This is a genomic window from Achromobacter sp. (assembly GCF_032113835.1).
GTDB lineage: Bacteria > Pseudomonadota > Gammaproteobacteria > Burkholderiales > Burkholderiaceae_B > Achromobacter.
In genome coordinates, this window is the sequence record NZ_DAMCTG010000004.1 from 1 (window position 1) to 164,209 (window position 164,209).

Genomic DNA, 164,209 nt, shown 5'->3' on the forward strand with positions numbered 1-164,209 from the left:
GGCGCACCCGCAGCGGCGAATGCACCATCTCGGGAATGGAGTCCAGCATGGGCGAGGGTGCCGGATCCGGCCCAAAGGGCTCGCAGCCGACCAGGCGGCCGGCTTCGGTGATTGCCGTGAAGGCGCCCCAATGCGCGAGCGAGGGATGACGCGTGCGTGCCATGTGGATAACTCAGAGTGCGGTTCGATCCTGGATCAGCTTGACCCAGAATGCGGCGCCATGGCTGATGGCTTGATCGTCGAAATCATACTGCGGCGCGTGCAGGCCCGATGCATCACCTTCACCGGCGTCGCCCGGCAGTGACTTAGAATGGCCGGTCAGGACCGGCCATTTCCGCGCCGATCAGCAGACCGGTCAACAATCGTATGGCAACGACATTCCAGCTGGATACGCTCAAGATTCAAATGAGCGACGCGGCGCTACAGCGGTTGGATCTGCATCAGCGCATCCAGCGGGCGCTGCGCGCGCTGATCCTGGACGGCGCGCTGGGACCGCGGGTCAAACTGCCCGCGACGCGCGGCTTGGCCAAGTCGCTGGGCGTGTCGCGCGACACCGTCGAAAACGCCTACGTGCAATTGCATCGCGATGGCTACATCGTGCGTCGCGAGGGCTCGGGCAGCTATGTGTCCGAGACGGTGGGAATCGAACTGCGGGGCGCGACGCGCAAGCGGGCAAGGCTAGAACGCAGGCCCGGCGCGGCGCAGCCGGGTGCGGGTCTGAGCCGGCGCGGGCGGGCGATCCTGGATAGCGGCGGCGTTTCAGACCAGCAGGTCATCAAGGCGTTCGCCACCGGGCTACCCGAGACGCGCACGTTTCCCACTGGCGTCTGGGAACGCTTGCAGCGTCAAGTCATGAATGACAGCCGCAGCCACGTGCTGCTGCATGGTGAACCGCAGGGCGCTGAACCGCTGCGCCGCGCCATCGCTGCCTATCTGAACCTGGAGCGTGGCGCCAAGGTCGTGCCCGAGCAGGTCCTGGTGCTCAGCAGCACCCGGCAAGCGCTCTTCCTGTGCGCGCAACTGCTGGCCGACGCCGACAAGCCCATCCTGATGGAAAATCCCGGTTACTTCGGCGCCCGCAAGTCGTTCGAAGCCGCCGAAACGCGGATCGTGCCGATAGACGTCGATGCGCAGGGCATACGCATGGACCTCCTGCGCGCGGACCGCAGCGGCGCCAGTTGCGTGTATGTGACGCCGTCACACCAGTATCCGACGGGCGTGACGTTGTCGCTGGAACGCAGGCTGGAGCTGATCGGTTGGGCCGCCGACCATGGCAAGTGGATCATCGAGGACGACTACGACAGCGAATTCCATTACGACGGTTTGCCGACCGCTTGCGTGCAGGGTCTGGACCGGCATCAGCGCACCTTGTACCTGGGTACGTTCAGCAAGACGCTGTTTCCCGGCCTGAGGATGGGATACATGGCGCTGCCGCCCGAGCTGGTCGATGCCTTTTCACGGGCGCGCAGCATCATGGACGGACACACGCCGCAGATACTGCAGTTGACACTGGCCCGCTTCATGGAAGACGGTCATTACCATTCGCACGTGCGGGCGATGCGCAAGCTGTACGCGGGGCGCCGCGAGGTTCTGCTGGCGTCGCTGGTAAAGCGGCTGGGCCACGTCGTGCAGGCCGTGCGTCCCCCCGGCGGCCTGCAGATCCCGTGCCTGCTCGAGCCGGGTTGGTCCGAGGAAAGGACCCTGCTTCTGGCAGAGCGCGCCGGCCTGCGCCTGCCCGGCCTCAGCCGGCTGTATGCCGGCCCGTACAAGCAGCCGGGCTGGCTGTTGGGCTATGCGTCGTTGACGGCCTACGAGATCGAGGACGCCGTGCTCCGTCTGGAGAACGCGCTGTCAAGGGCTTGACCGGCCTTGATTGGGCAGCATGGAGTGCCGTCCCTGAGGGGCGCCGTGCATCAGCAGATGCGCGGTCAAGCCGGCCACCAGGCCCCAGAATGCGCCGCCCACGCCTAGCATCGTGACGTTCGCGGCGGTGGCTAGAAAGGTGATGAGCGCCGTCTCACGCGTGCGCGCGTCGGCCATGGCGTTGGCCAGGCTGCCGCCAATCGCGCCAAGCAAGGCAAGGCCGGCCAGCGTGGTGATGAATGCCTTGGGCAGCACCATGAACAGTGTCGCCAACGTAACGCCGAAGGTGCCGACCAGAATGTAGAACGCACCGCAGGCCAGACCCGCGATGTAACGCTTGGCGGGATCTTCATGGGCGTCTTTGCCGGTGCAGATGGCGGCGGTGATCGCCGCGACATTGAATGCGTGCGCGCCGAAAGGCGCCATGACGAGCGAGCCCAGTCCCGTCACGGTCAGGATCGGATTCGCGCTGGTCCGGTAGCCATCGTTGCGCAGCACCAGCATGCCGGGCATGTACTGACCCGTGAGCGTGATGATGAAAAGGGGCAGGGCAACGCCCAGCGCGGCCTGCAGCGAGAAGCCGGGCATTTCGAACGCGGGCGCCGCCAGGCGCAGATGGACAGCCGAGAAGTCGATCCGGCCCTGCACGATGAGCAATGCGAGGCCGATGGCCAGGATGCCGATCACGGCGAAGCGCGAGGAGAAGCGCTTGAGCAGCGCGTAGGACACCACCAGCACGATCACCAGCAGGGGGTCGGCGCTGGCGCCGCCAAAGGCATTGACGCCAAACTGCAGCAGGATGCCCGCCAGCAGTCCGGCGGCAATGCCAGCCGGGATTCTGCGCACAAGCTTTTCGAATGCACCCGACAGTCCCAGCACGATGAAACCCAGCGCCGACAACATGTACGCGCCGATGACTTCCTGATAAGGCGTGAAGGGCATGACCGTGGCCAGGAACGCGGCGCCGGGCGTGGACCACGCCGTAATGATGGGCGCCTTGTAGCGCCAGCTGAGCAGCGCGCCGGTCACGCCCACCCCGATGGATACCGCCCATACCCAGGAGGTGGTCTGCGCCGGCGTCAAGCGGGCCAGCTCTGCCGCCTGAAACACCAGAACAAAGGTGCCGCCATAGTTCACCAACACCGATATCAGGGCCGCGACGGTCGGGGATAGGAAGTCGGCGAGTCGGATACCCGCCCGAGGTGCTGTCATGAATCACTCCGCATTCAAGGGGCGCCCGGCCGCGGGCCGGACTTGAACGGGGAGTCTATGGGGGGCGCGGCAGGTTGATACCTGCCACATCCAGCCGGGCGGGCAGACCGCTTCTGAAGCGGAACGTCGCTTACAGCTCGTCCGGGCGTGTCAGATCGGCCAATAGCGCGAGTTGCCGATGACCATCAGGCATTGGATATGGTGCGCGTAAGCGTTGTCCCGCGAATTGCCGATGGCGTCGCGCATGCAGCGCATGGGCTCGTCTGGATGCAGCATCTTGGTGTTCAAGGCGAACGACAACTGCGAGTGAAACAGGCGCGGATTGCCCGCGCTCATGGCGTCTTCGAAAGCCCCGAAGTTGGGCAACGTGTGCTGGATGAAATGATCCAGCCACGCTAACGCCTGCGTGCGATTCAACGGCCAGCGGAACTGATCGGCTTGCGGATTTCCAAAGCTTCGATTTTTTGCGCGTGGTGCAGCACGTAGTCCGTCTCTTGACGCACTTCCATCAGCACATACACGACGTTCGGGTCGGTCCGGGCGAACCAGCTGTGCAGCGGATTCAGCTGGTCGCCGAGAATCAGGCGCAGGGTGTGCGCCCTCGCGCGCTCGGATGTCATGGCGCGCGGCTTTGCATCAGGAGGCCGGTTCAAGTGGTGGTTGTTCGCGATCCTGGCTGACCCAGATGAATGCGTCGGTGTCCAGGCCCAACGCCTTGGCGCGGCGCAGGATGTCGTCGCGCGTATCGCGGCCCAGCGTCTTGTCACGCGCGAGAATCCAGGCGTAGCTGCGATCCGGGCCAACGACCAGGGCCCAGCGATAATCCGGGTCCAATGCGGCCACATGGTAGCCGCCATAGAAGGGGCCGAAGAACGACACTTTCAGCGATGCCACCGACGGGTCACCCGTGAAGCGGGCTCGCCCCTGCGCCGAACGCCAATCGCCTTGCGAACCCTTGGCCGGGTCGAACCCGCGGTTGACGACGCGCACGGTGCCGTCGTCCTGCAGCGTGTAGTGGGCGGTAACGTCCGTCATGCCGCGTTCGAAGCTGTGGTCCAGCCGCGCGATTTCAAACCAGCGTCCTTCATAACGATGCACGTCGAAGGAGCCAACGGGTGTCACCCCTTTGGGCGGCGTCGTCGCGGCACAGCCATACAACGTCAAACCCAACAGTCCCAAGGCCAGCCACGGGGCGACGCGCCGCAACGGGTGGATGAAACGACGACCGGCTTCTGCATGGCGCATGAAAAACCTCCGCTGAATTTGAATCTCGGAAATTATATTTGCGGGGGTCTGCGCCCATTGGTTCCAGTTCGGAAAGAAAGGAAACAATTCATGGGCTTTGGGCCGGCTTCAGGTCCCGTGCCAGGGCCGGCGCCGATTCAGGCGGGCCGACGCTACATCACCTTTACCGCCCGCCCGATGAACTGGATCGGCCCGGTCGGCTTTCCGGTGGGCGAGCCGGTGGCCGGTTCCAGCGTCAGTTCAAACAACTGGTTCGGTTCCAGCGGAGGCAGCTTGTCCAGCGGGATGCGCACGGGCTCGCCCGGCTTGATCAGACCCAGCGAGACCGGGCCGGCCCAGCCGTCGGCCTTGGTCCAGAATTCAAGCGCACGATCGGCCGGGACCTGCATGGCCGCGATCGGCACCAGTTGCACATCGCGCTGACCGGCACTGGCCTGCACGACCCAGCCCGGCGTCTGCGACTGCGGCGCGACCAGCACCACCATGTACTGCACGGGACCCGGGGTTGGCGCGGGCCGCAGCGCCAGCGTGCCGGCCAGCACCAGCGCGGCGGCCAGGCCGCTGGCGGCCGCGCCGCGCCAGAAGAAGAGGCTGTCCCACCAACCCGGGCGCGCCGGCTGCGGGGCTTGCCGGGCCGCGTTCTGGCGATCCAGCGTCGCCGCAATGCGGGGCCACAGGCCGGGCGACGGCTCGATCGGCTCGGCCAGGCTGCTGAGCGGCAGCAGCCGTTCTTCCCAGCGGTCGACGGCGGCGCGCAGCGCGGCATCATGCGGCAGGCGGGCGTTGACGTCGCGCCGGCGCGCGGCGGACAAGGTGCCCAGCACGTATTCGCCGGCCAGTTCGTCCAGGTTGTCGGGGGAAGGGGACGGGGCGCTCATGCCAGGCATTCCTTCAGCGCTTTCAGGCTGCGCTTGATCCAGGCTTTGACGGTGCCAAGCGGCGCGCCCAGGCGCTGTGCGATTTCACTGTGCGACAGGCCTTCCACATAGGCATGCAGCACGCAGTTGCGGCGCACGGGCTCCAGTTGTTCGAGGCACGGGCCGATGCGGCCGGCGCTGTCGCGCCAGTCGAACGCGTCGCGTGTGTCGTGCCAGGCGTCGATCGCATCGCGGGCATCCAGCGCGGCGGCGGTGTCGTCGTCGACGGCGGTTTCGTGGCGGCCGTCGCGCACGGCGTTCAGCGCCAGGTTGCGCACGACGCTGTAGAGCCAGCCGCGGGCCGAGCCGCGCGTGGCGTCGAAGCTACCGGCGCGGTTGCAGATATTGACGAAGGCGTCGTGCACGATGTCTTCGGCCCGGGCGCGGTCGCGCACGATGCGCTGCGCCACGCCGAGCAGCCGGGGGCCTTCTTGAAGGTACAGGGCTTCCAGCGCCGAGCGGTGTCCCGCCGCGCACTGCTCGAGAGCCGCGTTGTAATCGAAATCCGGATCGGGTCGGTTCGGCATGCGCGCAGAGCAAGGAGGGGTGGGCACGGACCGGGCTGGCAAGCCACGGGCGGCGGCGGATCCGGGCATGTTACCGGACTCCCGCCGCCGCCCGGGGACGCCTGCCCCGTGTCAGTCCGCCTTCCAGAAGATGTAATCGGCCTGGTACGACACCTGGCTGCGTTCGCCGGCCTTGGTGCAAGGCGTCTGCGGCGCCACGCCGCCCTTGAGCGCCGTGCGCTGGATGTACGTGACGCCGGTCAGGGCGCCGGCGCCCATGGCGGGATTGGCCTTGACCAGTTGATAGGGCAGGTTGCCCGCGCCGGCCGGCGCCACGGCGACCTGCGTGCCGGTCAGCTTGGAGCCGTCCGCGGCTTCCCAGGTGGCGGGCGGGCCGTAGTAGGTGCCGACCTGCTTGCCCTGGCGGTCTTTCAGCACCGCCTTCGGACCGGCGAATACCCATTCCATCTGGTCCTTGGCGTCGGCCTTGGCGCGGCATTCATAGGTGATGTCGCCCGTGCCCACGGTTTCCCAGGCCACTTTGTGGCCGGCGGGGACTTTGACGGGAGCGGGCAGGGCGTCTTGCGAGGCTGCCAGAGCCGGGGAGGTGTGCAGCATGCCGCAAGCGGCCAGCAAGGCGGCCGCGAACAGGCCGTTGGCGGGGGTGTGGCGAATCATCATGAGCGGTCTCCTGCGCAACAAAACGCTGCGGATACGGCGCACGGAATGTGCGCCGTTGCAGGTACTACACGCGGGAGCCGCGATTGGATGCAGGCCGCGGGAAATATTTCGCGGCTCGGACTTGCCTGTATCATCCGCTGCAAGCCGTCTGTTCCCCGTGCGCCGTTTTCCGTCGCGCGGCCTGAATGCATTGACCCCGGATAGCCGCCATGCCCGATCCGCTTCGTCTGCAGGCTTTGATAGAGGAGTGCGCTCGCGGCCAGGAATCCGCGCTGGCGGAACTCTATCGTCAGACCTCCCCGCATCTGTTTGCGCTCGCGGTACGTATATTGCGGCGAAGCGACTGGGCGGAGGAAGTCCTCCAGGACAGCTTCATCAATATCTGGCGCAATGCCGCCCGCTATTCATCGGAGCAGAGCCAAGTCATGACCTGGATGACGCGCATCGTGCGCAACCGTTGCATCGACCTGCTGCGCCGGCCGGACCTGGAACGCCCCGACGCCGACGGCGCATTGACACAGGCCTGGGCCGATGACGCGCCCGGCCCGTTCGAGCGCCTGCAACGCGACCAGGATGGCCAGCGCCTGGCGGACTGCCTGAAACAGCTCGAGGGGCAGCAACGCGCCGCCATCGCGCTGTCCTTTTTCGACGACCTCAGCCATAGCGAGATCGCCCGCCGCCTCGAGGCCCCGCTGGGCACGATCAAGAGCTGGGTACGGCGCGGCATGGACCGGCTCAAGAGGTGTCTGTCATGAACTACACCAATCCTCAACTGCGCGAGCGGCTTGCCGCGGACTACGTGGCCGGCGCCATGCGCGGGGGCGCCCGCCGCCGTTTCGAGGGCTTGATGGCCGCCGACGCCAACCTGCGCCGCCAGGTGCGCAACTGGGAAAACGACATCTATCCGCTGTTGTGGTCGCTGCCGCCGCGGGTGCCGCCGCGCCGTGTCTGGCGCGTCATCGAATCGCGCCTGAAGCCCGGTGGCGGCCGCGGCTGGCAGGGTCTGGCATTCTGGCGCGTGTTGAGCGGCGCGCTGGCGGCCATGCTGGTGGCGGGGGTAGTGATTTACCCGATGCAGGTCGACCGCGCGGCGCGCACGCAACTGATGGCGGTGCTCCAAAGCCCCGAGGCGCAGGCCATGCTGGTGGTGCGCGCCGACGAGCGCGGCGGCCTGCACGTGCATGCCTTGCAGGATCTGGCATCGCGCGCCGACGGCAAGGCGCTGGAACTCTGGGTGATTCCGCCGGGACAGGCGCCAATATCCGTCGGGGTGGTGGCGCCCGAAGGCTTAACGGCGTTGCCGCCCCGCGCCCAAGGCCTGGAAGGGGGGCAGACCCTGGCCATCACTCTTGAACCGCCGGGGGGATCGCCTTCGGGCAAGCCCACCGGACCGGTCATCATGAAGGGCGACGTGCTCAAGATCTGAGCTGTATCCCAAGCGGGGCCGCGCGCTTGCAGCGGCGCGTTCCGCGCAAGGGTTTTCACCTACGCATCCGATGCTGTGCTGGGCTCGTATATCCCCATACGTTTCCCACAGGACAGCATGATGCGTTCCGTTCTTACCGGCTGGACCGCTTCGATTCGGCGCTGGGTCGATACGCAGGCGCAGGACGCGCCGCGCATCGACTCCGATCGCATCGACGCCGATCACATCGACTGGACCCGCGCCTTGCCTTTCGCCTTGCTGCACGCCGGCTGCCTGGGCGTGCTGTGGACCGGCGTATCGCCGGTTGCGCTGGCCCTGGCGGGGGCGCTCTACGCCGTGCGCATGTTCGCCCTGACCGGCTTTTATCACCGCTACTTCTCGCATCGCACGTTCCGCACGTCGCGCGGCATGCAGTTGGTGTTCGCCGTGCTGGGGGCATCGTGCGCGCAGCGCGGTCCGCTGTGGTGGGCGGCCCATCATCGCCATCACCATCGCCATGCCGACGATGCGCATGATCTGCACTCGCCGCGCCGTCACGGCTTCTGGTGGAGTCACATGGGCTGGTTCCTGACGCGCCGCGCCTTCGCCACCGACCTCACGCGGGTGCCGGACCTGCGCGGCTACGCCGAACTGCGCTGGCTCGACCGCTTCGACGCGGCGGTGCCGCTGGCGTTGGCGGCGGGATGCTACGGGATGGGGGCGCTGTTGGCACGCGTGGCGCCCGGCCTGGGCACCGATGGGCCGCAGATGCTGGTGTGGGGTTTTTTCATCTCCACCGTGGCCCTGTTTCACGCCACGGTCACCATCAATTCGCTGGCGCACCGCTACGGCAAGCGGCGCTACGACACCGCCGACGACAGCCGCAATAACGCCTGGCTTGCGCTGCTGACATTCGGCGAGGGCTGGCACAACAACCATCACTTCTATCCGGGATCGGCGCGCCAGGGTTTTCGGGCGCGCGAGATCGACATCACCTGGTACGGCCTGCGCCTGCTGGCGGCAACCGGCCTCATCTGGGACCTGAAGGCGGTGCCGGCCTGGGCGCTGGCCGCCGCCAAGGAGTGAACATGCGCATCGCCATCATCGGTTCGGGCATCGCGGGGCTGCTCTGCGCGTGGAAGCTGGGCCGCGAGCACGACGTGACGCTGTACGAGGCCAACGATTACCTGGGCGGGCATACGCATACGCATAGGGTGGAGCAGGGCGGCCGGCGCTATACGGTGGATACCGGATTCATCGTCCACAACCCGCTCAATTACCCGCATTTCACGGCGTTGCTGGCGGAATTGGACGTGGCATCGCAGCCCACCACCATGAGCTTTTCGGTGCACAAGCAGGCGGACGATCTGGCCTATAACGCCACCTCGCTGGACACGCTGTTCTGCCAGCGGCGCAACCTGCTGTCGCCGCGGTTCCTGGGCATGGTGCGCGACCTGATGCGCTTTTACCGGGAGTCGCCCGCGCTGTTGCGCGCGCCGGAGCCGGGCCCCACGCTGGGCGAATACCTGGCGCAACACCGTTACGGTGAGGCATTCCGCACCGATCACCTGATTCCGATGGCGTCGGCGCTGTGGTCGTCGCCGGCCTCGCGCATCCTGGAGTTTCCGGCGCGATACCTGGTGCGGTTCATGGCGAACCACCAGATGCTGCGCGTAAGCGGCCGGCCGCAGTGGCGCGTGGTGCAGGGCGGATCGCGCCGCTACATCGACGCCATGCGCCGGCAATGGACGGTGCGCGAGCGGCTGAACTGCGCCGTGCGCGCCGTCAAACGCCTGCCGGGCGGTGTGCAGGTGATGACGCGCGACGGCCAGGAACAGCATGACGAAGTGATCTTCGCCTGCCACAGCGATCAGGCGCTGGCGCTGCTGGCGGATCCCTCGCCGCAGGAACGCGAGATTCTGGGAGCCATAACCTACCAGGACAACGACGTGGTGTTGCACACGGACGCCCGTCTGCTGCCGCGCCAGCGCAAGGCCTGGGCCGCCTGGAACGCCTACGTGCCGGCCGATCCCGACGCGCCGTGTTCGGTCAGTTATTGCATGAACCTGCTGCAGGGCATCACGTCACCCCGGCCCTTCGTCGTGACGCTGAACCGCAGCAATGCCATCGAGCCGGACTCGGTGCTGGCGCGCATGCGTTACCACCATCCCGTGTACACGCATGAATCGGTGGCGGCCCAGGCGCGCCGCGCCGAGATATCAGGACAGCGGCGTAGCTGGTACGCCGGCGCCTACTGGGGTTGGGGCTTTCATGAAGACGGCGTGGTCAGCGCGCTGGACGTGGTGCGCGGCATCCAGGAACAGCCGCGGACCTGGGCGCGGGAGGCGGCATGATCCTGCAAAGCGCCGTCTACGAGGGCCGGGTGATGCATCGGCGTCACCATCCGCACGCGCACGGGTTTGGCTACCGCATGGCGCAGCTCTACCTGGACCTGGACGAGATCGACCGCGTGTTCCAGGACCGTTGGTTGTGGTCCGTGGAGCGGCCCAATCTGGCGCAGTGGCGCCGGGCCGATTATCTCGACGCCGGCGAAGGCTTGCCGTTGGCGCAGGCGGTGCGGCAACGCCTGCGGGCGCATCTGGGAGACGTGCCGGACGGGCCCATCCGTCTGCTGGCGCACCCCCGCTACGCGGGCTACGTCTTCAATCCCGTGAGTTTCTATTACTGCTTTGACGCCGATGGCCGGACATTGGCGGCGATTGTGGCGGAGATCACCAATACGCCGTGGAAGCAGCGCCATTGCGTGGTGCTGCCGGCCGCCGCCGCCGAGCGCGAGGGCGACGCGCTGGCCTGGCGCTTCGACAAGCGCTTTCACGTGTCGCCCTTCATGCCCATGGACTGCGCCTATGACTGGCATTTCAACCTGCCCGCCGACGACCTGCGGGTGCATATGCGCGTCAGCCGGGAGGGCGTGGCGCAGTTCGACGCGCGTCTGGATCTGCAGCGCCGCGCCCTGGATGGCGCGGCGTTGGCGCGGCTGCTGTGGCGCTACCCGTTGATGACGCTGCAAGTCATCGGCGCCATTCATTGGCAGGCGCTGCGCCTGTGGCTCAAGCGCAATCCCGTCTACGACCATCCCCGCACCCCCAACGGAGAACCGCGATGAAACCCATGACGCCCTCGGAACATGCCTCGATCGCGGCCAGCCGCCGCACCGGTCCGCTCGACCGGCTGTTGCGCCAGCGCTTGATCGGCAGCCTGGCGGCGCTGGACCACGGCCAGCTGCTGATCGAGGACTGCCTGGGCAGCGTCACTCTGGGCCGCGGCGAGCCGTGCGTGCGCCTGACCGTCAGCGACCTGGGGTTCTACCGCCTGGTGGCGGCACAAGGCAGCGTCGGCGCGGGCGAGGCCTACGGCGACGGCCTTTGGCGCTGCGACGATCTGGTCGGACTGGTACGCCTGTTGGTGCGCAACCGCGAAGCGCTGGACGCCATGGAGTCGGGGCTGGCGCGACTGGCCGGCTGGGCGCTGCGGCGCTGGCATGCCGGCAACCGCAATACCCGCGACGGCAGCCGTCGCAACATTGCCGCCCACTACGACCTGGGCAATCCGTTCTTTGCGCTGTTCCTGTCCGACGACCTGATGTATTCGTCGGCACTGTGGGCCGAAGGCGATGACACGTTGGAGGCGGCGTCCCATCGCAAGCTGGAGACGATCTGCCACAAGCTTGCGCTGCGCCCCACGGACCGCGTGGTGGAGATCGGCAGCGGCTGGGGCGGCTTTGCCATCCACGCGGCGCGTCACCACGGCTGCCATGTCACCACGGCCACGCTGTCGCGTGAGCAGCATGACCTGGCGGTCGAGCGCGTGCGCGCCGCGGGCCTGCAGGATCGCGTCAGTGTGGTGCTGCGCGATTATCGCGACCTGCAGGGTCTGTACGACAAGGTGGTGTCGGTGGAAATGATCGAAGCCGTTGGCGCGAACTTTCTGGACGTCTATTTCGCCAAGGTCGCGGGCCTGCTGAGCCCGCATGGCCGTGCGCTGATCCAGGCCATCACCATCGAAGACCATCGCTATGCGCAGGCGTTGGCATCGGTCGATTTCATCAAGCGCCACATCTTTCCGGGCAGCTTCATTCCGTCCATCGACGCCATGCTGCGCGCCAAGACCCGCGCCTGCGATCTGGCGCTGGTGCACCTGGAGGACTTCGGCCTGTCGTACGCGCGCACGCTGCAAGTCTGGCGTGAGCGCTTCCTGGCGCGGCTGCCCGAGGTGCGGGCGCAAGGATTCGACGCGCGCTTCTGCCGCTTGTGGGAGTTCTACCTGGCGTACTGCGAAGGCGGCTTTCGCGAGCGTTCCATCGGTGTCGCGCACCTGCTGCTGACGCATCCGCAGGCACGCGTCGAGGGCGCCCGCTGGGTGCGGGAGGCATCATGACGATCTGGCAGCAATGGTTCTGCATCGCGGTCGTCATGATCGCGGCCATGGCCCTGGCGTGGGGCTGGCAGCGGCGCCGCGCCAACGCGGGCATCGTCGACGTGGTGTGGGCGTTGGGCATGGGCGCGTCTGCCTGGCTGATCGCGGCCACCGGCGAGGGCAGCCTTACCGTCAGGCTCGCCCTTGCAGTGATGGCGGGCGTCTGGTCGCTGCGGCTGGCGTGGCATCTGTGGCGCCGCGTGCTCGCGGGCGAAGACGGCCGATATCGCGCGCTGCGCGAACACTGGCAGGGTCACCAGGGCAAGTTCTTTGGCCTGTTCATGTTCCAGGCCGGGCTGGTGATGCTGTTCTGCCTGCCATTTCTGGCGGTGGGCGCCAGCCCGGCGCAAGGTTGGCCCGTGGCGCTGGGCCTGCTGATCTGGCTGGCCGCCCTGTCAGGCGAGGTGATTGCCGACCGCCAGCTCGACCGCTTCCGCGATAACCCCAATCACCGTGGCCTGACGTGCCGGCACGGCGTGTGGCGCTATTCGCGGCATCCGAACTATTTCTTCGAGTGGTGCCATTGGTTCGCCTACGTCGTCCTGGCGTGGGGATCACCGCTGGCGTGGATGTCCTGGCTGGGGCCGGTGCTGATGTATGTGTTCCTGCGCTGGATCAGCGGCATTCCGTTCACCGAGCAACAGGCGCTGCGCACGCGCGGCGACGACTATCGCGACTACCAACGCCGCACGCCGGCCTTCTTTCCCTGGTTCCCGAAATCCTGACGAGGCATGCCATGACGACCGCCACGCTGCACGACACTCCATTGCCCGCCGACCGCCCCGCGCACGGCCTGCTCGGCCTGGCCGAGCGTGGCCTGCTGCCCGATGCGTTGCTGCGCCGGGGCATGCGGCGCTTGTGCGCCCAGCGTCTGGCGCAGGAATACGCCGGCGGCATCGAGGCCTGGACCGAGCGCGACCGCCTGCTCATTGCCGGCCTGCGCACCAGCGCCGTCGCGATCCGTACCGACGCCGCGAACGCCCAGCATTACGAGCTGCCGACCGCGTTCTTCCAGCTTTGCCTGGGCGCGCGCATGAAGTATTCGAGCTGCTATTACCCGACGGGCGATGAAACGCTGGATCAGGCCGAAACCGCCATGCTGCGCCTGTATGGCCAGCGCGCCGAGCTGGCCGACGGCCAGGACATCCTGGAGCTGGGGTGCGGCTGGGGGTCGTTGACGCTGTGGATGGCCGAACGCTTTCCCAACGCGCGCATCACCGCGGTGTCGAATTCGGCCACCCAGCGCCAGCACATCGAGGCGCGCTGCCGCGAGCGCGGCTGGTCGCACGTGCGCGTCGTGACCTGCGACGTCAACGTGCTGGCGCTGCCCGGCGCCGCCTTTGATCGCTGCGTCTCGGTGGAAATGTTCGAGCACATGCGCAACTACCAGGACCTGATGGCGCGCATCGCGCAATGGCTGCGGCCCGGCGGCAAGCTGTTCGTGCACATCTTCGCGCATCGCGAACGCGCCTACCCGTTCGAGACGGACGGCGCCGGCAACTGGATGGGACGGCATTTCTTCACCGGCGGCATCATGCCGTCGGCCCAGACGTTGCTGCACTTCCAGCAAGACCTCGCGCTCGAGGAGCGCTGGTTTCTCGACGGCACCCATTACGCCCGCACCGCCAATCACTGGCTCGCCAACCAGGACGCCCGCCGGGATGCGGCGCGGCTGTCGTTGGCAGCCGCTTACGGCGCGCCGTTGGCCGGGTTGTGGCATCAGCGCTGGCGCATGTTCTGGATGGCATGCGCCGAGCTCTTCGGCTACGACGACGGCCAGCAGTGGGGCGTGGCGCACTACCGCTACACGCGGCCTTAAGGAGAACCATCATGTTGCGAAACCTGTGCATCGGCGTGACGGCCCTGCTGGCCGGCTGCGCGTCGCCACCGCCCATGCCGCCGGTGGCCCACGTGGACCTGGACCGATTCATGGGCGATTGGTACGTGATCGCGCACATTCCCAGTTGGCCCGAGCGCAACGCCTACGACGCGGTGGAAGGCTACCGGCTGTTGCCGGACGGTCGCGTGCAGACCGATTTCCGCTACCGCGACGGCAGCTTCGAGGCGCCCATCGACACCATGCACCCGGTGGCCACCGTGCGGCCCGGCACCGGCAACGCGGTATGGGGCATGCAGTTCATCTGGCCCATCAAGGCCGAGTACGTCATCGCCTATCTGGACGAGTCGTACCAGACCACCATCATCGGCCGCTCCAAGCGCGATTACGTCTGGATCATGGCAAGGACGCCGTGCCTGGACGACGCCGTCTATGCCGACCTGCTGGGCAGGGTGACGGCGTTGGGTTACACGGAAGCGCCGCGCAAGGTGCCGCAACGCTGCTAGCGGTGACGCCGGAGGGCGGGCGCGAACGTCCATCAACGGGCGTTTGTGGCGGCAGAACGTCTCGATGAGCCAGTTCTGGAAACTGAAATCATTGTCATTTACAATTGCGGCCTTTCCCGTCCTCTGGCATTCCGGCCGCTTCCGTCACGTGAGTTCCGAACTTGATTCCGTGCGCTTCTACAAGTTGCACCGAAGTGAACTGGTAAGCTACGCCGATAGTTTCGTGCGGGATCGCGCCAGTGCCGAAGACATCGTGCAAGACGCCTGGGAGCGCGTGCAGGCGGTCGAGCAGGGGCGTTCGCTGGCGCAACCGCTGGGGTATTTCTACCGCACGGTGCGCAATCTGGCGTTGGATTGGTTGCGTGCCCGCAAGCGCGACTGCGCCGAGGCCGATAGCGATCCTATGGCGCTGGCCGCCACGCTCCAGGATAGATCCCCCTCGCCGGAAGCAACCGTCTCCGCCCGCAAAGACATGCATCTGGTACTTGAAAGCCTGGAAGAATTGCCCGAGCGATCCCGGCTTGCCCTTACGTTGCATACCGTCGACGGACTCAAACTGCGGGAAGTCGCCGAGCAACTGGGGCTGTCCGTGACCTTCACGCATCAATTGATCGCCGAAGCCAAATTGCATTGCATCCAACGTTTGTCGCGCCGCCTGTGAAGCACGAAGACCACGACGCCGCCTGGGACGCCGCGCTGCGCGCTGCGGTGGACTGGAGCATCCTGCTCGATGACGAACCCGACGACCCGGACCTGCGTGCGCGCTTCGAGGCATGGCGCCTGGCCGATCCGCTGCACGACGGCGCCTGGCGCCAGACGGCCCACGTCGACGCGCTGATCCGCGAATTGCCGACCGAGCATCCGCAACCTGAAGTTGCCGCGCCCATTGGGCGCGCAAGGCTGCCGCGACCGCGCCTGCGCCACGTGGCCGCCGGCGCCTGTCTGGCCGCGCTGGCGTGGCTGGTCGTGCCCATCGTCTTGCTGCAGGTCCAGGCCGACTTCATTACGGACTCGCAGAGCCAGGCGGACATTCGACTGGAGGACGGCAGCTGGGTGCGCCTGGCGCCCGGCAGTGCGATGCGCGCAGACATTTCCGCCACCAGCCGGCAAGTCACGCTCTATGCCGGCGAGGCGTTTTTCGAGGTGACGCCCGATCCCGCCCGGCCCTTCGAGGTGGACGCCAAGGGCACGCGTGTGACGGTGCTCGGCACGGGCTTCAACGTGCGGATCGGCGAGCGCGACACCGACGTCGCGGTCAAGCATGGGCGGGTGCAGGTTGAGCACACCGAACCGCAGGCCGCCAGCGAGGTGTTGGCCAGCGGACAGTGGGTGCGCATGTCGGCCAATGCGCCGGCGGCCCGGGGAGAGATTGCGCCGGCGGTCGTAGGCAGTTGGACGCGCACCCGGCTGGTCGCGGTCGACCGGCCTTTGCCCGACGTCATTGAAGATCTCCGCCGCCGGTTCGCAGGCCAGATCGTGCTGCTGGGCGATGCGCCGCGCGATCTCAGCGTGACGGGCATCTTCGACACCAGCAACCCCGCCGCCGCGGCCGAGCTGATCGTGCGCCCGCACGGCGGCCGGGTGCGCCAGGTCACGCCTTGGCTGCTCATCGTGTCGCTGGACGACCAGGCATCCTGAGTCCTTTGTCCTTACGAGTCGTAGGGAATTACCGAAAAATCCGTTTGCTGCTTCGTTGTGTGGATAGACCCCGGCCAGGACACCTGATCAGACCGGCGGGATTTCGCACAATCGGAGCTAATCAAAATGAAGAAGAAAGTGGGGATGCGCCTGGCGCACGGCGTCGTATCAAGCACCATCGCCATCGCGGGCCTGTCCATGGGGATGCCGGAACAGGCGGCGGCGCAGCCCGGCGTGGCGCAGGCGGTCTCCTTCGACATCCCGGCCCAGGGGCTGGCCGATGCGCTGGTGATATTTGGCGCGCAATCGGGCTATCAGGTGACCGTGGACGGCGCGATGATCCGCGCCGCACGCGCCAGCGCCGTGCGCGGGCAGATGCCTGCCCCGCGTGCGCTGAGCGAGATGCTGGCCGGCAGCGGATTCACCTTCGACATTTCGGGCAACGTCGTGACGATCCGTCCGCTGCCCAAGGCGTCCGATAGCACCACTCACCTGGCGCCGGTGCTCGTGGAAGGCGCCGCCGCCACCGCCTACGTACCTGCGGACGGCTATATCGCGTACCGCAGCGCGACGGCGACCAAAACGGACACGCCGCTGATTGAAGTTCCCGCATCGGTGTCGATCGTGACGAGCGAGCAGATCGAGGCGCAGCAGCCCAAGACCGTGACGCAGGCGCTGCGGTATACGCCGGGCGTGACCAGCGAAGTGGCGGGGGGGCAGATCATCGCCGACCAGCTCATCATCCGGGGCTTCCAGCAAGGCACCGGCCGGCTGCTGCGCGACGGATTGCGCGGTTTTCCCAGCGATTACCTGGGCTGGGATGCGCCGGAGCCGTATGGATTGGAACGCATCGAGGTGCTGCGCGGCGCCAGTTCGGTGCTGTACGGCGCATCCGATCCGGGCGGGCAGATCAATCTGGTGACCAAGCGGGCGCCGCGCACGCCGTTGTATCAGGTGCAGGTGCAGGGCGGCACCCATGACTATTCGCATGCGGCGTTCGACATCGGCGCCCCGCTGGACGACGCCGGGGTATGGTCCTACCGTCTGACCGGGCTGATGCGCAGCAACGACGTGCAGGTCGACAAGATCCATAACGAACGCACATTCATCGCGCCGACATTCACGTGGCGGCCCAGCGGCGCCACCGAGTTCACGGTCCTGACGGAGTACCAGAAGCAGACCGGAAACTTCGCCAATGCCCTGCCTGCGGAGGGCACGGTGCTGGACAACCCCAACGGCAGGATCCCGCGGCACCGCTACATCGGCGAGCCGGACTTCGACCGCTCTGTCAATGAGAAGACATCGGTCGGCTATCTGTTCGAACACCGGTTCAACGATGTCTTCACCGTGCGCCAGAACCTACGGTATTCGCATGTGCGCCACAGCAGCGACGAGCTGTTCGTCCTGGGTTGGGCAGATGCCGACAAGCGGCTGGCCAGCCGGTTTGCCGATTCACGCAGCGGCAGCGGCGACGTGCTGGCCGTGGATAACCAGTTGCAGGCGAAGTTCGGCACCGGCCCGATCGATCACACGCTGCTCGCGGGCCTGGACTACAGCCGCATCAAGTATTCCCAATGGCAGCAACTGGGCATGGGAGCGCCGCTTGACCTCTTCACGCCGGTTTACGGCAATACGGACATGATGATGTTTCCGGCCAGCGAGTACCGTCAAACGGTGCAGCAGACCGGTCTCTATCTGCAGGATCAGCTGAAGCTGGACAAGAAATGGGTGGTGCTGCTGGGTGGGCGGTATGACTGGGTGCGCAACGAAAACACCGCGACCTGGGCGTCGGCGCCCGTGCAGAACGACGAGAAATTCACCGGACGTGCCGGGCTGGTCTATCTGAGCGACTCGGGTCTCGCGCCCTACATCAGCTATTCCGAATCATTCCTGCCCGCCACCGGACGCACCTTCGACAATCAGGTGTTCAAGCCCGAAATGGGCCAGCAGTATGAGATCGGCGTGAAGTACGAACCGCCGCAGATGAACGCGCTGTACACGTTGGCGGTGTTCGACCTGACCAAGAAGAATGTCAGCACGCCCGATCCCGCGCACCCGGGCTTCAACATCCAGGAAGGGCAGACGCGCTCGCGCGGTGTGGAATTGGAGGCGAAGGTGGGATTGGCGCCGAATCTGGACGTGATGGCCAGCTATACCTGGAACGACGTCAAGGTGAAGCGTTCCACGGAGGCTGGCATTCAGGGCAACCGGCCGGTCCGCGTGCCGGAGCAGATGGCGTCGGTCTGGGTGGATTACCGGCTGCCGGTGGCGGGGCCGCTGGCGGGTCTGCGCGTGGGCGGCGGCGTGCGGTATGTCGGCAGCAGCTATGGCGACCGCGAGAATTCGTTCAAGGTGCCGTCATATACGGTGGTCGACGCGATGCTGCGCTATGAGTTCACGCCGGGCCGCGGGTTGGCGCTGTCCTTGAATGCGTCAAACCTGTTCGACAAGCAATACGTGGCGTCTTGCTACAGCATGATGGGTTGCCAGTACGGCCAAGGCAGGACGATGTACGCGACGATGGAATACGCGTGGTGATGCCGGGCGAGGGTTGCAGCTAGCGCCTGCGGGCGTTGCAAAAATACCCTCGCACCCGTTCCCCCCCCTGCGTGCTACAAACAGCGCCGGCAGCGGCGACAACGTCGGCGGCTATGGCGGCACCATCGCCATCAACAACAACGGTGGGTCGATCATGGTGCAGAACTCGCCGACCTCCAGCGCCCAGGGCAGTGGACCGGGCATCTGGGCGGATTCGGGCGCGCAGTTCGGAATCTATGGGGCTATCGCATGGATCGCAACATCGGCATCGCGGGATACCAGGACAGCGTGCAGAATGCCGATGCCTGCCGCGCCGGCGCCACCCAACGCGACATTCAGGGGATGTACTACGCGTTCCTGTTCTTTGCGCCGCCTTGGCGAGCCTTGAAGCGCGGGTTCGATTTGCAGATGACGTAGATCCGTCCGCGGCGGCGCACGACCTGGCAGTCGCGGTGGCGCGTCTTGGCATCCTTCAGGGAGGAAAGCACCTTCATGATGGGTTCCTTTTGAATAAGTAAGGGTTTCAACAGGACGGGTTCATGGCATCTGGGTCATTGCGCGTCGTGGTTCTGCTCGCGGGCCCACGCGACGGCGTCATGCGGGTGCAGGCTTTCCATGTGGCAGACATGGGTGCGCACGTGCGCGAAGCGGCCACGCAAGGCGGCCTGGATCCGGCGCGCGGCGTCTTCCACGAACATGAGGTTCTGTCCGTTCAGGGCGGCAAACGCCTGTTCGTCCGCCCGTTTGACGGCGGTCTGCACGGGCGTGCCCAACGCGTCTTTGATCGTGTCGATCAGCGCAAACAGATCCCACGTCTGCGCATCCGGCGGCAACGTTGCCTGAACGCGGGCCTCGCTGCGCTGGCTATGGGGCGTGGCAACGGTGGCGTTCTGGCGCAGCCAGGCCGCCACGCGATCGGGATCGATACTGTCCTGATTGCCGAAGGCGGTCAGAAAGGCTTGTTCGACCAGTTGCCGCGCCAGCGCGGCCGAGCACGGGCAGGTGGATGAGTAGGCGACCTTGACCTGTATGTGCAATTGATGCCGGCCGTCGCGCACCGAGGCGCGCACTTCGACGGGATAGGATTTCCAGCCCATCATGCCCGCGGTCACCAGGGCAGGGCGGCGGGCCAGCAGGTCGAACGACAGCCGCACGCGCGCGCCGCGGGTGTCGCAGTCCCGATGGCTGGCGACCATGGCGTCCAGCACGCCGCGCAGCGCGTGCGGCGTGAGATTGTGCGGGTCGGCAAGGTGGTCCAGTTCCCGGTAGAGCCGCGACATGTGAATGCCTTTGACGTGGCGGGCGGGGAGGTCAACCTGGGCATCGGCCCGGGCATGCAGCGTGCGCCGATAGCCGGGCTCGGCGAGCATGATGGGCAGGTCGATGCCCTGCATGCCCACCCATTCCAACGCGCTCAGGCTGGGGGAATGCTCGGTTGTCGAAATGTCGGGAAGTACGGTGTCCACGGTGATGCTCGATATCGCGTTCTACATGTCCCCGCGGGTTGGCGCGCGGGGATTCGTTGGGGGTGTCAGGACCAGTCCGGAAACGGGTTGGGCAAGGTCTTCCAGGCGCGCGGGCCTTGCGCCATTTCCTCGTCGGTCAGCAAACAGGCGTCAAAGCGCGCGCGCAGGGCCGCCTCGTCCATGTCCATGCCGATCAGCACGAGTTCCTGGCGTGCGTCGCCCACGCCTTCGTCCCAGTTCTTGCGGATGATCGCGACGTACTCGGGATCCTCGGGCCAGCGCTCCGGCGGCATGGCGGCCCACCAGTAGCCCGCCGCCCCGTGGCGCGCGACCGCGCCGGCCTGCGACCACGAGCCGGCCATCTCGGGATGGCTGGCCAGCCAGAAGTAGCCCTTGGAACGCACGACGCCCGGCCACTCGCCTTCGACGAAGGCAAAGAAGCGTTCCGGATGGAACGGGCGGCGCGCCCGGTAGACGAAACTGCGGATCCCGTATTCCTCGGTCTCCGGCGTATGCTGGCCGCGCAGTTCCTGCAGCCAGCCCGGCGCTTTGGAGGCTTCGTCGAAATCGAACAGGCCCGTGTTCAGCACGCGATCCAGCGGGACCTTGCCGAATTCGGTGATCTCGATGCGGGCGCGAGGATTGAACTTGCGCATGATGGCCATCAGCCGCTCGCGCTCTTCGGTTGAGATCAGGTCCACCTTGTTCAGCAGAATGACGTCGCAAAATTCGATCTGGTCGATCAACAGGTCGACCACGGTGCGCTCGTCTTCGTCGCCCATCGATTCGCCACGCGCCTGCAGGCTGTCCTGTGAACGGTAGTCGCGCAGGAAGTTGAAGGCGTCGACGACGGTGACCATCGTGTCCAGCCGCGCGACTTCGGCGAGGCTGCGTCCATCCTCGCCTTCGAAGGTGAAGGTTTCGGCCACGGGCAAGGGTTCGGAGATGCCGGTCGATTCGATCACCAGCTGATCGAAGCGACCTTCCTTGGCAAGCCGGTCCACTTCGACGAGAAGGTCTTCGCGCAACGTGCAACAGATACAGCCGTTGCTCATCTCCACGAGCTTTTCGTCGGTGCGCGACAGCTCGGCGCCGCCTTCGCGCACGAGGGATGCGTCGATGTTGACGTCGGACATGTCGTTGACGATCACGGCCACCCGCCGGCCTTCGCGGTTGTTCAGGATGTGATTGAGCAAGGTCGTCTTGCCGGCGCCCAGAAAGCCTGACAGCACGGTGACGGGCAGTTTGGGTTGAGCGGTGAGGAGCGTGTCTGCTTTCATGGTGTCGGGGCGGTTGTCGTCGGGCGGGTTTTCGATGTCGCCGCCAAAATGAGATGTTATAACATATCATAAATGGCCGGCTGCTTTAGAAGCCAAGTCTGGCTTGCGTGCATGCTTCGTCCGATTGCGCGTCAGACTGTTCCCGGTAAATCAGGTACGCTCTGACGCTCGCAAATCCGGGAAAACTCGATATGTGGCGCACGTTCTTCAAGATGTCGTTGACGGTGGGTTGGGTGCTTTGGCTGGCCGTCATGGCGTGGTTTGCGGTGGGCATGGCGCGGTACATACCGTCGGCCAATGCGACGCTGACGTCCATTACGCTGACGCCCGGCCAGACGGCGCGCGCCGAGATCTACCGCATCCGCGAAGCGCCGTTGTGGATGGAGGCGCGATTTGGCGGTCCGATGGGCCGGGAGCGGCCTGAACTGGGTGATTCCGCAACGCGCATTGGCGCGCCGGACGCGAAGCCGCGCATCATCAACCCCGGAGAGCCGGTGCGAATCCGTGTGCGCGATGGCAAGGGGCTGGACATCGTGGTGAGCGCGGCGCCGCGCAGCGGCGCCAGCGCCACGCATTTCTATCGCAAGCTCTGGCCTGAGAGCCCTGCCGACGACGCGCAGCTTGAGACCGCGCCGGGCTTTCCGATGCTGGCGAAGGGGACATCCAATCTGACCTTCACTGTGGAAGAGGCCGGGCCGGCGCTTCAGGGCGAACAGATCGAACTGGAAGTCAGCGCGCCCATCGGGTTGAAGCGTACGGCGGCAGGGTGGGAGGACGTTTCCACCTTTATTTTCTGGCCTTTCTATGCGGCGATCCTGGGTGCGTGGGCGCTGGTCTGGGCGGGGCTGACGTGGTGGTATCGCCGACGGAGCCGGCGGACGGCGAAGCAGGTGTTTATCTGAGTTCAAAGAAAAGGCCCACGCAATGGCGTGGGCCTTGTTTCATACCGCGGCTGAAAGTTCGAATCGTGCGGCGCTTAGAACCGGTACGCCGCTTGCAGCTGGAACGTCTGCCCCGACACGTTGCCGGTGTCGAACAGGCGGTCGTAGCTGGCGGTCAGATCCATCGCCTTGCTGACGGGCAGCGTCAAACCCAGGCCCGCCGAGAACATGCCGCGCGACGGCGCCACGCCGGGCAGTGTGAAGCCGGTGCCATCGCCCGCCGTTGCGCGGTATTGGCGGTTGGTGTCGAGGGTTTCGTAGGCGTAACCCACGCGGGCCTCAACGATGGCAGGCTTGTCCGACTTCATGCTGAAGGGGACGCCCACGACGAGTTGCGCGTAGGGCTGCAAGCTGTTGAAGTCCTGAGCGCCGACATCCAGGTTCTGGCTGGTCGAACCGGATTCGCTGAAGCGTTCGGTGTGCAGGTACTGATAGCGCAAGCCGAGACGCGGCGTGATCATGACGGGACCCGCAGCCAGCGGCAGGCTGGCTTGCAGGCCGGCCGTGATCTCCTGTCCGTCCGAGTCGTTCCGGGCCTTGCCCGGGCCGGGGAAGGACCGGCGCGTCTGGAGGAAGTCGTAGGCGGCGCCGACCGTCGCGGCGACGGTGACCGCGCCCACGCGGCGGCTGCCGTAGCCCGCGATGCGCAAGGTGTCGATCTTGCCGGTCGCCTCGTCTTCGGTCACATCGACGTGGCTGTAGCCGCCCGCGACGCCGACCGTCCACGCGCCAACCTGCTGATCCAGGCCGGCCAGAAAGCCGTAATGGCGATCCTTGTAGCTGGGGGCGTCATCGTTGCCCCGCACGTTCGCGGTATTGGAGACGATCTGGGCCCACGCCTGGCGGCCCGGGCGCGCGCAATTGGCGTCCGTCGCGGCGTCGGCGCACTCCTGGCCCAGCCTTGCGAGCAGTGTGTCGTTCACACGCTGCCCTTCGCGAATGGCGGCCGAGGCGACCGCGCCGAAGATCGTGGCGTTGGTGGGGGCGATAACGACCGGCCCGGCGCCGGCACTGCTGCCGTTGGTCAGCGTGAGGGTGCTGCCGTCGGCCAGGTTCTGCACGCTCTGCGCCAGTTCGGCCGGCGCGTTGCTCGTGACGGAAGCGAACCGCCCCGTGACGGTTGCCGCGTCGACGATGCGGAAGGACGTGGCGCTGTAGGTGCCGGGGCCGTACAGCACGTTCAGCGTGCCGGCGAGCGTGGCGGTGCCGCCTACCTTCAGTTGCGAAGCGGCGGTGGGGCTGACGTCGATGAACAGCGTGCCGGTGGGGGACTGCGTGTAGTTGCCCAGAACCGTCAGCGTGCCGATGGAGCCGCCGGGACGCACGACGCCGTCGTTGGTCACATTGCCGCCGATCGAGCCATGTCCGCGCAGCGTGCCGGCGCTGCCGACGGCAACGTCGCCCAGGATGCTGGCGGTGGGATGGGCTGCATCGCCGATTTCCAGCGTGCCCGCCGACACCGAGGTGCCGCCCGAGTAGGTGTTCACGCCGTTCAGGATCAGCATGCCGCTGCCGGTCTTGGCCAGCGCGCCGGTCCCGGTCAGTTTGGAATCGATGATGGCGGTGGCATTGCCATCGACTTCAATGGCCGAGGAGGCCGCCGCCAACCCGATGTCGTCGCCAGTGACGCGGTAGCCGTCTGTGGAGAACTGCATGCCGTTTACCGCGATTGCACCTTGGCTGCCATCGACCGTCACCGTGCCTGCCGTTCCGCCGAACACGGGGCGCACATAGGTCTGGTCGAGCTCGTAGTTGGTGGTGCCGTCGGTCGTGGTCCAGTTTGTGCCGTTCGCCGTCCAGGTGCCTGAGCCGCCGGCAATTGTGCCGTCCGGCACGGTGTTGGCGCCGTCCCAGTAGTGGGTGCTGGGGTCGGGGAGGAGCGTCACGGTCAGCGCGCCGTTCACATTGCTCAGCCGTGCGAGCAGGCCATTGTTGACGGAGACGAAGGCCGTGTTGTTGCCGTAGGTGCTGGAGCCAGTCGGACGCACGACGGTATAGGATTGACCGAACGCCAACCCGGTGCCGCCCAGGCTGATCGCGGCGCCGCTGATGGCTGCCGAGCCGTTCACATCCAGGTAGCCGTAGCTGCTGGTGTCGACGACATTGAAGGCCAGTCCACCGCCGGTCTGCGAGTAATTGCCCGTGACGGTGATGGGATTGTTGATCTGAAGGTTCGCGCCGTAGTTGATGACGGATCGGCCCACCGCAGCGATGTCATCGTTCAGCAACAGGTTGCCGCCCGAAAAAAACAGGTTCGCACCTGTCACCGTGATGACGCCTTTGTCGGCAACGCCGAGACCGCCGCTCGCGCCGGTGAGGGTGCCGACGACGTTGCCCCTGCCGCCGGAGATGCCGAGGGACATGGTGCTGCTGGAGGTCAGGTCGCCCGCAATGAGACCGCTGTTGGTGATCGTACTGATCGAGCTGTTGCCGTCGATCTGGATCGCCGCACTGCCGCCGGTGATGGTGCCGCTATTGGCGAGCAGGCCCACGTTGGTGCCGCGGGAAAGGTCGATGCCGGTGCCGATCGTTCCCCCCATGGCACTGCTGGGCGCGCCCACGATCAGCCCCGTGTTGGTGATGGTGCCGGCCCCGCTGGTCTCCATGGAGATGCCGGCGATGTCGCCCGAGATGGTTCCGGAATTGGTCAGCGCGCCCACCCGACCGTTGTCTTGCACCAGCAGGCCCACCATGCCGGTAATGGTCCCGCTGTTTTGCAGCGTTTCAATGGCGCCGTTTTCGGTGGCCACTCCGAATCCCTGGAGGACACCGCCGATGTTGGCGCTTTGCAAGGTGCCGGTGTTGGTCAGGTTGGTGATCGTTCCGCCATCGTTCCAGATGGCTGCAACCGTCCCGCCGGAGGAACTGTTGCTGCTGATCATCCCGGCATTGCTGATCGTGGAGATGCTGCCTTCATTGAAAATGCCGGCTCGTGAGCCGGCGATGGAGCCGCCCGTATTGTTGACCACGCTGGTGATGCTTCCGGACCCTGTATTCAGGATGCCGGCCACGGTGACGCCGGTTCCGGTGGACCAGATCAAGCCATTGGTTTGCACCTGAGCCAGAACGCCGTCGTTCTGCAGGCCCGCCAGTACGCCCACGATGGTGCCGGAGTTCGCCAGTGAGGCGCCAGGGGCGGCGATGGCGGCGTGCAAACCGATGTTTTCGCCGGAAAGGCTTCCATTGCCGGTGATCGTAATGTTGCCTAACGTCCAATCGATGCAATTGACGGCGCCTACGACGGTCGAGTTGCTCGAGTAGTTAAGCGCGACGCACGGCGCGGCATGGACCATGCCGGGAAGCAGGCTGGCGGCCACGAGGGAAACACCCGACAAAATTTGCGTCGACCGGGCAGGGATCGCCGTCGAGCCGGCCCGCGCGGATGCCATGGGAATGGAGTTGATACGCTTTTTTTGGTGTTTCAGCTTCAAGGCAAGCTCCCGGCTGGGGCGATGTCATGGGATATCAGGCGGCAACCGGAGAAGCAGGGGAATCCACGCGGTAGGGCGCCAGGGTATGGGGTCGGACTGGCGGCCGTTCTGTGGGCGCACGATCTCACCCCGCACACTACCGGCGAAGGCGCATCTTCAAAGCGCGCAATAAGGGCGAAATACAGGCCTAAATTCGGTTTGGCGCGGTTGGCGCGCCGGTACGGCCAGCGACTGAACCCTGCTGGTCAGGCCTCAGACCCCGGAAAGCGCTTGGCCAGCGCCAGCCCGACGTCGTGCAGGACCGTTTTCCAATCGCCCGGAGCGGGCTGGCGGAACAGGTGCAGCGACGGATACCAGGGCGTGTCGGACCGGTGCAGCAACCAGCGCCAGTCGGGCAGGAAGGGCAGCATCACCCAGGCGGGACGATTGAGCCCGCCCGCCAGATGCACTGGCGAGGAGTCCACGGAGATGAGCAGGTCGGCCAGGGACAGGATGGCAGCCGTGTCCTCGAAATCGGCGATCTCCGCGTCCAGCGGCACGAGGTTCATGCCGGGCGGCGCCTCGGCCGCCTGGGCCGCGGCCGGCCCTTTCTGGATGGCGAGATACGTGATCCCGGGCAAGGCCAGCGGCGCCAAGTCCGCCAAGGCAAGAGACCGGTTGGCATCGTTCGAATGCGTGGGCCTGCCTGCCCAGGCCAGCGCCACCCAGGGGCGCGGCAAGCCGGCCAGCCGCTGCCGCCATTTCTCCACGCGATCCGCGTCGGCCGACAGGTAGCCGGTCTGGCACGGCAGGTCGGCCATGCGCAGGCCGATCGCCATGGGCAGGGACATCAGTTCGCAGTGCTGGTCGAACGGCGGGGGGATCTGGCCGCGCCGGAAGGCGTCCGGGCCGACGAGGCGCCGGGCGAAGGGCAGCAGGTCGGGATGGACTTCCAGCACGACGCGCGCGCCGCTGCGGGCACGGGCCGCGTCGATCAGGCGCATGAATTGCAGCGTGTCGCCGTACCCCTGCTCGTCATGAATGAGCAGCGTCTGACCCGCGATGCGGCTGCCGTCCCAGCGCGGCCGCTGCACCTTGCGGTCCATGGCGGCGGTATGGGAAAGGCTGTAGCGCCAACGGTATTCCGGCCAGCCGCGCTCGAAATTCCCTTGCAGCAAGAGCGTTTCGGCCAGGTCGAATCGGGCGGACAGGTTGCCCGGCATGGCTGTGGCGAGCATGGTCTGAATGTCGGCGGCTTCCTGGACGCGCCCTAGAAATTTCACTGTCAGGCCGAGAAGCCGCCATAGTGCGGCGGGCGCGCCGCGCGGGTCCATATTCTCGCGCAGCAGCCGCTCGGCGGCGGCGTGCTGGCGCGCAGTCAGCAGCGCGCGGACGCGGTGTGTCAGGTCGTCCACGTCTTGCGCCTGCGCTGCGGTTGGGGCGGTTGTTGCGGCCGGGAGCGCCCCGGCGGGCGCCGCGGCTGTTGACGCCGCTGGCGCTTCGTTTGTGGCAGCCTGCGCGCCGCATGCCGTCCGCAGGCGCGTGCGCAGTTCAAGCGCCTGCGGGTGGGTGGGCGCGAAGGCGAGCAGCGCCTCGGTCCACTGCAGCGCTTCGCGAGGCCGCAACCGCGCCGCTTCGATGCCCGCGAGATTGATGTAGGCGTTTATCAGGCGCGGGTTGCACGCGATGGCGCGATGCGCCGCGTCTGCCGCCGCTTCGTAGTCACCCAGTTCACCCAGCACGAAGGCGAGGTTGCTGTGTCCTTCGGCGTAGTCGCTTCGCAATGCGAGCGCCTGGACGTACAGCCGGCGCGCCTCGTCCAGGCGATTCACGCCCACGTACGCGTTGCCGAGGTTGTTGAGCGCTTCCGGGCTGTGCGGCTGAAGTTCCGACACCCGTTCAAGACAATTGACGCTATCGGCCGAGCGCCCCGCTTCCTGCAGGATGATCCCCAGGTTGTTCCACGCCATGACCAGACCGGGGTCCTGCTTCGTGGCTTGCCGCGCGGCGGCCTCGCCTTCAGCGAGCTGGCCCTGCTGCCGGCAGACCTCGGCCAGGTTGCCAAAGTAGACCGCGGGCGCGGCGTCTGTCAGGCATGCCTGACGCAGCAGATCCAGCGCGAGCGCCGGCTGGCCGTAGGCGTGCGCGATCAGACCCAGGAGGTGCGACGCATCGGCCTGTCCGGGCGATGCGTCGAGGATGCGGCGGCACAGTATCTCGGCCTGGTTTGCCTGGCCAGCGCTCCAGTGGGCGTGGGCCTGCTGCAGGGCCTGGGAAAGGGAAAGCAGCTTGTCTGCCTTCGGCGTTGGCGTTGCGGGCTCGTGGGCCATGGAGATACCGGCGGCCGGCGCCAAGGCCGGGCAGAAGGGGAACGTGGAGCGGAGATTCTAGTGCCTCGCCGGGGCATGCCCGACGCACTGCATTTTAGATGTGGGTCAAGAGGGCCGTTACTTAGGCGGTATATACACATCCACAGACCGCTGCGCGCCCACGGCGCGACGGTTCCGGCATCGCGCCGGACAGCAAAAAATGGGAGCGTCGCGTGCAGCAGAAACTACCGGTATGGCGGGTCATCCGCGAAACCTTCGACTACTTGGGGGACCATGGCGGGCGCACGCTTGCGATGGCGCCGCAACTGGTGGCCATCCTGATCGTCGGCGTTTGCCTGGGCGTTTACCTGGACCAGATGGCGGTTGCGCGGCAGAGCATGCTGCTGCAACTGGCGGGGTGGCTCGTGACCACGGCGTGTCCGGTGATGCTGGCAGTCGCATGGCATCGCCGCATCCTGCTGAACGAGTACGCGCGCGGGGGCATTGCCACGGGCAAACCTGAACGGATGTACTTCATCGTCGCGGTGATCCTTTCAGCCTCTTTTTTCGTCCTGTCGATCGCGCGCGTCGTGATCGCCGTGTTGATGTCTGGGCCGGAGGGCGTGTCCCCGCTGGGTATCGCGCTGCAGCTGTTCCTGGTGCTGTTGCCGGCGTATTTTGTGGGCCATTTCTTTCTGGCCCTGCCGCAAGCTGCGCTGACGGGCAGGGTGGACGTTCGGCGCATCACTGCGTTGACCCGCGGCAACAAGTGGCGATTCCTGGCTGTGTCGTTGCTGCCCGTTCCGATACTGCTCTTGATGGAAGCGGTCAGGGGCTATCTGCTGCGGATGCCGCTTGAACCGGGTCTTGGTTCCTATCTCTACGGCGCGCTGATGATGCTGGTGACCACTATCATCTCCGTGACGACGATGTCGGTCTGCTACCGCATCCTGGCGCTGCCCGCCAGCGACGATGCGCCCGAAGCACAGGCGCGGGAGACGGCGGTCGCCGAAGGGTAGCGAGGTGCGGCAGGGCGGATGTTCAGCACGTCCACCCGCCGCACCACCTCAATACTGATACCGCACCGTCAGCATCACGCTGCGCGGCTGGCCGTAGTAGTTCTGCCGCGAAGCGCCGCCAAGCTTCTCGTAGTACTTGCGGTCGAACAGGTTGTCGACGGTGAGCGTGCCTTCGATGTGACGGTTGTACCGGTAGCCGATCTGGGCCGAGACGAGCGCATAGCTGCCCTGATCCCAACGCACGTTGCCGCTTTGCAGATAGTTGCCGCTGTTCCAGCGTACGCCCGTGCCCACGCTGAAGCCTTCCAGCGCCGGCTGGGTGAAGCGGTAGCGGGTCCAGAGGTTGATGGCGTGACGCGGGGTGATGGTGCTATACGAGAGTCCTTCCTGGGCTTGGCTCGCTTCCAGGTATTTGGTCTGCGTGTAGGCGTAGCCGGCCACGATGTCCCAGTTCGGCAACGGCGATCCGCTGATCTCGGTCTCGAAGCCCTGGCTGCGCACCTTGCCCGCGGCCACCGAGTACATCGGGTTGTTCAGGTCGCTCATTGCGCGGTTGCGGTCCACGATCTGGAACAGGGCGGCGTGTGCGTTGAGCGCGCCGTCCATGAACGCGCCCTTCAGGCCCGTTTCGATCTGGCGTCCGACGCGCGGCGACAGCGTGCTGCCTTGCGCGTCGATTTCGGTCTGCGGCTGGAAGATGCTCGTGTAGCTGGCGTAGGCGGACACCTGCGGCGTCAGTTCGTACACCAGTCCGGCATAGGGTGATGGGCGCGCGTCGATGCGCGTCGTCGCCTGGCTGAAGTCGCCGAAGTACTGGTTGGCGTTGCGTGCGTCGTTCTTCCACCAGGACAGGCGCGCGCCCGCGATGACCTTCAGGTGATCGGTCGCCTGGATGTTCGCACGCGTGTACAGACCGAATTCGCTGGTGCGCCCGTCGTTGCCGTTGACCTGCTCCATTTCAGGCTGCGGCATGTTGATGACCGGGTCATTCACGTTGGTCGGGAAGATCGTGCCGCCGCCGTAGTTGAATTGCTTGCGCGTGTAGCTGTAGTCGGCGCCCACGAGCACGCTGTGCTCGCGGCCAAAGGCTTCGAACGGCAGGTTCACGTGCGCGTCTGCGCCGGTGGTCTTCCAGTGGTTGCGGTACGACCAGGCGATGAGGTTGGTGTCGCCGGTGACCGGATCGACGGCGCGGTTGGGCCAGGTGGTCACGCGCGTCGGCGTATCAGTGTCGCGATGAAAGACGCTTGCCTTCATGGAGCCCCCGCCATCCAGCCGGTGTTCCAGGTCGGCAAAGACCTCGGTGGTTTCCTCTTCGATGCGGTTCCATTCGGCGCTGAGATTGGTGCCGCGGCGCACGTCGAGCAGCGAGCCGTCGGCGTACGCGGGCAGGCCGAATGCTGGGGTGACGCGGGAGCGTTGGTGCGTGATGCCCGCCGCCAGCGTCGTGGCGGGTGTCAGGTCGGCCTCGACGATGCCGTAGAGCGTGGGCCGCTCGGAACTGACGCGGTCGACGAAGGAGCCGCGGTCTTCGTAGGCGGCGATGAAGCGGCCGCGGACCTTGCCTTCGCTATCGAACGGCGTGCTCAGATCGGCCACGGCCCGGTAGTAATCCCACGAGCCGACGCTGGCCTGCGCGCCAAAGGCGAATTCCTGCATGGGGCGCTTGCGCACCAGATTCACGCTGCCGCCGGGCTCGCCGGTTCCTTGGTAAAGCCCGGACGGACCGCGCAGCACTTCGATGCGATCGTAGATGGCAAGGTCGAAGCCCGCCGACAGGTTGCCCGCTCCGGCCGGGGCGCGCATGCCGTCCACCTGAATCGAATCGAGCGAATAGCCGCGAGAGATGAACCCGGAGATATTGCCGCCGCTGGATAGCGTTTCCACGGTCATGCCGGTGACGTTGCGCATCGCGTCCGACAGGCTGTTCAGGTTCTGGTCGTCGAGCTGCTGGCGCGTGACGACGGACACCGACTGCGGAATCTCCTTGAGCGTCTGCGTGCCCTTGCCGATGGTTACCGCATTGCTGGTGTACGAGCCCGTGCCTTCGCTGGTGGCGCGCTCCGCCGCGCCGGTGACGGTGACGGGCGCCAGTTGCGTGACGCCGCCTTGCGGCATGGCCTGCAGCGCGTAGGTGCCGGCAGCGCTGGGCACGGCACGGTAGCCTGTGCCCGCGAGCAGGCGGTCGAAGCCTTGCTGGACGTTCATCTCGCCCGAGATGCCCGGGCTTTGGCGGCCGGCGAGCCACGCGGGGTCGTAAACGATCTGTACGCCGGCGGCGGCCGCGTAGCGCGCCAGCACGGCGTCGAGCGAGCCCGCGCCGATTGCGACGGTGCGCACCTGCGAGGCCGGCGCCGCGCCGGTCTGGGCCGCGGACTGTGCGCCCGCGGTGGCGCTTGCCATGGCCGTGCACCAGAGCGCCGTCCAGATCATTGCCTTGCGGGATCCTCTGCCCCGCGCTGCGCGTACACGTGCCATCACTCGTTCATCCTTTCATCGTCAAGCAAGAAGCGCCCGCATCCCCTTGATGCGGCCTTACTTCCTACTCCGCGCGACAACGAAAAAGTGATCACCTCGACACAAAATATTTTTCTCGGCGGTGGCTCAAGCGCCGGCCGGTCCGACCGATACCCAGTAGCGGGTGACCCGTTGCACGGCGATGGGCAGGCGTTCGGCCAAGGCCTGCAGCGCCGCATCGGTATCGCGCAGCGACAGCGCGCCGGAGACCCGCAGGTCGGCGACCTCGGGTGCGCAACGCAGGAAACCCGGGCGATGGCGCGCCAGCTCGGCTACCACATCGGCCAGGCGCTGATCGCGCACAACCAGCATGCCTTGCTCCCAGAGCGCTGCGCTGTCGTCCACGGGCGCGAGCGCGCCGGTCTGGGCAAGTGTGAAGCTGCCTCGTTGCCCGGCGTCGATGCGCAATGGCGTGCCATTGGCGGGGCGCGCCAGCACGGCATGTTCGAACACCATGACCTCGGTGCGGTCGTCGATAAGACGCACCGAGAAGCGCGTGCCCAGCGCCTGCACCTCGCCCTGCGGGGTCTGCACCACGAAGGGCCGGTAGGTGGGCTGGGATTCCTGGCCGGTGGTCACCAGCACCTCGCCGGCCACCAGCACCAGACGGCGTTCGCCCGCGCCGTAGCGCAGGTCGATCGCGCTGCCGCTGTTCAACACCAGCCGCGTGCCGTCGTCGAGCTGACGTGTCAGTTGTTCGCCCGCGGCGGTGCGCAGGTCGGCGCGCCAGGCGGGCGCCTCGTGCCATGCCATCCAGCCGGCCGGCGCCAGCACGCCCAGTCCCAGCGCCGCGCGCAGCACGGCACGGCGGCCCTGGCGTTTGCGGGTGGCGCGCAGCACGCGATGGCCGATGGGGGCAGGTAGTCCTTCGAATGCGCCCAGCACCTGCTCGGCGCGGGCCCAGGCCTGCGCGTGGGCCTCGCCCTGCGCCAGCCACCGTTCGAACGCGCGCCGCGTGGCCGCATCGGCGGTCTCGTAGCGCAGCCGGATGACCCAATCGGCCGCTTCCTCCAGCAATAGATCGCCCGGCGCGCTCATGCGGCGGCCGTCATGCACGCCATCAAGGCCTTGCGCAGATGGCGCCGCACCGTGATCACGGGCTTGCCGGTCTGCTGGGAGATTTCCTGCAGCGTCAGCCCGTCCAGCTGCGCCATCAAGAACATCTCGCGCGTGACGGCGGGCAGGCGCTGCAGCATGGCGTCGATGGCTACCAGCGTCTGCACGATCATGAGGCCCGTTTCCGGAGACGGCACCTGCGGTTCGGGCAGGTGCGCGATGGCATCCAGATAGGCCTGCTGCACCGCGCGGCGGCGCCAATGGTCGACCAGCAGGCCCTTGGCGATATGCGTGATCAGCGCGCGCGGCTCCTCGCGCAGCACGGGCGGCCGGCGCGCGGCCATCAGCCGCACGAACGTGTCCTGCGCCAGATCGGCCGCGTCGCCGCTGTCGCCCAGCTTGCGATGGAGCCAGCCTTGCAGCCAGCCATGGTGATGGCGATAAAGCTGCTCGACTGCGGGGAGGGAAAGGGAATCGGGAGATTGCAAGATGCCCAGCAGTCTACCGAATGCGAATAAGAAATACTATTAATTGGATCGCGGGAAGCGCGTGTGCGCGGCGTGCGCGCAACAGACGCCGCCGGCCTAGAACGCGATCCGGATGCCCGCCGTCGCGGATAGCGCGTAGCTGCCGGCGAAATCGGTGTCGGCGGCCACTTCACCATAAAAGTCGTAGCGCTCGTCGTGCCGGTGATTCACGCCAAGGCCGATGCCGGTCCAGGTGCGCCGCATGCGGCTGTCCACCGGCACGTCCGCCACGTGCATGCGGCTGCCGTCCAGGAATTCGTGCTTGACGTTGACGATGCCGTAATAGTTGGCCTGCTGACGCCGCCCGCGCGCGTCCTGCCAGGATTGCCTGTAGTCCAACGCCAGGCCGACACGTCCCAGCAGGCTGGTGGTCCGGTTGTTGTCGATGCGTGCGCCGAACGTGTCGTCAAAGCTGCCGAAGCGGGCCGTCACGTAGCTCAGCTGGGCCTGCGGGACCAGCGCGAAGCCGTCGTCCAGCGCGAAGGCCTTGCCCCCTTCGACACTGAAGACATATCCCTGCGCCTTCTGGCCCTCTTGCAGTTTGCCCGCCAGGTGCGAGCGCAGGTCGCTGTCGAACAGGTTAGCCTGCGCCTGGGCGTCGACGTACGCGCCGTCCTTGCCGTACCACGTCAGCGTCGTGGCCAGGCCATAGGACGTGGTGCCGATGCTGCCGTTGCCGAAAGACGAGGAGGCACGGGTGTTGGCCGAGCCGTAGTGCATCGCCAGCCCGGCGACCAGGCGCGAGTCGCTTTGCCCAGCGTAAAGGTCGCGGTCGATGCCGAACTCGGCTTTCCAGCCGTCGATATTCAGCCGCTCGAGTGTTGTGGAGGCGGAAGGCTTGAACTGGCCGCCCGAGCCTTCCAGCCGCACCCAGGCGCCGTCGCGGCGCGCGTCGGCGGGGTCGTACTGGCGGTTGCCGACGCGCTGGCGCAGCGTGGACGGCTGGCTCAAAAGCAGCAGCGTGTTGGCATAGGCCTCGTAGACCGGGACACCGGGCTGATAGAGCAGGGGACCGTCAGGACTTGCTCCACCGCCGCCGGGAGGCGCCGTGGGCACGCCCGGTGATGGGTCGATGCCCGGTCCGGGAACGGTCACGTCCTTGAGCGAGGACCGCAGGTACCAGTTGCCGTCCGACGATTCCTTCTGCAGGACGTAGCCGTAGGCGCCGGCGACGATGGCCGGCTGGCCGCCGATGACGTAATCGGGATTGGACAGTTGAAACTGCCCCGCCGACAGTCCGTTCACCTGTACGACCTGGATGCCGCGCTGCGTTGTGGCGCCCGAGCCGCCGGCGTTGGTGACCTGGACCGGTGTGGCGCCGGACGTTGCGCCGGTGATCACCAGCCTGTCGGTGGGCGAGCTGTCGTCGCCAAGCCGCGTGCGGATTTCCAGGTTCCCGCCGGACGCGGCGTAGTCGCCGGCTATCGTCAGCGTGCCGAAGCCCGTGCGCGGACCCGGCGCGATCGTGCCGCGATTGACGGTGGCGCCGACGCGGCCGGTGCCGGTCAGCCGCGCGCCCATGTCGATCTGCACCGGGCCGCCCAACACGCCGTCAACCTGCAGCGTGCCGGCCTGTACCTGCGTGCTGCCGGAGAACGCGGTGCTGGCGGCGGTGAGCGTCAGGATGCCCGCGCCCAGCTTGTTGAGGCTGGACGTTCCCGAGAAGGCAGAATTGACGCCGACGTCGTACGTGTTGGTGTCGAACCAGGCGCCTTCGCTGCCCACGACCTGCGCGTTGAAACCCACCAGAAAATCGGAGGTGTTGCGCAGGGCGCGCAGGATGCCGCCATCGAGGTTCAGGGTGACGCCGCCGTCGCCCTTGATGACCGAGCCCGTTTCCAGGACGCCGCGGCCGGTTGCATCGCCCCGCAGGTTCAGGGTGCCGGTGGCGCCGCTGTCGATCGCGATCGATGTGTCGCTGTTGGCCCGCACGAGACCGCCCTTGGCGATGGTGAGCGTGCCGGTCCCGCTGTTGCCCACTTCGACGCCGTCGGTCACGCGGATGGTGGCGGTGTCGGCGGTTGCGCTGGACACGGTGACTGTGCCGGTGCTGCCCGCCCGGTACCCGATGTAAAGCATCGCTGCGGCGCCCGGTGCGCTGGACCCCTCGGTACTGACCGATGCGCCGTCGCTGACGATGAGATCGCCCGTGCCTTCGAAGCCGACGTAGATGTTGTTGAAGGGATCCCACAGCGAATTGCGTCCCGTCACCGAGACGGAGCCGTTGCCGCCGCTGTACTGGCCGATGAGCGCCTGGCCGCTGTGGACGGCTGCCCCATCCCGGACGATCAACGTGCCGCGGCCGTCGGACCCCACGCGGAAGGCGTTGGGGGCGGCAAGCGTCCAGGTCGAGCCCGCGCCTTCTACGGTGACGGTGCCCAGGCTGCCAGCGTCCGAGCCGATGACGGCCCAGTCGCCTGAGGCGACGCCGCCGTTCAGGATCGTCATGACGCCAGTGCTGCCCAGCTGCGTGCCGATGCTTGTTTCGCCTGCGGTGATCCAGGTGGATGCGTTTCCGGCGCCATCCTTGCCGGAGACGCTGATCGTGCCTAACCCACCGAGGGAATTGCCGATGTAGGCCCAGTCATTGACTACCCTGCCGCCGTTGTCGATATTCAGGACGCCCGGGGACGACTCGCCGACGACCAGGTCGCCGCCGACGAGCCAGGTGGGAGATAGCACGGGCAAGGGCGCGATGTCGCCCGTGCCCGACACGCTCTGCGCGCGCACGGTCGTTACGCAGTTCAACGTGCAAAGCAGGCCGGCTAGCGCGCGGGCATAGGGCAGGAAACGGAAGTCCCCTTTTGCCATGACATGTCTCCACCTTGTATTGGTAGCGGTTATCGCCTCTCTGGGCGATTACGGCACTTTGCGGCGCGATCTTAAGCACGGCTCATTTGGCGCCGGTGACGGGCGGTGCGTGGTTGGAGGCATCATCCTGCTGTCGCTAACGCCTTGCGTTGGCTTCTATCTTTGCCGCGCGGTAGTTATGCTTGTCACCACCTTGACCTTCGTGACGACCATGTCCGTCGGCTACCGCATTCTGGCCCTTCCGGCGTTTTGACGATCGTTGTCGGCATAACTCCAAAACACAAAGGAGACAAACGTGCTTGGTTCTGAATTGATCATTCGCTCGCTGCGTCGGCGGGGCGTCACCACCATCTTCAGCCTGTCCGGCAATCAGATCATGCCGCTTTACGATGCGTGCATTGACGCCGGCATTCGCATCGTTCACGTGCGGCATGAAGCGGCCGCCGTCTTCATGGCCGATGCGTGGTCGCAGATCACCGGCGAGCTTGGCGTGGCGATGGTCACGGCGGCGCCCGGCCTGACCAATGGACTCGCGCCGCTGTACTCGGCCTCGCAGGCGGAAAGCCCGGTGCTGGTGATCTCGGGCGACTCCTCGGTGTCGGAAGATGGCGCTGGCGCGTTTCAGGAGCTGGACCAGGTTGCCATCACGCGGCCGTTGACCAAGTTGTCGGTGCGTCCGCAGTCCGCGGCAGAGCTTTGCTCCGCGCTTGAAGACGCCATGACGCAGGCGCTTGCGCCTCGGCGGGGCCCTGTCCACCTGGCGCTTCCGTTTGATCTGCTGACGGCCGAAACCGGCATCGCGGATCTGCCCGAGGCGCCAGCAGACCAGCCGGCTGCCGTGCTGGATGCGGCGAAGCTGGACCTACTGGCTGAACTGTTGAATGCGGCTCGCCGCCCGCTGGTATTGGCGGGACCGACGAGCGCGCGGTCGCACAGTCGGTCCGCCCGCGCGGCCGCGGAAGCTGCGCTCGGCGTGCGCATCATTCCGATGGAAAGCCCGCGCGGGCTGAAGGATCCTTCGCTGGGCGCGTTGGCCGGCATCATGCCTGGCGCCGATCTGATCGTGCTGGCGGGAAAGTGCCTTGACTTCACGCTGGGATTCGGCGGCACGGGTGCGCTTGGCGATGACGCACGCGTCGCGGTGATCGATCCGGACCCTGCGATGCTGGAACGCGCGGGCCGTCTTCTCGGCGAGCGTCTGGTGTTGGCGTTCCAGGCTGATCCCGTTGCAGCGCTTGCGTCGATACGGGTGGCGCAAGCTCCAGCCGAACGTCTTTCGTGGCGCGATCAGGTCGATGAAGCGCTGCAAAGCCGGACGGTGAAGACGTCGTCTGCTCCAGCAGAAGGCGCTTTGGGTCCGCGCGCGCTGTGCGAGACCGTGCAGGCATTCCTGGCGTCCGCACCCGATCCGATATTGATCTGCGATGGCGGCGAGTTCGGTCAGTGGGCGCAGGCGTTCTGCCAGGCGCCGGTACGCATCATCAACGGCATGTCCGGCGCGATCGGGGCAGGCGTCTGCTACGCCATCGCTGCGAAGATCGCGCGGCCTGAATCCATGGTCGTCGCCATGATGGGCGACGGCACCGCCGGCTTTCACTTGATGGAGCTGGATACGGCCGTGCGCGAAGGTGCGGCGGTCATCGCGGTGATCGGCAATGATCTGCGCTGGAACGCCGAACACTTGATTCAAGTGCGCACCTATGGTCCGCAGCGGCTGATTGGCTGCGAGCTTTCACCGACGGCGCGCTATCACGACGTGGCGTCTGCGCTGGGCGGCGCGGGTTTTGCGGCACACGACGAGGATGGTCTGGCCTACGCGTTGAAAGCGGCCGCCGAAAGCGGCCGGCCAGCCTGCATCAACGTAGCTCTGGCAGGCGAGGCCGCCCCGGTTTTCAACGCGGCATCGACGGCGTCAACAAGCGGACATTGAGCAGGTTGCTGGTCAGCGTCCGCGATCATCCCGCGCGCGCGGTGCCCGGCGATCCTGCAGGTTTTGCCGGGCAGGCGGGCGCTACGCCGACGCCCGCCGCGGCAGCCACCGCCAGAACACGCCCGCCGCCACCAGCCCCAACGTCCCCACGCCAAACGACGCCCCACCCAACGACAACAACGCCGTCAGCGCCGACAACGCCACCGGCCCGCCGCTCGCACCCAGATCGGCCATAAACCGCCAGATACCCAGAAACTGCGTGCGGGCACCGGGGGGCGCGGCGTCCGCGCCCAGCGTCATGACGATCCCCGACCCGATGCCGTTGCCAAAGCCCAGCAGCAGCGACACCAGGATGAAGCTCGTCACGCCGCCTGTCAGCGGAATCGCCATCAGGCTCAAGCCCATCAGCAGCGTGCACGGCAGCGCCACCCACAGCCGGCCGCGCTGGTCCATGACCTTGCCGGCGGGATAGAACACCGACATGTCGACCGCCGCGACCAGTCCGTAGACAAGCGACGTGGTGGTGGCGTCCAGCCCAAGGTGGTCAGCCCACAGCGGAATCACCACCTGGCGCGATGCCCGCAGCGCGCTGATCAGCATCACGCCGACACCCAGCGTGGCGTACACGCTGCGATGGTCGCGCGCGACTTCGCCGATGCGTGCACGCGGCGCGCCGGCTGCCTTGGCGTGCGAGGGCTCGATGTCGGGCGCCTTGATGGCGATGAAGCCCGCGCCGAGCATGGCGCAGACCGCAATCCAGTACGCGCCGTCCAGCCCCATGAAGTGAATCAGCGCCGCGCCCGCGAAGGGGCCGATGAAGGTGCCGATCCGCGTCGTGCCGCCCAGCGTGGACAGGGCGCGCGCGCGGTACGTCAGCGGCACGACCTCGATCATGTAGCTTTGGCGCGCCAGCTGGAACACCGATTGCGCGCAGCCCTGCATCAGCATGGCCAGCGCCAGCACCCAGAGATGCGGCACGCCGATCACCAGCACCAGACCAGCGACGCTCAACAGCGCGGCGCCGGCCATCGCGCGTTTCTCGCCGAAGCGTTCTGTGATCAGCGCGGACGGAATGTTGGAGAGCAGCGAGCCGACGCCGATGAGGGCGGCGATGAGGCCGGCGGCCGCGAATGACGCGCCTTGTTCCCGCGCGGTGAGCGCGATCACGGGAAGGATGGCGCCGTTGCTGATGCCGTAAAGCAGCGACGGGCCGAACGCCGGCACGGCGATCTGCTTCAGATTGAAAGATTCGGGATGCGACATGAGGGGGGCGTGAGCGCGGGACTGCGCCGCGGTCATCGATGCGGGATTCCGAGAGTGTATCGAAAGCCTTTCGCGCCCGGCTGTCAGCAGCCTGACAGCCCACTTGGCCAATCGCGGCACTCCGGTCACCTGAACAACGCCGACGTTTCTCCGGGTTTCTCCCTATTTGCATACGTATGCAAGGCTTTGAAAGTGCCCTCCATCGATGAACTTTCAACGCTTGCAGGACCTGAGACCATGATCCGTTATCTGAAGCGCGGCCGGACCGCCGCCGTCAAGACCGACGACGACGCCAAGGTGCGCGCCACCGTCGAAGACATCATTCGCGACATCGAAACCCGTGGCGACGACGCCGTGCGCGATTACAGCCGCAAGTTCGACAACTGGGACCCGGCGGACTTCCGCCTGTCGCGCGCCGAGATCGAGGCGGCGCGCAAGCAGTTGTCGGCGCGCGAGATCGAGGACATCGCGTTTGCCCAGAGCCAGGTCCGCAACTTTGCGCAAATCCAGCGCGACTCGATGCGCGACGTCGAAGTGGAAACCTATCCCGGCGTGGTCCTGGGCCACAAGCACGTGCCGATGAATGCGGTGGGCTGCTACATCCCGGGCGGCAAGTATCCGCTGCTGGCCTCGGCGCACATGAGCGTCCTGACCGCCAAGGTGGCGGGCGTGAAGCGCATCGTGTCCACGGCGCCGCCGTATCAGGGCAAGCCGCATCCGGCCATCGTGACCGCGATGGACATGGCGGGCGCCGACGAGATCCTGGTGCTGGGCGGCGTGCAGGCCGTGGTGGCGATGGCGGTGGGCACGCCCAGCGTGGCGCCGGTGGACATGCTGGTCGGCCCGGGCAATATGTTCGTGGCCGAAGCGAAGCGGCAGTTGTATGGCCGCGTGGGCATCGACCTGTTTGCAGGACCCACCGAGACGCTGGTGATCGCCGACGACAGCGTGGATGGCGAGCTGTGCGCCGTCGATCTGCTGGGTCAGGCGGAACACGGCCCCACGTCCCCCGCCGTGCTGCTGACCACCAGCGAACAACTGGCCCGCGACACGCTGGCCGAAGTCGAGCGCCAGTTGGCGATCCTGCCGACGGCCGGCATCGCGGCCAAGGCCTGGGCCGATTGCGGCGAGGTCATCGTCTGCGATAGCGACGAGGAAATGCTGCAGGTGGCCGATGACCTGGCGTTCGAGCACGTGCAGGTCATGACGCGTGATCCCGATTACTTCCTGAACCGGATGACGAACTACGGCGCGCTGTTCCTGGGACCGCGCACCAACGTCAGCTTTGGTGACAAAGTGATCGGCACCAACCACACGCTGCCGACGAACCGCAACGCACGCTACACCGGCGGCCTGTGGGTGGGCAAGTTTCTCAAGACCTGCACCTATCAACGGGTGCTGACGGACGAGGCCAGCGCGGCGATGGGCGAGTATTGCTCGCGTCTGTGCCACATGGAAAATTTTGCGGGCCACGGCGAGCAGGCCAACATCCGCGTGCGCCGCTATGGCAATCGCCCCGATCTGCCGTGGTATCAGCCGGTGGAGGCCCAGGCATGATTGCGCTGCCCAAAGGACCGGACTTCCGCCTGGACGGACGCCGCGCCCTGGTGACGGGCGGCAGCGGCGGCATCGGGCTGGCGGCGGCCGCCGCGCTGGGGCGCGCGGGCGCGCATGTGACGGTGGCGGCCCGGCGCGAGCCGGAGCTGGCACAAGTGTGCGAAGCCTTGCGCACTGAGGGCATCGGCTGTGCGCCGCTGGTGCTGGACGTGACGGATTCCGCGGCCGTGGACCAGGCGGTCGCGCGCGCCGAGCCCTTCGATGTCCTGGTCAACAATGCGGGCATGAATCGTCCCAAGCCGCTGGTCGAGCAGTCCGACGAGGACATCGACGCGGTGCTGGACCTGAACGTGAAGGCGGCCTTCTACACCAGCCGGGCCGTGGCGCGCCGCCTGCTCAAGGAAGGCCGAGCAGGATCCATCGTGAATGTCTCGTCGCAGATGGGGCACGTGGGCAGTCCGCGGCGCACGCTGTATTGCGCCAGCAAGCACGCGCTGGAAGGCATGACGCGCGCATTGGCATGGGAATTGGGTGCCGCCAACATCCGCGTGAACACCGTGTGCCCGACCTTCATCGAAACGCCCATGACGGCGGGCATGCTGGAGCAGCCCGGGTTTCGGGACTGGGTCTGCGCACGCAACGCGCTGGGCCGCGTCGGCCGCCTGGACGAGGTGATGGGCGCGATCGTGTTCCTGGCCAGCGACGCATCCAGCCTGATGACGGGCAGCGCGCTGATGCTGGATGCGGGATGGACCGCGGCATGAGGACCGCGCCTCGCGCGCAGGACGTGGCGGATCTGGCGCAGGTCTCGCAGTCCGCCGTCAGCCGCACGTTCACCCCGGGCGCCAGCGTGTCGGAAGAGACGCGGCGCAAGGTGCTGGCGGCCGCGCAGAAGCTGGGCTATCGGCCCAACGCGCTGGCGCGCAGCCTGATCACCCGCCGCAGCCGCATCGTGGCGCTGGTGATGAGCTATCTGGAAAACCAGTTCTACCCGCTGGTGATCGAGCGGCTGTCGCAGAAGCTGCAGAAAGAGGGCTACCACGTGCTGATGTTCATCGCCGAGGTGGACGAGGCGGCAGACGGCGTGTTGGCCGAGATCCTGCAATACCAGGTTGACGGCATCGTCATGGCGTCCGCCATGCTGTCGTCCAACGTGGCGCGCAGTTGCGCGGAAGTTGGCGTGCCGGTGGTGCAGTTCAATCGGGTGTCCATTCTGGGCGGCCTGGCGCGTCACGCCAGCAGCTCGGTCACGTCCGACAACTATGCGGGCGGCCAACTGGTGGCGCGCCTGCTGGCGGCACGCGGCTACCGGCGCTTTGGCTATCTGGCGGGGCTGGAGGATTCTTCCACCAGCATCGAACGCGAACGCGGCTACCGCGACGCCTTGCGGGAACTCGGCCACGACGTCGCCTGCCGCGAAGTGGGCCACTACGACTTCGATCTGGCGCAGGCCGCCGTGCGCCAAATGTTTGCCGCCGATCCGCCGGACGCGCTGTTCGCCGGCAACGATCACATGGCGATTGCGGCGCTGGACGTGCTGCGTCAAGAACTGGGCCTGCGCGTGCCCGAGGACGTGGCCGTCGTGGGCTTTGACGACGTGCCGCAGGCCGCGTGGGGCGCGTATCGCCTGACTACCGTGCGCCAGCAGGTCGAACCCATGGTGGACGCCACCGTCGCCCTGCTGCGCGAACAGATGCAGGCCGAGCTGCGGCCGCGCGACATCGTCATTCCCTGCAGCCTGGTTGAACGCGCAACGGTCCGGGGGCAGGCCTGACAACACCCTTTACCCTTTTTTCCGGCACTACCCAAAAAAAGCGCGCACAGACCGCGCTCATTGACACCAGGAGACAAACGCATGCGCAGCATTTTTGTACGCACCCTGACGGCCGTCGCGGCCATCGGGCTGACCGCCGGCATGGCCCACGCCCAAGGCGGCGCGCCCGCCTGGCCGACCAAGAACATCCGCTACATCGTGCCGTTCTCGCCGGGCGGCGTGTCCGACGGCGTGGCACGGTTGATGGCCGAGCAATTGAGCGCTCGTCTTGGGCAATCGGTCATCGTCGAGAACAAGCCGGGCGTGTCTGGCATCGTAGGCACGCAGCAGGTGGCGCGCGCCGAGCCCGATGGCTACACCATCGTGGGCGGCACCATCACCACGCATGCCGTCAACCCGTTCTTCATCAAGTCGCTGGGCTATGACCCCGTCAAGGACTTTACGCCGGTCGGCTTGGTGGGCATGGTCAGCAACGCGCTGGTGGTGCGCGCCGACAGCCGCTTCGATACGGTGCAGCAGGTGATCGACGCCGCGCGCGCCGACCCGGACGGCCTGACCTACGGCACAGCCGGCGCGGGCACGTCGCAGCATCTGTCGGGTCAGCTCTTTCAATCGATTTCGGACACGCGGTTGCGCCAGATCGTTTACAAGGGTGGATCGCAGTCGATGGTGGATTTGATCGGCGGACAGATCGACATGGTGTTCGAGACCGTGGCGGCCGCGCGTCCGATGATCGATGCCAAGCGGGTCAAGGTGCTGGGCGTCACGTCGGCAGCGCCGCTGGCGGATCTGCCGGGGGTCAAGCCGCTGGCCGAACTGGGCTTGCCGGGCTTTGCGATGCAGTCTTGGCAGGGCATCTTCGCGCCGGCAGGCACGCCCGCGCCGGTGGTGGAGCGGCTGGGACGCGAGATCGCGGCCATCGTCAATACCCCCGACGTGCGCGCCAAGCTGCTGACGTTGGGCGTGGCGCCCGACGGCCGCGGTTCGGCGGAATTCTCGAAGTTCCAACGCAGCGAAATCGAAAAATGGGGCAAGGTGATCAAGGACGCCGGCATCCAGGCCGACTGACCCCGCCCCGACAAAGGAGACTTGCATGACCGATCCCCGCTTCCCGCTGGACGGCCGCCTGCCGGACATGCTGCGCAGTGGCAAGCCGCTGCGTGGCCTGTTCAACGGCTTGCCTAGCCCGGCCATCGTCGAGATGTGCGCGTATGCCGGCTTCGATTTCATCATTCTGGACAACGAGCACGGCAGCGCCGATTTCGGCATGACCGAGCACATGCTGCGTGCCGCACGGGCCGCGGGCATCGTGCCGATCGTGCGCTGCTTCGAGCAGGACTTGCCGCGCATCCTGGACATGGGCGCAAGCGCCGTGCAGGTGCCCATGGTGGAAAGCGCCGAGCAGGCACGGCGCCTGGCCGGCATGATCCACTATCCGCCGGTGGGCCGCCGCGGCAGCGCCTTCAGCACGCGCGCGGCGGGTTACGGGGCATTCGGCGGCGCCGGTCACACGCAGCGCAGCAATGACGGCATCGGCTTCATCGCGATGATCGAAACGCCCGAGGCCATTGCGGCGGCGGGCGAGATTGCGGCGGTGGACGGCGTGGATGCAGTGTTCATCGGGCCCAACGATCTGGCGCACGCGATGGGCCACGGCAGCGACTGGAATGCCGACCCCGTGCAACGCGCCATCGAGTCCGGGCTGCGCGCGATCGCCGGGGCGGGTAAGTGCTCGGGCATCATCGCGCTGACGCCGCAGGACGAGGAGAAGTACGGCGCCATGGGCGCGCGCTATTTTGCCAACGTGTCGACCAGCATCATCACCCGCGCGCTGGCGCAGGCTGCCTCGGCCGGACGCGAGGCGAAGCCGCCCGCCTATTGACGCTATCCGCCCACCGCCCGGCAGAACGCCTGCGCATCGCCGTCGATGATGACGCCGGACGGCAGATAACCCTCGCGCTGTTTCGTGGCGCGCAACTGCTGCGCCAGCGCCGCATCGCCGCCCACCGCGTACACGAAGACGCGCACGGATTGCGCGGCGGCGTCGCGCAGCAGTTGCGGGTTGGCGGACAGCGTCAAGGCGTCCACGTGCACGCCCACGGGCGCGCCTACGGTGGCGGACAGATTGGCCAGCCACTGGCGCGTCAGCTTGGGGGCGGTGGCGCGCTGCGATACGTACTTGCCCAGCGGGTTCGCTCCTAACGACTCCGCATGGCGCGGGTCGAACACGATCAGGCCCAGGTATCCCTGCCGGTCGGTGCCGCGCACGCAGCGCAGCGCCTCGGGGAAGGCGGACGTGATCATCCAGTTGCCGTGCGGCAGGGCAGCCTTCATGCCGGCGACCAGCTTGGATACCGGCGCGCAGTCGCGGTAGACGACCTTCAGTTCCGCATTGAAGGTCTTGGCGGGCCGCGCGGCGGCGACGCGCAGCGCGTCAGTCAGGAAAGGCGGGGGCGCGCCGCCACCCGCTCCCGTCAACTTGGCGTCGCGCCATTGGTCGCTGGACAGTTGCAGCACGGCCTTGCGCCCGACGCCGCTTACCGTCCTGCCGGTCAGCAGGTCGTGGTGCAGCACCCAGGTGCCGTCCTTCAGGCGCTGCATGTCGATTTCAACGCCATCCCACGCGCCGGCATAGGCCGCGCGAATCGAGGCCAGGGAATTTTCGGGCAGCGCGGGCGCGCCGCGATGCGCGTGCACCTGCATGCCCAGGCACGCGGCGCCGGCGCCGGACCACGGCAACGCGGCGGCCAGCAGTGCGGCAATCAGACGGCTAGCCCGCATCGCCGTGGTATCCGAACCTGAAGCCGCCCAGCACCGTCGTGCGCACGGCTTCGTTGAAGGGGTAGGTGTAGGCCTGGCCCACGACAATCACGTGCGCCACGTTGGCCAGCACGCGGCGCCGCAGCGCCTGGCCGATGGATTCGTCGTCGCGGCCGCCTTCCACGCGCGACATCTGCTGGAAGAGTTGGCTTTGCGTCACGCCGTTCTGCATGAACGAGAACGCCGTCCAGACGCAGGCCAGCGTCAGCACCAGCGCCAGACCCGCCGCGCGCGTGGCGGTGCGCCCCGGCTGCTGGCCGGCCGGCGTGCGCAGCCAGACGACAAGTTTGACGATCAGGTAAAGCAGCTTGCCAAAGTGGCCCACCGCGCCCAGCAGCGAAAACAGCAGCGCAACCGGCGGCACGATCGCCGCCCGCGCGGCGTCCTCGCCCAGCTTCTGATGCTGGCCGCCGCGCGTGAAGTCAGCGCTGCTGGCGGAAAAGCGCGGCATGGCTTCGTCCACGGCCCGGTCCAGCATGCCGTCGTACAGCCGCTTGAAGCCGGCGGCGTCGGTGTAGTTGGGCGCGACGTTCATGGTGGCCGGCACCATCAAGGTCTGGCGCAGCAGCTTCTGCACGCCGGGGCGCGCCACGAAATCCTCGTACGACAGGCCGGGCGGGATGGCGTCGCCTTCGACATGCACGGTGCGGCTGCGCATGGTCCGCCAGTATTGCTGCGCGACCGCCTCATTGAAGGTGGCGCGATCGTGCGGTTGCCAGCCGGACGGCACGGGAATGCGCTTGCGCACGTCCTGCACCACGCGGCCCTGGTAGCGGGCCGGCACGCTCTCGGGCGTCCAGCCGCGGCGCGACAGGTTGCGGCGGTAGTCGCCCCACGCGCGATCCTGCTCGCGCGCCAGGCCGATATCCGACGGGACCGGCACGCCGGCATATTTCTTCCAGCGCTCGGCCACGGACTGCATCACGCTGGTGTAGACCTGGTGATAGCCGCGGATGCCCGGAGACGTCATGCGGACTTCGCGGTCATCGAAGGTGAAGGTCTTCATCTGGCGCTGCAGGTCGGTGCGGATGACCTGGCGCTTCTTGGGTTCGACCTTTTCGTCGAGATTGTCGATGTTGGACAGCAGCACCTGGAACACCGCCAGGAACGCCTTGCCCTCGGGCCGCGCGTAGACGCCGTCGTCCACCAGCCCGTCCAGATGCAGGTCGCCCTGCACCAGCGAGCGTTGCAGCAGGCCGGCGTTGGTGGCAATGCGGCGGAATTCGCCGTCGCGCGAGTCGACCAGCACGTTCACCATCATCTTGATGGCGCTGAAGACGAGCAGCGCGGTCACGGCGCAGGCCACGGCAATCTTCAGGTACGACGGCCGGCCGCCGGTGGCAAGCCGCCGGGTCAGCATCAGTTGCAGCACCACCAGCGCGGCGGCAATGCCGGACAGGGTGCGGCCGAAGAACTCCAGTTCCTCGATATCGTGCGGCGTGGCGCGGCTGCCCACGACATCGAGCAGCCGGGCGTTAAAGCCTAGTTCAAAGCTAAGGTAGATGACCGTCAGGACGATCAGGAACAGGATCTGGCGAATCTGGGCTTGGCGCACGGTCAATCCCTAAGGTCCAGACGGGTCGACGTGATTTCCTCTTCGGGCAGGTCCAGTTTGGCCGGCACGCGCGATGCCGCGCCCGAGCGTGGCGCTGCGGGCGCGTCGCCCGTGGATACGCGTTGCGGGGGCGGCGGCACGACGCGGCCCGCGGACGAATCACTGCCGGCCGTCTGCGTCTGAACCGCTGCGGGGGTATTGGGGGCCGCGCGGCGGCCGCCGCCGGCAGGCCTTGCCGCCTTGCCCGATCGAGCCGCCGGCGCGGCGGGCGGCGGATAGACGCCGTGCAGCCGGATCGAATCCATGTACCCGGGCGGATACAGCGACTCGTCGGCAAACGGCTTGGCGCGCGGATTCAAGCCCGCGACGCTCTTCACGTTGCCGCGGCGCATCCGGCCGTCCTGCGTGTAGACAAAGCGCTCGATCGCCGAGCCCTTGGGGAAGTCGAAAGTCAGGGCGCTGCGGTCATCCTGGACCAGCACGACCGGCCGGTCGCGGCAATTGCCCACGTCCCACGACAACACGTCGGAGCCCTGGATGGCCAGCACGGTATAGCGGTAATCGCAATTGCGGCGCTGGGTCTCGATGACGACCACGGTGCGCGGGCCGATGTTCTCGGTGCGGGCGATGCGCGCGGCCTCGACGTTGTTCAAGGGCACCACGCGCTGGTTGCCCGACAGCTTCACCGAGAAGTTCTTGCCTTCGCGGCGCAGGGTGCCCAGTCCGCCATCCTGCAGCGGGAACTGGCCGATCTCGGTGCCGAACAGGGCGGCGGTGTCCACGCCGTACACGAGGTTGCCCCGCGAATTGGTCTTGACGGCGCAGGCGGACAAGCCCGCCAGCAGCAGGAAGCTGGCCGCAAGGCGAAGGATCAACGAACGGGATACGTGCAGGCGCAATGACATCATGGGAGGCGGAAAACCAGGCGCCGCACGGGCGCCTTTTTCGTCAAAGCCCTGCAATGTATCGCAAAGTTACAGCGCAGGACCAGACTTGTTTCAATTGCGCCGGGCGCGTCGAGCCGTGTGGGGGCGCAAACCGGCGCGGGTTTGGCGCCTCAGTTGGCGGACTGCTTCAGTTCCATCGACAGTTTCACCAGATCGTGCACACCGTTGCGAATGGCGGCCACGTAGCGGGCCACGGTGGCGCGCAGCAGGGCGATGTCGGGCAGGGTGTCGGGCGCGGCCACGAAGCTTTCGACCGAGGCCGATACGCGCGCGGGGCGATCGGCGTCCTCTTGCGGCAGCGTCAGCTTGATGGCCTTGCAGCGGTTGTTCACGACGTTGATGACTTCAAGGAACTGGCCGCGCGTCAGGTTCAGTTCGTCTGCCTGCACGAAGGCGGGATAGACGAGGCGCAGGAATTCCGGGTCCGAATCGCTCAGGCTGAAGTACATGATGCCCATGTCGGGATGCTTGAAGACCACGTCGCCTTGCTCGTCAAAGCTGGCGACAAGGCCCAGTTCTTCTTGCACCACGGTCTGGTACAGGGCGGACAGCGGGGTGGGGGTGGACATGATTCAACGCTCCGTTGGTGGTAAGTGAGAAAAAAGACGAGCCCATGACCCTTGCTACGCGCCGTCTTGAAAAAGGTTCGAAAAATTTAGCGTCGAAGGATAAACCGAACCCGGCAAATCAATTGGCCGAAAAAAGGGCGAAAAAAAAATCGAACCTTTTGCGCCGCGGCGCGTAGCGATCAGTACCGGCATCCAGACCGGCATCCGCCTCACGCAAAAAAGGAAACACCATGCAGGACAAAGCACAAGACGTATTGACGCAGGCCAAGACCCACGCGGCCCGCTGGGCGGCCATTGCGGTGCAGCGCGTCAACCGGGGCGACGCGGCGGGCGCGTTGCTGTTTCTTCTGGGCACCACGCTCTTTGCCGTGGTCTCCGTGCGCATGATGGGATCGGGCGCCAGCCTGAGCTTCTATGACCTTTTGCGCTTGCAGAACGGCGGCAGCGTGCAGGGCGCGATCGCAGGGCAGGGGACCGGCGCGGGCTTCTATGCCGTGTTGTGGCTGCTGGCCGTCGTGGGGCCGCTGCTGCCTTCGCTGCTGGACCATCGCGCGGCGCGCCTGGGCTACTTCGCGCCGCTGGCGTTGTGGATCATTGCGTTGGCGGGCGTGGTCTCGCAGGTGCAGGAGTTCATGAATGCGACGCGCCAGTTTGCGGGCTTCATGGGCAATTCGCGCGCCGGCCGCAGCCTGGCGGGCGACATGGCGTCCAACCTGTGGAGCGGCCTGTCGTTCGGATTCGGCTTCTATCTGTCCGTCGCCATCGCGCTGGCCTTCACTGTCCGCGGGGTCGCCGCGTTGCGCCGCCGCGCTTGATTTTCCGCCCCTGCGCAGCTAAGGTGCCGCAGCCCCAAGATCCTGAACCATGAACACGCTCGAATCCAAGCGCTACGTCATCGACAACGTCGACGCGCTGCTGCGCATCATGCACGCCGACCCGCGCTACGCGCTGGCGTTTCGGAACAAGGCCGAGCAGCACATCACGCTGAAACTGCGCAGAAAGTTCTTCAATACGCCTCCCGAAGGCGTGGTGGACGCGTTCAACAACGCGCTCATGAAGTTTCTGCAGACGCGCAGTTTCAAGGACGAGGTCCTGTTGCACGGCCAGCCCGAGGGCGGGTGGACGGCGCATGAGCTGGCGGTCAGCAAGCTGGGCGGCTACCTGTACCGCGGATCGCTGCACGAGCTGATCCAGTTTCATCGCCGCACGCGGAACGAGGTGCAGTGGGCCGGTGCCGAAGATGGCGGCGATGGGGACGGCGCGGCGTTTGACGACGTACGGGATGTGGCGGATGCCTCTCCCTTTGCCGACCCCGCGCACGCGTATGAGCACCTGTCGGTCGTCAAGCGCATGCGCGACTGCCTCAACAAACTCAGCGACACGCTGAAAGCCACCATGTTCCTGTATCTGGACGACATGCCGATGGAACAGATCGCCCGGCAGCAGGACCTGCACGTGCCCACCGTGAAGAGCCGCCTGCACGCCGCGCGCAAGCTGGTGACTGAATGCACCCGCAAGGGGATGGACTGATGATGGCTGAAGACCGCGTGCTGTCCTATCTGTCCGGCGAGCTGGACGCCGATGCCCGTCGGGCCTTCGAGGCCGAGCTCGCGCGCGATCCCACATTGCGGGAGGAGCTGGAAGCGTGGCGCAATCTGGCCGAGGCGCGCCAGCTGGCGCATAACGAGATCGGGCAGGGCGAGCGCGATGCAGCGTTCTTGCGTGCGTTGGCGCAGCGTGTGGAGGCTGCGCATGCGTCTGCTGACGAACCGGCGCGTGCGCCTGCGTCTGCGCGTGCGCCGGTGTCTTCGCCCGCGCCGGGGTCGCGCGTGCGGCGCTTGTGGCAGTGGCTGTGGCCCACGCCCGCCAGCCCGTTGATGCCGCTGGGCTGGGCGCTGGCGATCATGCTGTCCGTCGTGGTGGTGCAGCAGGCGCCGGTGGAAGGACCCGGGGGCGTCATGTCTGACGACGTCCTGACGCGCGGCGGCGCTTCTTGTCCGCGGCTGGTGGTGGATCTTCCCGATGCTCTGACGGCGCGGCAGTTGCGCAATACCTTGTCCCAGTACGCGGTGTCCATCGTCGACGGTCCCGATACGGACGGGCGATACGTCCTGGCCGCCGCGCGTGAGTCGTCGCTGCGCGATGCCGCGACGGCGCTGGGCGCGCTGTCGGCCACGGATGCGCCGGCTGGCGCGTGTCCGAAACCTTGAGGCCCGGCGCAAGCTCGGAATAACGTCCACCGCAAAGCCCAATCAAAAGTCAGACCACGAGTTCCCTATGAAGCCCATCAAAGAACCAGCCGGCGCCAGCATGCCGGACGCGCGGCCGCAACCCCTCATGCGGCGCCGCCTACTGGCCGCGCTGATCGGCGCGGGGCTTTGCGGCGGGCACGCTGGCGCCGTGTTCGCGGCGGGCGCCAATGCCCGAGGGCTGAACAACCGGAACATGATGGACGAGGCGCCGGCCCGCTCTGGCGCGCCAACACCCCAGCCGACCACGCCCGCGCCCGCGCCGGACGACGGTCCCTCCGCCAATGCGTCGGATCCCAAGACCGCATCGGACGCCAAAACCGAACTCCAGGCCGACCCCGAAGCCAAATCCCAACCCACACCCGCCAAGCGCCGCTACGCGCTCGTGATCGGCAACGCGCACTACGCCGTTCCCGCGAACGTGCTGGTCAACCCGGTCAACGACGCCCGCCTCATCGCTGACTCACTGCGTCAGCGTCAGGTCGACGTGACCTTGCTCACGAACCTGACCACGGCGCAGATGGAAGCCGCCGTCGACGACTTTGCCCTTCGCGCCGAAGGCGGAGACCTGGCGCTGATGTACTTCGCCGGACACGCCGTCGCGGTGGACGACGTGAACTATCTGTTTGGCGTGGACCTGCCCCTGCCGCTGGGTGAAGTGCGCATCCGCTCGGCGCAGCAAAGCTCGCTGAGCCTCAAGCGCGTGTCGCAGGCGCTACGTCGCGCAAACGTGCGCGCCCGCCTGATGGTGCTGGACGCCTGCCGCACCAACCTGACCCGGGGCACGCCCGGCGCGGGCCTCGTGCATGCCGTGCCGGCGGGCGGCGAACTCATCGCCTTCTCCACGCAGCCGGGGGCCACCGCCGAAGATGGCTTCGGCAACGACGGCCCCCGCCACAGCCCCTACGCCTACTACTTCGCGCAAGGGCTGCGCGCGCTGCCCGGAACCGCGCCGGTGGAGACCTTCTTCAAGCAATTGACCGCCGACGTGCAGGTGGCCACCGCCTACCGGCAGATTCCGCACTACGCCAGCAGCCTGGTCGGCACCGTCACGTTCACCACGCTGGCGGATGGCCAGACGCCCGCGACGCCGGGGGCATCCGGCGGCCAGACGGCCCAGGGCCGAGGCCCGTCGCCCACGCTGGGCCGCGATCTGATCAAGGCCCGCATGAGCGCCTGGGAATACGAGATCGAGCGGGGCGCGCAGTACGTGGACGAGCCCCGGCTGGCGTCCTTGCAGGCGCGCGCCAAAGCAGGCGACGTGGTCGCCATGACCACCTTGGGCCTCATTGCCGAAAACGGCGAGCACGTGCAACAGAACTACGCCGTGGCCGCCCGCTGGTATCAGCGCGCCGCAGATCAGGGCTTCGCGCCCGCGCAAACCTATCTGGGCGAGCTGACCGGCATGGGCCGGGGCGTGCCCAAGAACTACGCCGTGGCCGAACGCCTGTTCCGCGACGCGGCCGAGGCCGGACACCGGCGCGCGGCGATGGACCTGCTGGACGTGCGCGCACGCATGGGCGAGCCGATCGACCCGCGCGAATGGGCCAAGGTGCTGCAAGACGCCGCGCTCAATCCTGTCGGTTTCCCCATGCCCGGCATGGCGCCCATTCAGGGCCTGCCGGACAACCCGTGGATGCGCGCGCTGGGCGTGCGCCCGCCCGGCCAGCCTTGAGTCCCGCGGCGGCGCGCACAAGGCGTGTCGTGCGCGTCAGGCAGGCCGGTGGTACACGGCCTCGACGTTGTAGCCGTCGGGATCCAGGATGAAGGCGCCGTAGTAGTTCGGATGATATTTCGGGCGTAACCCCGGCGCGCCGTTGTCGCGGCCGCCGGCCGCCAACGCCGCGCGGTGAAAGGCGTCGACTTCGTCACGGCTGCGCGCGCGGAACGCCACATGCACGCGCGGCGTGCTGGGCGTGCCCTGGTGAATCCAGAACTCGCCGCCCGGATCGCCCGCGTCATCGGGCTCGCCGATGCCAAAGCCCATGCCCGTCGCCAGCGCCTTGCGCGGCACATAACCTACCGCCGCAAGCGCGCTCAGGTAGAACGCCCGGCTGCGCTCGAAGTCGCTGACGTGAATCTCGATGTGGTCCAACATACGCTGCTCCTTGGAAAGGCGGCCGCGTGGGCCGGAGAGGTCAGCATAGGTGAGGGGGGCGGGCGAGATCGCTTCGATTTGCAACGTGGGGATACGTGCCCTGGCGTTGGAAATCTTCGCTACTCCGATGCGTTCCTGAAACTGAAGCGAAAGCGCGCGGGTGGTGGGGAAACACCAACGTCGTGAGTCGCTAACGCGCTGGAGACGCCCGGAATTTTTTCCGCAAGCACCGAAAAATGTCGCCTTTGACTCCAGGCTTGCCTGTCGCCCACGACATACAGGCGGCTTTTGGCTCGGCTGACCGCGACATTGAGCAGGTTGGGCTTTTGCGCAGCCCAATCCTTGGCGCCGTGGCGCTGCGGATTGCCACCCAAGACCAGGATGACCACGTCAGCTTCCTTGCCTTGAGTTGTGTGGATGGTGCCGGTCTTTTTGGAATCGAGGCCGAATTTGGTAGCTAGTTCAGACAGCTTTCTTGCGCAGTCCTTGAAGGGGGAAATCAAAAAGATGTCGCCCGCAGGAACGCCTTCCTGCTCCGTCAATTGGCGCACCAGCTCGGTTGCCGCGCTCCCTTCGTTCGGAATCCAGTTGCCTTCACTTGTGTCAGAACGCACGTCGATCCAGTGGCATGCCGGATAGGGCTTTTGCTTAACGGCCTTTCCCTGCACCATCAGGCCGTCGTAGGCGATCTGGTTGCTGATCGAGAACATGGGATCGTCGCAGCGGCGGTGTACGCGCAGCGGGGAGCCAACCCAGATTTTCTCCATGGCTTCGTCGGGCAGCCAAGTGCCCATGGACATGGTCTGATCGGCCAGGCGCTGGGCAGAGCTGTCGCTGGGCCACCAGGTCTTATTTACGCCGAAGTGCTTGGCGAGCGCGCCTTCCAGCCCAACGGGCAGCGCGAGCACGGGTTCAAGCTGGTTGGGATCTCCCACGACCACGATGCGTCGCGCGCGCCAGATCGCGCCCGCCGCCTGCTGGGGAAGCGCTTGGCCGGCTTCATCGATCAGCAGCCAGCCAATGGCTTCGCTGGATACCTGCTTGAACATGCGAGGCATGGACGCGAACGTGGTTGAAAGCACGGGGACGACAAGGCAGAGACTGTCCAGCGCCTGTTGCGCCATTGCTTCGGGCATGTGCTTGCCCGCCAGCCAATCCGAAGCCAGCCCCAAATTGGCAAGCATCTGGGTGGGGTGCCGTTCGATGAAGGCCCGGTGTACCGCCAATGCGGCGAGGAACAATTCCTGGCGCGCTTGCCGCCAGTCAGTCGTCGACCATGGCGAGGAAAGTTCGCGGACGGCGTCGTCCGCGTGATACATGGGCCAGGCAGTGCCGAGCGCTTGCTGCGCCTGTTCCAGCCGGCGCTGCGCCTGGTCGGCGTCTGAAACCGCTTGGGCGTGCGCACTGCGTGCCTGAGCTACCTCGCTTTCCGCTTTGCTGATGCGGGCATCGGCCGCCTTGTGTTTGGCCGTCAGACTGCGCAGGTCGCCATTGGCACGGGTGTGGGTGGTCTCCGCCTTGGCATGGATGTCCGCGAGGATCAGGCGCTGGTTCCACCACTGCCGATGCGCTCGGCCCAAAGTGGAAAGCCAAATCAGAAATCCCGGCTTGGCGGCATCGTGCCGTTCGAGGTTTCGGCTGGCGGCGTCAAGGTGGCCGGAAAGCTCACCGAGCTCCTGTTTCTTGCCGGTTTGAGCTTGTTCGATGTTCTCAAGCTCGCGCCGGATTGGCTCCAGCGCTTCCGTACCACGGCTTGCGGTATCGCTCAGTTGCGCTGCAAGCGCCTTCAGGTCGTCGGCATTCGCGCGCAAGGAGCTGGCGTCAATCAACGCCTGCCGAAGCCGGTTCTCTTTGGTCTGCGCGGAGCGAAAGCCGGCTACCGCGGATTCCCAGCTCAGCACCGGCATGCGGCGTTGGTCTCGGATGCGTTCGAGGTGATAGCGCAGTCCTTCGTCATCATAGGAAAAGGGGAGCTCGTCGGCATTCGAGCGCGGGGCGTCCTTGGTAGGGTCTGGCTTTTTCCACCAGAACCGGGTCATGAACTGTGAGCGGTTGTTTTTCGACCCCATTCGGGCCGCGAGCAGTCCCCAGGCGCTTTTACCCAGTACGCTCGTGGCCAGCCTGGCGTAGTAGTCCGGATAGGCTTGGGTGGGTGTGGATAAGGTGTCGGCAACGCTTTGGGGGACTGCGTTGATGCCGGGCAGTTCGAGAGAGATGTTCTCGACGGCGCCATTGTTTGCCGACGCCACCACGATGGCGTGGCCGCACAACGATGGGTGCAGGGTGTAGTGGCTAAGCGAGGTGTTGCCAAGCTTGGTGGTCTGCTTGACGCCAAACGCGGTCTCGCCAGCTGCAACTAGGCTCGCCGCGCGGGCGGTGACGACGGCGGCAACGACGTCGCGCAGCAATGTCGTCTTTCCAGTTCCCGGTGGTCCATTGACCGCGAAAATTCCGGAAGCGTTCCCGAGTTTTCGCCATAACTCGTTGACGGCCAACTGTTGGCTGAAGGCGAGCGGAAACTCGGAGGGCCAGCTACCTTGCGGCATGCAAGCGGGGCGTAGCGCGTCAAACGCGGCCTGTACGCCCGTCTCGCTGCGGACATCCACCCTTGCGCTCTGATCGCGCGCGGCGTTACCGATGTATTCGCGCAGGCCCGGGCCATAGCGTCCCTGTTCCCAAGCGTCAGACAGGGTCTTGAGGTCGCCCACGAAGAAACTGTTGAGCAATCCGTCGGGCTGGGCGGCGGCATTATCGGGCGTGTTTGGGTTTTCGTCTTTTTTGGGGCGCTTGATCTGGCTGCACCTCGCGACATAAGTGGGCTGGATCAAGTCCTGCGGGAGCAGGCAGTAGTTCGCCACCCACAGTGTCAACGCATCGAACCACGATTGGCCGGGTGGCGTTTCCTCCTGACGCAGTCGGCTCGCCTCGTTCATGAGCCATTGCGTGAGACGCCCGCTAAGCACGTCGAACGCGTGGAATCCCGTTTGCGGAACCGGCGTGCCTTCTTCGGGGGGAGGCAGGGTGCTGGGATCGGTCAGCCCTCCGCTTTCCAACACGGCGATGCCGTCGCGGTAGTGCAGAATTTGACCGGCGGACCAACACGCAAGCGACAACGTGAAGCTCTGTGCGAGCGGGTAGCCGTCTTCGTCGAAGCTCAGATCGAAGAGCCGGCCTTCTCCGGCGGGGCGGCTTTCGCCGAAGACGTCTTCATGCGCGCCGATCCTTTCCTCGATCTGTTGGCATAGCTTGCTGATGTCGTACAGCCCGCACTCCAGCGTGTAGCGCCACATCTTGTCGCGGTCGATGCGCTTGGTCAGATGGCGCGGATAAGCCCATGGGAGTTGAGCGACGACTTGAGGAATCTTGTAGGACGGCCTCGCTGGGTGGCAAGCGTCGGTTCGCTCAATTTTTTGTGGAATGCACGCTTCGATGGCGCGCCAGAATCGAAAAATGGTATCGGTCTGCACGGATCTTCAGTAAGGCTTGGCTGCTGGCCGGAATGACGGCGGCCAATGAACAAAGAGCGAGCGCCCCTGCCAGAGCGTTCGAAAGGATGGTTGTTGCCAATAGTAACTGCAGTACCCTCATCTCGCCGGACTCCAGGGGGAATGCGCGATTGCTAGGAGACCCAAACGCAAATCGGGCCTGCCATCCCAATGGATGACAGGCCCGATCTGCCTGTGAAAGCGCAGGCGGCTCGTGCCGATGCTGCGCGCGGTGTCACCGTCTATCGATCAGAAGCTTTCCCAATCATCATTCGACTGCGCGGGCTTGTGGTCGCCCGGAACGCGCAGCGGACCCCTGGCTTGCGGGGCGGGCTTGGCTTCGGCGCGGCGCCCGTCCGCCGGCTTGCCTGCAGCCGCACGGGAAGACGCCGGCTTGGCCAGCGCGCGTTGCGGCTTTGCGGGCTGGGCGGCGACAGACTGCACTTCCCGCACCTGAGCCACTTGCGGCTGTGCCATCAAACGCGGCGCTTCATCTTCCGCAAGGCGGAAGACGCTGACCAGCTTCACCAGCGTCGCCGCCTGCGAATTCAAACTATGCGCGGCGGCGGCCGATTCTTCCACCAGCGCGGCGTTTTGCTGGGTGGTCTGGTCGAGCTGGTTGATGGCATCGCCCACTTGCGAGATGCCTTGTCCCTGCTCGTGCGCGGCGGCGCCGATTTCGGCGATCAGGTCGGCAACGCGGCGCACCTGCGTCACGATGTCGTTCATGGTGCTTCCAGCTTCGCCCACCAGATTCGAACCGGCTTCGACGTTGCCGACGCTATCGCTGATCAGTTGCTTGATCTCCTTGGCGGCGCTGGCGCTGCGTTGAGCCAGTGCGCGCACTTCGCTGGCCACGACGGCAAAGCCGCGGCCCTGTTCGCCCGCGCGGGCCGCTTCGACGGCGGCGTTCAGGGCGAGGATGTTGGTCTGGAAGGCGATGGAGTCGATGACGGCAATGATGTCGACGATCTTGCGCGAGCTGGCCGAGATGGCGTCCATGGTGCTGACCACGTTGCCGACCACTTCGCCGCCGCGCGCGGCGGCTTCGCTGGCCGAGCCGGCCAGGCTGCCGGCCATCTGCACGGACTCCAGATTCTGCTTCACCGCGGAATTCATCTCTTCCATCGAGGCCGCGGTCTCTTCGACGTTGGCGGCCTGTTCTTCGGTGCGCTGGCTGAGGTCGGCGTTGCCGGACGAGATCTGCGTGGCGCCCGTGGCGATGGATTCACTGGACTGGCGCACCTGGCTCACGAGTTGCGCCAGGTTGGCGCGCATGGCGTCCATGTTGGCCAGCACGCTGGTCTGGTCGCCTTCGCGGCGCTGCACGCGCACTGCCAGGTTGCCCTTTGCGACTTCCTGGGCGATCTGCGCGGCGTAGGCGGGTTCGCCGCCCAGACGACGCATTACGGAACGCACCAGGCCAAGACCCAGGACGCTGCCGATCAGCGCGCACAGCACGATCAGCGCGGTCAGCGTCCAGAACGTGCGTTCGACTGCCGCGGCGGCGTCTTCGGTATCGAGGCGGGCCAATTCTTCCTGGCGCTTGGCCGCCTCCATCAAGATGTTGCGCGCCGCAACGTGCAGCTCGGCCGAATCCTTGTGCAGGACGGTCATCGCGGTCGGGTCGTTGCGGTCGGCCAGGCCTTTGACGTCGTTGACCGCCGCCTTGTAGCGCGTCCAGGTGTCGGCCAGCTTGCCGCCGAGCGCGCGCAGGGCTGGATCCTGCTCTTGCTGCAGACGGTCACGTGCCTGCAACACGGACTTTTCGGATTCTTCGTTCAGGCGCAGTTCGTTCTGGCGGCCTTGCGGATCGGTGTTCCAGATATAGACATACATGCGCCGGAAGTGCGTGGCGCCTTGGCGGGCGGCGTCGACGACGACGCGCAGCGGCATGACGGTTTCCGTGTACATGGCGCGCTGCTTCTGGCTGATGCTCCAGAGCTGCTGCATGGCGATGGCGCCAACGGCCACCAGCATCACGATGAAGAACAGCACCAGTGCGGTCAGGCTGCTCCGGAGAGAGAGATTTCTGAGTTTGGACATGATGGGCACGCGACGGGGGCGCGGAATGCGCCCTCCACCCGGGCACTACAGCACATCATGTTGCGGTGCAATACGGGGAATTGCGGGCGAAAAAGCCGGATTGGCCTCGGCGCTCGGCCGCCAGTTCCGATATGCGGGATTTTTTGTAGTCGGCGGGTCGAAACGGCCGCGTCCGCACGAGGCGCTATGAGGCCCACTGCACGTGTTCTATGCGGTTGCGTCCGTTGGCCTTGGCCAGATACAGCTGTTGGTCCACGGCCTTGATGAAGTCCGCGCGCGTGGCATTGCCTGCCGGAACCACGGTGCCCGCGCCGACGCTGACCGTGATGCGCCTTCCGTGCGGCGACAGCGCATGCACGATGGCTTTTTTCTGAAGCTGGCGCTGGCAGCGTTCGGCCACCTTCCGCGCCACCTCGGCATCGGCTTCGGGCAGCAGCACGACGAATTCCTCACCGCCGTAGCGCGCGACAAAATCGCGCGGACCATCCAGCGCCAGGCTCAGCGTTTCGGCGATTTCGATCAGGCACTTGTCGCCCTGGGTGTGGCCATACAGGTCGTTGTACTGCTTGAAGAAGTCGACGTCGAAAAGCAATACCGACAAGGGCTGGCCCTCGCTGCGGGCGCGTTCCCATTCCAGATCGAAACTGCTGTCGAAGCGCCGCCGGTTGGCGATGTTGGTCAGGCCGTCCTTGAAGGACAGCACCTCCAGTTCCTTCTGCAGGCTTAGCAGCTTTTCTTCGGTTTTCTTGCGTTCGGTGATGTCGAACATGAAACCGATCAGGGCCTCGGGCTCGCCGCTTTCCGTGCGCACCACATGCACCACGTCGCGGATCCACACATAGCCGTTGTCCTTGGTCAACGCGCGGTAGTCGGCCTCGTGGTCGACGCCGGCCTGGGATTGCGAGACGCAGAAATTCACCACGTACTCGCGATCCTCGGGATGCATGCGCATCGCCCAGTCCTCGACGGTGACCCAGCTATCGGTGCTCCAGCCCAGCAGCGCCTCGATCTGGGGGCCGATGTAGGCGAATTTCATCGTGGCCCAGTCGATCTTCCAGGGGATCGCCTTGGTCGATTCCAGCAAAGTCCTGTACACCGCGCTGTCGTTGAGAAGCGTACTGTCGTCAGCCATGCTTGATCCTTCCGGGATTCCGAGGAACGAGCACTGTAGCCCGAAGCGGGCGGCGACGGGAACCTGCTCGATGACAGTTTGCGGTCAGGTTGACTAGAACGGCACCGCCAGCTTCAACGACCCAGAGTGGCTGGAGCCGCGCGACGCGAACTCGCCGTCGTACTGAAGGCGGAAGTCCACCTTGCCGGCGCTGGCCACCTGCAAGCCCGCCCCGACGCGGCCGATGACGTTGTCGGTGGGCATGCGGGTGGTGAATTTGCCGGCGCTGGACGACGCGCCTTGCAGGCGGGCGGTGGTCTCCCAGCCGTCTTCCGACAGGAACGAGACGCCCGCGTAGGCAAACGGCCGCATCATCGCGCCCTGCGGCAGGTCGACGCGACCGCCGATTTCCAGGGTGGGCGCCAGGCCAAGGACGAATTGGTCGCTGCTGTCCACCTTCAGGCGCAATGCATCGCCCGATTCGCTGTAGCCGGCCATGCGCGAGTAGCTGGCGGTCAGGTCGGCGTACGGCTTGAGGTAGAAGTTGCCCTGGTCGAACGTACGGGCCGCGCGCAGGCGGGCGCCGAAGCTGTAGACATTGGGGGAGCTTGTCGCTTCGTTGTCGAAGTTGGCGATGGCCAGGTTGCGGGTCAGGTCGTACGAACCATAACCGCCGCCCAGCGCGCCCGAGAACGTCCACGGGCCGGCCTGCCGCTTGAGCACGACGCCCGCGTAGCCCGAATCGCCCGAGCCGCTGACCCGGCGGTCGTCGCCCCGGACACGGGTGTTCTGGTAGGCCATCGAGCCGCCCAGATACCAGTTGGGAGCTACTTCGCGCTGTCCGCCGAACTGGTAGGTCTGGCTGTCGTAAGAGAAGCCGGACGAGCCGTTTGCAGCGTCCTGGTTGGTGCGGCGGGCGGTGACTTCGCCCCACAGGCAGTTCTGCTCGCGGGTCAGCGAGCCGCTGCCGGCGAAGGTCGGGCACGACATCATGGCGTTGGAGAAGCGCGCCATGCCGAACTGCATCTGCGCGGCGGGCGCCAGCGCCACGCCTGGAGACAGATCCGACACCCGGTCCTGATAGGCGCGCGCGCCGTTGCGGGAGGCGGTATCCAGCACCGCGTACAGGCCGGACAGCGCGGCCGCGCCGCCTTGGTCCCACGTGCGCTGCAGGTGCGTGGCGATGCGGGATTGATTGCGCTTGAGCTGCATCGAGCCGGCATTGAAATCGGCGCCTGCGACATGGATGCGGGTGGTATTGCCGAACTGCCGGGTTTCGTAGTCGAAGACAGGCGAATCGACGCCGGTCAGGGTGCCCGTGCGTGGGCCGTTGACGGTCAGGACCGACAGTTCGCGATTGGGCATGAGGGCGCGCGGCGCGATCATCATGCCGCCAGCCAGCGTCGCGGGACCGTTGACGGTCAGCGTGTCCACGTCCATCACGTTGAAATCGGCGCCCGCCTGCAGCACGCCCGTGGCGGTCTGCGTCAGCGTACCGATCAGCGTGGTGCCGGCAAAGCGCGTGCGGGCGGTGCCCAGCGACGCGCCTTGCGTGCCGCCCAGCGCGATCAGGCCGGTGTTGGTCAGTGAATCGCCCACGAACTGAGCGCCGGCGATGTAGCTGCCGTTGTTGTTCATGGCGCCGCCGTTCAGGTTGACGGATCCGGCGACCGTGCCGTTGTTGGTCACGCCCAGCGTGGCGCCGGTGGCCTGGATGGCGGTGCCGCCATTGCCGGACACGGAGCCAGTCGCGTCGACCACCATTGTGCCGGCCTGATTGCCGTCGATCCATACGCCGGCGCCGTTGGTGGCGGTGCCGCCGCTGACCTGGCCGGCGACCGTGACGGTCGCGCCGGTGTCGGCGTTGGCGCTCTGCGCGAAGATGCCGAAGCCGTTGGCGCCCGTTGCCGAGACGACGCCGCCTTGGCCGACCGTGACGTGGACCGTGCCGCTGTCCAGGTTGTTGCCGTAGGGGGCGACGCTGCCGCCCGCGTAGACCGATTGGCCGTCCGCGGTCAGCACCAGGCCGCCCGCGCCGTTCACGCTTTGCGCCAGGATGCCGATGGCGCCCGGGCCGCTGACGGCGACCGTGCCGTTGGCGTTGACGTTGACCGCGCCGCCGGCGCCGAAGCCCGCCGTGATCATGGTCGATTGGCTGGGGTCCACGACCAGCGCCGCGCCGGTGCCGGGCAGTCCGATGATGCCGCCGCCTGCGCCCACCGACTGCGCGATGACGCCGTGCGCGCCGGTGCCGCTGGTCTGGATGCGGCTTTGCGACGCGAGAGTGATGTTCACCGCGCCGCCCGACACCGCGCCGTAGCCTTGGGCGCCGGTGATCGACGTCGAGATTCCCTGCGGACGCTGCTGATTCTGCGAGTTGATGATCATGCCGCCCGCGCCGCCGACGCTCTGGCCGACCAGGCCGTAAGCGTTGTTGCCGGAGGTCGTGATCAGCAGCCCGCTCACGTCGTTGACCGTGACCGTGCCGCCCTGGCCCTGGCTCTGGTTGACGCCGCTGCTGACTTCCATCTGGAAGGCGGGGATGGTGTCGTCCGCCACGCTGATTCTTGCGCTGGTGCCTGCGCCGGCAAAGCCGCCGCCGCCGCCGACCGACTGCAGCACGGCGCCAAAGCCGGCCTCGCCCGTCGTGGTGATCTGCGTGGCCGCGCCGCTGGTGTTCAGGGATACCGCGCCGCCCGAACCGCCGCCGCCGCCCGTGCCGCCGCCGGCAATGCCAAGCGCCAGCGTGCCGACAAAGCCGTCGGACCCGCTTGCGCCGTGGCCGCCGCCGCCGCCCACGCTTTGCGTGTAGATGCCGGCTGCGGCGAAGCCTTGGGTCGAGATGGATCCGCCGTCCAGCGAGGTGGTGACGGCGCCGCCATCGGCGCCGATGCCGCCGCTGCCGCCCATCGTGATGTTGGTGTTCAGGTCCAGGACCTTCGGGTCGATCCACCCCGTGCCGGTCGCGAACGCCGATCCGCCCTTGCCGCCACCGCCTCCCACGCTTTGCGCGAACATGCCGGTGGAAAAGTCGCCTGCGGTCTGGATCAGCGCGCCCGGCTGCATGGCAAGACCCACTGCGCCGCCGGTATTGCCCGGCCCGCCTTCGCCGCCAAAAGACAGGCTCGCCTGGAAATGCAGCGTGCCGGTGGGGGGGGTGCCCTGCGTCCAGTTGTAGATGGTCTTGGCGACGTCGCTGGCGGACGCGCGTGCGTCCAGGGTGCCGAGGATGGGATTGTCGAAGGACGCGTCGGACCCGGCCGCTCCCGCCTGGCCGCCGCCGCCGCCGATGGACTGCGCCTGCACGCCCGGCGCATCGGCGCCCGCGGTGACGATGGCCCCGCCAACGGTCACGTCGACCGCTGCGCCCTGGCCGCCCGCGCCGCCGTTGCTGCCGGTCTTGAACGACACGCTGCCGCCTTTGTTGCCGGTGGCGCCGGACACGGTGAACGAGCCGCCCTGCGACGCGCCGCCGCCGCCGCCGATGCTTTGCGCCAGCACGCCGATGGCGCCCGAGCCCCAGGTCTGCACCAGGCCGGCCGGCATGATCTGCACGGCCACGGTGTTGCCGTTACCGCCGCCCGAGCCCGTGCCGCCCAGCGCGAACGATGGCGAGAAGTTGGTGCCGGTGCCGAAGTTCTGCGTGTTGGCGCTGCCGAATCCGGCATTGCCGCCGCCGCCGCCGATGGACTGCGCGGTGATGCCGTTGGCGAAATCGCCGTAGGTCGTGATGCTGCTGCGCGGGCTGGACGCGGCATCGGCCGTGAAGGTGGCCGCATTGTTGGCGACGTTGACCAAACCGCCGACCGCCGTCCAGACGGGCCCGCCATTGCCGGCCGCGCCGCCGCTTCCGCCTAATGAGACGGACGTATCGATGGACAGCGACGTCGTGTTTTCGAGCTCGCCGTAGCCCAGCGAGGCGGCCAGCGACGACGAGTCGCCGCCCGCGCCGCCGCCGCCGCCGATGCTCTGGATCAGCACGCCGTGCGATCCCTGGCCGGCAGTGGTGATCTGTGAGCCTTGCGACGCGGCGAACGTGGCGTATTGGCCGTCTCCGGCGATGCCGCCCTTGCCGCCCAGCGACACGGCGGTCGCGATCGAGATCTGCGAGCCATTGGGGGTAACCGGGATGGCGATGGTCACGGCGTTGGCCGTGGCGTTGCCGCCCAGCCCGCCGCCGCCGCCAATGCTCTGGATGACCGCGCCGAAGGCGTCCACCGGCAGAAGATTGGTGGCAGCGCAGGGCGCGGGCGAGCATCCCACGCCCGTCAACTGCGGCACTTGCGCCGTCTTGATGCTGCTGCCGACCAGTTGCGCGTTGACTTGCCCGCCGTTGCCGCCCGTCCCGCCCTGGCCGCCGATGGCGACGGTGCCGGTGAACGCCGGACCGACGGAGGTGCCGAAGGCGCGGCCGCCGACGCCGCCGCCGCCGCCGACGGATTGTGCGATCAGGCCCGCCGCCTTGGTGCCTTGCGTGACGATGCTGGAATTGGCCAGGTTGATGCCGACCCCATTGCCGTTGCCGCCGCTGCCGCCCGACTGTCCGATGGCGACCGAGGCGGCGATGCCGGTGCTGCTGGCGTTGCCGGCATTGCCGCCGCCGCCGCCGATGGACTGCCCGACATAGCCGTGGGCGTTGTCGCCCGCGGTCTGGATAAGGAAATTCTGGAGACTGCCGGCCACCGTGCCGCCGTTGCCGCCCTGGCCGCCTTTACCGCCCAGGCTGAACCAGCCCTGCGAGGCCCCGCCTGCGCCACCGCCGCCGCCGATGGATTGCGCCAATACGCCCAAGGCCGAAGCGCCGCTGGTGGTGATCGATCCCGACGCGAGGCCGTTGACGGTGACCGCGCTGCCGTTGGATTGATCGCTACTCGAGGTCGTGTCGCCACCCAGCGACACCCCCACGCCGGCCGCACTGCCGGCCAGGCCGCCGCTGCCGCCGATGGACTGCGCCAGGACGCCCATCGCCAGGTCGCCCTGCGTGACGATCGCGCCGGCGTTGGAGACGGATATCGCGCCCGCGATGCCGCCCGACCCGCCCGAGCCGCCTTCGCTGAAGAAGATGCCCGAGCCGTCGCCACCCGCGCCGCCGCCGCCGGCCAGCGATTGTGCGAGCAGCCCGATGGCCTCGGTGCCGCCGGTATGGATCGTGGCCGCGTTGTTGACGGTGATCGAACCGGCATTGCCGCCGGAGCCGCCGTTGCCCGACGAGCCCGTCACCTGGCCGGCGGTTGCCCCGGAAAGGCCCCCGGTGCCGCTGGCCGTCTGCGCGACGATCCCAGCCGCGTTCACCCCCTGCGTGACGATGGAGGAGGCCGCGTCGGTCGTGATGTTGATGTTTCCGGTCGACCCGCCGTTGCCGCCGTTGGATCCCAGCGCCACGGTCAAGGTGGTGCTGCCGCCGTCGCCGCCGTTGTTGCCCAGGCTTTGCGCCAGGATGCCGATGGCCGTGGCGCCTTGCGTGGCAATCCGTGTGCCTTGTAGATTCATTGTCATGGCGCCGGTCGAGCCGCCCGCGCCGCCGCTGCCGCCCTGGCCGCCGGCAATCGTGCCGGACAAGGCGGCGCCGTCCGCGCCGAGCCCGCCTTGCAACACGCTGTAGATGCCATGCGATTGCGCGCCCGTCGTCGTGATGTTGATGGGCGCGGCGCTGGAGCCGGCCAGTTGCAGCGCCAGGCTTCCCACGCTGCCGCCCCACCCGCCATTGCCCGAATTGCTGCTGCCAAAGCCCGCGGCATCCCCGCTGTACGAGCCGCCCGCACCGCCTGCGCCGCCTTGCTGCAGCGTCTGCACGCCCGGCGAGTTGTCGCCATTGGTCGACAACGCCACCGTCGTGCCGGCCGCGGTGACCGACAGGCTGGCGTCGCCGGCAATACCGCCGACGCCGCCATTACGATCGTGATAGCTGCCCTGGTTGAATTGGCCCGCGCCTGCGCCGCCCTGGGCCCATAGCCGCAATGCGGGCAGCTTGCTGCCGGCGGTGGCGACGCTGGTGCCGGTATTGTTGATCTGCACGGACGCCGACGAGGGCGGCGCGCCCGACGTGATCGAGCCCGCGTTGCCCGCGTTGCCGCCGAGCGTGCCGTCTTCATCGGCCATCCCGTTGCCGCCGTCGCCGCCCAGCAGGATGGCCGCGACCCCCGCGCCGGCGACCGGCGGCGTGCCGGTCTGGTTGACCGTGACGGATCCGCCTTGCAGCGTGACGACCGCGCTGGTCGCGTTGCCGCCGGCCCCGCCGTTGCCCAGTCCTTTTACGTAGCTTTCTCCGCCGTTGCCGCCGTGCGATTCCGCCAGGATGCCGTAGAGGCCCGCGTTGCTGCCCGCGCTGCCGTTTGCCCAGGTCCAGTTCACAGCCACCTGGCCGCTATTCACGATCGAGACATTTCCCGCGCCGCCGCCGTAGTTCCCGCCGCCGTTGTACTGCAATGCGCCGTAGCCGCCGTTGCTGGCCGCCTGGATGCCTGCGAACCGGCCCGTGCCCATGAGCATGGCCGTGATGGCGCCCGAGTTGGTGATATGCGCGCCAGCCGATTGCCCGCCGGGGCCGTAGGGGTTGTGATCGTCGTCGGTGCTTGCGCCCGCGCCGCCCTGGCTCAGGGCTGCCAGCGCGGCGCCGCCAGGGGTCGTGACCGCCGACAACTGCGTCATGTTCACCGCCCCGGTGTTGTTCAGCGTGACGACCGAGGTGGTGCCGGCATTGCCGCCGCCGCCGCCGTTCTCGTCGTTGCTGGACGAGGCGGCGTCGCCGCCGCGCATCTGCGCCAGGATGCCGTAGAGGTTGCCGTTGGTGTAGAGGGGGCCGCTGGACGACAGGGTGACACTGCCGCTGTTGTTCACGGTCAGCCCGGCCGCGCTATAGCCGTTCAGGCTGTTCGTGTTGCCGGGATCGCCAAAGGCCAGGACGGACAGGCCCGCGGACGTGTTCGCGTTCACGCCGGCACTGATGGGAGAACTCGTCGTGACGTTCATCACGGGTACCGGTGAATTGAACCCGCTGGGGGGTGTCACGGTCACCGGGCTCCAGTACTGATCGGAGAAGCTGCAAGTCAGGGTGCCGTTGCCCCCCGGCGGACACGTCAACTGTGCCGTGGCTGTGCCAGTCAGCAGCACCCCCGCGATCGCGGCGGCAAGTTGAGTGAGTTGAAAGGGCGAGGCGCTGTGAGTCATACGGCTGTATCCAGTTTGCCCCCCGTGATGCGCATGGGTTGCTTAGGCAAAAAGGTCGAACCATACGGGCAATTCGTCCGGAGCACATCCGTCTTTAGTCGTAGATGCGTCCGGTGCGCCTCGAGGGCAGGGGGACTGCTATTTGCGGACCCAGTGCCCCAACCCGCTGTCGTTGTAGTACTTGATGTCAAAGCCCTGGGCCTGCCCCTTATCCATCTTGAAGACGATGGACGCGCGCGAGGCGAGCATTTCGGCTTCGCCGGCCGGCGCAAAGGCGAATGTGTCGCCGTCCCAGTGGCGCACGGGAAAGCGCATGTCCTTCGGTCCAAGCACCAGCGTCAGCGCGCCGTAGGCTTCTTCGATCCGGGCGGGGCCGTAGTACGGGTTGTCGAAGGTGCCGGTGTACTGCGACAACGCTTTCGGCGCGGCGGGCTTGGCGGGGTCGGGCTTGCCGGTCAGGTCCGCCTGCGGTTCGAACAGCTTCTTCATGGCGCCGTTGTACGCCGAATACCAGTCGCGCGTGGCCTTGCCGTACAGCGCGGTCTCGGTAAACGTGGCCGCCACGGCTTCCGCCGCGCCGACCGGGGCGCCATTGGTCAGCACGACGATGCCGATGCCGGCGGAGGGCACGATGCGGAAGGTGGTTCCCGTGCCCACCAGGAAGGCGCCGGAATGCCCCATCGCAGGGCGGCCGCCGGTTTCCGTGTTGACGTTGAACCCATAGCCATAGAAGCCGGATCGCGTATTCAGGTCGGGCGCGGGGGCGCTGAAGGCCTGCGGCGACAGCGCGGGCAGCAGCGCGCCGGGGGCGGCCAGCGGCTTGCCCTGATGTTGGCCATCGGCCAGCAGCAGTTTCAGCCACTGCGCCAGATCCACGACCGTGGAGGACACGCCGCCCGCGGGCGCCTGCGCATCGGCGTTGCGCTTGCCTACCTGCACGAAGCGGCCGTTCTGGTAGGCGTGCAGCAAGGCGCGGTTGCCGTGCGACTCGAAATCGGCGTAGCGGTAACTGGTCGATGCCATGCCCAGCGGCTTGAAGAGCTGTTCGTCGGCAAGCTGCTCCCACGGGCGTCCCGCAGCGCGGGCGACGGCTTCGGCGCCGATCGTGGTGCTGAAGTTGGCGTAGTGATACGACGTGCGGAAGGGGGTGAGCGGCACGAGGCGCAGGCGCGCGATGATGTCGTTGCGCGAAAAGCCCAGGTCTTCCAGATCGTCGCCCGCCGTGGGAGGCAGCCCGGTGCGGTGCGCGAAGAAATCCCCGATGGAGGCGTGTTCGGACACATAGGCGTTGCTGAGCGCGAAGCCGGGCAGATGGCGCGACACGGGATCGTCCCATGTGGCCTTGCGCTGGGTGATCTCGATGGCGGCCACCGTCGCCGACAGCGACTTGGAGATGGACGCGATCTGGAACACGGTGTTGGCATCCACCGGCGCGTCCTTGCCGGCCTCGCGCGTGCCGTAGCCTTGCGTCAGCACGGTCTTGCCGTCGATGACGACTGCGACGGCAAGACCCGGCACGTGGCTGCGTTCCATGATGTCCCTGATGACGCCGGGCAGGTCCTGGACGGCGCGTTCGCGGCTGCCGGCCGGGATGGTGACCGCGTCCGCCGGCGGGTAGTCGGCGGGGGTGATCGGCACCGGTTGCGACCAGGCCGACGTGACGCCGCCCAGAGCCAGAACGATCGTTGCGGTAATGCGCGTGGTTGTGCTGTGCATGTCGGCCTCAGAATCCTGCTTGGTAAGCGATGCGAAAGACGCCCTGGTTGAGTCGCAAGGCCTGGTCGCGCTGATGCGTGATCCCGGCCTGCACGATCAACCCCACGGGCGTGACGTAGGTGACTGCGCCCGATACTCCCCAATCCGTACTGTCCAGCAGGCCATGCCGGGCCAGCGCCTGGCCGCCGCCGGTCAGCTTGCGTACGGCGGCCGTCGCGGTGATCTGCCAGCGGTCTCGAGACAACGACACCGAGGTTACGCCATTGCCGTTGGAAACCGGCGCGCCGCGAAAGGCGCTGGAGTATGTAGCCTCGTTGAACCAGTTCAGGTTCCATCCGTCATCCAACGGCGTGTCGTAATTGAGGCGGGCCGATACCGTGTTGGCGCTTTTTCCCTGGTCCGGATCCAGGTGCAGCCGCCCCGCGTCCACCCCGCCCGATATGCCCGGCAGTCCGGGCAGGTCGCGAAAGTCGTACGAAAGGATGAATGACTTGAGCTGATCGCTGAACATCGGCGGCTCGTCCGGGCCAAGCAGACCGCCGTCCAGGCTGAACCTGCGATTCATGGCGGTGTTGTCGCGCTTGAACACGAGGGCGGCCACGGAATGCGTGCCGCGGCCCGATGTGCCCAGGGTGTAGCGTCCGCCCACACCGATCGATCCGCGGAATTCAGAGTTCTCGTTGAAGCCCGAGTACAGGCCGTCCACGACGTGCCAGGCGTCGCCGAAGCCCAAGTCCATCTTGCCGCCGTACAGCGCGTAGTTGTCGGCGGTGTAGGCGGCGAACAGGTTGTCCAGGTTCACGCCCAGATCGGAGAAGGCGTTGTCCTTGGTGTCGTTGGTGGACGAGTTGAACGTGGCCTTGGTGCGGATCGAAAACTCGCGCGTCAGTTGCAGCACCAGCGCGGCCTCGGCGGTGGGCTGCACGCTGCTCCAGTGCGAGCGGGGAAGCTGGCCGTTGTCGTCGTGCACCCCGAAAAAGCCGGTGTAGCCGGTCATCAGCAGAAATCTGCCGTTCAGGCGCGGATACGATTCGTCGCCGTCGGCCAGGTCGCTGTAGGGCGTGAGAAAGATCTCGGTCTTGAAGATGTCTCTTGCCTGTTGCGCCGACGCGCCGTGCGCGGCCGCGGCAAGCAGCGCCGCCGCCGCGGTCTGGCGCAGCGCACGATGCAGACGGTTCACCGCGCCAGCTCTGCCGCCAGTTCGCGCACCTGCGCATGGATGTTGTTGAACATCCCGAAGTTGACGCGGCTGGCGACGACGAACACGCCCAGGTCGCGGTTGGGCGACAGCACCACGTACGACATAAAGCCGCCGATGCCGCCGCTCTTGCCCAGCAGGAATGGCGAGCCGTTACGCGGCAGCGTCACCACCCAGCCCAGCCCCATGCCGTCGGCATCCGTGACCTCGGTACCCACAACGGATTTGAGCCCGTCGTACGGCAGCCACATCGTGTGCGCCAGCAGGGCGTTCTCGCGGGCCTGCCTGGCGCCATCCAGATGCCAGCGCATCCAGCGCACCATGTCGTCGGCCGTGGCGTAGACGCCGGCGCTGGCGTACATGATGTCGGGCGCCACCGCATTGGGGTCGGGCTTGTCGAAGGGATCGAGGCCCGTCATCAGGCGCTTTTTTTGTGCTTCGGTCAGCACGTTGGTGGCATCGGTCATGCCGGCGGGCTTGAAGACCTCGTTGGCAAGTACGGTCGAATAGTCCGCGCCGCCAGCCTTGGCCAGCGCATCGCCCAGCAGGCCATAGCCCAGGTTTGAATACAGCGTGGTGGTGCCGGGCGCGTAGGCGGGCTTGTGGCTGCCCATCCATTTCCAGTAATAGGCGCGGTCGAAGGCGGCAAACGGATTATCGGAGGGCTTGGCGTCCGGGTTGGGCAGTTCACGCGGCAGGCCGGCGGAATGCGTCGCCAGGTCCAGCAACGTGATCGGACGGCCGTTGGCATCGACCTTGGCGTTGTCGGGCGCGTACTTCGAGAGGGGATCGGTCAGCTTGAGCTTGCCCTTGGCTGCCAGCGACGCCAGCACGTCGCCCGCGAACACCTTGGAAACCGACGCGAGTCGGAAGATGGATTGGCCGTTGGGTTCGACGCCGCTGCCTGGCGCGGTTTCGCCGTAGCCCTGGACCACCACGTCATTGCCGCGGACCGCCGCGATGATGAGGCCCGGCGCGCCGCCGTTCAGATACAACTGCATGCCGGCCATGGACACGGCATCCTGCAAGGCCAGGTCGGCGGCCCGGGCCTGGCCTGCGCCGAGTGCGCAGGCGGCGCTCAAGGCGAGTACGGGAATGCGCGGCAGAAGGCGGGACGTCAGCATGCGGTTCTCTCTGAAGGGGGCGAGGAACGGGTGTCCCTCCGCATGCCGCGATGATCCCAAAATCTGCCTGCGCAGCCACTGGCGTCAGGACGAAACAACATCCCGGCGTGATGAATGGCATGTTGGCCGGCTTTGCTGCCGGCGTTTCGGGCGGCGGTCCGGGCTCAGATCCCCATGCGTTCGCGCAGCGGTTTGCGGTACGAACGGGACACCGGCCAGGTCTCGTCGACGGCCCGCATCCGGATCTGCCAACGGTCGACGATTCTGCGGTCCACGTCCATGACATGCAACGCGTTTGCAATCGCGGTGCGGTGCACGCGAAAGAAGGTCTGCTCGGGCAGGAGGGTGGACCAGACGCCCAGCGCGCGGGAGTCCAGCACCATCGAGCCGTCGTCCAGCCAGATCTCGCTGTAGTTGCCCGCCGAGCGCACGCCCACGATGGCCTCGGGCTGAACGCCCCGCACGACGCCGCGCATGCTCAGGTAGACGACCGATGCGGCGGGGTTGCCCAGCGGCGCGCGCGTGCGGCCGCTGCCGTACTTGGCCCGTCCGATCAGGTTGGCGCATTGGTACAGCGCGGCGACCTCGCTGGCGGACCAGTGCCGGTGCCGCACGGTGGTGTCGAAACCGATGATGCCTTGCAGCTTGCCGTCATGGCTTACCGGCACGCTGAGCACGCTCTTGTTGCCCTGGCGCTGGAATTCGGCCTGGATGACGCGCGCGGTGCGGGGCAGGTCGTTGACGTCGTGGATGGCGACCGCCTGGCCCTTGACCATGAACCGGTGCAGCCAGGCGATCAGCGTGGTCGGCACGTCCTGCAGTTCGGCGACGAACGGCTCGGTCTGGCCGCGGCACCATTCGTGGGTATTGCGCAGCCGCAGCATGTCGGGGCGGTATTCGATCATCCACGCCCGGTCGATGTCCGACGTTTCGCCCATGTAGGCAAGCTGCTCAGAGATCGCATCGTCCGCGGGCAGTTTGAGCAGGCTCATCGCGCAGTGATAGAGCCAGTCCGATGACGGGTTGGGTTGGAGCAGGGTGACGGGGTGAGTCTGGTACTGGCCAACATCATCCTTCACGGGCGGTTCCTTCTGAGGCGGCAGGGCGCTTCGGGGCGCGCGGTCGGACACGCGCGGCTCGGCGGAATTTTCCTACCGGCGGCGCGCTCTGACAACCATCAGCGGCAGCCAGGCGCCCAGCCAGGTGTCTGACACCCTCCGGAGAGGATCGTCAGCTTGCGGCACCGTCTCAACGGGTGTCAGACACCTGGCCAAGTTGCAGCCGGTGCGCCGCCAGGTGTCTGACACCCTCCGGAGATGATCGTCAGCTTGCGGCACCGTCTCAGCGGGTGTCAGACACCTGGCTAAGTTGCAGCCGGTGCTCCGCGAGGTGTCAGACACCTGGCTAAGTTGCTGCGGAAGTGCCCGTCGATTCGCGTTCGACGATGCGGAATCCCACGTCAATCACGGGCGCCGGTGGGGCTTCGCCGCGGCATCGCGCCATCAGCACGCGCGCGGCCTGGGCGCCGATGTCCGCGCCGTCGATCTGCACGGTGGTCAGGGACGGTGCGAGGTGCGCGGCGAAGTCTGCCCCGCCGAAGCCACAGACCGCCAGATCCTGCGGCACGCGCAGGCCACGCACGCGCGCCTCGGTCAGCACGCCTTCGGCCAGCGCGTCGGCGCTACAGAAGATCGCCTGCAGGCCGGGCGATTTGTCGAAGAGTTCGGCCGCCGCACGCCGGCCCGACGCCACGTTGCTGGGCGCCGGAACCACCGCGGTGGGCACGTCGTGGCCCAGGGTTTCCAGAAAGCCCGCGCGGCGCACGGCGGCGCGCTGGTCGTCGCCGGTGGCCAGGCCCACGTTGCGCCATCCCTTGGACAGGAAGAATTCGGCGACGGCGCTGCCCACCTGCCGATGCGAGAAGCCGACCAGCATGTCGAGCGGTCGTTCGGTCAGGTCCCAGGTTTCGACCACCGGGATGCCGATCTCCCGCAGACGGTGCGCGGCGGGGATGTCGCTCAAGAGGCCGGCAACAACCACGCCGTCGACGCGCCGTCCTGCCATGGCGTTGAGCAAGGCTTCCTCGCGCCCGCGGTCATAGCCCATCTGCCCGAGGATGAGTTGGTAGCCCTCGCGATCAAGTTCGGCGGTCAGGGCTTCGATGGTGGGCAGGAACTGCGGGACCGAAATGATGGGCACCAGCGCCGCCACCGTGCGGCTGCGCCGGGACTTCAGGCCGCCCGCCAGCAAATTGGGGATGTAACCCGTTTCCGTGACGGCCTGCTGGACCCGCGCGATGGTGGCCTCGGACACGCGACCCGGGTTGCCGAGCGCGCGCGACGCGGTGATGAGCGACACGCCGGCCGCGCGGGCGACGTCATGCAGGGTGATGGATTTGGGCTTCATGGACCGGAAAGTACGGGTTTATACGGATCGCGAGCTGGCTTGCCGCGCATTTTGGACAACGTTATCATGAACGCCAGCTGCAACGTTTTCGTCGCACCGCCAGCCAGGCTCCGCACACCGGCGCTTTTTATTTGGCAAGAAATGACAACGTTGTCCATTCGACGGCATGACCCGTTAATAACTCGACGATGCGGTGATCCGACCGTTCATTGATCCGTTGTTCACCGATCTGCCGATTCTTTCGATTGGTCCGAGCAGGACTGAACTAAACACCCGGAGACTTCCATGACCGCCACTTCCAACGCCGACCGTATCGCCTGGTTGCGCATCTCGTCGTGCTACCTGCCGCTGGCCACCCCGATCAGCGACGCCAAGGTGCTGACCGGCCGCCAAAAGCCCATGACCGAAGTCGCCATGCTGTTTGTCGAAGTGCAGACCGAAAACGGCGACGAAGGCATTGGCCTTAGCTATTCCAAGCGCGCCGGCGGCCCGGGGCAGTTTGCCCACGCCAAGGAAATCGCGCCCGTCCTGATCGGCGAAGACCCCAGCGACATCGGCCGCCTCTGGACCAAGCTGTGCTGGGCCGGCGCTTCTGTTGGCCGCAGCGGTCTGTCGACACAGGCCATCGCCGCCTTCGACGTGGCGCTGTACGACTTGAAGGCCCGCCGCGCCAACCTGCCGCTGGCCAAACTGCTGGGCGCCTATCGCGATTCGGTCGCTTGCTACAACACGTCGGGCGGGTTCCTGCACACGCCGCTCGAACATCTGCTCGTCAACGCCAGCGCGTCGCGCGAACGCGGCATCGGCGGCATCAAGCTGAAGGTCGGCCAGCCTGATCGGCAGCTGGACATCCGCCGCGTCGAAGCTGTGCGCAAGCATCTGGGCGACGACGTGCCGCTGATGGTCGATGCCAATCAGCAGTGGGACCGCCCGACCGCGCAGCGCATGTGCCGCATCTTTGAACAGTTCAATCTGGTGTGGATCGAAGAGCCGCTCGACGCCTACGACCACGAAGGCCATGCCGCGCTCGCCGCGCAGTTCGACACGCCTATCGCCACCGGCGAAATGCTGACCAGCGCGGCCGAGCACAGCGAACTGATCCGCCATCGCGCCGCCGACTACGTGCAGCCGGACGCCCCGCGTGTGGGCGGCATCACGCCGTTCCTGAAGATCCTGTCGCAGGCGGAGCAGGCCGGCGCAATGCTGGCGCCGCATTTCGCAATGGAACTGCACGTGCACCTGGCCGCTGCGTATCCGACCGAGCCGTGGGTCGAACACTTCGACTGGCTGGAGCCGCTGTTCAATGAGCGGCTCGAGATCCGCGACGGCCGCATGCTGGTGCCGAACCGGCCGGGCCTGGGCATCTCGCTCAGCGATCAGGCGCGCGCTTGGACGCGCGACACGGTCGAGGTCGGCAAGCGGGCCTGATCCATTACCGGTCCCGCCGTCTTGCGGCGGGACCCCATGCACCACCAACGGCGCGACAGACGCCAACCCAGAGGAGACTCGCATGAAAAAATGGTTCACCACGCTGGCGCTCGGCCTGGCCGTCACGGCGTCGGCCCAGGCGCAGAACTGGCCCGCCAAACCGGTCACGATGCTTGTGCCGTTTCCGCCGGGCGGCTCGACCGACCTGATCGCCCGGACGGTCGCGCCCAAGCTGCAGGACAAGTTCGGCGGCACATTCGTGATCGAGAACAAGCCCGGCGCGGGCGGCACGTTGGGCGCGGGCCAGGCCAAGCGCGCCGCGCCCGATGGCTACACGGTGCTGGTGTCCTCGCTGGGCCCCTTCGTGATCGGCCCGCATCTGGTCAAGGAGCCGGGCTACAACGCGCTCAAGGATTTTGAATACATCACGGTGGCCGTGCAGGCGCCGAACGTGCTGGTGGTCAACGCCAACTCGCAGCTGCGCGACATGAAGGGCGTGCTGGATTACCTGAAGTCCAACCCGGGCCGCATGACGTTCGCCTCGGCGGGCAACGGCACCTCGGATCACCTGACCGCCGAACTCTTCTGGCAGGAGACCGGCACGCAGGCCACGCACGTGCCTTACAAGGGCGGCGCGCCGGCCATTGTGGATCTGCTGGGCGGGCAGGTCGACGCCAGCTTCAGCAACATCAACACATGCCTGACGCACATCCAGTCGGGCAAGCTGCGCGCCATCGCGGTGACGAGCGCGAAGCGTTCGCCCCTGCTGCCCGACGTGCCCACGATGGAGGAACTGGGTCTGAAGGGCGTGACCGTGACGTCATGGCAGGCGTTTGCCGGGCCGAAGGGCATGCCCGCCGACATCCGCGACAAGCTGCGCGCCGGCATCGTCGACGCGCTGAACGATCCGTCGGTCAAACCGCGCCTGCTGGAGCTGGGCTTCGAGGTCGTCGGCAACACGCCGGCGGAATTCACCAAGTTCCAGGCCGAGGAATTTGCCCGCTGGAAGAAGGTGATCGAAGTGGGCAAGATCACGGCGAATTGATTGCACGCCCCTATGAGCCAAGGTAACGTCGCACCGCGGGCATTCGCCCGCTGGTCGACGCTCAGGGGGTTGCATTGGGGACTTTCACCGTAGTTATGGCGATGCTGGTCGCCGTCCTGTTCAGCGGCGTGCTGGTCCGCATGATGCCGTTGGCCGTTCCGCTACCTTTCGTGCAGATCGGTCTGGGTTTCGTGATCGCAGCCGTGTTCCAGCGTGGCGTGCTGATCGAACCCGAGATCTTCTTCCTGTTGTTCCTGCCGCCCCTGCTGTTCCTGGACGGATGGCGCATATCAAAGCTGGCGGTGCTGCGCGAGTCCTCCTCGATCATCCAGCTTGCGTTCGGCCTCGTGATCCTGACGGTGATCGGCGTGGGATACCTGATCCACTGGATGATTCCCGACGTTCCGTTGCCCGTGGCGTTCGCCATCGCGGCCATCGTGTCGCCGACGGATCCGGTGGCGGTCGAAGCGATTTCCCGGCGCGTCCACATCCCGCGTCGCATGATGGCCATCCTGGAAGGCGAGGCGTTGTTCAACGACGCCAGCGGCCTGGTGGCGTTTCGCTTTGCCGTTGCGGCGGCGGCGACCGGCACGTTCTCGCTGGCGCAGGCCACGATGTCCTTCTTCTGGGTTGCCATTGCCGGGCTGTCGATCGGGGCAGGGCTGACGTGGCTGATCATGCGATTGCGGACGATATACACGCGCCGGGTGGGCGAAGAGCCGGGGTCCGAGGTGCTGCTCAGCCTGCTGACGCCTTTCTTCGTCTATTTCGTGGCCGAGCATGCCAACGCCTCGGGCATCCTGGCCGCCGTATCGGCTGGCGTCATGATGAGCTATTCCGAACTGTCAGGCCGCGCGCTCGCGGCGACTCGCATGGAGCGCAGGGCCGTGTGGAACACCGTGCAGTTCACGCTGAACGGCATGATCTTCGTGTTGCTGGGTGAACAGTTCCCCACGATTTTCGCGGGCCTGGCAACCGCCGCGAAAGAGGCAGGCGGCCAGTCCCTGTGGTGGTTGCCCGTCTACGGACTGGCCGTCTGCCTGGGCCTGGTGCTGTGCCGGCTGCTGTGGGTGACCGTCTCGCTGAAGCTGAGCGCGATGGCGGCCCGCCGCCGCGGCGCCGAGCCGCCCGAGGTCGGCGCGCGCGTGATTCTGGCCGTCTCGGTGGCAGGCGTGCGCGGCGCGGTGACGCTGGCCGGGGTGATGACGCTGCCCTTTGCGCTGGACAGCGGCGCCCCGTTTCCGGCGCGCGATCTGGCGGTGTCGCTGGCGGCCATGGTCATCGTGTTTTCGCTGTTGCTGGCCAGCGTGGCCTTGCCCCGCTTGATGCGCGGATTGCATTTTGCGCCGAACAGCCGCACCGAGCGCGAGGCATCGCTCGCGCAGGACGCCATGCTGCGCGCGGCGCTCGATAGCGTCGCGGCCAGCGCAAGGCGCCGGGGCGCGGAGACGCCGGAAAGCGCCGCCCTGTATCTGGAAGTGGCGGAGAACCTGAGCGGCGCGTTGCGGCGGCAGTTCGGCGAGGCGACGGACGTGGCCAACGCGGAACTGCTGGGCAGGCAGATTGCCATCGAGCGCGAACTGAGACTGGAAGCCATTGCCGCTTCCCGCGAGGCGGTTTTCCATCTGGCCCGCACGCATCGCATCTCGGATTCGCTGGCGCGCGAGCAGGGCCGCCTGCTGGACCTGCACGAGGCGCATCTTCGTTAGCGTCGTGTGCGCGCCCGAGGAGGTTTCGGTCTGAAGCGGCCATGCGCCGGCGTCGCTTCACGTCGACGCCCATTAATTCGACTAGACCTGCAAAGTATCGAGAATTGGCGCTAGCCCTTGGACTGTGCGCAGTCTATTTATGCTTTAAAGGTATCAATTTGGATTCTCAAGGTATTGGACGCGAAAAGTCGCCGGGTCTTATAAACGCCTCGTGACCAACCTTTTTCCAACGCCGTCCATGTCCGCAGCCACCATCGAACGCATCGAAACCAGTCTCGTCGACCTTCCCACCATCCGTCCGCACAAGCTGTCGGTGGCCACGATGTATGGCCAGACGCTGATGCTGGTGAAGGTGTATTGCAGCGACGGCGTGGTGGGGATCGGCGAGGGCACCACGATCGCCGGCATGGCCTACGGGCCGGAAAGCCCCGAGGCCATGAAGCTGTCGATCGACGCGTACTTCGCGCCCGCCATGATCGGCCAGGACGCCACGCGCGTGCAGGCGCTGATGGCGCACCTGGGCAAACTGGTCAAGGTGAACCACTTTGCCAAGAGCGCGCTGGAAACCGCGCTGCTGGATGCGCACGGCAAGCGTCTGGGCGTGCCAGTCAGCGAGTTGCTGGGCGGCCGGCGCCGGGATCGCGTGCCGGTGGCGTGGACGCTGGCGTCGGGCGATACGGATCGCGACATTGCCGAGGCCGAGCAGATGCTGCAAGAGCGCCGCCACCGCATCTTCAAGCTGAAGATCGGCGCCCGGGACCCAAAGGTCGATATCGCCCACGTGGCCGCGATCAAGCGCGCGCTGGGCGATCGCGGCGCGGTGCGCGTCGATGTGAACATGGCGTGGAGCGAGACGCAGGCGGCGTGGGCGATTCCGGCGTTGGCGGATGCCGGTTGCGAGCTGGTGGAGCAGCCCGTGGCGAGCGCCGCGGCGCTGGCGCGGCTGATGCGCCGGTTTCCAGTGGCGTTGATGGCCGATGAGGTGTTGCAAGGCCCGGACACCGCGTTCGAGATCGCGAGCCAGCATGGCGCGGACGTCTTCGCCATCAAGATCGAGCAGAACGGCGGCCTTTTTGCGGCGCAGCGCGTGGCGGCGATTGCAGACGCGGCCGGCATCGAACTGTATGGCGGCACGATGCTGGAAGGCGCGGTCAGCACGGTCGCGTCGGCCCATCTTTTTGCCACCTTTGCGCATCTGCAATGGGGCACGGAGTTGTTCGGCCCCTTGCTGATCACCGAGGAAATCCTTGCGCAGCCGCTGGATTACAGCGACTTCGAATTGACCGTGCCGGCCGGGCCGGGGCTGGGCATCGAGCTCGATGACGCCCGCATCAAGCGCTTCACGCGCGATGGGCTGGTCAAGGTCACGGACAAAAGGCACTGAGAAAACCTGGCGATGCGGCGGCATGCAGGACCTGCATCACGCGGCAGGTGATGCCGGTGGGGGGGGCATGTCGGAAGCGCAAAACGAAAGGCCGCTGGCTCATGCAGCGGCCTTTTCTGTTTGCGGCCCCTGCGACGGGGCGCGCGGCGTCTATGCCGCGTGGGCGAGCGGCGCGGCGCCGATGCGGCTCAGGGAGCCGGAAAACGGGCCGGTGCGCGGGCGGGACTGCGGCTGCGGCTCGTGGATCAGGCCGCGCACGGCTTTCAGCACGTCGTCCGGGCTGGCCGGTTTGCGCATCAGCATCGCGCGGCCCGCGCAGGCTTCCAGGATTTCGTGTTCGGGACGGCCGCTCAGCACCAGCACCGGCGTTTCATGCAGGTAGGCGTTATCGCGCATGGCGGTCAAAAGAGCGGCGCCGTCCATGCCCGGCATGGACAGATCGGTGATCACGAGGTCGGGGCGCAGGGCGATCATCTGCTGCAGCGCGGTCAGGCCGTCGGTATGCGTCGTGACCTCATAGCCTTCGCTGCTCAGGAACTCGCTCATCAGGGCGACCAACGTGGGTTGGTCGTCCACCAGAAGGATTTTCGTCATTTTTATTTAGTGCCACCATCGGCAGGAATTCGGTTGTCTGCATCGCCGGCTGTCCGCAGGTTCAGGCGGGGGGAGGGCCGAGGGCGTGCCAACTAACTGAAGCGGCAGGCGCGCGGAAAGGCGGTCGGCAGATCGGGAAGCCGAATCCTAGGGCATGGCAGCGCCGAGTTGGTGTAGTAGTTGTATCCATACGCAACCCAGCTGCGCACATACCTGTATAGTTCGCCAGTGCGCAGGATGGTCCGCAGGCTTCTCCGTCCCTATAATTCTTCGCACTCTGCCTAGCGCAATCCGCGCGCTTTCCCTGAATTGGTAAATCGATCTCATGCTGAAATCGCCGCAGCCGGCCAGTCGTCTGGCCTTTCCCCGCACTTTGATGGCCGGATTCATCCTGGCCGCGGTCGCCACGCTGGTCATCGCTTTTGTCAATGTACGCTCAGCGGACACCCGCACGCGTGCCGTCCAGTCCATGGACCGCGCGACCGAGTCGCTGCGGCAGCTCAGCCTGTTCAATTCTGCCCTGAAAGATGCCGAGATCGGCCAGCGGGGGTATCTGCTGACGGGCGACACCGCCTATCTGGAACCCTACGTGCGCTCGGTGCCGCTCATCGAGCAGCGCCTGGCCGTCGTGCAGGAATTCTCGCAACAGGACGCCACGCAGCGCCGGATTGCCAATGACATCGCGGGCATCACGAAGCAAAAGCTTACGGAGTTGAACAATACCGTCGAGATGCGCCGGTCGGGCGACGTGGAGGGCGCGCTGGCGGTGGTGCGGACCGATTCGGGCAAGGAGGCGATGGACCGGCTGCGCGATCTGGTCGGCGAACTCTATACGTCGCAGATGAGCCGGGTCGAGCAGGAGCGCGACGCCTGGAGCGAGGCGGCCACGACCTCGACCTACTATTCCTGGGGCGGCGCCCTGGTGCTGCTGGTTCTGATCTTTGCGTCGGCCCTCATGACCATCCGCGAGTACCGTGCCAAGGCGCGCCAGGCCTGGGTGACGACGGGTCTGTCGGGCCTGAGCATGCGGCTGCGGGGCGATCAGCGGCTGGACGAGATCGGCAGGCGCGCCCTGGACTACCTGGCCGAATACCTGAACGCCAGCGTCGGCGCGGGCTACGTGGTCAACGGCGAAGAACTCGAGCTGTTCGGCGGCTATGCGGTGCCGCCCGAAAAGCTGCCCCAGAAGATCCCCTCGGCGCAGGGCCTGGTCGGCCAGGCGGCCGTGTCGCGCAAGCTGCTGCACGTGCGCAACGTGCCCGCCGGCCACCTTGAAGTCTCGTCCGCCACGGGCCGCTCGAATCCGGTCGAGCTGGTGGTCGCACCCGCCATGCAGTACGAGCGCGTGTACGCCGTGATCGAGCTGGGCTTCAACCATCCGGTCAGCGAGGGCGAACGCAGCCTGCTGGAAGGCGCGTCCGAAATGCTGGCGTCCGCAATTCGGGCCGGCATGGACCGGTCGCGGCTGGAATCGCTGCTGGCGGAAACGCAGCGTCAGTCCGAAGAACTGCAGACCCAGCAGGAAGAACTGCGCGTCAGCAACGAGGAACTGGAGCAGCAGAGCCGCATCCTGCAGGAATCGCAGGCGCGCATGGAACTGCAGCAGACCGAGCTGGAGCAGACCAACCTCAATCTGGAATCGCAGACCGAGCAGTTGCTGCGGGTGCAAAGCGCGCTGACCGACAAGGCCCGTCTGCTGACGCAGGCCAGCCAATACAAGAGCGAGTTCCTGGCCAACATGAGCCACGAACTGCGCACGCCCCTCAATTCCACGCTGATCCTGGCCAAGCTGCTGTCCGACAACAAGACGGGCAACCTGACGGCCGAACAGGTGAAGTACGCGCAGACCATCAACGCGGCCGGGCGCGATCTGCTGGCGCTGATCAACGACATCCTGGACCTGGCCAAGATCGAGGCAGGCCAGGCGACGGTCGAGATCGAAGACTTGGCCGTCACCCCGGCGCTGCAGCGTTTGCTGGAGCCGCTGCGGCCGCTGGCCCAGGAAAAGGGCCTGGCGCTGGAGCTGGACATCGCGCGCGACGTGCCGGACACCCTGCGGACTGATCCGCAGCGGCTGGGCCAGGTGCTCAAGAACCTGCTGTCCAACGCCATCAAATTCACCGAGCAGGGGTTCGTCGCGCTGCGCGTGACCCGGGCGCCGGGCCGCATGCTGTCGTTTGCGGTGCACGACACCGGCATCGGCGTGGCCCCCGACCAGCACGAACTGATTTTCGAGGCATTCCGCCAGGCCGACGGCAGCACGCACCGCAAGCACGGCGGCACCGGGCTGGGCCTGTCGATTTCGCGGGATCTGGCCAAGCTGCTGGGCGGCTCGCTGTCGCTGGTCAGCACGCCGGGGCAGGGCAGCGTGTTCACGCTGCTGCTGCCGATGAACATGCTGGTCGTGTCGACCGCCCCGGCGCCGCGCGCGGGCGCCGATGCGTCCACGACGCTGGCGGGCCCCGCCGGCGCCATCGCCGCCCCGCCCGTCGCGCGCACCGAGCCGGCCGAACCCGCCGCGCTGGCCAAGTCTGCCGAGCCGGCCGAGCAGGAATCGGTCGAGACGTTTGCCCGAACCATTCTCGTCATCGAAGACGACGAACGCTTTGCGGGCATCCTGGCCGATCTGGCGCACGAGATGGGCTTTGGCTGCCTGGCCGCGCACACCGCGACCGACGGTCTGGCGCTAGCGGCCGAGCGGCGGCCCGATGCCATCGTGCTGGACGTCAACCTGCCCGACTTTTCCGGCCTGGGCGTGCTGGATCAGCTCAAGCGCAACCCGAACACCCGCCACATTCCGGTGCACATCGTGTCGGTGGCCGATTACGCGCAAGAGGCGCTGGTGCGGGGCGCGGTGGGCTATGCGCTCAAGCCGGTCAAGCGCGAGGAACTGGTTCACGCGCTGCACCGCCTGGAAGCCAAGTTCACGCAGAACGTGCGGCGCGTGCTGGTCGTCGAGGACGACGACCGCCAACGCGACAGCGTGCGCGAACTCCTGGCGCGCGATGACGTCGAGATCGTGCTGGCGGCCAATGCCGGCGACGCGCTGGCGCTGCTGCGCGACACCACCTATGACTGCGTGGTGATGGACCTGAACCTGCCCGACATGAGCGGCTACGAACTCCTGCGCGAAATGGCCGATCAGGAAAGCGTGTCGTTCCCGCCCGTGATCGTGTACACCGGCCGCGCGCTGTCGCGCGACGAAGAGCAGCAGCTGCGCCGCTTCTCCAAGTCGATCATCATCAAGGACGCGCGATCGCCCGAGCGCCTGCTGGACGAAGTGACGCTGTTCCTGCACCAGGTGGAAGCCGAGTTGCCGCCGCAGCAGCGCCAGATGCTGGAACTGGCGCGCAGCCGCGACACGACGCTGGAGGGCCGCACGGTGCTGGTGGTGGAAGACGACGTGCGCAACGTGTTTGCGCTGTCCAGCATCCTGGAACCCACCGGCCTGCACGTCGAGATTGCGCGCAACGGGCGCGAGGCGCTGGATGCCCTGGGCCGCGCCGGCGTCAACGGCCACCGGGCGGTGGACCTGGTGCTGATGGACATCATGATGCCGGAGATGGATGGCTACACGGCCATGCGCGAGATCCGCGCGCGTCCCGAGTGGCGCCGCCTGCCCATCATCGCCCTGACGGCCAAGGCCATGAAGGACGACCAGGAAAAATGCCTGGCCGCCGGCGCCAACGACTACATCGCCAAGCCGCTGGACGTCGAGCGCCTGCTGTCGCTGGTGCGCGTCTGGATGCGCAAGTAAGCCCGACCCGCTCACGACTCAGCGATCACGCCCATGGCCACACAGAACAAGGCGAACATCGAAGACATCGAGCAGCGGTTGCTGCTCGATGCGATCTATCACCGGTACCACTACGACTTCCGGGAGTATGCGCAGGCCTCGCTGAAACGCCGCCTGCGCACCGCGCTGGGCGAGTTCGACTGCAAGACGCTGTCGCAGCTTCAGGACCGCGTGCTGCACGAGCCCGCCGTTTTCACGGGCCTGTTGCAGTACCTGACGGTGCAGGTCAGCGACATGTTCCGTGACCCCAGCTATTTCCTGGCGCTGCGCACCGAGGTGGTGCCGATCCTGCGCACCTATCCCTCGATCAAGGTGTGGGTGGCCGGGTGCAGCACGGGCGAGGAAGTCTATTCGCTGGCCATCCTGCTGCACGAGGAAGGGCTGCTGGACCGCGCGCTGATCTACGCCACCGACATCAATCCGCATGCGCTGCGCGCGGCCGAGCAGGGCATTTTCGACCTGGAGCGCGCGGCGGCCTTCACGGCCAACCATGCGCAGGCCGGCGGGCGCAACTCGCTGTCGCACTACTACACCGCGCGGTACGGCCGCGTGGTGTTCGACAAGACGCTGCGCGAGCACATGGTGTTCTCCGACCACAGCCTGTCGACCGACAGCGTGTTTGCGGAAGTGCATCTGGTGTCGTGCCGCAACGTGCTCATCTATTTCGAGCGCGATCTGCAGGACCGGGCGCTGGGCCTTTTTCACGATGCGCTGGTCCATCGCGGTTTCCTGGGCCTGGGGTCGAAGGAATCGGTGCGATTCACGGCGCAGGCCGACGGCTTTGACGAATTTGTGGTCGCCGATCGCATCTACCGAAAAAAGGCCGACCTGTGACCAAGCGCGGACCGAACCTGCCGGTTGATGTGCCACGCGCCGACACGCCGGGCGCCGCTGCGCCGGGCGCCGCTGCGCCGGGCGCTGACGCCTCGGCCGGCGCCTGGGACGCGATCGTCATCGGCGGCTCCTCGGGCGCCATCGACGCCTTGAGCATTCTGCTGCCCGCGCTTCCCGCAGGCCTGCAGGCGGCCGTGATCGTGGTGCTGCACTTGCCTTCCGACCGCCGCAGCCTGCTCAGCGACATCTTCAGCTATCGCTGCGCCTTGCCCGTGCAGGAAGCGCAGGACCAGCAACCGATACAGCCGGGACACGTGTATTTCGGGCCGCCCGGCTATCACCTGCTGGTGGACCGGGGGCCGCGCCTGGCGCTGTCGATCGATCCGCCGGTGCATTTTTCACGGCCGTCCATCGACGTGCTGTTCCAGTCCGCCGCCGATTGCTACGGCGAGCGGCTGCTTGGCGTGCTGCTGTCCGGGGCGAATGAGGATGGGGCCGAAGGCCTGGCCGCCATCGATGCCGCCGGCGGCCACACGCTGGTGCAGGCGCCGGCGTCGGCCGCGGCGCCTGCGATGCCCGACGCCGCGCTGGCCCTGGTTCCGGCGGCAAGGGCGCTGACGCCCGACGAGCTTGCCGCCGTGTTCGCGCAGTTGCCCACAAGGCGGCTGCCCTGAAACCCAAACGCATTGACACCATGATCCCGACATCAGCCCCTTCCCACGACGACCGCATCAAGTGCCTGCTGGTCGACGACGTTCCGGAGAATCTGATTGCGCTCGAGGCGCTGCTGGACAGCGACCGTGTCGAGGTGCTGAAGGCCCAATCCGGCCCGCAGGCGCTGGAGCTGCTGCTGCGCCACGGCGACGTCGCGCTGGCGCTGCTGGACGTGCAGATGCCCGACATGAACGGCTTCGAACTGGCCGAGCTGATCCGCGGCAGCGAACGCACGCGCCACATTCCGCTTATCTTTATCACCGCCGGCTCGCGCGAACAGAACTGGCAGTTTCGCGGCTACGAAAGCGGCGCGGTGGACTTTCTGTACAAGCCCGTCGACCCTTACATGCTGCGCACGAAGGCGAACGTGTTCTTCGAATTGCACGAGCGCAAGCGCGCGCTGGCGCAGCAACTCGAAGAGCGCACCGAAGCGCTGCGGGTCAACGAGATGTTCATGGCGGTGCTGAGCCACGATCTGCGCACGCCCCTGCAGGCCATCATCATGGGCGCGACCGTGTTGCAGCGCCGGGGCGACGACGAACGGGTGTCGAGCTTGGCGCGGCGCATGCTGCAGAGCAGTGAGCGCATGTCCTGCCTGATCGAAGACCTGCTGGATGTGACGCGCATCCGCCAGGCGGGCGGGCTGACGCTGTCACCCACGGAACTGAACATGGGCGCGCTGGTCGAGCGTACGCTGGACGAGGTGCGCACCGGCTTTCCCGAGCGCCAGGTGGAGTCGCACTGCCGTGGCGATGCAGATGGCTCGTGGGACGGCCAGCGCATCTCGCAGGTGATTGCCAACCTGGTGGGCAACGCCTTGCACCATGGCAGCAAGACCGCCCCGGTGCGGGTCGAGGTCAATGGCGAAGATGCCGGCGAGGTGGTCGTCACCGTGTCCAACGGCGGCACCATTCCGCCGGAACTGCTGCCCCACCTGTTCAACCCGTTCCGCAGCGGCGCCCGCCGGCCCGGCGGGCATCACGGGCTGGGACTGGGTCTGTTCATTGCGCAGCAGATCGTGGTGTCGCATGGCGGCTGCATCAGTGCGGACTCGCGCGACGACGTGACGAGTTTCCGCGTGGCGCTGCCGCGTCAGGCGGCGCCGGCAGCGGCGCCGGTGATCGGGCGGGCGCCCGGCAACGCGACGCCGGCGTAACGCGGGGCAGGGGGGGCGATCAGCCCGGTTCACCGCGTCGCCCCGCAGTCAGGTCTTCCGGCGTATCCACATCGGCACACACCCCCGCATCATCCACCTCAAGTTCGGTGGCTCCATGCCGGGCCACCACGGCCCGCGCGCCCACATCGCCCGTCAGCGCCGCCAGCGCGGGCCAGATCGCACGCTGAAAGGCCACCGGATGGCCGCGCCGGCCGTGCCATACCGGCGCCACAATGGGATGCTGGCGCGCCGCCGCAGCCACCCGCAGGCACGTGTCCGAGCGAATCCAAGGCATGTCCCCCAGCGCCACCAGACAAGCTCCAACCGCGTGATCCGCCGTCTGCATGACGTGGCGCACGGCGGCGGCCAGGCTGTCGCCCATGCCGTCGGCATCGGGATCGGCCGTCACCACGTCGCACCCGGCCTGCGCCAGCAGCGCCGCGATGCGTTCGTTGTCCGCGCGGGTGATCGCGACGATGCGCGAGGCCGCGGTACGCAGCGATGCCACGGCGGCCATCACGACTGGCGTGCCGCCGGGCAGCGGCGCCAGCAGCTTGTCCTGCCCCGCCGCCGCGCCGGCATAGCGCCGGCCGCGCCCGGCAGCAAGCAGGATGCCCACGCAATGCGCGCGCGTGGCGTTGTCCGGATTGGTTTCGAGATCGAACATTTTCTTGTCAGGCAGGCATGGCGGGCCGGGGAGCCGGGTGACTATCATCGGATGACGAAGCCGATCTTATCGGGAAACCCTTGCCACGGGCCACGCCAGCCAGGCACACCAATTGCTGGCTGGAGGCGCTGAAATGGCAGGCCGCGGCCCGCCGGACGTTTCAAAGGAGTTCCACCCTTGGAAAATTCCATAGACATCAAGATATCCCGGCGCAATCTGCTGAAGGCGGGCGCCGCTTCCGCCACCGCCATCGGGACGACCGCCATGTCCGCCACCCAGGACGCCACGCCGGCGCAAGGCCTGACCGCCACGGTCACGCTGAACGTGAACGGCAAGTCCCACGAAATGTCCGTGGACCCGCGCACCAGCCTGCTGGACGCGCTGCGCGAGCACCTGCGCATGACCGGCACCAAGAAGGGCTGCGATCATGGCCAATGCGGCGCCTGTACGGTGTTGCTGGACGGCAGGCGGATCAACGCCTGTCTGACACTGGCCATCATGCACGATGGCCAGCAGATCACCACGATCGAGGGCTTGGGCACGCCGGGCGCGCTGCACCCGCTGCAGGCCGCGTTCGTCAGGCATGACGGTTACCAGTGCGGTTACTGCACGCCGGGGCAGATATGCTCGGCGGTCGGCATGCTGGACGAAGTCGCGAGCGGGATGCCCAGCCATGTCACCGCGTCGCTGAACGAACGCCCGCTGCTGACCCCCGACGAAATCCGCGAACGCATGAGCGGCAACCTCTGCCGCTGCGGCGCGTATGCCAACATCCTCGACGCCATCGAGGACGTGGTGGAGGGCAAGGCATGAGACCCTTCACCTACGAGCGTCCGCGGACCGACGCCGAGGCGGCCGCCAGCGCGGCGCGCGAGCCGCGCACGCGGTTCATCGCGGGCGGCACCAACCTGCTGGACCTGATGAAGATCGAGGTGGAAACGCCCGCCCATCTGGTCGACGTCAACGGCCTGGATCTGGACCGGATCGAACCGTCAGGCGACGGCGGGCTGCGCATCGGCGCGCTGGTGCGCAATGCGGACCTGGCCGCCAATGAAACCGTGCGCCGCGATTACGAGGTGCTGGCGCGGGCCCTGCTGGCCGGGGCGTCGGCGCAGATCCGCAACCGTGCGACGACCGCGGGGAATCTGCTGCAACGCACGCGCTGCCCATATTTCTACGACACCAATCAGCCCTGCAACAAGCGCGTGCCCGGCAGCGGCTGTTCCGCGATCGGCGGGGTGTCGCGCCAGTTGGCGGTGATCGGCGTCAGCGACGCCTGCATCGCCACGCATCCCAGCGACATGGCCGTGGCCATGCGCCTGCTGGACGCCAAGGTCGAGACGGTGCGTCCCGACGCCACGCGGCGCGTGATTCCCATCGCAGACTTCCACCGTCTTCCCGGACACACGCCGCATATCGAGACCAACCTGGAAGCCGGCGAGTTGATCACCGCCGTGGTGCTGCCCAAACCCCTGGGCGGCAAGCACATCTACCGCAAGGTGCGGGACCGCGCGTCGTTCGCTTTTGCGCTGGTGGCGGTGGCCGCCGTGGTGCAGGACGACGGCACCGGCCGCGTGGCGCTGGGCGGTGTGGCGCCAAAGCCGTGGCGGGTGGAGGCGGCAGAGGCGCATCTGCCGGACGGCGCGGCGCGCGTGACCGACGCGCTGCTGGCCGGCGCCCAACCCACGCCGGACAACGGCTTCAAGCTGACGTTGGCCCGGCGCGCGCTGGGCGCAGTCTTGATGGAAGCGAGGACGTGAAGCCATGAAATTCAATACTCCCGCGACACAGAACCCCATCGATCAGCTCAAGGTCGTCGGTCAGCCCGTCGATCGCATTGACGGACCGCTCAAGACCAGCGGGCAGGCTACCTACGCTTACGAACACCACGATGTCGCGCAGAATGCCGCGATCGGCTACGTGGTGGGCGCGGCGATCGCCAAGGGCGCCATCACGGCCATCGACATCGAGACAGCGCGCATCGCGCCCGGCGTCCTGACCATCGTCACCGCGCAGAACGCCGGCAAGCTGGGCAAGGGCAAGATGAACACGGCCACGCTGCTGGGCGGCCCGGAAATCCAGCACTATCACCAGGCGATTGCGTTGGTGGTGGCCAACACCTTCGAGCAGGCGCGCGCGGCCGCCAAACTGATCCGCGTGCAATATGCCCGCAAGCACGGCGCCTTCGACCTGGCCGCGCAGAAGCGGGACCATGGCGAGTCCGGCAAGCACATCCCGAAGACGGACGCCGGCGACTTCGACGCTGCGTTCGCGGCGGCGCCGGTCACGGTCGATCACACCTACACCACCCCCGACCAGTCGCACGCCATGATGGAGCCGCACGCATCGCTCGCGGTCTGGAAGGGCGACAAGCTCACGCTGTGGACCTCCAACCAGATGATCGCGTGGGGGCGGTCCGACGTGGCCAGGACGCTGGGCATCCCGAAGGAGAATGTGCGGCTGATTTCCCCGTACATCGGCGGCGGCTTCGGCGGCAAGCTGTTCGTGCGGGCGGACGCCTTGCTGGCCGCGCTGGGCGCCCGCGCGGTGGGCCGGCCGGTCAAGGTGGCGTTGCCGCGTCCGCTGATCATCAACAACACGACGCACCGGCCCGCCACGATCCAGCGCATCCGGCTGGGCGCGGGGCGCGACGGCAAGCTGACGGCGATTTCGCACGAAAGCTGGTCAGGCGACCTGCCGGACGGCCAGCCCGAAGAGGCCGTGCAGCAGACCAAGCTGCTGTACGCCGGCGCCAATCAGCGCACCGCGCTGAACCTGATGACGCTGGACCTGCCCGAAGGCAATGCGATGCGCGCGCCCGGAGAGGCGCCCGGCATGATGGCGCTGGAGATCGCCATCGACGAGATGGCGCAGGCGCTGGATATGGATCCCGTGCAGTTTCGCGTGCTCAACGATACGCAGGTCGATCCCACCGATCCGTCGCGGCCGTTCTCGCGCCGGCGCTTCGTCGAATGCCTGCAGACGGGCGCCCGGCAATTCGGTTGGGACCAGCGCGATCCCAAGCCCGGCACACGGCGCGAGGGGCGTTGGCTCATCGGGCTGGGCGTGGCCAGCGCCTTTCGCAACAACCTGGTGATGAAGTCGGCCGCGCGCGTGCGGCTGGACGCGGCGGGGCGCGTCATCGTCGAGACCGACATGACCGACATCGGGACGGGCAGCTACACCGTCATTGCGCAGACGGCCGCCGAGATGCTGGGCGTGCCGCTATCCCGCGTGGTGGTGCGCCTGGGCGATTCGGCCTTTCCCGTGTCCGCGGGGTCGGGCGGGCAGTGGGGCGCGAATAGTTCCACGGCGGGCGTGTATGCGGCCTGCGAAAAGTTGCGCGCGCTGGTCGTGGAGCGCCTGGGATTCGACGCGAAGGACGCGGTGTTCGCCAACGGCGCGGTCACGGACGCCGGCGGGCGCAGCGTGCCTTTGACGCGTGCGGTGTCGGGCGGCGAGCTCATCGCGGAAGACGCGATCGAGTTCGGCGACCTGGACAAGAAGTTCCAGCAGTCCACGTTCGGCGCGCACTTCGTGGAAGTGGCCGTGGACGCCGCCACGGGCGAGACCCGTGTGCGCCGTATGCTGGCCGTGTGCGCCGCGGGCCGCATCCTCAACCCCAAGACGGCGCGCAGCCAGGTCATCGGCGCGATGACCATGGGCGTGGGCGCGGCGTTGATGGAGGAGCTGGCGGTGGACCATCGCGCGGGATTCTTCGTCAATCACGACCTGGCGAGCTATGAGGTCCCCGTCCATGCCGACATTCCGCGCCAGGAGGTGATCTTTCTGGACGAAGACGATCCGGTGTCGTCGCCAATGAAGGCCAAGGGCGTCGGCGAATTGGGCCTGTGCGGCGTGGCGGCGGCGATTGCCAACGCCGTGTACAACGCGACCGGCGTGCGCGTGCGGGATTATCCGGTGACGCTGGACAAGCTGTTGGCGCAGATGCCGCTCGACGCTTGATGCCGCTCGACGCGTGAGGCGATGCCGCCATGCGCTATGCTGGCGCGATGACGAAACACGACTATCAAGACGCGCTGCGCCGCATCCTGGACGCGCACACGGCGTCCGCACTGCAAACGCTGGCCGGCATGTTCGCGCGATTGCCCGAGAAGGCGCGCGAAATCCAGTTCGGCATCTTTCCCGACCAGGGCGGCGAGGGAACGTTCTCGGTGGTGATCGGCCTGGAAGGGCCGGATCTGTACGTGCTGAACAAGGCCATCGAGGGCTACCGCGACCTCTTTGACGTCGTGCACGGCGAAGAGGGATTGGAGCCGCCGGTGCCCATGTTCTCCAGCGAGCCGGCGTTCTGCGTGCAGGACGCGATTGCCGACGTGGCGGCCGAATGGGTCGAGACGCTCTGGGAGCAAGGCGGCCGCCTCGCGTCGCCGTTGCCGGCGATGGTGTATGCCCATGACGATTACGGCACGGATCTGCCGCGCGCATTGTCAGGGGCATAAGCGGGTTTCGTTCAACACAGATCAAACAGTCCGGCCGTTTTTCGCCGGCGTGACATCAAGCCTATTTAGAATGCCGACGGGCGCAGACCGCCCGGCGCGCTGGCCATGCCGCGCGTCTTGAATCTCTAAAGGCTTGATCACTCATGTACCGTCATCCCCGCTTGCGCAGCCGCATCGCGCAATCGCTCCATCGTCTTTGCGCGGTGTTGCCTGTTCTTCTGCTGTCGGCGCTGCTTGCGCCGGCCGCGCACGCGCAATCTTCCGCGCCGCTTCAATGCGGACTGTATGAGTACGACGGTGGCAGAGGCCAGATGCGGGTGCTGAGTTCCAACCTCATCCGCAAGAGTGCGCTGAACGGTCCCGAGTTGCTGTACTACAAGGTCGAAAACGGCAAGCTGGGCTTCTATAACCTGGACCTCGGCCTGGACGACGAATACAAGCTTGCCCCGGACGGCAAGTCGATCGACGTGGGCTTTGAACAGGTCTATGTCCTGAAGACGCCCGCCCCGTGCGCCGCGCCCACGGAACTGCCGCAGACCAAGGTCTGGCCGCTGTGCTGGAAGGCCGGCTTGATGGAATGCCTAGACGCGTACAACGAGACGTCCGTCAAGGAACTGAAGAGCATGTGCGCGAGCGGCCTGCCGTTCGTGTGCAAGAAACTGCCGGACGCCTGGCGCGAAGCCGCCGGACTTGAACCCGGCGAAGGCGGCCAGCCCGCGCCGCTGGGCGAGGCGGCGCATAAGACGCTGCAGGCCGCGTGCCTGAAGGGCATCTCCGCCAGCACGTGCACGCTGGCGGCCGAAGAAGCCTGGATTGCGGGTCGCTACCTGGATGCCCGGCCCATGCTGCAACATGCGTGCGCGGCGCCGATCTCCAGTTCGGATGCGTGCACGCTGGCCGACAGCCTGACGCCGCTGACGGCCGAGGCGCTGGCGCAGGCCGCGCCCGCTCAACTGCCGCAAGGCACCTTCAAGCGTCCCATCGGCACGTTGCGTGAACTGGTCTTCGGGGCCGATGGCAACGTCAAGGGCACCGACTTGCCCGCCATGAAGGCACGCCTGAATGACGGCCTCGTCCGGATGCAGCACAACCAGGGCGGCGACTATGTCTTCAAGCCGCTGGGTGACCGCCTGCTGCTCGGGATCGATTACTGGAACCGTCTGGCGCTGTTCGTGCGGAACGACGGCTAAAGCCTTTCTCCATCACCCCGGCAGGCGGCGAACCTGCAGCTTGCCGGTGGCGAAGGCGAATTCGTACGCGTAGACGCCTTCGATGGCGTAGGCATCGGGGCCGTGCTGCGCGTCCTCCGCGACGATGCCGCGCAGCACCATGCGGCCGCCGGCCCGGTCCAGAACGGCGTAGGCCGTGTGGCCTTGGCGCAGACCGGCGTCGCGCAGACGGTCGGCAATGCGATACGCCTGCAACACGTTCATGCGCGGCTGTACATAGATGCCGTGGCGCGTCTTGAAGTGGTTGTCGGCTCGCAGCGCGGCGATGGCCGCGTAGCAGGCCCCGCGCAGGTCCGCTTGCCGTTCGGTCACGATGTGCGGCGCGGGCAGGGCGGCGGCATCGACCGTCCACCACGCATCGGCCCCATCTTCCAGGCTTTGCAGGACGGTTGCCGGCTCGCCGCCGATGAACTCGATCCGTCCGTGATAGCCCTTGTCCAGCACGGCGCGATACGTCGCGTTCTGCGCTGCAGGGAATAGGCTGATCGACGGTTCGGGCGTGAGGCCGGCCTGCACGATGCGGCCCATCGCCTGCCATGCCGCGTCGTCCAGCATCGCGCCGTCCTGGCGCAACGCGTCCATATCCGCAAAGACCGCCACCCGCCAGCGCGCGCTGCCGTAGATCGATGTCGCCTGCAACGAGTACGCGTGGCCCGGCAAGCCCAGCGCCTGCAATTGCGCCAACGCCGCCTTCTGCCGCGCCACGTGCTGGTCTTTTTCCTGGCGCGCGGCGTCGATGCGGCCGGTCAGGGTGGCCAGCCCCTCGTCGGGCCCCAGCCGCACCATGAACTGCTCGGCGTCGGCGCGGTCCTGCAGGTAGATGCCGTAGACGCCGTTCCAGCGGGCCAGCGGCGCGGAGGGCCGCAGCGCACGCATGCTGACCACGAGCAGGTCCGTGCCGTACGTGTCTGCAATCGTGCGTTCAACGTCGCGGATCGGGCCTTTGCCCGTGCAGGCGCCCAGCAGCGCCGTCAGCAGGCAGGCCAACGCAGTCAGCCGCTTTTTCTTGTTGGTCATTCGGAACATCTGGCGGCAAAGAGGGCGAGTGTACCCAAGCTGTCCGCGAAGCAACCGGGCGTCAGAAACAATCGCAACAATAAATGACGCCTGTTTGATCCCGGATCAACGGACGTAGGCGCTTCCCACGCTTTTGCCCGCATCACCATGTGTTTCAGCGGACAAACCGAATATTGCGATCCGTACCAGAGCCGGTAGGATGCGCGCACATTGCTCCAGCCCATTTCACCAAGGATCGATTCCATGTCCCTGCCGCGCCCGCGACTTGCCCTTTCTGCCCTGATGCTCGCCCTGACCCTGTCGGGCTGCGTCACGATCCCGGATTCGAACGGCGAGGGCACCGCGGACGACAAACGGTATGGGCAGCTGGTCGATCTGATCGGCGAGGCGTTGAAGGACGGCATGTCGGTGGTGCTGGTGGCGGACCTGATGCCGCACGCCACGCTGAAGGACGCCATGCAGATGACGACGTGGACCGGCAACACCGTCTGGATGTTCGAACCCGATCCGCGCATCACGTTCGGGCGCAAGTTCCAGAACAACTCGCTGCAACGCGACAAGGACACGACCTACCTGTTCAAGGCCTTCGAGGTCCACATCCTGCCGCCCGGCAAGTACCTGCTGACGGGCGGGGACGACTACAAGCTCAATGCCAAGCTGGACGACATCGGCGCGCGCGCCGGCGCGGTGGGCTCGGGCCGCGGCGCCAACGGCACCACCTATCTGTCGCCGGAGCTGTATCGCGAGTTCTACAAGGAAACCAACTGGCACGAAGGCACGACGGGCACCCAGACCCGCACGCAGAAGGTCTGCACGGCCGTGCATCGCGCATCGGGCGCCTGCGTCGCCTGGGGCGAGCAGCAGGTCACCGAGACCACGCCGGGATCGCGTGCCGGCTACTACGAAGACACCACGTCGCGCGATATTCCGGCCATCAAGGTGCAATCGCGCGTGGTGCCCAAGCTGGCGCTGGCCAGCTTCACGCTCAAGGGCGGCGACCTGGTGCTGAGCCAGCGCATGCACATGAAGACGCCCAGCTACAAGTTCAAGCAGTCCGCCTGCCGCGCGGTCGATCCGAAGATGATCGAGTGCCCGCTGGAGGACTTCACGGTGTACACGTGGCCGGCGCCGTTGGACTTCGCGCAGAAGTATTTCGCGCAGCGCACGAACCTGACCGACGCGCAGCGCGAGCTGTTGGCCAAGCTCAAGCCGATGCAGATCACGCCGTTGGGCAAGCAGGGCATGCAGGACCCGGTGTGGGGCGTGCCGCTGTCGTTGGGCAATAGGAAGTAGGGCGCATCGTTCCGAAAGCTGCGCGCTGCTGGCCAAGTGCCGCGGCAGCGCAGGAGATATGTTTTCGCGCATAAGTGAATCGCGAAAACTTCATATTGAATGAGTTTGATTCTTAGTTATACTCGGAAACATCTGTGCGGGCGGTCACGCCGTCCGTGCGGATCTCCGGTCTACGTACCAATGCAGCGGGCGTTTCGGCTTCGGCGGAACGGTTCGGTACGCCGGCGGGCCGGCGCATAAAGACAATAAAAACCAGCGTTGACAGCATCACCCGAGCGCATTCCCCGAGCGGCGATGCATCGACAGGTCGACCCGTCGAACGTTCGCCGCGCCCGCCGTCCTTCGTACAGAACCTGGAGCACTGCATGCCTGTCCCCACCCGTCGCCGCAAGCTCGCGATCGCCTTGTCCGCCGCATTGGGCGCGCCCACCGCTTTCGGCCCCACCTCCTTTGCGCAGACGTCCGGCGCCAATCCGCCGGTCCCCCAATTGCCCGCCGTCACCGTGACGGGCGCCAGCGAGAACAAGCCGGATGAAATGCCGCCGGTCTACGCGGGCGGCCAGATCGCGCGGGGCGCGCGGCTGGGCATGCTGGGCAATGTCGACATGATGAGCACGCCGTTCAACGTGACGTCGTACACGTCGGAACTGGTGTTGAATCAGCAGGCGCGCAGCCTGGCGGACGTGATGGCGAACGATCCGGGCGTGGTCAGCGCGGGGCCGTGGTTCTTCGACAACTTCAATATCCGCGGCTTTGCCGTCAACCGTGCGGAGATCGGTTTCAACGGTCTGTACGGCATCGCCAATTCCGAGGGCGTGCAGCTTGAAGGGCTTGAGCGCATCGAAGTCCTCAAGGGGCCGAGCACGCTGCTCAACGGCAGCGCGCCGCGCGGCACGGCGGGCGGCACGATCAACCTGGTGCCCAAGCGGGCGGACGATACGCCGCTGACGCGTTTCACGACCAGCTATGTGGGCGACGCCAACCTGGGCGCCAACGTGGATATCGGCCGGCGCTTCGGCCAGGACAACAAGTTTGGCGTGCGGCTGAACGCGGCCTATCGCGACGGCGAAGGCTCGGTGGATAACGAGAAGCCGCGCGCTTCGAACGTGACGCTGGGACTGGATTACCGTGGCGAGCGGCTGCGGGCCAGCGCGGATCTGGGCGCCAGCAACCAGAAGGTGAGCGGCGCGCGGAACAACTATTTCGTCACGACCGCATTTCCGCTGTCGGCGCCGCGCGGCGACATCAATCCCTATCCGTCGTGGTCGTATCAGGACAAGGACTATGCGTTTGCGATGGTGCGCGCCGAATATGACCTGACCCGCAACTGGAGCATCGGCGGCGCGTTCGGACTGGCCGAGACGACGCGCAAGGCCAATTCGCCATGGGGCGTCATCATCAATGACGCCGGCGACCTGGACTTCACGGCGTTCGGGTTGAAGGAACGCAACAAGACGCGCAGCGGCGAGCTGAACACGCGCATCCAGTTCGACACGGGGCCGATCAAGCACAGCGCCGTGCTGGCCGTGACCGACTACGACTCGAAGGTCAGCGCCTATCAGCCGCAGTCGTCGTGGAACGAGTTCAGCAACATCTATCACCCGACCAGCCTGTCGGAGCCCGACAACTTCAGCCTGGACGGCACGATGGTGCCGCAGAACGACATGACGCTGCGCAGCTATGCCATCACCGACACGCTGTCGATGCTGGACGAGCGCGTGCTGCTGACGGTGGGCATGCGCCATCAGAAGATCGACGTGAATTCCTACGTCTGGAATACCGGCGCGTGGCAGTCCAACTACACCCGCAGCGCCAACACGCCGGCGGTGGGCCTCGTGGTCAAGCCGACCGACAAGCTGTCGCTCTATACCAACTACGTCGAGGCGCTGGCGCAGGGCGCGGTGGCGCCGGCCACCGCGGTGAACGCGGGAGAAGTGTTTGAGCCGTTCGTGTCCAAGCAGTTTGAGGTGGGCGCCAAGATGGACTGGGGCACGTTCTTCACGTCCCTGAGCGCATTCCAGATCAAGCGGCCCAGCGGGTTCCTGGGCGCGGACAACGTGTACCGCCTGGCGGGCGAGCAGCGCAATCGCGGGCTGGAACTGTCCGTGGCGGGCGAGGCCGCGCGCGGTCTGCGGCTGCTGGGCGGCGTGGCGTGGACGCGCGCCATCCTGACTGAAACCCCGGGCGGTGAATTCAACGGCGCCAAGGCGTCAGGCGTGCCGACGTGGTCGGTCAAGCTGGGCGCGGAATACGACATCGCACAGGTCCCCGGCCTGACCGCCACGGCGCGCATGATCTACACCTCTTCCATCCCGTGGGACGCGGACAACAACGCCACCGTGCCGGCCTGGACGCGTTTTGACGTGGGCGCGCGTTACGCGACCCGCCTCGCCGACCGCAACGTCGTGTTCCGGGCGACCGTGGAAAACGTGTTCAACCGCCGCTACTGGGATTCGTCGCCCGCGTACCAGATGGTCACGTCCGCCGCACCGCGCACGTACATGCTGTCGGCCAGCATCGACTTCTGATGGCGGCAGGCCGGCTTCGGCTGGGGGAGCGCCAGACCTGGGTCTGGCTGCACCGCTACGCCGGTCTGCTGACCGCGCTGTTCCTGACGGTGGCGGGGCTGACCGGCAGCATCCTGGCGTTCGGCCACGACATCGACGCGTGGCTCAATCCCGGCTTTCACCAAGCGCGAACGGCCGCGCCGCCACTGGGCTTTGACGCGCTGGCGGCGCGCATCGAGGCGACGGATCCCGCGCTGCGGGTCGACTACGTGACGCACGACGGCACGCCCGGCCGCACGGCGCTGGCGTTCGTGTCGGCGCGGGCGGGGCGTGCCCCGCTGGGCTATGACGAGGTGTACGTCGATCCCGGCACCGGCGAGATCCAGGGCAAGCGCTCGCGCCGGGCCTGTTGCCTGCAGGCCGAAAGTTTCGTGCCCTTCATGCTGCAGATCCATCACAGCCTTTACGTGCCGGGCTTGTGGGGATGGTGGTTCATGGGCGGCATCGCGCTGATCTGGCTGGTGGACAGCTTTGCCGGCTTTTACCTGACCCTGCCGCGCGGCGGGCTGCGCCTGGCGAAATGGAAGCCTGCGTGGCTTATCAAGCGCGGCGCGGGATCGTACCGGCTGAACCTGGATCTGCATCGCGCGTTTGGATTGTGGCTATGGCTGGCGCTGGTGCTGCTGGCGTTGAGCAGCGCGTATCTGAACCTGCGCGAAGAATTGTTCCGGCCGGCCTTGTCGGCCGTGTCGACGTTGACGCCGATTCCCACGGCCAGCACGCCGCCTGCGGGGCGCGATGTGCTGCCGGTGGTTGGCTTTGACGCCGTTCGCGCCCGTGCCGATGCCTACGCTCAGGCGCAGGGGTGGCCGCAGCGCGTGAGCGGCGTCAGCCACTTCGGCGAACTGGGCCTGTATCTGGCGCTGCTGTGGCCGTCGCACCACGACCGGGGACTGGGACTGGGCTCGCCCATGCTGTATTACGACGCGCACACCGGCGCGCTGGTGGGTGTGACGCAACCCGGCAGCGGCACGGCGGCCGACGTCTTTACACAGATGCAGTTTCCGCTGCACAGCGGCCAGATCGGCGGCCTAGCCGGCCGCATCCTGGTCTGTGCGCTGGGCCTGGTCGTCGCGATGCTGAGCGTGACCGGCGTGGTGATCTGGTGGAAGAAGCGGCGGTCGCGGCAAGTGTCGGAACGGCGGGCGGGGCGTGGCTGACGAAACGCCGCCGCGCTTGCCGGATTGCTACCAACGGCGGATGGTCGTAGTCATTCCGGCTACTTGAGTGGCCGAATAACTGCGCATAGATTGACCAAGGCCGATTTGCCGTCGCGCAAATCGGCCTAATGGATGGTCCGCAGCCGAAAGTGTTCAGTGGTGCGCGTTTTCTCTGTCTTTGTCAGGGAGCCCATTCTTGGACGTCCACCTCCTTCTTGCAGGCCTGTGCGCCTCACGCACACGCCGTCTATCCCCGTTCGCGCCGCTTGATACCGCCGCCTCGTCCTGCGGCGGCGCGCTGCCGTCCGTTTCCCCTCGTTTGCACTGACCTTGATCCACGGAGCGTGCCCGCCACATCGACACCGAATGCGCATTAGCTAGAAAAAACATCGTCGTGCATGTTGGAAGTCCCCTTAGTGAACTTCGCCAAACACATCCATTAGGAGCGACAACAATGAAGCTAACTCGCCGCAAACTGAACGCAGGGGGATTGGCCCTGCTGGGCGCAGGATCGCTGGGACCGGCGTTCCGGGCCTCGGCCGCCGCCTCCGAAGGGCTGGTGGCCAATCTGCCTGAAGCCGATGACCGTTTCGTCCTGGCCACCGACGCCTACATCTACGCCTACCCGCTCGTGACGATGGAGATGACCCGCCGGGTGATCACCAACGTCGCCGAACCCAAGGGCACGCGCGCGCCAATGGGCCAGCTCATCAAGCTGCGCCAGTATCCCGACGCCAAGTTCCGCGACGTGACGGCCCCGAACGCCGACACGCTGTACACCACGGCATTCTTTGATGTGGGCGACGAGCCCTGGGTCGTCAGCCTGCCGGACCTGAACGGCCGCTACGCGCTGTTTCCGCTGCTGGACGGGTGGACCACCGTGTTCGACGTGCCCGGCAAGCGCACGACGGGCACGGGCGCGCAGACCTTCATCGTGACGGGGCCGGGCTGGGAAGGGACCGTGCCGCAGGGCATGAAGCAGTACAAGTCGCCGACCAGCATCGTCTGGCTGCTGGGCCGCATCTATTGCACCGGCACGCCCGAAGACTACGCCGAGGTGCACAAGCTGCAGGACCAGGTGAAGCTCGCGCCGCTCAGCGGGTGGGGCAAGGACTGGAAGGCGCCGCAGGGCAAGGTCGATTCGGCCATCGACATGAAGACGCCGGTGCGCGACCAGGTCAACAACATGGATGCGGCCGAGTATTTCGCGCTGTTCGCGCAACTGCTCAAGCGCAATCCGCCGACGGCAGCGGACGCGCCCATGATCGAGAAGCTGGCGACGATCGGCATCGTGCCGGGGCAGGATTTCGACAAGACGAAACTGCCCGCCGAGTTTGCCAAGCGCGTACCCGAGACGGGCTTCGCGCGGATCATGGCGCACTTCCGGTCCAACGATGGCGATATCCAGCATATCGACGGGTGGGGCTTTACGACCAAGACCGGGATCTACGGCACGAACTATCTGCAACGCGCCCTCGTCACCGCGATCGGGCTGGGCGCGAACCGGCCGCAGGACGCTGTTTATCCGACCTCGTTGCGGTCGTCGAACGGAGCGATCCAGCGCGAGTACAACGGCTCGGAAAAGTACGTGCTGACCTTCCGCAAGGGGCTGACGCCGCCCGTGTCCGGATTCTGGTCGCTGACCATGTATGACCAGAACTACTTCTTTGTGGACAACCCGCTGAACCGCTATTCGATCAGCGAACGCCAGCCGCTCAAGCGCAAGCCGGACGGGTCGATCGATCTGCTGATCCAGAACGAATCGCCGGGTCCGGAGATGGAGTCGAACTGGCTGCCGGCGCCCAAGGGGCGGTTCATTCTGATGATGCGGCTGTATTGGCCGAACGAAAGCGATCCTTCCATCATCAATGGCTCGTGGACGGTGCCGCCGGTGCGGCGGGTGAGCTGACGCGGTGATGCGGGCAGTGCCTCAAGTGGTTCCAGGGCGCGGCCCGCACTTCTGACAAACGCCCTCGGGCTGGAGGAAACGCGATGAAAAAGCACGTCATTGCCTGTGCGGCATGTGCGGCGCTCCATGCCGGCGCCGCGATTGCGGCCGAGGCGCAGCAGCCTGCACCTGCCGCCGATGCCGCGGCGTCCGACGAATGGAAGTTCTCGGTGTCGCCTTACTTCTGGGCGTCGGGGCTCTCGGGAAAGATCACGCATCGGCGGCTGCCGCCCGTCGACATAGACGCAAGTTTCGACAAGATCTTCGACAACCTGGATTTCGCGGCGATGCTGATGGGCGACGCGCGCAAGGGCCGATACAGCATCTTCGGCGACCTGCTGTACATAAAGGTCGGCGCGCAAGGCGACACGCCGCGAGGCATTCTGGCCGACAGCGCGGACGTGAAGAACGAGTCGTTCACGGGCATGATCGGCGCGGGCTATTCGGTGCTGGACCGGTCAGCGCACAGTCTGGACGTGGTGGGCGGCCTGCGGGTCTGGTCCGTGGACAACAGCATCACGTTCAATGGCCCGCTGACACGCGGCACCAAGCACAAAGACAGCGCGACGTGGGTGGACGCCATGGTGGGCGTTCGCGGCACCTACAACTTTCATTCCAAGGCCTATCTGACGGGCTGGGGCATGATCGGGGCAGGGGGCGCGGAGGCGGATTGGGACCTGGGGCTAGGCGTCGGCTACAACTTCAACAAGTCGGTGTCGGCCACGGTCGGTTACCGCGCGATGGGCGTGGACTACGAGCGCAACGGCTTCAAGTACGACGTGGTGCTGCAGGGGCCGATCGCGGGAGTGACGATCCGGTTCTGATGGCGCTGCGGGGCGCCGCGTTCAGCGCAGGCCGGCCACGTTGACGGTGGCGGCGCCGCAGGCCTGCACCAGTTCGGGGTCATGGCTGGCAAACAGCACGACGCGGTCTTGCGCCCAGCGTTTGAACACCTCAGCCAGCACGCTGCGGGCCTGCGCGTCCAACCCATTGCTGGGGCCGTCGGCCACGACGACCGCGGGATTGCCCAGCGCGGCGGCGGTCAGATAGACCTTGCGCCGCGTGCCGGTGGACATCTGCTCGAAACGCTTGTCCAGATGCGGCTCCAGCCCCAGCTGGCGGGCCAGTTCCCATATCGAATCGTCCAGCGTCACGCCTTTGGCAAGCGCCGCCTGTTCCAGCAGGCCGCGTCCCGTCTGCTCGGGAAACGCCATGCAGTTGTCCGGCACCCAGGCCAGACGCGCCTGCGCGGCCTGCGGCGCGTCGCGCAGCGAATGGCCGTCGATGTGTACGTCGCCGCTGTCCGGCGCGAGGACCCCGGCGATGATGTTCAGCAGGCTGGATTTTCCGGTGCTGTCTTCTTCGCAGAGCGCCACGCAGCCCGGCGCAAAGGTATGCGTCAGCCCCTGGAACACGATGTGGTCGCCGTAGCGCTTGGTCAGATTGTCGATGCGTAGCATGCGGCAAGTGTACGAGAGGAATGCGGGGCGCGGCCATTGGGAGTTAGCATCGACGGCTACCCCTTAAAAGAAAACCGGAGACTTCATGGCTGCCCCCATTCCTGAATTCACCCATGCCTTGGTGACGCGCGATGCGCGCGGCGTCTACACCCTGCAGATCCATGACGCCAAGAGCCTGAATATCCTGGCCTCGGCCGTCACGCTGAGTCTGACCGACGCGGCGCGCTGGATCGCGGCGCAGGATGACGCCCGCGCAGTGGTGATTCGCGGGACGGGCGAAAGGGCATTCGTGGGCGGGGCCAATATTCATGAGATGGCCGAGCTGGATCCGCCGGGCGCGCGTGCCTTCATCACGCGGCTGCGCGAACTCTGCGAGGCGGTGGCGGACATTCCCGTGCCGACCATTGCGCGACTGCCAGGCTTTTGCCTGGGCGCCGGCATGGAACTGGCGGCCGCCTGCGACATCCGGTTGGGCTCGGCTGACGGCGTCTTCGGCATGCCCGAGGTGCGCGTCGGCATCCCCTCGGTGATCCATGCGCTGCTATTGCCCGCGCTGATCGGCCAGGGCCGGACCAACTGGCTGCTGCTCACCGGCGAAACGGTGGATGCGGCGCAGGCGCGGGACTGGGGTTTTCTGGAATTCATGTGCGAGCCGGGCGGGCTGGACGCGCTGGTCGAACGGACCGTGGCCCCGATTGCCGCCAGCGGTCCGCACGCTGTGCGCGCGCAGAAGGCTCTGCTGCGTGACTGGACGGAATCGTCGATCCAGGCGGGTCTGGACCGCAGCGTCGAGGCCTTCGGCGAGGCCTTCACCACCGACGAGCCGCGTCAGTACATGGCGCCGTTCCTGGCGCGCAAGCGGCATCGCCAGGCTTGAAGGCGGAGGCCCCGCATGCGGGGCCTCGTTCCATCATTTCCGAAGATGTTCGCGCACGGCGGTGGCCGAGGGGCCCACGGCCTTGACGGCGTCGCGCAGTTTTTCCTCGCTGACGCCGAGCGCCTGTGTCCAGTAGCGCAACTCGTGCGGTTCATTCACATTGATCCGGGAGCGATCCTCGGGACCGCGCTTGCTCAGGTCGTCTGACATATTTTCATCCTCCGGGTTGCAACGTCCCGGAGTCCAGCAAGCGGCATTCCCGCCTGCCGGGTCGTCACTGAACGAGCGTCGGCGTCGCCACGCGGGAGGTCTGGGCGGGCATGCGCTCGACGGTCAGCGCGTCCGGCGTTGTCGCGGACGGACGGACGACGACAGCCTGCTTGGCGCTGGCCGCGCCCAGATTGGGCAGGTCAGCCGGACGCGCCGCCACCGCCGCGAACGGACCGCCGCCGCTGGCCGGCACACCGTCCAGCGTCAGGTTGGCGGCCCAGACGCCACTGCGGCGGGACAGCACCTGGTACCGCTGCGGCGCGCCCGCCGCTCGCGCAACCACGTACAGCGTGCCGTCGACCAGGCTGATGGCGGGCGGCGACGCGGCTTCGGCGTCCAGCCTGCCGAGTTTGCCGTGGTCCAGCAGCCAGAGCTGTCCGCCCGCGCGCTCCAGGATGGCGAGCACGACGTTGCCGTCATTGCCGGCGTGGATGGCGGGGCGGCCGATGTAGGGCACGCCCAGGTCGGCCGGCGCGCTCCATTCCATGTCCAGGTCGGTGGTGTCGCCGGCTTCAACCAGTTTGGTCAGGTGGTTGTTGGCGCGCTGCCGGAAGTAAAGCTCGACGCGGTCTTCGTGATTGCGGATGGCGGCCAGTCCGCCGGCCGCTTCCGGCGCGGCCACGCGGCGCCAGCCTTGCCATTCCGAGCGCTGTCCCTTGGCGGCCGGGAGCTGGCGGGTATAGAAGAGTTCGCCCTTGGCGGCGATCGCAAACACGACGTAACGGCCATCGGAGCCGCGCGCGGCGGCCGGTGAACCCGAGGCGCCTTCCAGCGGCGGCAGGGCCTGCCAGGTGCTCCAGCTGCCGTCGATGCCGGACGGCGTGATCCAGTGCAGCACGCCGTCATAGCCCAGTGCGACGGCGGCGGCTTCGCCGCGCGGCGCGACGGCCGGAATCTGCGTGACGCGCAGGCCGCCCAGCGCCTGCCATCCTTGCCAGGTGCCGTCATGGCGTTGCTTGTTGGCCCAGACGCCGCCGAGCGGGTCGCGCGCCATCAGGCCGGCCGTGCCGTCGGCGTGGGCAAACGACACCACGGGACCGGTGGTGCGGCCGCCCAGGCTGTGCCAGCGCTTTTCGCCGGAATCCCAGCTGTTCACGGCGGCGTTCGTCTCGCCCGCGGCAAACACGACCAGACCGCCGCGGCCGTCGGGGTACACCTGCGGCGCGACGTCGTGGCGTGACACGTAATAGGCCCGCTGCACCCAGGCGGCCGCGGGGCCGGCGGGTTCCTGGCAGCCCTTGGGACCGGCGCAATAGTGGTAGTCGTTCCAGGCGTAGTGCTGGAAGATCACCGATTTGCTGGCGATTTCCGATTCCGCGAGGTTGGTGGCGCGTTCCTGGCTGGGGTAGTCGATATACCCGGTCTCGGCATAGTTGCCGGGCGCGCGCAGCATGGCTTCGCGCGCCAGCCTGGCGCTGGCGATGTGGTCGGGGTGACCGTGACCCGCGCAGCGCCAGCACAACTGGGTGTACGGCACGCTGATCGTGTCGTCCAGGTGCCGCACGGTGGTGGGCCCGTACTGGCGGATCATTTCGGCCATCGTGTCGACAAGCTGTTCGCGCGTGTAGACCTCGGCATGCGGGCCCAGCGTGTCCACGTTCTGGTTGGGTTCGGATTCGGTGCGGCTCAGCGGCGTCAGGCTGCCCCAGCCCTTGCCCAGCCACGGATCCTTCAGGCGCATGTGCCACAGCTGCACGCGCGGGTTGCCGGTCAGCGTGAAGCGCGCAATCTGGCGGCCGGCGACGATGCCGGTGTCTTCCTTCCATGCGTCGGGCTGATGCGCCATGTAGGCGTAGGCGGCGCGCACGCCCCGCTCGCGGCCCAGCATGTAGCCTTCGCCTTCACCGGCGTCGCTGGCGGTCAGGTAGACCAGGCGCACGCAGCCGCCGGCCTCGATGTTCGAGGCGACGTCCGGGTTCATGAAGAGCAGGTCGTCATCCAGGTGGGCAACGAAGGCCAGGTCCTTGATGCCGTGGCATTCGGCCAGCGACGGCGGCGCGGCCAAGGCGTGGGTGGAGAAGAGGGCTGCGGCCAGGCAGCAAAGCGCCTGGCACAGCGGGCGCAGCAAGGCAGTCAAAGCGGGCATAAAAAAAGCGCTGCAGGTTGGAGGTGCAGCGCGTCTTGAGGGTGGTAAAGAGTGCGGAAAGTATAGCTGCGGCGCGGAGGCGGGCCGCAATAGGCGCTTGCCCGGTGTGGCGCGGGGCCGACGTTTTGTGACGAGAAAAATGGGGGACGTTGCATGATGGTGTCTGACACCCTTGAGACGGCATTGCAGGATGACGTCGATCTCGTTGGGTGTCAGACACCTGCCGAGCTCACGCAGGTGTCTCGTGCGGGGCACTGCGAAAGTCAGGCCGGGGACAGGTCATGAAAAAGGGGACACCAGTGTTGGTGTCCCCCATTCATTCAACGCGCCGATTCGGTGCTGACCACCAGCTTGTCCGCCCGCGCCGTGCGCGTCCGGCGTTCCAGCATCACCGCCCACAGCCACAAGGGCATGCTGGCGATGGCGAGCAAGCTGCCGACCCAGCCGGTCGACGTCCACCCGAACCCCGCCGCAATGGCGAGGCCGCCCAGGAAGGGACCGAGCGCGTTGGCGGTGTTGAAGGCTGAGTGGTTGAGCGCGGCGGCCAACCCTTGCGCGTCGCCCGCCACGTCCATCAGACGCGTCTGCAGCACGGTGCCCAGCGCGCCACCCACGCCAACCAGGAACACGTTCAACGTGATCAGCCAGACGTTGTGGGCCATCAGCGGGAAAAGGGCCAGCACCACGGCCGACCACAGCAGCAAGAGGCCCGCGGTGCGCATGACGGCGCGATCCGCAAACACCGGCACGACCATGTTGCCCACCGTCAGGCCGACGCCGAAGACACTGAGCACCAACGGCACCATGGCGGGCGTCACCTGGGTGACGGCGGTCAGCGTGTCGGCCAGATACGTATAGATGGAGAACAGCCCGCCGAAGCCGACGGCGCCGATCGCCAGCGTGATCCAGACCTGGCCGCGGCCCAGCGCGCTCAGTTCGCGCAGCGGGCTGGCCTTGGGGTCGGCGGCGGTGTCCGGCGCGTAGGCGCGCACGCTCAGCATGGTCAGCACCGCCAGCAGCGACACCAGACCAAAGCTCCAGCGCCAGCCGATGACCTGGCCCAGCCAGTTGGCCAGCGGCACGCCGACGATGGTGGCCACCGTCAGGCCCAGAAACACGCGGCCCACGGCAACGGTGCGCCGGTTGGCCGGCACCATCGAACTGGCCACGAGCGAGGCGATGCCGAAGTAGGCGCCATGCGGCAGGCCGCTAAGAAAGCGGAAGAACAGCATCCAGTGGTAGTTCGGCGCAATGGCGCTCAGGCCGTTGCCGATGGCGAACAGGCCCATCAGCGCGATCAGCAGACGGCGGCGCGGCATGCGCGCGCCCAGCACGGCCAGGATGGGCGCGCCCACCACGACGCCCAGCGCGTACGCGCTGATGACGTGGCCGGCGGTGGGGGCGTCGATGCCCAGCGACTGGGCGAAATAGGGCAGCAGGCTCATCGTCGCGAATTCGGTGGTGCCGATCGCGAAGCTGCCAACGGCAAGCGCCAGCAGCACCAGGGCGGGCCGGTGCTGCGCGGAAACGGAATGGGACATGGAGACTACAAAGAGAGGATTGCGGAATGCTGCGATGCAACAGCGGCATTGTAGAGGGCCGAACCTGTCATTTACGTGTCGGAATGTCTCGGCATGGTCAGACCGTCACGACATTCAACCCGCCGTTCGCCAGGCTTTCCGGATTCGCGCCCGACACGAACAACCGGAAATCGTTGTGCGCGAAGTTGCCGATCACCTTGGCCTGCGTGGCGATGAGGGCGCCCGCGTCGCCGTTGGTCAGCAGATTGTTGCCGGTGACGGCGGCGTCGAATGCGGGGAAATGGCTGTAGGCCTCCAGCGCGTTGTCGGCGGCGCGCAGGCAGCGCCATGCGGCGAACTCGCCGCCCGTCTGGATGATGGTCAGCATGGCGCGCGCCGCTTCGGCGCCGAGCCGCAGGCTGGACAGGTGGTTGCTTTGCAGCGTCAGCGTGCCGTCGCCTTCCGGCACCATCTTGCCCGTGCGGATGCCGCCGCCCAACAGCTTCAATTGATCCGTCGTCAGTTCCGGAAAATCCCCTGACTCAGCAAAGAGCGCGATGCCGCCGCGCAGGCGGTTGTCGCGCACGGTGGTGTCGGCGTCGTTGTCCAGCAGCGCCAGCGCGCAGGACAGCGGATCGGCCAGCAGCGCGGCGGCAAGCGCGGCAATGGCGGGGCGCAGGCGTTTGGCTGCCGGCGTCTCGCGGCCAAGCTGCGTGGCCAGCGTCGTCAGCGCCGCCTGGATGCGGGGCGTCATCGTCAATGCATTGCCGGCGGCGCCGGCGCGCAGCAGCGCGGCGATCTCGGTGGTCATGGCCTTGCGCGCGTCCATGGGCTGGCGCGACAGCGCCGAGGCGGCGCGATCGTCGTCATCGTCCAGCACCGCGTCGGGGGAAAGCGCGCGCTTCAGCGCGGCCAGCGTCGGGGCGCGGGCGAAGAGCTGGTCGAGGCGTTCGGCGTTGCCGCGGCCCGCAGCATAAAGACGGCAGGTCTCGATGTGCACGCGCCGGCTGCCGTCGACACGCACCAGGCTGTTGCCGGGGCCGGCCGGCCCCGCGCAATCGACGCGCGACAGCCGCAGGTCGGCGCATTGGTTGAAAGCGATCGCGGCCGGCTGGCCGCGCCGCGTGATCACCAGGTCGGCAATGGAAACGCTGGCAAAGCCGTCCAGGCTGAACATGCGTTCTTCCAGCATCAGCCGGCTGGCGGCTCCGCAGCCGTGCAGCATCAGGCGCACGCGCGGCCCTTTGATGATGAGGTCATCGTCCAGCTTGTGTTCGCCCGGCGTCAGGCACAGGCAGATGTCCATGCGGTCCTGTCCGATGAGCGTGCGCAGCGCGTTGTCCAGCGTCGGAAAATCGCCCGCCGGGCCAACGGTAAGGCAGCAGCCGCCGCCGTGGGTGCGGCGGCACAGGGCGTCCAGGGCTTCCTGCACGGAATACGCCTGCTCCGCGAGCAGATCCGCGCAGTTGCGCGGGTCGTAGGCCACCTCGGAGGCCAACGCCAGCGTCGCCGTATAGCGCAGCGGCAGGTAGCGGTCGGACGCGGGCTGGCCCGCGCGCAGCAGTTGCGCGGTGGCGCGTTGCACGGGGCGGGCGGCATCGCAGGCGAGCGACCAGGCGATGGACGCCACGCCGTCGGCGCCAGTCGCCACGTCCTGCGTGGCCGAGCCATTGGGCAGGCGGCCGGCGTCCACCGTAAAGCGCACGACGGCGCCCGCCACCGGCAGGCTGCCGTTGGCCACGCCGGCGCGCAATTCGGAAGGCAGCGGCACGACGTCCGGCGTCATGGCGGGATTGGGCTTGACGCTCTGCCCGTCGCCGCCCGCGTAGTAAAGCTGGGTCAGTTCCGTCAACGCGGGAAAGAGCGGACGGCAGTCGCTGACGGCGGTCCACGCGCCGGCCTGCCAGCGCAGCAAGGCCAGCCGCGCAAACGCCCGCAGGACACCGGCGGGCGCGTTGAAGGCGGGCTTGCCGTCGGGCATCTGCGGCCATTCGATGGAGGCGGTGGCGGTGCGCGCGGGAATCAGCCAGTAGTCGCCCACGCGCAGGCGGCCTGGGGAAAACTTGATCTCGACGCCGTCCTGTTCCAGTTCCACCCATCCGGCGTTGGCACTGTTGATGGGCGCGGGCGTGATTTCCGCGACGCCGTCCCAACGGCGCACGCGCGGGTTGGCCGGAAAGCGCGCCACTTCCAGCGGATGACCGATCAGGCTGGCCGGATCGATGGTGACCGTGTTGCCGTCGGTGCGCACCACCTGCGCCAGCGGCCCCGGCTGACCCAGCAGTTCGTGCGTGTCGTCCAGAAATTCGACCCAGCAGCCGGCCGTGATGGCCAGCACGTCGTCGCGGCCGATGCTGGCGACTTCGAATTCATTGGCCACGGGATCGTCCAGCCAGCGCACGACGCGCGACAGGATGCTGCCGTTTTCGCGCGACCACTTGTAGCGTGCCTTGCCCGCACCCGCGCCATCTTGGTGGATTTCGATGCGGTAGAGATGGTTCTCCAGCAGGCGGTAGCCGGCGTCGGGCGGCAATTGGCACGGCGTCTTGGGCGGCACGCTGGCTTCGGCGCGCGCGGCCATGCGCGCATCGGGCGGCGCGATCAGCGCGTCCCACGCCGGCAGCGCGGACAGGCAGGTGAGGGCGGCGTCGGGCGCGCCGACCTGCATCAGCTTGACCTGCCACACGGTCTTTTCGCGCGTCGCGGTGTCGGGGCCGCCCAGCGCGACCTCGCGCATGCTGGTGTCGCCGGCAGGCAGGTCGAGCGTGCACAGGTGGCGCTGCCAGGCTTCCAGATAGGCCAGGTACATGCCCTCGGGCGGCGGCGCGGTTTGCCCGTTCGATCCGAAGACGATGACGCCGTCGATGTCGGCCGGGGTTAGGGCGGGCGGCGGGAGCGGCAGGACGGACGCGCCGGCCGGCAGCACGGGCGATGCCGTCGGCGGCATGTCGGGCTGTTTGGCTACGGAGGCGGGCTGCGGGATTTCGCAAAGCAGGCCGTCCAGATACAGGCGGCCGGCCGACAGCGACAGATCCTTGCCCGCGGGAGCCAGTGCAAAACCCGGCGCCGAAAGCGGTACGCCCACGGGGCCGACGGTGTCCGCCGTCTCGGTTTCGATGCGGCGGTTCAGGATGTCCTGCTGCTCGTTCCAATCCGCGTCCATCTGCACGCGGCCCTGCTGCATGCGGACGGCCCGGTAGCGCCGGGTGGGGTCGAAGGTGAGGCGGCTGAGATCGGCTTTCATGGTGTTGTTCCCGAAGACAGGGGGCTCAGTTCACGGGGATCAATCCCGCTTCGAGTCCGAAGCGCAGATACTCGTCCAGCGCCTGCCGCAGATTGGCTTCGCGCTGGGCTTGCAGCAGGAAATTCCAGGCGCCCATTTCGGCGCCGTTGTCCGCGCCTTCGCGGATCTCGATCGCGCAGCCGCGCGCCAATTGCCCGTAGGCTGGCGACCCGAACTGCGTGGACGTGAACGACGGGGCCACGCGCGCCGCCGCGCGTTTTGCGGCCGCGGCGCTCAGATCCTGCATGACCAGGTCCGGCTGGCAGCGGTAGCGCCGGGGCGTGACCGACGGCGTGGGCACGTGGCAGTAGCGCACGCAGCCTTCCTGGCGGCGGTTGATGGTGAGCGGGCCGCCGAACAGCGTGTTGGACGCGTCGAGCCGTCCGGCCTCCACGCGCCCGAACAATGTGCTCGCCAGAACGCGCAGGGCGCTGTCGTCCACGTCGACCGCCGCCGCAGCGCTGCCTTGCGCGTCGATCAGGCACGCGTCGAGGTCGACCGAGGCAAGCGGCGTGGCGCAGCGCACCGGCCCGCAGACACAGCGGGTAAGGCTCAATTCCAGTTCAGGCGCCGCGCCGCTGTGGCGCACGCCGCCGCGCGCGGGCGCCAGCGTGCAGTGGCGCAGCGCCACGGAACGCAACGCGCCTTCCAGCCGCAGGCGGCCGTCCACCAGCAGTCCGTCGAGCCGCACGCGCGTGCTGGCGTTGCCGCGCAGCCGCCAGTCGCCTCGCAGCACCGGGCGGCGCAGCGGGGCCGCCTCGATCAACAGATGCGTGTCGGGCAGCACCAGATCGGGTGCGATGGCTTCGGTGCCGTCGTGGTCCAGAACGATGCGCACCCGCTGGCCCGCCTGCACCGCGGCCAGCGCCGCCGCCAGCGTGGGCGTGGCCGCCGAAGGCACGCGCAGTTCGATGTCGAAGGCGTCTTCGGACGCCGCGTCCGCGTCATCGCCGGCCGGGACGCTGCGGTCGTACGGACCCGCGCCAATGTCGCCGGGAAATCCATACGCGTAGCGAACCTGCACCAACTGCGCGGTGACGCCCGGCGGTAGCGCGAGGCGTCCGCGGCGCGGATCCAGGCCAACCAGCACGCCGCCCGCAGCGGGAAAGCTGCGGTCCGGCCGCCCGGGCTTGCGCGCCTTGACGAGTAGGGACGCGTCGGGCCGGCGCCAGTCTTCGGGGGAAACGCCGGGGATGGGCGCCAGATTGCAGATGACCAGATGTTCGGGCGGCACGGCCTGTCCGTCCAGCCACACCTGAACGACCGGACCGCCGCCGCCCTCGGCAAACCATCCTTGCGGCGGCGCGTCGCCATCGGTCAGCGCCTGGCGGCGCGCTTCCAGTTCGGCGTGCAGATCGCGCCACGACAGCGGTTCGGGCACGTTGACCGGTTCGGCCAGGTGGTCGATATCGGTCTCGGTGCGGGGCCGGTTGAACAGCGCTTGATCGCGGCCCAGCGGATCGATGGTGTAGAAGCCGTCGCGCGTCGTGGCGGGGGCGGCGTCGCCGCGCTGCACGGTGTACGACTGCAGCCGCCACAGGAACAGCGCGACGTTGGGCAGGTTGTAGCGCCCGGCCGGCAGCGCGCGCACGTCGGCCGTATGCAGCTCGGCGCCGAAGGGGCCATCGACGCGTTCCATCGCGCGGGAGTCGCGCAGGTCGGGCGTGCGCAGCGCGTGCGGGCGCGGGTGGTTGACGTGCTGCGTGGTGGCGACGCGTTCAAAGCACTCGGACACGCGGCTGCGCCAGCCCGTGGCGTCGGACGCCAATTCTTCCAGCACCAGCGCGGTGCCCTTGCGCCGGCGCAGCCGCAGCGTATTGGCGACGAGGGCGCGAGGCGAGAAGGCGGCGCCCACGGGGTACAGCGCGCGCACGCCGAGCAGGTCGCCCAGGTACGGCACCACCCAGTCGTCGCAGGTCTCGATGAACCAGTTGTCGTAGAGCCGGTCCACGTCGGCGTCCACCAGCGCGCCCTGGCGCGCCAGCACGTCCAGCAGCGCGCGCAGCGGGCCGCCGGCAGCCGCGTCGCGCTCGCGGTAGAAGGCCGGCAGCAGGGCCATCAGCGCATCGGCATCCAGGCGGGTGTTCATGTGCGCTCCGATAGCAGAATGCCGGCCGGGTTCGGGCGCAGCAGTTCGGCCGGTTGCAGGCTGCCCTGTTGCCACCGCGCGGTGCGGGCAGGCAGCGTGGCGTCGGGGCCGTTGCTGCGCCGCGCGGTGAGGCTGGACAGCCCCGCGCCTGGTCCCGCATTCAGCCCAGCCTCGAGCACCAGCGAATCCAGATCCACCCACAGCACGCCCGGCACGCCTTGCAGCACGGACAGCACTTCCGCGCCGTGCAACGGTTGGCCGAACGCGCGCGCGGCAAAGCCGAAGGCGTGCAGCACGCGCGCGTGGGCCGCCTGCAGAACCTTCGGCGGTTCGTACCGGGGATCGATGCCCAAGCCGGCCCGCATGCCGAAATCAAGATAACGGCAAGGCGCCACGCGCAGCGGCTGATAGGGAGGCCGCGCCCCGTCGATGGCCGCAAGCAGGTTGCGGTACAGCGCGCCGGCAGGATCCAGCGCGGCGCCATCCTCGCCGGCGACGGTCAGATGCACGAGCCGTTGTTCGCCATCCCACAGCCACACCGCCTGCGACTTGCCGATGCCGGTGAACGCCGCGGCAAAATCCTCGAAGTCGCGCAGCGAGACGATGCGGTCCAGCGTGCGCACGCGCAGCGGCGCATTGCGGCGGGCGGCGTCGCCGGCTTCGGGATCCACGCCGCCGGTTGCGGGCGCCGGATTGACGACTGCCTTGACGCCGGGTGCGCGCGTCAGCAGCACGCTCAACTGCCCGCGCGCGACGTTGCCTTCGCGGCCCAGGCCGACGCGATAGCGCGCCTCCACGTTGCCCGAACCCGACGGCAGGCGCGCGCCATGCAGCCCATCGCCGAACTGCACGGTGGCGCCGCCGCTGTCGTCCAGCCGCAGCAGATACGCACGATCATCCGGCGCCAGTTCCGTGATGCGCGACGCTTCGGTCCACAGCAGGCCATCCACGCGGACCTCCAGGCTGCTCGCCGCGCCGCTTGCCGTGGGTGCAGGCACGAAGGTCAGCGGCTTTTGCTGCAGCGTGAAGCGTTGGAACGCCCGGTTGCCGGCGCCGCTGCCCAACACCTCGGGCTGAATGCGCATCTGCCGGCTGTCGCCGTGGTTGGCGGGCGCAACGTTGGCGTTGATGCGCACGGTGGCCGGCAGATAGGCGTGCGCCAGATCGGCGTCCAGAAGCAGCGACGTGCGGCCGCCGGCGCTGTCGTTGCGTTGGATGCGCACGATGTCGCTGGCTTCCGCCAGCGTGACGGTGGTGCGCGCGCCGTCCTCGAATTCCAGATCCGCGCTGGCGCGGTCGCGCGCCACGCGCACGTTGGCCAGCGCGTCGCCGCGCATCAGCCGCTCGCGCGGTGCGGTGTTGGCAGCGTCGCTCTCGTCCAGGATCAGCCCCGACACCGCCAGCACGCGGTCTGGCAGCAGGTCGGGCTCGTACGACGCCAGCACCAGCGCGTGGCCCTGTGTCAGGCCGGAAGCAGGGCGCACGCCCCAATCGAGCGCGTCGGATTCGCCATACGCGGTGGTTTCGCGCACGGCGTCGTTGAACTGTTCGCGCAGGCGTTCGCCCCGCAAGGTCAGGCGAGAGGTTGGCCCGGCTAGCGCAAAGCCGGTCCGCGCGTCGGGACCGGCGTCGGCCACGCGGTAAAGCTCCTCATACCCCGGCATGGACAGCACGGCCCAGCCGCCGGCCACCCATTTCGGATAGACGGCATCCAGGTGCACGCCGTGCACGTCGGAGGGGAACAGGCTGGCGGCGGGAATCGTCTGGCGCGCCAGGCCCGGCCCGGACCATGCGAGCGCAAGGGTGGCGTCGCCGCTGGCCTCGTAATAGTCGATGCGGATGTCGTGCTTGCGTCCCGCCGTGAGCCGGGCGCTGGCGCTGTATTCGGTGGGCGATTGCTCGTGCCACTGGTCGATGAGCAGATTGCCGTCCACCCATAGCCGCACGCCATCGTCGGCCGTGATGTGGAAGGTGTAGCTGCCGCTGCCCGGCGCGCGCACCCAGCCGGTCCAGCGCACGCAGAAGTTGTCCGACGGCATGCCGTCGCCGGGTCCACCCGCCGCCCACCGGAAATCCAGCTGTGGGTCGGTGCGGGTCGTCACCCGCTCGCTGAACGTGCGGCCGCGGTAATACTCCCCGTACAGGCCGGACCCTGCACCGCTGGCGCCGGGCGGATCGGAGATCTCGGCCAGCGTGTAGCCCGGCCATTGCGGGAACTGGCTGAAGGACGGCTTGGCGTCGTCGGCCATGCCCAGATAGGCCGCGCGCAGCGTGGCGGGCATGGCGCGCCAGTCGGGCGCGTTGTGGCCGAACAGCCGCGCCTGCGTGCGTAGCGCGAAGCAGCGCGGATTGCGGCGGGCGGGCTGCACGTATGGGGCCGCGCTGCCCAGACCGCGTTCCAGCGAGATCAGCGTGTAGGCGGGCGCGCCGTCCTCGCCCGGGCCCGGCACATACTCGCGAACCTGCGTCAGGCGGCGGAAGTCCCAGTTTTCGTTGCCCGGATCGCGCACGCGCTCGTCGCCCACGATCAGCACGGCATCGCCGGCTTTCAGACGTGTGGCGGCCCCGGCCAGGCACAGCGTGCGTGCGCCAAAGCGCGGCGGCGCCGGTTCCAGCCACGCCAGTTCCAGCGCGTTCCATGCGGCGCGGGCCTCGACGGCCTGCAAGGTCTCGAACGTCTGCGCGCGTTCGTCCTGCGCGGGCACGCTTTGCGCGCGCGTCCAGGGTTCGACGCGCGCCCGCAACGGCGCGCCGGGCGCGGTTTCCAGCGAGAACGCCAGCCACGTCGTTGCCGCCACACCGGGCCGCAGTTCGTAGCCGATGGCCCGTGCCAGCGACTGCACCGACCGGCGCTCGGTCGCGGTCCGCAGATAGCCTTCGTTGCCGATGCGTTCCTGATAGAACGCCAGCACGTCCAGCACCGCGGCCCACGCGTCGAACAAGGCGATGACGGGGTCGTCACGGTCGCGAGTGGTCAGCGCGGCCAGCGCCGGGGACCGCGCCAGGTCCGCCGTCAGGCTGGCGAGAAAGCGGCCATGCGTGCCGATGCGCAGGCGCAATGCCGGCTGGCCCGGCGGGTTGTCCTGGTTTGACGGCGTCAGCGCAGGCTGGCCGGCGCAGCAGCCGCAATCGTCGGGGGTTGTCATGATCCGCCCTCCACGATGAAGTCGATGCGGCCGTTCTCGGGAAAGTTGGGATCGCCGTCGGCGCGCAGCACTTCCAGCGGCGCAGTCAGCAGGCGGCCCGTGTCCAGCTCGCCCGCGGGGTCACGGCCCCAGCGCTGGAAGCGTTCGGCTCGCGCCGACGCGACGCCCGGCACCGCCATGACGGCGCGCATCAGCGCCGACAGCGCCAGCGGCGTGCCGAAGGTATAGCGGTCGGGGTGAAAGAAGCCGGGCCGGCCCGCGCGGTCCAGACCTGCGGTGAAGGCATCGCGTAGCGCCGCCTTGACGTCGGCGGCAAAGTGGCCCGGCGCGGCGCAGACGCGCACCAGGATGTCGAGCGGCACGTGAACGGGATCGGAGAATTCCAGGTCCTGCCCGGCCAGCCGGAAGCGTTCCATGAAGGCGCGCAGCGTCGCGCGAAACGGCGCGTCCACCTCCCGCCCGCCACGCCGGTCGACGGTCAGAAAAACCGTGTGCCAGCTGCCCGTCCAGCGCAGCCGGGCCGCCGCGCGCTGCACCTGCGGATGGCGCTCCGCGAGGCGCGCGTAGTCGTCGGCCGTGACCGCGCGCTCTTGCACCCGGAAGGCCTCGGGCGCGTTGAGCTTGATGGCGTCGGCCGGTTCCGGCGCCGCGCCGCCCTGCGCGGGCAGCGGATTGCGCACGCGCGCCACGCCCAGCATCAGATCCGCATCGTCGGTGACGAGCGCGCCGATGGCCTCGGCGCCCACGTTGCCCTCCGATCCGCCGCCCAGCCGGTAGCGCGCCAGCAGGCGTTCGCCCGCAACCGGGGCGGCGCCATAGCGGTTGTCGCCAAAGCGCAGCCACGCAGCGCCATCGGCTTCCGTTTCGACGACGAACTCGCGGGCGTCGCGCGCGCTGGCCAGCAGGCTGCGCTGCGGCGACCATGCCGGGCTGGCGGGGGCGGGCATGTCGCCGGGCTGATCGGCGTCGTCCGCCTGCAGCGACATGCCGCTGGGCAGCGCCCGGCGCGGGTCCTGCGCCAGCGCTGCACCGGCGGGCAGCAGGGCGGACACGGCGAGGTCGTGCCGATAGGGTTCCGCGCAGGCCAGGCCCGCGTCCGGCAGGCGGGGGCGGTAGGGCCGCGAGGCGGGCGCGTCGCGCGCGGTGGCCGTGTCCGGCAGCAGCGGCGTCCAGTCGCGCTGCATGCCGTGGTCCGCCAGGACGACGTTGCCGCGCGCCACGGATACCGCCCGCTTGACCAGTGCGCCGCCGTCGTCGAACTCGCGGCTGACGCACAGCGGAAACGGCAGCGCGTCGTCCGGATGCCAGGCGATCAGCAGCAGGTCGGTGCCGGTCAGGTCGTCGCGGCCGGCGCGGGTTTCGGTCAGGCGCACGGCCACGCGATGCGTCCGGTCGGCGTCGGCCTTGCGGCCCGTCAACGGGTCGATCGTTTCCTCGAACACCACCACGTCGCCGGGGGCGAGCGTCAGCGGCGGATCGTTCACCAGCGCCGCCTGCGTCTGACCGCGCGGCAGGCAGTAGGCCGGATCGGCGAAGTCATGCAGCAGGATGCGGCTGTGCGCGGCGTGCAGCGTCAGGTCGTGCAGCGTCTCGAACACTTCGATGCCGGCCGCGGGCAGCCCGTCCAGCGCGTCGCGGCGGCGCACGGGCGCGGCAAGCGCCGCTTCGGGCGAACTGGTCAGCAGCGGCGTGCCGGCCGGGATGACCTTGCCGTCCCCCTGCGCGTTCGCTTCAATCGCGACGAACACCCGCGCGTTGCAGCCGTCATGCAGGGGATAGTCCAGAAGGCGCGCGTGGCGGCGCAGCGAGGTCCGGCGGCGCGCGGTGTCCAGATAGGCCTCGGTGGCGGCGGCATCCTGCGCGTAGGAAAGGTGGTCCGCCACATAAGCCAGCGTTTCCACGAGCGCCACGGTGAAGTCCGCGGGATTGCGCTCGGTGAAGTCGGGCATGCTCTGCGACAGGCGGTCCAGCATCAGCCGCCGGAAGCTCTCAAAGTCCTTAGCCAGGTAATCGAGCAGCGGCTCGGGCGGCGCAGGCGCATCGCAGACGTGCGACTCGGCGCAGTCGAATTCCGACGGGCAGCCCGCCTTGAAGTTGATCTCGATGGTGGACAGGCACAGGTCGAAGCCGGGCGCCGGTGCGTCGGGGTCGGCCGGGTTGACGAGCGCGAGCGTGTACCACGAGAAGTCGCCGGCCTTGTCCACGGTCAGCCGGATCTCGTTGCCGGACAGCACCGGGTCCGCGGCCAGCGCGATGCCGCGGATGCGCGCACCGCCCTCGATGCGCACGTGCGCGCGGCCGATGCCGGACACCGGATGCGCGCAGACCACGCGCACGGTGCGCTGGTCGGCCGCGTCGATTTCCACGAAGGCGATGCCGTTGTCGCCGGGCGGCTGCTGGGCGCGCAGCAGTTGCAGCCGGCGCGGGTTGGCGCTGCGGAACTGGCGGTTCATGGCAGGTCCCGCGTAAAGCGCGCCAGCCGCCGTTGCTGGCCCTGGCGCATCACGTACTGCACGTCGACCTGCAGCGTCGCATCGCGGTGCGCAACGTTGACGGACTCCACCGCGATGCGTTCGCCCAGCCACTGTTGCAACGCGCCTTGCACGCTCATCTGCACGGCGGCGGCCAGCGTGTCGCTGTTGGGCGCGAACACCAACTGCAACAGCCCGCAGCCGAAGTCCGGCCGGTTCACGCGTTCGCCCGGCACGGTGAACAGCACCTGTTCGATCATGTCGCGCACGTGCGTGGCGTCGTCGGCGTTGCGGCTGCGGCCGCGCGCGTCGGGTTCGAACGGAAAGCGCAGGAGGGCCATGGCGATGCGTCCTTACATGCCCACGACGCGCGCCTGCGCCTGCAGCGCCAGCATCGGCGTGCCGGTGGGCATGCAGATCGACGAGCCCGCCTGCAGCGCGGCCGGCAGCCCGCCGATCAGCACGCGGGTCGCGCCACTCAGCCACATGCCGGTGACGCAGGGGCCGTTGCCCGACGGTGGCGGCGGAAATGCGCAGCCCGCGATGGAATACGTCGACAGGATGGTCACGGCCGGCTGGCCCGACAGCAGCACGCGCGGATTGGGCGACGTCGGGATGGCCTGGCCGCCGTGCGAACACTGCACGGTGGCGCCGAAATGCAGCAGGGGTCCGGGCATGCTCTTGGCCTCCTCAGGTCACCGTCAGGGCGCCCTGGTTGATGTTGACGGCCGGGCCGGCCAGCATCACCGTTGCGCCCTGGCCGTTGGACAGCGTGATGCCCACATCGCTGATCGAGATCATCGCGCCCGTTTTGGTCTTGAGCAGGATGCCGCCTGTGGGGCCCGGCAGATCGGAAATCATCAGCGTGTTCTGCCCGCCGGTCTGCAGCACGATGCTGGGCGACACGGGCAGGCCCGCCAGCGCCAGCGCAGGGACTTCGGCGGCCGATCCCCAGAATCCGCCGACCCAGATCGGGTAGTCGGGCTTGCCCTGTTCAAACTCCACCCACACGCCCGAACTGACCTGCGGCACGACGAACACGCCGCTCTGCTGGCCGGCAAACGGCACGCAGGGCATTGCCCAGCTTGAGACGCCCAGGCCCAGCACATCCGGCACCTGCACCTGGATGCGGCCCATCTGCATGGGGTCGACGTTGTTGATCACCACGCCGCGGAATTTGCCGTAATGGCGTTGGGGTTCTGTCATGGGGGCACCAGGGGCAGGGTCGAGATCAGGCCGTTGCGGGCCAGCGAGAATTGCTGGCGGAATTCGCCGGCCTTGAGGGAGCTGTCGACGCGCTTGACGTAGTACAGGCCATCGAACGCCAGCCCCGCGCCGCGCACGCCCACCAGCTGGCGCGACTTGAGCACGTGGCCGTAGCGCAGCACGTTGAGCGATCCGTCGGCGGTCACGGCGTCTGCGGTGGTGCCGGCGGCCATGGCAAGGCCCTTGCCCAACGCGGCGGCCGGCGACAGCTTGGCGGTGTCCTTGAGCAGCGTCAGCCCCTTGGCCAGCGGCGGCAGCAGGCCCAGCGGCGGACTGGTCAGGCTGATGTCGGGAACGGGCAGCGGAATCGGAAACTTGGTCAGCGGATTCTGGATGAAGATGACCGGCAGCGCGGCGTCCGACTGGTTCACCGCGAACGACAGAGACTCGACGTTGCTGTGCACGTCCATGCCCAGGTTGAGCGCGGGCTGCACCGGGCCCAGCCGGATCTCCGGTCCCCAATACGCCACGTTGGCGCCGGGCAGCGGGCCGGGCTCGATGTAGAACACGTGGCCCACTTCCCGCGCCAGCTGGCGCACGTAGGCCAGGTCCGTGCCTTCGTGCAGCGGAATGCGTTCCACCGGAATCGGCACGTCCGTGAAGGGTGACGGCACGATCAGCGGCAGCATGCCGTACAGGGCGTAGCGGCCGATGATCGCAGCGACGCGCGCGGGCGGCGGCATGGCCGGATAGGGCAGGCCGCTCATGTCCTGCTTGTCCATCGCTACCGTCAGGTCTTCGCCGGTGACGGTCAGGCGCGATTGGCCGGGCGCGTTGCCGTCCGTGATCTCCTGGCGCGTGACCAGCCCGTCCATCAGCACGGTGGGCAGCCCGTTCAGCGTGGCGATCAGGATGACGCGTAGCCACGGCACCTGGCCGCCGGCGATCACCAGCAGTGTGTGCAGCGGCGAGCGGTTGCTGACTGAAAAAGTGAGCTGAAAGCCGCCCGGGCCGTCCGCGGACGAGGACACCTCGACACGCTCCAGGCCGTCCATGATGGGGCGGGGCGCCGGCACCGGCAGGCCGGGCCCGACCAGCAGCGTCAGGTGCACGCCGCTAAGCATCGCCGCCTCCGAATTGCGCGCCGAACGGAGAGCCCAACGCGGCAGGTAGCGTCACGCGCAGGCTGCGTCCGGGCGCTTCCAGCGCGGCCGGACGCGGCGCGTCGTTGCCGTCCGCCAGACGCCAGAACTGCAGCGGATCGCCCAGTGCGGCGGCCGCCAGCCGGTCCAGCCGGTCGCCCGGGGCCACCGCGACCTCGCCCACCGCCGTCAGCGCCGCCGGGTCCGGCAGAAAGCGCCGGCGCAGGTAGACGAGCGGCCGGCCATCCGGCCCGGGCATTTCCGCCGTGGGCACGTCGTGATACCGGCTGTTGGCGGGAAAGCGCTGCACGCTCATGGCAGGGACTCCAATCCGACGGAGCCCAGATCGCCCAGGCCGGCCAGCGCGGCCAGCCGTTCCTTGCGCTGCTGATACACCAGGTACAGATGGCCGCCCTTGTCGCCAAAGCCCAGATCGCCCACGTGCAGCACGCGCAAACCCAGCGACACCTTGGCGCGGATGGGATTGAGCCGCGCGTCGAAGGCCTCTTCGGTAATCGAAAAATCGGTCACGCGCACCGGCACCACGCGCTCGCGGCTCCAGACGAACAGGCTCAGCGGCGCAACGGTGGGCGCGATCTCCAGCGTGCCCAGGTTGGCGATCTGGTTGTTGCGGATGAGCGCGGCGCTGTCCGGATAGACGATGGTCTCCAGCGCGGCCAGCTGCGCATGGATGCCGGTGTCGCGCGCCTGGGGATGATCGTCGGGGAATTCGAGCTGATCGGTGGCGTCCAGCTCGGCGTCCAGCCGGATCGTCTCCGCGGGCGGTCCTTTCAGGCGCAGCGGTTCGCCCGCCGCGCCGCCGTCGTCCACGCTCTGCGGCTGCAGCGAGCGCGTCAGCGTCTCGGGGTTGTATTGCAGCGAAATCACGCGCTGCACCGCCCCGCTGGCCGGATCGATCAGGATGATGCCGCCGCGCAGCAGACGGGGCGAAAGCGGTCCGCTCATGGATAGGCCTGCGGTTCGGCGGCGTTGCGCACGGCGGTGATGCGCTGCGCGCCCACCAGCGCTTCCGGCCAATGGCGCGCCGCGCTGAAGAGGTCAGGGCGGTAGTCGAACTCCAGCACGAAGCGCGACACCGGCACCCGCGCCACGCAGTCCAGTTCGACGGCGCGCAGCTTGCCCGGCGGCTCGTCGACCATCGTGACGTCGGCATAGCGTGTCTGGCACAGTTCCAGCACCTCGCCCACGGTCTTGCCAATCCAGTCTTCCATGGCGGCTCCTAGATCAGGTTCATGTTCTTGGGCACGGCGCTGGCCTCATCAGGCCGGCAGGCGCGATAGAAGCAGATGCCGCAGCCGTCGATCGAGGCCCGCACGGCGGTCTCGACCTTGGCCTGGAACGTGCCGGTGGCGGCGGCAAACGCGTCGTTCCAGCGCGTCTTGAAGTCCACGTTGCGCTTGCGGCAGTCGTACACGGCCTCGTAGTCCTGGATGTTGAGCGCGTAGTTGCAACTGCCGGCGCCCACGTACTTCACCCAGCCCTGATTGCCGGCCATGAAGTTGGCCACGTCGCCGCCCGAAAACGCCACGCCCAGCTTCGACTTCTCCGATTTGCTGTAGGGATGGGTGTGGAAGGTGCCGAGCGTGTAGTCGCCCTTCTTCTCGGCGGGCAGGCTGATGCTGCCGCCACCGCCCGAGCCCGTGCGGATTCCGCGCTTGCCGTCTTTGTCCGACACGATGCGCCCGCCATGCTCCTGCACGGTGTCGCCGCCGTGGCCGGACTTGGACCAGGCCTCGTTGACCGCGTCATACACGTCATCCGGCATGGTGTGCGTGGCGGGGCATTTGCGCGCCTCGGCTTCGGCCACGCGCAGGTCGCCCATGCCGGCGCGCTGCACGGTCTGTGCCACGCCCGGCGCCGCCGTGGGCCGTGACAGGCTGTGCGCGGCGCGGTCGGCTTCCGCTTCCTGCGGCGAGTGCGACGGCCCCAGTTCCAGCGGCAACCCGGGGCGGTAGCGCCCCTGCTGCTGCACGACGTGCGCCAGTTCGTGCGCCAGCAGGTCGCGGCCCTGGCGTGTGCCCGGCGCGTAACGGCCGGCGCCAAAGGCGACATGCGGGCCGACGGTGTAGGCCTGCGCATCCAGCGCGCGTGCAGAATCCGCGGCGCGCGAATCCGCGTGGATGCGCACGCGCCCGAAATCGTGGCCGTAGCGCCGCTCGAATTCCATCCGGTCGGCGGTGGCCAGCGGCTGGCCCGCGCTGCGCAGTACGTCCTCGACCTGCTCGGGCACCGCTGCGCTTGCACGGCCGGAAGACGGCGAGGCGGCGCAGTTCGACTTGCCGCCGCAACCGCAGGCGCATCGCCGCATCACCAGGCGCGAGCGCGGCGGCGAGGTGTCCGGCCGTGGCGTGAACAAGGACGTTCTCATGGCACGCTCAATGCTTCAGATGAAACGTGTCGGCAATGGCGCGGCCCGCCTGCGCGCCGGTCTGCGCCGGTTGCGCGCCGTCGGCCACGGTGCGCACCTGCTCCGCGTTGGCATCGGTGGCCGCGCCGCCGTTCAGCGCCGCGCGCCGGACCAGCTCGTGGACGAGGGCGGCTACGAACGCATTGCGTTGGGCCGCGTCATGGCTCGGCAGGCTGAGCGCGCGGATATGCAGGTGAATTGCGGATTTCATGGCCATCCTCTCGTTTCGGCATCGGCCAGCGGCCGTTCCCGTTTGGCGGCTTCGGCGTGCGCGGCTTGCAGCACGTGAGCCATGGTGACTTCGGTGCCGGCGTCTGCGGCCAGGAAGGCCGCGTTCAGCGCGACGTTGCGGATGCTGCCGCCCGTCAGGTTCAGGCGCGCCAGTTGGCGCGGATCGAGATCGCGGGTCGGCGTGGCGGCCGGGAACACGCCGCGCCAGATCCGCGCGCGCTGGTCCAGGTCAGGAAACGGAAACTGCACGACAAAGCGCAGCCGCCGCAGGAAGGCGCTGTCCAGGTTGGATTTCAGGTTAGTGGTCAGCACCGCGAGGCCGCGGTACGACTCCATGCGTTGCAGCAGGTAGCTGATTTCGATGTTGGCGTAGCGGTCGTGGCTGTCCTTGACCTCCGAACGCTTGCCAAAGAGCGCGTCCGCCTCGTCGAACAGCAGGATCGCGCCGCCGTCTTCCGCGGCCTCGAAAAGGCGCCGCAGATTCTTTTCGGTCTCGCCGATGTATTTGCTGACGACGGCGGACAGGTCGATGCGGTACAGATCCAGTCCGGTCTCGCGGGCCAAGGCTTCTGCCGCCATCGTCTTGCCCGTGCCGCTTTCGCCGGTGAACAGGGTGGCAAGGCCCAGGCCGCGTGACTGCGCGGCCGCGAAGCCCCAATCCTGATGGACGCGATATCGCTGGCGCAGATGCGCGGCGATCTGGCGCAGCACCGCGCGTTGCGGGTCGGGCAGCACCAGATCGTCCCAGCCGGCGGCCGGTGTCAGGCGCTGGGCCAAGCCGTCCAGCTTGCGCCGGCTGGCCTGCGCGCAGCCTTGCCACAGCACCGCGGCCGGATCGGCGTCGGTCTCCTGTAGCGATGGCGCCAGCGCGGTGGCGGTGCGCTGCAAGGTTCGGGAGTCCAGGCCGAACTGGCTGGCCGCCTGATCCACGGCATCGCCCACGCGTGCAGCGACCTGCGGCCCCAGCGCCTGCCGCCACAGGGTTCTGCGATCGGCTTCTTGCGGGCGGGACACCGCGTACGGGCGCGAGGCCGCGCGCAGCGTGACCGGCTCGCGCACGCCCACGAAGCACAGTCCGCCGGCCTGTTCCACCAGATGCCGCGCCGCGGGCGTCAGGCCATCCGAGGCGTCGAGGTACAGCGCGGCGCCCAGCAGCACGGCCTCGCGCTGCCAGAGCGTCAGGATCGCATTGCGCTCGGCGGCGTCCGCCGGCACGTCCTCGGCCTGCAGCGCCAGGCACGCGAGGCCCGCGACGTGCGCGGCGCGCGCCGCCACGTCTTCCTGCGCGCCGGGGTCATCGCCTTCCAGCACGAACACCGGCAGCGGCGTGCCTTGCGCCGCCGCGACCTGCGCGGCGATCTGCTGCGCCGCCGCCTCGTGCGCGGGCGCCGTGTGGGGCAGGGGCAGCGCCGGGCGCAACAGCGGGCGCAGGCGCGCGTCGGGTTCGTTCAGGCCGGCCAAGTAGTGCAGCACGCGTTCGTCGATGCGCAGCCGCGCGGTGCTCAGGTCCGCCGTGTCGTCCACGTCCAGCAGGCGCCAGCGGCGCAAGGGGCGCTGCGGCGACAGGGCGCTCCAATGCGCGCCCTCCAGCTCGGCCAGCGCCAGCGCGAAGCTGGCATGGCGCTGGCTGCCGGTCCGGCCGTTCGCGTGGGCGCAGAGGTCTGCCAGCACCGCGTCCATCTCGATGCCGGCGCACAGCAGCAGCAGGTCGCGCTCGAACGCCGACAGGCCGAACGTGGCCGTCAACTGGTCGATGGCCGCGTCGCCATGCAGCGCGGCGCGCGCCTGCGCAAGCTGCTGCGCGCCGTGGCGCGGCGGCCGGCTGCCCGGCTTGCGCAGTCTTGTGCGCAGCCGCGTGAACTCGGCGGCCAGCAATTGCTGGTTGGCTTCGATCCAGTCGGTGGGCGCGCGCGCGTTCATGGCAGCTCGATCTGGCGGTCAAGGTATCGGACGGGAACCGCTTCGCGGTCCACCAGCGGGCTTTCGATGCCGTCCACCCGCAGCCGCGCCAGAAAGCGCGTGCCGGCGGGCGGCGCGTCGCGCCATTCGAAGATGAGCGCGCTGGCGGGCGCGGTGGCCGGTTCAGCGGGCAGCTCGCGGTCGCCCAGCAGCAGGCTGGCCGCCTGGCCGGGCAAGAGCGGCGGCGCGATGCCCAGCGTGATGCGCACCGTGCCTGCGTTGCGCGTGGCGGCGGTCGGCGGCAGCACGGGTTCGGGCGCCAGCACCAGCGCCAGCTGATTGCTGTCGCGCCGCAGGCCGGCGTCGCTGGCCTGCACCGTGGCATGCACGCGGTACACGCCGACGGGCAGGTCCGCCGGCATCGTCAGCCGCAACCAGGCGTCCGTGCCGGCCTCGACGGGCACGTTGCGTTCGGCGTCCAGCGTCGTATGGCGCAGCGTCACGGCGCGCGCCAGGCCGTCCAGATGATGGCCCAACAACGTCACGGCGCCGCCCGGCACGGCAACCGGCTGCTTGCCCGCCGGTTGCACGGACAGCAGCGTGGGCAGCGGCGGCGTCAGGCCGGGGAACACCAGCACGCCCCGGTCGCGCGGCCTGCCGGGGATGGCCTCGCCGCGCGTCAGCACCGGCAGCGCGCCGCGCGCGGGCCGCCGGGATTCGATCAGCACCACCGACACCTGGAACGCGGCGGTCGGCCGGTAGTGCGCCTGCAGCGCGGACCACAGGCGCGACATCTCTTCGGCGCCCAGCGCGGCGGGCGTGATCTTCAACAGTTCGATCTGGCTGGCCAGGTCCGCGCTGCGCAGGCTCTGGTAAACCGTGGGCAGGATGGCGCCGTCGACCACGTCCGGATCCAGCGCACGGCGCACGGCCTCGCGCGGCAGCACGGCCGACTCGTGCAGCAACTGCAGCGCGTAGCCCAGCAGCACTTCCGCTTGCAACTCGGCGCGGCCATACGCGGTCAGCAGATAGTGCAGGTCCAGGGCCAGCGGCGGATTGGCGATGCGGTCGCCTGCCGGATCGCGCGATGGCAGCGCGGCATTGCGCCACGCGGCGTTCGGCGTGACCTGATGCAGGAACAGGTTCAGCTGCGGGTCTTCCTGGTTGTCCAGCGACACCGCATCGGGCGCCAGCGCGGACACTTTGACGCCCGCGCCCAACGCGTCCGTGACGGCGTGGTCGATCATGCCCGAGTCGAGCAGGTCCTTGATGACGGCGGTCACCGCCGCGATCGCCAGCGCGTTGCTCATGGCAGCCCCGCGCGTCGGGCGGTCAGGTAGGCGCGCAGCGACAGCGCGGAGGAGCGCGGGGCGGCGGGGACCGCGCGCTGGGGCGGGGGAGCGACCTCAAGGCGGTCGATGGTGATGTGGACGTCGGGTAGGGAGGGAGACTGCGCGGGGAGGCGGGGGGCTGCGTCGCTGCGTGGGGTGTGCGCTTGGCGTTCTGGGAGCGCACGCGCGTCGGAAGCCAAAGCCGGGTCGTGTCGGGCAGATGGGGCGGCACTGTCAGTGACCTCATGCGCCTCGAATGCCGCCGCCGGATAGAGGCGGGTGATTGGCGACATGGCTGCGGGGCGGGTTTGCCGACCTTCGGCCGCATCATGGTCCGCATCGCCGGATAGAAGCTCGCGCGAGCGGTGATCCGGCGAGAGCGTGTCTTGCGGCTCTTGCTTGCTTTGCACGGGGTCCATCGCAGGCATGTCCGCGTCGGCGAACGGCGTCTGCACATTGGCATGCCCGTGATGCGCGCGTGTGACTTGCGAAGCGTCCGGTCCATTCGCGCCGGCCGCTTCGACGATCCGCTCAGCCTGGCCATACCCCGCAATTCGCGCTGCGCGCAAAGGCGTGTGCGCCAGGTTCGCCCCGCCGAATTCCGCGTCGTCCCTGGCGATCTGGACGTGCGCGTCCGATTCCCCCTGTGCGGCCCTCAGCGCCGGCGCATCCCCCGGCCATGCATCACGCGCAACGGTCGCGGCAACCTCCAACGCCCGTGGCGAAGGCGCGCTACGCAGACGCGGCGCCGCGCCCACGCTGCGGCTCGCAAGCTGGCGCAGGAAGCCGCTCATGGCAGCGCCTCGCCGTCGGCCAGTTCCAGATACGCGGCGCGCCGGGCCGGCCCCAGCGCCAGCACCTGCGGTTCGCTCCAGCCGTAAGCGCGCGCCAGACGATGCACATCCCGCAGCAGTCCGCGCGCGCAAAGGCTGATGTCGTCCCACATGCAGGCGTCGGCGTCCAGCGCCACCGTCCACGCGTGTGCGCAGTCCGCGCAGCGCAACGACAGCTCGATGTTGGCGGCGGGGTCCAGCGCCTCCATGCGCGCTTCGATGTCGTCCAGCGCAGCGCCCTGCGGCAGGCGGGCGTCGGGCGGCGCGCCCACCCGGCACGCACGCAGCAGCAGCGCAAGCGCCGCGTCGCTGTCGGGGGCCATCGCGGCCTGCGCCTGGTCGCGGCTGCTGGGCAGACGCCACGCCGCGCCATGCGCGTCGAACATGGGCTCGGCCGACGCGCGCGCCGGCGGCGCGGACACCGTCTCCAGCAGCGCGGCCACGTCCAGGTCGAACGCCATCGCCGCGCCGCACGCCGGACAATCGGCGCACGCCGCCAGCCGAGGCCCGAACGTCGCTTGCCGCAGGCGCAGCAGCGTCACGTTCCGCCATCCGACCGGCCGTGACGCGACATCCACGTCAGGCATCGCCACGGCAAGCGCGCGCAGGCCGCGGTCTATCGGCGGGCAGTCACGGCCCGCCTCCCACAGCGCAAGAATCTGCGATTCGATCAGGGCGTTCATCGCGGCGCTCCATCAGGCCGGCTCGACGAAACTCGGTTCGGATGGCTCGGCGACTTCGTAGTCGCGCTCCCATCCTTCGTTCTCCAGCTTGATGGTCTGGATGGCGACCGCGTTGGCGTTCGCGTCCAGATCGGGAATCGCCTGGTATTCCGACACCCAGCAGCGGAACACCTTGTAGGCCAGCACGAGCTGTCCGGCTTCGTTGTAGACCTCGATGATGAGGTCTTTGCGAAAGTTCTTCAGCGACACCTCGCTGCCCAGGCCCGATCCGAAGTTCCACACCTTGTTGGCCCACTGCTCGAACTCGCGGTCGTGCGTGACGCCGCGCTCCAGCGTCACCGCCTCGAACTTGCTGCGGCCAGGAGATTTGCGCCCGCTGGACGGATCGCCGCCTTCGCGGTGTTCGACCACTTCGGTGCTGCGCTTGAGCGCCGACACCTTGCTGATGCCGGCCACGTAGCGGCCATCCCACTTCACCCGGAATTTGAAGTTCTTGTACGGATCGAAGCGCTGCGGATTGACGGTGAACTGCGCCATGGCAATCTCCTGGTAACCGTGGTCGGCAAACGCGCCGGGCCGCGTGCGGCGCCGGCGCGGGCCGGGCTCAGGCCTGTATCTGGCCGGCCAGTTGCTGGATGCTGATGACGACGAACTCGGCGGGTTTGAGCGGCGCAAACCCCACCAGGATGTTGACCACGCCGCGATTGATGTCGTCCTGCGTGGTGGTTTCCCGGTCGCACTTGACCAGATAGGCCTCGCGCGGCGAACTGCCCTGGAACGCGCCCTGGCGGAACAGCGTGTTCATGAACGCGCCGATGTTCAGGCGTATCTGCGCCCACAGCGGCTCGTCGTTGGGCTCGAACACCACCCACTGCGTGCCGCGGTACAGCGATTCTTCCAGGTAGAGGGCCAGGCGCCGCACCGGCACGTACTTGTATTCCGAGGTGAGCTGGTCCGCGCCGCGCAGCGTGCGCGCGCCCCAGCACACCGCGCCATACACCGGGAACGTGCGCAGGCAGTTGACCCCCAGCGGATTCAGGCTTCCGTTCTCGCCATCGGTCAGCGTCGTGGCCAGCGATATGACGCCGGTCAGGTTGGCGTCGGTGCCCGCGGGCGCCTTCCACACGCCCCGGTTGCCGTCCGTGCGTGCGTACAGGCCGGCGACGGTGCCGCACGGCGGCGCAAGACGCGGCTTGCCGTTCTTGAGCGGATCGGACACGAACGTCCACGGGTAGTAGACGGCGGCGTGATCCGACTTGGGCAGCGCCGTGCCGTTCGCCACGGCCACCATCGCCGCCGGATCGGTCGCCGTGGGCGGTGCGTCCACGATCATGAAGGCGCGCCGCTCTTCGCAGTACGACGCGGCATCGGCCAGCACGCCGCTGTGCGTGATGGCCGGCAGGCAGAGCAGATTGAAGATGTCGGCGTCTTCCAGCGCGTACAGCCCTTGCCGCAGCGCGCGGCTGCCGATGAACGCGGCATAGACGTCGTCCGGTCCGTAAGGCGTTTCGGTGCCGCCTTCCAGCAACGCATCGACCGGCGGCGGCGAGGCGACGGCCCCGGTCAGCAGATGCAGCGAGGCGGCCAAGTCGTTGGCCGGCGCGGCCGCGACCGCAATGGTGGAGCCCAGGCCGCGCGAACCGCTTGCCAGCACGAGCGTGCTGCCCTGCACACGGGCCGTGAAGTCGCGGAACGCGGGCGTGCCGGGCCGCAGCGCGCGCACGGCGGCTTGCAGGCGCGCCGCCACGTCTTCCAGCTTGGCGGCCAGCGAACCGCCTGCGGCGGTGGCGTCGCCCAGACTGACCAGTTCCGGTCCAAGGCCATCCAGCGTGATGCGCAGGCTGGTGTGCGTGGCGTCGGGCAGCGCGTCCAGGTCGGTCGCGCCGAAGGCATCGCTGGTCAGCGTCGCCGCATCGGGCGTGGGCGCGGGGCGGATGATGGCCGCGCCGTCGGTTTCGATGCCGCCGGCCAGCGACCCCAGCATCAGCACGCCGGCGGCGTTGTTGCGCGCGCCCGGCAGCACGCGGACGCTGGCGTTTTCGCCGCCCGCGCCGGACGTCATCACCAGCGTGTTGCCGTTGCGCGCGGCGGTGAAGTTCGCCAGCGCCGGCCGGCCCTGAGCCTGCGCGCGCACCTTGGCCTGGATCGCGGCAGCCAGCGCGGTCAGGCGCTGCGTCGCGGTGCCGCCGGCAATGTCGCCGGGCAACGCGATGCTGACGCCCACGGGCTCCAGCCCGTTCACGGCCACGCGGAAATCGGTGTGCGTCGCATCCAGCAGCGTCTGCACGTCGCCCAGCGCGCCGCTGACGCTGGTGCCCGCCGGCAGCGCATCCAGCGCGCCCTGCGACAGCATCCGCTCCAGGCGAACGAGCTGCGATACGCCCTGCACCAGATCCAGCAGATAGCGCGGATCCTTGGCGTTCAACGAGACGTTGGCGTAGCTTTCCGCCCGCCCGTCGCTGCCGCGGATGAACTGGATGTTGAAGGTGCTGGAGGGCACGGCGGTGGCGTAGTCCACGCGAACCTGGATGCTGTTGCCGGACACGCCCGGATCCAGCGCCCGCACCGTCAGCACGTCCACCGCTGTTGCGCTGCGCAAGGTGCGCTGCGCGGGCGACGCTTCCTTGACCACGCGCACGACCCAGGCGTCCGTGCCGCCGTTCACGAAGAACTGGCGCACGGCATAGCCCAGCTCGGAATCGTCGGCCAGTCCGCCGAAGGCGCGTTCATAGTCGGAGAAGCTGAATATCCGGACCGCCTTGTTGACGGGGCCGCGCGGGGCCGCGCCCAGAAAGGCGGCGACCGATGTCGCAACCCCGGCAATCGTGCGAACGCCGCTGGGAATTTCCTGGATATAAACCCCGGGATGGGACAGGGTAAGGGCCATGAGCTGCTCCTTCACGCGGCTGTCAGGATCGATGTCCTAGCCGCAGGAGAGGCTTAGAGAGCCGCCAGCGCGCCACGGGAGACGGGCAGGAAAAGGCTGGCGATTCGCGCGAGGCTTGCGCGGGTTGGCGGGCGTTGCGCCGCTCTAGTTGGATTGCAGCGGAAAGGCAATCGGGCAAAAGCAGCAAGCCCTGGTAGGAACGAGTTATAGAAGTTCTGCCTGATGCGATCAACAGCTTTTTAACGGCGTTAACGATCTGTTGCTTATTCAAGGCTGGGCAGCGTGGGTCTAAAGACCATTGAACACCGAGGCCCGCTGGCGTATAACCCGAAGCGGCACCGCTCGCGATCAACCCGGCGGCGCAACGCCCAAGCCGGTTTGGCAGGCGGCCTGAACCTTAAGGAGCGTGAGATGAATTACGTGTCCCGATTGCTGCATTCGCATGACTGGTTTTCCCGCCTGCCTGCCACCCCCGGTGATGCCGGCCGCCGTCTGCGCGTCACGCGCGTCGTCCTGGGCGTGGCCGCGGGAACGTCGCTGGCGTTCGGCGCTGCGGCGCAGCCGCAGAACGCAGGCCAGTCCCAGTCAGCCCCCTCGGCCCAGACTGCTGCCGCGCAACAAGGCGCCGGCCAACAAGACACGTCCGCCGCGCGGGCGTTGCAGTGGCCGCGCAGCTTCACCGCACCCGACGGCAAGCGGGTCGAGCTTTACCAACCGCAGATCGACACCTGGACCGCCGACCGTCTCACCGGCCGCATGGCGGTCGCGGTGGGGCCGGCCAAGGGCAACCCGACCTACGGCGTGGCCGAATTCTCCGCCCGTGCCGACGTGAACAAACCCGCCGGACTGGTGCGTCTGTCGGACATCCGCATCGAACGCGTGCAGGTGCCGACCGCGCCGCAAGAAGCCGCGCGCCTGCGCAGCGAACTCGAAGCCCGCATTCCCGCCAAGGGCGTGGTCACGCCGCTGGACGCGTTGCAGCTGAGCTATGCGCTGTCGCAGAACAACCCGGCCGCCAAGGCCGTGCCGGTGAACAACACGCCGCCGCGCATCATCTACCGGACGGTGCCGGCGATCCTGGTGCTGGTGGATGGCCCGCCCGCGTGGACGCAACTGCCCGACACGCAGGGCTGGCGCCGCGTCGTCAACACCCGCGCGCTGATCCTGGGCGACAACGCCGGGCGCTTGTACCTGCAGGCCGCGGGCCACTGGTATGAAGCGGGCGACATCAACGGGCCGTGGCGCACCGTTGCGCAACCGTCTTCCGCGCTGCTGGCGGCGGCCGACGCCGCGCGCCGGGGGCCGGCGGCAGACCCGTTGATGCCGCACGACGGCAAGGCGCCGCACCGCGCGCCCGACATCGAAGTGTCGACCGTGCCCGCCGAACTGCTGATCACGATCGGCCAGGCCGAGCTGCGGCCGGTGTCCGGCACGTCGCTGCTGTCGGTCACCAACGCCGACCATGCCGTGTTCATGAACCCGGGCGACAACCGCTACTACCTGCTGGTGTCCGGCCGCTGGTTCCGCGGCGCGCGGCTCGAAGGGCCGTGGTCGTATGTGCCGGGCAAGGACCTGCCGCGCGACTTCGCGCGCATTCCGCCGCAGGATCCGCAGGGCGGGGTGCTGGTTTCCGTGCCTGGCACGCCGCAGGCGCGAGAAGCCGTGATTGCATCCACCATTCCGCAAACCGCCACCGTCTCGCGCAGCGCCGCCAAGCTGCAGGTCGAATACGCCGGCGGCGCGCCGGTGCTGCGGCCCATCGACGGCACGCCCCTGCACTATGCGGCCAACTCGCCGGTGCCGGTCATCCAGGCCGAAGGCCGCTATTACGCGCTGTCGAACGCGGTGTGGTTCGTGTCGGATTCGCCCACCGGGCCGTGGCGCGTGGCCGACCATGTGCCGGCAGTTATCTACGCGATTCCCGCCAGTTCGCCGCTGCATTACGTGACCTATGTGCAGGTCTACGGCGCCACGCCGCAAAGCGTGGTGTTCGGCTATTCGCCCGGCTACATGGGCGTTGTCGTCGCGCCGGACGGCACCGTCGTGTACGGCACGGGTTATTCCTATCCGCCCACGATCGTTCAGAACACCTGGGTCGGCTATCCGCCCAGCTACGGCTACAACGCCGCTTTCGATTCGGCTGCGGGCTTCGCCTTCGGGTTTGCCGCCGCCGAGGCCTGGGGCGGCGCGGCGCCGTACTGGGGGCCGTACTACGGCGCGCCCTACTGGGGCGGCGTGGATGTCAACAAGGTCGATGTCTACGGCGCCTGGGGCGGTTCCGGCACGGTCACGCACGCGGCCGGCTGGAACGGCTGGACGGGCACCGAGTGGCAGGGCGCTCACGCCGAAGGCTACAACCCGCAAACCGGCGCGGCGTTCGAAGGCACGCGCGGCGCGGCCTACAACGAGTACACGGGCAATGCCGCGGCGGGACGGCGGGGCGCCTACACCGATCCGGTCACGGGCGCATCGGGTGCGGGCCGTGCGGGCGCGGTCGAGAACGACGACGGCCAATGGGCCGCGGGCCGGCAGAACGTGCGCACCAACGCCGACACCGGCCGCACGACCTATTCCGCCGCCAGCGCGACCGGCACCGCGGGGCAGGGCGCCGACAGCGTCGACCGGCGCGGCGCCACGTACAACCGCAACACCGGCAGCGGCGCGGCGTGGAACAACGGCAACGTGTATGCGGACCACAATGGCAATGTCTACGATCACAACGACAACGGCTGGCAGCAGCACACGTCGTCGGGCTGGCAGCCGGTTCAGCCGAACGCGCAGTCCAGCTATCTGAACTCGCAGCGCCAGGCGCGCGATTATTCGACGCCGCACACGGACGATGCATATGGCGGCGGCTGGCAGAACCGGATGAGCGATTCCGCGGGCGGCTGGCAAGGCCGCAGCGACGGCGGCTGGCAGGGACGCGGCGACGGCGGGTGGCAGGGACGCGGGGAGGGCGGCTGGCAGGGCCGCGGGATGGAGGGGCGCAGCTTTGGCGGGTTTGGCGGGTTCCGGGGCGGCGGCGGTTTCCGGCGCTGAACCCGTCCTGCTGACGCGCGCACATGGCGCGCAACGCGTGCCGGCCCGGCGGCCGGCGCGCGCGGCGGTTGTGGTCAGTCCTGCACCAGGTACGCCTGTCCGCCCGGCTTCAGATACTGCGTCAGATCACTGAACGGCACCTGCGCCAGCGTCCCGAGACACACGCCCGATGCGTGACCCACGCCCGACACCGACAGGCTCAGCGCGCCCGGGGCAGTCGCGCCCAACGCAAGATATGTGGGCCAAAGATCCCAGCAGCCTTCCTTGGAGCGGTCTTCCGTCAGACCCGCCTCGTCGCGCGCCGCCAGGGACTTCTGCACCTGGCCGGCAAGTTCCTTCAGGGCAGGGCGCGGTTCGCGGTTGTCCGGTCCGTAGGCGTCGAACACGCGGTTCCAATCCAGGGCTTCGCCGCGCAGCAGGTCCAGCGTGTAGGGATCGAAGTGGTTGTTGGGATGCGCGCCGCCGCAATCGAGGCTGCCGGATTCGGTCACCGTCATCATCGCGCTGGACAGCCACGGCACGTTCACGACTTCTTCCTCGTAGTTGCCCAGCGTGCCCACGGACGGACCTTCGCTGGTGTAGGCCGAAGCCTTGCAGGCCAGCGCCGCGTGGCTCATGCGCCAGTGGCGCTGTTCGAGCAGATGGTTGACGCGCGCCATGACCGCTTTGTCCGGATGCCGCGACAGGCGCGGATAGCCGAACTGCGTGCGCGGATCGCGCCACATGCGATAGGCCACGGTGGCGCTGCCGATGTCATCGCCCACGGGCTGGGCATGGCCGGCCAGTTTGAGCGTGTCGTAGGGCACGCGGGCCGCGTCGATCTCTACGCCGAAACCGATACTGCCATCGGGCGTCAGCGCGTTGGCGTCGTACTGCGCGACACGCTTGAGCGTGAAGCTGCGCTGCTTGCCCGTGCGCGTGTCGATCCAGACGCCGCGATAGCCCTGCGCGTCGAGCGTGCCTTGCCAGGTGGCGGCGGGCTTTGCGCCCGGCTGTTTCGCCGCCTGGTACGTAAGCGGCTCGGCCAGCGATTTGCCGGTGCCTTTGAGCGGAATGTCGACGCCGTTCTTGGGATAGAAATAGCGTCCGGTCAGCTCTCCATCGGCGGCCGCGCTGTTCAGCTCCATCACGATGTCGCCCACGCCTTGCAGCGTGCCGCTGTAGACGGTGCGCTCGGCCGCGCTGGCCTGACCCGGCGCCTGCAGCAGCAGGGTCAGCGCCAAGGCGCCAAACGGAATTGAAAGCGGGCGTGCAATGGGAAAAGGCATCTGCGTGGTGGACCCTGAGACGTGGGCCGGTCAATATACCCGACGCATCAGGGCTTCAATCCGCTGACCGCCACTGTCCCACGCCCGGGTCCACGCCGACGCGCCGGTCGCCCGACCAAACCTGCTCCTCATCCACGCGCGAAGCCGTTGCGGTGTCGACATCGAAGACGATGCCAAGCGCCTGCGCAACCGCCGGGTCTTCGATCGGCAGCTCCCAGGTCAGAAAGAGTTGCGACAGGTCCCTCTCGTCGGCGAAGTCCGCGTCGTCGTAGCCGTTTTGATGACGGGGAATCACCGCGTGCGGCTGGCAGGTGTCGAAGACGATCGCCACGCCGCGGGTAAGCGGGATACGGTGACCGGTGCCGGGAAAATGCACGTCCAGACCCTTGTCGTCGGACAGGAACAGGTTGCAGAACGCCGCGCCGCCGTATTGACTGCCGTCGTGGTGATAGCGCGCGCCGCGGCAGGCCATGAGCGCCATGTCGCTGCCGGCCAGCACGTCGCCCAGCCCCGACGCGCGCGTCCAGTCGCGCATGGCTTGCACGCACAGGCCGAATTCCGGCCAGCGCGCGCGGGTGCGGGATAAAGGCATCTGCTCGACGTCGCCAGGTTCCAGCAGCAGCCGCGTGCGGATCTCGCGATCCCAATCGGCAAGCAGACGCGCCGGCGGCGCAGGCACGTCCAGGTGGCCCGCGAGCAGCCGGCCGCTGACGCTGCGGCTGCGCAAGACGTCATCGCGCGAGTAAAAGAACGACGTCAATCGATCCTGCAAAGGGTGATTCATGAGCTGCGCCTGCCGCGCTTAACCTCCGCGTCCTTCATAGGCGCCTTCGTCGCCGTCCTCGTCTTCCATCGCGGCCTGCGCGCGCTCCAGCAGATAGCGCTTCAGGCCTTCAAGACCCTCGGGCGTCCAGTCCGACACGCCGGTCACCGCGACCCACGCATCCACATAGTGCTGCGGCGCATAGACGTGCCCATAGCCCATCGGCGTCGCGGTGCCTACCGCCATGTCCAACGCCAACTGCAACATGGTCACCACGGGATACCAGCGCAGCTCGGGCGACACGTCCGGACCCATCGGCGCGCTCATCCACGCGGGCGGACGGTACAGGTCGCGGTAGTCGAAGAACGTGACGGGGTCGCTGGCGTATTGCAGGTAGACGACGCGCATCGGCCCCCACGGCGCGTCGGCGGGAACCGGCGAGCCGTGCTGGTTCATGAAGCGCACGAAGGCGCCATCGCGCAGCTCGGGCAGCCAGGCGGGTGAGCCGGGGTTGCGGGCATCGGTGATCTTGCGCCAGACCCGGCTCTCGAACGGCGGGCCGCTCCAGAGCGCGCCCTGGATGGGGTCGCCGATCATCTCGAACAGTTCGGCCGATCCGGCGGAGTTCATCGCGCCCAGGCTCAGGCCATGCAGGTACAGGCGAGGCCGCTTGTCCTTGGGCAGCGTGGTCCAGTGGCCGTACACCGCCTGGAACAGCGCGCGCGCGGCCTCTGCGCCGTATTCGGGCTGCGCCAGCAGCGACAGCGGGCTCGACAAGTACGAATACTGCATCGCCACGCTGGCCACGTCGCCATTGAGCAGGTACTCCAGCGAGTCCGCGGCGGCGGGATCGACCCATCCCGTGCCGGTTGGCGTGATGACGACCAGCACCGAGCGGTCGAAGGCGCCGACGCGCTTCATCTCGTCCAGCGCAAGCTGCGCGCGCGCCTGCGGCGAGGCCGCGCCGCGCAGGCCGACGTAGACGCGGATGGGTTCCTGGGCCTCGCGTCCCGACTGCGTGGTGATTTCGCTGGCCGTGGGACCCGACGCGATGTATTCGCGGCCCGCGCGGCCCAGTTCGTTCCAGCGGATCAGCGATGCGGGCCCGCCCGTCTTCTGGTCAGCGGTGGGCTGCGGGCGTTCGGGTTCCAGCAGCGCATCGAATTCGCGGAACGAGGCGTCCAGCACGTGCAGCGCGCCGCGGAAGAACACGTCGGTGGCAAGCAGCCAGAAGATCAGGATGGCGATGGCCGCGCCCGTGACGTTGGCCACGCGCCGCGGCACGACGCGCCGCACCTGCCGGGCCAGGTAGCGCGCGATCAGCTTGAACAACCGCGCCAGCGCCAGCAGCACGGCAAAGGTCGCGAGGGCGATCAGGCTGACCTTGATGGGGTGCGCGCTGGTCACGGGTTCCATGTGCATCAGCGCGCGGATGGTGTTCTGCCATTCGGCCGCGCGGCCCAGGAACACGATTGCTACCGACAGGCACAGCAGGCCGATGACGGCATTGATGATGCGCGCGGCGCGGCCCCGGGGCTCGGGCAGTTCCATGTAGGCCCAGAGCCAATGCCACAGCACGCCCAGGCCATAGCCCGCCGCAAGGCAGGTGCCCGCCAGGACGCCCTGCGTGACGTGGGTGCGGGGGATGAGGGTGGGCGTCAGCGCCGCGGCAAAGAACAGCGTGCCGAGCATGAGGCCGACGCCGGATAAGGACTCCAGGTGCGAGCGCAGGAATGTAGGCAGGTGGCGGGGCAAGGTCTGCTGCACGGTGGGCGTCCTCATCCGGAGGGAATGGCGGGGATTCTCGCACGTTGCCGCGCGATGTCGGCGGTTGTCGATTTGGGGCGATATCGGCGGGTCTGTCAGTCTCGGTCGGGCGCGCCCAGCGGAAAGAGCGTGCGGTAAGGCCGGGCCTCGTCGACCGCCCGCGCGAACGATGGCCGCGCCAGCAGCCGCGCGCGATAGGCCCGCAGATGCGGATGATCGTCGCTAATCGGATGAGTCCAGTCGGCGTAGAACAGCGCGGGCGCGGCGGCGCAGTCAGCCAGCGTGAAGTCGCTGCCCGCTGCCCACGTGCGGGTGGCGAGCTGCGCGTCGATCCACGCGTACGCCAGCTCCAGCTTCTGCGCGGCCAGCGTCCGCGCTTCGTCGCGCTTGGCCGGGTCGCCGGTCAGCGCGCCGTTGACCGCATGCTGCATCCAGTACATGACGTGCAGGTCGAAATAGCGGTCCAGAAAGCGCACGTCCAGCGCGGCCATCGGGTCGGCGGGAATCAGGCGGACCGGGCCGGGGTGGGCCAGTTGCAGGTACTCGATGATGATGCTGGACTCGGCGACGTTGCGTTCGCCGTCGACCAGCAGCGGAAACTTGCGCAGCGGCCAGCGCTCGATCCAGTCGGCGGCGTGCTGGGGCGTGTCAGGCCCGATGCTGCGGAACTCGAACGGCGTGGCGTTTTCGTACAGCGCGATCAGCGCTTTTTGCGTGTACGACGAAAAGGGATGACCGTAAAGTGCAGGCAGCATTCTCGGAGTCTCCTCGGACGTGGCTCACAGGTTAATGGGTCTTGGGCTGTTTCACCAGACGGACGCCGCTGCTGCGCCGCCGTGCGCGCCGGGCGCGAAAAGGAATACAGTGCATGACGGATCCCGCCGCAACGGCGCGGGACCGGCACCAACAATACGGAGACAGGATGGATACGGCAGGCAAGCAGGGCGCCAGCGTGCGCGAACAGGTCGGCGAAACGGAATGGCAGGTCCGCAAGGACCTGGCGGCGTTGTACCGGTTGGTGGCGCTGTTTGGATGGGACGATCTGATCTTCACGCACATCACCGCCAAGGTGCCGGGCACGGAGCATTTCCTCATCAATCCCTACGGGATGATGTTCGACGAGATCACCGCGTCCAGCCTGGTCAAGATCGACCTGCACGGCAACAAGGTGATGGACTCGGAATACGACATCAATCCGGCCGGCTTCACCATCCACAGCTGTATCCATGCCGCACGCAAGGATGCGATGTGCGTGCTGCACACGCATTCGATCAACGGCGTGGCGGTGTCGGCGCAGAAGGCGGGCCTCTTGCCGCTGTCGCAGTTCGCGTTCATCGTGCTGCGCTCGCTCAGCTACCACGACTACGAAGGCCTGGCGCTCAATCCCGACGAACAGCCGCGCCTGGTGCGCGACCTGGGCGCCAACAACTACCTCATTCTGCGCAACCACGGCCTCTTGACCGTGGGCCAGAGCATGGCGGAAGCCTTCCAGGCCATGCACCGCCTGGAAGCCGCCTGCATGGTGCAGGTGCGCGCGCAGGCGGGCGGCGAACTGACCCACATCCCCGCGGACATCCTGGCCCGCGCGGGGGTGGAATCACCGGCTGACCGCGCCCACAAGGCCCAGCTAGCGTGGCCGGGCCTGCTGCGCCGGCTGGACCGGCGCAATCCGGGGTACGCGGAGTAAGCGTAACGTGCCGGTGTCAGACACCCGGCGGATGCCGCCGCACGATGCCGGCCGTCTCCTGAGGGTGTCAGACACCTCGGAATTGCCCCAGACGTCTGACATCTCGGAATTGCTCCAGGTGTCTGACATCTCGGAATTGCTCCAGGTGTCTGACACCCATGGAGACGCCGCCACGCGCTGAAGACGCTCCCCCTTGGGTGTCTGACACCGGCCAACAGCACGCCGCTGCTATTTCTCTCCAGGTGTCTGACACCCACGGAGACGCAACAACGCGCTGAAGACCCTCTCCCTTGGGTGTCAGACACCGGCCCCCAGCACGCCGCCTACTTCTTCGCAGCCGGATCCGCCGACAGGAACTCCGCGCAATCCGGCAGCGGCGTGGCGGGCTGGTACGACGCGTCGCTGGCTTTCCATGTGTAGGTGACGGTGTAGCTGCACTGCTTGTCCGCCTGCGGCGTGAGCTGCGCCTTGGTCAGCGCGGGCCGCGCACTTGAATCCGCGAGCCGGCTGGCCCCCTCAGGCGAACGGGTGGCCTGGGTCTTCACCTGCAGATCCGGCAGTTCCTTGCCCGGCAGGGCCTTCAACGATGCCGTGAACCGATAGACATCGCTGCACTGCCCGGCACGCTTTTCCTGATCCGCCTCGTTGAAGCACGCCCGGATGGACGCGTCGGCCGTGTACGGCATGACGAGCACCAGGCTGGCGCCGGTCTGCTCGCCCAGGTTGACGTCGTACAGATACAGATCCCGGCGTTCGAAGCCGCCGCCGGAGAACGGCGTCGACGCCTTGAAGTCCGGCTCCGCCGGGCCGATCACGCCGACCAGCGCCCGCTCTTCGCTCAAGCGGATCATTTCCGGCCAGACCTTGAAGTCCTTGAAGTCGGGAACTTCGGGCGAGTCCCAGAACCGGTAGTCGGCGCGCAGGGTCCTGCTGGTCGCGAAGGGACCGTTTTCGCCGAATGCGCCGTCCGTCTTGATGCCCACGCACCAGTCGGTCTGGGCGTTGCAATACAGCTTGTTGTCCGCGTTCAGCTTCAGGGGCTCGGTATCGGGGGCGGCCAATGCCGCGGCGGGCAGGGCGGCGCAGAGCAGCAGGGCAAACACTTTTGACACGGTTCTTCCTTCTTGTGGGGATGCGCGCGGGCCCATTTGTTACGGCCCGCGCAGCGCCGCATGGGCGCGCCACATTCTGTAGCAAGTCGCGCCGTTGCGCGCGACTTGATGGTGTCAAAACATGAAAAAACGTATCGGAGACGATTCGGTCATGGCCGGCGGCGTCAGTCGCGCACGGGGCCGTCGGGCGTGTCGGTCTCGACCAGCCGCGCCAGTTGCAGCAGCGACTCCTGCCAGCCCAGATAGCACATCTCGGTCGGAATGACCTCGGGAATGCCCTCCTGCACGATGACCAGCTCCGTGCCGCACGACACCTGCCGCAGGGTGATGGTCGTCGTCATCTCGCCCGGCAGGGCGGGATCGTTGAAGCGGTCCGTGTAGCGGATCTTCTCGCCTTCAACCAGTTCCAGATACTCGCCGCCGAACGGCTCCAGGTGGCCGGTGGCGAAATTGCGAAAGGCCATTCGATGCTTGCCGCCCGCGCGCGCGTCCAGTTCCTGGACGGAGCACGTGTAGCCATACGGCGGAAGCCACTTGGCGACCGCATCGGGTTCGAGAAAGGCGCGATAGACGCGGTCGGGAGAGGCGCGCAGGACGCGCAGGTGTCGTACGGTTCCGGTAGTCATGGTGTAGTCCGCCTTGAATGAGGGTGGGTGCATGACTACGACGAACCGCCGGCACCCGGATCGACAAGGATTTTCCTGGGGATTTCCCTAGGTCTCGGGGCTGCGCCCGGGGGCGCTGCGTCTGATCACGCCCGCAGCCGTTCAATGTACGCCGACAACGTCTCGGCATGCCGCTGCTCGGCGCGCAGGCCGACGTGGCCGTCCGCCCGCACCGCCAGCAGCATCATGTCGCCCACGCCCATCCGCGCCGCCGTGGCGGGCTCCAGGTAGGCGTCCACGTCGGTCACGCCGTCGCTGGCGGTCAGGGCCACCACCACCTCGATGATGTATCCGTCCGCCAGCGCCATCAGTTGGCGGCGCAGATCCGACAGCGGCTGCTGCGCCGTGCCGGGGCCGCCGATCAACAGGACGGTGTGGCCGCGCCGCTTGGCATACTCATGCAGCTTGCCCCGGCCGCCGGTGGAAAACCGCACGTCGATATGGTCCGGCAGCCGCTGGCCCGGCCAGATGGCATCGTGCCGGTCTCCCATCACGATGGGCGAGCCGGCATAGTCGATGTCGAGCTCGGCTTCCGACACGGCCTCGCGGTGCCGCGTCTCGGAATTGCCGAAGGCCGCGCGGATCGCCAGATCGCGCGCACGCCGCTCCGCGTTGCCCTGCGCCATCTGCGCGCTTTCGGCGGCATCGCCCGACGCCATCACCATGTCGGCCACGGGCCGGCGTTCGGCGTGATAGCTGTCCAGCAGCGCGGGCGAACAATGCCCCTGGCAGACCAGCGCCAGCTTCCAGCCCAGGTTGTAGGCATCCTGCAGGCCGGTGTTCATGCCATGCCCCTGCGCCGGGCTGCACGTGTGCGCGGCGTCGCCCGCCAGCAGCACGCGGCCGGACCGGAAGGCGCGCGCGACCTTGGTGTGGCATTCGAAGCGCGCCGGGTGCGAGACGTTGTAAAAGCCGGCGTCGGGCAAGTAGCGCCGCAGCGTGGACAGCGCGTCCTCGACCAGGTCCGACTCCGCGGAGCTGGGGCGCAGATAGACGCGCCAGCGCTCGCCGGGCAGCGCGGTAAGAATCACCGGGATCTGATCCAGATAGGCGTAATTCGCCTCGAACGCCTCCGGCCAGTCGGGGATGGTGGCGTCAAACACCGCCCACGGCTGGTTGATGTCGTGGCCGTCCTGCTCGATGCCGGTCAGCATCCGCACGGTGCTGTGGTGCCCGTCGCAGCCCACGACCCATTGCGCCAGCACCTGCGACAGCTTGCCGCCGCGCTCCACGGTGGCCAGCACGCCGTCGTCCTGCTCCTGCAATCCCACCAGCTTCGTGGCGCGTGTGACCTTGCCGCCAAGCCGCGCCAGATGGTCGGCCAGCACGGTCTCCGTGACTTCTTCCGAGATGCCGATGTTGAAGGGATAGCGGCTGCCGGCAAGTTCCAGGTCGATGACGCCCAGCTCATTGCCGCCCGCGTGAATGCGGGCGCGCCGCTGCTTCACGCCCGCGGCCAGCAGGGGTTCGATGATGCCCAGCGCATCCAGGATTTCAAGGGAACGCGGATGCACGACGGTTGCGCGGTCCCAGTCCAGCGGGCGTTCGTGCGCGTCGATCAGCAGGCAGTCAACGCCGCGGCGCTGCAATTCGGAGGCGGTCAACAGGCCGGCCGGGCCCGCGCCCACGACCAGGACGGAAATCGAGATCACCATGTCTTGCCCTCAGCAATGTGGTCATCAAGTCCTGCCGCAAGGGATGCAGCCTGCCCGGCAGTCGGAAGCAGCGCGGTCGTGCCGATGCTGCCGGCAGCACGACAAGGGCGGCGCATTGCGCCGCCCCTGCCGTTTCGCGTGATGCGAAATTAAAGCAGCGCCGAGGCGCCGTCAACGGCATTGCGCGGCCGGGCGGACGTGCACGTCTGGCATCGATAGCAACGGTATGCATGTGCCAGTGCGATCAGTCTCGTTCAATGGGATGAGGCGCCGCCCAACCGGACGGTCATGTGCCGCCAAGGCATCCGCCATCCAGTCCATTACTATTTCAGCCATGAGCCAGCGCAAGAACCCTTCGAAGCCGGGCCCCGATGCCTGCATCCGCGTGCGAGGCGCGCGGGAACACAACCTGAAGAACGTGGACGTCAGCATCCCGCGCGACGCGCTGGTGGTGTTCGCCGGCGTGTCCGGGTCGGGCAAATCGTCCCTGGCGTTCGGCACGCTCTACGCCGAAGCGCAGCGCCGCTACCTGGAATCGCTGTCGCCGTACGCGCGCCGCCTGATCGACCAAGTGGGCGTGCCCGACGTCGACGCCATCGACGGCTTGCCGCCCGCCGTGGCGTTGCAGCAGCAGCGTGGCACGCCGAACGTGCGCTCCACGGTCGGCAGCGTCACCACGCTATCGAGCATGCTGCGCATGCTGTATTCGCGCGCCGGCGCCTATCCGGCGCGTCAGCCCATGCTGTACGCCGAGGACTTCTCGCCCAACACGCCGCAGGGCGCCTGCCCGCATTGCCACGGTCTGGGCTACGTGTACGACGTGACCGAGGCGTCCATGGTGCCGGACCCGTCGCTGTCCATCCGCGAACGCGCGATCGCCTCGTGGCCGCCCGCCTGGCATGGCCAGAATCTGCGCGACATCCTCGTGACATTGGGCTACGACGTCGACAAGCCGTGGCGCGACCTGCCCAAGAAGGACCGCGACTGGATCCTCTACACGGACGAACAGCCCACCGTGCCGGTCTACGCCGGTTTCACGCCAGCAGAGACGCGCGCGGCGCTGCGCCGCAAGACCGAACCCAGCTACATGGGCACCTACACCGGCGCGCGCCGGTACGTCATGCACACGTTCGCGACCACGCAGAGCGCCATGATGAAAAAGCGCGTGGCGCGCTTCATGACCGGCGCGCCCTGCCCGGAATGCGGCGGCCGGCGCCTGAAGCGCGAGGCGCTGTCCGTGACGTTCGCGGGTCTGGACATCGGCAGCCTGTCGCAACTGCCGCTTGCCCGCATCGCAGAGGTTCTGACGCCCGCCGCCGAAGGCCGGTTCGACGAACACGCGGTTCAGGCCGGGGCGACGCGCAGCAAGGCCGCGGGCGTTCGCGCCAACGCCAGGCGCGTGGCGGCAGGCGGGCTGTCGCACGCAGGCAGCAGCGACGTGCGCCGCACGCCGGACTCATCGCCCGAAAAACGCATCGCCGCGCAGCGCATCGCGCACGATCTGGTCGAACGCATCGGCACGTTGCAGGCGCTGGGCCTGGGCTATCTGGCGATGGACCGGTCCACGCCCACGCTGTCGCCCGGCGAGTTGCAGCGCTTGCGGCTGGCCACGCAGATCCGCTCCAACCTGTTCGGTGTGGTCTACGTGCTGGACGAACCCTCGGCCGGCCTGCACCCCGCGGACGGGCAGGCGCTGCACCGCGCGCTGGACCAGTTGAAGGCGGGCGGCAACACGCTCTTTGTCGTGGAGCACGATCTGGACACGCTGCGCCGCGCGGACTGGCTGGTCGACGTGGGACCGGGTGCGGGCCAGCACGGCGGTCAGGTGCTGTACAGCGGTCCGCCCGAGGGGCTGCGCAAGGTAAAGGATTCCGTCACCGCCAAGTACCTTTTCGACACGCGACCGGCCAGCCGCCGCACGCCACGCGAACCCGCCGGGTGGCTGGAGCTGCGCGGCATCCACCGCAACAACCTGCATGGCGTCGACGCGCGCTTTCCGTTGGGGGCATTCACGGCGGTGACGGGCGTTTCCGGATCGGGCAAATCCAGCCTGGTCAGCCAGGCGCTGGTGGAACTGGTGGGCGAGCATCTAGGCCAGGAACTGCCGGCCGAGGAAACCGACAGCGACCTGCCGCATCCCGGCAACCTGCCGCGCACCACGGGCCGGCTGCACGCGGGCGCGCAGGCCATCAAGCGGCTGGTCAACGTGGACCAGAAACCCATCGGCCGCACGCCGCGATCCAACCTGGCCACCTACACCGGCCTGTTCGATCACGTGCGCAAGCTGTTTGCCGACACCAAGGCTGCGCGCTCCCGCCGCTACAGCGCCGGCCGCTTCTCCTTCAACGTCGCGCAGGGCCGTTGCGAGACTTGCGAGGGCGAAGGCTTTGTCCACGTCGAACTGCTGTTCATGCCCAGTGTGTACGCGCCATGCCCCACGTGCCACGGCAGCCGCTACAACGCCAAGACGCTCGAAGTCGAATGGAATGGCCGCAACATTGCCCAGGTGCTGGACATGACGGTGGACGAAGCGCGCGAGTTCTTCAAGGACGAGACCGTGGTGGCGCGCCCGTTGACGTTGCTGGCCGAGATCGGCCTGGGCTATCTGCGCCTGGGCCAGCCCGCGACCGAACTGTCCGGCGGCGAGGCCCAGCGCATCAAGCTGGCCACCGAACTGCAGCGCAGCCAGCGCGGCAACACGCTGTACGTGCTGGACGAACCCACCACGGGCCTGCACGCGGCGGATGTGGACAAGCTGATGACGCAGCTGCACGGCCTGGTCGATGCCGGCAATACCGTGGTCGTGGTCGAACACGACCTGCGCGTGGTCGCTGGCAGCGACTGGATGCTGGACGTCGGTCCGGGCGCTGGCGAAGAAGGCGGCGCCATCGTCGCGGCCGGCACGCCGGAAGCCGTCAGCCGGGGAAATGCGGGCGTCACCGCCCCGTTCCTGCGGCGTTTTTTTGACTGAGGAAGCAGGCGTTCAAGGTTGCCGGGAAACGCGTTTCCTGAACCCCGGCAGCGCTACTGCTGCATCTCCTGCGCAAGCGTGGCCTGCATGCGTTCCATGCTCTCTTGACCGACTTCGATCAAGCCCCCGCTTGGTTGGTCGATATCCAGAATGAAGGTCAGCACCAAGGCGATCATGGCGGCGAACATGCCGGTGGAGATCGGCCGGCGCCGCCCATACAGGCCGGTGCCGTAAGCGATGTAGCCCATCGATCCGCCAGCCACGATGAAGAGCAGGTAATACACCGGCTCGGGCACGTGGTTCTCGAGCGCGACGCGGCGCTTTTCGTTGACCTGCGCCATCTCGTTGATGGCCTGGATGAACATGATGGTCGAGATTGACGGCGGATTCTCCGCCCGCTCCGCGACCGCCGTCCGGATCTGGCGCTCGATGCGGCGCGCGGTGGCGTTGGCGGCGTTAAAGCGAGGCGAGTCCCGGTCCGCCAGGTGATAGTCCAGCGACGCCGAGGTGTATTCGTGCAGCATCTTCGCCACGGTGGGCCGGTACTGCGCCGGAATGAGCTGCGACCGCCAATACGCATTGCCGATGGCGTTGGCCTCTTCCAGCACCAGGTTCTTGCGCGTTTCGAACCGAGTGACCGACATGGCGAACGTAAAGCCCAACAGCAGGGCCAGCAGGCCGAGCAGGGCGGTCTGCAGCGCGTTGATGTGCGTCTTGGCAGCCTCGTCGGCCGGCTTGCGCAGCCGGCGCCCGAGGCGGTAGCCGACCTCGATGAGGCCCAGGAAAATGATGAGCACGACGAAAAAGAGGATGATCTCGTCGAGTTCCCTGAGCATGGCGTTTCCTGGCGCGGATGGGCGGTCCAGAGTATGCCGATTGCCCAGCGGCGACAAGAGTCAGCCGCAGGGTGTGCGGCGCGCCTGCCACGTGTTGCCTGCGTATCAGGTTTGAAGAAATGATAATGATTTGCAATAATTGCCGTTTGCCTACGATCCCGCGTCCGACATGTCCTTGCCTCATTCCCAGCTTGCCGGCTGGCTCGCGTTGTATGGCGAGTTCATGCAGACGTTCGCGCATCGCTTCGGCAATCGCAGCGACGCCGAGGACGCGGCACACGACGCCATCGAGCAATTGCTCTCGCGCAGCGACGTCACGACTGTCGAACATGCGCGGCGCTTCCTGTTCCGCGCGGCGGCGCATCGCCGCATCGACGCGTGGCGGCGGGACACGCGCAATCCCCACATCGCCTGGCAGGATCTGCCCGAGCAGGACCAGCCATGCGTGCCCAGCCCCGAGGCGACCGTCCGGGCGCGGCAACTGATGGCGGCGGTCGAGGCTGCGCTGGTGCAGCTGCCGCTCAATTGCCGCCGCGCCTATTTGCTGAACCGGATCGAAGGCTGGACGCACCGAGAGATCGCGGTGACGCTGGCGCTGTCGGTCAACAGCATCGAACGCTACGTGATGCAGGCGTGCCAGCACGTGCGGGCCGCCTTGAATCCCCATGATTGGCGATAGCCCCGTCGCCGCCGAGGCGATCCGCTGGTCCGCGCGCCTGCACGCCGGCGACATGAGCGCGGCCGAACACGCCGAGCTGCTGGCGTGGCGTCGCGCGCGGCCGGAACATGAAGTCGAATTCCAGGCGCAGCAGATGGTGGGCAGGGCCGTGCTGGCGATGCCCGATGACGCGATTCGCCGGCTGTACGGGGGAGAACTGCCGGAGCGTCCGTATCTGGGGCGTCGCAGGGCGATGAGCGCCGGCGCCGTGCTGCTGTGCGCGGGCGCGGCGGGCGCCGCCGCGTTGACGGTCGGCCGCGGGCCGGGCCGGCCGGAATACGCCGCCCAATGGTCCACGCGCAAGGGCGAACGGCGCAGCGTGTCCCTGGCCGAAGGCAGCGTGCTGGAACTCAATACCGATACCCAGGCTGCCGTGGCCTTCTTTGAAGACCGGCGCGTCGTGACGCTGATGCGAGGCGAGGCGTTGTTCGACGTCAGGCCGGATGCGGCGCGGCCCTTCTACGTGGAAGCGGGCCCGGCCACGGTCCGGGTCACGGGCACGCGCTTCAACGTCCGCCGGGGCGCGCAGGACGTGCACGTCGCAGTGCAGCAGGGCGTGGTGGAAGTGCGCAGCGGACCTTGGTGGCACCGCAGCCGCAACCTGCTGAACGCGGGGCAGGGCACGCTGGTCGATGGCGACGGCCGCCAGCCCGGCCCGCAGGCGATCAATCTGTCGGCCGAATTGGCCTGGGTCAACGGCCGGCTGGTGTTTCGCAACGCCACGCTGGCGGCGGTGGTGGATGAACTCAATCGCTATCTGCAGCAACCCGTGCGGCTGGCCAATGACCGCGTGGGGCGGCTGCGCCTGACCGCCTCGTTCAGGCTGGACGACCCTGAAGGCATCGTGGACGGCCTGCCAGGCGTGCTGCCCGTCGTGCTGCATCGCCTGCCGCAAGGCGTGACCCTGCTTGATCTCAAACCGGAATCGGCCTGATATCGCGTTGTTTCAAACAGAAACAATTGCGCGGCAGAAAACATTCAGGACTTTTGCGCGCTGATTCGTAGTACATGGCAGGCCGCCGATTTGCACCCGGACGGCCCGTCACGATCCTTGGCCAAGGGATCGGGCGCGATGCGCCCGCTGCAATCATCGAACGAGTCCTGTCTTGAATCCACATTCCCGTATCACCCTTCACGCGCCGCGCAGGCGTCCCTTGCCGGCCAGATTGACCGTGGGCAGCCTGGCGCTGTCGGTCGCGCTGGCCCTGGCCGGCGGACTGGGCGCTTCCCCGGTTCACGCCCAGCCCGCCGCGGTCCAGGTCGACATCGCGCCGCAACCCTTGTCCGAGGCCCTGCTCCAGTTGGCCGAGCAGACGCGGCTGCAGATCCTGTTCGCGCCGGACCTGGTGGCCGGCAAGGCCGCGCCGGCGCTGCGCGGCAGCTTTACCGCCGATCAGGCGCTGGCCGCGCTGCTCAAGGGCAGCGGTTTGCAGTATCGGCGTGAGGGCGATCGCTACCTGCTGTCGGCAGGCGGCGCCGACGTGCTGGACGCGGTTACCGTCATCGGCATGGCGGAACGGCGCAGCATGACGGAGAACACCGGCTCCTACACGACGCGCATCACCAGCATCGCGTCCAAGACCGAGCAGAGCTTTCGTGAGATCCCGCAATCCGTCTCGGTCGTGACCCGGCAGCAGATGGAAGACCAGAACATCACCGACGTGCGCCAGGCCCTGCTCGCCGTGCCCGGCATCACGTACAACGGCGTGGACTTCTTTTCGCGCGGCTTCGCCATCACCAGCATGCAGTTGGACGGGGGCGCGCCGCTGGCGCTGGGTTCCTATAACTACGATCCGCAGCAGCAGATGGCGTTCTACGACCGCGTGGAAGTCATGCGCGGCGCCTCGGGCCTGCTGGGCGGTGTCGGCGATCCCGGCGGCATCATCAACCTGGTGCGCAAGAAGCCGCTGGCGCAGGATCAGCTCAAGGTGACGCTGGGCGCGGGAAGCTGGGACGATTACCGCAGCGAGATCGACGCCAGCGGCCGGCTTACCGACAACGGCAAGTTGCGCGCCCGCGGCGTGTTCAGCTATCAGAGGAGCGGTTCCTACATCGATCACCGCAGCACCGAGCGTCCCGCGTTGTACGGCGTGCTGGAAGCCGACCTCGGCCCCGATACGTTGCTGACGGTGGGCGGCAACTACAGCCAGATCAACAACGACGGCGCGCCGCCGACGCTGCCGCGCTTCAGCAACGGCGCCGATCTGGGCCTGTCGCGCAGCGCGAACCTCTCCCAGCCTTGGGCGTTCGACGACACCGATCGCTGGGAAGTGTTCGGCCAGTTGGAGCATCGGTTCCGCAATGGCTGGATCGCCAAGCTCAACGCGACGCATACCGACCAGAAGACCGATCGCATCTGGAATTACACGTCCGGTTCCGTCGATCCCATCACGTACAAGGGACTGACGTGGGGCGCCGGCCGCGCCAACTCCGAGAACAAGCAGGACATGGTGGACGCCAATCTCAGCGGCGCCTTCGATCTGCTGGGCCAGACGCACGAATTCGTGGTGGGCGCGGACTGGCAGCGCGTGCGCAGCGACTGGGTCAACTCCAACCTCGCGATCAATTACAAGGATCCGGTCGATCCGTTCAATCCCGGCGCATGGAATCCGAGCAGGACGGACGCGGACTACAACTACAGCGCGCACTACGGCCCGTGGGGCCAGGAACAGGTTGGCGGGTACGCTTTGCTTCGCCTGCATCCCACCGATCGCCTGAGCGTCGTGGCCGGCGCCCGCGTCAGCCGCTACGAGTTCTCGCAGCTCATCCGCACCAAGCGCGGCGCGGCCGACTGGCAGCTGTTCCAGGACGCCCAGTTCAAGGAATCCACTGAGATCACCCCCTACGGCGGCCTGATCTACGACCTGAACAACCAGTGGTCGGTGTACGGCAGCTATTCGGCCATCTACAAGCCGCAGCCGCTGGTCATGCAAGGTCCGCCGCCGGGCAGTTCGCTGCCGCCCATCAAGGGCAAGAGCTTCGAGGCCGGCATCAAGGGCGAACTGTTCGACGGCGCCGCCAACGCCACGCTCAGCCTGTTCAACGTGGAGCGCACGGGCACCGCCGTCCTCGATCCCCGATACGACAGCAGCAGCAGCGCCTATGACGGGGCGTGCTGCTACACAGCACAGGGCAAGGTGGTGAGCCGGGGTGTCGACGTCGAGTTCAGCGGCGAGCTCGCCACGGGCTGGCAGATGACGGCGGGCTACACCTTCAACACCACCAAGGACAAGAGCACCGACAGCGTCTACAGCAGCGTGACGCCCAAGCACCTGTTCAAGCTGGCGACGGCGTATCGCCTGCCGGGCGACTGGACCAAGTGGACCGTGGGCGGCAGCATGCTCATCCAAAGCGCAAGCTACGTGTCCGGCACGGCGCGCGACGCGAGCGGCGCCTTCGCGCCGTTCGACTTCAACCAGGGCGGCTATGCCATCCTGAACGCCATGGTGCGCTACCAGCTCACGCCGCAGTGGAACATGACGCTGAACGTCAACAACCTGACCGACCGCGTCTACTACCAGCAGGTGGGCACATTGAACGGCAACAACGTCTACGGCACGCCGCGCAATGCGATGCTGACGTTGCGGGGCACGTTCTAGGCGTTAATGCGCAGGCAGGATCGGCCGCCCTGTGCGCCGGTCCTGTCAGCGAAACGCCAACATCTTGGAGTAAGGTGTCGCTTCTTAACCCCAAGACCCGCACGGAGCAGAACTTGAAATACCGCAAACTCGGCCGTACCGACCTGGATGTCAGCCTGATCGGGCTGGGCACCATGACCTGGGGCGAGCAGAACACCGAAGCCGACGCGCATCAGCAGCTGGACTACGCGCTTGAGCGCGGCGTCAACCTGGTCGACGTGGCCGAGATGTATCCCGTGCCGCCCAAGCCCGAAACCCAAGGGCTGACCGAAACCTACATCGGCACGTGGCTCGCCAAGACCGGCCGCCGCCAGGACATCGTGCTGGCCAGCAAGGTGGCCGGCCCCGTGCGCGATCCCAAGCGCCCCGGCCACATCCGCGACGGCAAGACCTTCCTGGACCGCAAGAACCTGACCGCAGCGCTGGACGCCAGCTTGAAGCGCCTGCAGACGGACTATCTGGACCTGTATCAGCTGCATTGGCCCGACCGCACCACCGCGACGTTCGGCCAGCTCAACTACCCGTGGGTCGAAGACGAGCACACCGTGCCGATCGAAGAGACCCTGTCGGTGCTGCAGGACTTCGTGCGCGCCGGCAAGGTGCGCCACGTCGGCGTGTCCAACGAAACCCCGTGGGGCGTCAGCCAGTTCCTGCGCCACGCGCAGGATGCCGACCTCCCGCGCATCGCGTCGATCCAAAACGCGTACAGCCTGCTGAACCGCGTGTACGAGATCGGCCTGTCGGAATTCACGCACCATGAAGGCGTGGGCTTGCTTGCGTATTCGCCGCTGGCGATGGGCATGCTGTGCGGCAAGTACCTGGACGGCGCCAAGCCGGCCGGCGCCCGCCTGACGGTGTACACGCGCTTCACCCGCTACAGCAACCCCCAGGCCGAAGCCGCCACGCGCGAATATGTGGAACTGGCGCGCAAGCATGGCATCTCGCCGACGCATCTTGCGCTGGCGTGGGTGAATCAACGCCCGTTCGTCACCAGCAATCTGATCGGCGCGACGTCGCTCGCGCAGTTGAAGGAGAACATCGATAGCGTTGACGGGACGTTGTCGGCTGAGGTGCTGGACGCGATCAACCAGATCCACGTGCGTCATCCGAATCCGGCGCCTTGAGGCGCGCGGGGCAGGACGGGAAAGACGTTCGCGCCCTATTGGCAAGCGGTTGATCTCCTCGGAGGTCGGCATCCGAAAAGCTCACTTGCGAAAGCGGTGGGCTTTTTTTTTCCGCGGTCTTTCCTGGAGGCTGGGCGCGGGCACGCATGTTTCAAGGTTGATGGCTTCAAGTCGTGCGCTGCATCACCGGGTGAAAGTGCGTCAGACGATTTTCGCGTTTATCTGATTCAAGTCGGTTTCTGCGACGCTCAGACTTTCGCGCATCAGTAATTGCCTGGAGCAATGATGAGAGCGCGCCCGATCATTCGTGTTGGTGACAAGACAACCCATGGCGGAACGGTGTTGGAGGGGTTTTCGTCCTACGACATCGACGGCCGAGCGGCGGCAGGTCTTGGCCATAAGGTTGACTGCCCAAAATGCAAAGGGGTATTCCCCATTATCGAGGGCGTGCCCAGTTTCGCCATCGGTGACAGCCTGGTCGCACTCGAGGGAATGAAGACCGCCTGCGGCGCTGCGCTGATCGCGAGCCAAGGGTTCGTGCGAGTGGATCCTGGGCCGGGTGGAGCAATTCGCAGCCTCAGCGATGGAAGTGGTTTGCCGGCGCGCTTTTCCGCACGCGGGACCGAGGTGGTGCAGCCATACGCAAATAGGTTGCGGCGAGCGAGTTGCAGTCACCTCGACACGGCGGTTCCGCTGGCTGAATACATGGTCCGGGAAATGAAGACCAATCCCTTTTCCATCGAGGGAAGGGCTATCCTCGCGGCGAACAGCGCGGATCCCCAAGCCCTCCGTGCGGAGTGGCAGCAGTTGCCGTGGTATCTGCGTCTTGGAGCGCCGCCCGACTTTTGGGGGGCGGCCGCAGGGAAAAAGGCGGCGGCGTACGGCTTATGGGCGGAGAGAGTCGCGCCCGGCAGACCGTGGGACCACAAGCGCCTCCTTCGGACGAAGTTTCCTGGGCAGCCACACCCGCATTGGCACAAGTACGGCGATTTTGATTATTTCTACGATATATGGTCGAACATTCACTACGGCTACGTTGGCGTTGCCCTAGGATTCGGAGCAGACGAATTGATCAATGGCGCAGGACTGGCCCAGGCGATGGATGATTTTGTTAACGGTAGACCGCTAAAGAATCATCCTCAGAATGGAACTTGGCCTGCCAGTTCTGACGATGTACCCGACCAGATATCAATCAGGCTGGGCACAGACCTTTATCTCGCGGTCAAACCGCACTCGCTAACCCTCGGGATTCTTCTTGAACGCATCGTCGCAGTGCCCGAACCTTGGGGTAAAGGCGGTGACATAGCTAAAGAACCGCACGACTGCAATAGGATGCGATGAATGAAAGCCACATCCTCTTTGAGGCGGGGCTGCAAGACATTAGGTCGTGCGCTGTGCGCTGCGGTTCTGTTCTTATATTTCTGTCGGCCGGTCGTAGTGATCCATTATTCAGCCGCCGCAGAGGAGCCAATCGGATATATCTACGACACCGATTGGTACCTTTCACGGGACGGTCTCCATCCGGGCGAATCGACCAGATATTTCGCAGATTGGCGCCAGAAGCCGGATCACTGGACCGGGATCAGCGTCGTTGGGGAGAAGTGGGACTATGTAGAAATAAACGGACCGTTCAGCCGTGTGGATGTGTACGTGGGGCCAGATGCGAAAGTGCAACGAACCGAAATTCGATACGGTTTTTTTGCACGATTCACCAAGCCGAAGGGTCATTGATCGACACCGCCGAGGTCCTGGGGATGATGTTCACAACTCCCACAATTTTCCGGGGTCAAAATCCGCCTGCTCCCCCTTCTTCGCATACCCCAGCGGATTCGCGATCACCCGGCAGCCATCCTTCACGTAATCCTGCGCGCAATGCAGATGCCCGTGCATCCACACGTCGGCCAGCGGCAGCAATCCATCCAGCGCGTTGCAAAACCCCGCCGTGCCGGGCGTGACGCCATAACGCGGATCGGCGCTGGCCAACGTAGGCGCAAAGTGTGTGACGGCCACCGTCGTGCCGTCGAAGGGCTCGCGCAGGGCGGCGTCCAGCCATTGTTGACAGGCCAGACCCTGCTCGCGCATCTGTTCGGCCATGAAGGGCGCGCCATGGCGGCGCATCTCGGCTTTTTCCAGATAGAAGTCCGCCGCCCGGAACGCCTTGGCCCGCTTTTTCAGCGCTTCACCCAATGTGTCGTCCGGCGCGGCCAGCGCGTCGAAGTCCGTCCACAGGGTCGTGCCTATGAAGCGCACCCCGCCGATGACTGCCGTCTCCCGTTCCAGCCACTGGATGTCCAGCGCGTGGCACAGATCTTGCAGGCGCGCATGGGTCTCGTCGAAATCCACGTTGTCGTATTCGTGGTTGCCCGGCACGTACAGGACGGGCGTCGGCCAGCCGTGGCGCGGCGAATAGTCGCCCAGGCCGAAGTCGTCCCGTTCCAGTCGTGAACCCTGGCGGTACGAACCGATATCGCCCGCCAGCACGAGCAGGTCGGCCCCCGGCAAGGGTTGTGCCACAAAGGTGGGATCGGTTTCAAGATGCAAGTCGGAAAGCAGTTGGATCTTCATGGGGGCTATCTTAGGCGACGGACAGCGGCGCTGCGCCGCGCCGGCATCCATGCGACACTTTCCCCCATGCGTTGACCACCCCAAACCCACCCACCCGAAAAGGAGGAATTCCCATGCGTATCGTGTTTGCCGCCGCCGCGCTCCTGCTTGCAGCGGGGGCGCAGGCCCAAGTGCTCAAGTGTGACCAGGCGTCCACCCAGACCGACATGAACCTGTGCGCGGATCAGGCGTATCGCCAGTCCGACGCCGAGTTGAACGCGGCGTACAAGGAAGCGACGGCGCGCCTGAAGGACAGCAAGGATGCCTTGACGCAATTGCAGTCGGCGCAGAAGGCGTGGCTGTTCTTCCGCGATGCCGAATGCGCGTTTTCGTCAACAGGTGTGACGGGCGGCAGCGCGTATCCGATGGTGCTGAGCATGTGTCTGGACAAGCTCACGAAGGCCCGGACCAAGGAACTGCGCGCGTATCTGGTGTGCGAAGAAGGCGACACGAGCTGCCCGGTGCCCCGCAAACCATGAAGGCTGCCGCACAGACTGACGGACATCTGGCTGGCCCGGACGTCAACACCCCCGGCGCCAGCAACCCGGACATCGCCGAGGCGGCCGCCGGCATCCCCGACTCCGGGCTGATCGTCGACGACCATGGCAAGCCGCGTTGCTTCTGGCAGCCCTCCATGCCGGACTATCACGATCATGAATGGGGCCGGCCGGTCGTGGACGACCGGCGCCTGTTCGAAAAAATCTGTCTGGAAGGTTTTCAGGCCGGCATGGCGTGGATCACTATCCTGCGCAAGCGCGAGGCGTTTCGCGAGGCCTTTGACGATTTCGACATGGAACGGGTGGCGGGGTATACCGAGCGCGATGTCGAGCGTCTGATGACCAATGCGGACATCGTGCGCAACCGCGCCAAGATCGTGTCGGCCATCAACAATGCGCAGCGGGCGCGCGAACTGGCCGACGAGACCGGCTCGCTGGCCGGCTGGCTCTGGGCGCATGAGCCGCCGCCGCAGGATCGTCCGGCGGTGGTGGATCGGCATTATTGGGACAACAATCCCACGTCCAAGGCGTCGAAAGAACTCTCGCGGGCGCTGAAGCGGCGCGGCTGGACGTTCGTGGGCCCGACGACCATGCATGCCTTCATGCAGGCCGTGGGCATGGTGAACGAGCACATGAGCGGCTGCGTCTGCCATGGGCAGATCGAGGCGGCGCGCAAGTACTTCCGGCGGCCGGGCTGAATCAATGTGCGGCAACGCAGGCCCGGGCGGCATCGCCGGCCTGCGAGTCCGCAAAGGCGGGCCGCCTCAGTACCGTGTCAAACCACGCTGATGCGCAACTCGGCCAGCAACGCCGCCGCCTGCGTCTTGGAGATCGTCGCGCCGGCCAGCCGGGCGGCCGCCGTCAGATCCAATCCGCCAAGGTCCGCTTCGCGTAGGTCCGCGCCTTCGAAGTGGACGTTTTTCAGCGTCGCATTGCGCAGGCTGCCGCCGTGAAATACCGTCTCGCGGAAGTCGCTTCCCGACAGGTCCGCGTCCGAGAAATCCAGCTGCAGCAGATTGCACCTGCGAAACGACACGCCGCGCAGCAGCGCGCCGACCAGCAGGCATTCCTCGAGCGACCAGCCCAGGCACGCGATGCCATCGAAATCCGATCCGGTCAGCTTGCACGACCGGAACCGCGCGCTGGCCAGCCGCGCGCGGCGCCAATTGGCGTTGTTCAGATCGCAGTTCTGGAAGGAGGCCTCGCTGGCGTCCGCCGACGCAAAGCTGGCCGATCCGCCGCGGCAGCGCAGCCACTGTGTGTCGGTCAGATCCGCACCCTGGAACGAGGCGCCCGCGATCGCGCAGCCGCTGAACTGGAAGCCGCGCAGTTCAAGGCGCGAAAAGTCCGCGTGCTGGAAGTCGCAGTCCACGAACGACAGCGCCTTGCCCGCGGCCGTCTCGATGAGAGCCTGCATGGCCTTGCGGTCAATGTCCTGGCCTTCGATCGGCGGCGTAACGGTTTGCGTCATGCGGGTCAGGCCGAGGCGTCGGACTGCAGACGGCCCAGGATGAAGCCGTCCACGGCGCTGGTGCGGCCGCGCCACAGGGTCGGCTGTCCGGCGATGGGCGTGCCGTCGGCGGTGAAGAACAGGGCGTCGGACAGGTGAATGTAGTTGGGCAGCGGGTCGACGGGCTGGGGCAGGCGGAACACGTCGCCCAGCGCGGCCAGCGAGGCGTGCACGGTCTGGCGCGTCTCGGGGTCGAGCGATTCCAGCTTGCCCGCAAAGCCGGCTGCGAAGGTGTCGAAGTACTCGGCGCCCGAGACGATCGAGCCGGACACCAGCATGCCGCCCATCTGCAAGGTCACGCCAATGCTTTCGAGCTGGCTGCCGTTGTTGACGAGGTTGACCAGGAACTGCAGGAAGGCGTCCGCGGCGGGCGCGGCGGCAGCGGGCTGGCTGGAGGGGGTGTCGATGCTCATGAGCAGGATCTCTGGAAGGTTTGCGAGAGGCACAAGATACTCGAAGGGCGCTAAAAATGGTCGGACCGCAATCCGGAGAGAAACGGGCCGAACGGGCGGCTGACCCGGTCTTCCGGCGCCGCGGGCGGGGAGTATGTTGGCACCCTGACCGCCAATCCCTCTGGAGCATCCATGAGCAGCGTGAATTTCCTGGGTATCAATGCCGCCGGCCAGCCCGCGTCGGCCGCCAAAAACAGCAACGCCAACGTCGGCGAGAGCTTCCGCGCGGCGTTTGCCGATGCCACCGAGCGCAACCGTTCGGCCATGGGCCAAGGCGTGTCCGGCGCCTCGCAGGCCGCGCCGTCGCAGGCCGAAAAGGAATTCCTGGACTACGCCGGCATGTCGCTCGAGGACAAGATGTTCTACGCGGCGTTGGCGAGCCTGGGCATTTCCAAGGAAGAATACGACGCCATGTCGGCCGCCGAGCGCCTGGAAGTCGCCAAGAAGGTCGCCCTGGCGATGCAGCAATTGGCCAAGGCCGAGAACACGCAGGAAGTGCTCTGAGGCGCTGACCGCATGATGTAAAAAGGCCCGCTTGCGCGGGCCTTTTTCACATTACCAGCCCCAGCAGGTCCCGGCCGCGGGCTTGCCGCAGGTGCGGTAGTTGACCGCGAACCACAGCTTGCCTGCGCCGCGCGGCGTGCCGTCGGACGTCTTGACGTCGTTGCGCGGCAGTTCTTCCAGCGTGTCGCGCGCCGTCTTGGTGGCCGAGCCGCTGGCGGCGTTGGCTTCCAGGACGATGCGGCCCAGGCTGGCGGCGTTGCGGTCTTCGAACACGATATCCGTGTCGGCCAACGCGCTCATCTTCACCGAGGCGTCGCGCACGGCGGCGGCGTAGCTGTCGTTGACGCCGGTGGGCAGGATGTCCTTGTTCAGCGTGCTGACCGCCAGGATTTCCGCGGGCGTGGCGGGCGCCTGCATCTTGTACTGGTCCAAGCCCTGAAGCTGCCCGGCCGCGGCCTGACGGCGCAGCCAGTCGCCCCACAGGAATTCCGCGAATTCAGGCAGGTCCCCGTTGCTGTAGGCAATATCTCGCGTGAAATACACCAGCGAGCGGTAGCGGTCTTCCTGCATGCCGCCGGGCTCCTGCGCATTGGACAGTCCGACGCGCGTGGGCAACTGGTCGACGGTGATCGGCTGGTTCTGGTCGTCACGCAGCCACGCGCGGCGCTCGTCCACCAGGCGTTGCCAGAAGGCGGCCGCGGTCGGGAGGTCGCTGTAGTTGGCGTCGACCTTCACCCACACGGGCAGCTTCGGGCCGCCGTCGAAGATCTCGCGCAGGGACGAGAACGTGTGGTGGCCGTCGGTCAGATAGAGATTGCCGTCCCAGCCCACGATCACCGTCTTCAGGTTGGCGGTGTTCGTGCCCGGTGCGTCCTTGCAAGTGAACGTATTGGGCTGGTCCAGGCGCGTGGCGCGCGCCTCGGCGATGCTCTGGAACTTCTGCGCGCGCTCGGCGCCGCCGACATCCTCGCAGTAGTCGTCGAACTTCTTGCCCACGGTGCGGTTCAAGTAGTCCAGTTGCAGCACGGGATCGGCCGCCCAGGTGGCGCGGTCGAAATCGCCCTGCCAGCGGCCGAGCTTGTAGTAGATCTGGTCGTAGCCGATCGCGGCCTGGGTGGGATGCAGTTCCTCGATGCGGACCTGGATGACGTCGCCCGCCTTCTTCTGCAGATAGACCGTGTTGCGCGGCGGCGTTTCGGGTTCCGGCTGCGGCTCCGGCTGGGGCGCCGGGGTTTCGGCGACGGGCGGCTGGACCTCGTCATCGTCGTCGCTGCCGCCGTTGCAGGCAGCCAGGGCCAGCGGCAACAACGCCAGGGCCAGGGCGCGCATCAGGCGCGAGGGACGGACAAGGGGAGAAAGCTCGGAATCGGAACGGGAGGGCATGGCAGTTCTTGGGGGCTGCGATCAGTAAGGGAGGCCGATCATGCCGGACGCGTGTTTCCTGCGCATTGCAGGTCGCCGAGAATCTGACCGAGCATAGGCGGCGGCTGCGGAAGGCGGCAAGGAGATAATGGCGGCACGCCCGCCCGGCGGACCGCCGGGGCGACACGTTCAATGAAAGCAAGGAGACAGCCGGCAATGGCTTACATCAAATTCTGGCGCGTCTGCGTTGCGCTGACGCTAAGCGCGATCGGCTTCGCGGCCGCCGCGAATGAGGGGGGCGCGAAAGACCGGGGTGCGAACGGCGGGGCCGCGAGAGACCGGGGCGCCCAACTGCTGGAGGCGTCAGGCAAGGGCGACGCGGCGCGCGTACGCGAACTGCTGGGCGAAGGCGCACCCATTGAAACGCGGGACGGGCAGGGCAACACGCCGCTGCTGCGCGCCACGCAAGGCAACCACGCGCAGGCCGCGGCGGCGCTGATCGAAGCCGGTGCAAACGTGAACGCCCAGAACAACATGCAGGACAGCGCATACCTGCTGGCGGGCGCGCAGGGCTATCGAGAGATATTGGAGCAGACGCTGAAGCACGGCGCCGACCTGAAAAGCACCAACCGCTATGGCGGGACGGCGCTGATTCCGGCGTGCGAGCGCGGCCATGTCGAGGTCGTGCAGCGTCTGCTGCAGGCGGGCGTGGATCCCGATCACGTCAACCGGCTGGGTTGGACGGGGCTGCTGGAGGCCATCATCCTGAGCGATGGCAGACCGCGCCATCAGGCCATCGTGGCGTTGCTGATCGAAGGGGGAGCGGACGTGAATCTGCCCGACAAGGACGGGCGCACGCCATTGCAGCACGCGCGACAGCGTGGCCAGACGGAAATCGTGAAGATGCTGGAGCGCGCCCGGGCGCGGTAGCAGCCCGGGCGGCAGGATGGGCCGGCGCCGCAGGGCGGCCGGCCCGGCACACGCTTAGAACTGGTGGCGGATGCCCACGCCGGCGGCGGTGCTCTTCAGACCGTCGATGAACGCGTAGTCCGTGCCGTACGAACCGTAGGCGTACAGGTTGGTGCGCTTGGACAGGTCGTAGGTGTAGCCCACGCTGTAGACGTTCATGTTGGCGTCGCCGCCCGTCAGCTTGTCGTTGGACGGAGCCACGTGCTGCCACGAGGTGAACAGGCTGCCGGAGGCGCCCACGGGCAGGGTTGCGCCCAGCATGTAGGAGTTGGCCTTGAAGCCGTCGACGAAGCGGTTGGTGCCGAACTCATCGCTGAACGGCGTGCCGGCCGGCAGGTCCTGACCGACGAACCAGCCGTCGGTGGTGCGGCCGTAAGCGGCGGCCAGCTTGACCACTTCCAGGTCGTACGACGCACCGACGGCGTACTGGCGCGGCGTGGCGCCGTTGTCGATGGTGCTGTTGTTGGCGCCGTTCAACTGGTCGTAGGTCAGCGTCAGGTTCAGCGGACCTTGCACATAGCGCAGGCCGGTGGTGATGCCGCGGGTGTTGTCAGCGGTGCGGAAGCCCGTCTGGTCAGCCGTGGTGTCGTCCGCGTTGAACGAGTAACCCACGGCGAATTCAAAGCCGTTCACCGACGGGGTGCGGTACATGACCATGTTGTCCCAGCGCATGGTGTTGGCCGCGCTGAAACCCAGGCCCAGGTTGGATTGGGTGTAGCTGGTGTAGAAGGGGTCGATGTCGGCCAGGTAGTTCGAGCCGACCGTGGCCTGACGGCCGAATTCCAGCGAGCCCCAGGCGTCGTTGGCCAGACCGATGGTGGCTTGGCGGCCGAACAGGCGGCCGGATTGGCCGCGCTGGCCGTTGGCCGAGTCAAACCCGCTTTCGAGCTTGAAGACGGCGCGCAGGCCGTCGCCCAGATCTTCGGATCCGCGCAGGCCCCAGCGGGAGCCGGCCTGGATGCCGTTGATCATGCCGACTTTGGAACCACTGTAACCATCGCCCTTGATCTTGTTGTAGCCAAGGCCGGTGTCGATGACACCGTAGAGAGTGACTGACGGTTCTGCCTGGGCAACGCCTGCGAAAGAAGCCAGCATTGCCGCGGCGAGCAGCGTCTTTTTCATCCGGAAAACTCCTGTGTTGCAGTTGAAGAAAAGCAAAAGGAACACGACGCCAGACAAGCAACCTGACGGTGTTCCTCGGCGCATAGTGTAGAACAATGCGTTAATTGTCGTTATCCGCCGTCAAATCTTGCGAAATTTCGAACAGTTTTTAGTGACGCATTCGGGCGCCCGGGGAGGGCGGAGCCTGCCCGGATTGACCTTGCCGCGTCATAGTGGCATCTTGCCCAAAACCTGAACCCTGGAACCCGCTCCTTGGACTTTCCCCAGCCGCTCGTCACTGTTGACGCCGTCCTTCTCACCCTGCGCGAATCCGGCCTGGAAGTCGCGTTGCACCAGCGCGACCGCGAGCCGTTTCAGGGGGCCATGGCGCTGCCCGGCGGCGTGGTGCACGTCAACGAGGACGCCTGCACCGAAGACAGCATCCGGCGGGTGTTGCGCGACAAGACCGGCTTCGAGCCGCGCTACCTCGAGCAATTGCAGGTGTTTTCCGGTCAGGACCGCGATCCCCGGCAGTGGTCGCTGTCGGTGGCCTATGTGGCGCTGGTGCCCGCCGCCGAACTGGCCGCCGCCACGCGGGCAGCGTTCCGTTTCGTCAGTGTGGATGCCTTGCCGCCGCTGGCGTTCGACCACGCCGCCATCGTCGCGGCGGCCGTGGACCGGCTGCGCAGCAAGTCCACGTATTCCACGCTGCCGTTCTTCCTGCTGCCCGAGCGCTTCACGCTGACGCAGTTGCAGCACACCTACGAGGCGATCCTGCAGACCCGGCTCGAGAAGTCCAACTTCCGCCGCAAGATGGAAGCCTGGGGCGCGCTGGAGGCGACCGACGAGGTGGTCGGGGGCGCGCAGCGGCCAGCGCGGCTTTACCGGTTGAAGGATTTCACCTTTTTCGACCGTAGCGTCGGTTGATCCGACAGGGCGCGCCTTCCTCTCATGCAAAGATAGTTGCACAACGACAATAAGTCGGCATATACTGGCTTCACTTAGTTTTGAAATGCCACTAAGGGGCGATCATGTTCACCATCACTGCGGTCATTGAAGGGCAACGCACGACCGACAAGCCGGCCGCGTTCCGGTTTCCGGGCGGCGAAATGCAGGTCACCATTCCCGCTGGCTTGCGTGAACAAGCTGACGCCGCCCGCGAATTCCGCATCCACGCCTTGTTGAAATCGGCCGACGACGTCATGCAATTGCTGTTGCTGACCGACGCGTTGCGCCGCCTGAACCCGGCCGCGCCCGTGCACCTGGACATGCCCTACGTGCCGTACGCGCGCCAGGACCGCGTCTGCAATCCGGGCGAGGCGCTGGGCGCCGCCGTGTTCTGCAAGCTCATCAACGACCAGCAGTACGCGACCGTCACCATCGTGGAACCGCACAGCGACGTCACGCCGGCGCTGTTGCAGCGCGTGCGGGTGGTCGACGCCACCGCCTTCCTGAAGAAAGCGCTGGCCGCGCCGGCCTTTGCCCAGGGCGTCACCCTGATGGCGCCGGACGCGGGCGCCCGCAAGCGGGTGCAGGCGCTGGCCAAGGCGCTGGGCGTGGCGGACGTGCGTTATGCAGAAAAAGTCCGCGATCCGCAGACCGGCCGCATCACTGAAACGCGCGTGCCCGACGATATCCCGGCCCAGCCGGTGCTGGTGGTCGACGACATCTGCGACGGCGGACGCACGTTCCTGGAACTGGCCGCCGCTCTGGCCGACAAGACCCGCCAGCCGCTTTACCTGTATGTCACGCACGGCATCTTCAGCAAGGGCCTGACCGAGCTGAAGGCGCGTTACGCCGAGATTTTCACCGCCTATGACTGGACCCGCACCGAAGACGCCGCGGCGCCCGCCGCCGCTGCGGTGCTGGTCAACTGAGACTGCTGGATAACCAAGAAGGAACCCGTCATGAATGCCCCCGACACCCTGGCCCCCACGCTCAAGAACGGCCTGAATCCCTTCCTGCAGGCGGACTTCTACAAGACCGGCCACCCGTTCCAGTACCCCAAGGGCACGAACAAGATCCTGGCCAATTTCACGCCGCGCTCGGCGCGCCTGGCGCCGGTGCTGCCCGAATTGTTTGACGAGAAGATCGTCTGGTTCGGCCTGCAAGGTTTCATCAAGGAAATCCTGATCGGCCTGTTCAACCGCGAGTTCTTCGGCAAGCCCGCCAGCACCGCCGTGCGTCAGTACCAGCGCCGCGTGGACAACGCGCTGGGCAAGGGCGCCGTCACGGTCGATCACCTGCAGGCGCTGCACGACCTGGGCTATCTGCCGCTGGAGATCCGCTCGGTGCCCGAAGGCGCACGCGTCGACATCCGCGTGCCGCCGGTCACCTTCATCAACACCCGCCCGGAGTTCGCCTGGCTGGTGACCTACATCGAAACGCTGTTCAGCTGCGAGTCCTGGAAGCCGTCCACCGTCGCCACCATCGCCTTCGAATACCGCAAGCTGCTGACGTACTTCGCGCAACTGACCGGCAGCCCGATGGCGTTCGTGGACTGGCAGGGCCACGACTTCTCGATGCGCGGCATGTCCGGCCTGTACGACGCGCGCAAGTGCGGTGCGGGTCACCTGCTGTCCTTCACCGGCACCGACACCATCCCGGCCATTGACTATCTGGAAGACATTTACAACGCGGATTCGGACCGGGAACTGATCGGCGGCTCGGTGCCGGCGACGGAACACTCCGTAATGTGCCTGGGCAGCAAGGAAGGCGAGATCGAGACGATCCGCCGCCTGGTCAAGCAGGTGTATCCGGCGGGCATCGTGTCCGTGGTGTCTGACACCTGGGACTTCTGGCAGGTGGTGACGGACTTTGCCGCGGCGCTCAAGTCCGAGATCATGACCCGTCAGCCGGACGCGCTGGGCAATGCCAAGGTCGTGTTCCGCCCGGACTCCGGCGACCCCGTGAAGATCCTGACCGGCTACTTCTGCACCGACGTGCCGGACGTGCAGGACCGCGCCGCCCTGCAAGCGGCGCAGGCCGCCGGCTTCGAGGCCGTGCGCGATGCGGCCACGGGCACGTACTGGCTGCTGGGCGAAGACGCCAGCGCGCAGCAGACGCTGCGCGAGCCCGAGGTGAAGGGCGCGGTGCAATGCCTGTGGGACACGTTCGGCGGGGTGGAGACCGATCGCGGCTACAAGCTGCTGGACCCGCACGTGGGCCTGATCTACGGCGATTCCATCACGCTGACCCGGGCGCGCGACATCCTGGTGCGCCTGGAACGCAAGGGCTTTGCGTCGGGCAACGTGGTGCTGGGCATCGGGTCCTACACCTACCAGTACCTGACCCGCGACACCTTCGGCTGGGCGCTCAAGGCCACGTACGCCGAGGTCAATGGCGAACCGCAGGAACTGGTGAAGGACCCGGTCACCGATTCCGGCGTGAAGAAGTCCGCCAAGGGCTTGCTGCGTGTGGATGAAACGCCGGACGGCTACGTGTTGCACGACCAGCAGACGCCTGAGCAGGCGGCGGGCGGGGCGCTGGCGCCGGTGTTCCGCGACGGCGAGCTGCTGGTGGAACAAAGCCTGGCGGAAATCCGCGCGCGGCTGCAGGGATCGTGGACTTGCCCCGAGCCGGGCAGCATCCGCTGGCAGGCCTGCTGATCCCGGCGGGGTTTGCTCGTACTTACCGGCAGATCCAACAGCAACGGCGCCCGTTTGGGCGCCGTTGCTGTTTGTTGGCGAGACCGGTCTTCGTGGGGCAAGGTGTCTGACACCCATGCGGCGCGTAATCAACTTGACGGGCGTTGCTGACGGGTGTCAGACACCTAGCAGTTAAGGCAGACGGCGAGCGAAACCCAAGGTGTCTGACACCCACTGCTCCGCTCCTCCAGGCTGACGACAATCTTCGCCGGGTGTCTGACACCGTCCCACTTGACGGAAGACCACCTTACCCAAGGTGTCTGACACCCACTGCTCCGCTCCCCCAGGCTGACGACAATCTTCGCCGGGTGTCTGACACCGTCCCACTTGACGGAAGA

At 67.3% G+C, this 164,209-nt stretch carries 130 protein-coding genes and 1 pseudogene; 61 read left to right on the top strand and 70 right to left on the bottom strand.

Translation table 11 applies throughout. The annotated features are described in order from the left end of the window. A partial coding sequence (locus RT697_RS02615) for a hypothetical protein (RefSeq protein ID WP_313696981.1) occupies positions 1-163 on the bottom strand: 163 nt, incomplete at its 3' end. 203 nt (positions 164-366) lie between these two features. Here RT697_RS02615 and RT697_RS02620 point away from each other — a divergent pair. Then, positions 367-1,863, top strand: a complete 1,497-nt coding sequence (locus RT697_RS02620) for a PLP-dependent aminotransferase family protein (protein WP_313696858.1) — start codon at positions 367-369, stop codon at positions 1,861-1,863. Here the strand turns inward: RT697_RS02620 and RT697_RS02625 are convergent. The 6 genes and pseudogenes from RT697_RS02625 to RT697_RS02650 all read right to left on the bottom strand — a co-directional run bounded on the left by RT697_RS02625 (position 1,852) and on the right by RT697_RS02650 (position 6,424). Then, positions 1,852-3,075, bottom strand: a complete 1,224-nt coding sequence (locus RT697_RS02625; protein WP_313696859.1) for a benzoate/H(+) symporter BenE family transporter — start codon at positions 3,073-3,075, stop codon at positions 1,852-1,854. The two genes, RT697_RS02620 and RT697_RS02625, sit on opposite strands and share 12 nt — an antisense overlap. A gap of 258 nt (positions 3,076-3,333) precedes the next feature. Further along, a pseudogene (locus RT697_RS02630) lies at positions 3,334-3,695 on the bottom strand (cryptochrome/photolyase family protein); the annotation flags it as partial. Between the two features lie 16 nt (positions 3,696-3,711). After that, positions 3,712-4,320, bottom strand: coding sequence for a lipocalin family protein (locus tag RT697_RS02635; protein WP_218342949.1), 609 nt, complete (start codon positions 4,318-4,320; stop codon positions 3,712-3,714). Positions 4,321-4,472: 152 nt separating this feature from the next. Further along, a complete protein-coding gene (locus tag RT697_RS02640; RefSeq protein WP_313696860.1) occupies positions 4,473-5,198 on the bottom strand; it encodes an anti-sigma factor domain-containing protein in 726 nt (241 codons plus the stop codon). Then, complete coding sequence (locus tag RT697_RS02645; RefSeq protein WP_313696862.1) at positions 5,195-5,764, bottom strand: sigma-70 family RNA polymerase sigma factor; 570 nt, start codon at positions 5,762-5,764, stop codon at positions 5,195-5,197. The genes RT697_RS02640 and RT697_RS02645 overlap by 4 nt, the downstream gene beginning before the upstream one ends. Before the next feature lie 111 nt (positions 5,765-5,875). Then, entirely contained in the window at positions 5,876-6,424 is a 549-nt protein-coding gene (locus RT697_RS02650) for a DUF3455 domain-containing protein (RefSeq protein ID WP_313696863.1), read from the bottom strand. Between the two features lie 209 nt (positions 6,425-6,633). Here RT697_RS02650 and RT697_RS02655 point away from each other — a divergent pair, with 209 nt between their 5' ends. From RT697_RS02655 to RT697_RS02715, 13 genes are all read left to right on the top strand, one after another. After that, the gene (locus RT697_RS02655; RefSeq protein WP_312427711.1) at positions 6,634-7,179 is read left to right on the top strand and encodes a sigma-70 family RNA polymerase sigma factor; all 546 of its coding nucleotides are present in this window, start codon (positions 6,634-6,636) and stop codon (positions 7,177-7,179) included. After that, positions 7,176-7,850, top strand: coding sequence for an anti-sigma factor domain-containing protein (locus tag RT697_RS02660; RefSeq protein ID WP_313696864.1), 675 nt, complete (start codon positions 7,176-7,178; stop codon positions 7,848-7,850). Before RT697_RS02655 ends, RT697_RS02660 begins: the two co-directional genes overlap by 4 nt. Positions 7,851-7,967: 117 nt before the next feature. After that, complete coding sequence (locus RT697_RS02665) at positions 7,968-8,915, top strand: acyl-CoA desaturase (RefSeq protein ID WP_313696865.1); 948 nt, start codon at positions 7,968-7,970, stop codon at positions 8,913-8,915. A 2-nt stretch (positions 8,916-8,917) separates the two neighbouring features. Then, positions 8,918-10,183, top strand: coding sequence for an FAD-dependent oxidoreductase (locus RT697_RS02670; protein WP_313696866.1), 1,266 nt, complete (start codon positions 8,918-8,920; stop codon positions 10,181-10,183). Further along, a complete protein-coding gene (locus tag RT697_RS02675) occupies positions 10,180-10,956 on the top strand; it encodes a DUF1365 domain-containing protein (RefSeq protein ID WP_313696867.1) in 777 nt (258 codons plus the stop codon). Before RT697_RS02670 ends, RT697_RS02675 begins: the two co-directional genes overlap by 4 nt. Beyond that, positions 10,953-12,227, top strand: a complete 1,275-nt coding sequence (locus tag RT697_RS02680; RefSeq protein WP_313696868.1) for a cyclopropane-fatty-acyl-phospholipid synthase family protein — start codon at positions 10,953-10,955, stop codon at positions 12,225-12,227. Before RT697_RS02675 ends, RT697_RS02680 begins: the two co-directional genes overlap by 4 nt. Then, a complete protein-coding gene (locus RT697_RS02685; RefSeq protein ID WP_313696869.1) occupies positions 12,224-12,991 on the top strand; it encodes a DUF1295 domain-containing protein in 768 nt (255 codons plus the stop codon). The genes RT697_RS02680 and RT697_RS02685 overlap by 4 nt, the downstream gene beginning before the upstream one ends. Before the next feature lie 11 nt (positions 12,992-13,002). Next, positions 13,003-14,085 (top strand): cyclopropane-fatty-acyl-phospholipid synthase family protein, encoded by a 1,083-nt coding sequence (locus tag RT697_RS02690; protein ID WP_313696870.1) that lies wholly within the window; start codon positions 13,003-13,005, stop codon positions 14,083-14,085. Positions 14,086-14,096: 11 nt separating this feature from the next. Beyond that, positions 14,097-14,609 carry a lipocalin family protein gene (locus RT697_RS02695; RefSeq protein WP_313696871.1) on the top strand — a complete coding sequence of 171 codons (513 nt, stop codon included), beginning with the start codon at positions 14,097-14,099 and terminating at the stop codon, positions 14,607-14,609. A 64-nt stretch (positions 14,610-14,673) separates the two neighbouring features. Beyond that, positions 14,674-15,270 carry an RNA polymerase sigma factor gene (locus tag RT697_RS02700; protein ID WP_313696872.1) on the top strand — a complete coding sequence of 199 codons (597 nt, stop codon included), beginning with the start codon at positions 14,674-14,676 and terminating at the stop codon, positions 15,268-15,270. Next, positions 15,267-16,247, top strand: coding sequence for a FecR family protein (locus tag RT697_RS02705; RefSeq protein WP_313696873.1), 981 nt, complete (start codon positions 15,267-15,269; stop codon positions 16,245-16,247). The genes RT697_RS02700 and RT697_RS02705 overlap by 4 nt, the downstream gene beginning before the upstream one ends. A gap of 126 nt (positions 16,248-16,373) precedes the next feature. Beyond that, positions 16,374-18,785, top strand: coding sequence for a TonB-dependent siderophore receptor (locus RT697_RS02710; RefSeq protein WP_313696874.1), 2,412 nt, complete (start codon positions 16,374-16,376; stop codon positions 18,783-18,785). A gap of 249 nt (positions 18,786-19,034) precedes the next feature. Further along, positions 19,035-19,202, top strand: a complete 168-nt coding sequence (locus tag RT697_RS02715) for a hypothetical protein (protein WP_313696985.1) — start codon at positions 19,035-19,037, stop codon at positions 19,200-19,202. On the opposite strand, the gene ykgO is transcribed toward RT697_RS02715, so the two are convergent. The 3 genes from ykgO to zigA all read right to left on the bottom strand — a co-directional run bounded on the left by ykgO (position 19,133) and on the right by zigA (position 21,531). Continuing rightward, positions 19,133-19,279 (bottom strand): type B 50S ribosomal protein L36, encoded by a 147-nt coding sequence (ykgO, locus tag RT697_RS02720; RefSeq protein ID WP_043548342.1) that lies wholly within the window; start codon positions 19,277-19,279, stop codon positions 19,133-19,135. The genes RT697_RS02715 and ykgO overlap by 70 nt on opposite strands. Before the next feature lie 57 nt (positions 19,280-19,336). Next, positions 19,337-20,251, bottom strand: coding sequence for a GTP cyclohydrolase FolE2 (gene folE2 / locus RT697_RS02725; RefSeq protein ID WP_313696876.1), 915 nt, complete (start codon positions 20,249-20,251; stop codon positions 19,337-19,339). 65 nt (positions 20,252-20,316) lie between these two features. After that, positions 20,317-21,531 carry a zinc metallochaperone GTPase ZigA gene (gene zigA / locus RT697_RS02730; protein WP_313696877.1) on the bottom strand — a complete coding sequence of 405 codons (1,215 nt, stop codon included), beginning with the start codon at positions 21,529-21,531 and terminating at the stop codon, positions 20,317-20,319. 251 nt (positions 21,532-21,782) lie between these two features. Between zigA and RT697_RS02735 the strand changes: the two genes are divergently transcribed. Next, positions 21,783-22,433: a hypothetical protein gene (locus tag RT697_RS02735; RefSeq protein WP_313696878.1), complete on the top strand. Its 651-nt coding sequence runs from the start codon at positions 21,783-21,785 to the stop codon at positions 22,431-22,433. A gap of 74 nt (positions 22,434-22,507) precedes the next feature. Here RT697_RS02735 and RT697_RS02740 read toward each other — a convergent pair whose 3' ends face one another. Together RT697_RS02740 and RT697_RS27085 are read right to left on the bottom strand one after the other, a co-directional pair. Beyond that, positions 22,508-25,789 (bottom strand): autotransporter domain-containing protein, encoded by a 3,282-nt coding sequence (locus RT697_RS02740; protein ID WP_313696879.1) that lies wholly within the window; start codon positions 25,787-25,789, stop codon positions 22,508-22,510. Between the two features lie 359 nt (positions 25,790-26,148). After that, the gene (locus RT697_RS27085; RefSeq protein WP_409517394.1) at positions 26,149-28,236 is read right to left on the bottom strand and encodes a tetratricopeptide repeat protein; all 2,088 of its coding nucleotides are present in this window, start codon (positions 28,234-28,236) and stop codon (positions 26,149-26,151) included. 188 nt (positions 28,237-28,424) lie between these two features. Between RT697_RS27085 and RT697_RS02755 the strand changes: the two genes are divergently transcribed. Next, positions 28,425-29,210, top strand: a complete 786-nt coding sequence (locus RT697_RS02755; protein WP_313696880.1) for a hypothetical protein — start codon at positions 28,425-28,427, stop codon at positions 29,208-29,210. A 48-nt stretch (positions 29,211-29,258) separates the two neighbouring features. On the opposite strand, the gene RT697_RS02760 is transcribed toward RT697_RS02755, so the two are convergent. The 4 genes from RT697_RS02760 to RT697_RS02775 all read right to left on the bottom strand — a co-directional run bounded on the left by RT697_RS02760 (position 29,259) and on the right by RT697_RS02775 (position 36,121). Then, positions 29,259-31,613: a TonB-dependent siderophore receptor gene (locus RT697_RS02760; protein WP_313696881.1), complete on the bottom strand. Its 2,355-nt coding sequence runs from the start codon at positions 31,611-31,613 to the stop codon at positions 29,259-29,261. A gap of 201 nt (positions 31,614-31,814) precedes the next feature. Continuing rightward, on the bottom strand, positions 31,815-32,765 hold the full coding sequence (locus tag RT697_RS02765) for a FecR domain-containing protein (protein WP_313696882.1): 951 nt from the start codon (positions 32,763-32,765) through the stop codon (positions 31,815-31,817). Beyond that, the gene (locus tag RT697_RS02770) at positions 32,762-33,271 is read right to left on the bottom strand and encodes a sigma-70 family RNA polymerase sigma factor (protein ID WP_313696883.1); all 510 of its coding nucleotides are present in this window, start codon (positions 33,269-33,271) and stop codon (positions 32,762-32,764) included. Before RT697_RS02770 ends, RT697_RS02765 begins: the two co-directional genes overlap by 4 nt. 96 nt (positions 33,272-33,367) lie before the next feature. Then, the gene (locus tag RT697_RS02775; RefSeq protein ID WP_313696884.1) at positions 33,368-36,121 is read right to left on the bottom strand and encodes an autotransporter outer membrane beta-barrel domain-containing protein; all 2,754 of its coding nucleotides are present in this window, start codon (positions 36,119-36,121) and stop codon (positions 33,368-33,370) included. A gap of 295 nt (positions 36,122-36,416) precedes the next feature. Between RT697_RS02775 and RT697_RS02780 the strand changes: the two genes are divergently transcribed. Continuing rightward, positions 36,417-38,051 carry a thiamine pyrophosphate-binding protein gene (locus RT697_RS02780; protein ID WP_313696885.1) on the top strand — a complete coding sequence of 545 codons (1,635 nt, stop codon included), beginning with the start codon at positions 36,417-36,419 and terminating at the stop codon, positions 38,049-38,051. 81 nt (positions 38,052-38,132) lie between these two features. Here RT697_RS02780 and RT697_RS02785 read toward each other — a convergent pair whose 3' ends face one another. Then, entirely contained in the window at positions 38,133-39,314 is a 1,182-nt protein-coding gene (locus RT697_RS02785; RefSeq protein ID WP_313696886.1) for an MFS transporter, read from the bottom strand. A gap of 237 nt (positions 39,315-39,551) precedes the next feature. On the opposite strand from RT697_RS02785, the gene hisD reads away from it, so the two are divergent. The 5 genes from hisD (at position 39,552) to RT697_RS02810 (ending at position 44,527) form a co-directional block, all read left to right on the top strand. Then, positions 39,552-40,871 carry a histidinol dehydrogenase gene (gene hisD / locus RT697_RS02790; protein ID WP_313696887.1) on the top strand — a complete coding sequence of 440 codons (1,320 nt, stop codon included), beginning with the start codon at positions 39,552-39,554 and terminating at the stop codon, positions 40,869-40,871. Beyond that, positions 40,868-41,635 carry an SDR family oxidoreductase gene (locus tag RT697_RS02795; RefSeq protein WP_313696888.1) on the top strand — a complete coding sequence of 256 codons (768 nt, stop codon included), beginning with the start codon at positions 40,868-40,870 and terminating at the stop codon, positions 41,633-41,635. The genes hisD and RT697_RS02795 overlap by 4 nt, the downstream gene beginning before the upstream one ends. Beyond that, entirely contained in the window at positions 41,632-42,645 is a 1,014-nt protein-coding gene (locus tag RT697_RS02800; protein ID WP_313696889.1) for a LacI family DNA-binding transcriptional regulator, read from the top strand. The genes RT697_RS02795 and RT697_RS02800 overlap by 4 nt, the downstream gene beginning before the upstream one ends. A gap of 81 nt (positions 42,646-42,726) precedes the next feature. After that, positions 42,727-43,713 carry a tripartite tricarboxylate transporter substrate binding protein gene (locus RT697_RS02805; protein ID WP_313696890.1) on the top strand — a complete coding sequence of 329 codons (987 nt, stop codon included), beginning with the start codon at positions 42,727-42,729 and terminating at the stop codon, positions 43,711-43,713. A gap of 25 nt (positions 43,714-43,738) precedes the next feature. Then, a complete protein-coding gene (locus RT697_RS02810) occupies positions 43,739-44,527 on the top strand; it encodes an aldolase/citrate lyase family protein (protein WP_313696891.1) in 789 nt (262 codons plus the stop codon). Positions 44,528-44,529: 2 nt separating this feature from the next. Here the strand turns inward: RT697_RS02810 and RT697_RS02815 are convergent, their stop codons facing one another. From RT697_RS02815 to RT697_RS02830, 4 genes are all read right to left on the bottom strand, one after another. Further along, positions 44,530-45,426, bottom strand: coding sequence for a glycerophosphodiester phosphodiesterase (locus RT697_RS02815; protein WP_313696892.1), 897 nt, complete (start codon positions 45,424-45,426; stop codon positions 44,530-44,532). Continuing rightward, a complete protein-coding gene (locus RT697_RS02820) occupies positions 45,416-47,020 on the bottom strand; it encodes a hypothetical protein (RefSeq protein ID WP_313696893.1) in 1,605 nt (534 codons plus the stop codon). The genes RT697_RS02815 and RT697_RS02820 overlap by 11 nt, the downstream gene beginning before the upstream one ends. A gap of 2 nt (positions 47,021-47,022) precedes the next feature. Beyond that, positions 47,023-47,928 carry a hypothetical protein gene (locus RT697_RS02825; RefSeq protein WP_313696894.1) on the bottom strand — a complete coding sequence of 302 codons (906 nt, stop codon included), beginning with the start codon at positions 47,926-47,928 and terminating at the stop codon, positions 47,023-47,025. Positions 47,929-48,077: 149 nt separating this feature from the next. Then, on the bottom strand, positions 48,078-48,536 hold the full coding sequence (locus tag RT697_RS02830; protein ID WP_313696895.1) for a hypothetical protein: 459 nt from the start codon (positions 48,534-48,536) through the stop codon (positions 48,078-48,080). 230 nt (positions 48,537-48,766) lie between these two features. Here RT697_RS02830 and RT697_RS02835 point away from each other — a divergent pair, with 230 nt between their 5' ends. From RT697_RS02835 to RT697_RS02850, 4 genes are all read left to right on the top strand, one after another. Beyond that, entirely contained in the window at positions 48,767-49,351 is a 585-nt protein-coding gene (locus RT697_RS02835) for a hypothetical protein (RefSeq protein ID WP_313696896.1), read from the top strand. Between the two features lie 49 nt (positions 49,352-49,400). Beyond that, positions 49,401-50,066, top strand: a complete 666-nt coding sequence (locus tag RT697_RS02840) for an RNA polymerase sigma factor (protein ID WP_313696897.1) — start codon at positions 49,401-49,403, stop codon at positions 50,064-50,066. Next, positions 50,066-50,746 (top strand): hypothetical protein, encoded by a 681-nt coding sequence (locus tag RT697_RS02845; protein WP_313696898.1) that lies wholly within the window; start codon positions 50,066-50,068, stop codon positions 50,744-50,746. Before RT697_RS02840 ends, RT697_RS02845 begins: the two co-directional genes overlap by 1 nt. 67 nt (positions 50,747-50,813) lie before the next feature. Beyond that, complete coding sequence (locus RT697_RS02850) at positions 50,814-52,460, top strand: caspase family protein (RefSeq protein ID WP_313696899.1); 1,647 nt, start codon at positions 50,814-50,816, stop codon at positions 52,458-52,460. A gap of 36 nt (positions 52,461-52,496) precedes the next feature. Here the strand turns inward: RT697_RS02850 and RT697_RS02855 are convergent, their stop codons facing one another. The 10 genes from RT697_RS02855 to RT697_RS02900 all read right to left on the bottom strand — a co-directional run bounded on the left by RT697_RS02855 (position 52,497) and on the right by RT697_RS02900 (position 73,136). Beyond that, a complete protein-coding gene (locus tag RT697_RS02855; protein ID WP_313696900.1) occupies positions 52,497-52,883 on the bottom strand; it encodes a VOC family protein in 387 nt (128 codons plus the stop codon). A gap of 119 nt (positions 52,884-53,002) precedes the next feature. Next, positions 53,003-56,350, bottom strand: a complete 3,348-nt coding sequence (locus RT697_RS02860; protein ID WP_313696901.1) for an AAA domain-containing protein — start codon at positions 56,348-56,350, stop codon at positions 53,003-53,005. A 267-nt stretch (positions 56,351-56,617) separates the two neighbouring features. Further along, positions 56,618-58,414 (bottom strand): methyl-accepting chemotaxis protein, encoded by a 1,797-nt coding sequence (locus RT697_RS02865; protein ID WP_313696902.1) that lies wholly within the window; start codon positions 58,412-58,414, stop codon positions 56,618-56,620. Between the two features lie 184 nt (positions 58,415-58,598). Further along, positions 58,599-59,546, bottom strand: a complete 948-nt coding sequence (locus RT697_RS02870; RefSeq protein ID WP_313696903.1) for a sensor domain-containing diguanylate cyclase — start codon at positions 59,544-59,546, stop codon at positions 58,599-58,601. Between the two features lie 93 nt (positions 59,547-59,639). Next, on the bottom strand, positions 59,640-66,692 hold the full coding sequence (locus RT697_RS02875; protein ID WP_313696904.1) for an autotransporter outer membrane beta-barrel domain-containing protein: 7,053 nt from the start codon (positions 66,690-66,692) through the stop codon (positions 59,640-59,642). Positions 66,693-66,830: 138 nt separating this feature from the next. Continuing rightward, on the bottom strand, positions 66,831-68,408 hold the full coding sequence (locus tag RT697_RS02880; protein ID WP_313696905.1) for a serine hydrolase: 1,578 nt from the start codon (positions 68,406-68,408) through the stop codon (positions 66,831-66,833). A gap of 7 nt (positions 68,409-68,415) precedes the next feature. After that, positions 68,416-69,588 carry a hypothetical protein gene (locus RT697_RS02885; RefSeq protein ID WP_313696906.1) on the bottom strand — a complete coding sequence of 391 codons (1,173 nt, stop codon included), beginning with the start codon at positions 69,586-69,588 and terminating at the stop codon, positions 68,416-68,418. After that, positions 69,585-70,730: a D-alanyl-D-alanine-carboxypeptidase/endopeptidase AmpH gene (gene ampH, locus RT697_RS02890; RefSeq protein ID WP_313696907.1), complete on the bottom strand. Its 1,146-nt coding sequence runs from the start codon at positions 70,728-70,730 to the stop codon at positions 69,585-69,587. The genes RT697_RS02885 and ampH overlap by 4 nt, the downstream gene beginning before the upstream one ends. Before the next feature lie 164 nt (positions 70,731-70,894). Beyond that, positions 70,895-71,809 carry a GAF domain-containing DNA-binding protein gene (locus tag RT697_RS02895; protein ID WP_313696908.1) on the bottom strand — a complete coding sequence of 305 codons (915 nt, stop codon included), beginning with the start codon at positions 71,807-71,809 and terminating at the stop codon, positions 70,895-70,897. Positions 71,810-72,134: 325 nt separating this feature from the next. After that, a complete protein-coding gene (locus RT697_RS02900) occupies positions 72,135-73,136 on the bottom strand; it encodes a LacI family DNA-binding transcriptional regulator (RefSeq protein WP_313696909.1) in 1,002 nt (333 codons plus the stop codon). 285 nt (positions 73,137-73,421) lie between these two features. Between RT697_RS02900 and RT697_RS02905 the strand changes: the two genes are divergently transcribed. From RT697_RS02905 to RT697_RS02920, 4 genes are all read left to right on the top strand, one after another. Next, positions 73,422-74,564 (top strand): L-talarate/galactarate dehydratase, encoded by a 1,143-nt coding sequence (locus RT697_RS02905; protein ID WP_313696910.1) that lies wholly within the window; start codon positions 73,422-73,424, stop codon positions 74,562-74,564. A gap of 82 nt (positions 74,565-74,646) precedes the next feature. Next, positions 74,647-75,609: a tripartite tricarboxylate transporter substrate binding protein gene (locus RT697_RS02910; protein ID WP_312427810.1), complete on the top strand. Its 963-nt coding sequence runs from the start codon at positions 74,647-74,649 to the stop codon at positions 75,607-75,609. Between the two features lie 101 nt (positions 75,610-75,710). After that, entirely contained in the window at positions 75,711-77,318 is a 1,608-nt protein-coding gene (locus RT697_RS02915; protein ID WP_313696911.1) for a Na+/H+ antiporter, read from the top strand. A gap of 238 nt (positions 77,319-77,556) precedes the next feature. Further along, the gene (locus RT697_RS02920; RefSeq protein ID WP_313696912.1) at positions 77,557-78,702 is read left to right on the top strand and encodes a muconate/chloromuconate family cycloisomerase; all 1,146 of its coding nucleotides are present in this window, start codon (positions 77,557-77,559) and stop codon (positions 78,700-78,702) included. Positions 78,703-78,852: 150 nt separating this feature from the next. Here RT697_RS02920 and RT697_RS02925 read toward each other — a convergent pair whose 3' ends face one another. Further along, entirely contained in the window at positions 78,853-79,296 is a 444-nt protein-coding gene (locus tag RT697_RS02925) for a response regulator (RefSeq protein WP_313696913.1), read from the bottom strand. A 325-nt stretch (positions 79,297-79,621) separates the two neighbouring features. Here RT697_RS02925 and RT697_RS02930 point away from each other — a divergent pair, with 325 nt between their 5' ends. From RT697_RS02930 to RT697_RS02945, 4 genes are read left to right on the top strand one after another with little or no spacing between them, the layout of a single operon-like run. Next, entirely contained in the window at positions 79,622-83,053 is a 3,432-nt protein-coding gene (locus RT697_RS02930; protein WP_313696914.1) for a response regulator, read from the top strand. A gap of 33 nt (positions 83,054-83,086) precedes the next feature. Next, positions 83,087-83,926 (top strand): CheR family methyltransferase, encoded by an 840-nt coding sequence (locus RT697_RS02935; protein WP_313696915.1) that lies wholly within the window; start codon positions 83,087-83,089, stop codon positions 83,924-83,926. 29 nt (positions 83,927-83,955) lie between these two features. Next, entirely contained in the window at positions 83,956-84,600 is a 645-nt protein-coding gene (locus tag RT697_RS02940; RefSeq protein WP_409517395.1) for a chemotaxis protein CheB, read from the top strand. A 20-nt stretch (positions 84,601-84,620) separates the two neighbouring features. Then, positions 84,621-85,796: a hybrid sensor histidine kinase/response regulator gene (locus tag RT697_RS02945; RefSeq protein WP_313696916.1), complete on the top strand. Its 1,176-nt coding sequence runs from the start codon at positions 84,621-84,623 to the stop codon at positions 85,794-85,796. Between the two features lie 19 nt (positions 85,797-85,815). Here RT697_RS02945 and RT697_RS02950 read toward each other — a convergent pair whose 3' ends face one another. Beyond that, entirely contained in the window at positions 85,816-86,463 is a 648-nt protein-coding gene (locus RT697_RS02950) for a nucleotidyltransferase family protein (RefSeq protein WP_313696917.1), read from the bottom strand. A 177-nt stretch (positions 86,464-86,640) separates the two neighbouring features. On the opposite strand from RT697_RS02950, the gene paoA reads away from it, so the two are divergent. The 5 genes from paoA to RT697_RS02975 all read left to right on the top strand — a co-directional run bounded on the left by paoA (position 86,641) and on the right by RT697_RS02975 (position 92,116). Further along, positions 86,641-87,276, top strand: a complete 636-nt coding sequence (gene paoA, locus RT697_RS02955) for an aldehyde dehydrogenase iron-sulfur subunit PaoA (protein ID WP_313696918.1) — start codon at positions 86,641-86,643, stop codon at positions 87,274-87,276. Further along, positions 87,273-88,223, top strand: a complete 951-nt coding sequence (locus RT697_RS02960; protein ID WP_313696919.1) for a xanthine dehydrogenase family protein subunit M — start codon at positions 87,273-87,275, stop codon at positions 88,221-88,223. Before paoA ends, RT697_RS02960 begins: the two co-directional genes overlap by 4 nt. Before the next feature lie 4 nt (positions 88,224-88,227). Beyond that, entirely contained in the window at positions 88,228-90,429 is a 2,202-nt protein-coding gene (paoC, locus tag RT697_RS02965) for an aldehyde oxidoreductase molybdenum-binding subunit PaoC (protein ID WP_313696920.1), read from the top strand. Between the two features lie 47 nt (positions 90,430-90,476). Further along, positions 90,477-90,926 (top strand): DUF6389 family protein, encoded by a 450-nt coding sequence (locus RT697_RS02970; protein ID WP_313696921.1) that lies wholly within the window; start codon positions 90,477-90,479, stop codon positions 90,924-90,926. Between the two features lie 143 nt (positions 90,927-91,069). Then, a complete protein-coding gene (locus RT697_RS02975) occupies positions 91,070-92,116 on the top strand; it encodes a hypothetical protein (protein WP_313696922.1) in 1,047 nt (348 codons plus the stop codon). A gap of 12 nt (positions 92,117-92,128) precedes the next feature. Here RT697_RS02975 and RT697_RS02980 read toward each other — a convergent pair whose 3' ends face one another. Further along, complete coding sequence (locus tag RT697_RS02980) at positions 92,129-93,172, bottom strand: hypothetical protein (protein WP_313696923.1); 1,044 nt, start codon at positions 93,170-93,172, stop codon at positions 92,129-92,131. Between the two features lie 243 nt (positions 93,173-93,415). Between RT697_RS02980 and RT697_RS02985 the strand changes: the two genes are divergently transcribed. From RT697_RS02985 to RT697_RS03005, 5 genes are all read left to right on the top strand, one after another. Then, complete coding sequence (locus tag RT697_RS02985) at positions 93,416-94,465, top strand: hypothetical protein (protein ID WP_313696924.1); 1,050 nt, start codon at positions 93,416-93,418, stop codon at positions 94,463-94,465. Positions 94,466-94,830: 365 nt separating this feature from the next. Continuing rightward, complete coding sequence (locus tag RT697_RS02990; protein ID WP_313696925.1) at positions 94,831-96,993, top strand: TonB-dependent receptor; 2,163 nt, start codon at positions 94,831-94,833, stop codon at positions 96,991-96,993. Beyond that, a complete protein-coding gene (locus RT697_RS02995; protein ID WP_313696926.1) occupies positions 96,993-98,192 on the top strand; it encodes a PepSY-associated TM helix domain-containing protein in 1,200 nt (399 codons plus the stop codon). The genes RT697_RS02990 and RT697_RS02995 overlap by 1 nt, the downstream gene beginning before the upstream one ends. Before the next feature lie 454 nt (positions 98,193-98,646). Further along, positions 98,647-100,101 (top strand): DUF1254 domain-containing protein, encoded by a 1,455-nt coding sequence (locus RT697_RS03000; protein WP_313696927.1) that lies wholly within the window; start codon positions 98,647-98,649, stop codon positions 100,099-100,101. Positions 100,102-100,184: 83 nt separating this feature from the next. Next, a complete protein-coding gene (locus RT697_RS03005; protein ID WP_313696928.1) occupies positions 100,185-100,964 on the top strand; it encodes a hypothetical protein in 780 nt (259 codons plus the stop codon). 21 nt (positions 100,965-100,985) lie between these two features. Here the strand turns inward: RT697_RS03005 and RT697_RS03010 are convergent, their stop codons facing one another. Beyond that, positions 100,986-101,600, bottom strand: a complete 615-nt coding sequence (locus RT697_RS03010) for an ATP-binding cassette domain-containing protein (protein ID WP_313696929.1) — start codon at positions 101,598-101,600, stop codon at positions 100,986-100,988. Between the two features lie 85 nt (positions 101,601-101,685). On the opposite strand from RT697_RS03010, the gene RT697_RS03015 reads away from it, so the two are divergent. Next, on the top strand, positions 101,686-102,477 hold the full coding sequence (locus RT697_RS03015; protein WP_313696930.1) for an enoyl-CoA hydratase: 792 nt from the start codon (positions 101,686-101,688) through the stop codon (positions 102,475-102,477). Positions 102,478-102,510: 33 nt separating this feature from the next. On the opposite strand, the gene RT697_RS03020 is transcribed toward RT697_RS03015, so the two are convergent. The 22 genes from RT697_RS03020 to RT697_RS03125 all read right to left on the bottom strand — a co-directional run bounded on the left by RT697_RS03020 (position 102,511) and on the right by RT697_RS03125 (position 129,982). Next, on the bottom strand, positions 102,511-102,687 hold the full coding sequence (locus RT697_RS03020; RefSeq protein ID WP_313696931.1) for a DUF3606 domain-containing protein: 177 nt from the start codon (positions 102,685-102,687) through the stop codon (positions 102,511-102,513). A 64-nt stretch (positions 102,688-102,751) separates the two neighbouring features. Further along, entirely contained in the window at positions 102,752-104,833 is a 2,082-nt protein-coding gene (locus RT697_RS03025) for a PIG-L family deacetylase (protein ID WP_313696932.1), read from the bottom strand. 320 nt (positions 104,834-105,153) lie between these two features. Further along, complete coding sequence (locus RT697_RS03030; RefSeq protein WP_313696933.1) at positions 105,154-106,374, bottom strand: MFS transporter; 1,221 nt, start codon at positions 106,372-106,374, stop codon at positions 105,154-105,156. A gap of 97 nt (positions 106,375-106,471) precedes the next feature. Further along, positions 106,472-109,597, bottom strand: coding sequence for a DUF6519 domain-containing protein (locus tag RT697_RS03035; RefSeq protein ID WP_313696934.1), 3,126 nt, complete (start codon positions 109,595-109,597; stop codon positions 106,472-106,474). Positions 109,598-109,622: 25 nt separating this feature from the next. Continuing rightward, positions 109,623-111,725 carry a phage tail protein gene (locus RT697_RS03040; RefSeq protein ID WP_313696935.1) on the bottom strand — a complete coding sequence of 701 codons (2,103 nt, stop codon included), beginning with the start codon at positions 111,723-111,725 and terminating at the stop codon, positions 109,623-109,625. Further along, complete coding sequence (locus RT697_RS03045) at positions 111,722-114,871, bottom strand: putative baseplate assembly protein (protein ID WP_313696936.1); 3,150 nt, start codon at positions 114,869-114,871, stop codon at positions 111,722-111,724. The genes RT697_RS03040 and RT697_RS03045 overlap by 4 nt, the downstream gene beginning before the upstream one ends. Then, entirely contained in the window at positions 114,868-117,324 is a 2,457-nt protein-coding gene (locus tag RT697_RS03050; RefSeq protein WP_313696937.1) for a putative baseplate assembly protein, read from the bottom strand. Before RT697_RS03050 ends, RT697_RS03045 begins: the two co-directional genes overlap by 4 nt. Further along, positions 117,321-117,683, bottom strand: coding sequence for a GPW/gp25 family protein (locus RT697_RS03055; RefSeq protein ID WP_313696938.1), 363 nt, complete (start codon positions 117,681-117,683; stop codon positions 117,321-117,323). Before RT697_RS03055 ends, RT697_RS03050 begins: the two co-directional genes overlap by 4 nt. 12 nt (positions 117,684-117,695) lie before the next feature. Next, positions 117,696-118,019, bottom strand: coding sequence for a hypothetical protein (locus RT697_RS03060; RefSeq protein ID WP_313696939.1), 324 nt, complete (start codon positions 118,017-118,019; stop codon positions 117,696-117,698). Positions 118,020-118,032: 13 nt separating this feature from the next. Then, positions 118,033-118,548 (bottom strand): phage baseplate assembly protein V, encoded by a 516-nt coding sequence (locus RT697_RS03065; RefSeq protein ID WP_056558514.1) that lies wholly within the window; start codon positions 118,546-118,548, stop codon positions 118,033-118,035. Next, positions 118,545-119,672 (bottom strand): hypothetical protein, encoded by a 1,128-nt coding sequence (locus tag RT697_RS03070; RefSeq protein WP_313696940.1) that lies wholly within the window; start codon positions 119,670-119,672, stop codon positions 118,545-118,547. The genes RT697_RS03065 and RT697_RS03070 overlap by 4 nt, the downstream gene beginning before the upstream one ends. Beyond that, positions 119,665-120,006, bottom strand: coding sequence for a LysM domain-containing protein (locus RT697_RS03075; RefSeq protein ID WP_313696941.1), 342 nt, complete (start codon positions 120,004-120,006; stop codon positions 119,665-119,667). The genes RT697_RS03070 and RT697_RS03075 overlap by 8 nt, the downstream gene beginning before the upstream one ends. Then, the gene (locus tag RT697_RS03080) at positions 120,003-120,656 is read right to left on the bottom strand and encodes a hypothetical protein (RefSeq protein WP_056558507.1); all 654 of its coding nucleotides are present in this window, start codon (positions 120,654-120,656) and stop codon (positions 120,003-120,005) included. The genes RT697_RS03075 and RT697_RS03080 overlap by 4 nt, the downstream gene beginning before the upstream one ends. Next, positions 120,653-120,922, bottom strand: a complete 270-nt coding sequence (locus tag RT697_RS03085; protein ID WP_175137629.1) for a hypothetical protein — start codon at positions 120,920-120,922, stop codon at positions 120,653-120,655. The genes RT697_RS03080 and RT697_RS03085 overlap by 4 nt, the downstream gene beginning before the upstream one ends. 8 nt (positions 120,923-120,930) lie before the next feature. Then, positions 120,931-122,079: a DUF4157 domain-containing protein gene (locus RT697_RS03090; protein WP_313696942.1), complete on the bottom strand. Its 1,149-nt coding sequence runs from the start codon at positions 122,077-122,079 to the stop codon at positions 120,931-120,933. A 7-nt stretch (positions 122,080-122,086) separates the two neighbouring features. Next, a complete protein-coding gene (locus RT697_RS03095; protein ID WP_313696943.1) occupies positions 122,087-122,329 on the bottom strand; it encodes a hypothetical protein in 243 nt (80 codons plus the stop codon). Beyond that, a complete protein-coding gene (locus RT697_RS03100) occupies positions 122,326-124,269 on the bottom strand; it encodes an ATP-binding protein (RefSeq protein WP_313696944.1) in 1,944 nt (647 codons plus the stop codon). The genes RT697_RS03095 and RT697_RS03100 overlap by 4 nt, the downstream gene beginning before the upstream one ends. Next, complete coding sequence (locus RT697_RS03105; RefSeq protein WP_313696945.1) at positions 124,266-125,558, bottom strand: DUF4255 domain-containing protein; 1,293 nt, start codon at positions 125,556-125,558, stop codon at positions 124,266-124,268. The genes RT697_RS03100 and RT697_RS03105 overlap by 4 nt, the downstream gene beginning before the upstream one ends. Continuing rightward, the gene (locus RT697_RS03110; protein WP_313696946.1) at positions 125,555-126,373 is read right to left on the bottom strand and encodes a hypothetical protein; all 819 of its coding nucleotides are present in this window, start codon (positions 126,371-126,373) and stop codon (positions 125,555-125,557) included. Before RT697_RS03110 ends, RT697_RS03105 begins: the two co-directional genes overlap by 4 nt. Next, positions 126,370-127,095 (bottom strand): hypothetical protein, encoded by a 726-nt coding sequence (locus RT697_RS03115; protein WP_313696947.1) that lies wholly within the window; start codon positions 127,093-127,095, stop codon positions 126,370-126,372. Before RT697_RS03115 ends, RT697_RS03110 begins: the two co-directional genes overlap by 4 nt. Before the next feature lie 12 nt (positions 127,096-127,107). Next, positions 127,108-127,632 (bottom strand): phage tail protein, encoded by a 525-nt coding sequence (locus RT697_RS03120; RefSeq protein ID WP_313696948.1) that lies wholly within the window; start codon positions 127,630-127,632, stop codon positions 127,108-127,110. Between the two features lie 67 nt (positions 127,633-127,699). After that, positions 127,700-129,982, bottom strand: a complete 2,283-nt coding sequence (locus tag RT697_RS03125; protein ID WP_313696949.1) for a phage tail sheath subtilisin-like domain-containing protein — start codon at positions 129,980-129,982, stop codon at positions 127,700-127,702. Between the two features lie 411 nt (positions 129,983-130,393). Here RT697_RS03125 and RT697_RS03130 point away from each other — a divergent pair, with 411 nt between their 5' ends. Further along, positions 130,394-133,021 (top strand): carbohydrate-binding family V/XII, encoded by a 2,628-nt coding sequence (locus tag RT697_RS03130; RefSeq protein ID WP_313696950.1) that lies wholly within the window; start codon positions 130,394-130,396, stop codon positions 133,019-133,021. 74 nt (positions 133,022-133,095) lie between these two features. Here the strand turns inward: RT697_RS03130 and RT697_RS03135 are convergent, their stop codons facing one another. From RT697_RS03135 to RT697_RS03150, 4 genes are all read right to left on the bottom strand, one after another. Further along, entirely contained in the window at positions 133,096-134,289 is a 1,194-nt protein-coding gene (locus RT697_RS03135) for a hypothetical protein (RefSeq protein WP_313696951.1), read from the bottom strand. Positions 134,290-134,344: 55 nt separating this feature from the next. Continuing rightward, positions 134,345-135,073, bottom strand: coding sequence for a hypothetical protein (locus RT697_RS03140; protein ID WP_313696952.1), 729 nt, complete (start codon positions 135,071-135,073; stop codon positions 134,345-134,347). 18 nt (positions 135,074-135,091) lie between these two features. Beyond that, entirely contained in the window at positions 135,092-136,819 is a 1,728-nt protein-coding gene (locus RT697_RS03145) for an alpha/beta-hydrolase family protein (protein WP_313696953.1), read from the bottom strand. A 95-nt stretch (positions 136,820-136,914) separates the two neighbouring features. Then, a complete protein-coding gene (locus tag RT697_RS03150; protein WP_313696954.1) occupies positions 136,915-137,574 on the bottom strand; it encodes a glutathione S-transferase family protein in 660 nt (219 codons plus the stop codon). A 167-nt stretch (positions 137,575-137,741) separates the two neighbouring features. On the opposite strand from RT697_RS03150, the gene RT697_RS03155 reads away from it, so the two are divergent. Beyond that, on the top strand, positions 137,742-138,506 hold the full coding sequence (locus RT697_RS03155; protein ID WP_105240388.1) for a class II aldolase/adducin family protein: 765 nt from the start codon (positions 137,742-137,744) through the stop codon (positions 138,504-138,506). Between the two features lie 323 nt (positions 138,507-138,829). On the opposite strand, the gene RT697_RS03160 is transcribed toward RT697_RS03155, so the two are convergent. The 3 genes from RT697_RS03160 to RT697_RS03170 form a co-directional block, all read right to left on the bottom strand. Then, complete coding sequence (locus RT697_RS03160) at positions 138,830-139,618, bottom strand: hypothetical protein (RefSeq protein WP_313696955.1); 789 nt, start codon at positions 139,616-139,618, stop codon at positions 138,830-138,832. Positions 139,619-139,782: 164 nt separating this feature from the next. Beyond that, positions 139,783-140,244 carry an SRPBCC family protein gene (locus RT697_RS03165; protein WP_313696956.1) on the bottom strand — a complete coding sequence of 154 codons (462 nt, stop codon included), beginning with the start codon at positions 140,242-140,244 and terminating at the stop codon, positions 139,783-139,785. Between the two features lie 125 nt (positions 140,245-140,369). Further along, positions 140,370-141,938: an FAD-dependent monooxygenase gene (locus RT697_RS03170; protein ID WP_313696957.1), complete on the bottom strand. Its 1,569-nt coding sequence runs from the start codon at positions 141,936-141,938 to the stop codon at positions 140,370-140,372. A 334-nt stretch (positions 141,939-142,272) separates the two neighbouring features. Between RT697_RS03170 and uvrA the strand changes: the two genes are divergently transcribed. Continuing rightward, positions 142,273-144,909, top strand: a complete 2,637-nt coding sequence (gene uvrA / locus RT697_RS03175; RefSeq protein ID WP_313696958.1) for an excinuclease ABC subunit UvrA — start codon at positions 142,273-142,275, stop codon at positions 144,907-144,909. Between the two features lie 53 nt (positions 144,910-144,962). Here the strand turns inward: uvrA and RT697_RS03180 are convergent, their stop codons facing one another. Next, positions 144,963-145,745, bottom strand: coding sequence for a hypothetical protein (locus RT697_RS03180; protein WP_313696959.1), 783 nt, complete (start codon positions 145,743-145,745; stop codon positions 144,963-144,965). Positions 145,746-145,914: 169 nt separating this feature from the next. Here RT697_RS03180 and RT697_RS03185 point away from each other — a divergent pair, with 169 nt between their 5' ends. The 6 genes from RT697_RS03185 (at position 145,915) to RT697_RS03210 (ending at position 152,956) form a co-directional block, all read left to right on the top strand. Further along, complete coding sequence (locus tag RT697_RS03185; protein ID WP_313696960.1) at positions 145,915-146,424, top strand: sigma-70 family RNA polymerase sigma factor; 510 nt, start codon at positions 145,915-145,917, stop codon at positions 146,422-146,424. Then, on the top strand, positions 146,411-147,397 hold the full coding sequence (locus RT697_RS03190; RefSeq protein ID WP_313696961.1) for a FecR domain-containing protein: 987 nt from the start codon (positions 146,411-146,413) through the stop codon (positions 147,395-147,397). Before RT697_RS03185 ends, RT697_RS03190 begins: the two co-directional genes overlap by 14 nt. A gap of 220 nt (positions 147,398-147,617) precedes the next feature. Continuing rightward, the gene (locus tag RT697_RS03195) at positions 147,618-150,062 is read left to right on the top strand and encodes a TonB-dependent siderophore receptor (protein ID WP_313696962.1); all 2,445 of its coding nucleotides are present in this window, start codon (positions 147,618-147,620) and stop codon (positions 150,060-150,062) included. Between the two features lie 113 nt (positions 150,063-150,175). Continuing rightward, complete coding sequence (locus tag RT697_RS03200) at positions 150,176-151,225, top strand: NADP(H)-dependent aldo-keto reductase (protein ID WP_313696963.1); 1,050 nt, start codon at positions 150,176-150,178, stop codon at positions 151,223-151,225. Positions 151,226-151,507: 282 nt separating this feature from the next. Then, positions 151,508-152,566, top strand: coding sequence for a PAAR domain-containing protein (locus RT697_RS03205; protein ID WP_313696964.1), 1,059 nt, complete (start codon positions 151,508-151,510; stop codon positions 152,564-152,566). Then, on the top strand, positions 152,567-152,956 hold the full coding sequence (locus tag RT697_RS03210; RefSeq protein WP_313696965.1) for a hypothetical protein: 390 nt from the start codon (positions 152,567-152,569) through the stop codon (positions 152,954-152,956). 30 nt (positions 152,957-152,986) lie between these two features. Here the strand turns inward: RT697_RS03210 and RT697_RS03215 are convergent, their stop codons facing one another. After that, a complete protein-coding gene (locus RT697_RS03215; RefSeq protein ID WP_313696966.1) occupies positions 152,987-153,790 on the bottom strand; it encodes a metallophosphoesterase in 804 nt (267 codons plus the stop codon). Between the two features lie 113 nt (positions 153,791-153,903). Here RT697_RS03215 and RT697_RS03220 point away from each other — a divergent pair, with 113 nt between their 5' ends. Both RT697_RS03220 and RT697_RS03225 read left to right on the top strand, forming a co-directional pair. Next, complete coding sequence (locus RT697_RS03220) at positions 153,904-154,308, top strand: lysozyme inhibitor LprI family protein (protein ID WP_313696967.1); 405 nt, start codon at positions 153,904-153,906, stop codon at positions 154,306-154,308. Between the two features lie 155 nt (positions 154,309-154,463). Further along, positions 154,464-155,024 carry a DNA-3-methyladenine glycosylase I gene (locus tag RT697_RS03225; protein WP_313696984.1) on the top strand — a complete coding sequence of 187 codons (561 nt, stop codon included), beginning with the start codon at positions 154,464-154,466 and terminating at the stop codon, positions 155,022-155,024. Between the two features lie 77 nt (positions 155,025-155,101). Here the strand turns inward: RT697_RS03225 and RT697_RS03230 are convergent, their stop codons facing one another. Together RT697_RS03230 and RT697_RS03235 are read right to left on the bottom strand one after the other, a co-directional pair. Then, positions 155,102-155,797: a pentapeptide repeat-containing protein gene (locus tag RT697_RS03230; RefSeq protein ID WP_313696968.1), complete on the bottom strand. Its 696-nt coding sequence runs from the start codon at positions 155,795-155,797 to the stop codon at positions 155,102-155,104. A 5-nt stretch (positions 155,798-155,802) separates the two neighbouring features. After that, positions 155,803-156,249, bottom strand: a complete 447-nt coding sequence (locus RT697_RS03235; protein ID WP_313696969.1) for a gas vesicle protein — start codon at positions 156,247-156,249, stop codon at positions 155,803-155,805. Between the two features lie 171 nt (positions 156,250-156,420). Here RT697_RS03235 and RT697_RS03240 point away from each other — a divergent pair, with 171 nt between their 5' ends. Continuing rightward, positions 156,421-156,792 carry a hypothetical protein gene (locus RT697_RS03240; RefSeq protein WP_313696970.1) on the top strand — a complete coding sequence of 124 codons (372 nt, stop codon included), beginning with the start codon at positions 156,421-156,423 and terminating at the stop codon, positions 156,790-156,792. 51 nt (positions 156,793-156,843) lie between these two features. Here RT697_RS03240 and RT697_RS03245 read toward each other — a convergent pair whose 3' ends face one another. Next, positions 156,844-158,175: a ParB/Srx family N-terminal domain-containing protein gene (locus RT697_RS03245; protein ID WP_313696971.1), complete on the bottom strand. Its 1,332-nt coding sequence runs from the start codon at positions 158,173-158,175 to the stop codon at positions 156,844-156,846. A gap of 195 nt (positions 158,176-158,370) precedes the next feature. Between RT697_RS03245 and RT697_RS03250 the strand changes: the two genes are divergently transcribed. After that, entirely contained in the window at positions 158,371-159,084 is a 714-nt protein-coding gene (locus RT697_RS03250; RefSeq protein ID WP_313696972.1) for an ankyrin repeat domain-containing protein, read from the top strand. Between the two features lie 54 nt (positions 159,085-159,138). On the opposite strand, the gene RT697_RS03255 is transcribed toward RT697_RS03250, so the two are convergent. Next, positions 159,139-160,245: a porin gene (locus tag RT697_RS03255; RefSeq protein ID WP_313696973.1), complete on the bottom strand. Its 1,107-nt coding sequence runs from the start codon at positions 160,243-160,245 to the stop codon at positions 159,139-159,141. 252 nt (positions 160,246-160,497) lie between these two features. Between RT697_RS03255 and RT697_RS03260 the strand changes: the two genes are divergently transcribed. The 3 genes from RT697_RS03260 to RT697_RS03270 all read left to right on the top strand — a co-directional run bounded on the left by RT697_RS03260 (position 160,498) and on the right by RT697_RS03270 (position 163,832). Then, a complete protein-coding gene (locus RT697_RS03260) occupies positions 160,498-161,151 on the top strand; it encodes an NrtR DNA-binding winged helix domain-containing protein (RefSeq protein ID WP_313696974.1) in 654 nt (217 codons plus the stop codon). 104 nt (positions 161,152-161,255) lie between these two features. Next, entirely contained in the window at positions 161,256-162,101 is an 846-nt protein-coding gene (gene prs / locus RT697_RS03265) for a ribose-phosphate diphosphokinase (RefSeq protein WP_313696975.1), read from the top strand. A 30-nt stretch (positions 162,102-162,131) separates the two neighbouring features. Continuing rightward, positions 162,132-163,832 (top strand): nicotinate phosphoribosyltransferase, encoded by a 1,701-nt coding sequence (locus tag RT697_RS03270; protein WP_313696976.1) that lies wholly within the window; start codon positions 162,132-162,134, stop codon positions 163,830-163,832. Positions 163,833-164,209: the final 377 nt, after the last annotated feature.

Coding starts and splice junctions, on each gene's coding strand:
- RT697_RS02620 (WP_313696858.1), top strand. CDS start 367: ATGGCAACGACATTCCAGCTGGATACGCTCAAGATTCAAATGAGCGAC.
- RT697_RS02625 (WP_313696859.1), bottom strand. CDS start 3,075: ATGACAGCACCTCGGGCGGGTATCCGACTCGCCGACTTCCTATCCCCG.
- RT697_RS02635 (WP_218342949.1), bottom strand. CDS start 4,320: ATGCGCCATGCAGAAGCCGGTCGTCGTTTCATCCACCCGTTGCGGCGC.
- RT697_RS02640 (WP_313696860.1), bottom strand. CDS start 5,198: ATGAGCGCCCCGTCCCCTTCCCCCGACAACCTGGACGAACTGGCCGGC.
- RT697_RS02645 (WP_313696862.1), bottom strand. CDS start 5,764: ATGCCGAACCGACCCGATCCGGATTTCGATTACAACGCGGCTCTCGAG.
- RT697_RS02650 (WP_313696863.1), bottom strand. CDS start 6,424: ATGATGATTCGCCACACCCCCGCCAACGGCCTGTTCGCGGCCGCCTTG.
- RT697_RS02655 (WP_312427711.1), top strand. CDS start 6,634: ATGCCCGATCCGCTTCGTCTGCAGGCTTTGATAGAGGAGTGCGCTCGC.
- RT697_RS02660 (WP_313696864.1), top strand. CDS start 7,176: ATGAACTACACCAATCCTCAACTGCGCGAGCGGCTTGCCGCGGACTAC.
- RT697_RS02665 (WP_313696865.1), top strand. CDS start 7,968: ATGATGCGTTCCGTTCTTACCGGCTGGACCGCTTCGATTCGGCGCTGG.
- RT697_RS02670 (WP_313696866.1), top strand. CDS start 8,918: ATGCGCATCGCCATCATCGGTTCGGGCATCGCGGGGCTGCTCTGCGCG.
- RT697_RS02675 (WP_313696867.1), top strand. CDS start 10,180: ATGATCCTGCAAAGCGCCGTCTACGAGGGCCGGGTGATGCATCGGCGT.
- RT697_RS02680 (WP_313696868.1), top strand. CDS start 10,953: ATGAAACCCATGACGCCCTCGGAACATGCCTCGATCGCGGCCAGCCGC.
- RT697_RS02685 (WP_313696869.1), top strand. CDS start 12,224: ATGACGATCTGGCAGCAATGGTTCTGCATCGCGGTCGTCATGATCGCG.
- RT697_RS02690 (WP_313696870.1), top strand. CDS start 13,003: ATGACGACCGCCACGCTGCACGACACTCCATTGCCCGCCGACCGCCCC.
- RT697_RS02695 (WP_313696871.1), top strand. CDS start 14,097: ATGTTGCGAAACCTGTGCATCGGCGTGACGGCCCTGCTGGCCGGCTGC.
- RT697_RS02700 (WP_313696872.1), top strand. CDS start 14,674: ATGAGCCAGTTCTGGAAACTGAAATCATTGTCATTTACAATTGCGGCC.
- RT697_RS02710 (WP_313696874.1), top strand. CDS start 16,374: ATGAAGAAGAAAGTGGGGATGCGCCTGGCGCACGGCGTCGTATCAAGC.
- RT697_RS02715 (WP_313696985.1), top strand. CDS start 19,035: ATGGATCGCAACATCGGCATCGCGGGATACCAGGACAGCGTGCAGAAT.
- ykgO (WP_043548342.1), bottom strand. CDS start 19,279: ATGAAGGTGCTTTCCTCCCTGAAGGATGCCAAGACGCGCCACCGCGAC.
- zigA (WP_313696877.1), bottom strand. CDS start 21,531: ATGAAAGCAGACACGCTCCTCACCGCTCAACCCAAACTGCCCGTCACC.
- RT697_RS02735 (WP_313696878.1), top strand. CDS start 21,783: ATGGCGTGGTTTGCGGTGGGCATGGCGCGGTACATACCGTCGGCCAAT.
- RT697_RS02760 (WP_313696881.1), bottom strand. CDS start 31,613: ATGGCAAGCGCCACCGCGGGCGCACAGTCCGCGGCCCAGACCGGCGCG.
- RT697_RS02765 (WP_313696882.1), bottom strand. CDS start 32,765: ATGAGCGCGCCGGGCGATCTATTGCTGGAGGAAGCGGCCGATTGGGTC.
- RT697_RS02775 (WP_313696884.1), bottom strand. CDS start 36,121: ATGGCAAAAGGGGACTTCCGTTTCCTGCCCTATGCCCGCGCGCTAGCC.
- RT697_RS02785 (WP_313696886.1), bottom strand. CDS start 39,314: ATGTCGCATCCCGAATCTTTCAATCTGAAGCAGATCGCCGTGCCGGCG.
- hisD (WP_313696887.1), top strand. CDS start 39,552: ATGATCCGTTATCTGAAGCGCGGCCGGACCGCCGCCGTCAAGACCGAC.
- RT697_RS02795 (WP_313696888.1), top strand. CDS start 40,868: ATGATTGCGCTGCCCAAAGGACCGGACTTCCGCCTGGACGGACGCCGC.
- RT697_RS02800 (WP_313696889.1), top strand. CDS start 41,632: ATGAGGACCGCGCCTCGCGCGCAGGACGTGGCGGATCTGGCGCAGGTC.
- RT697_RS02805 (WP_313696890.1), top strand. CDS start 42,727: ATGCGCAGCATTTTTGTACGCACCCTGACGGCCGTCGCGGCCATCGGG.
- RT697_RS02810 (WP_313696891.1), top strand. CDS start 43,739: ATGACCGATCCCCGCTTCCCGCTGGACGGCCGCCTGCCGGACATGCTG.
- RT697_RS02815 (WP_313696892.1), bottom strand. CDS start 45,426: ATGCGGGCTAGCCGTCTGATTGCCGCACTGCTGGCCGCCGCGTTGCCG.
- RT697_RS02825 (WP_313696894.1), bottom strand. CDS start 47,928: ATGATGTCATTGCGCCTGCACGTATCCCGTTCGTTGATCCTTCGCCTT.
- RT697_RS02830 (WP_313696895.1), bottom strand. CDS start 48,536: ATGTCCACCCCCACCCCGCTGTCCGCCCTGTACCAGACCGTGGTGCAA.
- RT697_RS02835 (WP_313696896.1), top strand. CDS start 48,767: ATGCAGGACAAAGCACAAGACGTATTGACGCAGGCCAAGACCCACGCG.
- RT697_RS02840 (WP_313696897.1), top strand. CDS start 49,401: ATGAACACGCTCGAATCCAAGCGCTACGTCATCGACAACGTCGACGCG.
- RT697_RS02845 (WP_313696898.1), top strand. CDS start 50,066: ATGATGGCTGAAGACCGCGTGCTGTCCTATCTGTCCGGCGAGCTGGAC.
- RT697_RS02850 (WP_313696899.1), top strand. CDS start 50,814: ATGAAGCCCATCAAAGAACCAGCCGGCGCCAGCATGCCGGACGCGCGG.
- RT697_RS02855 (WP_313696900.1), bottom strand. CDS start 52,883: ATGTTGGACCACATCGAGATTCACGTCAGCGACTTCGAGCGCAGCCGG.
- RT697_RS02865 (WP_313696902.1), bottom strand. CDS start 58,414: ATGTCCAAACTCAGAAATCTCTCTCTCCGGAGCAGCCTGACCGCACTG.
- RT697_RS02870 (WP_313696903.1), bottom strand. CDS start 59,546: ATGGCTGACGACAGTACGCTTCTCAACGACAGCGCGGTGTACAGGACT.
- RT697_RS02875 (WP_313696904.1), bottom strand. CDS start 66,692: ATGACTCACAGCGCCTCGCCCTTTCAACTCACTCAACTTGCCGCCGCG.
- RT697_RS02880 (WP_313696905.1), bottom strand. CDS start 68,408: ATGCACAGCACAACCACGCGCATTACCGCAACGATCGTTCTGGCTCTG.
- ampH (WP_313696907.1), bottom strand. CDS start 70,730: ATGCTGACGTCCCGCCTTCTGCCGCGCATTCCCGTACTCGCCTTGAGC.
- RT697_RS02900 (WP_313696909.1), bottom strand. CDS start 73,136: ATGAAGCCCAAATCCATCACCCTGCATGACGTCGCCCGCGCGGCCGGC.
- RT697_RS02905 (WP_313696910.1), top strand. CDS start 73,422: ATGACCGCCACTTCCAACGCCGACCGTATCGCCTGGTTGCGCATCTCG.
- RT697_RS02910 (WP_312427810.1), top strand. CDS start 74,647: ATGAAAAAATGGTTCACCACGCTGGCGCTCGGCCTGGCCGTCACGGCG.
- RT697_RS02915 (WP_313696911.1), top strand. CDS start 75,711: ATGCTGGTCGCCGTCCTGTTCAGCGGCGTGCTGGTCCGCATGATGCCG.
- RT697_RS02920 (WP_313696912.1), top strand. CDS start 77,557: ATGTCCGCAGCCACCATCGAACGCATCGAAACCAGTCTCGTCGACCTT.
- RT697_RS02925 (WP_313696913.1), bottom strand. CDS start 79,296: ATGACGAAAATCCTTCTGGTGGACGACCAACCCACGTTGGTCGCCCTG.
- RT697_RS02930 (WP_313696914.1), top strand. CDS start 79,622: ATGCTGAAATCGCCGCAGCCGGCCAGTCGTCTGGCCTTTCCCCGCACT.
- RT697_RS02935 (WP_313696915.1), top strand. CDS start 83,087: ATGGCCACACAGAACAAGGCGAACATCGAAGACATCGAGCAGCGGTTG.
- RT697_RS02945 (WP_313696916.1), top strand. CDS start 84,621: ATGATCCCGACATCAGCCCCTTCCCACGACGACCGCATCAAGTGCCTG.
- RT697_RS02950 (WP_313696917.1), bottom strand. CDS start 86,463: ATGTTCGATCTCGAAACCAATCCGGACAACGCCACGCGCGCGCATTGC.
- RT697_RS02960 (WP_313696919.1), top strand. CDS start 87,273: ATGAGACCCTTCACCTACGAGCGTCCGCGGACCGACGCCGAGGCGGCC.
- paoC (WP_313696920.1), top strand. CDS start 88,228: ATGAAATTCAATACTCCCGCGACACAGAACCCCATCGATCAGCTCAAG.
- RT697_RS02970 (WP_313696921.1), top strand. CDS start 90,477: ATGACGAAACACGACTATCAAGACGCGCTGCGCCGCATCCTGGACGCG.
- RT697_RS02975 (WP_313696922.1), top strand. CDS start 91,070: ATGTACCGTCATCCCCGCTTGCGCAGCCGCATCGCGCAATCGCTCCAT.
- RT697_RS02980 (WP_313696923.1), bottom strand. CDS start 93,172: ATGACCAACAAGAAAAAGCGGCTGACTGCGTTGGCCTGCCTGCTGACG.
- RT697_RS02985 (WP_313696924.1), top strand. CDS start 93,416: ATGTCCCTGCCGCGCCCGCGACTTGCCCTTTCTGCCCTGATGCTCGCC.
- RT697_RS02990 (WP_313696925.1), top strand. CDS start 94,831: ATGCCTGTCCCCACCCGTCGCCGCAAGCTCGCGATCGCCTTGTCCGCC.
- RT697_RS02995 (WP_313696926.1), top strand. CDS start 96,993: ATGGCGGCAGGCCGGCTTCGGCTGGGGGAGCGCCAGACCTGGGTCTGG.
- RT697_RS03000 (WP_313696927.1), top strand. CDS start 98,647: ATGAAGCTAACTCGCCGCAAACTGAACGCAGGGGGATTGGCCCTGCTG.
- RT697_RS03005 (WP_313696928.1), top strand. CDS start 100,185: ATGAAAAAGCACGTCATTGCCTGTGCGGCATGTGCGGCGCTCCATGCC.
- RT697_RS03010 (WP_313696929.1), bottom strand. CDS start 101,600: ATGCTACGCATCGACAATCTGACCAAGCGCTACGGCGACCACATCGTG.
- RT697_RS03015 (WP_313696930.1), top strand. CDS start 101,686: ATGGCTGCCCCCATTCCTGAATTCACCCATGCCTTGGTGACGCGCGAT.
- RT697_RS03020 (WP_313696931.1), bottom strand. CDS start 102,687: ATGTCAGACGACCTGAGCAAGCGCGGTCCCGAGGATCGCTCCCGGATC.
- RT697_RS03025 (WP_313696932.1), bottom strand. CDS start 104,833: ATGCCCGCTTTGACTGCCTTGCTGCGCCCGCTGTGCCAGGCGCTTTGC.
- RT697_RS03030 (WP_313696933.1), bottom strand. CDS start 106,374: ATGTCCCATTCCGTTTCCGCGCAGCACCGGCCCGCCCTGGTGCTGCTG.
- RT697_RS03035 (WP_313696934.1), bottom strand. CDS start 109,597: ATGAAAGCCGATCTCAGCCGCCTCACCTTCGACCCCACCCGGCGCTAC.
- RT697_RS03040 (WP_313696935.1), bottom strand. CDS start 111,725: ATGAACACCCGCCTGGATGCCGATGCGCTGATGGCCCTGCTGCCGGCC.
- RT697_RS03045 (WP_313696936.1), bottom strand. CDS start 114,871: ATGACAACCCCCGACGATTGCGGCTGCTGCGCCGGCCAGCCTGCGCTG.
- RT697_RS03050 (WP_313696937.1), bottom strand. CDS start 117,324: ATGAACCGCCAGTTCCGCAGCGCCAACCCGCGCCGGCTGCAACTGCTG.
- RT697_RS03055 (WP_313696938.1), bottom strand. CDS start 117,683: ATGGCCCTCCTGCGCTTTCCGTTCGAACCCGACGCGCGCGGCCGCAGC.
- RT697_RS03060 (WP_313696939.1), bottom strand. CDS start 118,019: ATGCCCGGACCCCTGCTGCATTTCGGCGCCACCGTGCAGTGTTCGCAC.
- RT697_RS03065 (WP_056558514.1), bottom strand. CDS start 118,548: ATGACAGAACCCCAACGCCATTACGGCAAATTCCGCGGCGTGGTGATC.
- RT697_RS03070 (WP_313696940.1), bottom strand. CDS start 119,672: ATGCTTAGCGGCGTGCACCTGACGCTGCTGGTCGGGCCCGGCCTGCCG.
- RT697_RS03075 (WP_313696941.1), bottom strand. CDS start 120,006: ATGAGCGTGCAGCGCTTTCCCGCCAACAGCCGGTATCACGACGTGCCC.
- RT697_RS03080 (WP_056558507.1), bottom strand. CDS start 120,656: ATGAGCGGACCGCTTTCGCCCCGTCTGCTGCGCGGCGGCATCATCCTG.
- RT697_RS03085 (WP_175137629.1), bottom strand. CDS start 120,922: ATGGAAGACTGGATTGGCAAGACCGTGGGCGAGGTGCTGGAACTGTGC.
- RT697_RS03090 (WP_313696942.1), bottom strand. CDS start 122,079: ATGAGAACGTCCTTGTTCACGCCACGGCCGGACACCTCGCCGCCGCGC.
- RT697_RS03095 (WP_313696943.1), bottom strand. CDS start 122,329: ATGAAATCCGCAATTCACCTGCATATCCGCGCGCTCAGCCTGCCGAGC.
- RT697_RS03100 (WP_313696944.1), bottom strand. CDS start 124,269: ATGAACGCGCGCGCGCCCACCGACTGGATCGAAGCCAACCAGCAATTG.
- RT697_RS03105 (WP_313696945.1), bottom strand. CDS start 125,558: ATGAGCAACGCGCTGGCGATCGCGGCGGTGACCGCCGTCATCAAGGAC.
- RT697_RS03110 (WP_313696946.1), bottom strand. CDS start 126,373: ATGAGCGGCTTCCTGCGCCAGCTTGCGAGCCGCAGCGTGGGCGCGGCG.
- RT697_RS03115 (WP_313696947.1), bottom strand. CDS start 127,095: ATGAACGCCCTGATCGAATCGCAGATTCTTGCGCTGTGGGAGGCGGGC.
- RT697_RS03120 (WP_313696948.1), bottom strand. CDS start 127,632: ATGGCGCAGTTCACCGTCAATCCGCAGCGCTTCGATCCGTACAAGAAC.
- RT697_RS03125 (WP_313696949.1), bottom strand. CDS start 129,982: ATGGCCCTTACCCTGTCCCATCCCGGGGTTTATATCCAGGAAATTCCC.
- RT697_RS03130 (WP_313696950.1), top strand. CDS start 130,394: ATGAATTACGTGTCCCGATTGCTGCATTCGCATGACTGGTTTTCCCGC.
- RT697_RS03135 (WP_313696951.1), bottom strand. CDS start 134,289: ATGCCTTTTCCCATTGCACGCCCGCTTTCAATTCCGTTTGGCGCCTTG.
- RT697_RS03140 (WP_313696952.1), bottom strand. CDS start 135,073: ATGAATCACCCTTTGCAGGATCGATTGACGTCGTTCTTTTACTCGCGC.
- RT697_RS03150 (WP_313696954.1), bottom strand. CDS start 137,574: ATGCTGCCTGCACTTTACGGTCATCCCTTTTCGTCGTACACGCAAAAA.
- RT697_RS03155 (WP_105240388.1), top strand. CDS start 137,742: ATGGATACGGCAGGCAAGCAGGGCGCCAGCGTGCGCGAACAGGTCGGC.
- RT697_RS03165 (WP_313696956.1), bottom strand. CDS start 140,244: ATGACTACCGGAACCGTACGACACCTGCGCGTCCTGCGCGCCTCTCCC.
- RT697_RS03170 (WP_313696957.1), bottom strand. CDS start 141,938: ATGGTGATCTCGATTTCCGTCCTGGTCGTGGGCGCGGGCCCGGCCGGC.
- uvrA (WP_313696958.1), top strand. CDS start 142,273: ATGAGCCAGCGCAAGAACCCTTCGAAGCCGGGCCCCGATGCCTGCATC.
- RT697_RS03180 (WP_313696959.1), bottom strand. CDS start 145,745: ATGCTCAGGGAACTCGACGAGATCATCCTCTTTTTCGTCGTGCTCATC.
- RT697_RS03185 (WP_313696960.1), top strand. CDS start 145,915: ATGTCCTTGCCTCATTCCCAGCTTGCCGGCTGGCTCGCGTTGTATGGC.
- RT697_RS03190 (WP_313696961.1), top strand. CDS start 146,411: ATGATTGGCGATAGCCCCGTCGCCGCCGAGGCGATCCGCTGGTCCGCG.
- RT697_RS03205 (WP_313696964.1), top strand. CDS start 151,508: ATGATGAGAGCGCGCCCGATCATTCGTGTTGGTGACAAGACAACCCAT.
- RT697_RS03210 (WP_313696965.1), top strand. CDS start 152,567: ATGAAAGCCACATCCTCTTTGAGGCGGGGCTGCAAGACATTAGGTCGT.
- RT697_RS03215 (WP_313696966.1), bottom strand. CDS start 153,790: ATGAAGATCCAACTGCTTTCCGACTTGCATCTTGAAACCGATCCCACC.
- RT697_RS03220 (WP_313696967.1), top strand. CDS start 153,904: ATGCGTATCGTGTTTGCCGCCGCCGCGCTCCTGCTTGCAGCGGGGGCG.
- RT697_RS03225 (WP_313696984.1), top strand. CDS start 154,464: ATGCCGGACTATCACGATCATGAATGGGGCCGGCCGGTCGTGGACGAC.
- RT697_RS03230 (WP_313696968.1), bottom strand. CDS start 155,797: ATGACGCAAACCGTTACGCCGCCGATCGAAGGCCAGGACATTGACCGC.
- RT697_RS03235 (WP_313696969.1), bottom strand. CDS start 156,249: ATGAGCATCGACACCCCCTCCAGCCAGCCCGCTGCCGCCGCGCCCGCC.
- RT697_RS03240 (WP_313696970.1), top strand. CDS start 156,421: ATGAGCAGCGTGAATTTCCTGGGTATCAATGCCGCCGGCCAGCCCGCG.
- RT697_RS03245 (WP_313696971.1), bottom strand. CDS start 158,175: ATGCCCTCCCGTTCCGATTCCGAGCTTTCTCCCCTTGTCCGTCCCTCG.
- RT697_RS03250 (WP_313696972.1), top strand. CDS start 158,371: ATGGCTTACATCAAATTCTGGCGCGTCTGCGTTGCGCTGACGCTAAGC.
- RT697_RS03255 (WP_313696973.1), bottom strand. CDS start 160,245: ATGAAAAAGACGCTGCTCGCCGCGGCAATGCTGGCTTCTTTCGCAGGC.
- prs (WP_313696975.1), top strand. CDS start 161,256: ATGTTCACCATCACTGCGGTCATTGAAGGGCAACGCACGACCGACAAG.
- RT697_RS03270 (WP_313696976.1), top strand. CDS start 162,132: ATGAATGCCCCCGACACCCTGGCCCCCACGCTCAAGAACGGCCTGAAT.